210 protein-coding genes, 2 pseudogenes and 1 other annotated feature are annotated in these 203,075 nt (G+C 46.5%); of the genes and pseudogenes, 179 read left to right on the forward strand and 33 right to left on the reverse strand.

Translation table 11 applies throughout. The features are described 5' to 3' along the window. A partial coding sequence (locus G614_RS0100005) for a hypothetical protein (RefSeq protein WP_027640270.1) occupies nucleotides 1–195 on the reverse strand: 195 nt, incomplete at its 3' end. 505 nt (nucleotides 196–700) lie between these two features. Here G614_RS0100005 and G614_RS0100010 point away from each other — a divergent pair. The 9 genes from G614_RS0100010 (at nucleotide 701) to G614_RS0100055 (ending at nucleotide 9,506) form a co-directional block, all read left to right on the forward strand. Further along, nucleotides 701–1,195 carry a deoxycytidylate deaminase gene (locus G614_RS0100010; RefSeq protein ID WP_027640271.1) on the forward strand — a complete coding sequence of 165 codons (495 nt, stop codon included), beginning with the start codon at nucleotides 701–703 and terminating at the stop codon, nucleotides 1,193–1,195. Nucleotides 1,196–1,199: 4 nt separating this feature from the next. Then, nucleotides 1,200–3,038: a B12-binding domain-containing radical SAM protein gene (locus tag G614_RS0100015; RefSeq protein WP_027640272.1), complete on the forward strand. Its 1,839-nt coding sequence runs from the start codon at nucleotides 1,200–1,202 to the stop codon at nucleotides 3,036–3,038. A gap of 56 nt (nucleotides 3,039–3,094) precedes the next feature. Beyond that, nucleotides 3,095–3,898, forward strand: a complete 804-nt coding sequence (gene nth / locus G614_RS0100020; RefSeq protein ID WP_027640273.1) for an endonuclease III — start codon at nucleotides 3,095–3,097, stop codon at nucleotides 3,896–3,898. Nucleotides 3,899–4,166: 268 nt separating this feature from the next. After that, nucleotides 4,167–4,904, forward strand: a complete 738-nt coding sequence (locus G614_RS0100025; protein WP_027640274.1) for a PolC-type DNA polymerase III — start codon at nucleotides 4,167–4,169, stop codon at nucleotides 4,902–4,904. Between the two features lie 183 nt (nucleotides 4,905–5,087). Beyond that, nucleotides 5,088–6,671 carry a VanW family protein gene (locus G614_RS0100035; RefSeq protein WP_027640275.1) on the forward strand — a complete coding sequence of 528 codons (1,584 nt, stop codon included), beginning with the start codon at nucleotides 5,088–5,090 and terminating at the stop codon, nucleotides 6,669–6,671. Beyond that, complete coding sequence (locus tag G614_RS0100040; RefSeq protein WP_027640276.1) at nucleotides 6,671–7,264, forward strand: hypothetical protein; 594 nt, start codon at nucleotides 6,671–6,673, stop codon at nucleotides 7,262–7,264. Before G614_RS0100035 ends, G614_RS0100040 begins: the two co-directional genes overlap by 1 nt. 64 nt (nucleotides 7,265–7,328) lie before the next feature. Beyond that, nucleotides 7,329–7,811, forward strand: coding sequence for an Lrp/AsnC family transcriptional regulator (locus tag G614_RS0100045; protein ID WP_002566685.1), 483 nt, complete (start codon nucleotides 7,329–7,331; stop codon nucleotides 7,809–7,811). Further along, the gene (locus tag G614_RS0100050; RefSeq protein ID WP_027640277.1) at nucleotides 7,808–8,983 is read left to right on the forward strand and encodes an aminotransferase class I/II-fold pyridoxal phosphate-dependent enzyme; all 1,176 of its coding nucleotides are present in this window, start codon (nucleotides 7,808–7,810) and stop codon (nucleotides 8,981–8,983) included. The genes G614_RS0100045 and G614_RS0100050 overlap by 4 nt, the downstream gene beginning before the upstream one ends. Before the next feature lie 16 nt (nucleotides 8,984–8,999). Continuing rightward, nucleotides 9,000–9,506, forward strand: a complete 507-nt coding sequence (locus G614_RS0100055; RefSeq protein WP_027640278.1) for a tRNA (cytidine(34)-2'-O)-methyltransferase — start codon at nucleotides 9,000–9,002, stop codon at nucleotides 9,504–9,506. 18 nt (nucleotides 9,507–9,524) lie between these two features. On the opposite strand, the gene G614_RS32295 is transcribed toward G614_RS0100055, so the two are convergent. Further along, nucleotides 9,525–9,773: a hypothetical protein gene (locus G614_RS32295; protein ID WP_242827957.1), complete on the reverse strand. Its 249-nt coding sequence runs from the start codon at nucleotides 9,771–9,773 to the stop codon at nucleotides 9,525–9,527. A gap of 96 nt (nucleotides 9,774–9,869) precedes the next feature. Here G614_RS32295 and G614_RS32300 point away from each other — a divergent pair, with 96 nt between their 5' ends. From G614_RS32300 to G614_RS0100075, 3 genes are all read left to right on the forward strand, one after another. Next, nucleotides 9,870–10,067, forward strand: coding sequence for a hypothetical protein (locus tag G614_RS32300; protein WP_242827958.1), 198 nt, complete (start codon nucleotides 9,870–9,872; stop codon nucleotides 10,065–10,067). A 164-nt stretch (nucleotides 10,068–10,231) separates the two neighbouring features. Then, nucleotides 10,232–11,395, forward strand: a complete 1,164-nt coding sequence (locus tag G614_RS0100070) for a spore coat protein CotS (RefSeq protein WP_027640280.1) — start codon at nucleotides 10,232–10,234, stop codon at nucleotides 11,393–11,395. 150 nt (nucleotides 11,396–11,545) lie between these two features. Continuing rightward, complete coding sequence (locus G614_RS0100075; protein WP_027640281.1) at nucleotides 11,546–13,282, forward strand: phospho-sugar mutase; 1,737 nt, start codon at nucleotides 11,546–11,548, stop codon at nucleotides 13,280–13,282. A 123-nt stretch (nucleotides 13,283–13,405) separates the two neighbouring features. Here the strand turns inward: G614_RS0100075 and G614_RS0100080 are convergent, their stop codons facing one another. The 5 genes from G614_RS0100080 to G614_RS0100100 all read right to left on the reverse strand — a co-directional run bounded on the left by G614_RS0100080 (nucleotide 13,406) and on the right by G614_RS0100100 (nucleotide 19,644). Then, nucleotides 13,406–14,551, reverse strand: a complete 1,146-nt coding sequence (locus G614_RS0100080; RefSeq protein WP_027640282.1) for a putative ABC transporter permease — start codon at nucleotides 14,549–14,551, stop codon at nucleotides 13,406–13,408. Nucleotides 14,552–14,649: 98 nt separating this feature from the next. Continuing rightward, on the reverse strand, nucleotides 14,650–15,492 hold the full coding sequence (locus tag G614_RS0100085) for a tyrosine-type recombinase/integrase (RefSeq protein ID WP_027640283.1): 843 nt from the start codon (nucleotides 15,490–15,492) through the stop codon (nucleotides 14,650–14,652). Nucleotides 15,493–15,513: 21 nt separating this feature from the next. Then, on the reverse strand, nucleotides 15,514–16,383 hold the full coding sequence (locus G614_RS0100090; protein WP_027640284.1) for a tyrosine-type recombinase/integrase: 870 nt from the start codon (nucleotides 16,381–16,383) through the stop codon (nucleotides 15,514–15,516). Between the two features lie 254 nt (nucleotides 16,384–16,637). Next, nucleotides 16,638–17,606 (reverse strand): hypothetical protein, encoded by a 969-nt coding sequence (locus G614_RS0100095; RefSeq protein WP_027640285.1) that lies wholly within the window; start codon nucleotides 17,604–17,606, stop codon nucleotides 16,638–16,640. Between the two features lie 136 nt (nucleotides 17,607–17,742). Then, nucleotides 17,743–19,644 (reverse strand): hypothetical protein, encoded by a 1,902-nt coding sequence (locus G614_RS0100100; RefSeq protein WP_027640286.1) that lies wholly within the window; start codon nucleotides 19,642–19,644, stop codon nucleotides 17,743–17,745. Nucleotides 19,645–20,243: 599 nt separating this feature from the next. Here G614_RS0100100 and G614_RS0100110 point away from each other — a divergent pair. The 21 genes from G614_RS0100110 (at nucleotide 20,244) to G614_RS0100210 (ending at nucleotide 42,774) form a co-directional block, all read left to right on the forward strand. Continuing rightward, nucleotides 20,244–21,287 (forward strand): rod shape-determining protein, encoded by a 1,044-nt coding sequence (locus G614_RS0100110; protein ID WP_027640287.1) that lies wholly within the window; start codon nucleotides 20,244–20,246, stop codon nucleotides 21,285–21,287. An 84-nt stretch (nucleotides 21,288–21,371) separates the two neighbouring features. Next, nucleotides 21,372–23,684: an AAA family ATPase gene (locus G614_RS0100115; protein WP_027640288.1), complete on the forward strand. Its 2,313-nt coding sequence runs from the start codon at nucleotides 21,372–21,374 to the stop codon at nucleotides 23,682–23,684. Nucleotides 23,685–23,703: 19 nt separating this feature from the next. Next, nucleotides 23,704–24,468, forward strand: coding sequence for a ComF family protein (locus G614_RS0100120; protein ID WP_027640289.1), 765 nt, complete (start codon nucleotides 23,704–23,706; stop codon nucleotides 24,466–24,468). Nucleotides 24,469–24,646: 178 nt separating this feature from the next. Then, nucleotides 24,647–24,796, forward strand: coding sequence for a 50S ribosomal protein L33 (gene rpmG, locus G614_RS0100125; protein WP_027640290.1), 150 nt, complete (start codon nucleotides 24,647–24,649; stop codon nucleotides 24,794–24,796). A gap of 26 nt (nucleotides 24,797–24,822) precedes the next feature. Beyond that, a complete protein-coding gene (secE, locus tag G614_RS0100130) occupies nucleotides 24,823–25,083 on the forward strand; it encodes a preprotein translocase subunit SecE (RefSeq protein ID WP_027640291.1) in 261 nt (86 codons plus the stop codon). A gap of 45 nt (nucleotides 25,084–25,128) precedes the next feature. Next, nucleotides 25,129–25,647 carry a transcription termination/antitermination protein NusG gene (gene nusG, locus G614_RS0100135; protein WP_027640292.1) on the forward strand — a complete coding sequence of 173 codons (519 nt, stop codon included), beginning with the start codon at nucleotides 25,129–25,131 and terminating at the stop codon, nucleotides 25,645–25,647. A 97-nt stretch (nucleotides 25,648–25,744) separates the two neighbouring features. Continuing rightward, nucleotides 25,745–26,170, forward strand: coding sequence for a 50S ribosomal protein L11 (gene rplK / locus G614_RS0100140; protein WP_027640293.1), 426 nt, complete (start codon nucleotides 25,745–25,747; stop codon nucleotides 26,168–26,170). Nucleotides 26,171–26,328: 158 nt separating this feature from the next. After that, nucleotides 26,329–27,024, forward strand: a complete 696-nt coding sequence (gene rplA, locus G614_RS0100145) for a 50S ribosomal protein L1 (protein WP_002566638.1) — start codon at nucleotides 26,329–26,331, stop codon at nucleotides 27,022–27,024. Between the two features lie 84 nt (nucleotides 27,025–27,108). After that, nucleotides 27,109–27,256 (forward strand) — a sequence feature (ribosomal protein L10 leader region). 132 nt (nucleotides 27,257–27,388) lie between these two features. Beyond that, a complete protein-coding gene (gene rplJ, locus G614_RS0100150) occupies nucleotides 27,389–27,889 on the forward strand; it encodes a 50S ribosomal protein L10 (RefSeq protein WP_027640294.1) in 501 nt (166 codons plus the stop codon). A 75-nt stretch (nucleotides 27,890–27,964) separates the two neighbouring features. Continuing rightward, a complete protein-coding gene (gene rplL / locus G614_RS0100155) occupies nucleotides 27,965–28,339 on the forward strand; it encodes a 50S ribosomal protein L7/L12 (protein WP_027640295.1) in 375 nt (124 codons plus the stop codon). Between the two features lie 310 nt (nucleotides 28,340–28,649). Beyond that, nucleotides 28,650–29,987, forward strand: coding sequence for a tagaturonate reductase (locus tag G614_RS0100160; protein ID WP_027640296.1), 1,338 nt, complete (start codon nucleotides 28,650–28,652; stop codon nucleotides 29,985–29,987). A 465-nt stretch (nucleotides 29,988–30,452) separates the two neighbouring features. Continuing rightward, a complete protein-coding gene (locus G614_RS0100165; RefSeq protein ID WP_027640297.1) occupies nucleotides 30,453–32,177 on the forward strand; it encodes an argininosuccinate lyase in 1,725 nt (574 codons plus the stop codon). A 148-nt stretch (nucleotides 32,178–32,325) separates the two neighbouring features. Next, nucleotides 32,326–33,480: a choline-binding protein gene (locus G614_RS0100170; protein WP_027640298.1), complete on the forward strand. Its 1,155-nt coding sequence runs from the start codon at nucleotides 32,326–32,328 to the stop codon at nucleotides 33,478–33,480. A 275-nt stretch (nucleotides 33,481–33,755) separates the two neighbouring features. Continuing rightward, nucleotides 33,756–35,387 (forward strand): O-antigen ligase family protein, encoded by a 1,632-nt coding sequence (locus tag G614_RS0100175; RefSeq protein ID WP_027640299.1) that lies wholly within the window; start codon nucleotides 33,756–33,758, stop codon nucleotides 35,385–35,387. A gap of 142 nt (nucleotides 35,388–35,529) precedes the next feature. Beyond that, complete coding sequence (locus G614_RS0100180) at nucleotides 35,530–36,939, forward strand: sugar transferase (protein WP_027640300.1); 1,410 nt, start codon at nucleotides 35,530–35,532, stop codon at nucleotides 36,937–36,939. Between the two features lie 2 nt (nucleotides 36,940–36,941). Further along, the gene (locus G614_RS0100185) at nucleotides 36,942–38,069 is read left to right on the forward strand and encodes a glycosyltransferase (protein WP_027640301.1); all 1,128 of its coding nucleotides are present in this window, start codon (nucleotides 36,942–36,944) and stop codon (nucleotides 38,067–38,069) included. Further along, entirely contained in the window at nucleotides 38,070–39,245 is a 1,176-nt protein-coding gene (locus G614_RS0100190) for a glycosyltransferase family 4 protein (RefSeq protein WP_027640302.1), read from the forward strand. Then, the gene (locus G614_RS0100195; RefSeq protein ID WP_003525031.1) at nucleotides 39,232–40,008 is read left to right on the forward strand and encodes an ABC transporter permease; all 777 of its coding nucleotides are present in this window, start codon (nucleotides 39,232–39,234) and stop codon (nucleotides 40,006–40,008) included. The genes G614_RS0100190 and G614_RS0100195 overlap by 14 nt, the downstream gene beginning before the upstream one ends. 27 nt (nucleotides 40,009–40,035) lie before the next feature. Then, nucleotides 40,036–40,497 (forward strand): hypothetical protein, encoded by a 462-nt coding sequence (locus tag G614_RS0100200; RefSeq protein WP_027640303.1) that lies wholly within the window; start codon nucleotides 40,036–40,038, stop codon nucleotides 40,495–40,497. Beyond that, nucleotides 40,494–41,576, forward strand: coding sequence for a glycosyltransferase family 4 protein (locus G614_RS0100205; RefSeq protein ID WP_027640304.1), 1,083 nt, complete (start codon nucleotides 40,494–40,496; stop codon nucleotides 41,574–41,576). Before G614_RS0100200 ends, G614_RS0100205 begins: the two co-directional genes overlap by 4 nt. Next, the gene (locus tag G614_RS0100210) at nucleotides 41,566–42,774 is read left to right on the forward strand and encodes an ABC transporter ATP-binding protein (protein ID WP_027640305.1); all 1,209 of its coding nucleotides are present in this window, start codon (nucleotides 41,566–41,568) and stop codon (nucleotides 42,772–42,774) included. Before G614_RS0100205 ends, G614_RS0100210 begins: the two co-directional genes overlap by 11 nt. Nucleotides 42,775–42,784: 10 nt before the next feature. Here the strand turns inward: G614_RS0100210 and G614_RS0100215 are convergent, their stop codons facing one another. Together G614_RS0100215 and G614_RS0100220 are read right to left on the reverse strand one after the other, a co-directional pair. Next, complete coding sequence (locus tag G614_RS0100215; protein ID WP_242827959.1) at nucleotides 42,785–43,717, reverse strand: hypothetical protein; 933 nt, start codon at nucleotides 43,715–43,717, stop codon at nucleotides 42,785–42,787. 59 nt (nucleotides 43,718–43,776) lie between these two features. Beyond that, complete coding sequence (locus tag G614_RS0100220) at nucleotides 43,777–45,222, reverse strand: DUF4214 domain-containing protein (protein WP_027640307.1); 1,446 nt, start codon at nucleotides 45,220–45,222, stop codon at nucleotides 43,777–43,779. 227 nt (nucleotides 45,223–45,449) lie between these two features. Between G614_RS0100220 and G614_RS0100225 the strand changes: the two genes are divergently transcribed. The 22 genes from G614_RS0100225 (at nucleotide 45,450) to G614_RS0100325 (ending at nucleotide 73,748) form a co-directional block, all read left to right on the forward strand. Beyond that, entirely contained in the window at nucleotides 45,450–46,274 is an 825-nt protein-coding gene (locus G614_RS0100225) for a LicD family protein (protein WP_003525044.1), read from the forward strand. A gap of 12 nt (nucleotides 46,275–46,286) precedes the next feature. After that, nucleotides 46,287–48,092 carry an aminotransferase class I/II-fold pyridoxal phosphate-dependent enzyme gene (locus G614_RS0100230; RefSeq protein ID WP_003525046.1) on the forward strand — a complete coding sequence of 602 codons (1,806 nt, stop codon included), beginning with the start codon at nucleotides 46,287–46,289 and terminating at the stop codon, nucleotides 48,090–48,092. Nucleotides 48,093–48,103: 11 nt separating this feature from the next. Next, a complete protein-coding gene (locus tag G614_RS0100235) occupies nucleotides 48,104–48,901 on the forward strand; it encodes a GNAT family N-acetyltransferase (RefSeq protein ID WP_027640308.1) in 798 nt (265 codons plus the stop codon). Between the two features lie 6 nt (nucleotides 48,902–48,907). Next, nucleotides 48,908–50,683 (forward strand): HAD-IIIC family phosphatase, encoded by a 1,776-nt coding sequence (locus G614_RS0100240; protein WP_049948029.1) that lies wholly within the window; start codon nucleotides 48,908–48,910, stop codon nucleotides 50,681–50,683. Nucleotides 50,684–50,697: 14 nt separating this feature from the next. Further along, nucleotides 50,698–50,937, forward strand: coding sequence for an acyl carrier protein (locus G614_RS0100245; protein ID WP_027640310.1), 240 nt, complete (start codon nucleotides 50,698–50,700; stop codon nucleotides 50,935–50,937). 5 nt (nucleotides 50,938–50,942) lie between these two features. Then, entirely contained in the window at nucleotides 50,943–51,347 is a 405-nt protein-coding gene (locus G614_RS0100250; protein WP_027640311.1) for a VOC family protein, read from the forward strand. A 31-nt stretch (nucleotides 51,348–51,378) separates the two neighbouring features. After that, nucleotides 51,379–52,494 (forward strand): glycosyltransferase family 1 protein, encoded by a 1,116-nt coding sequence (locus G614_RS0100255; protein ID WP_027640312.1) that lies wholly within the window; start codon nucleotides 51,379–51,381, stop codon nucleotides 52,492–52,494. A 59-nt stretch (nucleotides 52,495–52,553) separates the two neighbouring features. Then, nucleotides 52,554–54,665 carry a hypothetical protein gene (locus G614_RS0100260; protein ID WP_049948030.1) on the forward strand — a complete coding sequence of 704 codons (2,112 nt, stop codon included), beginning with the start codon at nucleotides 52,554–52,556 and terminating at the stop codon, nucleotides 54,663–54,665. 44 nt (nucleotides 54,666–54,709) lie between these two features. Continuing rightward, nucleotides 54,710–55,132, forward strand: coding sequence for an adenylyltransferase/cytidyltransferase family protein (locus G614_RS0100265; protein ID WP_027640314.1), 423 nt, complete (start codon nucleotides 54,710–54,712; stop codon nucleotides 55,130–55,132). Between the two features lie 21 nt (nucleotides 55,133–55,153). Further along, a complete protein-coding gene (locus tag G614_RS29170; protein WP_049948031.1) occupies nucleotides 55,154–57,520 on the forward strand; it encodes a glycosyltransferase in 2,367 nt (788 codons plus the stop codon). Nucleotides 57,521–57,528: 8 nt separating this feature from the next. Continuing rightward, nucleotides 57,529–57,966 (forward strand): nucleoside-diphosphate sugar epimerase/dehydratase, encoded by a 438-nt coding sequence (locus G614_RS0100275; protein WP_027640316.1) that lies wholly within the window; start codon nucleotides 57,529–57,531, stop codon nucleotides 57,964–57,966. 22 nt (nucleotides 57,967–57,988) lie between these two features. Continuing rightward, on the forward strand, nucleotides 57,989–60,142 hold the full coding sequence (locus G614_RS0100280) for a glycosyltransferase (protein WP_027640317.1): 2,154 nt from the start codon (nucleotides 57,989–57,991) through the stop codon (nucleotides 60,140–60,142). Nucleotides 60,143–60,146: 4 nt separating this feature from the next. After that, nucleotides 60,147–62,042, forward strand: a complete 1,896-nt coding sequence (locus G614_RS0100285; protein WP_027640318.1) for a hypothetical protein — start codon at nucleotides 60,147–60,149, stop codon at nucleotides 62,040–62,042. 201 nt (nucleotides 62,043–62,243) lie between these two features. Then, complete coding sequence (locus tag G614_RS26430) at nucleotides 62,244–63,935, forward strand: class I SAM-dependent methyltransferase (RefSeq protein ID WP_044917244.1); 1,692 nt, start codon at nucleotides 62,244–62,246, stop codon at nucleotides 63,933–63,935. 502 nt (nucleotides 63,936–64,437) lie between these two features. Then, nucleotides 64,438–64,581: a hypothetical protein gene (locus tag G614_RS30960; protein ID WP_155245002.1), complete on the forward strand. Its 144-nt coding sequence runs from the start codon at nucleotides 64,438–64,440 to the stop codon at nucleotides 64,579–64,581. A gap of 508 nt (nucleotides 64,582–65,089) precedes the next feature. Next, nucleotides 65,090–65,488 carry a hypothetical protein gene (locus G614_RS30965; RefSeq protein WP_155245003.1) on the forward strand — a complete coding sequence of 133 codons (399 nt, stop codon included), beginning with the start codon at nucleotides 65,090–65,092 and terminating at the stop codon, nucleotides 65,486–65,488. Nucleotides 65,489–65,640: 152 nt separating this feature from the next. Beyond that, nucleotides 65,641–68,283 carry a LicD family protein gene (locus G614_RS29175; RefSeq protein ID WP_049948032.1) on the forward strand — a complete coding sequence of 881 codons (2,643 nt, stop codon included), beginning with the start codon at nucleotides 65,641–65,643 and terminating at the stop codon, nucleotides 68,281–68,283. After that, nucleotides 68,280–68,996, forward strand: a complete 717-nt coding sequence (locus G614_RS0100305) for a glycerophosphodiester phosphodiesterase (RefSeq protein ID WP_027640319.1) — start codon at nucleotides 68,280–68,282, stop codon at nucleotides 68,994–68,996. Before G614_RS29175 ends, G614_RS0100305 begins: the two co-directional genes overlap by 4 nt. 104 nt (nucleotides 68,997–69,100) lie before the next feature. Then, complete coding sequence (locus G614_RS26440; protein WP_044917246.1) at nucleotides 69,101–70,465, forward strand: Gfo/Idh/MocA family oxidoreductase; 1,365 nt, start codon at nucleotides 69,101–69,103, stop codon at nucleotides 70,463–70,465. A 246-nt stretch (nucleotides 70,466–70,711) separates the two neighbouring features. After that, a complete protein-coding gene (locus tag G614_RS32305; RefSeq protein WP_242827960.1) occupies nucleotides 70,712–71,029 on the forward strand; it encodes a hypothetical protein in 318 nt (105 codons plus the stop codon). A 480-nt stretch (nucleotides 71,030–71,509) separates the two neighbouring features. Continuing rightward, entirely contained in the window at nucleotides 71,510–72,541 is a 1,032-nt protein-coding gene (locus G614_RS26455; protein WP_242827961.1) for a hypothetical protein, read from the forward strand. Nucleotides 72,542–72,848: 307 nt separating this feature from the next. Further along, a complete protein-coding gene (locus G614_RS0100325; protein WP_242827962.1) occupies nucleotides 72,849–73,748 on the forward strand; it encodes a hypothetical protein in 900 nt (299 codons plus the stop codon). Here the strand turns inward: G614_RS0100325 and G614_RS0100330 are convergent. Next, entirely contained in the window at nucleotides 73,743–74,675 is a 933-nt protein-coding gene (locus G614_RS0100330) for a phosphatase PAP2 family protein (protein ID WP_027640321.1), read from the reverse strand. The two genes, G614_RS0100325 and G614_RS0100330, sit on opposite strands and share 6 nt — an antisense overlap. 116 nt (nucleotides 74,676–74,791) lie before the next feature. On the opposite strand from G614_RS0100330, the gene G614_RS0100335 reads away from it, so the two are divergent. Both G614_RS0100335 and G614_RS0100340 read left to right on the forward strand, forming a co-directional pair. Beyond that, the gene (locus G614_RS0100335; RefSeq protein WP_027640322.1) at nucleotides 74,792–75,862 is read left to right on the forward strand and encodes a mannose-1-phosphate guanylyltransferase; all 1,071 of its coding nucleotides are present in this window, start codon (nucleotides 74,792–74,794) and stop codon (nucleotides 75,860–75,862) included. 22 nt (nucleotides 75,863–75,884) lie between these two features. Continuing rightward, nucleotides 75,885–77,600 (forward strand): phospho-sugar mutase, encoded by a 1,716-nt coding sequence (locus tag G614_RS0100340; protein WP_027640323.1) that lies wholly within the window; start codon nucleotides 75,885–75,887, stop codon nucleotides 77,598–77,600. 13 nt (nucleotides 77,601–77,613) lie between these two features. On the opposite strand, the pseudogene G614_RS34890 reads toward G614_RS0100340, so the two are convergent. Next, nucleotides 77,614–77,706 (reverse strand): annotated as a pseudogene (locus G614_RS34890) (AAA family ATPase); the annotation flags it as partial. Nucleotides 77,707–77,943: 237 nt separating this feature from the next. Here G614_RS34890 and G614_RS0100345 point away from each other — a divergent pair. Together G614_RS0100345 and G614_RS0100350 are read left to right on the forward strand one after the other, a co-directional pair. After that, nucleotides 77,944–79,056, forward strand: a complete 1,113-nt coding sequence (locus tag G614_RS0100345; RefSeq protein WP_027640324.1) for a hypothetical protein — start codon at nucleotides 77,944–77,946, stop codon at nucleotides 79,054–79,056. 14 nt (nucleotides 79,057–79,070) lie between these two features. Continuing rightward, entirely contained in the window at nucleotides 79,071–79,649 is a 579-nt protein-coding gene (locus tag G614_RS0100350) for a nucleotide-binding protein (protein ID WP_027640325.1), read from the forward strand. Nucleotides 79,650–80,015: 366 nt separating this feature from the next. On the opposite strand, the gene G614_RS0100360 is transcribed toward G614_RS0100350, so the two are convergent. Next, the gene (locus G614_RS0100360; RefSeq protein WP_027640326.1) at nucleotides 80,016–81,068 is read right to left on the reverse strand and encodes a LacI family DNA-binding transcriptional regulator; all 1,053 of its coding nucleotides are present in this window, start codon (nucleotides 81,066–81,068) and stop codon (nucleotides 80,016–80,018) included. Between the two features lie 221 nt (nucleotides 81,069–81,289). On the opposite strand from G614_RS0100360, the gene G614_RS0100365 reads away from it, so the two are divergent. The 7 genes from G614_RS0100365 (at nucleotide 81,290) to G614_RS0100395 (ending at nucleotide 88,435) form a co-directional block, all read left to right on the forward strand. Continuing rightward, nucleotides 81,290–82,093 (forward strand): ABC transporter permease, encoded by an 804-nt coding sequence (locus G614_RS0100365; RefSeq protein ID WP_027640327.1) that lies wholly within the window; start codon nucleotides 81,290–81,292, stop codon nucleotides 82,091–82,093. Further along, on the forward strand, nucleotides 82,069–82,860 hold the full coding sequence (locus tag G614_RS0100370; protein ID WP_006774272.1) for an ABC transporter ATP-binding protein: 792 nt from the start codon (nucleotides 82,069–82,071) through the stop codon (nucleotides 82,858–82,860). Before G614_RS0100365 ends, G614_RS0100370 begins: the two co-directional genes overlap by 25 nt. 129 nt (nucleotides 82,861–82,989) lie before the next feature. Next, entirely contained in the window at nucleotides 82,990–84,078 is a 1,089-nt protein-coding gene (locus G614_RS0100375) for an ABC transporter substrate-binding protein (RefSeq protein ID WP_027640328.1), read from the forward strand. A 101-nt stretch (nucleotides 84,079–84,179) separates the two neighbouring features. Continuing rightward, the gene (locus G614_RS0100380) at nucleotides 84,180–85,001 is read left to right on the forward strand and encodes a glucosamine-6-phosphate isomerase (RefSeq protein WP_027640329.1); all 822 of its coding nucleotides are present in this window, start codon (nucleotides 84,180–84,182) and stop codon (nucleotides 84,999–85,001) included. A 111-nt stretch (nucleotides 85,002–85,112) separates the two neighbouring features. Next, complete coding sequence (locus G614_RS0100385) at nucleotides 85,113–86,264, forward strand: class II fructose-bisphosphate aldolase (protein ID WP_027640330.1); 1,152 nt, start codon at nucleotides 85,113–85,115, stop codon at nucleotides 86,262–86,264. Between the two features lie 97 nt (nucleotides 86,265–86,361). Beyond that, nucleotides 86,362–87,543 (forward strand): diphosphate--fructose-6-phosphate 1-phosphotransferase, encoded by a 1,182-nt coding sequence (locus G614_RS0100390; protein WP_027640331.1) that lies wholly within the window; start codon nucleotides 86,362–86,364, stop codon nucleotides 87,541–87,543. Nucleotides 87,544–87,598: 55 nt separating this feature from the next. After that, nucleotides 87,599–88,435 (forward strand): triose-phosphate isomerase, encoded by an 837-nt coding sequence (locus G614_RS0100395; RefSeq protein WP_027640332.1) that lies wholly within the window; start codon nucleotides 87,599–87,601, stop codon nucleotides 88,433–88,435. Between the two features lie 271 nt (nucleotides 88,436–88,706). Here G614_RS0100395 and G614_RS34125 read toward each other — a convergent pair whose 3' ends face one another. Then, nucleotides 88,707–90,170, reverse strand: coding sequence for a DDE-type integrase/transposase/recombinase (locus G614_RS34125; protein WP_027640333.1), 1,464 nt, complete (start codon nucleotides 90,168–90,170; stop codon nucleotides 88,707–88,709). Between the two features lie 173 nt (nucleotides 90,171–90,343). Between G614_RS34125 and G614_RS0100405 the strand changes: the two genes are divergently transcribed. Together G614_RS0100405 and nagA are read left to right on the forward strand one after the other, a co-directional pair. Beyond that, nucleotides 90,344–91,837 carry a lactate racemase domain-containing protein gene (locus tag G614_RS0100405; RefSeq protein WP_027640334.1) on the forward strand — a complete coding sequence of 498 codons (1,494 nt, stop codon included), beginning with the start codon at nucleotides 90,344–90,346 and terminating at the stop codon, nucleotides 91,835–91,837. A 182-nt stretch (nucleotides 91,838–92,019) separates the two neighbouring features. Further along, complete coding sequence (gene nagA, locus G614_RS0100410; protein ID WP_044917253.1) at nucleotides 92,020–93,192, forward strand: N-acetylglucosamine-6-phosphate deacetylase; 1,173 nt, start codon at nucleotides 92,020–92,022, stop codon at nucleotides 93,190–93,192. Between the two features lie 144 nt (nucleotides 93,193–93,336). On the opposite strand, the gene G614_RS0100415 is transcribed toward nagA, so the two are convergent. After that, on the reverse strand, nucleotides 93,337–94,269 hold the full coding sequence (locus G614_RS0100415) for a hypothetical protein (RefSeq protein ID WP_027640336.1): 933 nt from the start codon (nucleotides 94,267–94,269) through the stop codon (nucleotides 93,337–93,339). Between the two features lie 231 nt (nucleotides 94,270–94,500). Here G614_RS0100415 and G614_RS31850 point away from each other — a divergent pair, with 231 nt between their 5' ends. The 7 genes from G614_RS31850 (at nucleotide 94,501) to G614_RS29180 (ending at nucleotide 102,333) form a co-directional block, all read left to right on the forward strand. Next, nucleotides 94,501–94,674, forward strand: a complete 174-nt coding sequence (locus tag G614_RS31850; protein ID WP_166430208.1) for a hypothetical protein — start codon at nucleotides 94,501–94,503, stop codon at nucleotides 94,672–94,674. Between the two features lie 14 nt (nucleotides 94,675–94,688). Continuing rightward, entirely contained in the window at nucleotides 94,689–94,934 is a 246-nt protein-coding gene (locus tag G614_RS0100425; protein WP_027640337.1) for a spore coat protein, read from the forward strand. A 114-nt stretch (nucleotides 94,935–95,048) separates the two neighbouring features. After that, nucleotides 95,049–95,312: a hypothetical protein gene (locus G614_RS0100430; protein WP_162142727.1), complete on the forward strand. Its 264-nt coding sequence runs from the start codon at nucleotides 95,049–95,051 to the stop codon at nucleotides 95,310–95,312. An 18-nt stretch (nucleotides 95,313–95,330) separates the two neighbouring features. Next, on the forward strand, nucleotides 95,331–95,879 hold the full coding sequence (locus tag G614_RS0100435) for a hypothetical protein (protein WP_027640339.1): 549 nt from the start codon (nucleotides 95,331–95,333) through the stop codon (nucleotides 95,877–95,879). Between the two features lie 56 nt (nucleotides 95,880–95,935). Beyond that, nucleotides 95,936–99,097 (forward strand): hypothetical protein, encoded by a 3,162-nt coding sequence (locus G614_RS0100440; protein ID WP_027640340.1) that lies wholly within the window; start codon nucleotides 95,936–95,938, stop codon nucleotides 99,095–99,097. 135 nt (nucleotides 99,098–99,232) lie between these two features. Then, complete coding sequence (locus G614_RS0100445) at nucleotides 99,233–101,269, forward strand: clostripain-related cysteine peptidase (RefSeq protein ID WP_027640341.1); 2,037 nt, start codon at nucleotides 99,233–99,235, stop codon at nucleotides 101,267–101,269. Nucleotides 101,270–101,292: 23 nt separating this feature from the next. After that, on the forward strand, nucleotides 101,293–102,333 hold the full coding sequence (locus G614_RS29180; protein WP_242827963.1) for a hypothetical protein: 1,041 nt from the start codon (nucleotides 101,293–101,295) through the stop codon (nucleotides 102,331–102,333). A gap of 96 nt (nucleotides 102,334–102,429) precedes the next feature. Here the strand turns inward: G614_RS29180 and G614_RS0100460 are convergent, their stop codons facing one another. Both G614_RS0100460 and G614_RS0100465 read right to left on the reverse strand, forming a co-directional pair. Beyond that, nucleotides 102,430–103,209: a LytTR family DNA-binding domain-containing protein gene (locus tag G614_RS0100460; RefSeq protein WP_027640342.1), complete on the reverse strand. Its 780-nt coding sequence runs from the start codon at nucleotides 103,207–103,209 to the stop codon at nucleotides 102,430–102,432. A gap of 198 nt (nucleotides 103,210–103,407) precedes the next feature. Beyond that, the gene (locus tag G614_RS0100465) at nucleotides 103,408–103,812 is read right to left on the reverse strand and encodes a sigma-70 family RNA polymerase sigma factor (protein ID WP_027640343.1); all 405 of its coding nucleotides are present in this window, start codon (nucleotides 103,810–103,812) and stop codon (nucleotides 103,408–103,410) included. A 337-nt stretch (nucleotides 103,813–104,149) separates the two neighbouring features. On the opposite strand from G614_RS0100465, the gene G614_RS0100470 reads away from it, so the two are divergent. The 4 genes from G614_RS0100470 to G614_RS0100485 all read left to right on the forward strand — a co-directional run bounded on the left by G614_RS0100470 (nucleotide 104,150) and on the right by G614_RS0100485 (nucleotide 107,807). After that, nucleotides 104,150–105,433: a 4Fe-4S dicluster domain-containing protein gene (locus G614_RS0100470; RefSeq protein WP_027640344.1), complete on the forward strand. Its 1,284-nt coding sequence runs from the start codon at nucleotides 104,150–104,152 to the stop codon at nucleotides 105,431–105,433. 99 nt (nucleotides 105,434–105,532) lie between these two features. Further along, a complete protein-coding gene (locus tag G614_RS0100475; protein ID WP_027640345.1) occupies nucleotides 105,533–106,513 on the forward strand; it encodes a DUF1848 domain-containing protein in 981 nt (326 codons plus the stop codon). A 78-nt stretch (nucleotides 106,514–106,591) separates the two neighbouring features. Continuing rightward, nucleotides 106,592–107,215 carry an undecaprenyl diphosphate synthase family protein gene (locus G614_RS0100480; protein WP_027640346.1) on the forward strand — a complete coding sequence of 208 codons (624 nt, stop codon included), beginning with the start codon at nucleotides 106,592–106,594 and terminating at the stop codon, nucleotides 107,213–107,215. 109 nt (nucleotides 107,216–107,324) lie between these two features. Beyond that, nucleotides 107,325–107,807 (forward strand): LytR/AlgR family response regulator transcription factor, encoded by a 483-nt coding sequence (locus G614_RS0100485; protein ID WP_027640347.1) that lies wholly within the window; start codon nucleotides 107,325–107,327, stop codon nucleotides 107,805–107,807. An 89-nt stretch (nucleotides 107,808–107,896) separates the two neighbouring features. Here the strand turns inward: G614_RS0100485 and G614_RS0100490 are convergent, their stop codons facing one another. The 3 genes from G614_RS0100490 to G614_RS0100500 all read right to left on the reverse strand — a co-directional run bounded on the left by G614_RS0100490 (nucleotide 107,897) and on the right by G614_RS0100500 (nucleotide 110,783). Continuing rightward, nucleotides 107,897–108,502, reverse strand: a complete 606-nt coding sequence (locus G614_RS0100490; protein WP_027640348.1) for an AAA family ATPase — start codon at nucleotides 108,500–108,502, stop codon at nucleotides 107,897–107,899. 100 nt (nucleotides 108,503–108,602) lie between these two features. Then, complete coding sequence (locus G614_RS0100495) at nucleotides 108,603–109,217, reverse strand: hypothetical protein (protein WP_027640349.1); 615 nt, start codon at nucleotides 109,215–109,217, stop codon at nucleotides 108,603–108,605. Between the two features lie 189 nt (nucleotides 109,218–109,406). Further along, the gene (locus G614_RS0100500) at nucleotides 109,407–110,783 is read right to left on the reverse strand and encodes a cell wall-binding protein (RefSeq protein ID WP_027640350.1); all 1,377 of its coding nucleotides are present in this window, start codon (nucleotides 110,781–110,783) and stop codon (nucleotides 109,407–109,409) included. A gap of 249 nt (nucleotides 110,784–111,032) precedes the next feature. Here G614_RS0100500 and G614_RS0100505 point away from each other — a divergent pair, with 249 nt between their 5' ends. The 11 genes from G614_RS0100505 to clpX all read left to right on the forward strand — a co-directional run bounded on the left by G614_RS0100505 (nucleotide 111,033) and on the right by clpX (nucleotide 127,838). Continuing rightward, the gene (locus tag G614_RS0100505) at nucleotides 111,033–113,039 is read left to right on the forward strand and encodes a thiamine pyrophosphate-binding protein (protein ID WP_027640351.1); all 2,007 of its coding nucleotides are present in this window, start codon (nucleotides 111,033–111,035) and stop codon (nucleotides 113,037–113,039) included. A gap of 65 nt (nucleotides 113,040–113,104) precedes the next feature. After that, nucleotides 113,105–114,100: an NAD-dependent epimerase/dehydratase family protein gene (locus G614_RS0100510; RefSeq protein WP_027640352.1), complete on the forward strand. Its 996-nt coding sequence runs from the start codon at nucleotides 113,105–113,107 to the stop codon at nucleotides 114,098–114,100. Continuing rightward, on the forward strand, nucleotides 114,097–115,230 hold the full coding sequence (locus G614_RS0100515; protein WP_027640353.1) for a class I SAM-dependent methyltransferase: 1,134 nt from the start codon (nucleotides 114,097–114,099) through the stop codon (nucleotides 115,228–115,230). Before G614_RS0100510 ends, G614_RS0100515 begins: the two co-directional genes overlap by 4 nt. A gap of 13 nt (nucleotides 115,231–115,243) precedes the next feature. Beyond that, nucleotides 115,244–116,197 carry an NAD-dependent epimerase/dehydratase family protein gene (locus G614_RS0100520; protein WP_027640354.1) on the forward strand — a complete coding sequence of 318 codons (954 nt, stop codon included), beginning with the start codon at nucleotides 115,244–115,246 and terminating at the stop codon, nucleotides 116,195–116,197. A gap of 6 nt (nucleotides 116,198–116,203) precedes the next feature. Beyond that, nucleotides 116,204–117,169 carry a glycosyltransferase family 2 protein gene (locus G614_RS0100525; protein ID WP_027640355.1) on the forward strand — a complete coding sequence of 322 codons (966 nt, stop codon included), beginning with the start codon at nucleotides 116,204–116,206 and terminating at the stop codon, nucleotides 117,167–117,169. Further along, nucleotides 117,166–119,394 carry a glycosyltransferase family 2 protein gene (locus G614_RS0100530; protein WP_027640356.1) on the forward strand — a complete coding sequence of 743 codons (2,229 nt, stop codon included), beginning with the start codon at nucleotides 117,166–117,168 and terminating at the stop codon, nucleotides 119,392–119,394. The genes G614_RS0100525 and G614_RS0100530 overlap by 4 nt, the downstream gene beginning before the upstream one ends. Beyond that, a complete protein-coding gene (locus G614_RS0100535) occupies nucleotides 119,387–120,466 on the forward strand; it encodes a glycosyltransferase family 2 protein (protein WP_027640357.1) in 1,080 nt (359 codons plus the stop codon). The genes G614_RS0100530 and G614_RS0100535 overlap by 8 nt, the downstream gene beginning before the upstream one ends. Nucleotides 120,467–120,576: 110 nt before the next feature. Next, nucleotides 120,577–121,995 (forward strand): undecaprenyl-phosphate glucose phosphotransferase, encoded by a 1,419-nt coding sequence (locus G614_RS0100540; RefSeq protein ID WP_027640358.1) that lies wholly within the window; start codon nucleotides 120,577–120,579, stop codon nucleotides 121,993–121,995. Nucleotides 121,996–122,125: 130 nt separating this feature from the next. Further along, nucleotides 122,126–124,669: an LCP family protein gene (locus G614_RS0100545; RefSeq protein ID WP_027640359.1), complete on the forward strand. Its 2,544-nt coding sequence runs from the start codon at nucleotides 122,126–122,128 to the stop codon at nucleotides 124,667–124,669. Between the two features lie 174 nt (nucleotides 124,670–124,843). After that, complete coding sequence (locus tag G614_RS0100550) at nucleotides 124,844–126,271, forward strand: S1C family serine protease (RefSeq protein ID WP_027640360.1); 1,428 nt, start codon at nucleotides 124,844–124,846, stop codon at nucleotides 126,269–126,271. Between the two features lie 133 nt (nucleotides 126,272–126,404). Continuing rightward, on the forward strand, nucleotides 126,405–127,838 hold the full coding sequence (clpX, locus tag G614_RS0100555) for an ATP-dependent Clp protease ATP-binding subunit ClpX (RefSeq protein WP_027640361.1): 1,434 nt from the start codon (nucleotides 126,405–126,407) through the stop codon (nucleotides 127,836–127,838). A 46-nt stretch (nucleotides 127,839–127,884) separates the two neighbouring features. On the opposite strand, the gene G614_RS0100560 is transcribed toward clpX, so the two are convergent. Then, complete coding sequence (locus G614_RS0100560; protein WP_027640362.1) at nucleotides 127,885–129,636, reverse strand: S8 family peptidase; 1,752 nt, start codon at nucleotides 129,634–129,636, stop codon at nucleotides 127,885–127,887. A 118-nt stretch (nucleotides 129,637–129,754) separates the two neighbouring features. Here G614_RS0100560 and G614_RS0100565 point away from each other — a divergent pair, with 118 nt between their 5' ends. Beyond that, a complete protein-coding gene (locus G614_RS0100565) occupies nucleotides 129,755–130,240 on the forward strand; it encodes a signal peptidase II (RefSeq protein WP_027640363.1) in 486 nt (161 codons plus the stop codon). An 88-nt stretch (nucleotides 130,241–130,328) separates the two neighbouring features. Here G614_RS0100565 and G614_RS0100570 read toward each other — a convergent pair whose 3' ends face one another. Then, complete coding sequence (locus tag G614_RS0100570; RefSeq protein ID WP_022201444.1) at nucleotides 130,329–130,688, reverse strand: TIGR04086 family membrane protein; 360 nt, start codon at nucleotides 130,686–130,688, stop codon at nucleotides 130,329–130,331. A gap of 170 nt (nucleotides 130,689–130,858) precedes the next feature. Between G614_RS0100570 and scfA the strand changes: the two genes are divergently transcribed. The 6 genes from scfA (at nucleotide 130,859) to G614_RS30975 (ending at nucleotide 135,161) form a co-directional block, all read left to right on the forward strand. After that, nucleotides 130,859–131,005, forward strand: coding sequence for a six-cysteine ranthipeptide SCIFF (gene scfA, locus G614_RS26470; RefSeq protein WP_002566540.1), 147 nt, complete (start codon nucleotides 130,859–130,861; stop codon nucleotides 131,003–131,005). A 123-nt stretch (nucleotides 131,006–131,128) separates the two neighbouring features. After that, a complete protein-coding gene (scfB, locus tag G614_RS0100580) occupies nucleotides 131,129–132,529 on the forward strand; it encodes a thioether cross-link-forming SCIFF peptide maturase (RefSeq protein ID WP_044917258.1) in 1,401 nt (466 codons plus the stop codon). A 14-nt stretch (nucleotides 132,530–132,543) separates the two neighbouring features. Next, complete coding sequence (tgt, locus tag G614_RS0100585; protein WP_027640365.1) at nucleotides 132,544–133,704, forward strand: tRNA guanosine(34) transglycosylase Tgt; 1,161 nt, start codon at nucleotides 132,544–132,546, stop codon at nucleotides 133,702–133,704. Nucleotides 133,705–133,751: 47 nt separating this feature from the next. Then, a complete protein-coding gene (gene yajC / locus G614_RS0100590) occupies nucleotides 133,752–134,030 on the forward strand; it encodes a preprotein translocase subunit YajC (protein ID WP_027640366.1) in 279 nt (92 codons plus the stop codon). 105 nt (nucleotides 134,031–134,135) lie between these two features. Next, on the forward strand, nucleotides 134,136–134,753 hold the full coding sequence (locus G614_RS0100595) for an HAD family hydrolase (protein WP_027640367.1): 618 nt from the start codon (nucleotides 134,136–134,138) through the stop codon (nucleotides 134,751–134,753). A 231-nt stretch (nucleotides 134,754–134,984) separates the two neighbouring features. Beyond that, nucleotides 134,985–135,161 (forward strand): hypothetical protein, encoded by a 177-nt coding sequence (locus G614_RS30975; protein ID WP_155245005.1) that lies wholly within the window; start codon nucleotides 134,985–134,987, stop codon nucleotides 135,159–135,161. Nucleotides 135,162–135,179: 18 nt separating this feature from the next. Here G614_RS30975 and G614_RS0100600 read toward each other — a convergent pair whose 3' ends face one another. From G614_RS0100600 to G614_RS0100620, 5 genes are all read right to left on the reverse strand, one after another. Next, the gene (locus G614_RS0100600) at nucleotides 135,180–136,220 is read right to left on the reverse strand and encodes a site-specific integrase (RefSeq protein WP_027640368.1); all 1,041 of its coding nucleotides are present in this window, start codon (nucleotides 136,218–136,220) and stop codon (nucleotides 135,180–135,182) included. A 172-nt stretch (nucleotides 136,221–136,392) separates the two neighbouring features. Further along, nucleotides 136,393–137,343: a hypothetical protein gene (locus G614_RS0100605; RefSeq protein WP_027640369.1), complete on the reverse strand. Its 951-nt coding sequence runs from the start codon at nucleotides 137,341–137,343 to the stop codon at nucleotides 136,393–136,395. 24 nt (nucleotides 137,344–137,367) lie between these two features. Beyond that, a complete protein-coding gene (locus tag G614_RS0100610; protein ID WP_027640370.1) occupies nucleotides 137,368–137,727 on the reverse strand; it encodes a hypothetical protein in 360 nt (119 codons plus the stop codon). Between the two features lie 61 nt (nucleotides 137,728–137,788). Beyond that, the gene (locus tag G614_RS0100615; RefSeq protein ID WP_027640371.1) at nucleotides 137,789–138,499 is read right to left on the reverse strand and encodes an ImmA/IrrE family metallo-endopeptidase; all 711 of its coding nucleotides are present in this window, start codon (nucleotides 138,497–138,499) and stop codon (nucleotides 137,789–137,791) included. A 14-nt stretch (nucleotides 138,500–138,513) separates the two neighbouring features. Next, nucleotides 138,514–138,846, reverse strand: a complete 333-nt coding sequence (locus tag G614_RS0100620; protein ID WP_027640372.1) for a helix-turn-helix domain-containing protein — start codon at nucleotides 138,844–138,846, stop codon at nucleotides 138,514–138,516. 203 nt (nucleotides 138,847–139,049) lie between these two features. On the opposite strand from G614_RS0100620, the gene G614_RS0100625 reads away from it, so the two are divergent. Continuing rightward, a complete protein-coding gene (locus G614_RS0100625) occupies nucleotides 139,050–139,265 on the forward strand; it encodes a hypothetical protein (protein WP_027640373.1) in 216 nt (71 codons plus the stop codon). A gap of 204 nt (nucleotides 139,266–139,469) precedes the next feature. Here G614_RS0100625 and G614_RS0100635 read toward each other — a convergent pair whose 3' ends face one another. After that, nucleotides 139,470–140,054 carry a hypothetical protein gene (locus tag G614_RS0100635; RefSeq protein WP_027640374.1) on the reverse strand — a complete coding sequence of 195 codons (585 nt, stop codon included), beginning with the start codon at nucleotides 140,052–140,054 and terminating at the stop codon, nucleotides 139,470–139,472. A gap of 91 nt (nucleotides 140,055–140,145) precedes the next feature. On the opposite strand from G614_RS0100635, the gene G614_RS0100640 reads away from it, so the two are divergent. The 46 genes from G614_RS0100640 (at nucleotide 140,146) to G614_RS31860 (ending at nucleotide 166,384) form a co-directional block, all read left to right on the forward strand. After that, nucleotides 140,146–140,337, forward strand: a complete 192-nt coding sequence (locus G614_RS0100640) for a hypothetical protein (RefSeq protein ID WP_027640375.1) — start codon at nucleotides 140,146–140,148, stop codon at nucleotides 140,335–140,337. 356 nt (nucleotides 140,338–140,693) lie between these two features. Further along, on the forward strand, nucleotides 140,694–140,918 hold the full coding sequence (locus tag G614_RS0100645; protein ID WP_027640376.1) for a hypothetical protein: 225 nt from the start codon (nucleotides 140,694–140,696) through the stop codon (nucleotides 140,916–140,918). Then, nucleotides 140,915–141,094: a hypothetical protein gene (locus G614_RS0100650; RefSeq protein WP_027640377.1), complete on the forward strand. Its 180-nt coding sequence runs from the start codon at nucleotides 140,915–140,917 to the stop codon at nucleotides 141,092–141,094. Before G614_RS0100645 ends, G614_RS0100650 begins: the two co-directional genes overlap by 4 nt. Further along, on the forward strand, nucleotides 141,081–141,218 hold the full coding sequence (locus G614_RS30980) for a hypothetical protein (protein WP_155245006.1): 138 nt from the start codon (nucleotides 141,081–141,083) through the stop codon (nucleotides 141,216–141,218). The genes G614_RS0100650 and G614_RS30980 overlap by 14 nt, the downstream gene beginning before the upstream one ends. A 30-nt stretch (nucleotides 141,219–141,248) precedes the next feature. Next, a complete protein-coding gene (locus tag G614_RS26475) occupies nucleotides 141,249–141,527 on the forward strand; it encodes a hypothetical protein (protein ID WP_044917263.1) in 279 nt (92 codons plus the stop codon). A 119-nt stretch (nucleotides 141,528–141,646) separates the two neighbouring features. Next, the gene (locus G614_RS0100670; RefSeq protein ID WP_027640378.1) at nucleotides 141,647–141,871 is read left to right on the forward strand and encodes a hypothetical protein; all 225 of its coding nucleotides are present in this window, start codon (nucleotides 141,647–141,649) and stop codon (nucleotides 141,869–141,871) included. A gap of 184 nt (nucleotides 141,872–142,055) precedes the next feature. Beyond that, nucleotides 142,056–142,235, forward strand: a complete 180-nt coding sequence (locus G614_RS0100675) for a hypothetical protein (protein ID WP_027640379.1) — start codon at nucleotides 142,056–142,058, stop codon at nucleotides 142,233–142,235. Between the two features lie 182 nt (nucleotides 142,236–142,417). Then, entirely contained in the window at nucleotides 142,418–143,017 is a 600-nt protein-coding gene (locus G614_RS0100685; RefSeq protein ID WP_027640381.1) for an HD domain-containing protein, read from the forward strand. Beyond that, complete coding sequence (locus G614_RS0100690) at nucleotides 142,998–143,789, forward strand: hypothetical protein (protein WP_027640382.1); 792 nt, start codon at nucleotides 142,998–143,000, stop codon at nucleotides 143,787–143,789. Before G614_RS0100685 ends, G614_RS0100690 begins: the two co-directional genes overlap by 20 nt. Nucleotides 143,790–143,801: 12 nt before the next feature. Continuing rightward, nucleotides 143,802–144,383 carry a hypothetical protein gene (locus tag G614_RS0100695; protein ID WP_027640383.1) on the forward strand — a complete coding sequence of 194 codons (582 nt, stop codon included), beginning with the start codon at nucleotides 143,802–143,804 and terminating at the stop codon, nucleotides 144,381–144,383. Continuing rightward, nucleotides 144,376–144,681 carry a hypothetical protein gene (locus G614_RS0100700; RefSeq protein WP_027640384.1) on the forward strand — a complete coding sequence of 102 codons (306 nt, stop codon included), beginning with the start codon at nucleotides 144,376–144,378 and terminating at the stop codon, nucleotides 144,679–144,681. The genes G614_RS0100695 and G614_RS0100700 overlap by 8 nt, the downstream gene beginning before the upstream one ends. Nucleotides 144,682–144,700: 19 nt before the next feature. Further along, nucleotides 144,701–145,066: a hypothetical protein gene (locus G614_RS0100705; protein ID WP_330366681.1), complete on the forward strand. Its 366-nt coding sequence runs from the start codon at nucleotides 144,701–144,703 to the stop codon at nucleotides 145,064–145,066. Next, nucleotides 145,053–145,859, forward strand: a complete 807-nt coding sequence (locus G614_RS0100710) for a hypothetical protein (RefSeq protein ID WP_242827964.1) — start codon at nucleotides 145,053–145,055, stop codon at nucleotides 145,857–145,859. Before G614_RS0100705 ends, G614_RS0100710 begins: the two co-directional genes overlap by 14 nt. After that, entirely contained in the window at nucleotides 145,759–146,613 is an 855-nt protein-coding gene (locus tag G614_RS0100715; RefSeq protein WP_242827965.1) for an ATP-binding protein, read from the forward strand. The genes G614_RS0100710 and G614_RS0100715 overlap by 101 nt, the downstream gene beginning before the upstream one ends. Then, entirely contained in the window at nucleotides 146,610–147,425 is an 816-nt protein-coding gene (locus G614_RS26480) for a DNA-methyltransferase (protein WP_044917270.1), read from the forward strand. Before G614_RS0100715 ends, G614_RS26480 begins: the two co-directional genes overlap by 4 nt. A gap of 16 nt (nucleotides 147,426–147,441) precedes the next feature. Continuing rightward, complete coding sequence (locus tag G614_RS0100725) at nucleotides 147,442–147,705, forward strand: hypothetical protein (RefSeq protein WP_027640388.1); 264 nt, start codon at nucleotides 147,442–147,444, stop codon at nucleotides 147,703–147,705. A 24-nt stretch (nucleotides 147,706–147,729) separates the two neighbouring features. Then, nucleotides 147,730–147,900, forward strand: coding sequence for a hypothetical protein (locus G614_RS30985; protein WP_155245007.1), 171 nt, complete (start codon nucleotides 147,730–147,732; stop codon nucleotides 147,898–147,900). Between the two features lie 104 nt (nucleotides 147,901–148,004). Beyond that, nucleotides 148,005–148,829, forward strand: coding sequence for a phosphoadenosine phosphosulfate reductase family protein (locus G614_RS0100735; protein ID WP_027640389.1), 825 nt, complete (start codon nucleotides 148,005–148,007; stop codon nucleotides 148,827–148,829). A 26-nt stretch (nucleotides 148,830–148,855) separates the two neighbouring features. After that, entirely contained in the window at nucleotides 148,856–149,743 is an 888-nt protein-coding gene (locus G614_RS0100740) for an ATP-binding protein (RefSeq protein WP_027640390.1), read from the forward strand. Nucleotides 149,744–149,768: 25 nt separating this feature from the next. Continuing rightward, nucleotides 149,769–149,915 carry a hypothetical protein gene (locus G614_RS30990; RefSeq protein WP_155245008.1) on the forward strand — a complete coding sequence of 49 codons (147 nt, stop codon included), beginning with the start codon at nucleotides 149,769–149,771 and terminating at the stop codon, nucleotides 149,913–149,915. Nucleotides 149,916–150,146: 231 nt separating this feature from the next. After that, complete coding sequence (locus tag G614_RS0100750) at nucleotides 150,147–150,329, forward strand: hypothetical protein (protein WP_027640392.1); 183 nt, start codon at nucleotides 150,147–150,149, stop codon at nucleotides 150,327–150,329. A gap of 36 nt (nucleotides 150,330–150,365) precedes the next feature. Then, nucleotides 150,366–150,602 (forward strand): hypothetical protein, encoded by a 237-nt coding sequence (locus G614_RS0100755; protein WP_027640393.1) that lies wholly within the window; start codon nucleotides 150,366–150,368, stop codon nucleotides 150,600–150,602. Further along, complete coding sequence (locus G614_RS0100760; RefSeq protein WP_027640394.1) at nucleotides 150,602–151,183, forward strand: helix-turn-helix domain-containing protein; 582 nt, start codon at nucleotides 150,602–150,604, stop codon at nucleotides 151,181–151,183. The genes G614_RS0100755 and G614_RS0100760 overlap by 1 nt, the downstream gene beginning before the upstream one ends. A 372-nt stretch (nucleotides 151,184–151,555) precedes the next feature. Continuing rightward, entirely contained in the window at nucleotides 151,556–152,248 is a 693-nt protein-coding gene (locus tag G614_RS0100770) for a hypothetical protein (RefSeq protein ID WP_027640395.1), read from the forward strand. A gap of 217 nt (nucleotides 152,249–152,465) precedes the next feature. Next, a complete protein-coding gene (locus G614_RS0100775) occupies nucleotides 152,466–152,930 on the forward strand; it encodes a hypothetical protein (protein ID WP_155245009.1) in 465 nt (154 codons plus the stop codon). Nucleotides 152,931–152,992: 62 nt separating this feature from the next. Next, nucleotides 152,993–153,544: a terminase small subunit gene (locus G614_RS26485; protein ID WP_044917273.1), complete on the forward strand. Its 552-nt coding sequence runs from the start codon at nucleotides 152,993–152,995 to the stop codon at nucleotides 153,542–153,544. Between the two features lie 82 nt (nucleotides 153,545–153,626). Then, nucleotides 153,627–154,187, forward strand: a complete 561-nt coding sequence (locus G614_RS26490; RefSeq protein ID WP_044917297.1) for an NUMOD4 domain-containing protein — start codon at nucleotides 153,627–153,629, stop codon at nucleotides 154,185–154,187. Between the two features lie 257 nt (nucleotides 154,188–154,444). Beyond that, nucleotides 154,445–155,614, forward strand: a complete 1,170-nt coding sequence (gene terL, locus G614_RS29185) for a phage terminase large subunit (protein WP_049948034.1) — start codon at nucleotides 154,445–154,447, stop codon at nucleotides 155,612–155,614. Nucleotides 155,615–155,627: 13 nt separating this feature from the next. Then, on the forward strand, nucleotides 155,628–157,049 hold the full coding sequence (locus G614_RS0100800; protein WP_027640398.1) for a phage portal protein: 1,422 nt from the start codon (nucleotides 155,628–155,630) through the stop codon (nucleotides 157,047–157,049). Next, nucleotides 157,042–157,173, forward strand: a complete 132-nt coding sequence (locus tag G614_RS33310; protein WP_278245973.1) for a hypothetical protein — start codon at nucleotides 157,042–157,044, stop codon at nucleotides 157,171–157,173. Before G614_RS0100800 ends, G614_RS33310 begins: the two co-directional genes overlap by 8 nt. A gap of 251 nt (nucleotides 157,174–157,424) precedes the next feature. Beyond that, nucleotides 157,425–158,897, forward strand: coding sequence for a minor capsid protein (locus G614_RS0100810; RefSeq protein WP_044917300.1), 1,473 nt, complete (start codon nucleotides 157,425–157,427; stop codon nucleotides 158,895–158,897). Beyond that, complete coding sequence (locus G614_RS0100815) at nucleotides 158,860–159,084, forward strand: hypothetical protein (protein WP_027640400.1); 225 nt, start codon at nucleotides 158,860–158,862, stop codon at nucleotides 159,082–159,084. The genes G614_RS0100810 and G614_RS0100815 overlap by 38 nt, the downstream gene beginning before the upstream one ends. Before the next feature lie 71 nt (nucleotides 159,085–159,155). Next, on the forward strand, nucleotides 159,156–159,497 hold the full coding sequence (locus G614_RS0100820; protein WP_002589158.1) for a hypothetical protein: 342 nt from the start codon (nucleotides 159,156–159,158) through the stop codon (nucleotides 159,495–159,497). A gap of 120 nt (nucleotides 159,498–159,617) precedes the next feature. Beyond that, nucleotides 159,618–160,229 (forward strand): phage scaffolding protein, encoded by a 612-nt coding sequence (locus G614_RS0100825; protein WP_027640401.1) that lies wholly within the window; start codon nucleotides 159,618–159,620, stop codon nucleotides 160,227–160,229. Between the two features lie 18 nt (nucleotides 160,230–160,247). Next, nucleotides 160,248–160,670 carry a hypothetical protein gene (locus G614_RS0100830; RefSeq protein ID WP_027640402.1) on the forward strand — a complete coding sequence of 141 codons (423 nt, stop codon included), beginning with the start codon at nucleotides 160,248–160,250 and terminating at the stop codon, nucleotides 160,668–160,670. A 13-nt stretch (nucleotides 160,671–160,683) separates the two neighbouring features. Continuing rightward, nucleotides 160,684–161,703 carry a major capsid protein gene (locus G614_RS0100835; RefSeq protein ID WP_027640403.1) on the forward strand — a complete coding sequence of 340 codons (1,020 nt, stop codon included), beginning with the start codon at nucleotides 160,684–160,686 and terminating at the stop codon, nucleotides 161,701–161,703. 9 nt (nucleotides 161,704–161,712) lie between these two features. After that, nucleotides 161,713–162,051: a phage head-tail connector protein gene (locus G614_RS0100840; protein ID WP_027640404.1), complete on the forward strand. Its 339-nt coding sequence runs from the start codon at nucleotides 161,713–161,715 to the stop codon at nucleotides 162,049–162,051. A 1-nt stretch (nucleotide 162,052) separates the two neighbouring features. Further along, nucleotides 162,053–162,439: a hypothetical protein gene (locus G614_RS0100845; RefSeq protein WP_027640405.1), complete on the forward strand. Its 387-nt coding sequence runs from the start codon at nucleotides 162,053–162,055 to the stop codon at nucleotides 162,437–162,439. Continuing rightward, nucleotides 162,439–162,993, forward strand: coding sequence for an HK97 gp10 family phage protein (locus tag G614_RS0100850; protein WP_027640406.1), 555 nt, complete (start codon nucleotides 162,439–162,441; stop codon nucleotides 162,991–162,993). Before G614_RS0100845 ends, G614_RS0100850 begins: the two co-directional genes overlap by 1 nt. Then, nucleotides 162,986–163,426, forward strand: coding sequence for a phage tail terminator family protein (locus G614_RS0100855; RefSeq protein WP_027640407.1), 441 nt, complete (start codon nucleotides 162,986–162,988; stop codon nucleotides 163,424–163,426). The genes G614_RS0100850 and G614_RS0100855 overlap by 8 nt, the downstream gene beginning before the upstream one ends. Next, a complete protein-coding gene (locus tag G614_RS31855; protein ID WP_166430209.1) occupies nucleotides 163,423–163,596 on the forward strand; it encodes a hypothetical protein in 174 nt (57 codons plus the stop codon). The genes G614_RS0100855 and G614_RS31855 overlap by 4 nt, the downstream gene beginning before the upstream one ends. Continuing rightward, nucleotides 163,597–164,895, forward strand: coding sequence for a phage tail sheath family protein (locus G614_RS0100865; protein ID WP_027640408.1), 1,299 nt, complete (start codon nucleotides 163,597–163,599; stop codon nucleotides 164,893–164,895). Nucleotides 164,896–164,920: 25 nt separating this feature from the next. After that, nucleotides 164,921–165,178, forward strand: a complete 258-nt coding sequence (locus tag G614_RS0100870; RefSeq protein WP_027640409.1) for a hypothetical protein — start codon at nucleotides 164,921–164,923, stop codon at nucleotides 165,176–165,178. Nucleotides 165,179–165,285: 107 nt separating this feature from the next. Next, on the forward strand, nucleotides 165,286–165,753 hold the full coding sequence (locus tag G614_RS0100875; protein WP_027640410.1) for a phage tail tube protein: 468 nt from the start codon (nucleotides 165,286–165,288) through the stop codon (nucleotides 165,751–165,753). Between the two features lie 20 nt (nucleotides 165,754–165,773). Further along, nucleotides 165,774–166,202, forward strand: coding sequence for a phage tail assembly chaperone (locus tag G614_RS0100880; protein WP_027640411.1), 429 nt, complete (start codon nucleotides 165,774–165,776; stop codon nucleotides 166,200–166,202). Between the two features lie 14 nt (nucleotides 166,203–166,216). Further along, nucleotides 166,217–166,384, forward strand: a complete 168-nt coding sequence (locus G614_RS31860; RefSeq protein WP_166430210.1) for a hypothetical protein — start codon at nucleotides 166,217–166,219, stop codon at nucleotides 166,382–166,384. Nucleotides 166,385–166,429: 45 nt separating this feature from the next. On the opposite strand, the gene G614_RS0100890 is transcribed toward G614_RS31860, so the two are convergent. After that, nucleotides 166,430–167,524 carry an SAP domain-containing protein gene (locus G614_RS0100890; protein WP_027640412.1) on the reverse strand — a complete coding sequence of 365 codons (1,095 nt, stop codon included), beginning with the start codon at nucleotides 167,522–167,524 and terminating at the stop codon, nucleotides 166,430–166,432. Nucleotides 167,525–167,719: 195 nt separating this feature from the next. Between G614_RS0100890 and G614_RS29190 the strand changes: the two genes are divergently transcribed. From G614_RS29190 to G614_RS0100965, 15 genes are all read left to right on the forward strand, one after another. Then, entirely contained in the window at nucleotides 167,720–169,801 is a 2,082-nt protein-coding gene (locus G614_RS29190) for a hypothetical protein (RefSeq protein ID WP_049948035.1), read from the forward strand. Further along, a complete protein-coding gene (locus G614_RS0100900; RefSeq protein ID WP_027640413.1) occupies nucleotides 169,801–170,451 on the forward strand; it encodes a LysM peptidoglycan-binding domain-containing protein in 651 nt (216 codons plus the stop codon). The genes G614_RS29190 and G614_RS0100900 overlap by 1 nt, the downstream gene beginning before the upstream one ends. 12 nt (nucleotides 170,452–170,463) lie before the next feature. Beyond that, entirely contained in the window at nucleotides 170,464–171,423 is a 960-nt protein-coding gene (locus G614_RS0100905; protein WP_027640414.1) for an XkdQ/YqbQ family protein, read from the forward strand. Then, nucleotides 171,416–171,727: a DUF2577 domain-containing protein gene (locus G614_RS0100910; RefSeq protein ID WP_027640415.1), complete on the forward strand. Its 312-nt coding sequence runs from the start codon at nucleotides 171,416–171,418 to the stop codon at nucleotides 171,725–171,727. The genes G614_RS0100905 and G614_RS0100910 overlap by 8 nt, the downstream gene beginning before the upstream one ends. Before the next feature lie 16 nt (nucleotides 171,728–171,743). Then, nucleotides 171,744–172,145 (forward strand): DUF2634 domain-containing protein, encoded by a 402-nt coding sequence (locus G614_RS0100915; protein WP_027640416.1) that lies wholly within the window; start codon nucleotides 171,744–171,746, stop codon nucleotides 172,143–172,145. Beyond that, a complete protein-coding gene (locus tag G614_RS0100920) occupies nucleotides 172,138–173,193 on the forward strand; it encodes a baseplate J/gp47 family protein (protein ID WP_027640417.1) in 1,056 nt (351 codons plus the stop codon). The genes G614_RS0100915 and G614_RS0100920 overlap by 8 nt, the downstream gene beginning before the upstream one ends. Continuing rightward, nucleotides 173,186–174,274 carry a putative phage tail protein gene (locus G614_RS0100925; protein WP_027640418.1) on the forward strand — a complete coding sequence of 363 codons (1,089 nt, stop codon included), beginning with the start codon at nucleotides 173,186–173,188 and terminating at the stop codon, nucleotides 174,272–174,274. Before G614_RS0100920 ends, G614_RS0100925 begins: the two co-directional genes overlap by 8 nt. A 17-nt stretch (nucleotides 174,275–174,291) precedes the next feature. Beyond that, nucleotides 174,292–174,678, forward strand: a complete 387-nt coding sequence (locus G614_RS0100930) for a phage tail protein (protein WP_027640419.1) — start codon at nucleotides 174,292–174,294, stop codon at nucleotides 174,676–174,678. An 11-nt stretch (nucleotides 174,679–174,689) separates the two neighbouring features. Continuing rightward, nucleotides 174,690–175,154 carry a hypothetical protein gene (locus G614_RS0100935; RefSeq protein ID WP_027640420.1) on the forward strand — a complete coding sequence of 155 codons (465 nt, stop codon included), beginning with the start codon at nucleotides 174,690–174,692 and terminating at the stop codon, nucleotides 175,152–175,154. 480 nt (nucleotides 175,155–175,634) lie between these two features. Then, nucleotides 175,635–176,375: a glycine-rich domain-containing protein gene (locus G614_RS30995; protein WP_334291494.1), complete on the forward strand. Its 741-nt coding sequence runs from the start codon at nucleotides 175,635–175,637 to the stop codon at nucleotides 176,373–176,375. Nucleotides 176,376–176,385: 10 nt separating this feature from the next. Then, the gene (locus G614_RS0100945) at nucleotides 176,386–176,691 is read left to right on the forward strand and encodes a hypothetical protein (protein WP_027640422.1); all 306 of its coding nucleotides are present in this window, start codon (nucleotides 176,386–176,388) and stop codon (nucleotides 176,689–176,691) included. After that, a complete protein-coding gene (locus tag G614_RS31865) occupies nucleotides 176,691–176,837 on the forward strand; it encodes a hypothetical protein (RefSeq protein ID WP_166430211.1) in 147 nt (48 codons plus the stop codon). Before G614_RS0100945 ends, G614_RS31865 begins: the two co-directional genes overlap by 1 nt. A 19-nt stretch (nucleotides 176,838–176,856) precedes the next feature. After that, nucleotides 176,857–177,108 carry a hypothetical protein gene (locus G614_RS0100955; RefSeq protein WP_027640423.1) on the forward strand — a complete coding sequence of 84 codons (252 nt, stop codon included), beginning with the start codon at nucleotides 176,857–176,859 and terminating at the stop codon, nucleotides 177,106–177,108. 3 nt (nucleotides 177,109–177,111) lie between these two features. Continuing rightward, nucleotides 177,112–177,366 carry a phage holin family protein gene (locus G614_RS0100960; RefSeq protein ID WP_021893251.1) on the forward strand — a complete coding sequence of 85 codons (255 nt, stop codon included), beginning with the start codon at nucleotides 177,112–177,114 and terminating at the stop codon, nucleotides 177,364–177,366. A gap of 91 nt (nucleotides 177,367–177,457) precedes the next feature. Beyond that, nucleotides 177,458–178,231 (forward strand): hypothetical protein, encoded by a 774-nt coding sequence (locus tag G614_RS0100965; protein WP_027640424.1) that lies wholly within the window; start codon nucleotides 177,458–177,460, stop codon nucleotides 178,229–178,231. 36 nt (nucleotides 178,232–178,267) lie between these two features. On the opposite strand, the gene G614_RS0100970 is transcribed toward G614_RS0100965, so the two are convergent. Then, entirely contained in the window at nucleotides 178,268–178,609 is a 342-nt protein-coding gene (locus tag G614_RS0100970; RefSeq protein ID WP_002570509.1) for a sporulation initiation factor Spo0A C-terminal domain-containing protein, read from the reverse strand. Nucleotides 178,610–178,889: 280 nt separating this feature from the next. Between G614_RS0100970 and G614_RS26505 the strand changes: the two are divergent. Then, a pseudogene (locus G614_RS26505) lies at nucleotides 178,890–179,435 on the forward strand (manganese catalase family protein); the annotation flags it as partial. Between the two features lie 191 nt (nucleotides 179,436–179,626). Here the strand turns inward: G614_RS26505 and G614_RS0100985 are convergent. Genes G614_RS0100985 through G614_RS0100995 form a run of 3 tightly spaced genes read right to left on the reverse strand, consistent with a single transcriptional unit; the run spans nucleotide 179,627 to nucleotide 182,199 of the window. Continuing rightward, nucleotides 179,627–180,235 (reverse strand): ATP-binding cassette domain-containing protein, encoded by a 609-nt coding sequence (locus G614_RS0100985; protein WP_027640425.1) that lies wholly within the window; start codon nucleotides 180,233–180,235, stop codon nucleotides 179,627–179,629. A 14-nt stretch (nucleotides 180,236–180,249) separates the two neighbouring features. Continuing rightward, complete coding sequence (locus G614_RS0100990; protein WP_027640426.1) at nucleotides 180,250–180,999, reverse strand: ABC transporter permease; 750 nt, start codon at nucleotides 180,997–180,999, stop codon at nucleotides 180,250–180,252. A 24-nt stretch (nucleotides 181,000–181,023) separates the two neighbouring features. Then, nucleotides 181,024–182,199: an ABC transporter substrate-binding protein gene (locus G614_RS0100995; RefSeq protein ID WP_027640427.1), complete on the reverse strand. Its 1,176-nt coding sequence runs from the start codon at nucleotides 182,197–182,199 to the stop codon at nucleotides 181,024–181,026. A 165-nt stretch (nucleotides 182,200–182,364) separates the two neighbouring features. On the opposite strand from G614_RS0100995, the gene G614_RS0101000 reads away from it, so the two are divergent. From G614_RS0101000 to G614_RS0101015, 4 genes are all read left to right on the forward strand, one after another. Then, entirely contained in the window at nucleotides 182,365–182,604 is a 240-nt protein-coding gene (locus tag G614_RS0101000; protein ID WP_027640428.1) for a (2Fe-2S) ferredoxin domain-containing protein, read from the forward strand. Between the two features lie 2 nt (nucleotides 182,605–182,606). Then, nucleotides 182,607–184,646, forward strand: a complete 2,040-nt coding sequence (locus G614_RS0101005; protein ID WP_027640429.1) for a [Fe-Fe] hydrogenase large subunit C-terminal domain-containing protein — start codon at nucleotides 182,607–182,609, stop codon at nucleotides 184,644–184,646. After that, a complete protein-coding gene (locus tag G614_RS0101010; protein WP_027640430.1) occupies nucleotides 184,646–185,824 on the forward strand; it encodes a SpoIIE family protein phosphatase in 1,179 nt (392 codons plus the stop codon). The genes G614_RS0101005 and G614_RS0101010 overlap by 1 nt, the downstream gene beginning before the upstream one ends. Before the next feature lie 182 nt (nucleotides 185,825–186,006). After that, on the forward strand, nucleotides 186,007–187,458 hold the full coding sequence (locus tag G614_RS0101015) for a 4Fe-4S dicluster domain-containing protein (RefSeq protein ID WP_027640431.1): 1,452 nt from the start codon (nucleotides 186,007–186,009) through the stop codon (nucleotides 187,456–187,458). A 317-nt stretch (nucleotides 187,459–187,775) separates the two neighbouring features. On the opposite strand, the gene G614_RS0101020 is transcribed toward G614_RS0101015, so the two are convergent. After that, the gene (locus G614_RS0101020; RefSeq protein ID WP_002588167.1) at nucleotides 187,776–188,780 is read right to left on the reverse strand and encodes a LacI family DNA-binding transcriptional regulator; all 1,005 of its coding nucleotides are present in this window, start codon (nucleotides 188,778–188,780) and stop codon (nucleotides 187,776–187,778) included. A 333-nt stretch (nucleotides 188,781–189,113) separates the two neighbouring features. On the opposite strand from G614_RS0101020, the gene G614_RS0101025 reads away from it, so the two are divergent. The 15 genes from G614_RS0101025 to G614_RS0101095 are packed head-to-tail and all read left to right on the forward strand — an operon-like array spanning nucleotide 189,114 to nucleotide 202,716. Further along, on the forward strand, nucleotides 189,114–189,602 hold the full coding sequence (locus tag G614_RS0101025) for a TRAP transporter small permease (RefSeq protein WP_002588168.1): 489 nt from the start codon (nucleotides 189,114–189,116) through the stop codon (nucleotides 189,600–189,602). Between the two features lie 12 nt (nucleotides 189,603–189,614). Then, nucleotides 189,615–190,928, forward strand: coding sequence for a TRAP transporter large permease (locus tag G614_RS0101030; RefSeq protein ID WP_027640432.1), 1,314 nt, complete (start codon nucleotides 189,615–189,617; stop codon nucleotides 190,926–190,928). Between the two features lie 35 nt (nucleotides 190,929–190,963). Further along, nucleotides 190,964–191,794 carry a sugar phosphate isomerase/epimerase family protein gene (locus G614_RS0101035; RefSeq protein WP_027640433.1) on the forward strand — a complete coding sequence of 277 codons (831 nt, stop codon included), beginning with the start codon at nucleotides 190,964–190,966 and terminating at the stop codon, nucleotides 191,792–191,794. A gap of 58 nt (nucleotides 191,795–191,852) precedes the next feature. Next, complete coding sequence (locus G614_RS0101040; protein WP_027640434.1) at nucleotides 191,853–192,893, forward strand: zinc-dependent alcohol dehydrogenase; 1,041 nt, start codon at nucleotides 191,853–191,855, stop codon at nucleotides 192,891–192,893. 44 nt (nucleotides 192,894–192,937) lie between these two features. Next, complete coding sequence (locus G614_RS0101045; protein WP_002566050.1) at nucleotides 192,938–193,375, forward strand: cupin domain-containing protein; 438 nt, start codon at nucleotides 192,938–192,940, stop codon at nucleotides 193,373–193,375. 23 nt (nucleotides 193,376–193,398) lie between these two features. After that, nucleotides 193,399–193,959 carry an SIS domain-containing protein gene (locus G614_RS0101050; protein ID WP_002566049.1) on the forward strand — a complete coding sequence of 187 codons (561 nt, stop codon included), beginning with the start codon at nucleotides 193,399–193,401 and terminating at the stop codon, nucleotides 193,957–193,959. 21 nt (nucleotides 193,960–193,980) lie between these two features. Then, on the forward strand, nucleotides 193,981–194,925 hold the full coding sequence (locus G614_RS0101055) for an ROK family protein (RefSeq protein WP_027640435.1): 945 nt from the start codon (nucleotides 193,981–193,983) through the stop codon (nucleotides 194,923–194,925). A gap of 39 nt (nucleotides 194,926–194,964) precedes the next feature. Continuing rightward, nucleotides 194,965–196,068, forward strand: a complete 1,104-nt coding sequence (locus tag G614_RS0101060; RefSeq protein WP_002588173.1) for a Gfo/Idh/MocA family protein — start codon at nucleotides 194,965–194,967, stop codon at nucleotides 196,066–196,068. Nucleotides 196,069–196,089: 21 nt separating this feature from the next. Beyond that, complete coding sequence (locus tag G614_RS0101065) at nucleotides 196,090–197,055, forward strand: sugar phosphate isomerase/epimerase family protein (protein ID WP_027640436.1); 966 nt, start codon at nucleotides 196,090–196,092, stop codon at nucleotides 197,053–197,055. A 35-nt stretch (nucleotides 197,056–197,090) separates the two neighbouring features. Further along, complete coding sequence (locus tag G614_RS0101070) at nucleotides 197,091–198,161, forward strand: TRAP transporter substrate-binding protein (protein ID WP_027640437.1); 1,071 nt, start codon at nucleotides 197,091–197,093, stop codon at nucleotides 198,159–198,161. A 16-nt stretch (nucleotides 198,162–198,177) separates the two neighbouring features. After that, the gene (locus G614_RS0101075; protein ID WP_027640438.1) at nucleotides 198,178–199,092 is read left to right on the forward strand and encodes a dihydrodipicolinate synthase family protein; all 915 of its coding nucleotides are present in this window, start codon (nucleotides 198,178–198,180) and stop codon (nucleotides 199,090–199,092) included. Beyond that, entirely contained in the window at nucleotides 199,085–200,032 is a 948-nt protein-coding gene (locus G614_RS0101080) for a Gfo/Idh/MocA family protein (RefSeq protein ID WP_027640439.1), read from the forward strand. The genes G614_RS0101075 and G614_RS0101080 overlap by 8 nt, the downstream gene beginning before the upstream one ends. 14 nt (nucleotides 200,033–200,046) lie before the next feature. After that, the gene (locus G614_RS0101085; RefSeq protein WP_044917281.1) at nucleotides 200,047–200,925 is read left to right on the forward strand and encodes a sugar phosphate isomerase/epimerase family protein; all 879 of its coding nucleotides are present in this window, start codon (nucleotides 200,047–200,049) and stop codon (nucleotides 200,923–200,925) included. Between the two features lie 29 nt (nucleotides 200,926–200,954). Then, nucleotides 200,955–201,914 (forward strand): Gfo/Idh/MocA family protein, encoded by a 960-nt coding sequence (locus G614_RS0101090; protein WP_242827966.1) that lies wholly within the window; start codon nucleotides 200,955–200,957, stop codon nucleotides 201,912–201,914. A gap of 25 nt (nucleotides 201,915–201,939) precedes the next feature. Further along, a complete protein-coding gene (locus G614_RS0101095) occupies nucleotides 201,940–202,716 on the forward strand; it encodes a sugar phosphate isomerase/epimerase family protein (RefSeq protein WP_027640442.1) in 777 nt (258 codons plus the stop codon). The last annotated feature ends 359 nt before the right edge of the window (nucleotides 202,717–203,075 follow it).

Below are 203,075 nucleotides of genomic sequence, written 5' to 3' on the forward strand. Positions count from 1 at the left end.
GTCTTCTTCCAGCCTTCGCATCTCCAGATGGACATGCTCTGTAGGTGCCACGCAGGCAATCCGGCCCTTTATACCAGCATAGGGAAGCAAATCCTCCCCGAAAAACTGTGCCGCTGTCTTCATTACCTTGTCCTCCAGCTGGCTGAACCCGCTGGCCCCTGCTGATTCCTGTTCACGCAGGTATTCTTTTCCCATACAGCCTCCTGTTCCGGCAAGCCATATAAGAACCTATCCCCATTATAGCGTTTTCCGATAAACCAGACAATAGCTCTTTTGCCTTTTGGTAAATTAATGGTGTGATAAAAATTGGAAATAATAGCCCGATACATATGGGGCAGAATGTTGAGATGAATCTTTCGATTCAGATAATTTCAGATATCGTAAAAGATATAGGATAATGAGCGATAGTTACTTATATTCCACTATCGTCTGGTTGTTATAATATAGCATTTATCCCGGAAAAAGACAAGGTCCAAAATAACGGCCATTCCCAAGGCACGCCCAAGATTTATTCAACTTTATTGATTAAATAAGCCCGGAATGTTATAATCCATTCACAGACAGAGGAAAATATCAGCAACAATCACGCAGCAGTTCCTGAATGTCCAAACAGGAGCCGTATACATCGGATACAGCGGGGGCCGGCTGCGTATGTGCAGAGACAGCCAGGGGCTGCGAAAAGGATAAAGGAGGAAAAAAGATGACCGGAAAACGTGCGGATTATATAACGTGGGACGAATATTTTATGGGGGTGGCGTTGTTGGCGGGAAGACGTTCCAAGGACCCCAGCACACAGGTGGGCGCCTGTATCGTCAGCCAGGACAATAAGATTCTGTCCATGGGATATAATGGTTTCCCCAAAGGGTGTTCTGACGACGAATTCCCCTGGGGCAAGGAAAATGAGAAGGAAGACCCCTACAATTCCAAATATTTCTACTCCACACACAGCGAGTTAAATGCTATCCTTAATTACAGAGGGGGAAGTTTGGAGGGAAGCAAGCTCTACGTGACCCTGTTTCCCTGTAATGAGTGCGCCAAGGCCATAATACAGGCAGGAATCAAGACCATTGTATACAGAGAAGACAAATATGCGGACACGCCGGCGGTGAAGGCGTCCAAGCGTATGCTGAATGCAGCGGGAGTGCGCTATTACCAGTACCAGTCCACAGGCCATAAAATCGAGCTAGAGGTATAGTCTCATGAAGATACTGCTGACGGCTGTCAACGCGAAATATATACATTCCAATCTGGGAATTTACAGCCTGAAGGCCTACGCGGACCAGGTATTGGGGCTGGGTGAAGCGGGCGGCAGGAATGCCCGGGAGGAAAACAGGGAAACCGGGACATGCCGGGAGGACCTTGCAGAGCCGTGTATTGAGCTGGCCGAGTATACCATCAACCACCAGCTGGACCTGATTCTCCAGGATATATTCAGAAGAGAACCGGATGTGATTGCCTTTTCCTGTTATATCTGGAATATAGAATATATCAGATACCTAATCGCGGATTTAGGGAAAATACTGCCGGATGTTCCCATATGGCTGGGAGGACCGGAAGTGTCCTTTGATGCGGCTAACGTACTTCGGGAGCTGCCGGAGGTAACAGGTATCATAAAGGGGGAGGGAGAGGAAACCTTTGCACGGCTGGCCGGATATTATGTGGATAAGTGGTGCGAAAAAGGAACGGACAGTGGAAAAAGCCTGCCGGACATACAATCCGGTCTGGAAGATATACCCGGGCTTGCTTTTCGCCTTCCCGATGGTACATTGGCAGATACCGGTGTCCGCCAGGTCATGGATATGAGCCGGATACCATTTCCATATAAGCATATGGACATAAAGGATTTGGAGCACCGCATCATTTATTACGAGAGCAGCCGGGGCTGCCCCTTCTCGTGCAGCTACTGCCTGTCCTCCATTGATAAGAGCGTACGGTTCAGAAGCCTGGAACTGGTCCTTGATGAGCTGGCTTATTTCCTGGCAGCCAGAGTGCCGCAGGTAAAGTTTGTGGACAGGACCTTTAACTGCAATAAAAAACATGCCATGGCTATATGGCAGTTTATTCAAAGTCAGGATAACGGAGTCACCAATTTTCACTTTGAGATAGCCGCAGACTTGCTGGACCAGGAGCAGATGGAGCTTTTGAGCCTGATGCGTCCCGGACTGGTACAACTGGAGATTGGCGTCCAGTCCACTAATCCGGACACGCTTAAGGCCATACGCCGCAAGACAGATATAGACGAGATACGCCGTATTACCGGCACAATCAATAAAGGGCATAACGTTCACCAGCATCTGGACCTGATCGCAGGCCTGCCCAATGAGAATCTGGAATGTTTCCGCCGTTCATTCAACCAGGTGTATTCCATGGAGCCGGAGCAGCTCCAGCTGGGCTTCCTGAAAGTGCTTAAGGGTTCTTATATGGAAGAAATGGCGCCGTCCTATGGTCTGTGTTATTCTTCCAGGCCGCCCTATGAGGTCCTGTCCACCCGGTGGCTTTCCTACAGAGACATCCTGGAACTAAAGGGTGTGGAAGATATGGTGGAGGTGTATTATAACAGCAGGCAGTTTGTCCATACCCTGGCCGAGCTTGCGGGAGAATACGGTTCGCCTTATGAAATGTTTCTGGATATGGCTGCATATTACCGGGAAAACCATCTCTCCGGCATCAGCCACAGCCGGATAGCCAGATATGAGATACTGTACAGCATCATAGCCAGACATGGGGCTGCGGGGATGGATGCTTCTGTCATGGAAAGGTTCAGGGACCTTCTCATGTATGATTTATATCTCAGGGAAAATGTAAAAAGCCGTCCCTCCTTTGCCCGCGACCAAAGCCCCTATAAACAGGCTGTCCGGCAGTTTTTTCAAAGGGAGGAGGAATGCCCCCTGTACCTTGCGAATTATGAAGGGTATGATTCCAGGCAGATGAGTAAGATGGCCCACATTGAGGCCATGGGAGACGGAACCCTGGTGCTGTTTGATTACAGGCACAGGGACCCGCTGACGTATAATGCAAGGGCATTCAGAATCAGGTGATGGACCTTGCAATGTTGTAAATGCAACGAAAATGTTGCCATGAAAGGATTGGATATATGTTACAGAAGACCATTTTAAATCAACCTGAGACTGGCAGAAAATCTGACAGAGAGATAAAATCTGACAGAGGGATAAAATCTAACAGAGGGACAAAAGCTGACAGGGGGACAACAGCTGGCGGCGGCACAAAAACTCAGAGAAAGCCGAAAGCCGTCAGGGAGACAAAAGAAGAACTCACCGCCCGTATTGACCGTATCCTGACTGCATTGGACAGGGAATACGGTACGCAGTACCGCTGTTATCTGAATTACGAGACTCCCTGGCAGCTGCTGATTGCGGTCATCATGAGCGCCCAGTGCACGGATGCCAGGGTGAATATTGTGACAGCTGATTTGTTTCGGAAGTACGATTCACTGGAAAAGTTTGCCATGGCGGATTTAAAGGAATTGGAGCAGGATATCCATTCCATTGGGTTTTATCACATGAAAGCTAAGAATATCATTGCCTGCTGCCGGGACCTGGTGGAACGGTTCGGGGGAGAGGTGCCAAGAACCATAGAGGAGCTGACCTCCCTTGCCGGCGTGGGACGTAAGACAGCCAATGTCATACGTGGAAACATATACAATGAGCCCAGTATCGTGGTGGATACCCATGTAAAGCGTATTTCCAGGAAGCTGGGCCTTACAAAAGAGGAGGAGCCGGAGAAGATAGAGTATGATCTGATGAAGGTGCTGTCAAAGGACCACTGGATTCTGTGGAACATACATATCATTACCCTGGGGCGTACCATTTGCATTGCGAGGCGCCCTAAATGCTGTGAATGCTTTCTGCGGGAGGAATGTCCGGGCAGAGAGGAGTAAGATTTTTTGAATCCTTTCTCTTTGCCAGGCGGTTCTTTCCTCCGCCAGACGGTCTTTCCAACCGCCGCCCAGTCTTGCCCACTGCCCGCCTTACCTCCGGCTCTGGAACTCAGAGGGGGAGAACCCTTAGCTGATTTCTTTATATTCTATTATTTCCAGTTCCATTTCCTCCATAAGTGTAGTAGAATGGGTCATAAATATGAGAATTGTTTTAAAATACGGCTTCATGTGGTTTGCGGTGTTTATTTATTATTGGAAAGAGGAAGATATGACGAATTCATACATAGCCCTGGACCTGGAGACTACGGGATTGGAGGCCAGGCTGGAAAAGATTACGGAGATTGCTGCCTTGAGGGTGGTGGACGGCCGGGTGGAGGAGAGGTTTGTCACTCTGGTGAATCCTATGCGGCAGCTGGGAGAGCGGATTAGGGCGCTTACGGGGATTACGGATGATATGGTGAAGGATGCCCCTGTGATTGAGGATATTATTGGGGATGTGGTCCGGTTCTGCGGAAATCTGCCTTTGCTGGGGCATAATATATTGTTCGATTACGCTTTCCTGAAACGGGCGGCAGTGAACAGCGGGCTGGATTTTGAACGGGAGGGGATTGATACTCTTGGCATCTGCCGGCTGTTCATGCCTGCGGATGTGAAACGGAATCTGACCTGCGCCTGCTCTTTTTATGAGGTTACTCAGTCCACGGCCCACCGGGCACAGGCGGATGCGGAGGCGGCCCATGGGCTGTATCAGGTGATGATGGCCCGCCATGGGAAGGAGCATCCGGAGGCTTTTGCGGCGAAACCCTTGATTTATAAGGCAAAAAGAGAACAGCCTGCCACAAAAAGGCAAAAAGAATACTTGCACGATTTGTTAAAATGTCATAGAATAGACGTAGCTGTGCAGATAGATGCCATGAGCCGCAGTGAGGTGTCGCGGATGATTGACAATATTATCTCCCAGTACGGACGGATGACCAGCAGAATATCCGGGGAACAGAAAGACTAAAGAAGAGATTCTGAGGCATATTATTAAAAGAGGTGAATGTTCAATGCTTAATATGAGAGATCCAAAGACCAAGAAGATCATTTCCACCATCATTGTTGTTGTATTAGTGTTGGCTATGATTGTTCCTATGGCCTTAAGCGCACTTATGTATTAATTGCATTACAGTTTGGAAGAGGAGAATTTATGAGGAATCGTATAGGAAATGCCGGACTGACAGCGGCCATCAGTATGGCGCTGCTTGCGGCATTTCCAGTGATTGCCTGGGCGGCGCCTGTGCTGCCGGCCGGGATAACCGCAGGCAGCCAGAGCCTGGCCGGAATGACGGCTGAGGAGGCGAAGGCAGCGGTCCAGAAATATGTGGACGGCCTGGCGGCCCAGTCAGTGACCCTTAGCGTGGATGGACAGGACGTGGCCACCACGGCGGGGGAGCTGGGCTTTCACTGGATTAACACAGACGCAATTGATGAGGCGGCCGGCCAGTATGCCGGCGGCAGCCTGATTAAACAGTACATGATTGAAAAAGATCTGGCGGCAGCGCCTGTGGATGTTGAACTGGAGACAGAAGTGGATTCCGCGAAGGTGAAGGCCTTTGTGGATACACAGTGCCAGGGAATCACGGCGGAGCCCCAGAATGCATCTATAACCAGAGAAAATGGACAGTTTGTCATTACGGACTCTGTGCCCGGACGCGTGGTTGACGTGGCGGGAACGGAGGCAGCCCTTAACGAGGCACTGGAAGCCGGACTGGACCAGCCCATAGAGGTAACGGCCCAGGTAACAGAAGAACAGCCGGCCATTACCAGTGAAGCCCTGGCCACCATACAGGATGTGCTGGGCACATATACAACTGATTTCAGCAGCAGCGGCGCAGCCCGCTCCACCAACCTGGCAGTAGGCGCGGCTAAGATTAACGGCCATGTGCTCATGCCGGGGGATGTCCTGTCAGGCTATGAATGCCTGCAGCCTTTTACCACAGCCAACGGGTATAAGACAGCGGCGGCTTATGAGAATGGCCAGGTTGTGGACAGCATCGGCGGAGGCGTGTGCCAGCTGGCTACCACTCTGTATAACGCTTCCCTGGAGGCGGAGGTGGAGATTGTCCAGAGACAGAACCACTCCATGATTGTCACCTATGTGAAACCATCCAGGGACGCGGCCATTGCAGGCACTTATAAGGATATTAAGATAAAGAACAATTACAGTACCCCTATTTATGTGGAAGGGTATACCTCCGGCAGGAAGCTTACTTTTACCATATACGGCAAGGAGACCAGACCGGCTAACCGCAAGGTGGAATACGTGTCTGAGACCCTGGGAAGCACCAGTCCGGGCGAGCCCCAGCTCATTGTAGACAACACCCTGGCTCCGGGAGCAAGGGTCAAGGTGCAGTCCTCCCATACAGGACTCAAATCCAGATTATGGAAGGTAGTGACGGTGGACGGTGTGGAGCAGGAGAGAACCCTGCTTAACAAGGACACCTACAATGCATCCAAGGCCATTTACCGGGTAGGACCTGATCTGCCGGTGGCATTGCCGGTGGTGCCGGATGTGACGGCGCCTGTGGATACAGCTCCGGCAGAGACAGCGCCGGTAACCGGCGTGGAGGGAGGCCCGGGCGTGACGCAGCCGGCTCCTGAGCCGTCTCCGGCTCCAGAGGCGAATCCGGCTCCGGCAGCAAACCCGGCTCCGGCAGCGAATCCGGCACCCGCAGCAAACCCGGCTCCGGCCGGGGGAGGTCCCACGGTCACCCCGGCGGAGGGACCATAATGCGGACGGCCGGACAGGGACCAGGCGGATTTGAGAAGCGCGACGGCTTCATGAGGCCGGGTCAGGATTTGGTGATGGCAGGTTATGCCGGATTTGCGGGGACTGTAAAGATAGGAGCTGAAAAGCGGGATGTCCTTAAGGAGCGCTTTTCACCTATGTTCTTAAGGTGTCTGGATGAAACGGAGCCATATTCCGTGAAACAATGGATAAAACGTGAACAGAAGGAGGAGCCCTGCTCCTTCACTGCTTACGAGTATGCAGGAGAGGGCGGCGCTTTAGCTGCCCTTTGGAATTTAACAGGTATATTTAACGCGGGAATTGATGTGGACCTCAGGTGTATGCCCATGCGGCAGGTAACGGTAGAGGTGTGCGAGTTATTTGAACTGAATCCCTACCGGCTGTACAGCGGAAACTGCGCCATCCTGGCGTCAGACAGGGGCGGGCAGCTGGTGAGGAGGCTCAGGGCAGAGGGAATTCCCGCGGGCGTCATCGGAAGTGTGGCGGAGGGAAATGCCAGACAGATACGCCATGGACAGGAGGGCGCGGGATTTTTGGAGCGGCCCCAGCCCGACGAACTGACAAAGATGATATGAGACAGTTAATAAGCTATGTAAACTAAAAGCTATGTAAACATGGAAGGATGGAGGATGATATATTATGAGAGAAAAGATACTTGCAGTCATTGAGAAAAACAGCAGAATCGACCTTAAGGACCTGGCCGTACTGCTGGGAGAGAGCGAAATAGCGGTGGCCAACGAGATAGCGGAGATGGAGAAGGAACACATCATCTGCGGATACCACACACTGATTAACTGGGATAATACCAGCGAGGAAAAGGTAGTGGCTTTAATCGAGGTAAAGGTGACTCCTCAGAGGGGCATGGGCTTTGACAAGATAGCGGAGCGTATTTACCAGTACAGCGAGGTTGAGGCCGTGTATCTCATGAGCGGCGCCTATGACTTTACCGTATTCATCGAAGGCAGGACCATGCGCCAAATTGCCCAGTTCGTATCGGACAAGCTGGGTCCGATGGAATCCGTACTAAGCACTGCAACCCATTTCGTATTGAAAAAATACAAAGACCACGGCACCATTATCAGTGAGCAGGTGCAGGATGAAAGGATGCTGATTACTCCATGAGAAACCCATTATCAGATAAAATCGTAAAGATACCGCCGTCAGGTATCCGTAAATTCTTTGATATTGTAAGCGAGATGAAGGACGCCATCTCCCTGGGCGTGGGCGAGCCTGACTTTGAGACGCCCTGGCACATCCGCGAGGAGGGTATCTATTCCCTGGAAAAGGGGCGTACCTTCTACACCTCCAATGCCGGCTTAAAGCCGCTTAAAGTGGAGATATGCGAATATTTAAAGCGCAGATGCGGCGTTACATATGACCCGGACCAGGAGATACTGGTAACGGTAGGCGGAAGCGAGGCCATCGACATTGCACTGAGGGCCATGTTAAACGAGGGGGATGAGGTACTGATTCCCCAGCCCAGTTATGTATCCTATATGCCCTGCGTTACACTGGCAGACGGTGTGCCCGTCACCATTGAGCTGGAGGAAAAGGACCAGTTCAAGCTGACCCCGCAAAAGCTTCTGGAGAAGATTACTGACAGGACCAAGATTCTCGTCCTTCCCTTCCCCAATAACCCTACGGGCGCCATTATGGAAAAAGAAGAACTGGAAGAAGTTGCAAAAATCGTCCTGGAAAAGGACCTGTTTGTGATTTCCGATGAGATTTATTCCGAACTGACATACAACGGAAAGCGCCATGTGACCATTGCCTCCTTCCCCGGCATGAAGGAGAGGACCGTGCTTATCAACGGCTTCTCCAAGGCATATGCCATGACGGGCTGGCGTCTGGGCTATGCCGCGGCTCCCCATATCATTCTGGAGCAGATGATAAAGATCCATCAGTACGCTATCATGTGCGCCCCTACCACCAGCCAGTACGCGGCTGTCTCAGCCATGAAGAACGGGGATCCGGATGTTTCCATGATGCGGGAATCCTACAATCAGCGCAGGCGTTTCCTTCTCCACGCCTATGAGGAGATGGGCCTTACCTGCTTTGAGCCAATGGGCGCGTTTTACACTTTCCCCAACATCAGCCGTTTTGGGATGACATCAGAGGAATTTGCCACCCGGTTCCTGGAAGAGGAAAAGGTAGCTGTGGTGCCGGGCACTGCATTTGGTGACTGCGGAGAGGGATTCGTAAGGGTTTCCTACGCCTACTCCCTGGATAACCTGAAGGAGGCCCTGGGGCGCATGGCAAGGTTCGTAAAAAGACTGGACGGCAGGCAAAAGTAGAAAGAGGCAGCATACCATGATGAATATTGTACTGTTAGAACCGGAAATGCCATCCAACACAGGTAATATCGGCCGTACCTGCGTTGCCACCCAGACCAGGCTCCATCTCATTGAGCCCCTGGGGTTTAAGCTCAATGAGAAGGCCTTAAAGAGGGCAGGGCTGGACTATTGGGAAAAACTGGACGTGACTGTGTACAGCGATTATGAAGACTTCCTGGAGCGCAATCCCCAGGCTCCGGGCAACATGTATTTTGCCACCACCAAAGCCCATAAAGTGTATTCCGACGTGTCCTACGGACCGGACTGTTATCTCATGTTCGGCAGGGAAAGCGCCGGCATCCCGGAGGAGATTCTGGTGGACAATGAGGACCATTGCATCCGGATTCCCATGTGGGGCGACATCCGTTCCCTGAACCTGTCCAATTCCGCGGCGATAGTGCTGTACGAGGCGTTGCGGCAGAATGGGTTTGAGAAACTGGAGCTCAACGGCCAGCTCCACCACCTCCACTGGAAGGATGAATAGACAGGTAAAACGGGAAGCCTATTGTCCGGCCTCAGACCTTCTCTCCGCCAAATCACTGGAAATCCGGGGATATATCTTGTCGATATTGGTAAACATGATGATTATCAGCCCCACCGCAAACAGGCCCGCCGTATGGGGGATTCCCCCGATTCCCAGCAGTACCAGGCCCGCAGCAGCGGTGCCCAGGGCGGCTGGTGTAAGGGCCATAATTGCTACCCCGGCCATTTCCAGCACGTAGCCCAGGACCAGGCTTTTCCATTTTCCCATTATCTTTGTAATTGGGGGATAGAGAAGGTTGCCAATCATTTTGGGAAGGATAAAACATAAGGTAAGAGTTCCCGCTCCTTTGTAAAGAAGAAGGTAATGAGCAGCAGAACTACTGCAATGGCTCCAAAGGCAATGGCCATCCCATTCCAGCCAAATCGATCCACCAGGTTCATGGTGTTGTTTTCCGCTGCTGCCCAGGGAAGCAGGCACATTGAACAGAAGGATCAGCCCCAGGCCCATGTACGGCGGACCAGAGAACCCACGGGCGGGCTTTTCCCCAGTGATGGCACCTGAATGGAGTAAATGGTTTGTACATTATATACAAAGTGGGAAATGGGGCCGGTCCGACATTTCTCCTGTCATAAACAACCAAATCTTTACATACCCTAGAAGTAGCTGAAACGGCAGCTTCCCGTTTCGACTAAATGTGATGGGATAAGAGTGTGGAGGGGTTGTGGATGAACGAGAAGTACGTGGAAGCCTTAGAACAGTATGACATGGAAGTAAGAGCCGTGAGAAAGGGCCGCGGTTCCTGGATTTGCGAGACAGACCAGGGCTGCAGGCTTTTAAAGGAATACCGTGGGACAGCCAGGCGTCTGGAGTTTGAGGACGAGGTCCTGGGACGGCTGGATACCAGGGGAAGCCTGAGGGCTGACCGGTACCTGAGGAACAGGGAAGGCGGCCTGATGACCGTGACCGGGGACGGCACCAGATACATATTAAAGGACTGGTTTTTGGACCGGGAATGCAATATAAAAGACGGATATGAAATACGCCAGGCCCTGTCCAGGCTGGCCATGCTGCACAGCCAGCTGCGAAAGATTGAGTTTAAGGAAGAGTGGAACATGGGCTCCATCCTCTCAGGGCCTCTGGAGGAAGAGCTGGAGCGCCACAACCGGGAAATGCAGCGGGCCCGCAATTATATAAGGTCCAAACGCAAAAAATCGGAGTTTGAGCTGTGCGTTATCGGCAGCTATCAGATGTTTTACGACCAGGCCCTGGAAGCAGTACAGGGTATACGGGAGCTATGGCCCGGGGCCGGTGAACTCCCGGCAGAGGGCGGCGGACAGTACGGAAGCGGACAGTACGGAAGCAGACAGTACGAAAGCGGACAGTACGGTACCGGAAAATGCCTGAAGCTGGGGCCATACCAGGATGACCAGGATGCCCTGGAAGCAGCGGAGGTCCAGCCCCCCGGCCAAAAGGACAGGAAGCCCCTGTACCTGTGCCATGGGGATCTGGACCAGCACCATGTGCTAATGGGAGGCAGTTACACGGCCATCATCGAGTACAACCGGATGCATCTTGGGATACAGATATCGGACCTGTACCGTTTCATGCGCAAGGTCATGGAAAAGCACGGGTGGAACCTGGACCTGGGACTGTCCATGCTGGATTCCTATGAGCGGGTGCTGCCCATGGAGCCTAAGGAGAGGGGATGTCTGTACTACCTGTTTCTTTATCCTGAAAAATACTGGAAACAGCTGAACTTTTACTACAATGCCAACAAGGCCTGGATACCGGCCCGTAATACCGACAAGCTGCGGGGCCTGGAGGAACAGCAGCAGGCCAGGAACAGCTTCCTGAAACGCCTGAAGGCGGACTGCAAAGGCTGTGTCTGACGAAAAATAATAGTGGGTTGTACTTCCTTTTTCTGGTTTGATATAGTATAATCTTAATCAGAATACGCTGCGGACCGGCCTTTCCGGCTGCACTGCTGCGGGAATGCCGGCAGGTCATTATGGAATATCACATTCAGGAGGGAGTATAAAATGAAAGATTACATGAAGATATACCAGGAATGGTTATCAAACCCCTATTTTGATGAGGACACAAAAGCAGAGCTTCGCGCCATTGAAGGCGACGAGAATGAAATTAAAGAGCGTTTTTATATGGACCTGGAGTTCGGAACAGCAGGACTGCGCGGTGTTATTGGCGCCGGCATTAACCGGATGAATATTTATGTGGTGAGACGCGCCACCCAGGGCCTTGCCAACTACATCATCAGGCAGGGCGGAGCAGATAAGGGCGTGGCGATTGCATACGACTCCCGCCATATGTCTCCGGAATTTGCCATGGAGGCAGCCATGACTCTGGCAGCCAACGGAATCAAGGCATACAAGTTCGAGTCCCTGCGCCCCACCCCTGAGCTGTCCTTTGCGGTGCGGGAACTGGGATGCATTGCCGGCATCAATATCACGGCCAGCCATAATCCGCCTGAATACAACGGATACAAGGTATACTGGGAGGACGGCGCCCAGTTCACGCCGCCTCATGACAAGGGCGTGACAGAGGAAGTACTGGCCATAGAGGACCTGTCCACGGTAAAGACCACGGACGAGGCTTCTGCCGCGGCAGCAGGCAAGTACGAGGTTATCGGCAGGGAAATCGACGACAAGTACATTGCCCAGGTCAAGGCCCAGGTTGTGAACCAGAAGGCCATTGATGAGATGCAGGACCAGATCAGCATCGTGTACACCCCGCTTCACGGCACCGGCAATATTCCGGCCAGAAGAGTGATGAAGGAACTGGGATTCACCCATGTATATGTAGTGCCTGAGCAGGAACTGCCGGACGGCGGCTTCCCTACGGTAAGCTATCCAAACCCGGAGGCTGCGGAAGCATTTGCCCTGGGTCTTAAGCTGGCCAGGGAGAAGGATGCGGACCTGGTTCTGGCTACGGATCCGGACGCAGACCGCCTGGGCGTATATGTGAAGGATGCCGGGTCAGGAGAGTACATCCCTTTAACAGGCAACATGTCCGGCTCCCTTCTGTGCGAGTACGTGCTGAGCCAGAAAAAGGCAGCAGGCAAGATTCCGGAGGACGGGCAGGTCATCAAGTCCATTGTTTCCACCAACCTGATTGACGCGGTTGCAAAGGAATACGGCTGTGAACTGATTGAAGTGCTGACCGGTTTCAAGTGGATAGGGCAGCAGATATTAAAGAATGAAAAGACAGGACGCGGCACTTACCTTTTTGGCATGGAGGAGAGCTACGGATGCCTGATTGGCACCTATGCCCGTGACAAGGACGCCATTTCCGCTACCGCGGCCCTTTGCGAGGCAGCTGCTTACTATAAGCAGAAGGGCATGACCCTGTGGGATGCCATGGTTGCCATGTATGAGAAGTACGGCTATTACAAGGATGCTGTTAAGTCTATCGGCTTATCCGGCATTGAGGGCCTGGCTAAGATTCAGTCCATCATGGAGACGCTGAGGAACAATACGCCAAAAGAGGTGGGCGGCTACAAAGTAGTGTCTGCCAGGGATTACAAGCTGGACACCATAAAGGATATGGCTGGCGGGGAATTAAAGCCAACAGGCCTTCCTTCCTCCAACGTGCTGTACTATGATTTAAACGACGGAGCCTGGATTTGCGTGAGACCGTCCGGAACAGAGCCTAAGATTAAGTTCTACTATGGCATCAAGGGCAGTTCCATGGAGGATGCCGACGCCAAATCTGAGGCGCTGGGCGCGGCTGTGATGGCTATGGTGGATAAGATGATGTAAGGCGTCATTGGAATCACAGATGCAGCAGTTTGTATGAAATAATAAATACCCTGACAGCAGGACAAAGAAAAAGCAGATGTGCCAGGCTATCAGGGTATTTTTTGTGTTAAAGAAAACAGGACGCTATTTTGTATCATGTTCATCCAAATTCTTCCTGTCCGCAATTTCGCGCAGTTCCTTCAGCGCTTCAGCGAACCGGGAAGAGGAGGCAGTGGGATTGCCCTTTAGTATGCCTCTGCGGTAAAAGTCCATATGGGTTGACAGCATATGGCGTTTTTTGGTAATGGATACAAGGCGCTGTGACAGTGAGGCCAGTTTGTCCTTTCGCTCCTGGACAGCACTTTTGTTAAGCTCATCATGCTGTATTGTCTGCCGGGAGCCTTCCGCGCGCTGGGCCAGCGTACCGGACACCCTGGCAGCCGCGTCCTCCGTAAGCTCTGACAGCCGTTCCGCTGTCCGGGCCACCTTTTCGGCTGTATTTTCCACCAGCCCGCCCATCTTTTCAGCGGTACCTTCCACGAATCCGCTCATTTTCTCCATGGTGTTCTCCACCAGTTCATTCAGGCGTTCGGCCGTGTCATCCTTCAATGCAGCCGCATGGATGGCAGCCCCTGACTTCATTCGGCTGAGCTTGGCAGCAGCTTCCTCTCTGGCCTCGGCAACGCGCTCGCTGGTCTCCGCCTTTAACAGGGCCATCTGTACTTGTATATCGTCCAGCTCTGCACGCATGTCTGTCATGGCATCCAGCACCTTGGCCAAATCCAGGGCGGTTTTTACGGACTCGGCCGTATCCGCTGCAAACAGCAGGGATGTTATCAGCACAAAGACAATGTTGACCATTACAGGCAGGCCCAGGACATAGTGTTCGATGGGGCGGTGCACCACCTCTGTAAGAAAAATGGTCAGAAAACCCCAGGCAATGGAGGAGCTGAGGCAGATATATCCTTTCACGTTAAATCTCTGGTTGCTGTAATCCCAGTATTTCATCTTAAACAGCTTCTCCATGCCCCAACCGGTGACGTATTCCAGAATGGTGGCGGCGATGACGCCTGCCAGGTACACCAGGAACAGGTTATCCTTCACAGGAAGGGATACCCACAACATCATCACGGCGCCTGTTCCATATAGGGGAAGCAGGGGAAGGCGCAGGAAACCGCGGTTCACAAAGCGGCCTGTTTTCGCGGAAACATAGGTGGATTCGAAAATCCACCCAAAAAAGCAGTATATAAAAAAGAACATAAGCCATTGATACCAGGTATATTCGTACATATAAACCATCCTTTACGAGTTTATTCTATGATACTGTTTTTTTGGGAAAAATGCAATCTACAAAACCGGATATACCTTGTGAATAACGCCATAAAATATTACCAGGTAACTATTTTGTCAATCAGCTCCCGCTGTTCCTGCGTTGATTTTGTAAGGTAGATGCGGGTTGTTTCAATGCTTTCATGGCCCATTAAATCGGCAAGCAGGGAGATATCATTAAACTTTTCAAGAAAGTTTTTAGCAAACCTGTGGCGGAAGGAGTGAGGGTATACTGTTTCAGGCGGAATGTGACAGCGTATGGCCAGTGTCTTGAGCTGGCTGCTGATTCCGCGGGCAGTAATTTGGTTTCCCCTGCGGTTGACAAACAAAAAACCGGAAACCTGGCCTTTTGCGGACAGCCATTCCAGGGCTTCCTGACACAAGGCATCAGGAAAATGGAGCCGGCGGACTTTACCGCCCTTTGTGTAGAGGTCAATATAGCCGAGATGCAGGTGTTCCACTTTAATCTGAATCAGTTCACTGACCCTGGCTCCGGTACAAGCCAGGAACCGTACAACAAAATACCACAGCAGATTCCCGCTGTCCCTAAGTCTTTTCTTAAATGTTTCATAGTCTTCCTGGGAAATGATATTGTCCAGAAAGGCTGCCTGCTGGGTACGGATAACAGTCAGCCGGAAGTGAATCATTTGGCCGTAAAGCTCTTCAAGGAAGTCCAGATAACGGTTGATTCCGTATATCCTGTTATTCACTGTGGCTGCTTTGTAGTGCTTAATAAGATAGTCCTTAAAGCAGAGCAGATGATTGACCGCCAGGTCATCATACAGGGAATGATAAAGTCTGCAGGCAGCCAGGCAGCTGCGAATCGTATTAGGAGAGGCCTGGACTTTTTTCAGGTAGGCATGAAAGGCCGGTTCATTTATTTCTTGCATATTTGTATTCATGCTGAGCACACCTTTCATTACTTACCAGTCTACAATCTGATTTACAATAAGTGACTGTTCCGTACTGCTCCGCCTCAGATAGATGCGGGTGGTCTCTATACTGGTATGCCCCAGGAGATTGGACAGGAAAGCAATATCTCCGCCGTTTTCGATGAAATTTTTTGCGAAACGATGCCGGAAGGAGTGGGGATATACTACATTTGGGTCAAGGTGGTAGCGGAATGCAAATGTTTTTAACTGGGAGCGGATGCCAGAGACAGAAATGCCTCGTTTGAGGTGACTCAGAAACAGAGGTCCGTTTTTTCTGGCTTCAGATTCCAGCCACTGGACTGTATCCTCCTGCAGAGCGGTGGGGATATAGACGCGTCTCATTTTATTTCCCTTTGAATAGATGTCTTTATAACCGTTTATGACATCCTGTATTTGAAAAGATACCAATTCACTGACGCGGACCCCGGTAGCAGTGATGAACCGTATGATAAAATAGAAGGTATATTGTTCATCCTCGCGGAGCCGGCGCTTCAGGTATTCATAGTCGGCCTGGCTTATGATGAAGTCCGTATATTTTTTCTGCTGAAGCCGGAGGGCGCGTATCCTGTAATCACTGATGCCCTGGAATTTTAAGAAACAATTCAGAGCGCGGATGCGCATGTTGACTGTCTGGGGCTGATAATGGTCTAAGAGGTATACTTTGTATAGGCTGACATTGTTGGAATTAAGCTGTTCAAAGTATGTAAAGAAATGCCTTACGCTATAGATGTAGGCAGTGATTGTATTAGGGGACATGTTATGCTGGATTAGATATTTGTGAAAAGCATTGAGATAATGAGGGGTATTTTCATCCAGAGGTTCAGCATGTTCCAAGAAATTCGGGGACTCCATGGGTTCCATTATAATTTTGCTCCTTTCATTTTTTAACAAATATATTAGCTCAGGATTCCTCAAAAATAAATATACAGTTTCATTTATTTGTCTATTGATGAACAGATTTCTGTAAATTATTCATAAAAATTGGGCGCTAAACACAAAAGTATAGACAAATAGAAGGAAGATGTCTAACTCCCGGATAAAATGATAAGCGGCAGAGGAGGGTCAAAATAATACCCCGATTGCCGCTTATCAGTGCCTCAGTAGAAAAAGCAGAATTATTCTTCAGTATGAGAAGCTGTGTCCACTCCTGGTCCGGGATTTTCACCGCCTATGACAGCAGAGGCGGGCTGGCCATCCCATACGCCGCTGGCATCCACGTAATAGCCGTCCGGAGTGGTGGTATCCGCCAGCATGACAGCCGCCATGTTAAAATAGTACCACTTTCCATCCGTGTCCTGAATCCATTGATTGGCTGCATAATATCCGTTTTTTCTCACATATTTCCAGCTTGCGCCGTCCTGGAGCCAGCCAGGTTTGTAACCGGTTTTCTCACCCTTTGCGTTTACATAATATCCGTCGGGAGTAATGGTGTCGGCCAGCATGATTCCCTGTTCATTCATGTAGTATTGTTTGTCATCCAGTTTGAGCCATGTGTTTGAGACATAGGTATTATCTGATTTCCGGTAGCGCCATAAACCATTTTCCTCCTCCCAACCGGCTGTGGTGGTGCCGTCGTAGGCACCGGCGTCAGAACCATCCACATTGATTAGATATTTCCGGACTTCGGCCGGCAGGTCCCTGGAATTAATATTCTGCGGCAGGCTGACTACGTCAATGTAACGTTCCTTGGTGGGAAGTATTTTATTATTTGTAATGAGCGTGATGCGGAGTGTGGGCTGGCTGCCTTCGGGAAGGATGCCCCAGTTTTCAGGAATACCCCAGACACCGTCTATATTAACTAACTGGGGGACCTCGCCCCATGGACGCGGAACTGTATAGTCAAAGGTGTAAGGGTAATCATAGCCCCTGTTTAAGATGACATCGCTTTCGCTTATAGTATTTCCGCCTACTAAAATGGCAAAATAATGCCCGTCGCCGCAGTCCACGGGTCTCCATTCAAAAAGATAAGCCCCGCAGTTCTCCATAGTGGTGGTGGATGTTTCTGCCTGGTCCGCAAAGGCAGCAGTGGAAGAGGAGAGGCCTAACATCAGGGCCATTCCCAATATTGCAATTTTTTTGAACAAAATAGAATCCTCCTGTTGTCATTATGAATTAGATAATAAAAGAAAGCGTTATGACAATAATCAATATCAGTCATAACGCTTCCCCCTTATATTGCTAAGTTATATAACCTGCAGTATCCATTTACAGCAGTTTTGATTAATCCTCTACATAGATAGCGGCAATCTTACCGCCGCTGGTCAGTGCATAGTAGTAATCGCTGCCATCTTTATGTCTGCCCTTGCTGTCAAGTACCTTACCGGATGTATTTACCAGGAAGTAGTCTTTGGTATCTAACTCAGATGCCTTAAAGTTACCGTTGTCATCCTTCTTGCCAAAGATATAAACCTCTCTCAGGCCGTCCAGACCCTTGTTGATGTTTGCTGCCTTCAGAATAGAGTCAGCCTTGCCTTTATATTCGGTTGAGTTGAGATCGTCAATCGTTAAGATGTCGACACCTGCATCCTTGGCCACTGTCAGTAATGCATCAACATCATCCAGCATCTTATAAACTTCGGTTGTATTGCTGTCTTTGGTAGTAGCCACCTCAAGCTCGTCGTTGATGATTCCGTTTGTCTTCTTGACTAACTGTCTCTGGACAACAGAGTACTTGTCATCGGTATCAGCCTTCAGCAGCTTGCCGGACTGATAGAATTTATTATCCTTCTCGCCTGTTAAGCCGGCACCCTTCTTGCCGCCGGATTTCTCGAAGTAGAAGTTGAAGTTTTCTCCATCAATCTCAACCGTGCTCTTATTGGTCCTCATGGCACCGTCATCGCCATTACCGAAGTAGTAGCAGTAATATCCGGCAGCTTCATAGAGAGGAGCATTATCATCAAAGTCATCCTCAGAATCAAATCTGTAGGGATCATCGTCGTCAGCCCATACAGTCAGACTCTGGGCATCCTTATCTTCGTAGATGAACTTCAAGCCGTCAAGCATACGGCCGTCATTGCGGAACGCATACTTTTTACCCTTGATGGTCTTGAACTCACCGGCGTACAGATTGCCGCTGCCATCTGCATAGTACCAGAAGTCTTCATCATCATTGTATTTTTCATCGTTCAGATATTCGGCAGGAACTACCTTGAACCAACCCTTGCTTACGCGGGCGCCGTCGTCAACGCTATTGAAGTATTTCCATGCCTCACTGTACTTGGCATTAAAGGCCTTGCCGGTTACAATGTCATTAGCGCTGGCTGTTCCTGCATTAATCTTTCCAGATTTTACAGCATCAGAATAGGAAGCAAGGCTCTTGCCTTCCAGATCTCCCTCGTCCAGAGACCACTCAGCTACCATAGCGCCGTACTCGTCAAAGGCATATTTCTTGCCGTTGATAGTCTTGTCTTTGGTGCGGTCTCCGTCCTCAGCATAAATCTTCTTTCCATTGGACTTGAAGTAGAACCAACGGGTCTGGTCCTCATCATCGTTAAACACAGGAGCAGTATACTTATATTCTTCGTTGGTGGCTTCATCATAGGTAACATCAAGCTGTAACCAGCCAACGGTCATTGCGCCGTCATCTTCGCCGCCGAAATAGTAGGTACCTTCTTTAAAGGCGTCGCCGTCCGTATTGTCAACACGCTCAGCGCTGTTTTCATCTACCCAGCCAAACAGCATCCTGCCTTCATCGTCAAAGGCATACTTCTTGCCGTTTACTGTCTTCAAGGAAACCTTGTCATTATCGCCCTGGGTCAATGCCTTGCCGTTGGCCTGGAAATAGTACCAGTAATGATCCGGCTCGTCGTCCTGCCCTGCATCCTCGTTGTCAATAGCTACCCACTGGTTAGCTGCCATAACACCGTTGATGTCTACATAATAATAGTTGTCGCCGTCCTCAATCAGCTGATCGATAGCCATTTCTCCATTGCCGTCTAACCAATACCAGTTGTTACCGGATTTCTTCCACTGATCGGTTGCTCTCTCGCCATCTCTGTTGTAATATACCCAAGTACCGTCTTCCTCAGCCCATCCTGTAGCTGCGAAAGAAGTCATGGATGCACCAATAGCGAGCAGTGCTGCTGTTGATAATACAGCAACTAACTTTGTCTGCTTTCTCATAATTAATGCACTCTCCTTTTTCTTTTTGAAATACTTTTTGAAATTCCTTTTTTGCATTACGAGTTGATTATACTTCGGATAAGGAAAAGTATAGACGGTCTTTGGCCATGGACATATATGGCAAAAAAGAACCGGCATCCGCAAATACGGCGCCGGTTCTTTTTCTGCTTTTTTTCGCATAGCTCATTGCCTGCGTGGGAATGGTAGGTATATAAAAAAGAAAATGTTATAGGGGGGCCGGACGGATTGCTCCGTCCGGTATGAGTATGAAAAAGCTTTGTGATTTCAAGTTACCACTTGAAACAAAGGCCTCGTCCACCTCTCGGTGAACTTGTTATTATAATAAGCAATAATTGTGACGAAAATATGTCCTTGGCATGAAAAAAACATAAAGAAAATAAAAAAGAAAAAAACCCTTTGAAAACTTTACAATATTGTATATAATAGAAGCAATGCATAGAAGTAATGCAATGCAACCATTTATATTTTAAGCAATTGATGCGGTCTGTCCCGGCGTTTGGTCCCCATAGGGGGACAGGCATGGAAGCCACCAGCGTGTGCGTCCGATCCGGCTCAGTCAGCGAGGAGGAACTATCTATATGTTTTCGATGATGTCCAATGATATTGGAATTGACTTAGGAACTGCCAGCATCCTTGTATATATCAAGGGAAAAGGCGTTGTGTTAAAAGAACCGTCCGTTGTGGCCATTGACCGCGATACCAACAAAATCATGGCCATCGGTGAGGAAGCCCGTCTTATGATTGGACGTACCCCGGGCAATATTGTTGCTGTCCGTCCTCTGCGTCAGGGCGTTATTTCAGATTATACCATAACAGAGAAGATGCTCAAATATTTCATCAGCAAGGCAGTGGGCAAGAAGACGCTGCGCAAGCCCAGAATCAGCGTATGTATCCCCAGCGGTGCCACAGAGGTTGAGAAAAAGGCAGTGGAGGACGCCACCTACCAGGCAGGAGCCAGGGAAGTGGCCATTATCGAGGAGCCGGTTGCGGCAGCCATCGGCGCCGGCATTGATATCGGCAAGGCCTGCGGCAATATGATTGTGGATATCGGAGGCGGTACAGCTGACATTGCGGTCATTTCCCTGGGAGGTCCTGTTGTAAGCACATCCATCAAGATTGCTGGTGATGACTTTGACGAGGCCCTGGTGCGCTATATGAGGAAGAAGCACAACCTTCTGATTGGCGAGCGCACGGCCGAGGAAATAAAGATTAACATCGGAGCGGCATACCGCAGGCCGGAAGTCCTGACCATGGAAGTCAGAGGACGTAACCTGGTAACCGGTCTTCCAAAGACCATCGTGGTTACCTCAGACGAGACACTGGAGGCACTCAGAGAGCCGGCTCTTCAGATTGTGGATGCCGTGCACAATGTACTGGAGCGCACCCCGCCGGAACTGGCGGCCGATATTTTTGACAGAGGCATTGTGATGACAGGAGGCGGTTCCCTGCTCAGCGGCCTGGATGCCCTGATTGAGGAAAAGACGGGCATCACGACTATGATTGCAGAGGACCCGCTGACCGCAGTGGCCATTGGTACCGGCAAGTTTATTGAGTTTGCCCACGGCATGAGCATGGCCATGGAGGCATCCATGGGAGTAGGCGGAGGAAAAGAAGATTACTAAAAATCAGAACCCGGTACAGCGTGATGGACTGGAGCACTCCGGACATGCCCTGGCACCGGGTTCTTTTAAACTTTTGATGAAACGATGGCGACAATAACAGGATTTATAGAGCGGATTAAGTTCCGCAACGAAGAAAACGGCTACACAGTAATGAGCGTCACGGATCAGAGCGACGGGGAAGAAGTCATCATGGTAGGCAATCTGGCCTACGCGGCAGAGGGCGATATGATAGAAGCCAGCGGCCATATGATCCAGCACCCGGTGTACGGGGAGCAGCTTCAGATAAAAAGCTATGAGATGAAAACACCCCAGGATGAACTGTCCATGGAACGCTATCTTGGTTCCGGTGCCATCAAAGGCATCGGGGCCGCTTTGGCTACCCGAATCGTGCGTCATTTCAAGGCAGACACCTTCCGGGTCATGGAGGAGGAGCCGGAGCGCCTGTCCGAAGTAAAGGGTGTCAGCGAGAAGATGGCCATGGCCATAGCTGAGCAGGTGGAGGACAAGAAGGATATGCGCCAGGCCATGATGTTCCTCCAGAATTACGGCATTACCATAAATCTGGCGGCCAAGATATATCAGGAGTACGGTCCCGCTCTGTACGGGATTATCCGGGAGAATCCCTACCGCCTGGCAGATGATATTCCGGGAGTGGGCTTTAAGATGGCTGACGAGATAGCGGAGCGGGTGGGAATCTTCACGGATTCCGATTACCGCATCAAGGCAGGTATTCTGTACACCCTTCTCCAGGCCACTGCCAACGGCCACACCTATCTTCCCCAGGCAGAACTGTTTGCCCAGGCATCAGAGCTTTTAAAGGCAGAGCCGTCCGCTATGGAAAAGCATCTGATGGATATGCAGATAGACCGCAAGGTGGTGGTAAAACCATCTGCCCAGGGAGCACTGGTCTACTCCTCCCACTACTATTATCTGGAGCTCAATGCAGCCCGTATGCTGCATGACCTTAACATCAGGGGGGATATTCCCCAGGCCGAAATCAAGGCCAATCTCCTTAAAATACAGCAGCAGGAGTCCATCCACCTGGATGAACTGCAGGAAAAGGCGGTATACGAAGCCGTGAACAGCGGCCTGCTGGTCATCACCGGAGGTCCCGGTACCGGCAAGACAACTACCATCAATACAATCATCCGGTATTTTGAGATGGAGGGAATGGAAATCCTTCTGGCAGCGCCCACGGGCCGGGCAGCCAAGCGGATGACGGAGGCCACAGGATATGAGGCCAGGACCATCCACCGTATGCTGGAACTGGTCCCGGTGGGAATGCCCGGCAATGACGCCCCTGTGATTCCCGGCGCTCCAAGGTCAGGCAGGGGAGCTCAGAGCATGGGGATGCATTTTGACAGAAATGAGGAGAATCCTCTGGATGCCGATGTCATCATCATAGATGAAATGTCCATGGTGGACATCAGCCTCATGCATTCCCTGCTGCGGGCAGTGAACGTGGGCACCCGGCTCATTCTGGTGGGGGATGTGGACCAGCTCCCCAGCGTGGGTCCGGGAAATGTACTGCGGGATATTATAGAATCCGGCAGCTTCAATGTGGTTAAGCTGACCCACATCTTCCGTCAGGCCGCCCAGAGCGACATTGTAGTCAACGCCCACAAAATCAATGCCGGAGAGCCTGTTGACCTGGCAAAACGCAGCCAGGACTTCCTCTTTATCCGAAGGGACAATCCGGATGCGGTCATAAGCGCGGCCATCACCCTGATTCAGAAGAAGCTGCCTGACTATGTACACGCCAATGCCTTTGACATCCAGGTCATGACGCCCATGCGAAAAGGCGCCCTGGGCGTGGAGCGCCTGAACCAGATTATGCAGAATTACCTGAATCCGCCGGACAAGTCTAAGAAGGAAAAAGAGTCGGGCGGGACCATTTACCGGGTAGGCGACAAGGTCATGCAGATAAAGAACAACTACCAGATGGAATGGGAGGTACGCAACAAGTACGGCATATCCGTGGACAAGGGAGCCGGAATCTTTAACGGCGACGTTGGAATCATCCGGGAAATCAATGATTTTGCGGAGCTGCTCACCGTTGAATTCGATGAAGGCAAGATGATAGAGTACAGCTTCAAGCAGCTGGAGGAACTGGAATTGGCCTATGCCATTACCATCCACAAGTCCCAGGGAAGCGAATACCCGGCAGTCATCATCCCCATGTACAACGGTCCCCGCATGCTTATGACCCGCAATCTCATATACACGGCCGTGACCCGTGCCCGCGCATGCGTGTGCCTGGTGGGACAGCCGGACGCATTTTACACCATGGCGTCAAACTGCGTGGAACAGAAGCGGTATTCCGGGCTTAAAAGCAGGATCGGGGAGATATATGCGCAGTCGGATTCTATTGGACGAGAATCAGGAGGGGCATTGTGAATTGGAAAGAATTCCGGAGGTGATGGAGATACGGACAAAGATACGAATTAAGATACCGATTAAGAAAATCCGAGACGGCAGTGATTTCTTGACAGATATCCTGTTTCCGCGCCGCTGCCCTGTATGCGGCGATATTGTCCTGCCCAAAGGAAATCTCATATGTCCGGGCTGCATGGCAAAGCTGTCCTGGGTACGCCGTCCTGTCTGCAAAAAGTGCGGAAAGGAAGTTCTGGATGAGACCATTGAATACTGCTGTGACTGTACCAGACATAAACGCAGCTTTGATTATGGACTGAGCCTTATTAATTATGATGACACGGCCAGCCGTTCCATGGCCCGGATTAAGTATAATAATAAAAGGGAGTATCTGGATTTCTACGGCGAAGCCATGATCAGGAAAATGGGAAAACGCATCCGGTCCATGAATGGGGATGCCCTTATCCCTGTGCCGGTCCATCCGTCCCGCCGCCGGGAAAGGGGATTCAACCAGGCGGAGGAATTAGCCCGCCGCCTTTCCGGTCCGCTGGGAATTCCGGTAAATACATCCATTCTGAAAAGGGAGCGAAAGACAGCCCCGCAGAAAAACCTGGATTCCAGCGGCCGGTTAAGGAACCTGGAGCAGGCATTCACGGCGTCCGCCCTGCCGTCCGGCGTACAAAATGTCATATTGGTGGATGATATCTACACCACAGGCAGTACGATTGAGGCGTGTACACGGGTCCTCAGAAAAGCCGGTGCGAAGCAAGTATATTTTGTGACCATTTTCATCGGTCATGGACAATGATGAATTTTAGAAGGAAGCCTCCAGTACCCCATAAATCCGTAAAAATCCCTTGACGTATGGATATTTCTATGGTATAGTAAACGGGCGAATGGAAGAGCTTAGGTCTTTTTTTTATGCTCAAAATTAAGTACCTGAGCGGCAAATGTGAACTACGATAATATAAGTGGAGGTGGAAGTCGTGCGCACAAAGATTACACTGGCATGTACAGAATGCAAACAACGCAACTACAACATGACTAAGGACAAAAAAACTCATCCGGACCGTATGGAAACAAAGAAGTACTGCAGATTCTGCAGGAAGCATACCATGCATAAGGAAACAAAGTAATCCTGCTCAGTAAAGGACGTGAAATTATGGAAGATAATACAGTTAACGCTGTAGAAACCACAGAGAAAACGGCCGAGGCTGACAAGGTTGAAAAGAAGGCAGCTAAGAAGGACAAAAAGCCTAGCTTTTTTCACGGGCTGAAGAAAGAGTACAAGAAAATCGTCTTTGCTGACAAGGAAACCGTGGCAAAACAGACCGTGGCAGTGCTTTTCATGTCAATTGCGATTGGCGTGATAATTGCTGTCCTGGACTTCGTTATGAAGTTTGGTTTGAGCTTTATTCTTTAATTTAAGCAAACGAATGCGGATTGAAATAAAGGCGAGGGTGATTGTATGTCGGAAGCACAATGGTATGTAGTCCATACCTACTCAGGATATGAGAACAAAGTCAAGGTCGACATTGAGAAAACAATTGAAAACAGGAACCTTCAGGACCAGATCTTAGAGGTGTCCGTTCCCATGCTCCCTGTGGTTGAACTTAAGAACGGCGTGGAGAAAAAGGCGGACAAGAAGATGTTCCCGGGGTATGTGCTCATCAACATGGTCATGAACGATGACACATGGTATGTAGTGCGGAATACCCGCGGTGTCACGGGCTTTGTGGGTCCGGGCTCCAAACCGGTTCCTCTGACTGAAGAAGAGATGGCCAGCCTGGGATTCCATAGGGAAGAAGATGTCTTAGTCGACTTTGAAGTAGGAGATATGGTAGTTGTTATCTCCGGTGCATGGAAGGATACTGTAGGGGCCATCAAGGCCATCAATGACAGTAAGAAGACCATTACCATGCACGTTGAGATGTTCGGCCGCGAAACACCGGTTGAGCTTGGATTTGCCGAAGTCAAGAAGATGTAGGCGTCCGTTTGTAACACAAGGAATCAGCTTCTGCAGGGCAGGGGCTGGTGGGAGGGACATTCCCGACAATACCACATAATTTTAGGAGGTGCCTAAGATGGCAAAGAAAGTAACAGGATATATTAAATTACAGATTCCAGCTGGCAAAGCAACACCAGCACCACCAGTTGGACCAGCACTTGGTCAGCACGGTGTCAACATCGTTCAGTTTACCAAGGAATTCAACGCAAGGACAGCAGATCAGGGCGACATGATCATCCCTGTTGTCATTACCGTATATGCGGACAGAAGCTTCAGCTTCATCACCAAGACCCCGCCGGCAGCCGTTCTGATTAAGAAGGCCTGCAACATCAAGACCGGTTCCGGTGTTCCTAACAAGACAAAGGTAGCTGTTCTTAAGAAGGCTGATCTTCAGAAGATTGCAGAGACTAAGATGCCAGACTTAAATGCTGCCAGCTTAGAGGCTGCCATGAGCATGATCGCCGGCACTGCAAGAAGCATGGGCGTTACCATCGAGGAATAATTTCAAAGAATCATATCTGGGAATTATACCGAGGAATAATACAATTGGTGCATGAATCCGGAGACACCCGAGCAAGGTTTCCGGGTTGCTAAGGCATTTACCCGTTATATGAACGTGGGAGGGAGATTCCCCGTCAATACCACTAGGAGGTTATTAGAATGAAATCAGGTAAAAGATATGCAGAGGCTATGAAAAACGTAGACCGTGCTGCACTTTATGACATTGCTGATGCTATCACATTAGTGAAGAAGAATGCATCCGCAAAATTTGATGAGACTGTAGAGCTTCATATCAGAACAGGATGTGACGGACGTCATGCTGACCAGCAGATTCGTGGCGCTGTTGTTCTTCCTCACGGAACAGGCAAGACTGTACGTATCTTAGTATTTGCAAAGGGACCAAAGGCCGACGAGGCTCAGGCGGCAGGTGCTGATTACGTAGGAGCAGAGGAACTGATTCCGAGGATTCAGAACGACGGCTGGCTGGATTTTGACGTTGTGGTAGCTACCCCTGATATGATGGGCGTTGTAGGCCGTCTGGGCCGTGTACTGGGACCCAAGGGCTTAATGCCAAACCCAAAGGCCGGTACCGTAACCATGGACGTAACCAAGGCTATCAACGACATCAAAGCTGGTAAGATTGAATACAGACTCGACAAGACAAACATTATTCACGTGCCAGTAGGAAAAGCTTCTTTCACAGAGGAGCAGTTAGCGGACAACTTCCAGACGCTTATTGATGCGATCATGAAGGCTAAGCCAAGCACCGTTAAGGGCGCATACCTTAAGAGCGTTGCCCTGACCTCTACCATGGGTCCCGGCGTTAAGCTGAACGTTGCAAAGCTGGTGAACTAATCGATTGCTATAATAAAGTGCTATAAGCACACCCCCCATTCACAGAAGGATGGGGCTTGACATCATTCATACAATATGATATGATACCACAGTATTGAATGCCCTGAGACAGCAGGTACCGTAAGGTGTAAGGCGAAAACGCCTGCCGAGGAACATACAAAACTCTGATTATTTATGATGAGATTTTGCGAACCTCTCTGTCTTTATGGCGGAGAGGTTTTTTGTCCGGTTCTTACAGCTGTCCGTACCCGGTATACCCGGTGCGTCCGGCATGCCTGGCGCAGGAATCTGGGGACCCGGATTATGAATCGTTCCATGCTATGACGGTTTTCAATGCGAAAATATATAAGGAGGTAAACCATTCATGGCAAAAGTTGAATTAAAACAGCCGGTCGTAGATGAGATCAAGGCTATGCTGGACGGCGCTGCCGGTGCAGTCATCGTTGACTACCGCGGCCTGACAGTAGAGCAGGACACTCAGCTGCGTAAGCAGTTAAGGGAAGCTGGGGTTGCTTACAAGGTATACAAGAATACTTTGATTAAGCGTGCAGCAGAAGGAACAGATTTTGCAGCACTTGCACCACAGCTGGAAGGACCTACCGCATTAGCAGTTTCCAAAGAAGACGCCACTGCTCCGGCACGCATCTTAGCTAACTTCGCTAAGACAGCTCCAAAACTGGAACTGAAGGCATCTGTAGTTGAAGGAACCTACTATGACCAGGCAGGAACCCAGGTTATCGCAACCATTCCATCCAGAGAGGAACTTCTTGGCAAGCTGCTTGGAAGCATCCAGTCACCGATTACCAACCTGGCCCGTGTACTCAATCAGATTGCAGAGCAGCAGGGTGGAGCCGCAGAGGCATAATTTTACTGGCACAAGCACGGCAATGGCCGCGGCTTGAAACACTAATTATTAAATATTAAACAGGAGGAACATAAAATGGCAAAGTTAACAACCGCTGAGTTTATCGAAGCTATCAAGGAATTATCCGTATTAGAACTGAACGAATTGGTAAAAGCATGTGAGGAAGAGTTTGGCGTATCCGCAGCAGCAGGTGTTGTAGTTGCAGCAGCAGGCACTGGCGCAGCAGCTGCTGAAGAGAAGACTGAATTTGACGTAGAGCTGACCGAGGTTGGTCCTAACAAGGTTAAGGTCATCAAGGTTGTTCGTGAAGTTACCGGCTTAGGCCTGAAGGAAGCTAAGGACGTAGTTGACGGAGCTCCTAAGGTAGTTAAGCAGGGCGCTTCCAAGGAAGAGGCTGAGGATGTTAAGGCTAAATTAGAGGCTGAGGGCGCTAAGGTTACATTAAAGTAATTTTGGACCAGGGCTGATATAATCGGGATTCAGCTGATAAAGGCTGAGGTTGATTTAAATGCAGAGACCGCTGTGCTGAGACGTGGAGACATGTTGAGGCGCGGCGGTTTTTTGTTGGACCTGCTGTCACTACAATGAATTGAAAATCATAAAGAGGAAAGAAACCAAACAAAAATGTAAATGCTTACAAAAATATATACTAAGCTATTGCAAAATGTAAAAAGATGTTGTATAGTTATCGCAGAAACTTAAAGGAAAAGTTTTGCCGCTAAAAATGTAAGCACTTACAAAAATGATGGAGGTAATAATAATGAGTAAAAGTGTAAAAGAGACCGTGATTCAGTTCGGAGAAGGCGGATTCCTGCGCGGATTTGTGGACTATTTCTTTCACAAGCTCCAGGAGAAAGGGTTATATGATGGAAAAATAGTAGTAGTTCAGCCTATCGAAAAAGGTATGTGCCAGATGCTCTCGGACCAGAATTGTGAGTATAATCTGTTTCTGCGTGGGATTGATAATGGACAGGTAGTGAATGAGCATACACATGTAACATCTATATCCAGGGCTTTGAACCCATATACCCAGTATGGAGAATACATTGCATTGGCAGAGAATCCGGACTTAAGGGTGCTTGTATCCAACACTACCGAGGCAGGAATTGAATACCTGGGAACAGAGAAGCTGACTGATATGCCTCCAAAATCATATCCGGCTAAACTTACTCAGTTCTTATATAAGAGATATAAAGCCGGCTTAAAGGGACTTATTTTGCTTCCATGTGAACTGATTGATGATAACGGGGACAATTTGAAAAAATGCGTTCTTCAGTATGCAGAGCTATGGGAGCTGGAGGATGGATTTAAAACCTGGCTGGAAGATGAAAATGATTTCTGCAGCACATTGGTAGACCGTATTGTAACAGGATACCCAAGAGATGAGATTGAGGTGCTGACAAAGCAGATTGGATATGAGGATAAGCTCATAGATACTGCCGAGATATTCCATCTGTGGGTTATTGACGGACACCATGAAGATGAACTTCCATTCCAAAAGGCTGGTTATAATATTGTTTGGACAGATGATGTTCATCCATATAAAAAGAGAAAGGTACGTATTCTGAATGGAGGACATACCTCCATGGTGCTGGGGGCGTATCTGTATGGGCTTGAGACGGTTGGAGAATGCATGAAGGATGATAAGGTGTCTGCATTTCTAAAGAAATGTATCTTTGAAGAAATCATTCCTACAATTGGTGACACGGAGGATAACCGCAAATTTGGTGCAGCTGTTTTGGAACGTTTCTCTAATCCCTTTATTAAGCACCAGCTGTTAAGCATTGCATTGAATTCTGTCAGCAAATTCCAGGTGAGGGTTCTTCCGACGATTTTGGAGTACAAAGAAAAGTTCGGCAGCTATCCAAGGGCTCTTACTTTTTCTATGGCGGCATTAATTTCCTTTTACCGTACAGACAAGGCTAATGATGGGGATGAGATAATGCAGTTTATGAGGACAGCTTCTGTAGAAGAAATTATGAAGCGGGAAGATTATTGGCATGCTAATCTTAGCGAGATGATCCCCATGGTAGAGGAATATTATGAATTGATTCAGAACAAGGGGATGGCGGAGGCTTATGAAGCTGTATTGAAATAATAATTTAAAATTATTATAGTCATGGCTTGATGGAGCAGGATATCTGGAGCTATATGAACGAGCGTCGCCCATGGAGTGATTTCCGTAGGTGGCGCTCGTTTGTTCTTTTGATTACAAAGATAACAAAATTATGATGTTCTAATTCTGCTGCTGCTCTTAAATCTGGTGACGTGTATAGATATAAGTGCAATCTACGGGAGACACAACATCTTTGTAATAATTATGTAAGAAAATGCACAGGTAAAAGTTATGGTATTTTTACGGAATTTATAATATACTAAGTGCGTGTGATGGAGCTGGTTAGCTTTTGACGGATGGAATTGTCGATATTACATAATTTTGTAGAAAATGCAAAAAATGCAAAAAAACTATTGATAATTTTCCTTATCCGAAGTATAATCAACTCGTAATGCAAAAAAAGGAATTTCAAAAAGTATTTCAAAAAAAAAGGAGAGTGCATTAATTATGAGAAAGCAGACAAAGTTAGTTGCTGTATTATCAACAGCAGCACTGCTCGCTATTGGTGCATCCATGACTTCTTTCGCAGCTACAGGATGGGCTGAGGAAGACGGTACTTGGGTATATTACAACAGAGACGGCGAGAGAGCAACCGATCAGTGGAAGAAATCCGGTAACAACTGGTATTGGTTAGACAGCAATGGAGAAATGGCTATCGATCAGCTGATTGAGGACGGCGACAACTATTACTATGTAGACATCAACGGTGTTATGGCAGCTAACCAGTGGGTAGCTATTGACAACGAGGATGCAGGACAGGATAATGAGCCAGACCATTACTGGTATTACTTCCAGGCAAATGGCAAGGCATTAAAGAATGGCGACAATGCAAAGGTTGCTTTGAAGACAATTAACGGCAAGAAATATGCTTTTGATGACGAAGGCAAGATGCTGTACGGTTGGGTTTCTGAGGACAATGCAGAGCGCGTAGACAATACAGACGGCGACGGCTTCAAGGAAGGTACCTACTACTTCGGCGGCGAAGATGATGGCGCTATGACTGTGGGCTGGCTGCAGATGGATATCACATACGATGAAGCAACCAATGATTATGAGATTGCTCCTGTATTCAACGATGATGAGGATCAGAGCCGTTGGTTCTACTTCCAGTCAAATGGTAAGAAGGTTCAGGCTAAAGATGGTGATCTCCAGAAGAGCAAGACCATCAATGGCAAGAAATATGAGTTCGACCAGTATGGCGCTATGACAGCAGAGTGGTCTCTGGATGTTGAGGCAGCTTCTAAGAATGGTACAAGAGACAGCTACAGCACATCAGCTACCAACAGTGTATCTGCTAAGTATGCTGAGCAGTGGAGATACTTCAACAGCGTTGAGGATGGTTCCCGCGTAAGCAAGGGCTGGTTTAAGGTAGTAGCAGCTGAGTATCTGAACTACGATAAATACAACGATGATGAAGATGCATGGTACTATGCAGACGGAAGCGGCAACCTGTATGCAGGCGAGTTCAAGACCATCAAGGGCAAGAAGTATGCGTTCCGTAATGACGGCCGTATGATTGACGGACTTAAGTTTATCAAGGATGACGGCAGCGGTTTAGACGTAAAAGCTGACGACGATGACAGCTATCCATTCGATGATGAAGACAGATTCAATGAGAACGCACCTAAGCTTAATAAGCTTGGTTACAAGTGCTATTACTTCGGTGATGGAAATGATGGCGCTATGAGAACAAACAAGACCACTGTTTCTATTGATGGCGATAACTTCAGCTTCTACTTCGAGAAGTCCGGCGGAAGCAAGGGTGCTGGCCGTACAGGAGAGAAGGATGATAAGTTCTATCAGTCTGGTAAGCTCTTAAAAGCTGGATCTGAGGAGAAATATCAGGTAGTTAAGGCTGTTGATGATACTGATTCTCTGGGTTACGTAAAACTGGATGATGCAGCCGATTTTGTTAAGGATCTTGGCGATAACGTAACATCTAAAGAAGTTACCAAAGAGAATATTGCTAAACTTGGTCTTAACAAGAAGGTTGACGACATTAAGGAACTGTATATTATCAACGACGGTAAGGGTATGGACACTGATAAGTACTTCCTGGTAAATACATCTGGTAAAGTGATTGACAACAAGTCCAAGAACAAAGATGGCAATGACTTCCAGTATGTAGTAGCTAAGGGCGGTAAGATTATTGGTATCTACGTAGAAGATTAATTATAAATAATAAGTCGGTGTAGTCTGGCTATAAGGGGGAAGGCGTTGTGACTGATCTATCGTATTAGTCATAGCGCTTTCTCTTTTTGATATGGAGGACATGTTACCGTAAAATATAATACATAGAATGATTTTCCTGGAGGTATTTATGATAAGAAAAGGAATCCTTATATTGGGGACCGCAATGTTAATAGGTCTGTCAAGCACAATTCCAACATTGGCAGAGACGGCCCCGTCTATAACAATGGAAAACAGCGGGGCCTACCTTTTTACATGGCGTCCGGTAGATTATGGAAATGGACAGTCATTTGCAATCCTTGTAGGAGGGAATACCATTAACGAAAGTGATGTCATCTTGAACCGTGGTTACGATTATGGTTATACATTCCAGCCAAACAAGTATTCACGCCCATGGGGACAGGTTCCTGATTTGGTCAATGCAGGCGGTGTCTGGGCAATACCGGATAACTGGTCATCTCTTCCTGAAGGAATACAACCGACCACCCGCATTGTTTTGCTTACGAACAATAAAAATTATTCAAGTAATGAGCGTTTTGTTGATGTTGTGCATTTGCCAAACGGAGTTTCTGCTTCTGAGCTGCCTCCTGAGGTCAGAAAATATCTTATTAATGTGGACGGATCAGATGCAGGAGCATATGACGGAACCATGACTTCAGGATGGGTAACCGAGGGCAATCAGCGGAAATACCGTAAACCGGACGGCAACTTTGTGGCAGGCGGATGGCTCAGGGTTGATGGTGAATCCTATTATATGAATGATGAGGGTATCATGCTGGTAGATACCGTCACTCCTGACGGGATTTACGTAAATGCAAAGGGCGAAAAGACTAATTATATGCCGGGATGGAAACAGGACGAAAAAGGTTGGCGCTATCTCATGGGTACGGGCAATTATGCTGCGAATACCTGGTTCAAAGATGCAGACGGAAAATGGTATTACTTCAATATAGGAGGATATATGGTAACCGATAAGGAAACTCCTGATGGTTATTATGTAAATGCTGACGGCGTTTGGGATGGAAATGCCTCCACAATCGTGAATCAAAAGAGCGGCGGGCCTGGCGAAAACAGTGCATCCAATACCTCTCAGGAAGGTTGGGAGCAATTCGGAGACACTTGGAAATATAAACTGTCGGACGGAAGCTATGTCACGAATGCCTGGAAACAGGATACGGACGGGAAATGGTATTATTTCGGTGGGGATTCTCTCATGGTCACCAGTCAGACTACACCGGACGGATATCATGTAGATAAAGATGGCGTGTGGGTTGAGAACGAATAAATTTCTCCGATAAAAATTCCCATGGGGAAGCGTCCCAAAGTTTGTGTAAACCTTCAAACTGATGTAAGATAAAATTACTCAGTTTGGAGGTTTTTTTATGGCAAGGAAAAATGATTCACCACAAAAAGCAGCTCCGAATGAGAGAACCATTCGACATCAGAAATAAAATAAAAAAATCATTCGGTTTTCTTGAGTCATAAAGTTGCGGAATAATGGGTAAAATGATATACTGATTAAGTATTTGGAAAAAGAATAAGAAAGAGTAGTGCAAGCCTATGGATAATATAAAGACAAAAGAAACATCGAATGAGGGAACAAAAAAATTATTGGAAGCCTGGAGAAAATTCAATTCATTTGTGGCAGGTATTTTTACCGTGCTTATAATTTCTGTATTCCCATTGGTTTTTCATGATTATTATTATGATATATTAGTGGCTAAATATGTTTTCTATTACGGTTCTGTTATTCTGATGATTGTGGCAATGCTGGCCGGTGCAGTGTTTTTCTGGTATAAGGATAGGCATGAGCTTGGTGGGAATGCTGTAAAGGAAATGCGTTCAAAGGCCAAATTAAATGCTTTAAAAAAGTCAGACTGGGCTATGATAATTTTTTTGATTGCGGTTACCGTATCTACCTTGCAGTCAGAGTACCGTTTTGAATCTTTCTGGGGAAATGAGGGAAGATACATGGGAATGTTTTTGATACTGCTGTATGGAATCAGCTTTTTTGTTATCAGCCGATGCCTGAGATACAGGCAGTGGTATCTGGATGTGTTCCTGGCAGCGGGTATCGTTGCGTGCATGATTGGTATTCTGCATTTCTTTAAAATTGACCCCATTGGCTTTAAAAGAGGTCTGAGGGGAGATGATTATGTTATTTTCACGTCTACGATTGGTAATATCAACACATATACTTCCTATGTGGCTATGGTATCCGGAATGGGAACCGCGATGTTTTCAGTTGAGAAAAACACATACAGAAGGTTATGGTATCTGATTGCAGCGGTCATATCCCTGTTCGCGCTGATTGTAGGTATAAGTGATAATGCATATCTGGCATTGCTTGTTCTTTTTGGTCTCCTTCCGCTTTACCTTTTCAGGAATATAGATGGAGTAAAGAGGTATGTATTGTTATTAGCTGTTTTGTTTACAGAGTTTCAGGTTATAGGTACCCTTAGCTATAAGTTTCCCAATCATGTAATTGAGTTTCAGGGACTGATGAATGTGATTGCGTCATTCGGCGGATTAACATATCTTATCATTGGACTATGGGGATGTACTGTGTGTTTATATTTAATTGCACATAAACTTCCGAAAAATCATCCGCTGCACAGCGGCAGCAATATTGGAAGATGGGTTTGGCTGAGCGTCATTTTGTTGGTCTGTATGGGAGTTATCTACATGCTTTATGATGTGAATATTGCAGGAAACATAGAAAAATATGGGGCATTAAACCAGTATCTGCTTCTAAATGATGACTGGGGAACGCACCGGGGGTATATATGGAGAATTGGGATGGAATTTTATCAGAAGCAGCCCATTCACCATAAATTGTTTGGATATGGACCGGATACGTTTGGTATCATTACAGTGAAAAATTACTTTGAAGACATGGTCAGGAGGTATGGTGAAAAGTTTGACAGCGCACATAACGAATACTTACAGTATTTAGTTACAATCGGAATTGTTGGCCTTACTGCCTATTTAGCTCTGCTTTTAACGTCGATTACAGAGATGCTCCGTACATTGAAAAAAAGACCTGAATTGATTGCAATTGCATTTGCGGTTATCTGCTATGGTGCTCAGGCGGCGGTTAACATAAGCGTACCTATTGTTGCGCCGATAATGCTGACCCTCATGATGCTTGGTGTAGCGGCGGTCCGGGATGTATCAGGAAATACTGAATAATGTAAGGAATGTAAGCAATATCCAGCGGTACTTGGCGGTTGGCTTATTGCATTATTGGGAAGATAATGCTATACTCTAACGGTATGTTTATTTAAGATACGGCAAATGTTAAGCGCTTTCATGCGATGGGAGTTTGTTGTTTATGAAAAAAGATTATGAGCCATACAAGAGAATGGTAAGATTTTTGTTCAGTGCGGTTCTCATAGGCCTGGAAGTGATGGTGTATGGACATGTATGGTTGAAATATTACAATGGATTCATGGAATTTCCCTACAACCGTACAGGTAACTGGCTGATTATGGCAGTATATGGTATTCTTCTGCTGGTATTCAGCGCCATTTATGGCGGCTTGAGGATTGGGTATCTCAGGATATTTAATATTATATACTCACAGGTGCTGACAAGCTTTTGCGCGAATATTCTCATATATCTGCAAATTACTTTGTTAACAAAGCATTTTCAAAACCCCGTACCGCTGTTGGCTATGACAGGAGTAGAGGGGGTGTGGATTACTGTGTGGAGTGTGATCTGCACACAGATATACCTTCGAATATATCCTCCGCGTAAGGTGGTACTGGTCTATGGGGAACGTCCGGTTTATTCGCTTATGGTTAAGCTTTACGGCAGGGCGGACAGGTATGATATCAAGGAACTGGTACATATATCGAAAGGTATGGATGTAATAAAGGAAAAAGCAAAGCAGTATGAAGGAGTGATACTTTGCGATATTCCTTCGCAGATGCGTAATCAGCTCTTAAAATACTGTTATAATGAATCTATCCGGACTTATATGGTGCCAAAGATATCTGATATTATCATACGGAGCGCAGAGAATCTACATTTATTTGATACCCCTTTGATGCTTGCGCGAAATACTGGGCTTAGCTTTGAACAACAGTTCATAAAGCGTACATTTGATATTATCATAGCTGTGTGTGCGCTGGTGATTCTTTCGCCGGTTTACCTGGTAACAGCAGTCTGCATTAAGCTCTATGACAGGGGGCCGGTTATATTTAAGCAGAAGCGATATACAAAGGATGGCAAGATATTCGATATTTATAAGTTCCGCAGCATGATTGTCAACGCCGAAGCAGCGGGAACATCTGTCCCGGCCGCAGACAAGGATCCCAGAATTACGCCTGTAGGCAGAGTGATTCGGGCGCTGAGAATTGATGAGCTGCCCCAGTTTATTAATATATTAAAAGGTGAGATGAGCGTCGTCGGACCCAGACCGGAACGGGTTGAACACGTAGAGTTATATACAAAGGATATACCGGAATTCGTATACCGTTTAAAGGTAAAAGGCGGGCTTACGGGGTATGCTCAAGTTTATGGCAAGTATAACACCACTGCATATGATAAATTGAAGCTGGATTTGATGTATATCCAGAATTACTCGATTTGGCTTGATATTGAAATTATTTTTAAAACGATAAAGATTCTTTTGATTAAGGAAAGCACGGAAGGGTTCTCGGAAGAACAGGCAGCTGCTATTACCAAAGAGTGCGGGGATCTCACCGAAACCATGGAGGAAAAGGATAGAAAGCTGTAGATATGAAAAAATTAAATGTGCTTCAGGTCAGCCGTATGTATTATCCGGCCAGAGGCGGAATTGAAAGAGTGATACAGGATATTTCGGAGGGTCTGCGTGATTTTACTGATATAGAGGTTCTCACCTGCCAGGTAAAAGGAAATGAGGTTAAGGAAATCATACATGGGGTTCCTGTTACTCGTTGTGCAAGCAGAGGGATGCTTTTATCTTTACCAATAGCACCCTCCTTTTTTCGGAATTTCAAGACTATGTCAAAGGGAAAGGATATTGTTCATATTCATCTGCCTTTTCCAATGGCGGATTTAGCGGCTGTGACATCAGGTTATAGCGGCAAACTGGTTATTTGGTGGCACAGTGATGTTGTGCGTCAGAAAAAGCTGATGTTGCTTTACAGACCGATTATGGAGAAGTGTTTAAAGCGGGCTGATGCAATCGTGGTCGCATCTGAGGGTCATATTGAGGGCTCTTCTTATTTGGGACCATATAAGGATAAATGTCATGTAATTCCGTTTGGAGTTGAAAAGAACATGGAGAAGCGGGCTGATGAATATGTGAAAGTAAAAACTGTCAATTCATCCAGTGATATCCGCTTTCTTTTTGTAGGGAGACTTGTATATTATAAAGGGTGTGATGTGCTCATCAGGGCCATGAGCCAAGTGAAATATGGCCATCTGGACATAGTGGGTGAGGGACCGCTTAAGACGGAATTGACTGAACTGTCCGAGAAATTGGGGCTTACGGACCGTGTGTCCTTCTTGGGGGAAGTAGCTGACAGTGTTCTGGATGAGTGCTTTCGTAAATGTGATGTATTTGTATTGCCTTCAGTAGAAAAAAGCGAAGCATTTGGTATTGTACAAATGGAGGCAATGGCATATGGAAAGCCGGTCATTAATACAAATTTGAAAAGCGGGGTTCCATACGTCAGCCTGCATCGGGTTACCGGTTTGACAGTAGAGGCAAAGAATTCATCCGATCTGGCAGATGCCATGAACTGGCTGGCGGAGCATCCTGAAGCCAGGGAAGCGTACGGAGCGGCTGCCTGCAGACGGATTAAGGAGCATTTCAGCCAGAGCAACATGCTGAAGGAACTGCGGACGCTCTATGAAAAGCTGATTGGGGAGGAAGCATAGATGAAAATTGGATTTGAAGCCCAGCTTCTGCTGGACCGCCATAAGACCGGAATCGGGTGGTGTGCGGATAACCTGATACGGAGTTTGGTACAAATGGAAGGCCATGATGAATATCAGTTGCAGTATTTTTCATTAAAAGAGCCGGGTGAGCGTTTGAAGGGACTGAGACAATACGAAGATCTGGGAATCAAGCTCAGGCCCTGCCGATGGTTCCGCTTTGTGTATTATAAGCTCATATGGCCCTTTATTCCTGTGCCCTATTCATTGTTTTTCGGCAGGGAATGTGAGGTTACGCAATTCTTTAACTTCTTTGTACCGCCGGGAGTTAAAGGAAAAAGGGTTACCATTGTCCATGATATGGCGTATAAAGCATGCCCCGAAACGGTAAAACTGAGGACAAGACAGTGGCTGGAATTAGTACTGAAGGGGTCATGCCGCCGCGCGGATATGATTGTGACTGTATCGCAGTTCAGTAAGGATGAGCTGATTCGATATTTGGGCGTCCCGGAAGAAAAGATACGTGTCATGCATTTGGGAGTAGACCGGTCAAAGTTCGGCAGCTGTCAGACACCGGAGAAGGTGAGAGCTGTAAAGGAAAAATATCATATTAAGGACAGGTATTATCTGTACCTGGGAACCATCGAACCGAGAAAGAATATAAAAAGAATGATCGAGGCTTATGGCAGGCTTCACGATAAAATGCCTGATGCGCCACAGTTGGTTTTGGCGGGGGGACGCGGATGGCTCTGCGATGATATATATGAGACCGCAGAGGCATTAAATTTGGGCGATGACATCCTTTTTACCGGTTATGTGGAAGACGGGGAAGCGCCTGTCCTTTTAGCGGAGGCCGTTGCCTTTTTATTTCCGTCCTTATATGAGGGCTTTGGCATTCCGCCTTTGGAAGCCATGGCCTGTGGAACGCCGGTGCTGTCTTCCGACAGAGCCTCTCTACCGGAGGTTCTCGGAGACGCAGCCCTGCTAGTGAATCCGGAGTCGGTTGAAGCAATTTGCCGGGGAATGGAGCGGCTGGCGAAGGATGAGACGCTGCGCGGGGAGTTGTCCCGAAAAGGGAGCAAGAGAGTACAGCGGTTTACCTGGGAGCGCTCTGCGCGGACTTTAAAGGAAATATATCAGGAATTATCCACGTTGGAGGAAAGCGATGCAGTTGTTTAAAGAAATTTATGCATATAGAGAGATGATATTCAGCCTTGTACGGAGAGATTTAAAGGGACGTTATAAGGGATCCGCTTTGGGCTTTTTCTGGACGTTTCTGAATCCGCTTTTGCAGCTCGTGGTGTATACCTTTGTTTTTTCTGTTATTATGAGAAGCAATGTGGAAGACTACTATCTCCACCTTTTTGTGGCATTGGTTCCCTGGCTGTTTTTCAGCATGTCCGTGTCAGAAGGGTGTTCCTGCATCCGGTCCCAGCAGGACCTGGTAAAGAAAATTTATTTCCCAAGGGAGGTTCTGCCTATAGCGTATGTTACAAGCCAGTTTATCAACATGCTGCTGAGCTTTGTGGTGGTTCTTGTGGTGGTGCTGATATCCGGACGGGGGCTGAACCTGATCGCGCTTTTGTGTCTTCCGATTATAGCGATAGTGGAATATCTGCTGTGTCTGGGATCTGCCCTTTTTGTGTCGGCCATCACTGTATATATACGCGATATGGAGTATTTATTGAAGATTATTACCATGGCGCTGCAGTTTTTGACGCCGGTTATGTATTCCATTGATATCGTACCGGAACGTTTTATGGCCATCTATCTTTTGAATCCGATGACACCTATTATTTTGGCATACAGAGATATTCTGTATTATGGAAAGGTTCCGAGACTGACGACACTATTGCATGCGGTTCTTATGGGGATGATTTTGCTGGTGATTGGCTTCCTGGTTTTTGGAAAGCTGAAACGCCGTTTTGCCGAGGAACTGTAGCCTGGATGAGAGTAAAGGAGATTGAAAATGGGTAACTTAATTCAAGTAGAGGAGATAATGCAGGAGTTACGGAATAATGTAAAAAAAAGAAGCTATCCGAAGGAAGCCCTGGATTTTAATTCTGTCCGCGCCCAAAAGCAGGGGGAGGAGGATTTGGATTTCTTTGAGGAGCTCATGGAACGTGACATCAGCTATATGAACCACAGCTCCTATGTAGAATATGACCGGCCCATAACAGGCAGGGGGCCCAGAATCAAAAGAATCATTAAAAATCTGTATCAGTTTCATCTGAGACCGCTGTGGGACGCTCAGAATTGTTTTAATTTAAAGGCCGCATCCGCTATGACTCAGTTGCGGAATTTTGTGCTTCAGCAAATGAAGGACAATGAACAGACGGAAAAGCAGATAGAGGAATTAAGGCAAATCTGCAGGGAGCAGGAGATTAGGCTGGAGCGGTTGGAGAAAAAGCTTTCGGAGGAAAAAGGATGAGAGTATATCAAATGCTGAGCAGCCTTTCTTATGGAGACGCCATAGGCAATGTTGTGCTGGCTCTGAAGGAGGCCATACAAAAGCTGGGTTATGAGACAGAGGTATATGCAGAAGAGATTGATACCAGACTGCCGGCAGGAGCGGCTAAGAGAATACAGTATATGCCGGAGCTGCACAAAGACGATGTGGTTATCAATCACTTGTCCAATGGAACCAGCTGGAACCGGAGGTTCGGCGATTTTTGCTGCCGCAAGGTCATTTACTATCACAATATTACCCCGCCCCGCTTTTTCAGCGACTTCAGCGTGGAGCTTCAGCTAAACTGTCATAAAGGGCTGAAGGATGCGGAGTATCTGGCGGATAAGGTGGATTACTGCCTTGCTGTTTCAGAATTCAACAAGCAGGACCTGAGAAGGATGGGATACAGGCAAAGGATAGATATTCTTCCGATTCTCGTGCCATATGAGGATTATGATAAGGCCCCTTCTCAGGAAATTCTGGATAAATACGGAGACGGGAGAACCAATATTCTGTTCACTGGCCGGATTTCGCCTAACAAAAAGCAGGAAGACATAATTAAGGCGTTCTTTTACTATAAGAATTATATGGATCAGGATGCGCGTCTGTTCCTGGTGGGAAAATATACAGGGATGGAAGAGTATTATGAACAACTGAAGCGATATGCAGAGGCGCTGGAACTTAAGGATGTATATTTTACCGGCCACATAAAGTTTGATGAAATCCTGGCTTATTATCGGGTTGCAGATGTATTTGCCTGTATGAGCGAGCATGAGGGGTTCTGTGTTCCCTTGGTAGAGGCAATGTACTTCGGCGTACCTATTGTGGCTTACGACAGTTCGGCAATAGCAGATACCTTGGGCAATGGGGGGATATTGACAGAGGATAAGGATCCGAAGCTGGTGGCAGAAATCATAAACCGGCTGGTTCAGGATGAGACACTGCGAAAAGAAATTATCTCCAGACAAAAGGAGCAGCTGAAGCGTTTTGAATACGATAAAGTTACATCACTGTTCTCTGGTTATTTAGAGAAATTTTTGGAGGAACACAATGAAGGCTGAGAATGCAATTGAGGTTCATGATATAAAGAAAAGCTTTCGGGTATATTTGGATAAAGGGAGGACCTTGAAGGAGCTGGTCTTATTCAGTAAGAGAAGAAAATATGAGGAACGTCAGGTTCTTCAGGGGATTAGCTTTGAGGTAAAAAAGGGTGAAGCATTAGGCCTGATAGGCCATAATGGCTGCGGAAAGAGTACAACGCTGAAACTTCTGACCAGAATTATGTATCCGGATTCAGGAACGATAGAGATGCGTGGGAGGGTATCCAGCCTGATTGAGCTTGGGGCGGGATTCCATCCGGATATGAGCGGTCGTCAGAATATATATACCAATGCATCCATTTTTGGCCTGACAAGAAAGGAAATTGATGCAAGAGTTGATAATATCATTGAGTTTTCGGAGCTGGAAGCATTTATAGATAATCCGGTAAGGACGTATTCCTCAGGTATGTATATGCGCCTGGCGTTTGCCGTTGCTATTAACGTGGATGCGGACATCCTTCTGGTAGATGAGATTCTGGCTGTAGGTGATGCGAATTTCCAGGCAAAATGTTTTAATAAACTAAGGGAGATTAAAGCAAACGGAACAACCATTGTTATCGTGTCACATTCGTTGGGCCAGATTGAAGAAATTTGTGAGAGAAGTATCTGGATTCATGAAGGAAAGATTCAGAAGGAAGGAAAACCAAGGGAGGTCCATCCGGCTTATCTGGAGTATATGGGGCAGAAGCGTCCTGAGGCAGCTGCTGCCGGAAAGGGAAAAGGAGAAGGTGAACGTCCTGGTGACGGAAGGGTTCGGATTAAAACAGTTGAGGTGATTTCCGGTAAAGGGAGTGGGTCTAATGTGTTTAGAACAGGTGAATCTGTTACATTAAGTATATCCTACAAGGTGATGGAAAAAGTAGAGGAAGCCTCCATTGGGCTTGAGGTTTATAATGGAGACGGGGTTAAATGCTATTCAACTGACACAAGGACGGAGAAGATGGATTATATAAAGCTGGAAAGGGATGGAGAAATTCATCTGGTTTTTGAAAATCTGGAGCTGCTTAACGGGAAGTATACTATGGACTTTTCAATAAAGAGCAAAGACAGCTTCCCGATTGACAGCTACGCAAAAGCATTTTCATTTGAAATGTATTCAGACGTGAAGGATACAGGCATTTCACGGCTGGCTCATAAGTGGGAAGTGAAAAATGCATAATGAAGTACGACTAGTTTTCTGAGAATTCAGTCAGATACTTATATACACGTTCAAAATCAAAGGGCATCAGTATATCAGGACCACTTTCCAATAAAATGTGGCGGGTATTGATGTCCTTTATGAATCCCAGCAGTTCCTCCGGATGTAAGGGATAAATGCCTTTGATGCCGGATAAGCTCTTAATATACTCTTCATCCGGAAAGACGCCGTCCAGAAGAGAGATAACCGGAATGCCGCTGAAAGCAGCCTCAAATATGATGGAGCTGTGGCCGCTGCCTATAATCAGGTTATGTCCGGCCATCACGTCATATACGGATTGGGATGAATCAAGAATCTGATATCCTTCTCCTGACAGAATAGGTGTGATTCCTGCGTCGCCAGCAGGCATTTTAAGGGGAATATTCGGGCCAGTATAGCGGCGGAACCAATCGGCATATCCTTCGGCGCCCAGTTGTTCGTAGAATGTGATGATATTGCTGGGAAAGAATACCGGGGAATATACCGGATTTTCCTGGTCGATGACCGGATTTACCGTACGCTGTTTTTTCATCCAGCCAACAACCTCAACCCTGCGGCAGCATCCTAAAAGGCGGTAGTATAGATTGTGGGCATAGGGAAGCATTACCATATCAAAGAGGTCCAGCCACGGAATTTCGCTGAAATGAACGAAGCTTTCCATATCATGGGGATAGAATACTGTATAGGCTGGCTTTAAAAAATCTATAAGCTCAATGACCGATATCATATTGCGGTCTTTGCCGTAGAAATAGTGATAGTTAAATTCATCGAACCACACATGGGCGGAGGAAATCAGGACAATGCCGCTCTGCTTTTTCATGTCCTCTAAACGGTGGTACAGTTCGCCGCGTTCATAAGGAAACTTCTGGTCATCTATTACCAGGACCTGATGTCCCCTGCTTTCCATGAAGCTTACCAGGGGCATGAGGGAATTTTCGCCTCCATATCCATGAAAAATGTAGCTATAAGTTTGAGTTGACAAGATTAATGTTCCTCCAGTTCATAATTATAAAATTCCGGTGAAAGACGTCCCGTCCTGCGGGCAATGTACACAATGACAGATGAAAAGGAGGACTCAACCTCTTTTTTGCTGCCTGCATTTAAAATGTAGAAGCAGTCATGGTTCCTTTCATCTCTCAGATAGTCATATCTGGTAGTGGGGAGCGGGATGACAGCATATGTTTTTGAAATCCGGTAAGCACTGATTTCAAAAAATCCGTTTCGATGAAGTTGTGAACGAATGAAAGAATCTGGAAGCAGGTAAGGATAGTAGCCGGTTCCGTGACTCTGTTCATCCATACTGTATGCCGATTCTCCGGAAAGCGGCTGATAGCTTGAGTCGGTGAAAGACAAAACAAGATTGTCAACCGATAGAAGCGCCGGACGTCCGGAGGCATCAGACAGTTTAAGCTTTCTGCCGACATAATGGAAGGTTATTGTGTTGCAGCCTGGATTTAGGGACAATCTTAGAGTAACCTTGCGCTTTGTGTTGGAACATTTGATTGGGACGGTTTTTCCATGAAAGAAAATGGAAACCTCACTGTTGATATCCAGGACTGTCAGTGTAAAGCTAAGAGTAATTTGGCGATAATCCATGCTATGGTTTATAAGATAAATGGAACCATTTAATTCTGGTCCTGACATCCAGCGGCAGGGAGTGCCGTCAGGGCGAAACTCCAGCCGATTCCAACTTCTGTCCCATACAATATTTATATATGTCTGGGAGGGAGGCAGCTGGGGCATGGTGAGGACAAAGGTATCCTCGATGGAATTGGCAAAGGAGGATAATCTGTCTGTAGTAAGCAGGTTAAAAAGGATGTCTGGGTTTGTAATAAAGCAACCGTTTTTAGGGGCAGATAAAAGGAATTCTATTTGTTTTATCATTTCTTTTCCTTTAATATGTGCCACTCCGATATTTAAAACCGGATTTGCCGAATTCAGTACAGAAGCCAGGTGACCGATACAGGTTGGAGGAGTCAGCTTAGGAAGGCAGGCAGGAATCTGGGAAATCTGGCCTTCTGCTAATGCACTGTACTCTGTATCAAAGGAATAGTCGTGCTCGGTGAACTGCTCTGCTAAGAACCCAAAGCGGCCACAGTGGAGAGGTATGGAAAAACTGTCGTTGCTATATGTGGATATAATATCTAAATGCAGAAGCTTAAACAGTTTTTCCATGCCTTTATAAAGATAGCAGTCTAATTTATAGGAAGCAATTCCTTCTATAAAAAAGCGGCTCCCAAATTCTGGGGAGCGGGCAATCCAATAGATGAAGCCCTTTCTTGACAGGCCTTTAGACAGCATTTCTATGGCATGCTGCATCTCGAATGGATCCAGAGAGCGGCCAAGCATGGTATGGTAACATTGAATGATGAATGCGGTATCATCAGATATTTTTAGTAGGGATGTGGTGTGGAAAGTGGTGTTTTGCATAGGAACCTCCTTGATTAACTAGAATGTACATGATATGGGGCGGTGTGTCAAGGAGAAATAGGATAATATAGATAATTTGGAGCTTTGAATAGAAGAGAAATAGATGGTATAAATGACCATCCGGTAATTGCTATTTACAATTTTAATGGTGTGAAGTATACTTAAGAAAGCTGAATTTAATTAAGAAATCACCAGTTTATACGTGGTAAAAGATTGGGGAATAATATATGATACAATTAGATAGCAAGACATTGCGGCAGCTTCAGATGATAGAGCTGGAAATGCTGATTGAGGTTAATCGTATTTGTAAAAAATGTGGGATTCATTATACAATTATTGCGGGTACAATGTTGGGGGCAGTGCGGCATGGAGGATTTATTCCATGGGATGATGACGCAGATATCGGTATGCTCCGTTCTGAGTATGAAAAGTTCAGGATCGCATGTGAAAATGAATTGGATTCCAGTAGATTTTATTTTCAGGATAACAGGAATACAAAGGGGTATCGCTGGGGATATGGTAAACTGCGGCGTAAAGGTACGGTGTTTACCAGGGAGTTTCAGGAGCATATGCCATATGAGCAGGGAGTGTTTATTGATATCTTTCCGATGGACGGAATTCCTGACAATTATTTGCATCGGTGTATTCACAATTTCCACTGTTTTTGTATTAGAAAGATTTTATGGTCTGAGGTGGGCAAAAAAGCTGATAAGAGATGGTGGATGCGTATATGGTTTGGCTTAATGTCCAATATTCCTGAGAATATCGTTTTTTCACATTATGAGAAGTTTATAAAAAAAAGCAATCAGAAAAAGACAAAGTTAGTACGCATGCTGATGTTCCCGTCTCCTACTAAAGATTTTGGATACCATAGGAAATGGTATCAGCGGTTAGAACCAGTGCTTTTTGAGGGGCATAAGCTATCAGGAATGAAGGATAAGGATGAATACTTATCTTGGACTTATGGAGACTATATGCAGCTTCCGCCACAAGATAAGCGAAAAGTACATCCGGTAAGTGAAATTAAACTAGTCGACTTGGATGCCGAATAGGAGGATATATAAATGCAGGCAATGATACTGGCGGCAGGAATGGGTAAGCGTTTGGGAAAATACACAAGAAGCTGCACAAAGTGCATGGTAAGGGTTGGAAATGCGCGTTTAATTGACAGAATGGTAGCCGCATTAAAACAGGCCGGGATACATAAGCTCATTATGGTTGTGGGATATGAAGGTGAGCAGCTGGAAGCATATCTTCGGGAGACTGCTAAAGATATGGAACTGGTATTTATATATAATAGGGATTATCAGAAAACAAATAATATTTATTCACTGTTTCTTGCTAAATTTGAGTTGGAGAAGGATGATACGCTTCTTTTAGAATCAGATTTGATTTTTGATAAAAACATAATTTCTGAAATTGTAAAAAGTCCATATGATAATATGGTGACCGTTGCTAAGTATGAGCACTGGATGGATGGTACTGTTGTATTGTTGGACTCTGAAAGAAATATTATAGATTTTGTCGCAAAAGCAGATTTTCGGTATGAAGAAGTCGAGGATTACTATAAGACGGTTAATATTTACAAATTCAGTAAGGAATTTTCAAAAAAACAGTATATTCCCTTTTTAGAGGCATACATAAAAGCCTATGGTGTAAACCAATATTATGAATTAGTGCTGAAAATTTTGGCGCATGTCCAATACTCACAACTAAAGGCCTTTGTTTTGGAAGGTTACAACTGGTATGAGATTGATGACGTTCAGGATTTGCGGATTGCGGAGACGATTTTTGCTGAAGATGATAAACAGTTTCATGCATATGATAATAATTATGGCGGCTTTTGGCGGTTCCCTAAACTAAGGGATTTTTGTTATCTGGTGAATCCCTACTATCCTCCAAAGAAAATGGTGGACCATATGAGATATTTTTATGAGACACTGTTGAGAGAGTATCCTTCTGGCCTCCAGACACAGAACTTGAATGCGGCAAGAATGTTTGGTGTCGAAGAGAATTATATATTGGTAGGAAATGGTGCAGCGGAGCTCATCAATGTACTTGGGGAGGTGCTGGAAGGAAATCTTCTGACAGTCGTACCTGTATTTAATGAATATGTTCGCTGTTTTAAGAATTGTACAGTTCACAGGCTCTATAGTTCGGAGGTTGATTTTAAAGTGGGCTCTGCCGACATTCTAAGAAGAATTGATGGAATGAATGCGGTAGCTCTCATTAATCCTGATAATCCAAGCGGCAGTTTTATTTTACAGAAGGACATGCTGAGGATTATTGATGAATGCAGGAAGAAGGATGTTCTGTGTATTATAGATGAATCTTTTGTTGATTTCGCAGATGGGGGTATCCGATATACATTATTAGATGACGATTTGCTGCAAAAATACACCAATCTGCTGGTAATTAAAAGCATCAGCAAATCGTATGGTGTTCCAGGCCTGCGGTTAGGTATTGCAGCGTCGGCAAACACAGAAATATTACAAAAAATGCGAAACCAGATGCCGATCTGGAATATTAATTCAATGGCAGAATACTTTCTTCAAATCCATGGGTTATATGCAAACGATTATCTGGATGCCTGTGATAAAATTGCAGAAGAGCGGAGCCGCATGATTGCGGAGTTGGAGAAATTGAGAGGCCTGCGCGTATACCCGTCCCAGGCAAACTACATTATGTGCTGCATTCACGGGAAGATTAATGCGAAGGATGTGGCAAATATCCTGGTAAAAGATTATAATATCCTGATTAAAGATTTGACGGCAAAAGATGGGGTCCCGTCAGAGAAATACATTAGACTTGCAGTGAAAAACCGAAAAGAAAATGATGAGCTGATTCAGGCGTTAAAAAGTATTTTGTAAAGGAAAAGAAAATGAGCATGCGTTTGGCAGGAGAAGAGGACAGGGATTCTCTGTTAGGCTATCTAAAAAAAGATTTAGGAAATTGTCTGTATATTTATATGGATATTTGTAAGTATGGTTTTTGTTCCCCGCATATGCAGGTTTGGGTGGAAGAAGATGGAATGAATCTGGTGCTGATGAAATATTATGACAGTCTGCAGCTTTATGCTGCTTCGGAGGACTGGAGTCTGGATGCGGTTTTGGACAAGATTCAAGAATATAGTATAAGAATGATATCGGCGCGCAGAGATATAATTGAGCGATTGAGAAAAAATGTATATTGTCAAGAATATTATGAAGAAACCTTTGGCCATGTATTTCGTTTTCAACATTATACAACATTGATATCGGACAAGATACATATTCAGAAGGCGGAACCATCAGATTCTGATGAGATTGCACGTTTGATGAGAATGGATTCTTTATTTTCAGAAAATTATGAAGAATCAGAACTTTCGTTACAATTATCTGAGCGTATGAAAAATGGAATGGGGCGCAGTTATGTGATTAGAGCCCAAGACCATATAATTGCTCATATAGCAACTTTTGCAGAGATAGCCAATTTGGCAGTGACAAGTGGATTGATTGTACATCCGGAACATAGAAATTTACCGTACGGTACTGTACTGGAAAGCTACTTGGTTAATTGTCTGCAGAAGGAGGGAATAGATGTGTTTACACTTGTAAACGAGAGAAAGCGTTACAAACTCTTAAAGGCTCTAAATTGCGAAGAGTGCGGACAATACGGAAAGCTAACCAGAATAGGATAATGTGTTATGATAAAAGAATTAGAGTATCCTTTTGACAGTGCAGGGGTGCTGCGAAAAAAGAGGGCATTAAAGAAAAGATGTTTAGAGCAGCGGGAAAATTGGCTGGAAATCAGAATTGCGGTGCTGTGTGGTTCTACGGTAGCGGATATATGTGATATACTGGAGTTGTTCCTGCTCAACGAGGGTATAAAACCGCAATTTTATCAGTCTGAATTCGGAAAGTACTGGGAAGATGCAGTGTTTGATAATCCGGAATTAGAGCATTTTAGACCTCAGGTTATATGGATTCATACCAGCACAAGAAATATTAATAGTATGCCGGACATCACTGACAGCGAAAATCATATCAAGGATAAATTGAAGCAGGAAGAAGATAAGCTTTTAATGATGTGGGAACAGCTTGAGAAGCGCTATGGCTGTCCAATCATCCAGAATAATTTTGAAAGGCCTCTATATCGAATCTTAGGAAATCAGGACATAGCAGATGAAGCTGGAGGCAGTAATTTTGTCTTTCGGTTAAATGATTACATATACCGTTATAAGCAATCACATGCCAACTTCTATGTTCATGATGTAGATGGAATATCTGCTTGCTTTGGATTGCGCAGTTGGCAGGAACCAAGGTATTGGTATTTATATAAATACGCTTTGAATATAAATGCTATACCAGAATTTTCTTATAATTTATTTACTATTGTAAAATCGCTTTTTGGTAAGAATAGAAAAGTGCTTGCGTTAGATGCAGACAATACACTTTGGGGAGGAGTTATTGGAGACTGTGGCGCAGAAAATATTGAGTTGGGTGCGGAGACAGCTAGCGGACAGATGTATCTTGAATGGCAGCAATATATAAGACGGTTAAAAAAGTGTGGGATTTTACTCGCTATTGTTTCTAAAAATGAACAGAAATCAGTTGAGGAGGGGTTAGAACATCCATCAGGTGTACTGCGTGCAAAAGATTTTGCGGTTGTTCGCAGTAACTGGGAGAATAAGGATATTAATCTGCAATATATAGCTGAGGCTCTGAACATAGGTTTGGAACAGATTGTATTTATAGATGATAATCCGGCAGAAAGAAGGTTGGTTGAAACCAATTTGCCGATGGTATCCATTGTAAATGAGGATAAGCCGGAACGGTTCATACAGGTGTTAGATGCAGCAGGATATTTTGAGTCAACAGTCCTGACAAAAGAAGACTTGAAGCGAAATGATATGTATCGTGAAAATGAAAAACGTTCCAGGTTTCAGGAAACGTTTGTGGATTATGATGATTTTCTGAAGAATCTCCAAATGAAGGCAGTTATTAAAAAGTTTGAACCTTTGTATGTAAGCCGGATTACTCAGCTGATTAATAAAACAAATCAGTTTAATTTTACAATGCTTCGCTGTACAGAGGAAGAAGTGCGTAGGATAATGCTGGATTCCAGCTATATGACGCTATATGGACAGCTGTCAGATGTGTTTGGCGATAATGGAATTGTAAGCCTGATGATAGGAGAAAAGAAGAACAGCATACTTCATATTTGTCTGTTTGTGATGAGCTGCCGTGTATTTAAACGAAATATGGAGTATGCGATGATGGATGCTGCTGTGGTGTGGTGTATGGATAACCAAATTGAAAAGATCAAGGGCTACTATATTCCTGGGGCAAAAAATCAGATATTAAAAGAAAAGTTTGCGGAGTTTGGTTTTGTGAAGCAGGACGAAGATGAGAATGGAAACAGTACCTGGGAACTGGAAATTGACCATTATCAGAATAAAAATCATGTGATTAATCTATGAGAGGGAGAAGGAAGATGAGAGATAATGTATTTGAAAAAGTTGCTGATATTTTAAGAGATGTATTGGATGCTCCGGAATTGCTGGTTACTGAAGATATGACAATGGAAGACGTAGAGGATTGGGACAGTGTTGCACAAATGACGATTATGTCGGCGTTGGAATCGGAATTTAAAATTGAACTAAGTTTAGATAAAATTGTGGCAATGACATCAGTCCGTTCTATTGTGGATGCGGTTATGAATATGAAGGAGTAGATTTTATGAAAATTCATCATGTGGGATATTTAACGAAGAATCTGAATAAAAGTGAATTTTTATTTGAAAAGCTTGGTTTTATTGTGGAAAAGGAGAAAGCGTATGATGCGCTGAGAAAGATTCATATCGTTTTTATGCTTAATGGTGATTATCGGATAGAGCTGATAGAACCTGATGGGGAGGAATCATCTGTTTGGGGGTTATTAAAGAGGTATAAAAATACCCCGTATCATTTCTGTTATGAGGTAGATGATATGAATGCTGCAGTGAAAAAAATGCGGGAAGGGGGGCATATAATGCTTTCAGAACCCATGCCTGCTTCTTGTCTGGATGGTAAATTGTGCTGTTTTATGCTGCATAAGGATATGGGGATAATTGAGTTGTGTGAATGCGGAAAATCAGCCAGCTAACGAAGAAATTGTGAGGTGAAGAAAATTGGGGATGAAAACAAAGAAAATAAAGGTACTCCATAGAGCAGCCACAACAGGTATTGGGGGTGTGGAGCAAAATGTTATGAACTATTATCGTCATATGGATAGAGAACGGTTTCAATTTGATTTCCTGACAAGGAATGCGAAACTGGCAGAATATAAGGAAGTAAAGGAGCTTGGAATTAACGTAAAAACATTTACTGCAACAGAGCGCAGTGACAAAAATCTCTTAATTAAGGAAATTAATCAGATTCTGGATGAGGGATATGATATTATTCATATGAATACCAGCTATTGGGTAGGATTTCTAATTGAAGAGTTGGCTATGGAACGGCATATTCCTAAAGTAATCGTTCACTCGCATAGTGCAGGAATAGATTTAGGACAGGGAAGAGAACGAGCGCTAGAAATTCATGAATATTATAAAGAAAAATTTGATAGGAGATATGCTACTGACTGTTGGGCATGTTCCAGGCTTGCAGCAGATTGGCTATTTGGGCCTCAGATTCCCAGAAATGATATACGGATTATCAAAAATGCAATTGATATTCAGAAATACAGTTTTAACCAAAACTTCAGATTACAGGCGAGGAATAAACTAGGGCTGGATAATTGTTTTGTAATAGGTCATATTGGCCGTTTCGCATATCAAAAGAATCATGAGTTTCTAATTAAAGTTTTTGCAGGCATTTTTAAAAAGAATGATAAGGCTCGTCTGGTTCTAATTGGAGAAGGCGGAGGAATGTCTGCGATAAAAGCTATGGTGCAGGAGATGGAACTGGAAGAAGCTGTGAACTTCCTGGGGTGGCAGGATAATGTAAATGAATTACTTTCGGCGATAGATTTATTTGTATTGCCTTCAAGGCTTGAAGGATTGCCGGTTGTTTTGGTTGAGGCCCAAGCTTCAGGGTTGCGATGTATAATAAGTGACTGTATAACAGATGAAGTATGCATAACAGATAATGTTGACAGGCTGCCGTTGGATGAGGACGAGTGGATTCAGAAGATAGGCACTTATATGGAAGGATATGACAGGGCAGATATGAGAGAGAAAATCACAGCTGCAGGGTACGATATTGCAGAGCAGGCAAGGGCCTTAGAAAAGCTTTATACTCACAAATTATAAATATAAGTATAGAAAACAGGTATGAGTCTATAATACTATTAAAACTAAGGGAACGCTAAATGGACTATCGGATTGAAAAGTTAATAAAAAGCCTTAAATATGAAAGAATTGTTGTGTATGGAACTGGTATTAATGCAGAAAGAGTAGTGGATGCATTAAGTGACAGAAATATTATAGGTATTCTTGATGGAAATATAAATTTTGGATATTTTGATGGGATAAAGATACTAACTATTGAAGAGATGCTCCTGCAACAGCCGGAAGCAGTCATTATAGCAGCACAGCATTCCTCTACCCTATCTATATATAATAGAATATGTAAGACTTGCATGGAGCATCATATAAAACTGTTAGATATGTCTGGAAATGATCTATTCGATTTGGTAGATAATATTGAAAAACAAAAAGACTGTTTTGAAAAAAATATTGAGGAAATAAAACGAGAGATTGACCAGCACGAAGTAATAAGTTTTGATATATTTGATACATTAATAATGAGAAATACATTGTTTCCGGAAGACGTGTTTTATATTGTTGAAAGCAAGGTTAGGAATAGAGGGATTGCATTATGCGATTTACGAAATAGGCGTGCTCTAGCTGAGCAATCAATAGATTGTATCAGTCCCAACATATATCAGATATACGATGCTTACCAGAAAAGAGAGGGATTTACATCTACAATCAAACGTATATTGCTTGATTATGAACTTTCTGTAGAAAAGGCAGTTCTAATCAGGCGGGAAGATATCGTTCAAGTGATGAATTATGCAGTTAGTAATAATAAACCTGTATATCTTATATCGGATATGTATCTCCCAAAGGAGCTGATTGAGGTTATTTTGAGCGAACTTGGTATTGTAGGATATCGCGATATTCTTGTCTCCTGTGATTACCATCAAACAAAGTATACCGGTTTATATCATACATTTATGGATTTATATCCGGCAGAATCTTATTTACATATTGGTGATAACGCAGTGGCAGATGGCTTTTGCGCAAAATCCAATGGAATGGATGTATATATTATTCAAAGCGCATTAGCATTGTTAGAGAAATCAAGTTATGGATTTATGCTTAAAAAACAGCTTTCTCTTAATGAACGTTCAATGCTGGGCTTATTAATTGCTAAGATTTTTAACAGTCCGTTTTCACTTTATGGCAGTGACAGAAGACCATATGTAGATAGCATTAAAGATATAAGCTACCTTTATTTTGCGCCAGTGATTTTGAAAGTGATGCTGTGGCTGATGGATAAACTTTTAGAAGGGGATTATGAGAAGGTCCTTTTTTCTGCAAGAGATGGTTTTTTAATACAAGAATTATACGATTACATGCGATTAACCAGAAACGGACTTCCGGACAGTGTCTATTTTCAAGCTTCACGGGTTTTGTGTGCACGTGCCGGCTTAAGCAGTGATGCAGACATAGAATGGATGTTGAGTGCTCCATTTGACTGTTCATGGAAGGAGGTTGTGAAGGAAAGGTTCGATTTAAATGATAATGATATGCTGGATGAACATAATTCAGAGTATAATTCTGTACTGGATTATGCAATGTCTCACAAAGATAAAATCTATAAGCGATCGAGAGAGATTCGTCAAAATTATAATAAGTATATGAAGCTACTGGGCATTAAAGAAGGCAGAACATATGCCTTTTACGATTTTGTCTCTTGTGGTACATGTCAGTATTTTTTGAGCAATTTTGTATCATTTGATTTACAAGGGCTGTATTGCGGATACTATGACTCGGTAACAGGTGGAAAACGTAATGTCCCAATAGAAGCATTATTTGTTAATCAAAACTATTTTCAAAAGGAAACTGCCTTTTTTAAAAGATATTTGTTGTTTGAACGCATAATGACATCAACGGCAAGTTCTGTAATTAGTATGGATACTTGTGGAAAGCCGTTATTTAGCGAAGAAAGTAGAAGTTTGCATGAACTTGATATGGTAAAAATTGCTCAAGAATCAATTAAAGATTATATAAAAAAATATATTGACTCCCTTTATGTAGATGGGAGCAGTATTGATGTAATGTTTGTTGATGCTTTGTTTGCATTATTTAGTTTGAAATATACAAACGAAAATTGTGAAGAATTTGAACAAATTTTGTTAGTGGATGATTTTGGAAAAAATGTTTTAAAAATAACCAGGGAGGAACTACAGTAAGCCAAGTGCATATTGTGCTAGAATGGGAAAGGATAAAGAGATAAATGAAAAGATATAATATAGGATACGTTGCAGGAGTTTTTGATTTATTTCATATTGGGCATTTAAATTTAATAAGGAGAGCAAAAGAAAACAGTGAATACTTAATAGTTGGGGTATTAACGGATGAACTAGTGATTCATTTTAAAGGAAAAGCACCATATATACCGTTCGAGGAACGTTTGGAGATTATTGGGGCATGCCGATATGTGGATAAGGTAGTAGGCGTTACATTTGATAATATTGATAAAATGTCAGCGTGGGAATTATATAAATTTGACTGTTTATTTTCGGGAGATGACTATGTGAATAACGAATCATGGATTATAGATAAGCAGAGGCTTAAACAGGTAGGCGCAGATATCCAATTTTTCCCATACACGAAGACTACTAGTTCAACGCAAATTAAAAAAATAATTGGAATATGATTATAGGAGGAAGTTATTTACATGATTGAGTTAAGTGTAATTGTTCCCATTTTTAAAGTAGAGAGGTATTTAGCGCAATGTGTTGAAAGTATTTTAGGGCAATCATATAAAAATTTGGAGGTTATTTTAGTAGATGATGGCTCACCAGATAACTGTGGTGCCATGTGTGACGAATATGCTAAAAGAGATTCCAGAATAAAGGTTGTACACAAGACAAATGGAGGACTCGTATCAGCGCGAAAGGCTGGTATTGAAATAGCACGTGGGCGTTATATTACCTATGTAGATGGAGATGATTGGTTATCTGACAATACATATGAAGTATTAATGCGATATGTAGCAGAGAACAGGGCAGATATCGTCACGGCTGGTTTTATAGAGGATTTTGGAACTGAGGAGAGCAATTACATTGATACGATGAAGTCTGGGTATTATAGTGGGGAAATGTTAGATAAGTACTTATATGAAACTATGCTTTATGATAAATCAACAGGGGATTCTGGAATCAGGCCGAATGTCTGGTCAAAAATATTTTCCAGAGAGGTGATATATGATTGTCAGATGTCTGTGAATAATCGTATAAATTATGGTGAGGATATGGCTTGCACATATCCAGCATTATTAAAGGCAGATAGTGTCTATGTGACAGATGAATGTTTATATCATTATAGAAGAAGGGCAGATTCTATTACAACCGAAAGGAATTTGAACTATTTTGAACAGATAGGGATATTGTATAAAGAGTTGGCAAAGGTATTCTTTCAGCATAGGAAAATTACGAATATTTTGATGAGTCAGTTAAATAGTTATATGAAATATTTGTTAAATAAGGGTGACCGCGATTTGCTAAATGGAATTTTAGAGTCCAGTCAGTCAGAAATGAAACCCTATTACTTATTTCCGTTTGATAAGATTGCAAAAGGCAGTAAAATAGTTGTTTATGGTGCGGGGGTTGTTGGGCAGGATTATATTGCACAGATATTGAGTCGTCCATACGTGAAACTGGTGGCATGGGTAGACAAAAAGTACAAAGAATATGCGGCTAAAGGTTATGATGTTGTAGATACATGGGAGTGCTATATACGTTCTTATGATTATATAGTTATAGCTATTCTAAAAGAGCATGTGGCTATGGAAATAAAAAAAGAGTTGATGGCGAATGGGGTATCTGAAAGTCATATTATTTGGTCACTTCCAGTAAAGGTAAATAGAATCATGCCTAGAAAAAAGAAGATTGCATTTGCGGTACATCGCTACGGCTTAGAGGTAAATGGCGGGGCAGAATTACATTGTAGGATGCTTGCAGAACATCTAAAAGAAAAGTATGAGGTCGAAGTATTTACCTCATGTGCCAATAGTGTTGAACCTTGGGATAATTATTATCATGAAGGCTGCGAAATAATAAATGGTGTTTTGGTAAGACGGTTTAGAGTTGAACGTGAACAAAAACCAGCATTAGCAGGTCAGCTTTATCAGTTAATGATTAGAAATGAGCTTGAAGAACCGAACCAGTACTTTGTGGAAAATGGACCGTATTGTCCCGCTCTAATTGATTTTATAAAGAATCATTATGAAGAATATCAAGCCATTATCTTTTTTTCATATGGAACATATATCTCCTCATTAGGGTTACAGACGGGATTAAATAATGGACTGTTTATACCAACGGTACATGAGTCAATATCAATACGTTCATTATCATATGAGAAAGTTTTTGAAGGAGTTCAAGGGTTTATATATAATTCTTATGAAGAGAGAGAGATGGTGAGAAGTGTATTTTCTAATTCTGATAAGAAAGAGATGGTAACCTGTGTAGGATTTGATGAACCAGACATTGATAAAATTGATAATTCCATTGCTAAGAAGTATGGAGAATACATGATTTATGTGGGAAGAATATCGGACTCTAAAAATTGTCAGAAATTATTTGATTATTTTTTGAATTACAAGAAAAGAAACGCATCTAAATTGAAATTAGTTTTGGTTGGGAAAGAAGATGGTGTTAAAGTTCCAATACATAAAGATATCATACATGTTGGCTTTATCAGTGATTTGGAAAAAACAGCGCTGATTAAGGGCGCAAAATTTTTGGTCAATAATTCAATTAATGAAAGCTTGTCATTAGTGATGCTGGAAAGTATGATTTTAGGGAGGCCTGTAATTGTAAATGGAAATTGCGATGTAATGAGAGGGCAGTGCCAAAGAAGTAACGCAGGATTGTATTATAACAATTATCTGGAGTTTGAGGCGGTAATTAATTATATGCTTACACATGATCGCGAATATGAAGCGATGTGCGAAAATGGTGTGGATTTTGTTAGAAAGAATTATACCTGGAGCGTTGTTATCAAGAATATATGCAATTTTCTTGAAACCTACAAGAAATGAGGTACGAGATGAGTGACATAAACATTGAAAATATTATGAATGAAATCAGAGCGAATATTGTGCCTGATGCAGAACAGTTTGATGTAGTACAGATGCAAAATGACTCAATGTCAGCTTATCATAGGAATATATTAGGTAGGCTCGAGAATTCTAATGAAGTTGTCGTATTTGGAGTTGGGCGTTATGGGAAGATGATTATGAAGGCATTAAAAGCTGGAGGAATTGAAGGAATTAAGTGCTTTTGCGATAATAATCCTAATATTGCGGGATTAAATATTGAGGGACTTCCGATTGTTAGGCCGGAAGAGGCCTTTAAAAAATACCCGGATGCTGTATTCGTTATTACAGCAATAAATTACCCTGTCGAAATTACTGCCCAACTGTTAAAAATGGGGGTAGATGTAGAAAAGATACTTTTTTATAATTTTGCTAGAAGTGGTTTATAAATTGATGTTGAGGAAAAAAACGATGAATATTTTAGTGGCGATAAATAGGCAATATATTTCAAAATTAGAGGTTCTATTGGAATCTTTATTCACAAACAATTCTGTTGAAACAAATGTATATTTACTACATTCAGAATTAGATGATACTGACGTAATGAGATTACAAGACTTTTGTAAGAAGAAAACTGATGATTTAAATATACATAAAAAGCTGAACGCGATATTAGTAGAAGGCAGTATATTTTGTGATGTGAAAATTGATATTCCAGGTTTGAGCATAGAAACGTATTATCGATTGCTCGCGGCCGAGATTTTACCTCCTGATATTGATAGGATATTGTATTTAGATGCGGATATAATTGTGGATGGTTCATTGGAGGAATTTTATAATATAGATTTTTGCGGAAATGCTGCTGCTGTGTGTGCGGATACCATTGCAAATTTTAAAGAGAATATACGAAGTAGAATTGGTTTGTCAAAGGAAGGAACTTACTTCAACGCTGGTGTTATTTTGATGAATATGAGTGCCTGGCGGAAGGTAGTAACACGTCAAAAAGTAATAGAAATACTGCAGAGTGGTAAGAGCTTTCCGTTTCACGACCAAGATATATTGAATATATTATTAGATAAAAAGCTTGTATATGTAAATGCGTTTGTGTATAATTTCGAGGTGGTGCTGGCAAGAGATTATTCTGAGTATTATAGAAATATTGTATTGCCTTTAAAGCAAAAACCCATTATTTATCATTATGCTGGTGACCATAAGGCGAAACCCTGGAATATTGGATATAACTGTGCTGATTTTAATAAGTATTATTGGAAATATGCAGGAGCCCTAATTAGCCAAAGGGAAGGTTTAGTGGATTTAAACGGGCAAGTGGAAGAATATAAAAGGGAATTAGAGTATCTACAAGCCAGAGTTGACAAATTTAAACGTTATTTTGATATTACAAATCACTGGTTGGAATTAAAAAACAATGGAAAAAGTATCGGGGATTACTTTCAGAGAAATAACATAGTTCATATTGTAATTTATGGTTGGGGAGAATTAGGACATAGATTACATGAGGAGTTGAAGAAAAGTGAAATCTGCGTTGATTATGTTATTGATAGCAATAAAAAAAGAATAGCCGATATTTCAATAAAATGCCTGTCTGATGATATATTGCCCGAAACAGATGCAGTTGTGGTAACACCGATTATGGATTTTGAAACGGTATCGAATGAATTAAAACAAAGATATTCATGCCCGATTATATCAATAGAAGAGGTAATCAGCTCTTTTGAAAAATCAATCTCAAAAAATCATGAAAAGTTTGTATCCGTAATTGTACCCATTTATAATGGAACAAGTTATGTCGAGGGCATTATAAAAATGCTTGAACGTAATTATAGTATTGACACTGAGATGAAGATAGAACTTATAATTGTAAATGATAAACCAGATGATTTTGTTGATCTGTCTTCTATATTGACAAAAGTCTTAGATGTTCAAGTGATAAATCATCAAGAAAATAAGGGTATACATGAATCGCGGGTAGATGGCCTGAGAGCTGCTTCTGGAAGATATATTGTATTTTTGGATCAAGATGATATTTTAGAGGACAATTATTTACATAGCCAGTTAGCGCAAATTCAGGAAGGGGATGCAGTTGTATGTAATGGTTATACAACGGATAGGGAATACAGAGGCCTGATTTATCCTCATTTCGGTAGAATAGAGTTTTGCGTGGACGAATGGTCTGCACTTGTATGCGATAATAGGATTATATCTCCAGGGCAGGTAATGATAAAAAAAACAGCGATACCAGAGTGCTGGAAACGCTATATTTTGAAAAAGAATGGAGTAGACGACTATTTCCTGTGGATTAGCATGTTTGAAAAGAGAGCTAAGTTTATTATTAATGAAGATAAGATTTTTACTCATACATTTTGTGGGAATAATTTGTCAAATAACTATGCTAAAATGAAAGAGGCAATGGAAGAGTTTGTTGAAGTATTATCGAAATCAACAGATATTTTTGATTCGTTAACCTTAAGAGACTTTTTTTGTAAAATATATTCGTATCATATCATGGAGCTCAAATGGGGATGGAATTTATGGGAAGAGGACTTGGAAGGTTTTGAAGAAGTACACAAATTAGTTACTGATATGCGCGAGCAAATAAATAGGTAGGAAGATGACGAGACAGCAGAGTATATTAGATAATTTTCATAAAAATTTTCATAAGTATTTGGGAGAGAAAATACTAATTTATGGAAAAGGGGCATATGCAAGGTTAATCATTGAGAATTTTAAAGAATATTCGTTTACGGGTATTATAGATAGACTGGATCTTGAGGGGAGTTACTATGGTATTCCGGTTTTAAAGCATGATGAGGTTGTCCAATCAGGCTCGAGGGTTATGATAATTGCAGCGAGTTTGAATAATACGGAGATTATAAGGAAACGGGTAGGAAATTTTTGCATAAAGAATCATATAAAGTTGTATTCGGTGGATGGAAGAATACTAAATGTTGATGATTGTGTGATCCCTGTAAGGGACCATGAAAGTCACTGGATATCACAAAAAAAACTTCGAGAAAGTATTGATGAGCATGATATAGTTTGTTTTGATTTACAAACAATATTAATGGAGAATATTGGTAAAAATGGTTTTTTTTATACTGTTCGAAAAGTACTGATAGATGATTTGAAATGGGCGGCAAATCAAGATAAAAAGGTCGTTTTGTGTATAAAGTCGAGAAGTTCAATAGAGTACAAATTCTTTTGTAGAACATACAAAGATTTGTGCGACAAATTGGTTTTATGTGAAGGACAGGGAGATGAGCTTCTTGTTAGCCTGCAGAATTTAAGGAGGAGCAGTACTAATAAAGATACATTTTTATTTATTGGCAGTGTGGGAGAATGTTTTGCAAAAGATGCAGATTTTTCTGTCTTTCGTATATATTCGCCTATTGAAATGCTTCTTAATAGCTCTTATAGATATTTATATAAAGATACTCAATCTAAATTAGAGATGGTTTATTTACAGGTAATTATTAATCACATTTTTTCTTCTCCATATGCATTGGAAGGTACAAATGGACTTGTCCGAATTCAGAGTGCACATGATATAGGTTATGTTTTTTTAGGTCCTATAGTGCTTGATTTTATGTTTTGGTTTATTTCTCAATTGAAAAAAAATAAAATAAAAAACGTAATTTTTTCAGCAAGAGATGGGTATGTTATACAAAAATTATATTTAGAAATTATTAAAAGTTTGGAACTGAAGGATTTACCGGGGTCTATATATTTTTATACATCTAGACGAGTATGTAATATGATTCGCATAAATAATGTATCGGACATCAACAGTTTATCAAAGGAGTATTTTTGTGGAAATGTTAAAGAAATGTTGATAAATAGGTTCATGTTAAAGGAGGAAAATTTGTATGAAAGAGAAGTTGACGAATACAGGTCTGATTTTGAGTATATAGAAAGTTTTAGTTCGGAGATTTTAAATAAAGCTAATGTTGTTAAAAAAGGGTATTTAAAATATATAGAGGCATTGGGGGTAGATGCCAACGAAAATACAGCTTTTTTTGACTTATTTGCATCGGGAACATGCCAGTTAGCGCTGTCTAAACTATGTAATAAAAATTTTAAAGGTTTATACTTTTCAAGATTTATTACTGATGATAATGAAAAAAATGAGTTAGATATTGAGAGTTATTTGGAGCCAGATTCTTTTATGGAAGACCACTCTTTATTTATAGAAAGTATTTTGACATCCTTAGAACCAACATTGTCAGATATTGGAAGTGATGGTGAAATTTTATTGGGAAACGAGACAAGAAATAAAGAGGAATTAAAATACGTTCAGAATGCACAGGAGGGTATAATGTTATTTGCTAAAGATGCATTAAAACGATTGGACGGTGTACCGGATATAGAAAGAGATTATGCTCGTGATATATTTGGCATGCTTATAAGTCAATATACTAATATTGAAAATAATACCTTTAAAAATATAATTATAAGAGATGAAATATTAAATAGAAATCAATATTTAGGCGATTTTTATAAATATTGATAATAGGCACAGTAGTACCGACTGACAGTTTAAAATACAAGACGTAAGAATCAAGCTAGTAAAGCTGTATCCGGTTATAGTTTACAAACTCACATGATACAGTACGAATCAAGATATTGTTTTGATAATCTTGGCTTGCTGTTATGTATTGTGCTTGTTATATCGCAGATAGAATATAAAATGACTTTTGGAGGAGATGAAATGGCAGTTCTTCATCAAGAATATTATAAAGGAACAGGAAAAGGGCAAGCAAAAATCCAGGTTAATCGGGATATTCGTTCCTATATTGAGGATAATCCTAGTGGAGACTTTTCACAAGTGCTGGCTATGGATGCTAGATGGCAAGTATTCTATCATTTATCGGATATGAGAGCATCAATCTTAAATTGGTATGAATGGAGTAAGAATGGGTCAATCTTAGAGATTGGTGGGGAATTCGGTGCGTTAACAGGACTACTTTGTAAGCATGGTAAGCATGTGACAACAATTGAATATGGATTGTTTAAAGCAGAAACTATCTGTAAACGCCATTCGAATAGAGAAAATTTGGATGTATATGCTGGCAATTTGTTTGATATGGAATTTGCAGAAAAATTTGATTATATTGTGATGATTGGCAGTTTGGAACGTCAATGTGGAGGGAGTAATTCCCTTGAAGATTATCATAGATATATGAAGAAGATTGTGACATTGCTTAAACCAAATGGAAAGCTTTTGGCAGCTGTGGAAAACCGATATGGACTTCGTTACTTCTGTGGTGAAGTGGAAACCTACACGGGAAAGCCATATGCTGGAATTAATCATTATCCGCAAGGGGCTAGAGGTTATACATTTAGCAAAAAGGAACTATATGATATAATGTGCAGTGCAGGATTTAAAGCTGTGAAGTTTTACTATCCACTGCCAGATTATAAATTGCCTCAAATGATTTATTCAGATGAATTTTTACCTCAAAAGGATTTAGGGGAGCGTTTGTTATTTTATCATCTCAATAAAAATACATTGGTGGCTTCGGAAAATAATTTGTATGAGGATTTGATTGATAATCATGTATTTCCATTTTTTGCAAATTCGTATCTTACGGAGTGTAGCCTAGATGGGAAATATAGTACTACCATATTTGCAGCAGTTACAACTGATAGGGGAAAATATCATGCTATGTCTACGAGTGTATTTTATAGTTCAGGAGGGGAGGAGCGTAGAGTAAGAAAGAGGGCGTTGTACCGAGAGGGGATATCAAATGTACGAGCAGTTTATGATAATATGATGGAGCTAAAGAAGCATGGAATTACTATTGTTCCTCATTATTTGGAAAATGATGATATAATTATGCCGTTTATACCTAAAATAACATGTTCAGATTATCTTAGAAAGTTAGTAATGTTAGGGGATGGAGATGCATTCGAATTAATATTTGAATTAATATATCAAAATATACTAAAATCTTCAGAACTAGTTCCAGCGGAAGAAAATAAGTTTCCTGAAGTGGGGGGAAACGTAGTGGAATATGGGCCTATCCTTAAGAGGTGCTATGTGGATATGGTTCCATTTAATTGTTTTTATGTAAATGGAAAGCTACTATATTTTGATCAGGAATTTGTTATGGAAGATTATCCAGCTTTATACCCGATGTATAGGGCATTAATGTATACATATTATTTTATACCAGATGCAGAGAAACTTGTTCCCATACATGAGATGAAACGGCGATATGGATTAATTGAATTGTGGGATGTTTTCCAAAAAGAGGAAGATAGGTTTGTGTCGGACAATCGTAGGCATGAGGTATATCAAAATTTTTATAAGTGGATTGGTGATGATTTAACTCGGATAAACTGTAATGCAGAGTTATTATTGAAATCAGAATTTTTTCATGAATGTGATGCAGATTGATGATATAAGTGGCAATATTAGTTGCTGAACAGGTTCGTCTGCAACAGTGGGCCGATCTAAAAACCCGTGCGGGCAGCGCTGTCTGATAGTGGTCTGCCAATTCCTGATAAGAGCGGTTTACGACAGGGTCTTCATACTTTTTGTTACTGAGAATCCCGACTTTTAAATTATCCGGGTTCAGTATAACCTTATCATAAAGGGTGAGCGCGGTTCCTGCCCAGTCCACCATAAGCTTGTCACCAGGTTTGTGCTGGATATGCATCGTCAGTTTATTCTGTGGACATAATCCTGATACAGTTTACAGTACTGGGAGTAGCCATAGGGCGGCTTGCCGGCATACCGGCAGGTATCTACATACTCCTGCCATAATAGCTTAAATGTAAACGCTCCAACGCCGGCATCTTGTACAGTTTCCCAACCTCTGACATAATAGTTCCATGAACTATAAAGTCTAAAAAAGTTAAGTACTATACTTTTTTGACTCTAATTCAGGAGGTTAGTCATGAGAACAGAAACCAGTTTAGTCGCTGAACAGGTTCGCCTACAACAGTGGGCTGATCTGATCAAGGAATGTCAAAGTCGTCCAACTGATATGAATGTAGAAACCTGGTGCAGTCGGCACGGCATTACAAAGGCCAATTACTAAGATCAGTACCAGATGCTGATGCAGGGATTGGAAGTCATTGCAAAGAACCCCATTTCAGAAATGAGGAATCCGCCAAAAGCTATGTGATTTTGTGCAATTCTCCGATTTTTAAATTTATGAATTGTTATATCAAAGCTTGATCATGCGACAATTCATGGTGTTATCCCCAGACTGTTCCGTTCCCTGTGAATTACAGCCTTCGCGGGGATGGTAATTACAGACTGTTGTGGATAACAGTTTCAAAAAACCAATAATTACCAGCTGTTTTTCGGCTCCTTAGAATTGTTATCCGCCAGAGAATATCCTAAAACTACAAAAATAAGGCTCAACGGGCCATGCAAAATGGCCCGAAACTTGTCAAGGTACCGGCTTTGGTGCGTTTACGCTACAGTGTTATGCCACTCTTAAGTAACTCCTTATGGATGTAGACAAAATCAGGCGTAACAAGTCATAATTATTCAAATCGTGTTTATGAAGGCTGTCAGTGCATTTTTGGATTGGAATTTATATGGTATTAAATATTTTGTATAGTGTTAGTTTAAAGCATGTGCCATTCGTTGACATATTGATATTGGTTTCTGGTTTTTTAATCAGGGTATTATATGGTGGGGTAATATTGAATATCGAAATTTCCTCTTGGTTATATTTAACTGTAATAGCAGCAGCTTTTTATTTGGCTCTGGGAAAGCGGAGAAATAAATTTACTCATTATGGTGTATTACATAAAAACAATAGATCGAATGACAATAGATGTGATTTGGAGCGTTCCACTAGTCATGATACTTTTATGAGATATAGTTTTGATATTGAAAAAGGCTCTTTTGGGGATCCTGTTGAAGTTATTTTTCATAATAAAATTTTATTATTATTAATGGCATTAGATTGCTACTATTTATTGTTTTTATAATATTTTAAGTGAATAATGTATAATCTAAGCTTGAAGATATATTTTCGATTATTTTTTACAGTTTGGGGCTAATTGTTGGGTGGAAATGAAATCGAACCGAACCAGATGGACTGTAATGAAGGATTATTACTGAACTTGGAAGGGAAAATATCATGATTGACGTAAAGGCAGACAATTTATGTGGTTACACAGTTCCGGTGAGAACTAGGAAAACAAGGGCAGTACAGATGGAACTATTGCAGGTTTTTAAAGAATTCTGTAATGCACACCAGCTTCGTTATTATCTCTGGTCAGGTACATTGTTGGGGGCGGTGCGCCATCAGGGATTTATCCCATGGGATGATGACGTGGATGTTGTTATGCCGCGAAGAGACTATAATACCTTTAAACAACTGGCGGCATCTGAATTAAGCGCTCCATATACGCTTCATACCAACGAAAATGATTCGGGCATATTCCGGGGAAGCATGTGCAGATTACGTAACATCAATACCACAGGAGCCGAATATTGGGAGATTAATGGCAGCAATAATTGGGGAATATGGATAGATATACTGGCTTTGGATTATGTGTTTGAAAATGAGGAAAAGCGTAAGAACCAGCTCCGAAAGATTGCAATATATAAAAGACTTTGTCTGATTCAAACTTTCGGTGAGGGCAGACCGGAATTTCAGACATTATCCAGATTAAAGAAGTATGCATATCGGATGATTATTAAACGGGAAGGCAGGGAAAAGCTTTTAAGAAGCTATGAGGAGGCATGTGCAGCCTGCCCGGAAGAGGAAGGATATTACGTCCGCCCGTTTACTGCGGCTTTTAATGCAGATGATTATCAGGTGTATTACCGGAGTGATTTCAATGAAACAGCGCAGTTATCATTTGAAGGCTGTAAATTCGATGTTCCGGCAGGATATGACCGGTTATTGGGTATGATGATGGGAAAATATATGGAGTATCCATCTGAGGAACTGAGAGTACCGCGTCATACGGGGATTTTTGATCCGGAAACACCGTTCCAAATATATCGCCGCAGGCTGGCGGAAACTTTTAATGGGTTAGAAGGAAAATTAATTGTCATTTTTGGCGCCGGCAATATGTTTGAGGATTATATGCGCAGATTCGGCGGTAGGTTCAGACCTGCATATATTATTGATAATGGACGGGAAAAGTGGGGAAGGTCTGTTCATGGAATTATGGTCTGCGGGCCTGAGAAACTCTTGGAAATTCCTAAAGATAAGCTGCGAATTATAATATGTAATATTTATTACCGAGAGATTGCATTACAATTAGAAAAGATGGGCTTTGATGAGTATTATCTTCATATTGAGAATGTTTACTGGCTGAATGATATCCTGTTTCCGGCCAGGCTTGAAATGAAAGGGGAACCGGAAAGACAGGGAATGGTTTTGCAGGAGCTGAAAGCTGATATAGGGCTTGGTGTAGATGTGGGGTTTGGTTGTGGGGTGGGGTGGGGGGTAAAGCTTTCTCCTGATACCGGAATGATTGAGTCCGGTGATGATACATGGATGGCAACTTACAGGATTTACCATGCGCAAGCGGGCAGTTACCTGAAGCTGAATGATGATGCGTATCGTTATGGAGTTGCTACCTACAATGCAGAAGTAAATGGAACATATATTTATACCTATTGCTACCAAAAGGAAGAAAACTGGACAACCTATAATCACGATTACCATGAATCGCAGCTGAGAGGTGGAAACTATTATTTTAATGACGACAGATATTTCCGCGTCTGCCTGAGAAGGGCAGATGGAGCCTCAATCCCCGCGGACACAGGGATACATCTGGATAATATACTCTCTTTTGTTTCCACATATACGGAATATCAGCCAAAAACATTATTTGCAGACGAAATACGGGATACGGCGACTAAGGTATTAAAGAGAAAGAAAAAGGGAAAGACTCTGACACTGGCTGTTCTGGCTGATACGCATTATGTGGTTGGCGGATGCTGGGAGGATTCGCTTTACAACATACAGGCGGTTCACGAGCAGACTGGTTTTGACGCAGTTGTCCATCTGGGGGATATTACCGATGGAATGGTGCCCAGGGCACTGACAGAAGAATATGTGCATAATGTTATGTCCGGATTACAGAGTGTGGGGACGCCTGTATATCTGGTACAGGGAAACCATGATTCCAATTATTTTTCGGGAAATCCTGAGGTGCTGGATGATGATGAGCAGTTTAACCTGTATCAAGCCGAATTGCCGTCTGATGTGGTACGGGATGGAAAAAGTTTCTGGTATTATGTGGACAGGCCCGATTTGAAGCTTAGGCTACTGTTCCTGGCATCCTTTGACCATCGTGAAAAGGTGCGGTATGGATTTCCGGCAAAGGAACTTAAATGGGTGGAAAGGACACTGGAGGAGACACCGGATGGATATTCCGTATTGGTCTTTGCTCATGTCCCGCCTCTTCCGGAAATCCATTACTGGAGCAATGAAATCAGGAATGGAGAGGAGTTAATCAATATTTTGGAAAGCCACAACAGAGGTGGACACAGGATTATGGCATATGTTCATGGACATAACCATGCTGACCAGATATACGGAAAACGGGATTTTCCGATTATTTCCCTTGGATGTAATAAATGCGAATATTTTATGGATAAGAAGCCGGAAGGCGCTATTGTTTACGAACGGAAGCTGGAAACTGTATCACAGGATCTCTGGGATGTAATGATAATCAATCCTGAGGAAAATCAGCTTGACTTTATCCGCTTTGGTGCTGGCGAGGACAAGCATATACAGAAGAGAGGCAATGAAATATGACAGAAATTTGGGCTCATAGAGGGGCTTCCGGCTATGCGCCGGAAAATACGCTGGAAGCATTTGCGCTGGCGGCAGAGATGGGGGCTGATGGGGTTGAGCTGGATGTTCAGATGAGCCGCGATGGTTACCTGGTGGTGGCCCACGATGAGAGGATTGACAGGGTCAGCAACGGCAGCGGATTAATACGTGATTTTACATTGAAAGAACTGAAGGAGTTTCATTTTAATAAAACCCATCCGGAATACAGGGAGGCCAGAATTCCCACATTGCGTGAAGTATATGAGGCTTTAAAGAACACATCATTGTGGATAAATGTGGAGTTAAAGAATGGAATTTATTTTTATGAGGGGCTAGAGGAACGGGTCTTGGAACTGACAGGCCGGTTAGGGATGGAGAAACGGGTAATCTATTCTTCATTTAACCACCATAGTATGGTTCATCTCAAACAACTGAATCCGGATGCACTTACAGGGCTCCTGTATTCTGATGGAATATATGAAGCATCGGCTTATGCACAGGAAATTGGCGCGGGTGCCCTTCATCCTGCATTCCATAATCTGCAGTATCCGGGAGTTATGGAGCAGGCAAGAGAAAGAGGTCTCAAGGTTCACGTATGGACTGTGAATACTTTGGAACAGGGACAAGCGTGTCTAAAGGCAGAGGTGGATGCAGTTATCACTAATTATCCGGATAAAATGAAAGAACTTTTTTGAAAGGCTGGTTTCCAGCCTTTTCTATTTACTTTTTCTGCCCTGTGAAGTATACTTGGATAAGGTAAAATCGGAGAGAATATGGGTTTTATAAGGATGGAGTGCGAATGAAAAAGGTAATTACATATGGTTCTTTTGATTTGTTTCATGAGGGACATTACCGTTTACTGAAAAGAGCCAAGGAACTGGGGGATTATTTAATTGTAGGAGTAACTACGGAGCACTATGATGAATCCAGGGGAAAGCTGAATGTCATGGACTCCCTGATGGAACGTGTGGAGCATGTCAGGCAGACTGGATTGGCAGACCAGATAATTATTGAGGATCATGTGGGACAGAAGGTAGAGGATATTCAGAAATATGGTGTGGATATCTTTACAGTGGGATCTGACTGGATTGGTGCTTTTGATTATCTGAAGCAGTATTGTAAGGTGGTGTATCTGGAGCGAACGAGAGATGTCTCCAGCACTATGTTGAGGGCGAAGAATTTTTCACTGATACGGCTTGGGATTATTGGGTGTGGCCGCATAGCAAAGCGAATGGTTCCAGAAGTGAAATATGTCAGCGGTATATATGTTGAGAGCGTTTATAACCCCAAAATTGAAAGCGCCAGGAAGTTTGCAGAGGATAATGAACTCAAGTTTTATACGGATAATCTGGAAGATTTTTTTAATCAGATAGACGCGGTTTATATAGCATCACCTCATGGGACGCATTATGAATATGTGAAACAGTCATTAATGGCAAAGAAGCATGTTTTGTGTGAAAAACCTATGGTGCTTAAACGAGACGAGGCAGAGGAACTGTTCGATTTGTCAAGAGAAAAGAATTGTGTTTTAATGGAGGGCATTAAGACGGCTTATTGTCCGGGATTCGTACAGATGTTGAGTATTGCCAGAAGCGGAGTAATTGGCACGATTAGGGATGTGGAGGCATGCTTTACAAAGCTGACCAGTCCTATCTTGAGAGAGTTAACTGATACAGAGACTGGGGGAAGTTTTACGGAGTTAGCCAGTTATACATTATTTGCAATTATAAAGCTTTTGGGAAGTAATTACAAGGAAGTGAAGTTTGACGGATTCTGGGCGCCCAATGGGGTAGACACATTCATAAAGGCATATATTAGATATCCTTATAGTCTTGCAGAATCCAGGACAGGACTGGGTGTTAAGTCAGAGGGACAACTGATTATATCCGGCACTAGAGGATATATTAAGGTGACGGCTCCGTGGTGGAAGACACAGGAGTTTGAAGTGTGTTATGAGGACACTACTCAGAATGAACGGTATTTTGTCAAGTTTTTAGGGGATGGCCTGAGGTATGAAATCAGTGACTTTGTATCGACTATGAATGGTTTTGAAAAGAGTGAGTATAAATTGACAGCAGAGGAATCAATAGCGATTGCAGGAATCATGGAAGAATTTTTAAATATGAGAAATAGGGGGGGGGGGGCAGAGGATGAAAGATTATAATAATAGGGGCATTAAGATGTTTAGATAAAGCGGTAGGTGTCACTATGGATAATATTGACAAGATAGCGACTTGGGAACTTTATAAATTTGACTGTCTGTTTTCCGGGGATGATTACGTGAATAATGAGTCCTGGATTATAGATAAAAAAAGCTGAACCAAGTGGGAGCAGATATTCAGTTTTTCCCATATACGAAAAGTGCCAGCTCCACGCAGATTAAAGAAGCGATGGGCAGGAAGTGATGCTTTTGGAGACAGGAATGATTCGTTTACGGAATCCTGGTGATATTAAGAACAATAGAAATCAAACACTCTTTAATTTAGCATTTGGCGTGTTTCTTGTTTTGTATCTATGGTTTATTTTAGACACGTTTTTTTTGTCAGATGATAGAAAATATGAATTTATAAAAGGTGTTTTAGGGAGCAATCAATGGAACATAATTCAGTTTATATGGGAACGGATTAGCGTTCATGTAGAAATGCATGGCCGTTTTTTTCCAATTACTTCTGTATTTGCTGAAGGGCAGAGATATTGTCGGTCATTTTTTACTTTTTGGCAATGCTGACATATGAGGCTGCATATCCATTTATTCTGCTTATCCTTCTGCTTGTTTTTTATGAAGAGCCATCCCGGAAAGGACAAGTCAGGAAGGCGGCTCCATATTTGATTGTATGGTAAGAGGATTTGTGGTATCCGTATCAGCTCCCCTCCCCTTTGTAAATTGGTTCTTTAGGGAACATTCAGCGAATTCTTTAAGGGAGTTTTTTGCCAGATAAATGTAAGAGATGTATTGCTGGCTGCAGTATTCATATATTTACTTAACGCAATTATTAGGTAATTGCGAAACTCAAAATGCGATTGATGTGGATAACTCTTAAAATTCCAAACGAAGTTATAAGCTTTGCGAGGTCTAATATAAGAACGATTACTGTTAATGAGAAAATCGAGTAAAGTTATACACATTTCCACAGATTTCAAAAAGCAATAAATTGAGGAAGTTTGAGGAGAAGCCATTAAAAAGCAAACGAAAAAACCAGTGTTTTCAATGGTTTCAGAGTTTCGCAATCGCCTAAACGCAATTATAAATAAAAGGAGTAAAGCAGCTGTCAGCAATCATAAATCATATTTCCTTATGGGCATAGGAATTATGTTTGTGGCTTTTCCTGCTATTCTCATGGCGGTATCCGAAAAATATCAGGTTCTGCCAATGGGAGTAGGATATCAGGTTATCATTTATCAGTATTATGGTTGGGGATGTATAGGAACGGTTGTTATAGTGAATGCCTGGAGTTGTTTTTCGGCGAAATTTAAAAATGCTGAAAAGAAGTTAATTGTTTTTGACGGCTTACTTATGCTGATAACAGTGTTAAATGGATTTTCTTTGGAGAAACAGCCGTGCTACGCTTTAAACAGTGGAAGCGGGTGGGTGATAGCAGGCGCTGTTAGTGGGTGGAACAGCCAAACATCTTCGGTGATGGCGGATCAAATCTGGTTATACTGTGATGATGAGTTTGATCGGCTGTTAGTGCCTTCCCCGGACGGACTGGATTTTTTTAATTTAAAGGATGCGGATGAAGTTACACATTGTACGACAGGCAATATCTATTCAATTAAGGATAAGTATTACGATATCAACCAATTAGTCCCAATTAAGTATTGTAAATATAAGCTAGGAACGAGGTTTCCAGTGTCTGTAAACAGGCAGGATATTGGTGCATATTTTTATGGAGGGATTTCAGACCGTGAAGGGGGATTTACGTGGACATCGGATAAGGCAATGGGGATGTATTTTGACTTGGAGGATACAGATTATGAAAATATAAGAGTAGAAATCAATGTAAAGATGATTTATGGGGGAAGGCAGCCGGTCAATATACATGTAAATGGAGTTTGTGTATATTCTGATGTGTTAAGTGGGAAATCTAAAATTGAGTTTGAATGTATCAAGCCTCAGAACGGTATTTTGGATATGCATTTTGATTTTCCGGAAGCGAGATCACCCTGGGAAACAGGAGAGTCTGATGATTTCAGAAAGCTTAGTCTTGCAATGGATGATATGATATTGGAAGGTTTTTAATATAATCTGTCAGTCCGGGAGGAAAGTTATGTCTGTTTCTGCCATACTATTTCTAATATTTGTATTTTTAAAACCGCTGTATCTTTTTCCGTCAGGAGGACTGGGTGTAGGTGATGCAGTACTGGCAGCGGCTTTTCTAAGCGCAATGATACGCAGGTTTAAAAAAAAGCGGCATGGACTTTTATACAGGGAGGATTACTTTTTTTATGCATTTTTAGTATGTGTATTTCTGGTGAATGGCTGGTATTATATTTTGTCTCCTCATAACGATTTCATACGAAATACAGCCTATTGGATTTATGGATGTATGCTGTTATGGACTTTAAGGGAGGTGGCTGGAGAAAAGAACTTTCTGCTGTATCTGAATCGAATACTGAAGCTTATATTAGTTGTTCAGCTGGCGGTTTATGTCTTAGGAGCAGGGCGTATTTATTATGAATACTGGGATGCGAACAGGTATATGGGTACATTTAACAATCCAAATCAGATGGCATATGTGCTGTTTTTGACTATCCTCTTGATTTATTTTTATGATAGTGAGCACCATAGACGCTCGTTCTGGCTGTTTTATATTATCGATGGCTTTCTGGTTCTGCTTACAAAATCAACGGGCATTTTTTTAGGATGGATGCTGTTGGCTGCGGGGATTGGTTGTATTTGTATTTACAGGCAGTATAAAGCTGGACGGATATCCGGCAGATTTTTGTGTTGTATGGGCGGAATTCTTGCAGCGGCATTGATAATCGGTCTTTGGATGATTTGGCCGGAGCAGGGGTTTACCATACAAGATAAAGAGTATAATATTCTTACAAGGATTCAGGAGAAGCTGGCGCTGCTTTCACAGGGAGGGGTCAGAAAGCTGATAATTGACCGTGGCGGAGAAAAGATACTTTATTATCCACAATATCTTCTGTATGGGGCGGGCGAAGGTTCCTTTGAACGTTTTCCGCTGGCAGTGGTGTGGAAAAGTGAAATTCACTCAACCCTGTTCAGTATATGGTTTTCCTACGGTATAATACCTATGGTCCTGATTATGGTGTGGCTTTGGAGGAACGTAAAATGTGCGCCTGTATACTATTGGCCTGTTTATATGGCTCTTTTGGCGGAAAGTATGACAGTAATTAACTATCGTCAGCCATTTTTCTGGATGATACTGGCCTATGCCGGTATAAAATCGGCCAGTCATAATTACGGAGAGGGCTCATAGATTTCGAGTCAAAATCGGATAGATTGCAGTAATATAAAAAGGTATGATAAAACCATTGATGAATGCAGCTTTGGGAGGGCTGATAAAAGAGGATATTAAGGATGGAAATGTCTTGAATAGTAGCGTTAAGCCCATCATACCCAGTAAATAGCGATATAATTTGGTTTGCCAGGTTCCTCTGGTTTCGTTATAATGAATCAACTTTCTATCAAGAATCCATCCGTAAGCCAGACCAATGATACCACCACACCCACGGAAGCAGCCATTTATCATTTGCTGGGGATTTACAAGCAGCTGCCCATCAATATAATCCAGAGGATAGGATTTGTTTTTGGCATAGAATATCAGAAGAATGGATGCTAGTGTTATGCAACCGGCAGTAATCCAGTCCCGTCCTCTTTTTTTATCTGCCCAGATTAGGAGATAATGAGTACCGTAGAGAATGAATCCTCCTAAAATAAGGGACACTATTACATCTTGGGGAGTATGGACGCCTAAATAGTTGCGGGAAAAGCCAACAGCAAGTATAATGAGTAGCAGAAAGCTTGCTATTGGTTTATTCCTTTTGAAATCATGTACAGCTAGGCCGCCCCATACAGCCATGGCTTTGGCAGTATGTCCACTGGGAAAGGAGTATCCACTGGCCCCGGGCCTGGCAGACTCTACAGGGGTTATCCTGCTATCACGAATCCATGGCCTGTAAGCACAGACAGTTATTTTAATGGCCTGGTTTATAAAGTTTCCCAGGTGGAAATTGAAGAGAAGGTATAAGGCAGACTGTTTGCGGACACACCAGTATATGCCGGAGATGAGGGACATAATTATAAAATCTTCTCCGAAAGTGGTGGTAAAAAGAAATAAGCTGTTAAAGACCTGGTGTGTGATGGAACGGAGTGATTGAAGCGAAAGCAGATAGTCGATATCCATGAAATTCTCCTTTTAGTATTAGTTGGAATTATTATAAACGGGAAAACAGTAAGGGTCAATATATGATCTTATCAAAGCAACAATAAGTAAAAGTTTGAGCTTGGAGGGAAATAAGGATGAATATAACAGCGTTAATAATGGCCGGAGGGCGCGGAGAACGTTTTTGGCCTAGAAGCCGGAGAAATATGCCAAAACAGTTTCTGACCATTACAGATGATGGTAAGACGATGATTCAGCTGACTGTTGAGAGAATAGCTTCATTGGTAAAGATGGAGGATATTTATATTGCAACAAATAAAGACTATAGGAATCTGGTACTTGAACAGCTTCCGGGCATACCGGAGGATAATATACTGTGTGAGCCTGTAAGCCGTAATACCGCGCCATGTATTGGACTGGGAGCTGTCCACATTGCCAAAAAGCATAAAGATGCCCTGATGTTAGTTTTACCTTCTGATCATTTGATTAAATTTAATAAAATGTTTGTTTCTACATTAAGAGATGCCTGCCGTATAGCGGAAATGGGAGACAATCTGGTTACCATTGGCATCATGCCTGATTATCCGGAAACGGGATATGGGTATATTAAGTTTAATAATCATGAAATGGAGGGCCGCGCATATAAAGTAGAACGGTTTGTGGAAAAGCCAAGCCTGGAGGCAGCGAAAGAATATCTGGCTACGGAGGAGTATTTGTGGAATAGCGGAATGTTTATTTGGAAGGTTTCCTCCATTTTGAAAAATATAAAGAAATTTATGCCTGCTATGTACAAAGGACTGGAGCAAATACAGTCTGCTATCGGTACAGATGAGCAGCAGATGGTGTTGGAACAGGAATTTAATAAAATGGAATCCCAGTCCATTGACTACGGCATAATGGAACGGGCAAAAGATATCTATATATTACCAGGTGCTTTTGGATGGGATGATGTAGGCTCCTGGCTGGCAATTGAGCGTATTAAAAAATCAAATGAATTTGGAAATGTAGTGGATGGAAATGTCATTACAGTAAATACTCATAATTGTATAATTCAGGGAGACAGAAAACTGATAGCTGCTGTTGGCCTTAAGGACATAGTTGTGGTAGATACGGAAGACGCTATTTTGATTTGTGAAAAGGATAGTACGGGGGATATAAAAAGGGTATTAGAGAATTTAAAGATTTGTAACCGTGATGAATATATATAGACGAATTAAGGAGCAGGGTAAGGTGACAGAGAGAGCAAGGGACACATACAAATACTGGCTTAATCAGAATCTGGAAGATATAGAACTTACAAAAGAATTGGAGGCAATCAGCCAGGACGCTAAGGCCATCGAAGAACGTTTTTACAAAGATTTGGAATTTGGGACCGGAGGCTTAAGGGGGATAATGGGAGCTGGGACCAATCGTATGAATGTTTATACAGTTGCCAGAGCCACCCAGGGATATTGCAGTTATTTGAAAAAAAAATATTCTGGGGAAATTCATGTCTCCATAGCATATGACAGCCGATTAAATTCAGAATATTTCGCCAGAACTGCAGCAGGTGTGTTTGCTGCAAATAAAATCATAGTTCACATATATCCGGAATTAATGCCGACTCCCTCGCTGTCATTTGCAATACGGCAGCTGCACTGTAATGGCGGCATTGTTATTACGGCAAGCCATAATCCTTCAGAATATAATGGCTATAAGGTGTATGGAAAAGACGGATGCCAGATAACGACTGGGACTGCAAAGGAGATTCAGAAGGAAATAAGCCGGGTTGACATGTTTGCAGATGTGGCTCGGATGTCATTTGAGAAGGCTCAGGCAGAAGGATTGGTTGCCTATATTGGCAAAGAAACAGTAGATGCATTTATTCAGGCTGTTTCAGAACAGGCATTATGCGAAACGGGAATGAAAAAGGATATATCTATTGTTTATACTCCGTTGAATGGAGCTGGAGGGTATTGTGTTAAGAGAGTGTTGAAGGAAAATGGTTTTCAAAATGTTTATGTCGTAAAGGAACAAGAAATGCCGGATGGATGTTTTCCAACTTGTCCCTATCCGAATCCTGAAATTGAGCAGGCGATGGAATTGGGAATTCGCGATGCAAAGCGTTTGAACTGTGATTTGCTGCTGGCAACCGACCCGGATTGTGACCGGGTCGGTGTGGGGGTAAAGTCTGGATGTAAATATTTGCTGTTAAGCGCCAATGAAATCGGTATGCTGCTGCTTGAGTATATTTGCAAACGAAGGAATGCCGGCGGCAGTATGCCCTGCCGGCCTCTTATGATGAAGACCATAGTTACCATCGATATGGCTGAGCGGATTGCATCTGATTATGGGGTAGATACAGTGAATGTGCTGACTGGCTTTAAATATATTGGGGAACAAATAGGACTTTTGGAGGAAAAGGGAGAGGAAGAACGGTTTATATTTGGATTTGAAGAAAGCTATGGATATCTGTCCGGCAGCTATGTCAGGGATAAGGATGGTGTAGGCGCTTCCCTTTTGATTAGTGAAATGGCGGCATATTATAAAAACCAGGGAAAAGGATTAAAAGAAGTACTGGATGAATTATATGCAAAATATGGATATTGTCTCAATACCCTTCACTGCTATACCTTTGAAGGCATGGAAGGAATTAAAAAAATGGATGGAATCATGAGTGGATTCAGAACCGCGGCTCCAAGTCAAATTGGAGGACTGAAAGTGATATCCATCAGTGATTATAAAGAGTCCCTGATTAAATATAGGGATGGAAGGGAGAATCAAATTGAGCTCCCTAAATCTAACGTGATGAAGTTTATGTTAGAAGGAAATGCATCCATGGTGGTCAGACCTTCGGGTACAGAGCCAAAGTTAAAGTTATATTTTTCAATCTGCGCAGATACCGAAGAAGACGCTAAACAATTGGAGATGAAGATAAAAGAGGATATTGAAAAGGTACTCTATTAGAGACTCTGCTATTACGCATATACTTGGTGGTGATATAGTGCCTGCATGCCTCCATGCCGAAAGCGCAGCTCCTGCAGGTCCTGCCGCATCCAGTAGCTCCTGTAATAGCCTACTTTCTTCTGGATTAATTCTGCAGCAGCGCTTTTTCTGCTATTTTCATCACAAAATGGTTTAATTTCAACGTTTTTTGACAATTTATCCATATATCGTGTATTATGTAATTAAGATTTACCTTATTTTATATTAATTTTGGTGATTCTTTTAAGCTTTGTATCAAATGCGAGAATAATATTGCAGGGGTCATGGCAAAGGATAAGATACGAATAGGGGAGGGGAGTAGATAATGGGAACATTTTTAGACGCACCAGTTCAGATATTGATGGGAACGAATGTAAGGGGAGTATTCACGGCAGAGGATAACCGTGATATTTTGGACAAACTGTTGGGAACAGCTGCACCGAAGGCTGGGGCCCGGTTACCAGAGGTAATTGAAAAACGGCGCAGCGATATGGCCAGCCAGGGGATGATTCTTCCACTGGTTGGATATGCAGATGATGAAAGGCTGGCTCCCAATCAGTTTTTGGTTACGGTTGCCCTGCAGACAGTCACCGGGGATATAAGAAAAGATATACTTTTTGATGTGGTTGTGGATATGATAAAAGCTGTTCAGATTCAGGATCCGAGTAAGAAAGGTGTACGGGCATTACTGGTTGAGGCTGTTAATAATCTGGTTGAAAAGAACTATCAGGAATCCATGGACTGTTTCAGGAAGGTGTCCTACTGGGGCTCTATCATAGGCGGATGCGAAGCAGATTGTGTACGGGCTACCTTGTGTTATGGCGCGGTGAATATGATGAATGGTCAATACCAGAACATGACGTATGATTCTCAGCTGGCATGCAATATCGTGGATAAACCCACTTTTAGCGATCCCTACTTAAAATATGCTGCTCATAGGCTGATGGGAATCAGCTGGGTCCTTATGGAGCATCCGGAGCATGCAGTGGCATTTTTTGAGCAGGCATATCATGATTTGGAATGGGCAAACGAAGAAACGCTTTTGGTTGAGGTTCTGTTTCACGCTGTGACGGCCATGATGCAGGCACAGCAATATGATAAGTGTCGAAATGTGCTTGACAGGATATACTCACTGGTGAAGGACAGTGATACATATGGAAAAGAAGCAATTAACAAATTATATGTGTTCAGGGCATTTGTCAGTGACAGAACCATAGAGCAGCTTAAGTCACAGCTATCTGAGATGGAACTGAAGTATGAAGAGATTTCCCGCAGTTTTCTTTTGGGACTAAAAGATACTGTGTTAAAAGTAGTACGGGTCGTTACGCCGTCTGTTTTAACATTTGGGCTGGGAAGTATACTGGGGAATGTCCGGGATATAAAAATGATATGGCAGAAAAGTGGAGACGGCGGAATGAATTTGGCGGACATGCCTTGATGGGAGGTGGTACTTTGAACATTAAAATCATCAGCCAGATAAGTGGTGACAAAGGTGTTAATGTTGCCGGAGACACGGAAGGAGTGACAAGGATGGCAGAGTTGCCGGGAAATCGGAACAATGGTAATTTTCGTTCAAAACCGACACAGACGCAGGAATATGAACGTGATGCAAACATATTTATTGTGCATGGACATGATACGTTGGCTCGTATAGAGCTTAAAGATTATCTGCAGAATACATTGGGCTTTCCAGCCCCGGTCATTCTGGCTGAACTCCCGGATTGCGGCAGGACGATTATTGAAAAGTTTGAAGAACAGGCAGACCAGGCTGATATTGTATTCGTATTGTTGACGCCGGATGATTTTAACGATGAGAATCAGGCTCGGGCCAGACAGAATGTAATTTTCGAGCTGGGATATTTTATAGGTAAAATGGGCAGGAAAAGCGGCCGGGTCATATTGCTGAGTAAGGGGAATCTGGATATACCTTCAGATTTAAGCGGCATTCTCAGAATTGATATTGGACAAGGAATACGTACGGCAGGAGAGGATATACGAAAGGCAGTCAAGATAGCCCTGGAAGCAATTTAATACGGCTGCCGGGCGCAGCATTAAATATTTTGCTATAGGAAGACGCAACTGGCTGTTCTCCAAAATATTAGTGGGGCAGAGGCCAGTGCAACGGTCTCCGGACGATTGCCGCAGCAAACTAAAAAAGTAATAGTCAGACTTTCCCTCAGTATATCACTGGGGGATTTCTTAAGTTTGTCAAGGTACTGAAGGTTACCTACTTACGTATGTAATTGCATACTGGAACACATTCAGGTTGTTCGCTTTGGCTGTTTCGATGATACTGTACATGACTGCACTGGCTCCAGCTCCATTCTCACTGGGTATGGGGAATTTAATTTGTTTGTTTTTCGACTGCTTCGTCATAGGTGGATCCTTGTCACTTTTCTAAAGATTATGATTAGATGCTGACAAATTATTTGATGGACTATATTGCCTACAACTTTCACGATTAGCTAAATAATATGGTAGGTTCATCACAATAGGGAGACAATGTCCGCCTTCAATCCGGTCAATCAAAATTTTTGCAGTCATTTGTCCCATCTCCTCTACTGGCATGTGAATAGTTGTCAGCATAGGAGAAAGATATTGGGCTGTATCAATATCATCAATACTAATGATTGATACATCATCTGGAATTTTATGCCCGGTTTCCTGAATAGCTCTCATGGCCCCGATGGCGGTTACGTCGTTGCAGCAAAAGAGTGCAGACACGTCAACATTGCGGTCAATCAATTTTTTTGCCCCACAGTAGCCTCCTTCTGATGAAAGCGGGACATTTACAACGTATTCTTTTTTCAATGGTAGTCCAGAGGCATTCAGTGCAGAGCAGTAACCAGTATAACGATTTTCATACTTAGTTTCACCAATATAACCAATTCGCGAGTGACCAAGATTTATAAGGTAACTCATTGCGGTCAAAGCCGCCTGATATCCATCACTAATAATTTGATCATATTTGGCTTCTAAAAGATTCAATCCGGTATACACAACGCAGTTGAAATACTTCTTTAGGAAACTGAGCGTCTGCTTACTGCATCTTCCCAAAATGGCAACTCCATCGACATGATTGTCTGTGATGAGTCGAAGTACGTTGGGATGATGAATGTCAATCGCCGTAAAGGAATATTTAAGAATATAGTTACGCTTAAACGCCTCTTGCTCAATGCTTCTTGCAAGAGTAGAGAAAAAAAGATCCGATTTAGAATCTTCTGCTCTGGCAAATAGACATGCAATTGAGTGGGATATGTGAGGCGAGTTAGCTCCTTTCATTTTTAAGTCGCGTGCTGAACTGTTAGGAACGTATCCGGTTCGTCGGACGATTTCCCAAAGTCTTTCTTGAACCTCTTTGCTAGCGGCGCTAGTGCTATTCTTATTAATAACACGAGAAACAGTAGAGATGGATACGCCGGCTTCTTTAGCAATTTCCTTTAATGTCATAAACTAATCACCCTTTATCTATTATTACTCAAATTATACTTTACCATAAGTATACAGGAAGGATAAACAAAATGCTATATAATGATCATCAAACATTTGTGTGAAATTTTTTGATACACAAACGTTTGACTAAATAATAGATGATATTTTTGTGTAATATGTTATAATTATTAATGAAATAGAACTAATATTTATGGAAATAAGAGAAAGGGGATTTGCAAATGTCTTTAAAAAAATCTGAAAACAAAAAGAAAAAAGACATCATTGCCGTAATACCAAACTGGGGCTGGCTGCTTATATCTTTTATGGTTGCTTTGGCTCTCTGGTTCTGGTTGTCGGTTAATCCATCCACCGCTAGAAGTTTTCCATTCCTTCCAGAAATATTTCAATCATTGAAAACTATGATTGAGAGGGGGGTTCTGTGGAACGACTTCTCCAGCAGTATGATTTCCGTTATTCTGGGATTTATCCTTGGCTTTGTTACGGCAGTGCCGATCGCGTTTCTGATGGCATGGTACCGTCCGGTACGCTACATCGTAGAACCGTGGATTCAGTTCATTCGTAATATTCCGCCTCTGGCATACGTACCGCTTGTTGTTATCGCTGCAGGCGTCGGCAGGAAGCCACAGGTTATCGTTATCTGGATGGCTACTTTCTTAATTATGTGCGTTACAATTTATCAGGGCGTCCGCAACGTGGATGAAACACTGATCAAGGCCGCGCGGGTTCTGGGAGCAAAAGACAGAGATATCTTTGTAAAGGTTATTTTCCCGGCAACCACTCCGTTTATTATCACAGCAGTTCGTCTTGGTGTATCTGTCGCACTTACAACACTGATTGCGGCTGAGTCGACAGGTGCCGTGGCAGGACTTGGTATGAGAATTCGTTCTTTGAACAACAGCTTCGATGTACCGCCGATGCTTCTTTATATTATCATCATCGGTATCATTGGAATTACGAGTGAAAAGATCATCAAATATTTGGAAAGGAAGTTCACTGGATGGCAGGAAACGAGAGAAATATAAAGGTTAAGATCGACCATGTGGAGAAAATCTATGAAGGCCGCAAGGGCCGTATGGTTGCGTTAAACGGAATTGACCTGGATATTATGGAGAATGAGTTTATCTGCGTGGTCGGTCCTTCCGGCTGCGGTAAGTCTACCCTGCTGAATATTATTGCAGGTCTTCTCCCTGCAACCTCCGGCGCCGTTTATGTGGACGGCAAGAAGGTGGAGGGTACGGGAACGGAACGCGGCGTGGTTTTCCAGCAGTATGCTCTCTTCCCATGGCTGACCGTATTAAAAAATGTTATGTTCGGCCTTAAATTAAAGGGAATGAACGATGCACAGGCGAAGGAAATCGCCATGAAGTACATAAAGATGGTGGAACTGGAAGAATTCGTGGACGCATACCCGAAGGAGCTGTCAGGCGGCATGAAGCAGAGGGTGGCGATTGCCAGAGCGTATGCGGTACAGCCGGAAGTGCTTCTCATGGATGAACCCTTCGGAGCTCTGGATGCGCAGACAAGAACCCAGCTTCAGTCAGAGCTGACAAAGACGTGGCAGGAAGAGAAGAAGACCTGTTTCTTCATCACCCATGATGTGGAAGAGGCCGTCATTCTGGCCACCAAGGTCATTATCATGAGCGCGAGACCGGGCCGTATCAAGAAAATTGTGGATATCAATCTTCCGTATCCGCGTACGCAGGAGATGAAGATGGAGCTTCCATTCCTGGATTTAAAGACTTATATCTGGGGTGAGGTTTATCAGGAATATCTGGAAGTGCGTAAATAAGGAGAAAAGCCGTTTGCTTTCAACAACGATGAAGCAGGGTTTGCTGCATTCAAAGCATGGATGGAAGACATAGCAGAAAGACATGAAAAAGAGGTATAAAAACACTTGCTAAATAAGGAGGAAAACATTATGAAGAAGGTATTACCATTAATTATGGCGGCTCTGGTAGCTGCATCACTGGCAGGCTGCGCAAGCAGCAAGACAGAAGCAACAACAGCGGTACCGGCGGAGACTACAACAGCGGCACAGGCAGAGACTACGAAGGAAGAGACAAAAGCAGAGGAGACAACAGAGGCGCCTGCGGAAGCCAAGGCAGAGCCGATCACCATGAATGTGGCATATATGCCTAACTACGGAAGCTTATGGTCCGTGATGACGGCAAAGGAAAAAGGCTATTTTGACGAGGAAGGCATCACCGTAAACCTTGTGGAATTCGCAGACGGTCCTACCATCATCGCAGCGATGGAATCCGGCAGCATCGATGTGGGATACATCGGTCAGGGTGCTCATAAGCTCTGTGTCAACGGGCAGGCGAAGATTTTCGCTCTGTCTCATATTTCCAACGGCGACGCTTTAATTGCCGGCCCTGGAATTACTAAGGTCGAAGACTTAAAGGGAAAGAAAGTTGCATACTCTTCCGGTACCTCCAGCGAGGATATTCTGGTGGGCAGCCTGACAAAGGCCGGTATGACCATGGATGATATTACTGCTGTGGATATGGATGCATCCGGTATTGTAACAGCCATGATTTCCGGCGGTGTGGACGCATGTGCCACATGGTCTCCAAACAGCTTAAAGATTTTAGAGGAAGTAAAAGATTCCACAAAGCTCTGTGATAACTTAACGTTCTCCGACACAACGGTATCCCTTGCAAGCTGGATTGCAACACCAAGGTATGCGGAAGCGAATCAGGATAAGATCCTGCGTTTCACAAAGGCATTATTTAAGGCAATGGACTACGCGGCAGACGATCATTATGATGAGGTTGCCAAGTATGTTTCTACACAGACAGCAACTGATTACGACAGCGTTTACGCACAGCGCGGTGATGCGGACTGGCTGACAGGAAAAGAAGTCTCCGAGGGAGCAGCAGACGGTACCGTAGAAAATTACTATAAGATTCAGCAGGATAACTTTATCAATTCAGGTGTAGTTGAGAAGGAAGTTCCGGTAGCCGATTACGTTATGATCGATAATATGGTAGAAGCAGGCAAATAAGCGGTAAACAGTAACTGTTAAAAGTAATACACAGGTGAAGAGAGTGTCCCGGAGATAGTATCTCCAATTCAGAGACACTCTCTTTTCTAAGGAGGTTAAAGATGAATCACGCATATTACCAGTACAACAAAGAACAGCTTTTGAAGAATCCACGGCTTCCGCTGATCTGCATGCCGGATAACGCCACTGTATTTCAGGCGATGGCAAAGGAGATGTTCCAGGCGATCGAGGAGAACAACCAGGCCGGAAAGAAGACTGTATTTATCTGCCCGGTTGGCCCGGTTGGCCAGTACCCCTATTTCGTGGACATGGTCAACGAGAAGAATTTAATTCTTAAGGATACCTGGTTTATCAATATGGATGAGTATCTGGATGACGATAAAAAATGGATTCCCGTGGATCACCCGTTAAGTTTCCATGGGTTCATGGAACGGACTGTCTATACGAAGATCAAGCCGGAATTAATTATGCCAAAAGAGCAGCGGGTATTCCCGGATCCTGACAATGTAAGCTATATTCCGGAGCTGATCGAGAAGCTGGGCGGTGTCGATATCGCATTCGGAGGCATCGGCATCAATGGCCATGTGGCGTTTAACGAGGCGGATCCTTCTCTTTCACCGGAGGAATTTCTGGCGCAGAAGACGAGGGTTCTGGCCATTACACCGGAGACGAGGACGGCCAATGCCATCGGTGATTTTGGCGGAGCGCTGGAGGATATGCCGCATTACTGCGTAACGATCGGAATCCACGAGATTGCCCATGCGAGAAAAATCCGTCTGGGTGTATTCCGCAACTGGCACAGAGCGGTGGTGCGCCGTACAGCTTACGGAGAACCTTCCACCGATTTCCCGGTGAGCTTACTTCAGAACCATCCGGATATTACGCTGACACTGACGGATTATGTGGCGGCTCTGACAGACTGAAAAGGGAAGAAGCAGTAAAGACAGTGAGAAGAAGAAAAGCAGTAAAACGGTAAAAACAGTGAAAAGCAGTTAAAACATAAACTGCATAGGAAAAGAGAGAGGATAAAGACAATGCCATTGATTCCATTAAGACCTCTGATGGAGGCAACGATAAAATACGGATTCGGCCAGGGCGCATTTAATGTGAATGCGGTAGCCCAGGCAAAAGCGGCCATCGAAGTGCACGAGATGTTTCGTTCCCCGGCCATTTTACAGGGAGCAGATTTAGCGAATGGCTTTATGGGCGGCCGTACGGATTTCATGAACGCAACACTGGAAGACAAGAAGATCGGCGCGAAGAATATCGCGGACGCTGTAAAGAAATACGGAGCCGATTCTGAAATTCCAATCGTACTGCACTTAGATCACGGCCGTGATTTTGATTCCTGTGTGGCGGCGATTTTAGGAGGCTACACCTCTGTCATGATTGACGGCTCCTCACTGCCGTTTGACGAGAATGTGGAGCTGACAAGAGAAGTGGTAAAATACGCTCACGCAAGGGGCGTCAGTGTGGAAGGGGAACTGGGCGTTCTGGCTGGCGTGGAAGATCATGTATTCTCCGCGTCCTCCACCTACACAAACCCATTGAAGGCAGTGGAATTCTTCCGTAAGACCGGCGTGGATGCGCTTGCCATCTCCTACGGAACCATGCACGGCGCGTCCAAGGGAAAAGACGTGAAGCTGAGAAAGGAGATCGCCACGGCGATCAGAGAGTGCTTAAGCCACGAAGGTATTTTCGGTGCGCTTGTATCCCACGGTTCATCCACGGTTCCGAAATATATCGTAGATGAGATCAATGCCCTGGGCGGAGAACTGACGAATACCTATGGCATCGCTATTGAAGAACTGCAGGCAGCCATTCCCTGTGGGATCAACAAGATCAATGTAGATACCGATATCCGCCTGGCAGTCACGAGGAACATGAAGGAACTGTTTGTAAAATATCCGGAGCTTCGTACCAGTGCGTCCATCGGTGAGATTTACGAGCTGATGGAAGCGAAGAAGAGCCAGTTTGACCCGCGTGTCTTCCTTCCGCCGATTATGGATACGGTTATGAAGGGAACAATCCCGGATGAAGATGTGGCGGCTATCGTGAACTGCGTGGAACGCGGTGTGAAGGAAGTGGTAGGAACGCTGATCGTGCAGTTTGGCTCGTTCGGCAAGGCGCCGCTGGTGGAGCAGGTGACGCTGGAAGAGATGATTGAGCGGTATAAGAAAAAATGATATGGTTTTCAAATGGCCCGCGAGGAGTACCCGGATGGGATGTCTACCGGGCTGATATAATTTTTTAAGGGTGAATAATAAAAAAAGGTGGAAAAGCATGGGGAAAAATGTTTTGATTGTCCATGGAGGCGGACCAACAGCGGTTATCAATTCTTCCCTTTACGGAGTCATAGAGGAAGCGAGGAAAATTGGAAAAATTAATAAGGTTTATGCGGCAATCGGGGGAAGTGAAGGAATTTTGAAGGAGCGCTTTTTAAATCTTCTGGAATTTTCGGAAGAGAAGCTGAAGCTGCTTTTGGAAACTCCCGCTACGGCGATCGGATCGTCCCGGTATGCGCTGGAGCAGGAAGATTATGAGGCCATGGTCGGTATTTTTAAGAAGCATGAGATTAAGTATGTGCTGTTAAACGGTGGAAACGGAACTATGGATACGTGCGGACGTATTTATGAGGTTTGTCAGGACGAGGATATCCGCGTCGTTGGAATTCCAAAGACAATCGATAACGATATTGCAATTACAGATCACACTCCGGGATTTGGAAGCGCGGCGAGATACATAGCGGCCACGACCGCCGAGGTAGGCGTGGATGTAAAGTCCCTTCCAATTCACGTATGCATCATTGAGGCTATGGGACGGAATGCCGGCTGGATCACCGCGGCATCGGCACTGGCCAGGAAAAAACCGGGGGATGCCCCGCATCTGATCTATTTGCCGGAAAGACCTTTTAACGAGGCGGAATTCTTAGAGGATGTAAAACGTCTTCATGAAGAAAAGGGCGGAGTTGTGGTCGTAGTCAGCGAGGGCCTGAAAAATGAAGCGGGTGAGCCCATTGTTCCTCCAATCTTTAAGACGGAGCGGGCAACGTATTATGGAGATGTCAGCGCCTATCTGGCCGGGCTGGTTATTAAGAAACTGGGAATCAAGGCGAGAAGTGAGAAACCGGGTATCTGCGGAAGAGCTTCGATCGCATGGCAGTCTCCAGTGGACCGGGACGAGGCGGTTTTGGCGGGAAGCGAGGCATTAAAAGCGGCAGTTGCCGGTCAGAGCGGCGTCATGGTTGGATTTATCCGTGATGAAGAGGCGGAGAAGATTGACGGCGTATATCGCATGCATACAGAGATGATACCGATCAAAGAAGTCATGATGTATGAGCGGACCATTCCGGAATCCTACTTGAATGAACGCGGCAACGATGTGACAGAGGAGTTTATCCGCTGGTGCAGACCTTTGATTGGGCCGGAACTGAGAGACTTTATTGATTTTAACGTAACAAGTTAAAATTAAGGAATATTATGAGAAGTTCACTCAGCGCTGAAAACAAGGAGGGTATTTCATGAAACACATTTTTTTGAATTTGAAACGGTTTGACATCCCAAAAGAATACGGCGGGGTAAACAGCATTGCTCCTATGGGAGAATGGGGAAGCTTTATTGTCTCCAATACACAGGAGCAGCTAAAAAAGTACGCAGGAGAAGACGTGGAATTTGCCATGTATTTTCCAGAGGCGCACTTAATTCCTGCTGTGGGAGCGCTGTGTGAGAACAGTCCGGTTAAAGTGGGATGCCAGAGCGTATACCGTGATGATACGGCGGTTGGGGGCGGTTTTGGCGCTTTTACGACGAACCGGACCGCGAACGCGGCAAAAGCCATCGGCTGTACCACGACAATTATCGGTCACTGTGAAGAGAGAAAGGACAAGGCGGGAATCCTTGCGGAAGCCGGTGTCACAGATACAAAGGCAGTGAACCGTCTGTTGAATCAGGAGATAAAAAGGGCAGTTTCTTCCGGTCTTTCTGTGCTATACTGTATCGGAGAGTCTTCTGTAGAGCAGGAGAGATGGAAAGAGGTATTAAAGGAGCAGATTGATATCGGTCTGGAGGGTGTGGAAAGAAATATGGTCACCATTGCCTATGAACCGATCTGGGCCATCGGACCTGGAAAGATTCCGCCGGATAAAGACTATATCACCATGATCGGTACCTATATTAAGGAAATCACCGAAGGATGCGACGTTGTGTACGGCGGCGGATTAAAGGTGGATAACGCAGAGATGCTGGCTTCCGTACCGGTGATGGACGGCGGTCTCATCGCATTGACCAGATTCCAGGGAGAGATAGGCTTTTATCCGGACGAATATCTGGTAATCATTAAGACATACATGGGACATTAATATTGGTAGTGTCAAGTGAGTTATGAAAAACCTAAGGCCGTAAAAAACGGCCGGATTAGAACCTTGAAAATGGCAGACTGGTAAGGTGCCGGCAGTTTACGCCACCCTTGACAGCACGCCAAACCAATGCTCTGAACGTCTTACCGATGGCGAAGAACTCAAGAACAGATTCAGTTTCACCATCGTTGTCACAGCATGATAGCATTGGTTTGGCGTGCCATCAAGGGCAGGTCCCTCCGGGATGGCTGCGTTTTTACCTCTGGCTTGGAATCTAAGAACAGATTTCGCCGAGGTTCTGATGTTCCTGTAAATGAAGGATTGTCTGCTGCCCGAGCAGGATCAGGAGCTGCCACTTCCCAGGCATATTGTCCGCACCTTCCAGCAGATCGACCATGTTTAGGACCTGATAATGGTTGTGCCTGTGAGGACGCAGAAAATTATAATAGGCAACCCACAAAGCCACGTTATAGTTGGCACCGTTGTAATTATCATAACCGCAGCTGACACGGTAAGTGGATTTAAAGGTACGGTTGAGCCGTTCAATCATCTGTTTGTACGGGCGGAACTCTTTAGAGACGGCATCATTGTTTGTGAGCCCAATTACCTGCGTGATGTTAAACTTGAAATCATCGCCCAGTTCCTTAGCGAATTGTAAAGCAGCCAGAGGATAGGCGCTGTAACCATCGGCAATGAAACGGAACGTATCCGGGAGCTTCTTCATGCCCCGGAAAGCCATACGCATGGCAAGGATGCATGGGCCAACAGAGCGGTTGTCGGAGACCTGGTAACCGAGAATGGAGCGGGAGGCGGCGTCCATAATAAACCAGATGTAGCCTTTGATGCCGCGGACCTTGATATAGGTTTCATCGGCAGTGAATACAGAGGATTTCGGGTAATCATAATGGTCAACAAAGGGTTTGATGACCACGGCGGCTGTTCTGGCATAGTTGGCAACCTGCTGGTGAGAGATGCGGATGCCATAGAGGTCATGGAGGGCCTGTGCGGTCTTGCGCAGGGAAAGCTGGAGGTTCACATGCATGGTAAGACACAGGGACATGATGTGAGCGTTATGCTTAGAGAACTTGAGGGAAGAGGCGTTCCTGGGCAGGGAATCTAAGTCCATGCGGAAGAAATCCACGGTGAATTCCCGGTAGAGATAATGGAGCTTATATCTATTCTTACCGAACTCCTCCTTAAGGTGCTCTTTATCAACCTTGGAAAGGTTATGCAGATAGAAGGGGCACTTGGGGTTGACACACTTGTGCAGGCGAAAAAACTTACGGTCTTTTTTAGGGACGAGGGAATGTCCGCAGTAGGGGCAGACAAAACGGACCGGAGTGGAGACAAGGTCCCCGGTAACGAAGGTCTGTCCGCAGACTTTACATTGGTACTGGCCGTTGCCGCCGTTGTTATCATAGAGATAGTGATGCGGGGCACCGCAGAGAGGGCAGACGACATCATCTGGTATGGACTTCCCATTGCGTCGCTGGACCGGCTTAACTGTTTTACCATATTTCCAGAGATAGTATTCAAGAAGGAACTGCCAGTCCTGTTGAATGAAGGGCTTGATAACAGGGAGACGGTCGGTGGAAAATTTCTGGTATTTAGGGGAGTGGGAGTCATCGAAGGCCCACTGCTTGAGAGGAATAAATCTGCAAATCAGATTCAGGAGCCAGCAAATCGTTTTATATTGTTCTTGAATTACAGTAAGTAAATAGAGTATAATGTTATCCATAGCAATGATCCATCCTTTGGTTATGTTGGTTGTGGTGACTACATTATACCAAAAAAGGGGAGGTCATTGCTTTTTTATTTTCAAAAGCGGTGTAATCCTTGAAAATATAAGGTTTTTAATAACAAACGGGGTGTCAGACTTGACACTACCTTAATATTGAAGGAGGAAATTATATGAAATTATCATTTGAATACGGCGCTGGCCTTATGACAGCAGAACTTCCCGATACAACTGACATCTTTATTCCGGGTGAGACCGTGCCGGATCCGGCATGCATTCCGGAGGATCGCCTGGTTGAAGAGACTTTAAAGTCCATCAGAAACCCGATGGGAATGGAACCGCTCTCTGAGCTGGCTCACAAGGGATCCAAGGTTACTATTATTTTTCCGGACCGTGTAAAAGGCGGAGAACAGCCGACATCCCACCGCAAGATTTCCATTAAGCTGATTCTGGACGAACTGTATGCGGTTGGTGTTGAGAAGAAGGACATTTTACTGATCTGTTCCAACGGTCTCCATCGGAAGAATACAGAACAGGAGATACATAATATTCTGGGCGACGAGCTGTTCCATGAATTCTGGCATACGCACCAGATCATCAACCACGACAGCGAGGATTACGATCATCTGGTAGATTTGGGAACCACGGACAGAGGTGACCCGGTTCTGATGAACAAATACGTTTACGACAGTGATGTTGCGATTCTGATCGGCCATACCCAGGGCAATCCTTATGGCGGATATTCAGGCGGATACAAGCACTGTGCGACGGGAATTACCCATTGGCGCTCCATCGCATCCCACCATGTGCCGGAGGTTATGCACCGGAAGGACTTTACTCCGGTCAGCGGAAAGTCCCTTATGAGAACAAAGTTCGACGAGATCGGACAGCACATGGAGAAATGCATGGGCAAGAAGTTCTTCTGCTGTGATGCGGTTCTCGATACAAAGTCCAGACAGATCGAGATCAACAGCGGATATGCAAAGGTCATGCAGCCTCATTCCTGGATCACGGCAGACAAGAGAACGTATGTGCCGTGGGCAGAGAAGAAGTACGATGTTATGGTATTCGGTATGCCTCAGTTCTTCCATTACGGGGAAGGCATGGGAACCAATCCGATCATGCTGCTTCAGGCTATTTCCGCCCAGGTTATCAGACATAAGAGAATTATGAGCGATAACTGTGTGATTATCTGTTCTTCTCTCTGCAACGGATACTTCCACGATGAACTGTGGCCGTATACAAGGGAAATGTATGAGATGTTCCAGCATGACTTTATGAATACGCTTCCTGACATGAACCGCTACGGCGAGTATTTTGCGACCAATGAGGAGTATATCAGAAAGTACCGCTACTGCAACGCATTCCATCCGTTCCATGGATTCTCCATGATCAGCTGCGGCCATATTGCAGAGATGAATACCTCCGCAATCTACCTCTGCGGCGCTCAGGATCCTGGCTATGCAAGGGGAATGGGGCTTAAGACGAGAGCGACCATTGAAGAGGCACTGGAGGATGCAAAGAAGAAATTTGTAGGACCGAATCCGAATATTCTTGCGCTTCCACAGACATTTAAGCTGGGAGCTGTACATCTGATGATGAAGGATGACGTGTATGAGGGAAAGGGCGCGGAAGATTGTGCCTGTGCAGCTCATATGCACCATTAATAGAACTGTGATGTGTGCAGGAATAAAATGATTCCTGATTAATACAATGACGGAACGGCCTTACAGGGCAGGACTTTACGGCTGGCGGGCCGTTCTAAGCAATGCCTCGGCACACTTTGGGATATCATAGAGACAGGGCATTGCCTGTACCGATAACAGAGTTTATGGAAGGAGGTTTTACAGTGAAAACATTGATCAAAAATGCATCTGTGTACCACAACCATCGTTTCGAGGCGCTGGATCTTCTCTTGGAGGACGGAAGAATTTCCCGAATGGGCGGCTGCGAGGGAGAGAGATGTGATGAGGTGATTGATGCCGGAGGAAAACGCGTGGTCCCAGGTTTTATTGATATTCATACTCATGGAGCAGTCGGTGTGGATGTCAATGGTGCGGACGCAGACGGCTTGGAAAAAATCTGTCGTTTCTTCGCTTCGCAGGGAACGACCAGCTGGCTCTGTTCTGTTCTTACGGACACGAAGGAGCAGACCATGCATGCCATCCATATGTATAAAGAGTGGAAAAATACGGAGCATCGCGGTGCGAATCTGATGGGAATCCATCTGGAAGGGCCGTTCTTATGCCCGGCTTATAAAGGGGCCATGCCGGAACACCTCTTAAAGAAGCCGGATATGGAGCTTCTAAAGGCGTATCAGGAGGCGGCGGAAGGAGAGGTCCGCTATATCACGGTTTCTCCTGAGGTGGAAGGCATTGTTGATTTTATTCCCTATATTAAGAGTCTGGGGATTCAGGTTGCCATCGGTCATTCGGGGGCAGATTATGATACAGCGCGGCGAGCCATACAAAACGGTGCATTGGGAGCAACTCATACCGGCAACGCCATGAAGCTGCTGCATCAGCATTTTCCGGCGATCTGGGGAGCGGTACTGGAAGACGATGAGGTGTACTGTGAAATGATTTGTGACGGAAGACACCTTCATCCGGGGACCGTTCGTTTTATCATAAAAGTCAAGGGCCTGGACCGTGTGGTTGCGATCACGGATTCCATCATGGCAGCCGGACTTCCGGATGGCAATTATAAGCTGGGAGTTAATGATGTTGTCGTTGTGGGCGGTGATGCAAAGCTGGCTTCCGACGGAACACGTGCAGGCAGCACGCTGACAACCGGAAAAGCTCTGAAGAATCTTCTGGAATTTACAGGACGTTCTCTGACGGATATTATCCCGATGCTTACGGAGAATCCGGCCAGACTGATCGGTGTTTATGACCGGGTAGGTTCTATCGAACCTGGTAAGGACGCAGACCTTGTGTTTTTGGATGGGGATTACAAGATAGTTCGTACAATCGTCAAAGGCAAAGCGTGCTATGAAATAAATGTACATACTATATTTGGCTAAAGCAACCATTCTTGTCCAACTCCATGATTATCTCATAGGACGGACCTGGGTAGAAGGCGGTGGGTTATTCATCGCTTACAATGGAAAAGGAGCCTCGCCGGTAATGATATGATATCAACTAACCGGTGAGGCTTCTTATATGGATTAAGATATGATTCTGCTGCCAGTCTCCGGCGCGGCCGTATCCTTCTCAGTATTCCAAATTCCGTCACTTCCCAGCCAGTAATATAAATCCTGGTCCGAGGATTTTACATAACAATCAGCTTCCATATACCCATTATGTCCAAAGTAATACCAGTTGTCGCTGATGCAGCGCCAGCTGTTTACCGGGTAGACATTGTTTGGATATACATAGCGCCATCCCGAGGAGGTCTTATCCCATTTTCCGTTGGCGATAAACCAGGTGTCTTCGGTGCGGATGGTCAGAGGCTCAGAGTTGTCTGTCCATGGTCCGGCCTGGGAGCTGTAGGTACCCAATGCCCGTACGGTGAACGTGTAATTTCCCTCTACATTGATGTAGGAACTGAAATCATAGGTGGATTCGGAAGTCTTTTGGGTGGTTACCGGTATTTTGTCCCGGTACAGGCGCAATTCGTATGCTTTGCTCCCGTTTACCTTATCCCATACAGCGGTGGTCTGGTTCCAGCTGACGGATGTGGTAATAGGAAGATTGCCGTCTATGGCAGGCAGATACACCTGAAGGATTAAAGTGCTTCCGTCTCCGTCCGTTTCGGCGGTTTTAAACTGGGCCCCGCAGCCGGTCAGCGAGAAGATGCTGCGTTTGGTGCTGGAAAAATAGTATCCGTCCTTTGCAGAGAGCTCCACTTCCACTATGGGCCTCTCGCCATAGTCCCACTGGTCATCCTTTTTGTCGTACACAGCACCTTCCACCTTGAATTCACTGTTGCTGGATACTGCATATACATTGCCTACCAGTTCGCCGCCCTTTGGGGCTGTGTCCCAGGAAAATGTCAAGGGTATGGATGTGATTGCTTTTTCCTGTCCATAGGCGGAGAACAGAGTGCCCATAGAAAGAAAAGCTGCCAAGGCTGCGATTATGAGTGATTTTTTTGCCATTGTATATCCCTCCTTGTGGTTCCGGAAAATTGACTGCCGGTATACATGTTACTATTACTATTGTACTGTATTTTGGGGTGAAATTACAAGTTTTATTTGATAATAATATTGGGTAATAATATTGGGTTGATAGTAATGAGCCTGATAATATTGTTGAACCAATTCGGGAAAGATACGGATTTATGCATATCCTGGGAAGGCAGGCGGCATAATAATCATGGAGGTGATATCATGAGTCCAAAGGAATTAAATTATATTGAGGATGCATTAGGCCATGAGCAGTTTTTAATGAATCAGTGCCAGGAAGCCATCCAGAATCTGCAGGATCCTGCCCTTAAAAATCAGGTACAGCAGATGGAACAGAAGCATCAGCAGATTTTTGACAGTTTTTATAATCTCATATAAGGAGGAAGCAGAGAATGGATGACAAGTGTATTATGGAGAACCTTCTCCTGACCGAGAAGGGCGTATGCGACCTGTATGTTCACGGAACCATCGAGTCTTCCACAGCTAATGTGCATCAGACCTTTAACCAGGCGCTGAATGACAGTTTGTGTATGCAGGATGACATCTATAAGCAGATGTCCGCTAAGGGATGGTATCAGACGGAACAGGCGGAACAGCAGAAAATCATGAAGGTAAAAAATCAGTTTTCAGGAATGTAATCCGGCCTGACTGGGTTTTGAGAGACTGATTGGGAGAAAGGACGTTAAGTCATGGAATGGTCCGTGGATTAACGTCCTTTTTTGCGTGCCGTCCAATTGCGCCGCGGAGCCTGTATGATGCTGGACCGGTACAGGACCGTATTTCCCCAATACACGGACCACAGCAGCCTTCATTGCCTGAATATCACGAATCTGGCCGGACAGCTGGTGGGAGATTGCATGAAGAACAGGATATGGATTCAGGAACATAATAAACCATTCATGCCGGTAATCATTCAAACGATGCCGTCAAGGTGCAGCGAGTACCATTTCAGCGGTATGATGGCTTTGCAGTCATCCGGAGGGCTGTATATGATAGATAGAATACAAAACAATTAAGAAAAGGAGAACAGCAGAATGAATAACAACACATTAAAAGCTTCAATAGGTATTGAATTTTCCCTGATTGGGACCCAGCTTCATGCCATGTATGAAAAAAATGAGGGAGGATACGCAGTTCTTTTGATTCCGTCGGAACAGACGCCGGACAGCGGCATTTCCGTAAAGGATCTGATTGACGACATCAAGAAGATGGCCAAGGGTGTGTCCGGCAGTGATACTGCCGTGGACACGACACAGCTTGAGACGGCCATGACCGAGGCTGCCAAGGAGGGCGGCGGCTCCACATCCATGAAACTGGAGGACATTGTAATCAAGCTTCAGATGGCTTATCTGTACATCTGTAAAAAGGGAGAGAATTCTGTCCTGGAGTATGCGTTTCAGCTGCAGGTGGTGACAGAAGGTCTGGTACCGGAAACCATTAAGCCCATTGTGGATGTGACGAACCTTTCCATTTCTGTCTGGAATACGGACAGAAAGAAGGTAGTGGACAAGATGGCCCTGATTACTGTGGACGAATACCTGGGCGTGGCTGCACTGCCGGCCAAGAGTCAGGCCGCTAAGTAGCGATGTAAAGTAATATGCAAAGCAGCATAGAAAGATTGCAGGAGGGAGCGTAAGGAATGAACCAGAGGCAGATGTCGTGCAGTATAGCCGTGGAGGGCGCCGTCAGGGGTTGTCCGGCCAGGCTGGCTGTCTGGTATGATAAGAGCGAAATGTCATTTTGCGGGGAGCTGCAGATGGACCAGAGGGGGCCCGCGGGATTATTGGAGGCTGTGGACGGTGAAATGGCTTCCAAATTCGGAGCATACGCTTCCAGTCTGGTCCATGTCTCCAATCAACGCGCCACTCTTTCCTGCATTCATGGAATCACAGCCCTGGGTTATGGAGAACCGGGGCTGTATTTCAAGGCAGCGGCCGGCAGGGGAAGCTCAGCCATTCTTTTTTCATTTTCAGCAGACAGTAATGGGGGAAACGCACAGGTCTCATCCCTTATGGATGCAGTGAAAAAAGCAGCGGGCTTTTTTGGAATGGAGGAGTTTTATTTCTTCGGACGTGTGGGAAAGGGGATGAGTCCCCGGGATTTGATGGCTGGGGCGCCGGGAGCAGAGGCTTTTCCGGCCCGGATTGACAGGTGCAGCCTTCTTGCCTACTCCCATTTAAAACTGAACGGAGACAGCGTGTTTGAGAGGGCGGTCAGAGAATTGTTCGGCCTTAAGGAGGCGCAGCTTTTTCTGGGGGCAGGTGAAGGCGGATTTCTGTGTATGGCGGCAATACCTGCAAGTAAAAACAGTTTCATGGAGAGCAGAAACATGTGTCTGGCAGTTGAGCTTAGAAGCAGCGCCTTGTCCCTGGCCCTTCAGGGCTCCTTTAGGTTCGCCTTTGTGCCGGATATGGAGTTTCATGTAAACTGCGGCATATCCAAGACCCGCTTTATGGTGGAGGCCTTTGGGGAGGTCAGGGAGCCCATTCATCTGGCAGGACCTTTTTCCATAGGGGATACCTGCCTGGCCATAGGGTTTGACCAGGGGCCGTCCTTTGCCATGTTTGCCAATCTTTATATACGGGAAATTCACCTGTTTGGGGCTGTGATGCTCACCGTGGCAGGGTCGGTTCCAAAGCTGGATTTGCTGTCGGCAGCAGTCAGCGATCTGTCAATTCCCATTTTGGTAAAAAATCTGCTGGGGCTTTCCTTTGACGGCCTTGACAGCATCGATTTTATCCGTATATTAGGGCTACCTTTCCAGGACATGCAGGCTTTTGACCGGGAATTGGTTAAGAGTGCAGACGGAGCCCGGCTGGCAGAGGCATTTAACCAGAGAATCCATGATAACAGCCTGGTATTGGATAGGGATCAGGTAAAGGCTTCTCCCTTCGGGGATGGAGTGGACCTGGTGGATCAGCGGCGGATGCGGCATTATTACATAGACAGTTCAGGCGGCATAAAGCTTACGGCTCAGTTTTATTATGCGGATGTGAATACCAGGCTGGGCAGTTACACGGTGGAGCGGGGAATCTTTGTATGCGGTGTCATTGAGATTTTCAAGGTCCGGTTCGAGGTTCTGTTTTCCTTCCGGGAGGGAGACGGAGTGCTGGCATATGGACGGATACCGGAGGTAAATTTGGGTTTCCTGAAATTATGTCCCTCCAAAGCGGGCCAGAAGTCCGGGGAAGCCCTTCCTGTGCCGGCGGACAGTGTGCTGAGACAGTTTATGGGCAGGGAACAGAAGGGAATCGTATTCTTCCTGTCCGCAGGCAGGAAGGATGTGACGTTCTATCTGGACGGAAGGATTGAACTGCTGTCCATCCTGTATTTTGAAACCAGAATTATCTTCTGCAGGGGGCTTATATCCATCGATGCGCGGTTTAACTGGCTGGCGGTTTTTGATGTGAGTATTCATCTGAAGGTTAATTACCAGGATTTTAACCGGGGCGGATTTGAATTTTGTCTGGTGATTGATACGTCCAAGCTGGCGGAAAAACTGAAGGCAGTACAGGAGAGCATCAACAGAGCTATTGACCGGCTCAGGGATAAGATTAAGAATGCCACCAAGGAGATTGACAGGGCGCAGGCCCATGTAAATGAGCTGTATGGGCAGATTGATTCCCTGAACCGTAAAATTGAGGACTGCAAACGATCCATCAGGAATGCCAAGTGGTGGAAGAAGGCGTTTGTGGCCATTGCCAAGGGAATTGAGATAGGAGCCTATGAGGTTGCCAAGGCCGGAGTATATGTGGCAGTCGGTGTGGCAACAGCTGCCCTTCAGGTGGCCAAAGCCGCTGTGCAGTTGGCAGGCAGGGTTGGAGAGGGCGTCATGAAGGCGGTAAACGCCGTGATACAGGGGGCATTGTCATTCTTCTATATCAACCGGCTGGAGCTGTACGGCAAGGCTAACATGAGCGAACAGGAATTCAGGGCATCCATTGAGTTTGTTGCCCTGGGAAAGACCTACCGGTATGAGACAAAAATAGGCCACTCTGCGCTGAAATCCGACGCGGCAGGCACTGTATCAGGCAATATGAACGGGCAGATGAAGAATGATTTGGACCATATCGAGGACGGGGCTTTCCGCAGCAATTTCAGGCGGTACAGCCACGAGACCTATACCATAGAGGAGCAGTGCAGGCGCCTGGCAGGTGCCAGGGAGCAGATGAAATCTTCCACAAGGCTGATGCGTTCCATGCAGGAAGCTTATATCCGGGAGTTTCGCGAACCTATGTCTGACTTTGACCAGATGAACCAGGAGTATATGAACGCCCTGGACTGTGTGGGCGGTATCCTGAGCGCGGGGGAACAGGCCGGGGATGTGAAGGCACTGTCCGGCTCCATGGGCGGATTAAAGCGTAAGATTACACTGAAAGAAAAGGAGGGCGTGTTCCGGGATGAGGAGCTGTCTGAGCTGAAGGATGTTATTCGCAATTACGACCAGGCAAAGCTTCTGTATGATGAGGTAAAGAAAAGCATGTCTGCGGTGGAGAGTCAGAGAAAACAGATGCTGGCGTATGCGGAGCTTCAAAAGCAGAAGACAGGTGAGCAGAAACAGAAGAAGGCGTTGTCCCAGGTGGAGGGAAGTATGGAGCGCGTGCTGAATAAGACCGAGGAAGCCATGTACCGCAGTTTCCCTGTGGACCGCAGCGGCAAGAATTACATTAATCTTTCACGGGAGGGATTGATTCACCGGTATATGGACGAGGCAAGGCAGGAATTTGGGGCCCGGACTTCTGAGAACGCGCATGTAATGAGGAACAGGAGCCGCAGGGGCAGGTATGACAGCAGGCTGTAGGCTGCGAAATGGTGAGATGCGAGGCGGCAAGATGCGAAACGGCAAGATGCGAGGCGGCATGCGGTGGTAAGATGCGGTGGTAAGATGCGAAACGGTAAAATGATTTTGTAGAGATAATGAAAAGGAGATTGGCAGATGGAAAAAAAGAGAAAGAGGGTCACTGCGCCGCGAATCGCGGCGACCCTCAGCGCCCTGCTGGCAGGAGCAGCTCTCTATACGGTAAGCGGTTCTCAGCGCCAGGGAATCCAGGTAAAGGAATATGCAGAGGCGGCAGAGGCAGCAGAGGCAGCGGACAGTACAATCATGGTTTACATGAACGGAAGCGACCTGGAAGGGGATTATGGCGCCGCCACAGCGGACCTTTGGGAGATGATGGATGCATTGAAGGAGATGGGACAGGAAGTAAAATCTCCCTCCCTTCATGTGGTGGTTGAGGCAGGCGGTTCCACCCGGTGGGAGCTGGATGAAATGGATGGTGTACCCTATGCCAGATTTTCCCTGACTGAGGATGGAATATCCTCCATGGAATCCATGGAAATCAGGAACATGGGGGATGCGGATACACTGACGGATTTTATCAACTACGGTGTCCAGTCTTATCCGGCCGACCATTATGGGCTGATTCTGTGGAATCATGGAGGCGGACCGGTGGGAGGATATGGAAGCGACAGTCATTTTGACGGGGATGGGCTCTCGTTGGAGGAGATAAGGGAGGCTTTGGACCATTCAGTTATGGCAGACAGCGCCTTTGACTTTGTGGCGTTTGACGCCTGTCTTATGGGAAGTGTGGAGATTGCCGGCTGTCTGGATGGATATGCCGATTATGTCATTGCATCTCCGGAGCTGGAACCTCAGCATGGATATGATTACAGATGGATGACGGCTCTGGGAGACAGCCTGCCGCCTGATATGGAATGGGGAGAGGCGGTGGGCCGGTCCATGGTGGAGGCGTATGATGCCTACTATGCCTCGGGCACTGCGCCTGTTGCAATGAGCCTTTTGGATATGAAGGAATATCCGGCATTTCATGAGGTATTTCATCAATATGTGGACGGGATACCGGAGAAACTGCGGGAAGAGCTGTACGGAGAACTGGGAAGGGACAGAATGAAAATGCTGGCATTTGGCAGCAGGCAGGCGGGCGGTTCTCCGGAGCTGGTGGATGTGCTGGAATTCCTGAATGCCTGCCAGAGGGTATATCCGGATGAAAATGCCTTTCAGACATTGAAGGATCGGATGAGGAGGCTTGTGACGGAACAGTGGGCTAAAGGCTATCCTGTGAATCCAAGCGGTCTGACTATATACCTGCCAAGCGGTTCCAATCCCTATCTGAGTGAGGATCTGGAAACGTATGACACCACGGGATTCTGCAGTGCCTACAGGCAGCTGACAGACGGATATGCAGCGTATCTGGCCCGGGAAAGCGGAGTGGAATGGGGAAATATTAGTGCGCATAAGGACGGCACCGTGGAAATCAGCATAGCCCCTGAGGATGTTTCTGATACGACAGGAGCGTATTTGGCTGTGTTCTTTCCTGCGGGGGATGATGAAAATTATTACCTTCTCTGTACAGACAGTGATGTGGATATTGGCGTGGACGGAACCCTTCGGGCAGCGCCGGAGGACAGCTATATGGGGATGAAGGGACAGGTACTTTGTCTCATTGAGACCATGAATCTGGATGCATACACGGAATATATGGCCCCGGTGCTCTATAACGGGGAGTTGTGCACCATGCGGATAGGGTTTGACGAGGAGCATGAAGACGGGCAGATTCTTTCCGTGACACCGGCAGGCCAGACGTCTGAGGCTGCAAAACAGATTTATGAGTTAAAGGAGGGGGATCGGGTGACTCCGCTTTATCTGGTTGAGAGTATGGAGGATGTGGAGGAGGAATCCGGAGGTGAAACCAGAGATGATACCAGAGATGATACCGGGGACTCTCTCAGTGATACAAGTAATGCTTCAGCCCAAATCCCGGAGGACAGGTACTACACGGACAGCTACTACATGGGAACTGAATTTTATATAGAGGAACCGGATGATATGCTTCTGGAGACAGTACCGGCATCCGGGGATGGATATCTTTACGGCTTTATGCTGATGGACGTACGGCAGAATATTTACTATACGGATTTTATTGGCATGGGGGCAGAAGATACCGGTTCATGAACAGTGAAAGGAGAAAATGAATCATGAGTAAGACAAGCAGGGAACTGATTGAATTCTGCAAGGGAAAGCTGGGCACGCCATATGTGTTCGGCATGAAGGGGGAGATCCTGACGGAAGCGCTGCTGCAACAGCTGGCAGCGGAAAACCCCAAGGTCTATACACCCCAGTACATAACTAAGGCGCGGAGCTTCATGGGAAAGCATTGTACGGATTGTTCCGGCCTGATTACCTGGTGTACCGGCATATTGAGGGGAAGTGCCAATTATAAGGAGACTGCCCGGGAGGTACGGCCCATAAGAACATTGGATGAATCAATGACAGGCTGGGCCCTTTGGAAACCAGGGCATATCGGTGTGTACATTGGAAATGGAAAATGCATCGAGGCTAAGGGAATCAATTATGGTACAGTGGAGACAAGGGCGCAGGACACGCCCTGGGTCAGTGTGCTGAAACTCAAGGATATTGATTATTCAGCGCAGGTATGCGAATCAGCGGTTCCATCACTCCATCCCACGGGATGGGTCAAGGAAGATGGAGGGGTCCGTTTTTATCTGGAACCGGGACGGTATGTGGCCAATGACTGGTATCAGGACGGAGGTCAGTGGTTCTGGTTTGACGGTTCGGGCCATGCTGTGCGGGATAACTGGTATCTTTATAAGGATAACTGGTATTATTTTGGGGCGGATTTTGCAATGGTTAAGGGTATTCAGCTTATCAAAGGAAAGCCGTATTACTTTAACCGGGATGGGCAGATGGCAAAGTTTGGGACACGTTTTATGGTACAGGTGGACAAAAACGGCGTACTGCATTTTCCGGAGGAAGAATCCGTGGAGACTCCTGTTATGGCGGGAGGGATATCGGAGGAAAATGGAACGGGCAGGGAACTGGAAAATACATCTCCTGACAAAACAGAAGGAAAAACGCCTGCGCTGGCCGCATACGAGGGCAGCGAATATACGGGAGGTACGGTGCTGCCGCCGGACATGAAAGCAGGAACCACGTCAGAGGCAGACAGCAAAGTGGGACATGCCCTAACTAAAGAAACCAGTTTGATGCCCTGGTAAGCTTTGCTTATAATCTGGGGGCAGGCGCTCTCAGAAACAGTACGCTTTTGAGGCGTCTGAACGCAGGAGATGTGAAAGGAGCTGCTGATGAATTCCCTAAATGGAACAAAGCAGTCCGCGTCCCCTTTCCGCGCACACATGGCGTGGATGCCTGCGGAAATAATCGGACAAATCATGCCTGTAGCTGCGGGAGCAGCAGCACGAAATACCGCCTGTAAAGGAAAGGATGCCCTGGCTTGGTTCAAAGGACCGGACATTTGACAGATTGGCGATGGTGGATGCCCGGACCTGAAGGAAAGGCGGCTTCAGCTTTTTTGACAATTCTTTTATGCCGGAACGGAACGTATATACTCCGTCTGAGCAGTGTAGATTGCACATATGAGTCCCTTTTACGGTATCTATATAATAGATACTGGAAAAGGGAATCCGGGCTTCCTGGCTGCTGCCGTGCACGATTAGAAATCCGTCTGTGGAATTCACACGGCGGTTCAGGTAGGTCAGGATATTCAGGCAGGAGCGCTCTAAATTGTCATGGACAGGATGGATATAGCCTGCAATGCCGCGGACAGAGTGGCTGTTGACCAGACGGGCCGCGGTGCTGTAATCACTGCTCATCACGCAGACCATGATTTGACTGCTGAAAGTTGTAAGCCTGTCCAGGACATCCGTCCAGTCAGGCCGGCTGTCGCTGTCAAAGAACATGAGCCACAGCTGTGCAGGAGAGCCGGCAGCTTCCTTGATGAGTTCCTCCGGCGTCAGGCTTCTGAAGGCATATAGCTCCATGCCCCGCAGATGCCGATTGGATATGGCCGAGTCCGCGGCTGCGTAAAGTTGTCTGAAAAGCTGATTATGTTCAGTTGATATAACAATGTTCAAACCAGATTCCTCCTTTGTTCCGTTAAAAGCAATCATCGGTGGTTACAAGATTCATCCGACAAACAGAACATGTGTTCGATTAAAACCGGTTAGAAAAGGCCGTCCAAAGCCGACAGATATGTGCAACAGGTACCTGAATGTCAGCGCGGGCGGCCCTTTGGCCAAAATGCCTGTGTGAATCTGTGCAGCACCTTTCCTTTAATCCATGAGGCTCCGCAGCTTGCGGAGAATCTTTCCATGGCGGTAATGAAGGGTGGTTACAGGAACTCCGGTTTCCCTGGAAATCTGGCGCAGGGACTGGTCGTAACAGTAAATACGGCGTATGATATCCTTCTCTTTGGGGTCCAGGTCCTTCATGGCCTCAAGGAGCAGGGAGCGCTCCAGGGCTTCCTCAGCCTGCTCATCCACAGGCTTGGAGCGGGTGTCCTGAAACAGGTCACAGCCGTTTAAATCTTCTGTATCCAGTGCATTATAAGAAAATGTCTTGTTATGAATATCTGATTCCCGGAAATACCGCTCCTTCCGCTCGCCTTTGCAGTACAATTTATAAATCTCTTCTGAGACATATACATTCCGGTTATCAATGCGTATGTAATATTGCATATTTTTCCACCTCTCATGTGGAAAATGGAATCTGTGATGTATTTTAAGGATATCACTGAGGGGGGATTTTGTCAAGAAAAATTCGAACATATGTTCGAATCGGCGGATGAATGGTATAGAACGACAAATTAAAACAGGATTTTGTGGAAAGGAAGCATGTGATGTACTTTCTGTTGAATATTATTTTTTTCAGTGCTAAAGTAGATGGTAAAGAGGTTGTTCCACGCCCGGACATGCCCAGGCATAGCTGACAGGAATGAATGTTCAGGCGCACCGCGGTATGGCAGAGGAAAAAAACGGGAACAATCAAGGAAAATCCAAGGAGGAGGTAAAGACAATGGGACATCTTACAACCCGTGACGCATACCGGAACCTGGGAGACCGTATCAACTGGTTTACCCAGGGGGCCCCGGCCTCTGAGACACTGTATAAGATACTGCAGGTCCTCTATTCTGAAAAGGAGGCCAAATGGGTGGCGCTGCTGCCGGTTCGCCCGTTTACCATAAAAAAGGCGGCAAAGATATGGGGCACTTCGGAGTATAAGGCGGAAAAGCTGCTGGACCACCTGTGCGGCAAGGCATTGCTGGTGGACTCCTGGGACAAGGGTGTGCGGAAATTCGTGATGCCCCCGCCAATGGCCGGTTTCATTGAATTTGCTCTGATGAGGACCAGGGGAGATATTGACCAAAAGTATCTCAGTGAATTGTATTACCAGTATATGAATGTGGAGGAGGATTTCATCAAGGATTTGTTTTATGCCACGGAGACAAAGCTGGGCCGTGTGTTCGTCCAGGAGCCGGTTCTGACCAATGACAGGATGAACCACATTCTGGATTACGAGCGGGCGACCCACATCGTGGAGGAGGCAGAGTACATCGGTCTGGGGCTCTGTTACTGCCGTCATAAAATGTTCCACGCAGGCCATCCCTGCGAGATTAATGCTCCCTGGGATGTGTGCCTGACCTTTGACAATGTGGCGCGTTCCCTGGCCCGGCACGGGGATTACTGCAGGCTTATCTCCAAGGAGGAGGCACTGGATGCTCTGGAGCGCTCCTACGCCGGCAATCTGGTACAGATAGGGGAAAATGTGCGGGAGCACCCGGCTTTTATCTGCAACTGCTGCGGGTGTTGCTGTGAGGCCCTTCAGGCTGCCAGGCGGTTCAGCCCCATGCAGCCGGTGGCCACCACTAATTATATTCCTGACATTACCGGGGACCAGTGCGTTGGCTGCGGAAAGTGCGCAAAGGTCTGTCCGGTATTGGCCATTTCCATGGAGGATGGAGGGAACGGAAGGAAGCGGGCTGTGGTGGATAAGGACATTTGTCTGGGCTGCGGTGTATGCGCCAGGAATTGCGGCGTCAAGGCGATTCACATGGAGCGCAGGCCTGAGCAGATCATTACTCCGGTGAACAGCACCCACAGATTTGTTCTTCAGGCCATTGAGAAGGGAACACTGGCAAATCTGGTGTTTGATAACCAGGCGTTTTCCAACCACAGGGCCATGGCCGCTCTTTTCAGTGCTATCCTGGAGCTGCCGCCGCTTAAGCAGGCCATGGCCAGCAAACAGTTCAAGTCTGTTTATCTGGACCGGTTGTTGGCGGCAAAGCGGGAGAAGGGGTGAAAGGGGAGTTAAACCGCCTCACAGATTGCTTCCATCCACCCCATATGTTATATTAGACTACACAGATTGCCACGTAAGCCAAAGAAGGGGGGCCCCGCCATGATCATCAGTGCCAGCAGAAGGACAGACATCCCTGCGTTTTATTCAGACTGGTTTTTCAGACGGCTGGAGGAAGGGTACCTGTATGTAAAGAACCCCATGAATTCCAGGCAGGTCAGCAAGATTCTTCTGAACCCGGATACAGTGGACTGCTTTGTGTTCTGGACAAAGGACCCGGGCCCTATGATGGAGAGGCTTTCTGTTTTGGACCGACTGGGATACCCCTATTATTTCCAATTCACCCTGACACCCTATGGGACGGATGTGGAACCGGGGCTTCCCCATAAGAATGAGCTGGTGAGGACCTTTCGGGAGCTGTCTTACAGGCTGGGGCCTGAGCGGGTCATATGGAGGTATGACCCGGTGCTTCTCAGTCCGTCCTATACCAGGGAGTACCATTTCCAATGGTTTTCCCGGCTGTGCGGCTGCCTGGAAGGATATACCCATACCTGTGTTATCAGCTTCCTGGATATGTACCGGAAAATAAAAGGCCGGATGGAGCGGATTCAGCCCCATGCAATGACAGGGGAGGACATAGTATCCCTGGCATCCTTCATGGGGCCGGAGGCAGGAAGGCATGGCATGACCATAAGGACATGTTCAGAGGCAGCGGATTTGTCCAGGTTCCATATTCAGAAGGGAAAATGTATTGATGACCAGCTGATTGCCGGATTGCTGGGCCGGCCTTTGGCGGTAAAGAAGGACGATACCCAGAGGGAGGAATGCGGTTGTGTCAAGAGCGTGGATATCGGCGCTTACAACACCTGTCCCCATTTCTGCAGGTATTGTTATGCGGATTTCAGTCCGGATCAGGTGGAAATCAACCGCAGGATGCATGACCCGAAATCGCCACTTCTGTGCGGCCGGCTGACAGGGGAGGAACGGATTACGGTGCGGGAGATGAAATCAGCCGTCCGTCCTGCTGACGACGGACAGATGCGCCTTGCGTTTGACGTTGTGGAGAATGGGGGAGCGGAATAGAAACCGTAACTGCCTTTGGTATAGATTTCCCATTTAAGACCATACTTTCCATATATAAGCAGGAACGGAGGAGATGGTATGAGGCTGCCAAAACACATCGGAATCATTCCGGATGGAAACCGGAGATGGGCCAAAGGCCAGGGAATGGATAAATCAGAGGGATATGGACACGGAATCTCACCCGGAATGTCCCTGTACCACATGTGCCGGGAACTGGGCATTGGCGAAATGTCCTTTTATGGTTTTACGGCAGATAACACAAAGCGGCCCTCTGTCCAGAGAGAGGCATTTACCAGGGCCTGCGTGGCGGCGGTAGAGGAGCTGGCAAAGGAAGACGCCAGCCTGCTTGTGCTGGGAAATACAAAATCCCCCATGTTTCCCCAAGAGCTTCTTCCCTTTACCACCAGACATGATTTTGGAAAAGGCGGGATGAAGATTAACTTCCTGGTGAACTACAGCTGGGAGTGGGATTTGGGTTATAAGGATGAAGCCATAGGGCCGGGGCTTAAGACGTCTGAGGTTTCCAGAATCGACCTGATTATACGGTGGGGCGGAAGGCGGCGTCTTTCGGGTTTTTTGCCTGTGCAGTCCGTGTATTCGGATTTCTATGTGGTGGATGATTACTGGCCGGACTTTAAAAGGGAACATGTGGAAGATGCCCTTAAGTGGTATGCGGCCCAGGATATTACCCTGGGAGGGTGATTTTTGACAATTTTCAACGTGTAATCGCCTTTTTTCAACATTTAAAGAGAAATAATACCAGAGGGGTGTAAAATACTAGAGATTAAAATTGCGGTACGGGGACAGGTGCATGATACAGATAGCAATATGTGATGATGACTTTCAGGTGTGCAGCCAGCTGGAGGACTATATCAGGCGATGGAAAGAGGGACGCAGGCATATATTTTATAGAGCTTGCGAAAAGATAGAGGGTGATGCCGGCATCTTTGAATTCAAATCTAGCCGGACAGTCTACAGAATACCCTTAAAAGACATCCTCTATTTCGAAGGTGATAACCGCCGGGTGAAGATTGTGACTGCCGGCCATACATATCATTGCTATTCCACCTTAGAAAATCTGTTTTCCAAAATCAATATGGAGCAGGCCGGTTTCATACGGCTGCATAAGTCCTATGCTGTAAATCTCAAATATGTGGCGACCTTCAGCGTGCGCATGGTGACCCTGTTTGACGGTTCGGAGTTTACGGTCAGCGCGCCTTTTAAGGAGAATGCGCTGAGGCAGTATGAGGGATATAGTTCCAAGACAGGGATGGGACGGGGGTCCAGGGAATAAAAGCAGGGAAGAGAAACAGACAGGACAGGCGCCTGAAGGAAATAAAATAACTTCAGACGCCTGCCTTTTATGGACTGCTGGAAACAGGCTTACGGAATTTCGTAGATCCCCTTGATGATTCTTACGGTCTTGTCCATTCCAAGCTTGCTGATGTTAAAGAGCATCTGATGGGACTCAATGCTGCCCCATTTGCGTTTGGTGTAGTTTTCATAATAGTTTTTGCGGCGGCGGTCCGTGGACTTGATGGCGTTGACTGCATCCCTCTCTGAAAAACTGTAGCGATCCATAATTCGGCGCACCCGGTCTTCCATATCGGCACAGATAAATAGGTCAATCAGGTCAGGATAACTGCGAAGCACGTAATCGCCGCAGCGGCCTACGATGATGCAGGGGCCCTTCTGGGCCAGTGCTTCTATAATAATGGTCTGGGTGACATAAGTGCTGTCATTCAGGGACAATCCGTACCCGGTCACGGAATTAGGCTCCTTGGGAATCTGATAGCCGGCCAGGAAGGGGGACAGTGCGGACTCGTCTGCCTTTTCAACGCTTACAGGAGAATGTCCCATTCTTTCGGCGGCCATCTCCACCAGATTCCGGTCATAGAGAGGAATCCCCAGCTGGTCTGACAGTCTTTGGGCGATTTCGTGGCCTCCGCTGCCGAACTGACGGGCTATAGTGATAATCTTATGGCTCATAGTTCCACTCCTTTCCAGCCTTAAAGGTACAAATGTGCAAAAACATCTCTTATACGTACTATTATAACGCATTATTTGCACAAAAGATATATAAAATTAATTATATTTCCTGTTCCTTTTCCGTTTCGGTGGTCTGTGACATATCGGCGGCGGCGGCCTCCCTGTATGCGGCCTCCTTTTGTGCAGCCTCTTCTTGGGATGTCCTATGTTGCGCCGCTTCCTCCTGTGCCGTCTTAATGTGCGCCGCGTCCCTCTGCACTTGCGCGGTTTCCACTGTTTCCTCCATGCATTCCTCCGATAGTTTCCGGTTCTGGCAGCCCCCGCATGCCGGTACCTTGCCCTGGGCGGATTCACGTTTCTCATGCATCAGTTCCCAAATGGTATCGTGCATCCATTTTACCGTATCGCTGAGAATCTTGTTCTCTGTATCCAGGTTCATGATTACATTGTTCATTTCAGCAATGATTTCCCGGCTGTTGTAGCGCTTATGGGGTTCGGTCAGCCGGGTGATAAGGGACGGATTGGTCTTCAGGATTTCTCTGGAGAGAAATTCGTCACGCTCATCGCAGGACATCCGCATGAATTCCGTGTAATGCATCCTGACCATGTACATGGCTTCCTGGGCGGCGCATTTGGGGCACTGGGGATGACGGGATGTCTGATAATAGGCATAGTGTCCGCATTTGGGGCAATAAAAAACAGCAAGTTCTCTCATAATGTCCTCTCCCGATTAATACTTATTAATATATATAGCGTTTCAAATCGCAAAATATACCACTTTTTTTCGCGATTTTTGTAAATTCGTCAGATTGGACAAAAAAACGGCAGACTAATTGGTTAGTCTGCCGTGACCGCCGGTTAAGAGAACGGATGCAGGGGCGGTCTTATGGTTGCTGTGTGCGTATTACTGGGCGGTGTTCTGAGACTGGATGACACCTTCTGTGTTTACGGTCCATACCTTGTCATTCTCATCCATGAAATCCTTGTAGCCGCTGCCAAGCTCAGGCATAGCGTTTGATTTGGAGGAAGATGTGGCCTTCTGTACGGCGCCGTTGCTGTTTACAAGATACTGATTGCCATTTAACTCTACAGGCGCAAAGCGCAGGTCCTTGTCAGCTTCCTGACGCAGGCCGTATACATACAGCACATTGTCCTTGATGCCGTGGAAGCCCTGGCCCTTTCTGGAGCCGTCTGTGTGGAAATACCAGTTCTGTGTCTCGCCTAAGTCCTCATCGAAGATGACCTGCTTGCCGGTCTTCATGACGCCCTCTTCATCAAAGTAGAAGTTAGCCACGTTTCCGTCCTCCAGGTTTACCACCTTCTTGCCGGTCTGCATTTCACCCTTTGTGTTAAAAGCATATTTTCCGGAGTCAATGGTGAACAGTTCAAGGCCTTTTTCTGCATGGTACGGTTTGCCGTTCTTGAAGTAGAAACGGTAAAGTTCAGCTTCCTCGCTGAGGCCTTCCACGCCTTCGATGGTTCTCCATCCGGAAGCGCGCTTTCCGTCCTCATCGTAGTACTGATAGCCGGCTGCGGTCTGCTCAGCCGCTGGCGCTGCCTCGGAAGGGGTTGCTGTCTGGGCCTCGCCGGACTCTGCTGCTGCCTGGGCAGGAAGCTTGTACCAGCCTGTCTGCATGCGGCCGTCCACAAAGGTGTAGTACTGGCCGTCAATCTTTTTGTCAACTTCATTTTCAATACGCTTGCCCGTATTGTCGAAGTAGTACCATGATTCAACGTATTCCGGATCATCGGTTTCATCTGCCATAAGAATCCAGCCGGTCTTCCTGCTGCCGTCCTCGCCAAGATAGTAGTTGTAACCATCTACGGTGATGGAACCGGTCTGCATGATACCGTCCTCGTTGAAATAGTACCAGCTTCCGTCTATGGAAGCCCATCTGGAGGTCAGGGCCTTGCCGTCCCTTCCATAATAGTAGTACAGGAATTCAGGAGCATCGTCCTCATCCCAGAAATCTTCATTTTCCACGGAAACCCACTTCATACTGACGCGTTTTCCGTCTTCTCCTACGTAATACTCATCAATCTGTCTGTCTGCGGCGCGGATTCCGTCTGAATCCAGGTAGTACCAGTCATCGCCATTCTTCTTCCAGGTATCGGTGATTGCCTCGCCATAAGAATCATAGTAATACCAGTTGCCGTTTTCCTCTGTCCAGCCCACGGTTTTTGCGTAAGCAGTGGAAGCGGAGCCGATAAAGTTAGGGGTTACTGCTGCCATGAACATGGCAGTGGATAATACAGCCAGAACTTTGAACTGTTTTTTCATAATAATGAATCTCTCCTTTTTGATATGTGTGTTTGTCTGTGGCCGAAAATCCGGTGTTGCATTACGTGGTTTATTATAACGGACATGAATGTGTAATGATAGTGATGGTTGCTGGAAGTTATGGAAGGCACTGGAGGGGGGCCCCTATAGCCATTTCAGAATTCATTGTAAGAGAAAATATAGTATTATTTTAAGGCGTTTTATGCTATACTCTCCATAGTTGATAGACCGGAAGGGGGACCTTAATTTATGAAAATGAAGATTTCCAATTATATAGCAGGCAAGCTGGTGGAGGAGGGAATCAGCCAGGCCTTCATGGTGACAGGGGGAGGAGCCATGCATCTGGATGACGGCCTGGGACATCAGGAGGGGCTTCACTGTATCTATAACCACCATGAGCAGGCGTGCGCCATGGCTGCTGAGGCTTATGCCAGGATTCACAACCGCATTGCGGCGCTCTGTGTCACCACCGGTCCGGGAGGAACCAATGCCATTACCGGCGTGGTGGGGGGATGGCTGGATTCCATTCCCATGCTGGTATTGTCAGGGCAGGTGCGCTATGATACCACGGCCAGGTGGTCCGGGGTAGGCATCCGCGCCATGGGAGACCAGGAGTTTGACATCTGTAAAGCCGTTGACTGTATGACAAAGTATTCAGAGATGGTCATTGATCCCATGCGGGTCCGATACTGTCTGGAGAAGGCCCTTTATCTGGCACGGTCCGGGCGTCCGGGTCCCTGCTGGCTGGATATTCCCCTGAATGTCCAGGGCGCATTTGTGGAGACAGAGGAGCTTTCCGGCTTTGACGCGGCTGACTATGAGGCCGGAGGAAACGGCTGGGCCGGAAAGGACGGGGGACATAGGATACCGGAGGACGAGGCAGGAAAGGGAGAACACCGCCAGGTGCTGCCGGAAAAGGTTGACGCTTCCTCTGCCCGGACCATTATCGATAAGATAAGGGCGGCAAAGCGCCCTGTCATCAATGCGGGTAACGGCATTCGCATAGCGGGAGCCCATGATTTATTCATGGATGTGGCTGAAAAGCTGGGCGTTCCAGTGATTACGGGCTGGGACAGCGAAGATATCATGTACGACGCCCACCCTCTGTATGTGGGCCGCGCAGGCAATATGGGGGACAGGCCGGGGAATTTTGCCATTCAGAACAGCGACCTGGTGCTCTCCATCGGAAGCCGTCTGAGCATCCGGCAGGTGGGATATAATTTTGAGACATGGGCCAGGGAGGCTTATGTGATTGTCAATGATATAGATGAGGAAGAGCTGAAGAAGCCGTCAGTCCGCAGCGACATGCGGGTCCATGCCGATGCAAAGGACCTTCTGGCACAGCTGGACCTGGTTCTGGACCGCGTTTTGGCAGAGGAAGAGAGGAACCTTCCTGAGAGCGTCAGCCGTCCCGGCAGCAGACAGGTATTTGACGGAGGAAAAGGCCTTAGGGATATGACATGGAGCCGGACCTGCGCCATGTGGAAGGAGAAGTATCCTGTTATACTGCCCAAGCACTTTGCCCATACAGACGGGGAACCGGCTAATGTGTACGCGTTTATCCATGCTGTCAGCAGCCGCCTGAGAGAGGGGCAGGTGACGGTGGTGGGCAATGGTTCCGCCTGTGTGGTAGGAGGACATGCCTATATCATTAAGAAGGGCCAGCGTTTTATCACAAATTCCGCCATTGCCTCCATGGGATATGATCTGCCGGCAGCCATCGGCGCCTGGACCGCTTCCAGGGATAAGGGCTGCTACAGCCAGGGCGGGGACAGAAGCGGGGATGACCTGATTCTGGTGACCGGGGACGGAAGCATGCAGATGAACCTTCAGGAGCTGCAGACCATCATCCACCACAGAATGGGAATCAAGATATTCGTGATTAACAACGGGGGATACCACTCCATCCGCCAGACCCAGAAGAATTTCTTTGGCGAGCCCCTGATTGGAATTGGCGTGGACAGCGGGGATTTGAGCTTCCCGGCGCTGGATAAGCTGGCGGCGGCCTACGGCTATCCCTATGTGTCAGCCAGGCATAACAGCGAACTTGGAGAGGCTGTGGAGAAAACCCTGGCAGCAGAGGGACCGGTTATCTGTGAAGTGTTCGTGTCCATGGACCAGAACTTTGAACCCAAGTCTTCTGCAAAGAGACTGCCCGACGGCACCATGGTGTCGCCGCCCTTAGAGGACCTGTCTCCCTTCCTGCCGGATGAGGAGATGGATGAGAATATGATTATTCCCAGGATAAAGGGATAGAACCTGTCTGTAAATCAACGGACGGACCTGTCACAGGACATCCGGGATAAGAAGGAGTATATTTTATGCGTGTAATCGTAACAGGAGCTACCAGTTTTATCGGAAAGGCTGTTACAAAAGAACTGCTGGCAGGAGGCCATCATGTATTTGCCGTGGTGAGGCCGAACTCTCCGGGACGCGGCCAGCTTGAGATGCTTGCGTCAGAAGCTGAGGAAAAGGCAGGCCAAAAAGGGGAATGCCTTACCCTCCTGCCGCTTACCCTGAAGGATATCGGGAAGCTGGAATCATGTCCGGGATTGATCCCTTATCCCGCTGCAAAATCCCATTCTGCCCCCATAAGAAAGGCAGACCTGTGGCTTCATCTGGGCTGGGAGGGGGCCGGGAGCGCTAACCGCCAGGATCCTCATGTCCAGGCCCGAAACATCGGGTATGCCCTGGATTCCCTTCACACGGCGGCCCATCTGGGGTGCACCAGGTTCCTTTTTTGCGGGTCCCAGGCCGAGTACGGCATCGTGGACGGCGTTATGGGGGAGGAGATTTTGTGTCATCCTGTCTCTGAATACGGAAAGGACAAGCTGGAGGTATGCCGCAGGGCACGGGAAGACGCAAAGGCCCTGGGCATTGATTATATCCATGCCAGGATATTCAGCGTTTACGGTCCCGGAGACCACCCCTGGTCCCTGGTGTCCACCTGCCTGGATACCTTTCTTAAGGGAGGCAGGATGGAGCTTGGGGCCTGTACCCAGCAGTGGAATTTCCTTCATGTGAGGGATGCGGCCAGGGCCCTGACAGGGCTTCTGCTTGCCAAAGTACCGGCCGGCGTGTATAATGTGGCAGGAGAAGACACCCGCCCCCTTAAGTCGTACATTGAACAGATGCACCGGATCTGCGGGGAAAAGGGCACCTGTGAATATGGAAAACGGCCGCCCAATGCGGAGGGAGTGGTATCCCTGGTGCCGGATATCAGGAAGCTCAAGGAAGCAGCCGGATTCGCCCAGGAGATTTCGTTTGAGGATGGAATCAGGGAAATGATTGGAATATATAAGGAGAATTGTCTATGAAACGATGCATCGCCTGCGGCGCCCCTTTATGGGAGACGCCGCTGCTTACGTTAGATAATATGCCTGCCTCGGCCCAACACATGCCGGATGCACAGGGGGTAAAGGAGGACCGGGGACTGACCCTGGATTTATGCCAGTGTATGGGCTGCGGGCTGGTCCAGTTTGACTGTGAGCCGGTGGACTACTACCGGGATGTGATTCGGGCCGGCGGTTTTTCCAGGACCATGGTAGAGCTGCGCAGATACCAGTATAAGCATCTCATTGACAGCTATCATCTGGAGGGAAAGAAGTTCATCGAAGTGGGATGCGGCCAGGGAGAATTCTTAAAGGTTCTGTCAGAATTCCCGGTGGAGGTCCACGGCATAGAGCATGATCCCCATCTGGTGGAACTGGCAAGGGCCCAGGGCCTGGATGTGACTGAAGGGTTTACGGAGACAGAGGATACGCGGTTTGCGGGAGGACTGTATGACGTATTCCTGTCCTTTAATTTCCTGGAACACCAGCCGGATCCCAGCACCATGCTCCAGGCCATATACCGCAACCTGGAGGACGATGCCATGGGACTCATTACAGTCCCAAGCTTTGAATATATCATGGACCACAACAGCTATTATGAGCTGATACGGGACCATCTGGCCTACTATACCTTTGAGACCCTTACCACCCTTCTGGAGCGCAACGGTTTCCAGGTGGAGGAGTGCGAGGTCATCAACCGGGACACGCTGTCCGTTATTGTGAAAAAGCGCCCGCAGATGGATACGGAGAACCTGCTGGAGTGTTATGTGAACCTGAAGCGGGAGATGGAGTCCTACATGAAGTATCTGGATGCCTGGGATAAGAAGGTGGCCATTTGGGGAGCCAGCCACCAGGGCTTTACCCTTGCAGCCACCACCAAGCTGGGGGAAAAGGCAAGGTATATCATAGATTCCGCTCCCTTTAAGCAGGGAAAGTTTGCCCCCGCGTCCCATCTGCCCATCGTTGGCCCGGACCATTTCCATGACCATCCGGTGGATGCCATCATAATCACGGCGCCCGGGTATACGGATGAGATAGCGGCCAGCATACGCCAGAAGTTCGGGACATCCGTGGAAGTCAGGGCCATGCGTTCCAACCATCTGGAGATGGTTTAGGAGGGATGAGAAGATGCGTATAGTAATTACCGGAGCAACCGGTTTTATCGGAAGCAGTCTGGCCAGGGTGTTTCTGGAGCAGGGGGCCCATGTGTACGCCCTGGTGCGTCCGGGGTCTCTTCATCTGGACGCCCTACCGGTTCATGAGAGACTGCATACAGTGGCCTGTGACCTGGCCCATGTGCTGGAATGCGTCCCTGAGGTGGTAGAGGCAGACGGTTTTTTCCATATGGCCTGGGGCGGCGTGAACCGGGAGGAGATAGACTCGCCCGAAGTCCAGGCCCGCAATGTGGCCGGCTCCCTGGACTGTGTGGAGGCAGCGGGACGTCTGGGCTGCCGGGTGTTCATGGATGCGGGTTCCAGAGTGGAATACGGGGCCGTGGACGGAATTATGGAGGAGGAGGCGCCCTGCCGTCCCATCAATGAATACGGAAAGGCAAAATGGGAGTTTTACCAAAAGGCAGCTCCCCTTTGCAGCCGTCTGGGCCTTAACTATTACCATCTGAGATTTTTCAGCGTGTACGGCTGCGGGGATCATCCCTGGTCCATCATATCCACCCTGGTGCGGGATTTAAGGCAGGATAAGAAGGTTTCCCTGAGCGCGTGCAGGCATATGTGGAATTTTATGTATATTGAGGATGCGGTACAGGCAGTATATGAATTATACAGGCAGGCCGTAAACGAAGGGCCTGATTGGAAAAAGGACGGTCCCTGCAGTCTCATAAGCGCTATTGTCAACATAGCCAGCCAGGACACCAGGCCCCTTCGATCCTTTGTGGAGGAAATCCATGAAATCGTAGGATTTAAGGGAACGCTGGAGTATGGGACCTTTGTACAGGCCAAGGAGGGAGCCCTGTCCATCCGGCCTGACATCACCAGACTTAAGAGACTCACAGGCGGCAGGTGGGAGGAACGGTATACCTTCCGCCAAGGCATCGAAGAAACCATAGAGAAAGAAGAAGCATAGAGAGATATGAAGAAAATCAGCGTATTGATTCCCTGTTATAATGAAGCGGAAAATGTAGGCCCTATCAGCAGGGCAGTGACGGAAATCCTGGAAAAAGAGCTGCCACAGTATGACTATGAGCTGGTATTCATTGATAATGATTCCACGGATGGCACCAGGGACATCATCCGGGGCCTGTGCGCGGACAACCCGCGCATCAAGGCCATACTCAATGCCCGGAATTTCGGTCAGTTCAACTCCCCCTATTACGGCATGCTCCAGGTTACTGGAGACTGCGTTATCGAAATGGTGGCGGATTTCCAGGACCCGGTGGAAATGATTCCCAAATATATCCGCGAGTGGGAGAAGGGATATAAAATCGTCATCGGCATCAAGACAAGCAGCAAGGAAAACCGGCTGATGTACTGGCTCAGAAGCTGCTATTACAAGACCATCAAGAAATTGTCGGACGTGGAGCAGATTGAGCATTTTACCGGTTCGGGTCTCTATGACAGGGAGTTCATTGAGGTCTTACGCAACCTGGATGACCCCACGCCTTTCCTCAGGGGAATCGTGGCTGAGCTGGGATACCGCCGCAAGGAGATTCCCTATGAGCAGCCGCGCCGCAGGGCGGGCAAGACCCATAATAACCTCTATCGTCTGTACGATGCCGCCATGCTCAGCGTTACTTCCTATACAAAGGCAGGTCTGCGTCTGGCTACGATTTTCGGCAGCATATGCGCCGTTGTCAGCATGCTCATCGCCCTGGTCTACCTGGTAATGAAGCTGATTTGGTGGGACCGTTTCCCGGCAGGCATGGCGCCCATGCTTATCGGAATGCTGTTTTTGGGGTCGGTACAGCTGTTCTTCATCGGTTTTCTGGGAGAGTATATCATGAGCATTAACCAGCGGGTGATGAAGCGGCCCCTGGTCATTGAGGAAGAGCGTATTAATTTTAACGAGGAAGAGAAAAAGGGCGGTAATGAAGCATGAAATATAAGATAGACGTGGTACGCATCCGGGAGAATTCCATTACCCTTAACGGATGGGCTATAGGTAAATCCCCTGACAGCAAGGCCACCTTCCGGGTGGAGGATGAGAAGCGCCAGCCGGTAAAATTCAAGCATGTAAATACACGCAGGGATGATGTGAGCCAGATATATTTTAAGAAGGTCCATGACCGGGAATTTGGATTTGACATCCAGTTTCCCTATGAGCGGGGGAAGGATTATTACCTGCTGATCCGCTGCGAGGGACGCCAGGCAAAAATCAAGTATAATGAGGAGCTGATTGCAAAGCGGGCCAGCGTGGCCCACAAGCGTATGGAGAAGCTTAAGGACCTGATGAACATGGAGACAGTCCATGTGGCCATGGACTTTTGGAAGGAACATGGCCTTAAGGCTCTTGTGGTCAAGTCAAAGCACAAGCTGCAGGGAATTGACAATGATTATGATTACAGCGAGTGGTATGAGCTGACCAAACCAACGGAAGAGGAGCTGGCGGAGCAGAGAAAGCATTTATTTGACTTTGAGCCCATGCTGTCCGTTGTGATTCCCGCCTATAAGACCCCGGAGCGCTATCTCAGGGAAATGCTGGACTCTATCATGGAACAGACCTATACAAACTGGGAGATATGCGTTGCGGACGGAAGCCCCAGGGGAGAGGGACTGGAGCGTGTGCTTAAGAAGTACGCGGACCGTGACCGGCGTGTGCGCTATGAGATTCTGGGCAGCAACCGCGGAATCTCAGGCAATACCAATGCAGCCCTGGATATGGCCAGGGGAGACTTTGTCATCCTGGCTGACCATGACGATACACTTCCTCCCAATGCTTTTTATGAGGTGGTGAAGGCAATCAATGAAAATCCGGACTGCCAGGTCATTTATTCCGATGAAGATAAACTGGACATGGATGGAAAGGCTCTGTTCGACCCTCATTTCAAACCGGATTTCAACCCGGATTTGCTGACCAGCGTCAATTATATATGCCATCTGTTCATCATAAGGCAGGATTTGTTAAAGCAGGTGGGCGGATTCCGCCAGGAGTTTGACGGCGCCCAGGATTATGATTTCATTTTCCGGTGTACGGAGGCGGCAAAGAGAGTATACCATATTCCCAAGGTCCTCTATCACTGGCGCTGCCATCAGAATTCCACGGCCAGCAACCCGGAGAGCAAGATGTATGCCTTTGAGGCCGGCTCCAGAGCTATCATGGCCCACTATGAGCGGATGGGAATTCCGGCGGTGAAGGTGGAGAAGGGCGTGGATTACGGCATTTACCATACCACGTTTGAGATACAGGGTGAACCTCTGGTGTCTGTCATCATCCCCAATAAGGACCACAGCCAGGATCTGGATGTGTGCGTGCGCTCCCTGATGGAGAAATCGTCGTACCGGAACCTGGAATTCATTGTCGTGGAAAATAACAGTTCCCAGAAGGATACCTTTGCCTACTACGATAAGATGCAGGCGGAGCACAGCAATTTCCGGGTGGTCACCTGGAAGCAGGGCTTCAACTATTCTGCCATCAATAATTATGGAGCTTCCTTTGCAAAGGGTGAATACCTGCTGCTGCTCAACAATGATACGGAGCTGATTGACGAGGACAGTATAAAAGAAATGCTGGGATTCTGTCAGAGGGAGGATGTGGGCATTGCAGGCTCCAGGCTTCTCTATGGGGATGACACCATACAGCATGCCGGAGTGGTCATAGGCTTTGGCGGCATTGCCGGCCATACATTCATCGGCCTTCACAAGGCGGAGAACAGCTATTTCCACAGGGCCATGTGCGCCCAGGACTACAGCGCCGTCACAGCAGCCTGCCTCATGACAAAGAAATCCGTCTTTGACCAGGTGGGCGGTTTGAGCCCGGAGCTGGCAGTGGCCTTTAATGACATTGATTACTGCATGAAAGTACGCGCCCTGGGGAAACTGGTAGTGTATGCGCCTTATTCATGCTTTTACCATTATGAATCCAAGTCCAGAGGACTGGAGGATACGCCTGAAAAGATAGCCCGTTTTAACCGGGAGGTGGCCATCTTCATACGGAAGTGGCCGGATATCATTCAAAATGGCGACCCCTACTACAACCCCAACCTGACTCTGCGCAAATCTAACTTTGCGCTCAGGGACCTTCTGAAGGAAAAAATAGGTGAGCCTTATGACCTTAAGGTTTACCAACAGTTTGCGCCGGAGGACGATACGAAAGCACATGAGTGACCATAGAAATGATTATGAAGCGGGACGCGGTAATGAAACAGGACGCGGTAATGAAGCGGGACGCGGTAATGAAACAGGACGCAGGGCAGGCAGGCACAGCAAAGTGACCATCGTCATACCGAATTATAACGGTCTTAAATTTATGGAGCCCTGTTTTAAAGCCCTTAATATGCAGATTTGCCGGGATTTTGACATCCTGGTGGTGGACAACGGTTCCACGGACGGAAGTGTGGAGTGGCTGAAGGAGCACGGGATTCCGTCCATTTTCCTGCCTGAGAACACCGGGTTCTCCGGCGCGGTGAACGTGGGCCTTAAGGCGGCGTCAACTCCCTATGTGATTCTGCTCAACAATGACACGGAGCCGGACTTCCGCTATGTGGGAGAAATGATCAAGGCCATTGAGTGCTCCCCAAAGATATTTTCCGTCAGCTGCAAGATGATCCAGCTCTGCCATAAAGAGCTGATGGACGATGCCGGGGATATGTACAGTCTTTTGGGCTGGGCATACCAGAGGGGGGTGGGCCGCTCCTGTGCAAAATATAACAGGGCCTGCCGCATCTTCTCAGCCTGCGCCGGGGCAGCCATCTACCGCCGTGAGGTGTTTGATGAAATCGGATACTTTGACGAGATGCATTTTGCGTACCTGGAGGACCTGGACGTTGGTTACAGGGCCAGGATTGCGGGATATGACAACATTTACTGTCCCACGGCCATTGTCTATCATGTGGGAAGCGGCACCAGCGGTTCCAAGTACAATCCCTTCAAGGTAAAGCTGGCTGCCAGGAATAATATTTATCTGAATTATAAGAACATGCCCCTTTTGCAGCTGGCGGTGAATCTGCTTCCGATTCTCCTGGGAATGGGACTCAAATACATGTTTTTTAAGAAAAAGGGATTTGGAAGGGATTATGCGGCTGGTGTGAGGGAAGGCCTGACAACCGCTAAAAGGTGCCGGAAGGTGCCTTACAGCAGGGAACGGCTTAAAAATTATCTGACCATTGAGTGGGAATTGATTACAGGGACCTTTATCTATGTTTATGAGTTTGCCGCAAGGCAGATTGCTAAATTATGAACTTTTTCGAAATTAAGAGAAAAGTTATAGAATAATGACGGCTTATCATGTATAATAACAACGATATTTACGGTAAGAAGGGATTCCCTGAGAAACCAAGGTGAAATACAATGATAAAAGATAACCAGAAAAGGCTGAACCGCATGCATGTCCTGCTGGATATACTGGTCACTGTGGTGGCCTACGCTCTGGCATGGTTCATTGTCATCAGCGGAAAGGTACTGCCTATAGATGAGGGCGTGCTAAAGCCCCAGGTATATTTTATGGCGCTCATCTTTATCGTGCCCATATACCTGATTCTATATGCCAGTTTCCATCTGTATGTGCCCAAACGGATTCAGGGGCGGCGTTCAGAACTGGCGAATATCTGTAAGGCCAATGTCATCGGCCTCATGCTCTTTACGTTCGTGCTTTTTGGTCTGCGAAGGTTCGTAAGCCATCTGAGCTATTTCTCCACAAAGATGATTCTGGCATTCTTTGCGGCCAATATCATCCTGCTGGAAGCAGAGCGGATTTCAATACGTATCTTCCTGCGCTCCCTGCGGACCAACGGCTATAATCAGAAGCATGTGCTCCTCATTGGCTACAGCCGGGCGGCCGAAGGGTTCATCGACAGGGTCAGCGTCAATCCGGAATGGGGTTACCATGTCCAGGGAATCCTGGACGACCACCGGCCGGCCGGCTTTGCATATAAAAAGGTACAGGTACTGGGACCCACCAATCATCTGGAGGACTTCCTGGCATCCAATACGCTGGACGAAATAGCCATAACCCTGAGCATCAAAGAGTACTCTAATTTGGAACAGATTGTGGCGGCCTGCGAGAAATCAGGCGTGCATACAAAGTTCATACCGGATTATAATAACATAATACCGACGATTCCCTATATGGAAGACCTTCAGGGACTTCCGGTAATCCATATCCGCCATGTGCCCCTTACCGGGGTGTTTAATGCCACCATGAAGCGGATAGTGGACCTTGCCGGCGCTCTGTTTGGTCTGATTGTATTTTCGCCTCTCATGCTGGTCACGGCTCTGCTTATCAAAATCACTTCGCCCGGACCCGTACTTTTCAGCCAGGAGAGGATAGGGCTGCACAACCGTCCCTTTAAGATGTACAAGTTCCGCTCCATGGAGGTCCAGGACCCAGGCAGGGAACGCAGCCAGTGGACAACGCCCCATGACCCCAGGGTAACGCCTGTGGGACGTTTCATACGCAAGACAAGCATTGACGAGATGCCCCAGTTTTTTAATGTCCTCATAGGCGACATGAGTCTGGTGGGGCCCAGGCCGGAACGGCCGCTGTTTGTGGAAAAATTCAAAGAAGAGATACCGCGGTATATGATTAAGCACCAGGTACGCCCGGGGCTCACGGGCTGGGCCCAGGTCAATGGCTACCGTGGGGATACATCGATTACCAAGAGGATTGAACATGACCTGTATTACATTGAGAACTGGAGCCTGGGTTTTGACTTCAAGATAATGTTTCTCACTGTTTTCAAGGGATTTATTAATAAAAATGCATATTGATATGCATGACGTTTGCGTTAAGAATGCTCCTGTGCTTTAGCCGTGCCCGGATACAGTCTGCGGGTCAGAGGAGCGGGGCTGCTTATATGTGTTTAGCGCCTGGTTTACGTGATGGAATGAGGATGGACGAATGAATCGTGAGTTTGACAATGGATTTGATGAGGAAGAAGAGAGATTAAGAGGCCGCAGCAGAAAGCGCGATCTAAGCGCCGGTGCCGGGGCTGATTCAGATACAATGCCGCGCGGGCGTACCAGAAGCAGCGGGCAGGAGATAAATGGAGCCGGCCAGGAGGGCCGCGCAGGTTCACGCGGGGGGGCCAGGCAGGGGACACCGGTTCCTGCTGACAGGGCGCCAGGCAGGAGGGCTTCGGATGGCCGCAGTTCAGGCCCGGCTGCCGGGCCCAGGTCCGATGCCGGTTCCGGCCCACGTCCGCGCTATGCCGGAGAGGGAGCCGCGGAGCGCACCCCAGGCATATCAGGAAAGAGCAAAACCCGCAGTGCCTATGCCGGTGAGAAGATGCCGGAACGCCCTGTAAGCGGTGAGGGAAAGGCAGGCCAGCGTCCGCGGTTTGCGGGAGAAAAAGCGGCGGGTCGGCCCGGGTATGCAGCCGGCGGGTCCGGGGAGCGCCCTGGATATGCGGGCACGGGCGGCAAGAGCGAAGCGCGTCCGGGATACACAGGCACGGGCGGCGGGTCCGGGGAGCGCCCTGGATATGCGGGCACAGGCGGCAAGAGCGGAGCGCGTCCGGGATACACAGGCGGCAAGTCCGGGGACCGTCCCAGATTCACAGGGGACCGGCCTGACGGAAGGCCGGGAATCTCAGGAAGCAGGCAGGGGGAACGGCCCAGGTACACAGGCGAAGGAAAAGGTGCCAGGCCGGCAGCCGGGAATTTGGGGGCTGGTGAGACTGGCGGCCGCACATACAGCCGGTCCTATGCCGGGGCGGAAGAACTTGGCGTCGTTAAGGGCAGAGACTCGTCCCTTGGAAGGAACGGGGGCGGAGCAGGCGGCCGCAGGGCAGCCAGGGAAGCGGCAGCAGCGGACCCGGCTGCGGCAGAGGTTAAGCACCGCCGTAAGATGATAATTGTATTCATCATACTGGAAATCATATTCCTTCTGGGAACCGGGCTCTACAGGTATGCGCAGAATAAGATGAGCCTGATTCAGCCAAGCCCGTTTAAACCGCATCAGGTGACGAACCCTAATATCTCAAACCGAAAGGTAGAGGAGATGGAGGGGTACTGGACCATTGCCCTCTTTGGTGTGGACAGCCGAAACAACTCGGTTGGAAAAGGCAATAATGCCGATGTCATCATCATATGCAACATTGACCAGGGCAGCGGCGAAATTAAGCTTGTCAGCGTGTTCAGGGATACTTATCTCAGTGTAAGTGATAACGGGCTGTACAATAAGATTAATCAGGCTTATTTCCTGGGCGGTCCTGAACAGGCAGTGGAGGCACTGAACAGAAACCTGGACCTCCAGATAGATGATTTTGCCACATTTAACTGGAAGGCAGTGGTGGATGCCGTCAATATTCTCGGCGGAGTGGATGTGGAGCTGAGCAAGGCGGAGTTTTATTATATCAATGCCTATATTACTGAGACTGTGGAGGCTACAGGCGTAGGATCCTATCAGCTGAAACAGGCAGGTCTCAACCATCTGGACGGTGTCCAGGCAGTTGCGTACGCAAGGCTTCGTAAGATGGATACGGACTTTGCCAGGACAGAGCGCCAGCGGGAAATCATTGACCTCTGCTTCCAGAAGCTTAAGAAATCCGATTTTGCGGTAGTGAACAATGTCATGGAGGCAGTGTTCCCCCAGATTCTTTCCAGTGTCACGATTGATGATATTATACCGGCAGCCAAAAATCTGACCAAGTATGCCATAGCGGATACCATGGGATTCCCGGCGGCCAGAAGTGACGCTAATATGGGCAAGAAGGGAGCCTGTGTCATTCCACAGACACTGGAGAGCAATGTAACCCTTCTCCACCAGTTCCTGTTTGGGGATGAAAATTACCAGCCCAGTGACATGGTAAAGAAAATCAGTGCCAAGATATCAGCGGATACGGGCATGTACAACGAGGCTAAGCCAATCGACCGTGTGGGAACAGACGGCGGGTATATCCCCAAGCCCACGCAGGCGACCAAGGCCACGGAAGAGACAAAAGAAAATGAGTCTGAGAGCAGCACGTCCGAGACAGATGAGTCCATCATTGACGGCGAAACGGATTTAGAATTAGAGACCGACGAGTTCGGCAATGAACTGGATCCGCCTGAGGATGAGAACGATATATTCGGACGGCCGGGAGAAAGCAGCGGATCCGGTACCGTTTATCCCGGAAGGCCGGGAGAGAGCAGCTCAGGCAGCATATTCCCGGGGGCCGAGACATCAGAGGGCGACCAGACAACCGGGCCAGGCGCAATCACCTATCCGGGCCAGGACCCCACCAGGAGAACCAGCGCCGCTTATCCGGGAGCTGCCAAGGGAACCACGGCTGCGTATCCCGGAAGCCAGGGTACATCCGCGGCCTATCCGGGCAGCACCAGGGGGAGTACGGCAGCTTATCCGGGCAGCACCAGGGGGAGTACGGCAGCTTATCCGGGCGGCTCGTCCGATGAATACGTGCCGGAGGGACCGGGTTCTGTCATCATTGGGCCGGGAAATTAATGCAAGGATGATTCATATAAAAATGCGAATATAAAGGCTGAAAGTGCCGGCAGGGATTTATCATTTCCTGCCGGCTCTTTTTAGTCTTATATAAGAAAATGGTCACACATTTATCACAAATCGCTGCTAAACTGTGTACAGAATCGGGAGATTACGTGAGAAAGGGGAATTATAATGTACGACAACGACCAGAACTACGGGTGGAAGTCTTATGATAACCAGAGCTATGACAGCATGCAGTATGGCAAAGATCCATATGGGCGCCGTCCCCAGCCGGAGGATATGCCTCCAAAGAAGAAAAAAGGCGGCATCTTAAAAAAGGCAGCCCTGATTACGGCAGGAGCCCTTCTATTTGGCACTGTCTCAGGGGCGACCATGGTGGGAGTCAATGTGGCCGCATCCAGATTCATGGGAAACAGCGCGGCGGCGTCGGCTGAACCGGAAAAGAAGGAAGAGATATCAAAGGCCCAGACAGAAAGCCAGGGCAGCGGCCAGGATAACGGCCAGGGCAGCGCCCCCCAGGGAGACAGCGGATACCAGCAGGGCCAGAGGAATAATGGAAAGGCAGTGGCGGATGTTTCCGATATCGTGGAACAGGCCATGCCCACGGTGGTGGCAATCACCAGCACAGCGGTATACCAGAGCAATAATTTCGGATACGGCTGGTTCTTTAGAGGCGGCCCTCAGACCTATGAGGTGCCCAGCAGCGGTTCAGGCATCATTGTGGGTGAGAACGACAAGGAACTTCTCATCGTGACCAACAACCATGTGGTGGAGGATTCCACCTCCCTGAAGGTGGCCTTTATTGACAGTGAGGTGGTGGACGCGGCCATCAAGGGAACGGACGCAGAGACGGACCTGGCAGTCATAGCAGTGCCTCTGGAGCAGATTAAGGACGACACCAAGAGCAAGATTAAGGTGGCCAGGCTGGGAAACTCCGATGACCTGAAGGTGGGACAGGGCGTCATTGCCATCGGCAATGCGCTGGGCTACGGCCAGTCCGTGACAGTGGGGTATGTAAGCGCCCTCAACCGGGAAGTCAGGGTATCAAGCACCAGCACCAGGGAACTTCTGCAGACAGATGCAGCCATCAATCCCGGCAACAGCGGAGGCGCCCTTCTCAATATGAAGGGAGAGGTTATTGGCATCAATGCTGCCAAATATTCCTCCACCGAGGTGGAGGGAATCGGCTATGCCATTCCCATATCCAAGGCAGAGGACATCATGAACCAGCTCATGAACCGCAAGACCATGAATCCGGTGGAGGAGGCCAGGAGAGGCTATCTGGGCATACAGGGAACCAGCGTGGACGAGGAGTCCGCGGCGGCCTTCGGAATGCCAAGAGGCGTGTATGTATATAAGATACTGGAGGAAGGAGCCGCGGCCAAGTCAGACCTGAGGGAAAAGGACATCATCACCAAGGTGGACGGCCAGAGCGTCCGGAACATGACGGATTTGCAGGAGCTTCTGGCCTGCTACGAGACGGGAGAGAAGATTGATCTGACGGTACAGACCCAGAAGGACGGGGAATATCAGGAAAGGACAGTCACCATCACACTGAAAGCCATGCCCCAGGAGAATACGGAAACCAAAGCCCAATAACTTAAATTTTTCAAAATAATATGAAATGAAAATGCTTCCTCTTGTTTGGGGAAGCATTTTGTTATATACTTTACGTTAAGCGGCGGGACGATGGTACGGCCCGGTACGCCCTTTAACAGAGAGGAGAACTGACTTGGAAGAGAAAGATTATAACCAGGATTTGGAGGCATCCGGCCATGGTGAAGATAAAGAAAAACAAAAGGAAGAGGACCGCTATGAAAAGGTGTGTTACATGTGCCGGCGGCCTGAGAGCAAGGCCGGCCCCATGATATCCATGCCCGGCGGCATGAATCTCTGCCATGACTGTATGCAGAAGGCATTTGATTCCGTGACAAAGGGGGGCATGGATTTTTCCGAACTGCCCAATATGCCCTACATGAACATGAACCTCAATGACCTGAACATGACGCCTCCCGCAGTGGAAATTCCCAAAAAGCAGAAAATCAAGAAAAAGGCTAAGGAACAGCCGGTACTGACCATGAAGGACATACCGGCGCCCCATGTCATCAAGGCAAAGCTGGATGAATATGTAATCGGCCAGGAAAAAGCCAAGAAGGTGATGGCAGTGGCTGTATATAACCATTATAAAAGGGCATTTCTGGACCAGCCGTCCAAGGACGAGGCCGGGGAGGATACCGGAAGAGATAAGAGTATTGTCATTGAAAAGTCCAACATACTGATGATTGGTCCCACGGGAAGCGGAAAGACCTATCTGGTTAAGACGCTGGCCAGACTTCTGGATGTGCCGCTGGCCATTGCCGACGCCACCTCTCTGACAGAGGCGGGTTATATCGGTGACGATATAGAGAGCGTGGTATCTAAGCTTCTGGCTGCTGCGGATAACGATGTGGAGCGGGCTCAGAAGGGAATCATATTCATTGATGAGATTGACAAGATTGCCAAGAAGAAACAGACCAATACCAGGGATGTCAGCGGCGAATCCGTACAGCAGGAGCTTCTCAAGCTGCTGGAGGGAAGCACTGTGGAGGTGCCGGTAGGCTCCAACCAGAAGAACGCCATGACGCCCATGGCAACGGTGAATACGGATAATATCCTGTTCATCTGCGGCGGCGCCTTCCCTGACCTGGAGGAAATCATTAAGGAACGACTGATGAAGAAAACCACCATGGGCTTTGGCTCCATCCTGAAGGATACATATGATAAGGACCCGGATATCCTGGGCCAGGTGACCAATGAGGATCTGCGGACCTTTGGGATGATTCCCGAGTTCCTGGGAAGGCTTCCAGTGACAGTGACCCTTCAGGGGCTTACGGAGGATATGATGGTGCGTATCCTGAAAGAGCCCAGGAATGCCATCACCAAACAGTACGAACGGCTGCTGGAGATGGATGAGGTACGGCTGGTCTTTGAGGATGAAGCCCTTAAGTGGATTGCCGGTGAGGCCATCAAGAGAGGGACCGGGGCCAGGGCCCTGAGGGCTATCCTGGAGGAATTCATGCTGGATATCATGTATGAGATTCCCAAGGACCCCAATATCGGCTCCGTGGTTGTCACCCGTCCCTATCTGGAAAAAAGCGGCGGACCATTGATACAGATGCGGGGATGATTCATGCTTTGATGAGCGGTGCATCCATATCCCGACACGCCGTGAATCACTCTCTGATTCGGCGGAACGTTTCGTATAAATCCAGTGCTCCATAGCCCCATTCTTCATTTGGGTAGCGGAGTGCTGGATTTCTTTTTGCGCCCCGGATTAAATAGGATTTAACGGATGCCTGGCTCATGGTAATCTGGTTGCCTTGCACGATTCCCCACCCATAGAGACTGGCCACAGCGCCGGCCACATGGGCGGCCGCCACCGAGGTGCCGCTGCGGGTGGTCATGGAGACAGAGCCGCTGCTCCTGCGTCCCACCGAAGGCCCCATCACATTGACGCCGGGAGCTGCCAGCTCCGGTTTTACGATGCCGGAGGGAGTGAACCCGCGGCTGGAGTGGATGTAGATGCTGTTGTTCAGATGGTTGTAGGCCCCCACTGTAATGGGCGCGCCCGTATTGCCGGGCATGGTAATGGTGGTATCGGGAGTGGGACTCAGAAATACGGTTTCATCCGATATCAGTCCCTCGGAGGGCAGCCATATGTTAAATTCACCTGTAAAATACTGGGTATTATAAACCCGCACCCTCCATATCCCGGTCACAGGATTTTCAAAACGCATGAATATCAGCTGTTTTCCGGCGCCGGATTCAATGAGCTGGTAATTGACCGTAATGACCGTTGGTTCCAAAAGAAAAGGGATAGAGGTCTCGTTCCTGGCTATAATAGGAATACGGGAGATTATCTCACCGCTGGGTGAGACGAAGCCCACAGAATAGGTATCGGCAGTGGAAGCCCAGAGCTCCAGGGAAAAGCCGCGGCTGGATTCTTCCGGTCCCACCCGGATTTCCACATCATTCCACTCCTGTCCGGACGGAATGGTGCCGAAATAATGATGGGCCCGGCCTGTCTCATTGCCTGCCGCAATGACCGCTGCACGGCCCAGGAAACGGCTGGCATCCTGCACAACGCTGCTTAAGGGCGAGGTGCCCTCATGGCTTCCCAGATTGGATCCAAGGGCGATGAGGATGATTAGGGGGCGGCCCAGGCGGAACGCAGCCACCCGCAGGTATTTTATTCCCATCATGATGTCATTTTCCTGGTAGGCATCGGCGCCCTCGCTGACAAGGTAGAATTCCCGCAGGTAGCGTTTGGCCTGTTTCAGTTTGACCACTATGAGCTCGCACTCCGGAGCCGCGCCCGTGAAGTCCTGTTCCGGCAGGGAGCCGCCGGCGGCAATTCCGGCCAGGAAGGTGCCGTGGCCATTGGTGTCCGTGGAGGGCACCAGGTCAAGGGGGCTGTCGGAGGCAAGGGCCTGGTTGATCTGCTCCCTGGTAAATTCAGTGCCATAAGAGGCGCCGCTGAGTTCATAATAGTCTGGCACGCCGGGAGGAATGACATCCGCTCCCGCGGGGATGCTCTGATCCCACAGACCGGCAATTCTGGTGGAGCCGTCCGGATAGCGGAATAAGGGGTTGGTATAGTCAATGCCGGTATCCACGATACCGATGAGGGTCCCGCGCCCCCTGTTTCCCAGGGCAGGCGCGGCAAAGGTTGTGAGTATGCCGGATGCCTCCATGCTGGAACTGTCCAGAAGGGAAAAAAGTCCGGGTACAGTATAGTAGCTGTATCGGGCCAGGGAAATGGGGGTTACGGTATCCAGAGGAGTGTAGATGATATTGTATTCATCGTTCACATAATCCATACAGGGAATATCGGCCGGATTGCCGCCAATCTGCTGCTGGCTTCCAATTCTGTATATGAAATCAGCAATATTCTCGTCGGCGGAATTAAATGGGCATTCTGCCATGGCACACCTCGGGCAGGATATTTGTTATAGTATATGCTTGAATTCAGAAACCTTTCACTGGACGGAGGTGTGAAACCATAGTAAAATGAAATAAAAGGGTGGAAAGGAAGACGAATCTATGATTTACGGCTGGATAATAGGCGGGCTGGCTGCCCTGGACCTGGGGGTCAAGAGTGTGGTGGAGGGCCAGGAGGACGACACATTCCCAAGGGAACTGCCGTCTGCCAAAGGATTTATAAAGCTTCATAAAAACCATAACAGCGGTTTTCCGTTTGGATTCATGAAGGAAAGACCGGAATTGGTAAAGGGGATTCCGCTTATGGTGATATCTGCCATGGTCGGAGCCCTGGCAGCCATGATGCCGGATAAGGGCAAGACCGGGGAGAAGCTGGGCCTGTCCCTTGTGATGGGAGGCGCCCTCAGCAACCTGTACGACCGCGTGGTGCGCGGGTATGTGGTGGACTATTTCACTATTGAATGGAAATCACTTAAGAAGGTAGTGTTCAATCTGGGCGACATGTTCGTGTTTCTGGGAAGCGCTGTCTTTGTGCTGACACAGGCTGTCAAGAGCCTGGAGGAGGCGGGGGTGAAGAAGAAAAAGTAAGGCCGGCGGCAAGCCGTCAGACGGAAAAAAGAGAGAATGCCCGGGTTCCATGGCCATGACTGGAAACCGGCATTCTCTCTTTGGAGCCTTAACTGAGCATCCCCCCTATGGTTCCTCCCAGTGCGCATATGCCCATGACGGTGACGGAGCGTTCCATATCAATGGCAGACCCCATGTTCATGGCCCAGGACACAGCAAAAAGTACCAGGAAGTACAGAAGACCTGACAGCAGACCCCAGAAGAACCGGCGCTGCCGGATGCGTTTGCCTGCCAGGAAACCGCCGGATAAACAGGTCAGTAAATATACGGCATACACCATCAGGTTCACCTGTCCCTCTTTCAGGCGCAGCTTATAGAGGGCAAATGCGAGGGCAGCCAGAAGGATTCCTGACAGCACATAGGAGATTAGCAGGGAGCGGAGCATGGGCTTTACAATACCATTTTCCATATATTGTTCTCCTTTTGAAAGAATCTATGTTGCAGTATATTCCCGGGGGAGCCTTTAATATGACAAACCTTTGAAAATACCGTTGCAAGGGACTTTAACCTGTGTTATAATTTCAAGGAATTATATTTTCAAACAATTAATAATATTAAATGAATAGGAGGTGCCGTAGTATGAAGCACGTTAAAACATTGAATACCAATACCTTAAAGGACACAATGAAGAAGGGCGGATGCGGCGAGTGCCAGACTTCCTGCCAGTCAGCCTGCAAGACATCCTGTACAGTAGGAAACCAGAGCTGCGAGAACGCTAACCGCTAATCGCCGGTCAGAAGAGATACATACAGGAAATTGGTCGTAAGCCCCTATGGTCGATGGGATTATAGGGGCTTTACCATGCACAGGATTTGGGGCCTTTGGCCCTTGGAAAGAGAGAGTAGATTCGTGATTCATCAGTATATAAATAATGGTTATCATATTGTCCTGGATGTCAACAGCGGCTCCGTCCATGTGGTGGACCCGGTCGTCTACGACGCCGTGCAGCTGGTTTCGCAGCGGATTCCGGAGATGGAAGCGCCGGCTGCCCTGCCTTCAGAAGTGAAGGAAGAGGTAAGGGTCTGTCTTAAGGACAGATACAGCCAGGAGGATATTGAGGAGGCACTGGAGGAAATTGGGCAGCTGATTGAAGCAGAGCAGCTCCTTACCAAGGATATTTACAGGGATTTTGTGGTAGACTTTAAGAAGAGGAAGACGGTTGTGAAGGCGCTGTGCCTGCACATTGCCCATGACTGCAATCTGGCCTGCCGTTACTGCTTTGCAGAGGAAGGCGAGTACCATGGCCGCCGCGCTCTCATGAGCTATGAGGTGGGAAAGAAGGCACTGGACTTCCTTATCGCCAATTCCGGAAACAGGGAACACCTGGAGGTGGACTTCTTTGGCGGCGAGCCCCTGATGAACTGGGATGTGGTGAAGCGGCTGGTGGAATACGGCCGTTCCCAGGAAGAAGCCCGCCACAAGAAATTCCGTTTCACCCTGACAACCAACGGAGTTCTGCTAAATGACGAGGTGATGGAATTTTGCAACCGTGAAATGAGCAATGTGGTGCTGAGCCTGGACGGACGAAAGGATGTCAACGATAGGATGCGCCCATTCCGTAACGGCAGCGGCAGCTATGATCTGATTGTCCCCAAGTTCCGGAAGTTTGCGAACAGCAGGAAGCAGATGAATTATTATGTCCGCGGTACATTTACCAGAAACAATCTGGACTTTGCGGACGACGTGCTCCACTATGCGGACTTGGGATTTGAGCAGATGTCCATGGAGCCGGTGGTGGCTGACCCGGCAGAGGATTACGCCATCAGGGAGGAGGACATCCCGGCTATCTTAAAGGAGTACGACCGCCTGGCTTTAGAGTATATCAAGCGGAAAAAGGAGGGAAGAGGATTCAGCTTCTTCCATTTTATGCTGGACTTAAAGGCGGGGCCCTGCGTGGCAAAGCGCATGGCAGGCTGCGGTTCCGGCACCGAGTATCTGGCAGTGACCCCGTGGGGCGACCTCTATCCCTGTCATCAGTTTGTGGGCAATGAGAAATTCCTTATGGGCAATGTGGACACAGGCGTTGTGAACACGGATATCAGGGACGAGTTCAAGACCTGCAATGTATACGCCAAGCCGGGGTGCAAGGACTGCTTTGCCAGGTTCTACTGCAGCGGCGGCTGTTCTGCCAACGCGTATAATTTCAGCGGCTCCATCAACGGGTCATATGACATTGGCTGTGAGATGCAGAAGAAGCGGATTGAGTGCGCCATCATGATTAAAGCTGCCCTGGCAGACGATGAGGAATAATTGAGGCATATCATATGAAATATCAAGTCATAACAAAGGACGGGCGTGCGAAGCGCGCCCGCATGGAAACAGTACACGGCACCGTGGAGACGCCTGTGTTTATGAATGTGGGAACAGTGGGCGCCATCAAAGGAGCTGTTTCAACGGATGACCTTCGGGGAATCGGCACCCAGGTGGAGCTGTCCAATACCTATCATCTCCATGTGCGCACCGGTGACAAGCTCATAAGGGAATTTGGCGGGCTTCACAGGTTTATGAACTGGGACCGCCCTATCCTTACGGATTCCGGCGGGTTCCAGGTGTTTTCCCTGGCAGGACTGCGCAAGATTAAGGAAGAAGGGGTTTACTTTAGTTCCCATATCGACGGCCACAAGATATTCATGGGGCCTGAGGAGAGCATGCAGATTCAGTCCAATCTTGGCTCCACCATTGCCATGGCGTTTGATGAATGTCCTCCCAGCCATGCAAGCGACGACTACATCCGGCATTCAGTGGAGCGAACCACCCGCTGGCTGGCGCGCTGCAAGACCGAGATGGAGCGCCTTAACTCCCTGCCGGATACGGTGAACCGGGAGCAGCTGCTGTTCGGCATCAACCAGGGCGGCGTGGTGGACGAGATACGCATGGAACATGCAAGGACCATACGGGACATGGACTTAGACGGATATGCGGTGGGCGGACTGGCAGTGGGAGAGAGCCACGAGGAGATGTACCATATCCTGGACGTGACAGTGCCCTGCCTGCCTGAGGACAAGCCTGTATACCTTATGGGCGTGGGAACCCCGGCCAACATCCTGGAAGCAGTGGACCGGGGCGTGGACTTTTTTGACTGCGTATATCCATCCAGGAACGGACGCCACGGCCATGTGTACACCAACCAGGGTAAGCTGAACCTGTTTAACCAGAAATACGAGCTGGATTCCCGCCCCATAGAAGAGGGATGCGGCTGTCCTGCCTGCCGTTCCTACAGCAGGGCCTATATCCGCCATCTGCTGAAGGCAAAAGAAATGCTTGGAATGAGATTATGTACCTTGCATAATTTGTATTTTTATAATACAATGATGAAAGAGATTCGCGACGCCATCGAGGAACACCGCTATGCTGAGTATAAAGCGGCCAAGCTTGCCTGTATGGAAGGTTCCAGCCGTGCGAACAGTACGGCGTCTGATGAATAAGAAACTACTGCGGCGAGGCGGCGGTAGGTGTGAAGGAGGAAAATGGAATGACAAGTGGTCCGATGTTCTGGGTTCTCTATATTGTTCTTCTGGGAGGTATGTTATATTTCATGGCAATCCGTCCTCAGAAGAAGGAGAGGCAAAGACAAAAGGAATTGTTGGAAAGCGTTGCAGTTGGTGATACCATTCTCACCAGCAGCGGATTCTATGGCGTTATCATCGACATGACAGATGATACAGTCATTGTGGAATTCGGTAACAATAAGAACTGCCGTATTCCCATGCAGAAGGCTGCCATTATTCAGGTTGAAAAACCGGAAGCCTAAGAGACATGAAACCCGGGGCCTTGTCCCGGGTTTTTGAATATGGCAGGATGTTCCCTTCGGAGGTTTGAAAGCGATAATATATATAAAAGAGAGCAGGAGGATAGGATGATTAAGAACATTGTTTTTGATATGGGAAATGTCCTGGTGGACTACACGGCGGACAGAGTGTGCAGGCATTTCATAGAGGACCAGGAGACCCGGAAAAAGGTCAGCACCGCTATATTCGTATCACCTGAGTGGATTCTGCTGGACATGGGAGTCATACCGGAGGATATGGCCTTAAAAAAGATGCAGGCCCGCCTGGACACAGAGGAGGAGCGCAGTCTGGCAGCCCTGTGCTTTAACCGCTGGCATGAGTTCAACATGTATAAAAAGGAAGGAATGGAGGATGTGGTCAGGTGGCTTAAGTCCATGGGCTATGGCATCTATCTGTGCTCCAATGCATCCGTCCGCCTTTTGAGCTGCTATAAGGACGTGCTGCCCGCGGTGGACTGTTTTGACGGTATCCTGTTCTCGGCCGATGTCCTGTGTCTGAAGCCCCAGAAGGAGATATACGGCCATCTCTTTGAGCGGTTCCATCTGAAGCCTGAAGAATGCTTTTTTGTGGATGACCTGGAGCTTAACATAGAGGGCGCGCGCCGCTGCGGGATGGACGGATATTGTTTTGACGATGGAAATGTGGAGAAATTGAGGAAAGTCCTGGCAGGACTGAACCAGAGATAAAGAAAGTCAAAAAATATGGAATACATAGAAAAAGCTCCGTACCAGGCGGTACGGAGCAATTTTCTTTAGGATTTTCGGATTTTCAAAAAGGGTTGAAGGATAGTTGTTAAACATTCGTGCATTTCTTATGTACTTAGTATAGCATGCAATACTCCGGAATGTTTGAATGTTCTTTGAATAGATTATTAAGAAAATCTTAAAATTGATAATCCCCACCCCCTGGTCAAAGCCATGGGAACGAATAAGGAAGCAAGGGAAAAAACAGAAGACTGGAAAAAACAGGCTTCGGGGGATGAAAGAAAAATGAAATGGAATCGTAAACTGAAAATGGGTATGAAAAATGGAAGTAATGGGGCTCGAACCCATAGTAAAACCTTTATTTTACAGGGGATTGCGGGCCGCGTGTGATACTTCGTGTGATACATTCTATTTTGAGAGACCGGACACCTTGATAAAGTGCCTGTTGATTTTCTTTGTCTGGCGAACTGTTTCCAGGTCAATGACATCCCTATAAACCGTTTTCATGACATTATCAGTGGCCCATCCACCGCGTTGGAGAATATATTGGTCAGGGACCCCGATAGCGTGCATGATGCTGGCAGCATAATGGCGCAGATCGTGAAATCTGAATTTTGGCAATCCTGTTGATTTGATGGCTCGTTCAAACCGGTGGGTTATCTGGTCTGGAGTAGCCTTCACAATGCGGCCTTCTATACCCCTCATCCTCTCTATCACAAAACCCGGAAATTCTACCTGACGGTAGCTGCCGAAGGTCTTGGGCGGTTTGATATGCCACATCTTGTCAGGCCCCATAACCACACTCTTGTTTACATCAATCACGTTTCCATGTATGTCGTCACTATCCAATGCGCATATTTCTCCTCTGCGCAATGGACCAAAAGCAGCCAGGAAAATGGCTATCTCAAGTTCCTTCCCCTCAACATGCTGTAGCAGGGTCTTTATGTCCTGGTCCGATGGCGTGTACAACGCAGGCCGTTTCTTGGCAGGCAGGGTGGTCTTAATATGAAAATCAGGATGGAACATCTCTAATGTGCCCGATACAAGCCCGTGTGCATTCCTCACGCTCTTGGGGCCTACCTTAGCAGAGATATCACTTATCCATACTTGAAGGGCTGTATTGGTTAGGTTATTCAGTTTAATGCGTCCCAATTCATACGGCTTGATGTAATTACGCTGTACAGCCTCATAGCCCCTTATGGTGCTGGGAGACAGAACCCCTCTTTTGGCGTCTATATAACGCGTGACGGCTTCATACAGGGTGATGTTCTCCGCAGTCATGCCTGCTTTGCCTGCGGCCCATTGGGCGGCCAGAAACTTGGCCTCCTTCTTCGTAGGGGCTGTGAAAGATTTGTAATGCTTCTTGCCGTCAACGTCTGTATAGTCATATACCTGGATGCGGATATTGCCTGACGGTAATTTGTTTTTAGTTTTTTTCTGCTGTGCCATGGTATCATTCCTCCTAAAAAATGGGTAAAATAAATACGCCCCTTGCCAGAACACTCCAGGAATGATATAATCCAAGTGTCTATGTTTGGATTATCTTCCGGGGGTAGCCTGGTAAGAGAAAATCTATGTGAAAAGCTTCTGTGTTCCCGCACAGGGGCTTTTTGCTTACTATTTATTTAAAAGAAATAGTTATAGGTGTGGTGTCTTCAATGGTATCCCATCCATCGGTATAAAAAATATGAAATGACGTTTCAATGTTCTTAAATTCCGTAATTTTGTTTTCCTCAAGTTGACTGCTTAAAAAACTCATTGCGCTAATCCGCTTTTTCCCGGAGGCTACTTCGGCGGACATGGAAGAATCAATCATGAAACCATTTACAGAAGTATCTCTAACTTGAACTGTAATGCCCTTGTCTGAATTATTTTCAATATATGTTATGAATTGCGGCCCAAAGATTGAATCATCAGTCAAAAGACCTTTTGATATAATTTTAATGCCATTATTGTTATAAAGGACCTCTCCGCTGTCATCGTATACTTGCTGGTATCCATCGCCGACACTAGTAGTCAACTTTATCGGTTCAGTGTCTACATAGGACTCCCAGGAATCACTTTCAAATATATGTAAGGAGAACTCAATATCCGCAATAGTATCTATCCCACATTTTTCTAAATCACTGTTGGATATGACCATACCATCATTTGCTTTTTTACCTGCAGCAACATCACATGACATCTGCAAATCTATCATATATCCATTAACAGAACTATTCCGAGGTTGGATAGTGAGATTCTTATCGCTATTATTTTCGACAAGTAGCGTTATTTCAGGCCCCCAAAAACCATCCATCTTAAGTCCGGTCGCAGTGACAATGATATTATCTTGGTTATAGATTTCTTTTTCTTCCAGCGTGACTTCATCAGATGGTGCTTCTGCATTAGTTTCTTCCGCTGGAGTATCATCAGCACTCGTTTCCTTCGTATCATTCTTCGCTTCTGATTTGGTGTCTTCGCTTTTTTGTGACACGGAGACCGGTTGGGTTGGCGCCTCAGATGTTCCGGAACTGCAGGCTGATAATATAATGCTAGTGGTTAGTAAGGTTGCCAGAAAAAGTTTTTTCATTTGTAAATCCTCCTCAATATGATCCTAATTAGCCGGCTTGTTCTCTTTTTTCATTTTTGCAAATCCGACATATGATAAAATCATCTGTATGACTACAAACATGAAATAAACCGGGAATAATACTAAAGCAACAGTATACAGTATGGCACCCGTTAATGCGAAGCCTCGCTTTCTCATGAATAACCCCAGGGCATTAAAGATTACAGCGAGTGCTGTGAATACAAGATGGGGCATCACTATTGCAGTGGCCAAACCGGAACCAATCTGTTCGGCGGTAGACGCTCCGCTCCCGGCAGCACCTGACCAGTATGTGGCCGAATATATCAGGTATAGTACACCTAATATAAATGAGATAAGTAGACACTTGCTTAATTTCTGTTTCATACACATTCCTCCTAAGTTAACGGCTAAGCCGAATTTTATTAAAAAGCCATGGGCTATTTAATCATAAATCATTCCCGTAAAACCATTTGTTTTCTGCAAGGCCAAAGCCACGGTCTCCATGCCATCTGCTTATTAATCTCATAAAATCAGAACGTTCATTCAATTCAGAATGGTCATCTTCATCCTCTTCAGTATAACACCCCCTGGCTGGTTGTACAATCCCTTCCATGAGCGGAATAATATTTGTCTCTGGAAAGAAAATATGCTCCAGCTGTAATTCTGGTTCTGTGGGCTTTCTGGTTGCACTGTATGAGATGTTGCGGAACCATTCCTTGTAGGACATCAATGCTCTGTTAGATGCCTGATAGGACAGACCAAATTTGTCATGTATCTGGATTGCGTCATGGCATTTATATTTGTGAATAAGAATACGTGGCGCTAAAAAATGGCTGGCGAAATAATTTGTTTCGTCATCATTTTCTTTGGTATCACCAACATGTTTTAATAATATGTGTCCAACCTCATGCATTAGCGTGAAACGTTGCCTGCATATATACGAGAAGGCATCATTATAATAGATTTTCCCTTTGAGTTTAAATGCATCGTCGCTTACCCTATAACACTCTTTTTCCTTTTTGGCAGAAAGTTCGGAATACTTATACAAAGGGATTTTTAATTTTTTAATAACATCAATGCAATCAATGGGAAACTCTTTTATTTCGCAGGTTTCGTATACATCCAAAATAATACGAAAAATCTCGCGTCGTTCCAAACAAAATCACTCCTTTAGTCATCATCAGACAATAACGTTCTAATGATATCCTGTTTTTGTTCGACCGTGAGTTTTTTCCCATTACGGGCAATAAGGCTTTGAATATCCTCATATGTTGGCTCGTATTTGGATTGCGATATTCCTTTTGCCATTTCATCAAGTTCATCTACAGTTATTCCAAGTTCGCTACATATTGTGATAACCACATCAACGCTGGCTTTACCAATGCCGGTTCGATTCAATATCGTATATAAGCTTGTGTATGGGATGTCACATTTTTCTGCAAAGGCCCTTAAACTATATCCTTGCTCCTTTATTAATCGTTGAATTAGTTGCTCCCTATTCATATTTTCACCTCTCTCTGATGCTTTATATTATATACGATTTTGCGAATATTGTAAATAGAAATAAACGCAAAAACATATAAGAAGCATAAAAAAGAGACGAAAATATTCTCACATGAAAATATAGTGCTTGACAATGGTTGCATGTGAGAATATAATACAGTCAAGATATTCGCTGGTGCGAATATGGAAAGAGAGGTGATTGCATGTACAATAATCTACTTACAGCGATGAAAGGGAAAAATGTTACTTTCACTCAAATCGCAGATTTGCTTGGATGTAGATACCAAACAGTAAGTGATAATATTCAGGGGAGTAAAGAGAGAGGAGTTTACTTTGATGACGCAAAAAAAATATGGAAAGTATTTTTCCCTGAATATGATTTTATGTGGTTATTTTACAGAGAGAAAAATAGCACCTAAACAAACACATGTTCGATAAAGCAACTATACCACTATCACATGCGTGTGTCAACTATGAAAAGGAGGTGAGAGAGGATGAGAAAAAATAGCCTCACATTATTATTGACACTAGGCGGTCTAATCATTATGAAGCAGATTTTTACTTTTGATGGCGAGATTCTTTCAAAATATCAATCCGCTCTGCTATTCATGCTTACTTATTTATCACTTTGTAAGGTTTTGGAGTAAAGCGGTTATTAAGGCTTTTATTTCTTCTGAATAGAGCCCAAGGATAAAAGAGACAATCCAACCGATAATGTTTACGACTCTGGAAACTATAGCAGAAGGGTTGAAACCTATCCATTCAATTAATGAACTAGGGATAGTAAAAAGCGTTTTTATCGCATGAATTGGATTAAAGGAAGATTTGAAGTCCTGATAAATATAATTCCGCTTCATTGAAAGTTCATTGTAAAGCGTTGCAGCTGTCCGGTAATTAGTTATATCAGGTGCGCCATATTCAAGAGTGCCAGTGTAGTATCCAGAATATTTCTCTATTACAGGAAACTTAACTAGAACATCATTCAGACATAAATCATAGTGCCCTCTTTTTTCCAAATGGAAGCCTACGGCATCATAAGGGCTTTTAGAGATGGATGCAGAACTTAAATATGCAGTTAAGGTTTTTAGACATCCAATTATCTCATTGAGTTTCAAAAAGGCTCTTGCAATTGAAACAACGTAAATGATTGTTAAAAGCAACAGTGGATAATATTTAGCAGGTATGTTGAATGGAAATATGGTTTTCAAATTAGGATTCTCCCTTGTATATAATAAAGAAATTGTATCACAGGGAGGGGAGTAAAACAATATGTCAACTGGGAAAAGGAGGTGAGAGGGGATGATTAAACAATTGGCTGTTAGGATGTTGCTGGGACGGCAGAAACGGTATTGTAATGTTCTGACATTACGTGGTAAGCCCTACATTGTTTCTATTAAGCCGTACCTATCATTTAAGGAAATTATGGACAGAGCCGTCAAAAGTGAAGTTTTAACGGCCCAAGGAGAATTTGTTAAAGAGGTAGATTCTTAAGCGGAGGATAAGCGGATTCCATTTTCGATAGTAGTGATTCATATAGTTTAATTTCTGATTTGGAAATTTTTATGGACTTCGTGGATTTAATATTGGAGAGTTCCTGTTTTAGACTCCCATAGAGAAACAAAAGTTCAGTATCTGAAAAATCAATATTCATAAAACTATCCTTTTCCTTCCTTTTATACTTGGCGCGGCAACGCCTGTAAGTACAGTATACCAAGGAGGGGGACAAAACGCAACGAGGAAGGCGGTACATATCAACACGACATGCAAGACCTGCCGGTATAGCCAGTGCCCGGAACGGACACGGTGGTATCCGTGCAAGGACTATGAGAGGAAGGAGGCGAGACGGAATGAAAAAGAGTGCTTACCAGCAAATGGGGGACGAGGTGAAAATCCTAATCAACGAGGCAAAGGTACGAAATAACCTGAACGATGAGGGATTAGCTAAAAAGATAGGAATGCCATTACCAACCCTGCGTAACAGAAAATGCAATCCGGGACGGTTCCGGATGGATGACATTTGGTTGATAGAGCAGCTGGCTGGAAGGCCATTAAGAGGAGGGACAAGCCAATGAGAGCTAAGACATTTGCGGAGCACCGTATCCGCCAGTACCTGGAAGCGGTTTACCCGGGCCTGGATGGCCACATGGAAACAGTCAACGCACATGAGGCCATAGTGACGGACATCAATGGTGACAAAATCCGTGTAATATACGACAGAGGGGCGGTGTACGAAATTGAGATGCGATGACGAATGGGACGAGCATCCCATTATGAGGGCAGCCAAGTGGATTGTGCCGGCGGTTATCTGGCTGCTGGGGATGTGGATGGTAGCTATAGTGGTCATGGCGCTGGCCATGGGCGTAAGGTTGTGAAGGGAGAGGTTGTGAAGGGAGAATATAAAGATGACAAAAGTACAGATGGAGGCAATCGCGGATAGGGCAGCAAGACTGTCCGTGAGTAAGACGGACGCGGAGGATGCGCAGGTTTACGCGGCGATGGAATTGGACCCATACCGCGAGTATTATGAGGAGTATCTGGACCAGCTGCAGACAGGGGACACCGAATGGCTTCGCCGGTGGATTGGATGGGAAGTGGCAGATAAGGTTGGTGAGGCGATTGAGATTCTCAAGATGTGGATTCGCGCTGAACTGACCGGGCGGTCCATGGGCGTGAGACTGTGAAGGGAGGTGGGGGTCTATGGATGTGGAAAAAATGCCGCAGGTGTTGGCGCACCAAACGGCATTAAGACAACTAAAAGCATATCACACCCTTAGTATAAGGGATTCAGGAGGAAAAATCAATGATTAAAACTGAAAAGAATGTACCCATCGTAGGGATTGAAGCACACGGGGAGAAAGCTGAGACAACGATACGGGGTAATTATGGAGATGTCGTTGCTCTTACAGTTACTCTTCTTTCGGGCGTTTCAAAAACGTTAGCCGGTGATGATATAGGTGACCAGGTTTCGACCCTTCAGGCGTTATACCTTACTGCATTGGATGAACTTAAAGGAAAGATAAAATAGCGGAGGCGCAGGATGAGCAAACGCAGAAATGGGACAAACCGTGCAGCGGCAGCCCTGGGGATTAATCCCTACGGGTGGGGAAATGGTAAGGCAAGGAAAAGGCCGAGGGAGGTACGAACTCCGGTCGGCCAGATGAAAAATAACACTATTAATAATATAGCACAGGAAGAGAGGGATTGTAAAGATGGCTTATTACGCAGATATTCAGTTTAAAAACGTAGATATGGATATTTTTATTAAAGGACAAGTAGCAATAGAAAAAATCAGTGCTGTGCAGAAGTACATTGACGAGACTGGGTACGTGGACAAAGAAGTTATATTTGGTATCCTGGGGATAAAAAAGAAAGAGCAGCAGGAGGTCTAGAATGATGCATCCATACCGTTGTGATTCCTGTGGTTGTTATCTTGACCCCGGTGAAGGGCATGTATGTGATGAGTGCCAGAAACGGGAAGCAGAGCGCAGGGATTATAGGAGGTCCTTGCAGGATGCCATCCACTTAATGGATGGGTGGCAGTATGAACTAAATTTAAATGGAGGATTTTTACATGGAAAACATTAAGAATAGAACCGAGGAATTATTATTATCAACTGACAGGCAGGGAATTGCTGACCTTCTGGTGGAAATGGATGAGATGGGATTTTATACAGCGCCATGTAGCACACAGTACCATCTGGCCTGCCCTGGAGGGCTGGCTGAACACAGCCTGAATGTATATGAGCTGATGGACAAGCTTTCCAGCATCCTATATCCAGAAGTGGATAAGAGCAGTGTCATCATATGTGCATTGCTTCATGACCTTGGTAAGGCTGGACAGTTTGGGAAACCGAACTATATTATCAACATGCTTAAGGGGCGTGGTAAGAATGCAGAGCCATATCAGTCCCCCACGAAACCGTATATCGGAAATCCAGAACTTATGTACATTGACCATGAAGTCCGTTCCATACAGATTGCAGGTCGCCACATTAACCTGACGGAGGATGAGAACTGGGCAATACTGATGCACAATGGTATGTACGGCAATTTCAAATACCAGATACAGGGTAAAGAAACACCTTTGTACCTGTTGTTACATATGGCTGATATGTGGGTCAGCCGGGTTACGGAAAAGGAGTGTGAAACTGATGGGGAAAGCGAAGCTTGAATTTCGGCTGCTTAAAAAGGATGAGATAGATTGCCGGATTGCAACTGTATCCCAAAATGGATTATCCCTATTGTTGTATAAGAATGCCAGAGTAGACCAGAACATACTTGATGAGACAGTAGGACCAATGGGTTGGCAGCGGAGACATTGCAGGGATAATGCAAACTGTATCGTATCCATATGGGACGAAGAAAAGCACCAGTGGATTGAAAAGGAGGATACCGGTACAGAAAGCAATACCGAGAAGGAGAAGGGACTTGCCTCTGACAGTTTCAAGAGAGCCTGTTTTAACTGGGGTATTGGCCGAGAGTTATATGCGGCTCCTTTTATTTGGATTGAAAAGGATAACTGTGATATCTGCGAGAACGGCAAGGACCGAAACGGAAAGGTGAGATATAGCTGCAACGACCGATTTTATGTATCACTTATCGGATATGATGACAACCGCAACATTAATGCGCTGGAAATCAAAAGGCGCAAGAGCAACAAGGTGGTGTACAAGCTGGGCCAGACCGAGAGTCGGCCAGAGGAACAGGAGTCTAAACTGGTTACGGAGGCACAAATTAACACGCTGTTTTTGGAGTTGAAAAGGACAGGGGTTGGAAAGCTCAGAATCCTACAAAATTATCAATTGAGTGACATTCATGAAATGAAAATAGACCAGTTCCGAGATGCAATGGATGTCCTGAAAAAAAAGCCGGATAAGTCTACCACCCCAGACCCTGAGACAATCCCACCAGATGACCCGGAGTCAGGTCTGCCATGGAATTAAGAGGAACAGTGTATGGATTGTAAGGGGACATTAAAAAGTGTAACAAAAGATTGGATTACGGGAAGGTTCCTGCTTACGTTTGAGATTGATAATGACATAAGCAGCGACATCAACAAGCTGTCAGACAAGATGTTGGCACTTGCTATTAAGGCCTACAAGAAGAAACGCAGCCTGGATGCAAACGCATATTATTGGCAGCTCATCACAAAGCTGGCCGAGGCATCCGGGATAAGCAAAAACCGGGCACATAATCTTATGCTCCGCCGTTACGGTAAGCTGGAGGAAGTGGATGGCCATCTTATATATGTTGTTGTGCCGGATGATGATGAGGGAGAACACAAGGCCCTGGAGGCAGAGACATACCACATCAAGCCAACCGCTGAGGTTAAGGTTGCCAGTGATGGAACCCCATTTCGCACATACATCATGCTGCGAGGGTCCAGTACTTACGATACGGATGAGATGAGCAAGCTCATTGATGGTCTGGTATCAGAGTGCCAGGAAATGGGTATAGAGACGCTTCCGCCGCAGGAGCTGGAACGGATGATGAATATATATGGCCAGCATTATAAAAAGAGGGCGCAGGATGGCTAAAAAGTTATGGAGTGCATTCACAGATGATATGGACCACTGTTTTTTTACTGGCAGTCCCTATGTGGAGCGACACCATATATTTGAGGGCAGGCAGGGCTACAAGAACAAGTCAGAGGAAAGGGGATTTATCATCCCATTGAGATATGACTTACATCCCAATGGGGTTAGATTTAACCCCACCCCGGAAAACCGTAAGATTGACCTGCAGCTTAAAAGGATGGCGCAGGAATATTATGAGACACATTATGGGAACAGGGAAGAATTCCGGCAGGAGTTTGGGAAAAGTTATTTAGATTAACATTTGAAGTAGGAGGCGTATGATGGGCAAATCACAGCGCAACAAAGGAAAACGAGGCGAGAGGGAACTTTCCAATTATCTCCGAGACTATGGATACGATTGCCGAAGGGGACAGCAGTATAGCGGTTCAAATGGTGATGCGGATGTAGTAGGACTTCCCGGAATCCACATAGAGTGCAAGAGGGTTGAACGCCTTAATCTTTATGATGCCATGCAGCAGGCTGTAAAGGACACGCAGGCGGAACAGATACCATCAGACAAGGAAATCTACCCATCCGTGTTTCACCGCCGTAATCGTGGCACCTGGCTGGTTACAATGCGCCTGGATGATTGGATAGCATTGTATAAGGAGTGGGAAGTCGGACGAGACATTGATAGCAGGTGATAGAATGGATGGACATATTAAGCTTTACCGCAAGTTTCTGGACTGGGAATGGTATCAGGACATAAACACGAAGGTTTTATTCATCCACATGCTCCTGAAGGCCAACTGGAAGGATGGAAAATTCTTGGGTACAACTGTCCCGCGTGGTTCTTTTGTATCATCCATCAAGAATCTTGCATCCGAAACAGGGCTTACAGAAAGGGAGATTAGGACAGGAATTTCCCATCTAAAAACGACAGGCGAAGTGACAAGCAAAGCGACAAACAAATATAGCGTATTTACAATAAAAAACTATGATTTGTACCAATCGGACGACAGCCAAGACGACACTCAGGCGACAGGCGAGCGACATTCTAACGACAAACGAACGACAACAATAGAAGAAAGAAATAAAGAAATAAAGAAAGAAAATAATATATATAGTGCATCCGGGGACAGGAAGCAGCAGGCATCAGTATTGTTTGAGGCCATGTGGAAGCTGTATCCGTGCAAGAAGGGGAAAGGGCAGGTATCCGATACCCAGAAGCAGAAACTCCTAAAAGTTGGGGAGGATGAGCTTATGAGGGCCATTGAACGATACAAGGATGACCTAAGGCGGGATGCATCCTGGAGGAAACCGCAGAACGGAAGTACGTTTTTTAACAGCGGATATGTGGATTATCTGGATGCAAATTACACAGGAGGTGGAAGAGTTGGACCCATTACAGGAAATGGTCAGTCGGATACAGAGGGAACGCAGAAGTACAATGACGACTACCTCGAAGGAGCAGGGGAAGGATTTACCGGATTCTGATGTCTGCCCCATATGCCACGGTACAGGGTGGGTATACTGGAAAGATTCCGACGGGATTGAATATGGCCGGAGATGTGGATGCGGATTGGTAGAGCGTCAGATTATGGAGCGTAAGCTGGAGTTTGCAAACATCCCTGAGGCATTCAAAGCGCTGGATATACGGTCCTTCCGACTGGATGTATACCGCAATGAGGACAGCAGAAAGGTGATTCTTAATACATGCGCGGCTATAAAATACTATCTGGACAACTTGGACAGTATGCAAAAGGACGGGATGGGGCTGTACCTATATTCTGGGGCTAAAGGGTCAGGCAAGACACGGATGGCCGCAAGCATAGCAAACGAGATGGTCAGTGCATACAGGATGCAGGTTAAGTTTGCCGGCTCTATGCAGATTATCAACGAGATTAAGGCCACATGGGATGATAAGGACAGAAGCGAGAGCGACCTGTTAAGAGCATTATCCACTGTTAAGGTATTGGCGATAGATGATTTCGGAACGGAGTATCCAAAGGACTGGATTGGAGAACGGTTTTACAACATCATCAATGGACGTTACCAGGACAATCTGATAACGATATACACCAGCAATCTAAGCCTGCAGGACTTGAAATATGATGACAGGATAACCAATAGAATAAAGGAGCGTACCTTCCAGCTGCCATTCCCAGAGGAATCAGTCCGAGAGATAATTGCGGAGAAAAACAGACAGACCCTGATAGCAGGGATAAAAGGAGGAAACAAAGAAGCGTGAAAACGGAATTATACAATGACCATTTCCAGAATTACAAGAGATATGGCATACCCAAAGCGCAGTTGGTGATAGCTGATATCCCATATAATTTGGGAGTAAACGCATATGCGTCCAACCCAGAATGGTATATAGGTGGCGACAACAAGAATGGAGAGAGCAAAAAAGCCGGAAAGACATTTTTTAACACGGATTTGAATTTTAACATCGCAGAGTATTTCCATTTTTGTAATCGTTTGCTAAAAAAGGAACCGAAGGAAGTAGGAAAAGCGCCGTGTATGATTATATTTTGCTCATTCCAGCAGATTCAGACCGTGATTGATTATGCTAAGCGGTATGGATTTAGCAATTACATTCCTTTGGTATTTATTAAAAACTATTCAGCCCAGGTGCTGAAGGCAAACATGAAAATTGTAGGAGCGACGGAGTATGGGTTGGTGCTGTATCGGGAAAAACTTCCAAAATTCAACAACGACGGTCACATGGTTTTCAATTGGTTTTCTGTTACGAAGGAAAGCCAGTATCCCAAAATTCATCCGACGCAGAAAAGTGTATCTCTCTTGAAACGCCTGATTGAGATTTTTACAGACGAGGGGGATGTGGTAATTGATCCATGTGCTGGAAGCGGAACAACCTTACGAGCCTGCAAGGAGCTGAAACGCAATAGCTATGGGTTTGAAATATCAAAAGAATTTTATAAACGTGCGAAGGAAGAAATGCTATCGGATTTTAACTTTGCACAGGACAAGTACACAGGACAAATAAATTTGCTGGCTTTTCCTGAGGTGATTCCGGAAGGGATGCTGATTGGTTAATCAGGAGGATTTGAACATGAAATGTGATATGTGCGATTGCCATACATCCAAGACAGTAAAAATCAAAAACAAGAAGAATGGAAACGAATTAAATATATGCCGAGGCTGCGCGGTGCAGTATGGATTTATAAAAAAGCCACCAGGAACCCACTGGGAATGCAGATATTGCGATTGCACCAGAGGGGTTCCGTATGCAGATGAACCGGATTTTCTGGTATGCGCCCGGTGCGGAGCCGAATGGGAAGATTGTAAGATATTGGTTGACGATGATGAGTATTAACTATTTTCGGATGGAGGCAGAGGGATGAGTTGGAGATATGTCCTTGATATGTACTCAACCATGGATATCGCATATGCAATAATGATGATGCGAAAAACATGGTATAGATTCTTTGTCTTAGGAGATGGAAATGTATACTTTTGTAAAAACGGAGAGGCATACGAAACAGGACTTACATTAACAGAACTATTTTAAATCGAAATTTGAGAAAGGAGACCGGAGCGGTGGCCACCGTGACGGGATATCCCGGCTCCTTTTGGAAAATGGATTTAGAGCATAAAGCAATCGAAAGAATCAAGATGGCATCAGAAATGTCCCTGCACCATTATGGGAAGCCCCTGGTATGTACATACAGCGGGGGGAAGGACAGCGATGTGATGCTGGAACTGTTTAAGCGGTCAGGAGTGCCATTTGAGGTAATCAACAGTCATACAACTGTAGATGCGCCGCCAACAGTATACCACATTCGAGAGCAGTTCAAGCGGTTGGAGGAGCAGGGAATCAAAACAACTATACATATGCCAGAACTCACGATGTGGCAACTAATTCCCAAGAAAAAGATGCCGCCATGTCGTATGCAACGTTATTGTTGTGAATACCTGAAAGAGAACACCGTAAAAAATCGTTTCGTTGCGACTGGAGTTCGCTGGGCAGAAAGCAACAATCGGAAAAATAGGCAGGAAATAGAGCCGAGAGGAAAAAAAGACGCTGAAAAGGTAATGATGTTGAGCGACAACGACAAAAAGAGGGTTTTGACAGAAAGATGTGTTCTGAAATCGGATATGATTGCGAATCCAATACTAGATTGGCCAGACCGAGATATATGGGATTATTACTGGAATGAGTGTGAACTACACAATCCATTGTATAGTATGGGGTATTATCGCGTGGGATGCGTGGGCTGTCCGATGGCAAGCAAAGGAAGGTGGAAGGAGTTTGCCGATTTCCCTACATACCAGAGAGCTTATATTAGAGCTTTTGGCTTAATGCTAGAAGCCATTCATGCATCAGGATCGCAAACCAAGTGGAAAACTGGTTATGATGTTTTCCTCTGGTGGATGGAAGATGATAACGTAGAAGGACAGATGGACCTTTTTGCTGACGGGTTTGTTCAGCAATATTAACATTTTCGAGAGAAAGAAGGTAAAATGTGGCTGGATTAGACAGAAACATGCTGATGCTGATTAGGGCGTTAGCAGAAAACAGAATACAGGATGCTAAAAAGATAGCAATTACTTGTTGCGCCAATGACAGCACAAAGAAAAATGAGGGAACAATACAGTATTACAGAAAACTACTGGAGAATGGTAATACGACGTTGTTTGAATTACCAGCAAATATTAAAGGGTTATTAAATATGCAGGATGTTTCGGGTTTTAGGGAGGACAGATACTATCTTGGAAAACAGCAGGAAAAGCTGTTTGGAGATATTAAGCGAGGGGTGAGTGTGACATCGAAAATGATGGAATATGGAATTCCATACATGAACAGCACTCTCATATACGGAGAACCTGGAACAGGGAAAACGGAGTTTGCAAAGTATGTTGCCTTCAAACTGGGACTACCATATGCATATCTCAATTTTTCTTATTTGATTGAATCCTACATGGGGAAAACATCACAGAACATACAAAAGGTGTTTGATTTCTGCAAGGGGCAACAATGCGTATTGATGCTGGACGAAGTGGATTGTATTGGAATTGCCCGTGGTGGGGATAGCGGTGTAGATGGGGAATTGGCCAGAACTGTTATTTCCTTGATGCAAGCATTAGATAACCTCGCAGATGGACAAATCATCATAGCAGCTACCAACAGAGCAGATAGGCTAGATAAAGCACTACTTAGGCGTTTTCAACGTAAAGAAGAATTTGTGCGCTATGACGAAGTGGAAGAACTGGAAATGATAAGTACTTTTATCAACAGCGTTGATAAAACACTTATGTCAGAAGAAATGCTTACATATGCGAAAAAATCTCACACACAGGCGGAAACGGTTAATTATTTGATTGAGAAAATCGTTAAGCAGATAGTTCAATAAAATTAAGATTTAACGGAGGATTGTCATGGTAAAGCCAATAGACGATTATGGGGAATTGCTATGCCCGGAGTGTAATACGATTATATGTTGTAATGAATGTGGTGATATGCCGGACAAGTGCCCACAGTGCGGTGAGGAAATTGATTACACGGATTATGTTCAGATAGATTAATATTTTGAGGAGAAATGAACAATGGTAAAAATCCAAAAATGTAAAAGACATGGAGTCTGTAATGATTGCGGCAGACAGCAGTCGAATGATACGGAAATCTGGGAAATCAAAGCATCGACAACTGGGCAAGGCTGGACAACAATAATGCTTTGTAGAGACTGTATGTTGACATTGCATACGGCAATGGTAATAGCGGCCACTCAGATAAACTGAGATTAAGGAGGTTTATTCATGAAAATAAAAGTAAAATGCCCATATTGTGGATTTGAAAATAATATCATAATCAATCCAGAGAACATAACAGAAAAACAGATTACTCTTTGTGATTGTGATAAAGGCGGATGCGATAGATACTTTGCTGCATTTGCAAAAGTAAAAGTACAATGTGAAGGCAAGGCGATTGAAGGTTGTTAGACAAACTGACATTTGTGATACAGAGGAGGTGCCTGATTGAGAAAGAAAGCAGACAGCAAGCAGGCCAAGGTCAACAAGGTCCTGCGGGAATCAGCTGTGGCAGCTTTGGCAGAATCAGCCGTCCGGGAACCGCCGCCGGATACACGGTCGGCCCGAATGCCGCCCTTTACATACACAGTGGCCTGTCCGGTCCCGGAGCTGCGCCGGCCGCCGAAGGGAGTGATACGGTATTATGAGACAGTGCTACATAGACAACGGGCGTCACGGGTGTGATGGCAAGAGGACTAACAAGGGCAGGATACGGTACGGATGCTGGGCGTGCCCGTGGCTGGATGCGGGAGGAGGTGATGCCGATGAAACAGACAGAAGCGCTGGAAGAAGTGGCAAGGCTGGCAGCCAGGGAAGTTCTGAAAGAACATGAGAGACAGACCCGGAGGGAGAAGAAGGTCAAGGTATTCCAGAACACCAAGAAGCTGATGGAGAATTATAACCGGATTTGCCAGAGCGTGGAGGAGGGTGTGGCGGAACTGTCGGATATGGAAAACAGTGATGAGCTGGAGGAGTTCACGGAGGAGGACATTTTCATCAACAGCATCCTTAAAAGCAAGCTCCGAAGTATTGTCATGATAGGCCATATAGATAAGTGCCTGAAGCTCCTGGAGGATGAGGAGTGTCGGAAGAATACGCATGAGAAGTATCTGGCCTTCAAGTATTTCTATCTGGACGGGATGACCTATGAGAGCATTGCGGAGGTGTATGGATACGGGGAGCGGACGGCCAGGCGCTGGATTACGGAGCTTACGGGCATACTGAGCATATATCTGTTTGGGGCTGATGCCATCATGCTGGATTAGGGGTTGACAAGAGCGTGTCAAAATCGTGTCCTTGTCATGTCCGGTTGGGCGATTTATAATTGTAATATGCAAAATTGGGTGATACAGAAAAGACTTGATTTTGCTTCCTCCTCACAAATAGCGACTGCCAGGCATCACACCCTGGTAGCCGATTAACCGGCTTCGTGTAATCCCTCATAAGACAGGCCCGTACTTTAACGGGACAATGCCGCAGGGTACGCAGGCGGTGAGGTATTTGGTTTTATTCCCCACGACATTATCCAGATACATAGACAGATTTTCTCCTTTTGATTAGTCCTTGCCAATGCGGCGGGGGCTTTTCTTTTGGCGGATTTTGGTGTATGATGGGGAAAAGGGGAGGGGAGGACCAATATGAACATATTAGAAAAGGCAACACAATTAGTTAAATCGAGTGAAGTAAAGGAAGCATCGTCAGATTTCATATCAGATGCTATGTCTGCCCTATCTGGAGATATTATGGCACTTGCGAGATTAATAAAATCTGGAAAGGCGGGACCAGCATTTATTGAAATGCAGTTGTTTTTGGAGCGATTTGAGGCGTTCTTAGTAGGAAATTGTATCGATGACGAGAATATTAGGTCCATGGGTGAAGTCTTAAGTAAATATGAGGATGATCCAGAGTTTGCAAAGCGGATATTGGATAAGATTATTAAGGTGGATACATTACAAAAGACAAAATATATAACAAATTTGACAATATGCTTTAGATATGGTTATTTATCAAAGAGACAATTTTTATCTTTATGCCGTATTGTTGGAGATGTATTGGAAGAAGATTTACAATATTTAAAAAAACATATTACAAAAAGTACCATTACCTTGGACGAATATACAGAAGAATTGCAAAACTATGGTTTGGTATATTTAGGGGATTCTGGATTGCTATATAGCGAGTTGGCTTTTAAATTGGATAAATATGCACTATCCTTTGGAGACAATAGGTATAAATATAATGGGGAAGAGGATTTTGTGCCCGTGGAGTTTCCACCGAAAGCGCAAATTGCATATGCTGGTAATCTGAAGCTGGATGGTGGTGATTTGTAGGATATAAGAAGATTTCGCCTCATCACTGTAGATGTTGGTACGATGTTAAGGGACTCCGTTAGTTTAACGGCAGTGGGTTAAATATCACTCCCTACTTAGATAGATATTGCAGTGCCTTGATTTTCTGGCTTGGATTAGCCCCAGCTAGAACAGGAGGGACGTTTTTATAAAAGGAAGGGTATGGTAGATGTATGTTCTAATATGGAGGATAGCAATTATGAAATTGGATATGGAAAGCAGGCGGGCTTTAGGAGCAAATGCGTTTTATAAAACTGGTGCCAAGGAATATTTAGGAATTATAAATAATCCAAACGGAGGCGCAGAAGAAGCTATGGCCGCCATCCCAGCAATAGTTAATCTATCATTTTCGATAGAGTTATTTTTAAAAAGTTTAAAACCTGATTTAAGAGGACATAAAATTAAAGAGTTATTTGATAGCCAAGATGATGATACCAAAATTGTTATAAAGCGATTGGTTGTTAGTGCATGTAATGAGGTGGATTCAAATTATGATGAAAATGATTTTGTTGATGATGTTGTAAAAATGTCAGATTCATTTGTGGAATGGAGGTATTTCTTTGAGGCATCAAGAAATGCCAGAATTTTATTTATATATAATTTTGCATCCATATTACATGGATTGTTTGAAATCCAAACAAAAGGCATAGATGCTTTAAAATGAATTTATTTAGGGCCACCCCCCCCCCGGGGCGGCTCTTTTCTGTACCCAAAGGAGGTGAGCCCATGGCATTAACGCCAAAACAGAAGAGATTTGCAGATGAATACCTGATTGACCTTAATGCCACCAGGGCGTACAAGGTTGCATATCCAAAGGTCAAGAAGGACGAATCTGCAAGAGTAAATGGAAGTAAATTACTAACAAATACTAACGTTATGGCTTATATTGATGAACGTATGAGGGAACGCGAGAAGCGTACAGAGATTACCCAAGACATGGTACTTAAGGAGCTGGCGAAATTAGGGTTCTTCGATATCAGGAAGCTGTTCGACGATAGAGGAAAACCGCTGGATATTAACGGCCTGGATAACGAGACGGCAGCGTGCATTGCCGGTCTGGAAGTAATGGATGTTTACGAGGGGACTGGAGAGGATAAAGAATTTGTTGGATATATCAAAAAATATAAACTGTCCGATAAGCTTAAGGCCCTGGAATTAATTGGACGGCATCTGGGCATGTTTAAGGATAAGGTAGAGCTGTCCGGCCAGATTGATACCACAAACCCTTACGCCGGTCTGACCACCGAGGAACTGAAGAAGCTTATTCATGGTGGTTAGAGAAACCATAATCAGGGGGGGCGAAGATAGAGCTTGCGCGGCGCGAGTTCTTTTTTTATTGCCCAAAACGGAGGGAGTTTATATGGAGGAATGGAAAGATATTGTTGGGTACGAAGGAATTTACCAGGTGTCAACAATGGGGCAGGTCAGGAGTTTGGATAGGGTAGTGAAAAACCATAGTAATACATATTATTTCAAAAAGGGAGAGATAAAGCATCAGAGACGAAAAAACAATGGATATTTGATAGTAGACTTGTACAGGGACAACCTACAGAAAACCTGCCATGTCCACAGGCTGGCTGCTGACGCATTTATTCCCAATCCAGATGGAAAAGAAACCGTGAACCATAAAGATGGCGTTGTGACGAATAATGTACTGGAAAATTTGGAGTGGGCAACACCCAAGGAACAGAACCTCCATTTCTACCATAATGGATTGAAGGCTCAAGGTAGTATTCAAAAAGCAATTCGGGCTATGAATAAAGCTCAGATGAAAAGCGTGATGTGCATAGAGACTGGGACAGTTTATGACTCCCTTGAATCTGCGGCAAGAGCACTTGGTAGAGGTGAAGGAAGTTTGATATGTGCGTGCTGCAGAGGAAAAAGAAAAAAGGCATATGGATATACCTGGAAGTACGCTTAAAGGGGGTGATGATTGGTAGTGGTTGATAGAAAGCTGATACGAACAGGAGCGATGTTAGAGCTTGCGCGGCGCGAGTTCTTTTTTTATTGCCATTTGAAAGCGCCAGATTTTTACAAAGAGAGTCGGAAGTATCTGGTGGACCTATGTAAAGGATTTCAGGAGTTTATAGAGAGCGATGATGAAGTATTGGTTGTAAATGAACCACCCCGATAGACTGCCACGGAAAGTCAAGGACAGCAGGCCTCCTGGTTGAGTGGGTGCTGGGCAACGACCAGACGCAGAAAATCATGACCGGCTCCTACAACGAGACACTTTCCACCATGTTCTCCAAGTCCGTCCGTAATGACATCCAGGAAGAGAAGGCAGATGAAAACCGCATTGTGTTCTCTGATATCTTCCCTGGGGTATCCATCAAGCGCGGTGACGGAGCCATGAATCTCTGGAGCCTGGAGGGCGGATACAACAACTACCTGGCCACGTCCCCGACCGGCACAGCCACCGGCTTCGGCGCCACGCTGCTCATCATCGATGACCTCATCAAGAATTCTGAGGAAGCCAATAACGAGCTGACCAAGGAGAAACACTGGAACTGGTTTACGGACACGATGCTGTCCCGCCTGGAGGAAGACGGAAAAATTATCATTATCATGACACGGTGGGCCAGCGATGACCTGGCAGGACGGGCGCTGGAGCATTTCAAGGAGGCAGGGGCAAAGGTGCGGCATATCTCCATGAAAGCGCTCCAGAATCCAGACACACATGAGATGCTCTGTCCGGAGGTTCTGTCTTATAAATCCTACCAGGCGAAGATACAGGCCATGGGTGCCGACATTGCATCAGCCAACTACCAGCAGGAACCGATTGACCTGAAGGGCAGGCTATACACCAGTTTCAAGACCTATTCAGGGGAACTGCCGCAGTTCAAGGAGATACGGAACTACACGGATACGGCGGATACCGGCGAGGATTACTTGTGTAGCATCAACTACGGCGTTACCTTTGCCAATGAAGCTTACGTACTGGATATCCTGTACACAAAGGAACCTATGGAAGTCACAGAACCGGCCACGGCCAGGATGTTGTTAGAAGGAGCGGTAAACCTGGCCAGGATTGAGTCTAACAATGGCGGCCGGGGCTTTGCAAGAAATGTACGCCGCATCCTGGAACAGGAACTGGGCAGCAATTATACGACGATAAAGTGGTTCACACAGACACAGAATAAACAGGCCCGCATTTATTCCAACTCTTCCTGGGTGATGCAGCATATCTATTACCCAGAGGATTGGAAGAACCGATGGCCTGAATACCATAATGCAATGATAAAATACCAGCGCGAGGGTCAGAACAAGCATGATGATGCTCCGGATGCAACGACAGGTATTGCCGAGAACTGTGCCAAGAAGGGCGGAATCTCAGTTTTAAAATAAAGGAGGTGGTGGGATGCCACAGATTATGACAATTGATATAGTAAAGGAGTTGATAAAGAGCTGTTCTGTTGGACATCGGCGTTTCATAAGGGAATCCAAGGTAGCTGAGCGGTATTATGAGAATAAGAACGACATCCTCTATGGGGCCAGAAAGAGCCGGGAGAATGACCCGCTGCGGAATGCGGATAACCGCATACCGCGGAACTTCCACGGCCTGCTTGTCAACCAGAAGGCAGCCTACATGTTTTCTGCCCCGCCGCTGTTTGATGTGGGAAATGAAAAGGCGAATAGGCAGATAGCAGACCTGCTGGGTGACAAATATGCGAAGGTATGCAAGGACCTGTGCGTCAAGGCCTCAAACTGCAAGGTAGCATGGCTGCACTACTGGGAGGATGATGACGGGAACTGGAAGTATGGGACCATAGACCCGAAGCAGATTATCCCGGTGTATTCCACAGACCTGGACCGACAGTTAGATGCCGTGTTGCGGAATTATAAGACAAGGGATGCCGTGGATGGAAAGGTAATCTATGTCTGGGAATACTGGACGGCAGAAAGGTGCTGCGTGTATAAGAAAAAGAGCAGTTCCATTTCAGAAACGGGATTAGAGGCATATAACATATTCGAAATGGCTGATTCCCCAGACGAAAGCACACAGATGGTTAATGACTTTGAGCATGGACTTGGAGAAGTGCCATTTATACCATTCTACAATAATAACATTCTCATGGATGATTTGGTCAACGTGAAGCCGCTGATTGATGCCTATGACAAGGTATTCAGCGGCTTTTTGAATGACCTGGAGGATATACAGGAAATCATCTTTATCCTGACCAACTACGGGGGAGAGGACCTAAAGACATTTGTAAGCGACCTGAAACAATATAAGGCAATCAAGGTGGAGACTGATGGTACCGGAGGAGGTGGAGGCGTGGAGGCTCTGACTATCAGTATCCCGATTGAAGCCAGAGAGAAGTTCTTGGAAATTACCAGGAAGGCAATCTTTGAACAGGGGATGGGAGTGGACCCGGACCCGCAGAAGTTCGGCAATACTTCAGGGGAAGCACTTAAATACCTGTATTCTCTTTTGGAGCTGAAGGCGGGCCTGATGGAGACGGAGTTTAAGCTTGGTTTCGGACGGCTGGTACGTGCAATCTGCCGGCATCTGGGTTTTGAGTGCAAACAGATAACACAGACCTGGACCAGGACAGCTATCCGAAGCGAATCGGAACTGGCTGACATTGCTACGAAGAGCGTGGGCATCATCTCCCATAAGACCATTCTTAAGAACCACCCATGGGTGGAAAATGCAGAAGAGGAAGAAAAGCAGCTGAAGAGGGAAGAAGAGGAAGATGTCCAGAAGGTGGATATCTACCAGCAAGCCTTTAAGCAGGGAGGGCAGCAGGAAGAGAAAGGTGGTGAGGGGGATGGATAAACAGATTAAGATAGAAATTGATACAAAGGATTTGGACGATGCTTTGGAGAAAGCGAATAAACTTTTAGAACTTTTAAAGGAGGTTCAACAGATTGTTTATTCGCTTTCTAATTCAAATATCTAAAGTCCCAACTTTTTAAGAGCATACAGCTCTGTTGCCTTACCGAGCATATCTTCCCAATTTGAAAACGTTGTTACGGTAGCAACATGACGGTCGAATGGTTCATCAGGTATAGCTTCAAACTCTTCCTGGGAATACGCTTTGAGACCGCCGGATTGTAAAAACTCGTCAAAAGACAAGCCGCGAGGGCGGAGACAAAGCAATGAAGGGAGGTGACACCCACGGATAAGAATAAGGACTATTGGGGAAAACGCATGGCTTCCTTGGAGGATGACCAGTACCAACGTAGTGCTGCTTACTACAAGGATGTCCAGAGACAATACATACGTGCGACCAACAGCATACAGATGGATATTATACGTTGGTACCAGCGCTTGGCAGACAACAACGATATTAGTTATGCGGGCGCCAAGAAGCTGCTTAAGAAGAACGAGTTGAAGGAATTCAGGTGGACGGTCGAGGATTACATAAAGGCTGGCGAGGAAAATGCCGTTGACCAGCGCTGGATGAAGGAGCTGGAGAATGCATCCGCCCGCCATCACATTTCCTATCTTGAGGCCATGAAACTCCAGATGCAGCAGCATGCGGAACTGCTATCCACGGAATTTGAAGGCGGCATGACGGATTACCTGCGCAAGTCCTATGGAGAGCAGTATTATCACACGGCCTATGAAATTGCTAAAGGGACTGGCATGGGGAGCAACCTGGTGCAACTGGATAACCGGAAGATGGATGTCATCATCAGGCACCCCTGGGCGCAGGACGGGGCGAATTTCTCAGACCGTATCTGGACTAATAAGGGTAAGCTGGTCAGGAACCTGCATACCGAGCTGACGCAGAACATCATCCGTGGAGCCTCACCCCAGAAGGCCATAGACAGCCTGTCAAAGACAATGGAGGTCAGCCGAAGCCAGGCCGGGCGCCTCATCATGACTGAGTCAGCCGCCATCTCTTCAGCGGCCCAGAAGGATTGCCTGAAGGAACTGGGAGTGGAGAAGTATGAGATTCTGGCCACGCTGGACGGCCAGACCTCTGAAATATGCAGGGATATGGACGGCAAGGTCTTTGACATGAAGGATTACAGGGTGGGCGTTACAGCACCGCCTTTTCATCCCAATTGCAGGTCCACCACGGTACCATATTTCGATGATGAGTTCACGGAAGGGGAACAGCGGGCTGCCAGGGACGGGGATGGGGAAACATATTATGTACCTGCGGATTTAAAGTATAAGGACTGGAAAAGGAAGTTTGTTGTTGAAAAGGGGATAGAACCTGATATAATGAAGTCAGGAGCCCGTATCACAGACCTGTTCAGCAAAGAGGCAGAAGACTTTGCGAAAATGTATTATGCCGAGATACGAGGTTTCTCAACGGATGCTGGGAAGATAGCCGGGAATTTAGGGAAGAGTGAGACAGACATCCGGAAAATCAAGGAATATCTGTTTGAGGCTGAATCCTTAACCGATCCGGATACGGGCGTCCGGAGACGCTTTGACCCGGATTGTGCAATTGCCCAGAGTTGGCAAAGGCTCATGATCGGGAAAGACATTAAGCCGCATGACAGGACTCTGATTGAGCATGAGCTGCTGGAAATGGAAATTAAGAGAAGAAATCCAGGAATATCGCATCAGCAAGCCCATGAGCTGGCATCACAGAAATATGATTATAACAAGGAGGTGTTGGAATACTATGGTAGTCTTGAAAAACATAAAAAAGACCCAGGATGATATATCGGCGGATTATTACCCGGAAGGCGGAGAACCAAAGGGGTTTATGAGGATGCGCCTGTCTGATGGTGAGGTTGTGGAACACGACAGGGCTGGGATGATGGCTCCGGCGCATGTCAGATATGAACTTGCAAGGCTTTCTAAGTCAGAAAATCCTCCAGAAGAAAAAACGGTTTTATGGTATTAGATAACCACCAGTCAGTAATGGCCGGTGGTATTTTATTTGTTGCGATATCGCAACGGAAAGAGAGGATAAGAATGAAGTACAGAAAGAAACCAGTGGTAATTGAGGCATTCCAGTGGACGGGAGGGCCGGAGCAGGAGGATGACCCTGAATGGATTATCGAGGCAGTCAGAAATGGGAGTGCCTGGTTTGAAAACGAGGGAACCCCAGAAGTGAAATTCATGATTCGGACACTGGAAGGGGTACATGAAGCCAGTATCGGGGATTACATTATCCGTGGTATAGCCGGGGAGATATATCCATGTAAGCCGGATATCTTTCTTGCAACTTACGAGCCGGCAGTGACGAAAGTTTCCATGAATGTTACGGCACATCTGGATGAAGATGAAATCAAACATGAAACGGACGGGTTATAATTTGCGATAAGCACGCGGGATTATCCTGGGTGCTATTTTTATGCTCTAATAATGATTAATCAGGTTTGGGTCTATGCAGACCTTGTTGATTGAAATATACCGAAAAGAAAGGAAAAGACCATGAAAAAAGAAGAATTTGTCGCCCTGGGCATCAGCGAGGAACTGGCGGCTAAGGCGGAACAGGAATCAAAGAAGGAGTTGGAGGGCTACGTTCCTAAAGCGGACTATGAGGCCCTGAACGCCACAAAAGCCCAACTGGAAAAAGACATCAAGACCAGGGACAAACAACTGGAGGAACTGAAGAAGGCCAGCGGCAGCAATGAGGACCTCCAGAAACAGATTACGGACCTCCAGACGGAGAATAAGGCCGCCAAAGAGAAATATGAGGCGGATATGAAAGAATTAAAGCTGACCACTGCCATCAAGCTTGCAATCGGTGACTCTGCCCATGACGCTGACCTTGTGTCCGGCCTTATTGATAAAAGCAAGCTGCTCCTGGGGGACGACGGGAAGGTCACTGGCCTTGAAGAGCAGGTAAAGGCGCTGAAGGAAGGCAAGGCGTTCCTGTTTAAGGATTCTGCCCCTGCGGTCTCCAGACAGGGCAGTGGAAAACCCGGATATAAACCGAAGGCCGGTGAGACATCAGGAGGCGGCTGGGCCAAGACGGTGGCGGAGAGCCTGAACAAAGAAACCTCAAAAAACCCCTATGCGGATGCATGGGCAACAAAATAGAGAAAGAGAGGAAATGACATGTATTTAGCAAAGAAGACGTACGATAATTCTCCGGAGTTCCTGAGGAACGAGCATTATGAGAACATTACCTGTACGGTACTGGACACCGGGGTGACGGCGGACTCGGACGGGAAGAAGCTTGTCCTGGCAGGCAGCCTGTTGGACAAGGATGGGAAGGTGGTAAAGGTTACACGCGGCGGGAGCCCCGAGGCCTATACTTACGAATTCTCAACGGAACCCGTTGGCATCCTTTTCGCAACCACTGAGGTCACATACGGACAGCAGGCAGGAGCCCTGATGATTGCCGGTTCCGTCAACACGGAGCGGCTGCAGGGGGAATACCTGGTTGATGCCGTGGACCAGATGGTGGAAAAGATGCCATTTATTAAATTTTTTGTGGATGGGAGCCTGCAGGTCAAGGCCGCCGTACCCACAGTATAAGGAGGATTAAGACATGCCAAGAGTAGAAGAATTATTAACACCACAGGAGCTGATTGATTATACGAAAGAAAGGCAGACCGAAGCCTATATGGGTGAGGTGCTTTTCCCGGAGCGCAAGACGGAGGCAATGGAAATCAAGATGATTAAGGGCGCGTCCGACCTCCCTGTGTCCGCCCACATCCATGCATTCGACACCGAGACGGAACTGGGTTCCAGGGAAGGTGTTGATTACAGCATGCAGGACCTGGCCCTCATCAAGAGGAAAATCCGCCTGGGCGAGAAAGAAATCATTGCCCTTGAAAGCCCCAGGAATGACCAGGAAGAGGCAGAGATGGTCCGGAAGATTTACGGTGATGTGGATAACCTGGTGGCGGGAGTGAAAACCAGGGTCGAGTGCCTGAGAATGGAAGCCCTGTCCACAGGAAAGCTTTCCGTCAATGAGAACGGCTTCAAGGCAAGCATTGATTATGGAATTCCGAGCACACATAAGGCTGACAAGACATGGGGGAGCGGTGACCCCACTATCCTGGAGGATATGGATGCCTTTGTGGACCGGATTGTCAAGGATACCGGGTTCACGCCGACACGGGCCCTGACATCCAAGACCAACCTGAACCGCATCTTACGGGACCACAGGATACGCGCCGCAATCTATGGCGTGAACAGTGACCGGGTGCTTACCAGGGCGGAACTGAATGCTTTCCTGGCCCAGCAGAGCCTTCCACAGATTGCTATATATGACAAACAGTACCGCCAGCAGGATGCAAAGGGGAAATATTCGTCGGCGCGCTTCCTTCCGGAATCAGCATTCATTATGATGCCGGATGGGAAACTGGGAGATACATTCTATGGCCTCACGGCTGAGGAGCTGGAGCTCCGTAAGAATCCGGATGTGGATGTGTCTGCTGTGGGGAATATCGTGGTGGTACAATATGACACAGTGGATCCGGTCGGCCGGTGGATTAAGGCAGTTGCCACGGCTATGCCGTCCTTCCCATATGCGGACCAGGTATTCATTGCTACCATTTCTTAAGGAGGGGCCATGGACCTGAAGAAGCTGAAGGGGCTGTTAGGGATACCGGAGAGTGACACAACACAGGATGCCGCCCTGCAGTTCCTTATGGAAGACGTGGATGAGACTATCCAGAACTATTGCAACTTAAAAGCGGTTCCGGCAGGTCTGACCAGCACATCATACCGGATGGCTATGGACCTGTACCGGTATGAGCGTCCCGGGGATGGGGATGCGCCGGCCCGGGTGTCATCCATATCAGAAGGAGACACATCCACCAGTTTCGCTAATGCGTCGGACGCTTTATCAGGCGGTATCCTGAAGGATTACCAGGGACAGCTGAACCGGTACAGGAAGCTGGGGTGGTAGAATGATAAGAGATGCAATCAAACAGGCCCAGAGGATACACAGGAAGGCCATAGAGGCTACCTATGATGGAACGTGCCGGATTTATGGCATGCAATCTGTAAAGGACCCCGTGACGAAAGTGACGAGGCAGGAGGAGGTCCTTGTACAGGATGGTATGGCCTGCCATTTGTCTTATTCCAGCACGGCGCCGGCGGCCGGCAGTGATACGGTTACGGCTGTGGTGCAGACCATCAAGCTGTTCCTGGCCCCAGAGTGGGTCATTTCCCCGGGAAGCCGGATTGAGGTCACCCAGCAGGGCCGGACCGAGAGTTATGCCCAGAGTGGTAAAGCTGCCGTATACCCTTCCCACCAGGAAATCCTGCTGGACCTGTGGAAGGGGTATGCATAATGGCGAAGGGCGGCAGTTTTGATTTTCGGGAAATAAAGAAGCTGCAAAAGCAGATAGAACGTCTGGAGCAGGAGCGGGAAACCTTCAACCGGGAATGCATCCAGGAGCTGGCATCCCGCTTGCTGAGAAAAGTTAAGCAAAGGACACCGGTAGGCAAGGCCCCTAAACTGGATGGACCGAAGACGGTAAAGGTAAAGGGTTCCGATGGGAAGTCAAGGACCTTTCTGTCAAAGAATGGCGCCATAAAGCAGAAATACTGGGCCGGGTATCAGGGAGGAACATTAAGACGCGGCTGGACGGTGGGTGATATCCAGAAGATAGGGGATAACTATCAGATTGAGATTATCAATCCGACCGAATATGCATCCTACGTGGAATATGGTCATCGGCAGACGCCTGGGCGCTATATCCCAGCCTTAGGCGTAAGTGCAAAAAAGGCCTGGGTCCCGGGAAAGTTCATGCTTACCATATCGGAAAAAGAAATCAATGACCTGGCGCCGAAACTGATAGAGAAAAAGCTGGAAGCAAAACTCCGGGAGGTATTTGATGCTTAATGAAATCATGAATGCCGTTACCAGACGTCTGGATGAACTGTTCGGTGATGGCTATACAATCTATACGGACGGAGTGGAACAGGGCTTGGAAGAGCCTTGTTTTTTTGTACAGTTTCTGGAACCATCTGAAAAGCCGATGATCGGCAGGCGGTATTTCAAGCAGACGGATATGTGCATCCAGTACATGCCTGGGGACATTCCACAGATAGCCAGGGAACTGAACCGGGTATCAGACATCCTTATGGATGGAATGGAGTACATTACCCTGTCAGATAGCAGCCTGCTGCGCGGGACCGGACGAAGCCACAGATCAGAGAGTGGGGTTCTGTCCTTCTTCGTCAGTTATAACATGTTTGTGGTGAAGGAACAGCCACAGGAAGAATCCATGAAAGAACTGTCTGCAAATACAGAGTTAAGGAGGTCTGAGGATTGAAAACAGTAAAACAGGAAGAAATCAAATTTAAGAAGCAGGAGCTGCTGCAGGCGGAGTGCTACCAGGGAAAGAAGGACCTGGTAGGAGCCTTGTTGGAGGATGGTAGGGAGTATACGCTTGCAGAGGTGGATGCGGCAATCAAGAGATTTATGGAAGGAAAGGTGAGATAGATGTTAGGAGGCGGAGGTTTTACAGCCCAGAATAAAGTACTTCCAGGGGCGTACATCAACTTTGTGAGCGCAGCCAGAATTGGGGCATTGCTTTCAGACCGTGGAACAGCGGCAATTCCGCTGGAATTTGGTTGGGGACCGGAAAAGGAAGTGTTTATAGTGACGGCGCAGGACTACCAGGAGAGATGCCAGGAGATATTCGGCTATCCGGCGGATGCGCCGCAGATGTGGATGATAAGGGAACTGTTCAGGAATTTGACCAAGGGTATCTTTTACAGACTCAACACAGGCGCGAAGGCTGCCTGTGATTACGGGCAGGCAAGATACAGCGGTGTACGTGGCAAGGACCTTACACTGGTCGTCAGTACCAATGTGGATAACAGCGATAAATTTGATGTGAGGACACTGCTTGGCAGGAAGGAAGTAGACCGTCAGACCGTGAAGGCAGCTGCGGAGCTTGTGGACAATCCGTATGTTGTGTTCAATAAGGAGGCGGTCCTTGCAAAAACGTCCGGAATGCCCTTTACGGGAGGGACTGACGGAGAGGCAGTGACCGGGGAGGATTATGCACAGTTCCTAGGCAAGATGGAGTCTCATACGTTCCAGATATTATGCTGCCCATCCAAGGATGATACGGTTAAGGCCGTATTTGCAGGGTATACGAGGCGGATGCGTGACGAAGCCGGCGTGAAGTTCCAAACAGTGATGTATCGGAAGGCCGATACAGATTATGAGGGAATCATATCTGTGGAGAATAAGGCAGCAGAGCAGGAGCAGGGGCTTGTGTATTGGACAACAGGGGTCCAGGCGGCTTGTGCGGTTAATAAGACCAACGAAAACCACGTGTATGATGGGGAGCTTACCGTAGATGTGGACTACACCCAGGGACAGCTGTCAGCGGGCGTACAGTCCGGAAAATTTATGTTCCACCGGGTGGGTGACGATGTGCGTGTTCTGATGGACATCAACACATTGACAACCTTCACGGAGGAAAAAGGTGAGGACTTTTCAAGCAATCAGACCGTGCGGGTTCTGGACCAGATTGGCAATGATATCGCGTCTATGTTCAACACGAAGTATCTGGGCATCATGCCAAATGATGACGCGGGCCGGGTGAGCCTCTGGAATGACATCGTGACCTACAACAAGGAGCTGGCAAGGCTGCGGGCGATTGAGGATGTGGAGTCCAAAGAAATTACGGTAGAGCGCGGGAATAGCAAACGGTCTGTTGTGGTGAATTGCCCGGTGACGCCGATTAACTGTATGTCGCAATTATATATGACAGTGGTGGTCAGCTGAGAAAGGGGCATGGAGCAATGATAGTTTGGTTGAATTGGCCAGTTCGATTAATCCTGAGCTGCCAGAAAAGAAGCAGAAGGAAGAATTCTGTGATTTGCTATTAGAAAAATTAAGGACCCTGAAAGGCATGGATTTGGCCCCATACCTTTCAGAATGTTTCTTTGATAAGCTGTGGCAGGTGCAAGTATTAACTTTTAGCTTCCCTATGGGAACGCATGTATTCGATTCCGGCGTCAGTAATATCAAAGGTGATGGGGATAACAGGGACAATACTGACATGTGAGGATATAACATTGTCAGAAACATTATCGATGTAGCCATCCTCATAAAGCTAAAGGCGATTGTTCCATATGGAGGGGAAGATTACCAAATAAGAAAGGAGATACATATATGCAGTCAATGAACGCAAAAGATGCGGTAAGCGCATCCCTGGCGGATTGCTTTGTCACGATTGAAGGGAACCGCTATAATTTCATGCAGGCCATCAACCTGGAGGCCAGTGTAGAAAAGACAAAGTCTGAGATACCGATACTGGGGAGGACCGGAAAAGGAAATAAGACGACTGGATGGAAAGGTAGCGGTTCCGCGACCTTCCACTACAATACCAGTATCTTCCGGGAGTTGCTGTACCGGTACAAGGAGACCGGACAGGATGTGTATTTTGATATCCAGATAACCAACGAGGACCCGACCTCCAGTGTGGGGAGGCAGACCATTGTCCTGAAGGATTGTAATGTGGATGGTGGCATTTTGGCGAAGTTTGATGCGGATGCGGAGTATTTGGACGAGGACCTTGATTTTACCTTCGAGGATTGGGAGATGCCCGAACAGTTCAGACACCTGCAGGGAATGCAGTAAGAAAGAGAGGATAAGAGGATATGGGAGATTTAAGTAGTTTTTTAGCACAGAACGCATTGAAGGCAGAAAATGAAATGTATGTGGTTTCAAAGCGTTTCCTTGGAACCGATAGGAAACCGATGAAATGGGAGATACAGGCCATTACATCAACGGAGGATGAGACAATCAGAAAAGAATGCACCAAGAGGGTTCCGGTGGTCGGAAAGAAAGGCCAGTTTACACAGGAGACGGATTACAATTTGTACCTTGGAAGGCTTGCATCCAGGTGCACAGTGTTCCCAAACCTAAATGATAAAGAGCTACAGGACTCGTATCATGTGATGGGAGCTGATGCACTTTTGAAGGCAATGCTGACTGCCGGCGAATATGCAAACTATTTAGAAAAGGTACAGGAAGTGAATGGGTTTGATGTATCAATGGACGAACTGGTGAATGAAGCAAAAAACTAATTGATGGAGGCGATATGGAAGCAAATATCGCCTACTATTGTCTCCACAAATTACATCGATGGCCCCACGAATTCTTGGCACTTGACAGATATGAGAAGGCTATTGTGATTGCAGCCGTGGAAATGAAACTGGAAAAAGATAGGAAAGAGGCCCAGAAGTTAAAAAGGGGAAAGAAACGGTAGTTTTTTTCTTAATAGTATTTAAGATTCTGTGGGCCTCACAAAATATTAGCCATGAAGAATATCGAATGTATGTTGCTGCATAGAAGTTAATAGCTTGCATTGCATCTCTTGCAATGTGGATAAGATTTCGGATTTTGAAATATGGCTGCTATCTGTTATACGCATAAAGAGATCTGCACTTTTGGAAATAGCAACTCCAAAAAATTCTCCAAGAATAACGCATGCCTTTAACTGAAGTTCATAAGGCTTTAAAACTTTAGGAATGAAGTCCGTGTCATGTTCAAGAAAATTTGTATAAAGCTGAAGCTTGAAGCTGGAAAGGCCTTTTTCATACTCTTGTTTCCAATTCATTCCAATACCTCTTGGAATAGTTTTGTTCAGTTCATTTTCACAAACTAATTTATATGCCTCATTTATATTGTTTTTGAAAATACATTCCAAACAATGATCCTCTAATTCAAGGTTCTTTGTCATTGATTTTGGTAAACCAGCTATGGCCTCTTTTCCTTTGCTGGTTAGCATATACCTCTTGTTTTTGTCGTTAAGACTGGCAGAAAGCTGATCAATCGAAATATTTGTTTTTATACGTTGAATAAGTTCAGCTTTTTTACCTGAAACGCTAAGCCCGGATTGTTTTAAAATGGATTTGAGCTCAACGACGGTTAAATAGTCCAGATCCGCGAAAGAGTCAGATATTTGTAGGTAATTATTTACTAATAGTTTGGTCATGGTGGTTTCGAAATTCAATGAATACTCGTAAACCCAGTAGGCGTATACAGTTGGATTTTCAATACTTTGTTCACTCATTTGTTTTAAAAAATACTTTTCTACAGAGGATAACGGGGAGGTATCCACGTTTTTAGTATTTAGCTCAAAGGGATTGAAATTGTGAACACGCTGCTGACGTTCATCGTATAATCGATTGGAGCGCTCTTGCGCTATACGGTCTAACTCGTCAATAGTAGCACTATTAGTCAACGCTGTTTCCTCAATGATTTGGTGTGTAATTTGTCGCTGGCTCAAGGAATTTTTACTTGTAAGGGGCGGACTTTGTGGAATTGGTTCTGGGTCTACATAGTTAGGTGGAGAATCAAGTTCCTCTTTGTTTTTCCCCTTAAATAAGTTAAATAAGTTAAACATATTTCGCACCTCCTTAAACTATTTTACAATGAGCAAACTGTAAAGGCAAGATAATCTAGTAAGAGTTTTTTTAACGCTTTAGTGACAAGGATAACGCGTTATGTTGACATATAAGCTCAGCAGATTCAAAAAATATTACCAGAACATCGTTCGTTGATAGGTGTTCTGTATATAGCAAGAAGGGAGAGTGATGAAATGGCAACGATACAGTCATCCCTTAAACTCTATGACGGAATGACAGGCCCGCTACGCGCAATATCTAATGCCATGAACATAACCATCAGTACGTTTGAATCAATGCAGACGGCGTCCGAACACGCACTGGATGTGGCCGCTTTACAGAGCGCCCGCGAAGAACTCGCAAGAGTAAACGTGTCAGTTGACCAGATGGAGCGAAGTATACAGATGGCAGGGCAGTCGCAGGATAAATTTAACAAGAAAATGCAGGACGGGAATGGCATTGCCAATGGGCTGGGGATGAAGATAAAACAATTCGTAGGGGCCTACGCAGGTATTCAAGGGATTAGGATGGCGGTCAATTTTGTATCGGATACCATCTCACTGCAAAATGTCCAGAATGAGGCGGAAACAAAACTGGAGAGTATCATGCGACAGCGTATGGGAGCCAGCCCTGCAGAGATACAGTCAGTAAAGGCGCTAACAGCAGCACAACAGGGACTGGGAGTGGTTGGGGACGAGGTACAGCTTTCAGGTGCCCAACAGTTGGCTACATTCCTTAGCTCCACGGATGCCTTAAACACACTGATACCTGCTATGAACAACCTGGCTGTGCAGCAGAATGGGGTAAACGTAAGCACCCAGGATGCAATTGGAATCGGTAACATGATGGGAAAGGTGATGCAGGGTCAGGTTAGTGCACTTACACGGGTAGGTGTTACGTTTGATGCAGCACAGGAGAAAATATTAAAGTATGGAAATGAGCAGGAACGTGCGGCCACTCTTGCAGAGGTAATTACAAATAATGTAAGTAATATGAACGCTATCATGGCAGCAACACCACAAGGTCAGATACAGCAAATGGCAAATACCTGGGGTGACATAAAAGAGACGGTTGGAGCAAAGTTATATCCTGCGGTTATGAGCTTTTTTACCGCACTCAATTCAAATATGCCGCAAGCAGAAAAGTTCCTAATGGGTATTGCAGGAGGTTTGAATGTTGTAATCACAGTTCTTAGCTGGCTGATTTCTGGTGCCGGTGCCGTGGTGGGGGTCTTTCAGGATAACTGGCCGGTAATTGAGCCAGTTATTTGGGGGATTATAGGAGCACTGATAGTATATAATGCGGTAATGGGGATAGGGTGGCTCACAACATTGAAGAATGCTGCCGCGCTCGCTTGGAAAACAATTTGTGATTGGGCGGAAACTGCGGCAATTATTGCGATGATAGTAGCCCAAGATGGATTAAATGCAGCACTACTGGCCTGCCCCATTACCTGGATAATTATAGGAATCATTGCACTTATAGCCATTATTTATTCAGCAGTGGCAGCGGTAAACAAGTGGAAGGGCACGACCATAAGCGCAACGGGCATCATTGCAGGAACTTTCGCCGTCTTAGGAGCACATATTATCAATACGTTTATCATACCAACCTGGAATATGATTGCAGCATTGGTGAATTTCTTCTATAACGCGTGGAATGACCTTGCGGCAGCGGTTAAGATACTGTTTCTTGATATGGCAAACTCTGTGATAGGTTACATGTCCAATATGGCCCACACCATTGAGGATATTATTAATAGGATTCCAGGCGTACATGTAGACATAACATCTGGTCTGGATAGTTTTAAGAGCAAGATAGAGGACACAGCAGCAAAAGTTAAATCAGAAGCAAAGTGGAAGGAAATCGTCAGCGCTAAAGACTTTATTGACTATGGAGATGCTGCAAAGGCAGGTTATAAGTTTGGACAGGGCATAGATTCCAGGGTAAGTGGCTTGTTTGATGGTTCTGGGGATTTCGGCATGGGAGGAGGTGCGCAAGGGGCATGGGAAGGTATTAATGAGAATGCTGGAAATACAGCAGGTAATACAGCAAAAATGGCTGATTCAATGGATGTGATGGATGAGGAGCTGAAATACATGCGTGACGCCGCCGAGCAGGAAATCATCAATCGGTTCACCCTGGCTGAACTCAAGGTGGATGTCAAAAACAATAACACCCTTACCAAAAAGACTGACTTTGATGATATGGGAAGGGCCTTGGCGGCGTTTACGGGAGAGTTCCTGGCATCCGCAGCGGAAGGAGGACATATCTGATGGCATACGAGGTATACATAGATGACATGCTCCTTCCCATTCCGCCGCAGAAAATCCCAATCAAGTATCCCGGTCAGAATGAGACAGCCACTCTTATTAACGGAGAGGAAATAAATATAACCCGTCCCCCGGGCCTGGCGGAAATCAGCATTGACGTGGTCCTGCCCCAGATGGACTATCCATGTGCCATGTGGGACGGGAGTGTGGAAGATGCGGAGGAGTTCATCAGCCGCTTACAGGACCTTAAGGAGAGCGGTGATACCTTTGAATTCATTGTCATCCGTGATTCTTTTGACACCAACATGGACGTGACCCTGGAGGACTACAAAGTGTCGGATGATGTGAAGGAGGGACTGGATTTGTTGGTATCCATCACCATGAAGGAGGCCAGGCATTATGGGACCAAAATCATGAATTTTGCCATAGTCCCAGAACAGCCGATACCGGCAGCGGCATCACCAGAACCGGAACGCCCGGCAGCGCGGCCACAAGTAAAAACATATACCGTAAAATCGGGTGACTGTCTGTGGAACATTGCAAAGAAGCAGCTGGGGGATGGAAGCCGGTGGAAGGAGATTCATAATTTAAACCTGGATAAGATTAGCAACCCAAACTTAATTCACGCTGACCTGGTGCTGGTGATGCCATAAGGAGTTGAGACAATGAATGTGCATGTATATATACAAAACAGACAGACCGTCTATGAGCCGGCAGTGGAAGGGAGCATAACCTGGGAGACCCAACGCAAGGGGCAGCCAGGAAAATGCTCCTTCTCCATTATATCAGATGGGAAACTGAAAATCGAAGAGGGGAACGCCGTCCGGCTGGATGTGAATGGGAAACCCACGTTCTTCGGTTTTATCTTTGAGCGGAGCTGGGGCAGTGACGGGGAGGTCAAGGTCACGGCCTATGACCAGCTCCGGTACCTTAAGAATAAGGATAGCTACAACTATGAAAGTAAGACAGCAGGTGAGGTCATCCAGATGATTGCCGGGGACTTCAATCTGCAGACAGGTACACTGGAGGATACTGGCTACCCGATACCTTCCAGGAATGAGCCGGATACGGCACTGTTCGATATTATCCTGAATGCCCTGGACCTGACCATGATGGCAACAGGGAAGATGTTCGTGCTGTATGACGATGTCGGGAAACTAACTCTCAGGAATGTAGAGGATATGAAGCTCAATGTGATGATTGATGATGAAACGGCTCAGGACTATGACTTCACGGTGAGTATTGATAAGGATACCTACAACCAAATCAAGCTTTTCCGCGATAACGATGATACAAATAAACGAGATGTTTTTATGACAAAACATACGGAAAATATTAACAAATGGGGCGTCCTGCAGATGAGCGAGTCCCTGGACAAGGGGGTGGACGGTCAGAAGGTAGCGGAGACGTATCTGGGCCTGTACAACCGTCCATCCAAAAGCTTATCTATCAAGAAAGCATTCGGGGATATCAAGGTACGGGCCGGATGCCTTATACCTGTGTTCCTGGATGTGAAGGACATGCAGCTCAGAAACTATCTGCTGGTGGAAGCGGTCACACATTCGATTGATAAGGGAGTCCATACCATGGACCTAACATTGAAAGGGGCTGGAATAAGTGGATAATGATTGGATTGAGAACTTACGGAACATTTCACGGCAGGCAGAGGAGGCGGCAAAACCGTGCAACGTACTCACAGGGACTGTGACAGGGACGTCTCCGGTGGCAGTGCAGATAGATCAGAAAATAACCGTCACAGCCAGCCAGCTGCTCATACCGCGGTATCTGACGGACCATGTGGAACAGATGTCAATTCCGGGAGTGGGTGATGTTGCGGTCACGGTGAAGAATGCCCTGAAAGGCGGTGAGGCGGTTATATTGGTACAAAAACGAGGGGCGCAGCAGTATCTTGTGGTGGACCGGTATTGATAAGGAGGTGTTTGAGATGCTGCCGAAGACGGGAGACATTTTAAGAGCGGATTTTACTATCCGAAAACAGCCGTCAAAGACATATAGATTGAAGGATGGAAGGGTGATAGGGAATGTGGACGGGATAGAGGCCGTAAAGCAGTCCATGTTCTGTATTCTGAATACAGAGCGGTTTGAACACATCGTTTACAGTTGGAACTATGGTAGGGAGTTCACAGACTTGTATGGCGGGTCAATGGGTGTGTTGGAGTCTAAGATTAAAAAGCGGATTAAGGAAGCACTGATGCAGGATGACCGGATCCGGAGCGTCGGGGCTTTTTCTTTTACACGAAATGGAAAGCAAGTTGTGGTAGCCTTTACCGTTTCCAGTGATGTGGGAGTGTTCGCAGCAGAAAAGGAGGTGGTTGTAAGTGTATGAAAACGTAACATATGAGGAAATCTTGAAGCGTATGTTGGACCGGGTTCCAAGTGATGTTGACAAACGGGAAGGGTCAATCATTTATGATGCATTGGCTCCGTCTGCGGTGGAGATGCAACTAATGTACACAGAATTACATGCAGTTTTGAATGAATTGTTCGCGGATACGGCTAGCCGTGAGTTTTTAATCAAGCGAGCATCAGAGCGTGGCCTGCATCCGAAAGAGGCCACATATGCAGTACTTAAAGGTGAATTTGACACGGATATACCTATTGGCAGCCGTTTTTCGTTGGAGACGTTGAACTATGTGACAGTTGAACGTATTGCTCAAGGGCAGTATATAATGCAGTGTGAGACTATAGGTACAGCAGGGAACACGCTGTTTGGGCCGCTCATACCAATTGAGTATATCAGAGGGCTGTCACGGGCAGAACTGACAGAATTACTGATTCCAGGAGAGGACGAGGAGGGGACGGAACAGCTCCGGCACCGTTATTTTGACAGTCTGTATTCACAAGCTTTTGGTGGGAATATTGCGGATTACCGTGAAAAGGTGAATGGCATATCTGGTGTGGGAGGTGTCAAGGTATATCCGGCCTGGGATGGAGGAGGGACCGTGAAGCTGGTAATCATCAACTCGGAATATGGAATCCCGTCAAATGAACTAATCCAGGCAGTAAAGGATGTGATTGACCCAGCTCCGGATACAGGGGCGGGATATGGCCTGGCACCCATTGGTCACACAGTTACCGTAGAGGGGGCAGCAGAAGAGAGGGTTTCCATCATATCCACCATTGTCTATCAGGCGGGCTACAACTTTGAGAGGTGCAGAGAGGATATTTTTCAGGCAATTGATACATATCTTCATGAACTGAACATGGCATGGCAGGATGATGCTCAGACAGTTGTGAGGGTGTCACGAATTGAGGGACGCCTGTTGGACATCGAAGGTATTGTGGATGTTTATGATACAAAGATTAATGGAAGTCCCGGCAATCATGTACTCTCTTCCAGTTCAATCGCAGTAAGGGGGGATATAAGTGGATGATAAGGGTGGGCAGTCAGGACGGGTACTGGATTTAGCCAGGTATGTCCCGGATTTCCTGCGGGAAGTAAAGGAATTCAGACAGCTATACGGGGCGCAGGAAGGTGAGTTGAGACGGCTGTATGGCAATGTGGATGCGCTGTGGAAGGACAGCCTGATTCCTGCTGCCACGATTCAGGGGATTAAACGCTATGAGTTGATGCTAGGACTAAAACCATATCCGGGAGACACACTGGAAGAACGTAGAGCTGCAGTTGCGCTCAAATGGAACCAACAGCTTCCTTACACACTTCCCCGTCTAAAGGAACGCCTAGAGGTAATCGTGGGGAACGATGGGTATGTCTTGTGGGTGAGAGGCAAGACATATGAGTTGGAGTTGTGGATTGTTGAGCAGCCGTGTCGTGTATTACAGGAACTTCGGGACATGACGCGTCAGATGATACCGGCCAACCTGTTGTTCATTTTTGCTGGTCTGTACCCAATAGAGATACCGGCCAATACAGCCACATCAGGTAGGTTGGAACTGATTTCCGATTTCTATGCCCGATATAACCGTGAGTTCTTGTACTTGGATGGAACCTGGGAATTGGACGGGACTTATTTACTCAATGGGTACAAGGCGGCAGGACTGGATCTGTATCCCTTTGAGATGGTAATCAGGGATAGCCTCTCGGTAAGCAATGCAGTGGACGGCAGGGCAGTCGGTATGATATCAGAGGCATTCAAGGAAATGAAGGTCCATCCTGTATTACGGCTACTGTCATCCATGTCGGCGAGGCTCAGAACGGATGTGCAGCAATGGCTTAAAGGCCACACGGCAGTCCCAATAGATGCAGGTATGCGGACTGCCTGTCAGTCTGACGCTACGGCGTATCAAAAGACGAGGGAAGTGCTGACGCTACACGGTGACGGACAGGCAAATGCCTCCATATGTTCCGTGTCCGGTATAGTACAGCAGATATCTACCGGACCTGAGATGATTTGCAAGCTGACTGTCGAGAACGACCTATGGTATCTGGATGGGACTTACCTGCTGGACGGAACCAAGCTATTAGACGCAGAAATATTTGAATATGAATTATGAAAGGATGGTAAGACAATATGGCACAAGGAATAATCACAGAGATAGGACGTAAGAAGCTGTGCAGGTCACATGCAGGGGACCAGATACTGCCAGCAATCACCCAGATGGCCTTCGGGTCTGGCGGTGTAGATGCGGATGGGAATGTTATTGAGACAACCGGAACAGAGACGGCTCTTAAGGCAGAACTGCTTAAGAAGGATATCGACAGCCACAACTATACGGATGATAAGGAGACCACTTGCCGGTACACGGTGCGACTTGGGAAAGCGGAGCTGGCCAATCAGAATATATCCGAACAGGGGTTGTTTGACTCAGACGGGGACCTGATTGCGTATAAGACATTCCTGCCAAAAGGCAAGGATGATGACATGGAGTTCATTTTTGACATGGACGAGGTATTTTAAGGAGGCTAAGTATGGCACAGTTACCAATTACAGATAATCCGGCGTTCAGCCAGACCATGGAGCAGGTGACGACCAAGGACCGGGGAGCGCCTGATACCTTTAATCCACGGTATCAGGTACTGCTGGATAATGACAATTATCTTAAGAAAAAGGTCGAGCGTGCCGCCCTGAGGAATGACAAACAAATTACCATCCCTGCATTCACGCAGTCCGCTGCGCCATATACAGCAGACATAAAAGTGCAACATCTTAAGACAACAGATGCGATTGAGCTGTATGCGGGACTGATAAAGAGCGACAGCGAACTTACGGCGGAGCAGAAAGCAGAAAAAATAAAAATACGAAGAAAATACCTGAACATGATTGATGATGCAGAGTGTAATACAGATGGCATATTGACGGTAACCTCCTACAGCAAGAAACCGGCCACGGAATTTGCTGTATGGTTAAGGGGTTGCTCAGCAGAGGAGGAATAGAGATTGAAAGCAATTATACACGGCAGTGGAGGAGCCGATACAGATGGCTTGACCGCTATTGCCACTCACGTACTGAACGGAGAAATATTTTATGGAGCTGATAGTGATGAACCTCAGAGAGGAACCATGACAGTAAATAGTATACTGTCTTTTAGTGTAGCCGCATATAGTGGACGCCGAGTACTTTTGAAATGGCAGAATCCGTATGCGGCTCCTGGAAAACCTTATTGCGGAGTAATAATAAAAGCCAGTACGGGTGGATATCCAGCTTGGAATGCGCCTACTTGGGATGCAATTTATACAGGAGCAGGAGACAATGTTACTCCTGGAGGCTGGTCACAAGCATTTATGGATTTACCAGCATTAAATACCACTTATTATTTTACATGCTTTGGGTATGCCACAACAAACTTTGGAAAGATATACAGTCCGGTATATGACCCAGCATCTATTAAGAAGGCATCAGTAACTACTGGTGTAATGCAATTGATTACCATTACGGGTACACAGAATTATACAATCCCCGAAGGATTCTCTATACTGGATATATTTTGCCTTGGTGGAGGTGGCGGTGGAGCACAATCGAGAAAAGAACCATATGACCTATCTGCAATAGGCGGCGGCGGAGGTGGCGGCGGATATACAATTACTGTATTTAACATTGCCGTTTCTGCTGGACAGGTGATAAATTGTTTTGTTGGTGCTGGTGGAAATTCTAACAATAATGGTGGAGGGACTTCTGTATGGCGAGATGGCGTTTCATTATGCAATGCTGATGGTGGATATAGCGGGCAGTCACCAAATTCAAATAACGCTAATGGCGGTGCTGGAGGTTCTGGTGGAGGTGGTGGATGTTTCGACAATACCAGTGGTTACGGTGGTTCAGATGGTAATCCTGGTGGAGGGTGGTCCAGTACTACAGGGAGTTCCAGTTCAGGAGGGGCCGGACAAGGCCGTACCACCAGAGCATTTGGAGAGCCACAGGGTACATTATATTCTGGCGGAGGTTCCGGAGGAGCCGGTCAGCGTAGGACAGGCACAACGGCTAATGTTGGTAGTCCTGGTTCTGGTGGCGGGGCCTATGGAGGCCGCGGGAATGTTGTCGGAGGTTCTGCTTCGCCTAATACGGGCGGTGGCGGAGGTGGCGGAGGTAGCCTTGGGAATACTGAAATGCCTGGAGGTACTGGTGGCTCAGGAATCATTTTATTGAGATTAAGATAGGAGGACTAATATGGTAGCACACGAAGTATTCGCAATGATATCCGACGAAACGGTACAGAATGTTGTTGTGGCATATAACTATGAAGAGGTCAACCGAATAACACGGTGCGTATATGGTGACGATGCCTTTGCGGTTGATTGTCTGCAATATCCCTGTGAGATAGGAGATAAGTACATAAACGGCGTATTTTACAAGGCCGATGGGATAACACCAATCAATAGGCTACCGACTGATAAGGAAGAGATTCAGCAGTTAAAAGCAGATAATGCACAGTTAACAGTAGCAATGGCAGACATGATAGGAGGTGCAATGTAATGTTATCCAATATACAGCGCAACATCATTATCCGGGCCCTGCAGATTCGGAAAAATCAGGGGGAGGAACCGGCAGACATCCTGGATGGTTACAAGAACCTAACAGAAGAGGAAAAGGCAGAGCTGTTGGAAGCCTTGGACGAATAGGAAAGGTGAGGTATATGATATGCAGATACCCACGGATATCATGGTGGCGCTCATCGGCCTGCTTGGGAGCGCTGCGGGGGCTTTCGTAGGTGTGGTAACTTCCGCCAAGCTGACCAATTACCGGATTGAGCAGCTAGAAAAGAAGGTGGATAAGCACAATACTGTGATTGAACGCACATACAAGCTGGAGGAGACTCAGGCGGTCATACAGGAACAGATTAAGGTTGCCAACCATAGGATTGGTGACCTGGAAAAAGAAAGAGAGGAATAGAATATGGATTTATCATTTTTTAGCAATTATGCGGTGGCGGTCATTGTAGGCATTTGCTTGATTACAGGTTACATAGCAAAAAAGTGGGTGAAAGACCTGGACAACAAATACATCCCTACCATGGTGGCCATCCTGGGAGCAGCACTTAACATCTGGATTGCGGGAAGTGTAAGCCCGGATATCATTCTGGCCGGAGCCTTTAGCGGTCTTGCAAGTACAGGCCTGCATCAGGCGTTTAAACAGATGATAGAGGGTTAAGTGGCAGTTGCGATATCGCAACTTGTGACATCACAACTTTTTATGGCCTGGGAGTAAGTCCCGGGCCTTATCTTTTGATTGGAGGTACGATATGAGTAAAACAGCAGCAGGTTTAATTGAACATTGCAAGGACAAGCTTGGCACACCCTACGTCTACGGCGCCAAGGGTGAGGTCCTTACCCAAGCCATACTGGATAGGTTGGCCCGGGAGAACCCAGGCACATACACATCTACTTACAAGGCCAAGGCCGCCAAGTACATAGGTCGGCGCTGCACGGACTGCTCCGGCCTCATCAGCTGGTATACCGGGCGCATCCGCGGCAGCTACAACTATCACGATACAGCTACGGAGCGGGTGAGCATTGACCACCTCAATGAGACCATGGTCGGCTGGGCGCTTTGGAAACCTGGACACATCGGGGTGTACATAGGCGATGGATACTGTATCGAGGCCAAGGGCATCAACTATGGCACAATCCAATCAAAGGTGTCTGCCACGCCCTGGCAGAAGGCATTGAAGCTCTGCGACATCGACTACACGCCGGTCCCGGTGACATACACCCAGGGCTTCCAGCCGGCCGCAGACGGGCAGCGCTGGTGGTACCAGTTTGCGGATGGCAGTTATGCGGCCAACGGCTGGTACTGGCTCCGGGAGGCTACGGACGGCACCTGCGGTTGGTATCTGTTTGACAGCGAGGGCTACATGCTGACCGGCTACCAGACGGATGCAGCCGGGGACGCATTTTTGTTGTGTCCGGTCAAGGGCTCTGACGAGGGGAAGTGCATGATTACAGATGCCAGGGGCGTGCTCCGTATAGCGGAGGAGTACGACATGATAAATAGACGGTATGTGTTTGCGTGGTAGATTACCGAAGGGCGCTGCAGTAGCGCCCTGACTTACTCAATCATAATAATGGCGTACAACATAATGAGCCAGCGCATCTATAAAGGCGCCGTTTCGTGGCTTTTGTGCCAATTCAAAGCCGAAAACCTGGTTTAAAAGATTCCGGTCGCCATGGAGCCAGATAGTATTGATGATGGTGCGAATATTGCGTTCTACACATCCTACAGATGTTTTATACCGAACCGCAATTTCTACGTATAGTCCTTTTGATATATAGGAAAGCAGATCCGGTTCATGAACTGAGCGGATTACACCATAGATAGTATAGCGGAATCCTATGTAGGAATTATTGACGCCAAGCCGTCGAAGCAAGTTACTGGTTTCTCTTTCGTATTTCATGCTAGCCCTCCTAAAATTTTTTACATTATAAAAGTAACTATTAGGAGGGGGACTATCAAGGGAAGGGGGACAACAAAAAGTTACAAAAGGTATCATAAAATGCGGGAAGATAAATGGGGAATGATTCTTTTGGGGTAGGCCGGCATACATAGGGTCTGGTTCAGATAGATTTCCAAAAAAACATACTGACATTGCCTTAATGCCATGCTATAATAAAACCAGAAAAGCCTCCGGAACCATGATTCCAGGGGCTTAATCTAATCATATGTTATTGACATCCGGTGGGCCGGACGGCGAAATGGGCGCCTCCATGCGTTATCTTTCCCAGCGCTACGCCATGCCATATAAAGAGTGCAAGGGAACCCTGACCGACATCGGTACAGAGGAGCTTGCCCATCTGGAAATCGTGGCTGCCATCATTCATCAGCTGACAAAGGGACTGACTGCTGACCAGCTGGTAGAGCAGGGCTTTGGACCTTACTATATCGACCACACCACCGGTATCTGGCCCCAGGCAGCAGGTGGGATTCCTTTTAATGCATGTGAGTTCCAGTCCAAGGGAGACGTGATTACGGACCTTCATGAGGATATGGCCGCAGAGCAGAAAGCCAGGAGCACCTATGACAATATTCTGCGCGTTGTCAAGGATTATGACGTCTGTGAACCCATTAAATTCCTGAGGGAAAGGGAAGTCGTTCATTATCAGAGATTCGGTGAACTGCTGCGCATCACTCAGGAGAAACTGGACAGCAGGAATTTCTATGCGTTCAATCCTGCCTTCGATGTGCCTGCACCATCCTGCCAGGACCAGATGAGACAGATGTAAGGTCATCCTGTCCACACCGACACAGGTGCTTGAATCAGTCTGTTTTATACAAATTCTATACAAATTTATATGTGAAAGGCGCTGCGGGCCATCTGGCAAAACCAGAGGCCGCAGCGCCTTTCTTTGATTTTACTGATATATCATACATATCATCTGTTTTTTCCGGCAGGGCCAAAACATCCTCCGATTCATCAGCCGTCCATACAGTTTTCCAATCTCACCAGCTCCCCGCCAATGAGTTCCACATCCTCCTCCTGGTGGGTTGATAGAATTAAAAGCCTTCCGTCCTGTTTTTCCCTGATATATGAAATGACATTGCGTTTCAATTCGTCATCCATACCGGTAAAGGGTTCGTCCATGAGAAGGATACGTGAGGGGGTGAGGAGGGCCCGAATGACGGCTACCCGGCGCTTCATGCCGCCGCTTAAGGTGGACACAGGGCGGTTCAGGCATTCCTCCGGAAGCAGGCGGGCCAGTTCCCATTTAATGCGGGACGCTTTGACCAGCCGCCCGGCACACATTGATACATTTTCAATGGGGGAAAAGGATTCGCAGAGCCGGTCTTCCTGAAAAACAGCAGAAACAGTCAGGGAATCCATGTCCTGAGGTTTTCCATCTGCGAGTATCAAGCCATGGTCCGCCTGTTCCATCCCCATGAGAATGCGCAGCAGAGTGGTTTTGCCTGAACCGGACGGACTCATCAGACAATAGCATTGTCCCTGATGAAAGGACAGGTTCAGGTTCCTTAATACGGGCAGCCCGTCAAATGATTTAGAGATATTTTTTAATTCCAGGGTCATTCCATACACGCTCCTCAATGCTTTATTTTCTTTAACAGATAAAGAAAGAAACGCTCAAACAGTGCGCTTATTACTATGATGACAAAGGTCCAGGCAAAGAGTCCGGCCGTGTCAAGATACAGCTTGGAGTAGTACAGCTGTTCTCCGATGGAACCTTCTGGTATGCCGATGACTTCCGCGGCCACGCCGGATTTCCAGCTCATCCCAAGGGCAGTCCCGCACCCATTTACAAGGTATGGCAGGAGGGCCGGCACATAGATATAGTGAATACGCTTCCATATGGGCATACGGAAGACCCGGGCCATTTCCAGCAGTTTCTTATCCGTATGTTCCAGCCCGGACAGGGTGCTTACATAGACCATGGGCACCACCACCAGAAAGGAGGTGAACACTGCCAGGTTGCGGGAGCCAATCCATATCAGTGCCAGGATGATGAAGGAGGCAACGGGTACGGACTTAATCAGCAGCATGACCGGGTCCAGCAGTTCTTTTACCAGGGGAAAGAGATAGGCCAGGCTTCCCAGGAGGATGCTTAAGAAAAAGGCCCCCAGGAAACCAAGACTTATCCTGGCAAAGGAATTCAGGATGGTGGTCCGGAAGGAAGGGTCCGCTGCCTGTTCTGCCAGGGCCTTTATCATGTCCAGAGGGCCTACGAATATTATGTTGTTGTGTATCAGCAGATTGGCTGCCTGCCATACTGCAATCCAGAACAGCCAAACCAGATATTTTCTTATTCGTGTGTTGTGATTTGTGGGTTGATTCATGAGTGATGTCTCCGCAATCAAGGGTTAGGGCATATAGTAAAAATCATCTCCGGGCATCTGTCCGCCGATGGATTTGGGGTCCTGCCCATTTAAGGTGGAGAGGTAGCCGCTTAAGGCATCCTTCATCTCCTGTCCGGTCAGGCATACAATATTGCAGTAGGGAAGGGCTTTCTGGGCAATGGGGGCCTTCTCCACAATACCCTGCTTGGCAATCAGCCTGGCGGCGTCCTCTGTATGTTCCGTGGCAAAAAGGGTGGAGGCCTCATGGTCCTTTATGAAGTCTGCAACAGGGGAACGGTTCTCTCTGAGAAAATCGCTGCGCACCAGGGTAACGCCTGTTACCAGCATACTTCCTGTGTCCTTGTTCAGCATGTTCCACTGTTCCGTAAAATCCAGCACTGTTTTTAAGTCCGGGTTCTGGATGCAGGCAGCAGTGGCAAAAGGCTGAGGCAGAACGCCGATGGCACTGGAATCCTGCTTTAACAGGGATGCCACTTCAGTGGCCTCGGATTTGAACTGCAGGTCCACATCAGATGCAGAAAGGCCATTTTCCTTTAAAAGGTAATTCATGACGTATTCAGGTGTGGTTCCCTTTCCTGTCATGTAAATGGTGCGTCCCTTTAAGTCGGACATGGAGGTGATGGAATCATCTGAGGCCACTACATAGAGGACGCCCAGGGTATTGATATCCAGGACGGTGATATTTCCCTGGGTCTTGGCGTAGAGCACACTGGCAACATTGGCAGGCAGCAGGGCAATATCCAGGACGCCGTCTGCAATTTTGCCCACCAGTTCATCAGCCTTGCCGGCCATGGTGAATTCATAGACATTGGAAGTCTCGCCCTTGGAGGCCTTGTCCATCAGGGATACAAGTCCCATGGAGGTAGGGCCTTTTAGGGAGCCTATGCGGATGGCTGCCTGGCAGTTCAGCTTGTTTTCATCGGAACCCGTGTTCAGTTCATCGCCGGAACCGGATTCAGAGTCAGGGGAGGACGCTGCACCGGAAGGGCTTTCTGAAGCCTGGTCCCGGGCGGTTTTGTCACCGGTCTGGGCTATGGTCTGCGCCACGGTCTTTGCTTCAGTCTGTGCTTTAGTCTGAGATTCTGTGCCAGGTGTGCCTGAGGTGCTCTTGCCGCATCCGCCCAGCACCAGGGAGACACCCATAAATGCCATTAAAAGTAAGGAAATATGTTTTTTCATAATACTTCAACTCCTCTCGTAAATATCATTAACTATAGCACAACAGGTCTGTCTTTTCTATAAAATATTTGAGAAATATTATTGATATAAATATCACAGTGTGAGATAATTAAGCCATGGTTTGGGGTGAGCCCATAATACACGCAGATAGTGGAGGAATAAGGGATGAAAGTAACGATATGTATTGGAAGCGCCTGTCATTTAAAGGGATCCAGGGAGATTATCAGTAAGCTCCAGAAGCTGGTAGATGAGAACGGCCTGTCTGATAAGGTGGACTTAAACGGTGCGTTCTGTTCCGGCAATTGTGACCATGGAGTGTGCGTGACGGTGGAGGGCGAGTTGTACTCCCTGAAGCCGGAAGATACAGAAGAATTTTTTGAAAATGAGATTAGGGGGAGACTTTGATTATGGGCATGGAAATCATAGATTTCAAAGCCACAAAGTGCAAACACTGCTATAAATGCGTCCGTTACTGTGGGGTAAAGGCCATCCAGGTCAAGGATGAGCGGGCGGTCATCATGCCGGACAAGTGCATCCTGTGCGGTCACTGTCTGAAAATCTGCCCCCAGTCAGCAAAAACCCTTAAAAGCGACCTGAACATGGTCCGCGGATTTTTGCGTGAAGGCATGCGTGTGGTGGTGTCCATTGCACCGTCCTATATGGGGTTATTGAAATACAAGACAATCGGTCAGGTGCGGGGGGCTCTGCTGCGTCTGGGATTCGAGGATGTGAGGGAGACTTCCGAGGGAGCCGCTTTTGTGACTGCCGAATATGCGAAGCTCCTGGCAGAGCACAAGATGGAGAACATCATAACCACATGCTGTCCAAGCGCCAATGACCTGGTGGAAATCTACTATCCGCAGCTCATACCTTACCTGGCACCGGTGGTGTCCCCCATGATTGCCCACGGAAAGCTTCTGAAGGAAGAACTGGGGCGTGATGTGAAGGTCGTGTTCCTTGGACCGTGTATTGCCAAGAAAAAAGAAGCCATGGACCTGAGACATGAGGGCTATATTGACGCTGTATTAAATTTCAATGACATAAACAAATGGCTGGAGGAAGAGGACATCGTAATCGGGGACTGTGAAGACCGGCCATTTACCGCCTTTGACCCAAAGGTGAACCGCCTGTATCCAGTGACTAACGGCGTGGTGAATTCCGTGCTGGCCACCGAGGAAAAGGGGGACGGATACAGGAAGTTTTATGTCCACGGGGAGGACAATTGTATTGATTTGTGTAAGAGTATGTCCCGGGGTGAAATCAAGGGCTGTTTCATAGAGATGAATATGTGTTCCGGCGGCTGCATCAAAGGCCCCACGGTGGATGAGGAGTTCATATCCAGATTCAAGGTAAAGCTGGACATGGAAGAGAGCATCTGCAGAGAGCCGGCTGATGAAAAGCAGATGGAGCCGGTATGGGAAAATGTGAACTTCAGGAAGCGGTTCGAGGACCATTCCCCCAGGGACCCCCAGCCTACGGAGGAACAGATACGGGAAATCCTGCGCATGACCAACAAGCTAAAGCCGGAGGACGAGCTGAACTGCGGCGCCTGCGGTTACCCTACCTGCCGGGAAAAGGCCATTGCCGTATTCCAGCATAAGGCAGAGGTGAGCATGTGCATCCCCTTTATGCATGAAAAGGCGGAATCCATGGCCAACCTGGTGATGGAGACTTCCCCGAACATCGTACTGATTGTGGGAGATGACATGCGCATCATGGAGTACTCGGATGTGGGCGAGAAATATTTTGGCAGGACCCGTTCACAGGCATTGCAGATGTATTTGTATGAACTCATCGACCCGGTGAACTTCCAGTGGGTATTTGATACACATCAGAACATCCATGGCAAGCGGGTGAATTATCCGGAATATAATCTTTCCACCCTGCAGAACATTGTGTACATAGAAAAGGAAAATGCAGTCCTGGCCACCTTCATAGACATAACCCGTGAGGAGGAGCTGGCCAAGGAAGAATATGAGAGAAAGCTGGAAACCATAGATCTGGCCCAGAAGGTCATCCACAAGCAGATGATGGTGGCTCAGGAGATAGCAGGTCTGCTGGGAGAGACAACGGCTGAGACAAAAACCACCCTGACCAAGCTGTGCCACTCCCTGCTGGAGGACGGCAGCGATGCCGGGTATACCGGGGGAGAACTGGAACGGGAAATTCCGGGCGTACAGCTGGGAAGCGGAGCCGTGCCCTTAAAGGGTGTCATGACAGCCGGGGCGCCCGGCGGAGCGGGAGCCGGGCAGATGCCGGGAGCCGGGCAGATACCAGGAGTCGGACTGACATCAGGAGACGGGAATCCGGCAGACAATGCCGGGGAACAGAAAAAGCCTACGGGCTATGTCCATATCGGCAGCGCCAAACCGGGCGGCGGAAAGTCCGGGTATGTCCATCTGAGCAATGTGGTTTTAATGAAACCAGGCGGCAGCGGAGGTAAATAATGGGAATTACAGTGGATGTTGCATATAAAAGCCTGAACAAGTACACCGAAATCCTGTGTGGGGACAAGGTAGAGCTTTTGCAGACCGAGGATTCCAATATCATGATTCTGGCGGATGGTATGGGAAGCGGGGTCAAGGCCAATATCCTGTCCACGCTGACCTCTAAGATACTGGGAACCATGTTCCTCAATGGGGCTACCCTGGAGGAGTGTGTGGATACCATCAGCGAGACCCTTCCCATCTGTCAGGTCAGGCAGGTGGCCTATTCCACCTTCAGCATACTGCAGGTATACCATAATGGTGATGCGTATCTGGTGGAATATGATAATCCCGGATGCATATTCATCCGGGACGGAAAGCTAATGGAGATACCGAAGAATGTACGGGTCATGCAGGGCAAGGAAATCAACGAATACAGATTCAAGGTCAAAAAAGGCGATGCCCTGATTCTCATGAGCGACGGTACCATCCATGCGGGAGTGGGAGAACTGCTGAATTTTGGATGGCTGTGGCAGGACATTGCGGACTACGCAGTGAGACAGTATCCTCTGACCGTATCGGCCATGCGTCTGGCTGCAAGCATCAGCAGGGCCTGTGACGAGCTGTATCAGTTCCGTCCCGGAGATGATACCACGGTGGCGTGCATGCGGATTATTGACAGCAAGCCTGTTCATCTCATGACTGGTCCTGCCAGGAATCCGGAAGACGACGTTCGTATGGTCCAGGATTTTATGGATGATCCCAATGCCAAGACCATTGTCTGCGGAGGAACCAGCGCCACCATCGTGTCCAGGGTGCTGGGGAAGAAACTGGATGTATCCCTGGATTATGTGGATCCGGAGATACCTCCCATCGCATACATGGATGGCGTGGATTTGGTTACGGAGGGAGTCCTTACCCTTAACCGGGTGCTCCAGCTGCTTCGCAGATATGTGAAGAATGAGACTGTATCCGAAGAATTTTTCCAGGAGCTGGATAAGCCCAACGGAGGTTCCATGGTGGCCAAGGTGCTCATAGAAGACTGCACGGAGGTCCACCTGTATGTGGGAAAGGCAATCAACAGTGCGTACCAGAATCCGGGACTTCCCTTTGACCTGGGTATCCGCCAGAATCTGGTGGAACAGCTGAGGCACGTGATTGAGGGGATGGGAAAAACAGTGGTGGTTACATATTACTAATGTTGTACGCCATTTAATACTTGCATTTTCAGAGTAAATATAGTAGATTTCTAGTGTTGATATAATTTTAACAAATACGAATTGTGATATAGAAGCAGACTATGGCATATGCCAATGATATGTATTGCGCGCAGGAGACCATAGGACGGTCTCCACGTGCCCGTAACGAGGAGGAGAAAAAGATGGTAACCAATGATGCTACGATCCTGCGTTTGAAACACGATGTACTTTACGAGGTGGCTAAAGCTGCATGGGAAGGGAATCTGGACGAGAAGCGGGAGCGGATTCCATATTCCATGATACCGGGACCTCAGGCGATTTACCGCTGCTGCATCTATAAGGAAAGAGAAATCATCCGGCAGAGGGTCCGCCTGGCAGAAGGAAAATGTCCGACCGGTAAGGACACATCCAATGTGGTCCAGGTCATCAATGCGGCCTGTGAGGAGTGTCCCATTGCATCCTACATAGTGACTGACAACTGCCGTAAATGTATGGGCAAGGCCTGTCAGAACTCCTGCAATTTCGGAGCCATCAGCATGGGGCGTGAGCGGGCCTATATCGAGCCCGGCAAATGTAAGGAATGCGGCAAGTGCTCACAGGCCTGTCCCTATAACGCCATTGCTCATCTGGAGCGCCCGTGTAAGAAAATTTGTCCGGTAGATGCCATCACTTATGATGAGTACGGTATCTGCGTGATTGATGAGAAGAAGTGTATCCAGTGCGGAGCCTGTATCCATAGCTGTCCGTTCGGAGCTATAGGTTCCAAGACCTTTATGGTAGATGTGATTCGCCTGATTAAAGCAGGAAAACGGGTGGTTGCCATGGTGGCTCCTGCTACGGAGGGGCAGTTTGGCCCTGACATAACCATGGCCAGCTGGAAGATTGCATTAAAGCAGCTGGGATTTGCGGATATGATAGAAGTGGGATTGGGCGGAGACATGACAGCTGCCTACGAGGCAGAGGAATGGGCCCAGGCAAATAAGGAGGGAAAGAAAATGACTACCTCCTGCTGTCCCGCATTTGTGAACATGATTAAGCAGCATTTTCCTATGCTGCTGGAGAATATGTCCACCACGGTGTCACCTATGTGTGCTGTCTCCAGAATGATAAAGAGCCAGAATCCGGATACGGTCACGGTATTCATCGGCCCCTGCATAGCCAAGAAGAGTGAGAGCATGGATTTGAATGTAAAGGGCAATGCAGACTATGCAATGACCTTCGGTGAGATAAGAGCCATGATGCGCGCCAAGGGAGTGGAGCTTCAGCCGGCAGAGAATGATTATCAGGAAAGCTCTGTGTTTGGAAAGCGTTTTGGCAACGGCGGCGGAGTGACGGCAGCCGTTCTGGAATGTCTGAAGGAGATGGACGAGAACACGGATATCAAGGTAGCCCGCTGCAACGGAGCCGCAGAGTGCAAGAAGGCCCTGCTGCTGATGAAGTTGGGAAAGCTTCCGGAAGATTTCGTGGAAGGCATGGCCTGTGTGGGCGGCTGCGTGGGCGGTCCCAGCCGGCATAAAACTGAGACAGAGGCCAAGAAGGCCAGGGATCAGCTGATTGGAGCTGCTGAGGAGAGGCATGTGCTGGAGAATCTGAAGAAGTATCCGATGGATGAGTTTTCGATGCATAGGCATTAAGCTGCGGTAGTTTAGATGCCGGTTGTGGTTTTTGAAGAGGATAAGTGGATAAAACCACAAGATGTGGTGGTTTTTGAGGGAAAATTGAGCGAATTTGCGTCCTGGAAATGGGTGTTTTTCAGGGCGTGAGAAATAGATGCCTTGGCCCTGGGAGATGAGTCTTCCAGGGTTTTTGGCTTGTAAAGATTACTTTCCTTTGATATGTTTGTCGCAAACGCATTCTACGATAAAGCACTATGTACAATATTTTTGAATATGCTGTAAAGTGATAAGTTTTTATTTGTGTAATAACCTGAGAAAATATCAGGCACTGTTAGTCATAGAAAATAGCCGCAACTTTCCCGTATTACCAGTTCGTATGGTAGATATTCTTGACTGACTGCAATAGGTTCATTCTGCATGAGGGCCAGCAGTTTCTGGAATGCAATCCTTCCCATCATCTCCTTGGGCTGACGTATTGTGGTAATCGCTGGTTCCCATACAGAAGAAAGATCAATATCATCAAAGCCGACAACAGCACAGTCTTCAGGAACACGCAGTCCCTGATCTTTTAATGCTTTCATAGCACCAATTGCCATTGTATCACCTGCGGCAAATACAGCGGTGAATTTTTTTTGTTTTGCCAGTAATGTCCACATCTGATCATAGCCGCCCTTGATGGCGGGTTCTCCGTAACTGATCAGTTCATTATCAACAGGAATTTTGTGTTCTTCAAGAGCAGAAATATAACCGTTGAGACGATCCTGATAAGGCATCTGTAAAGGTGATACAGTGAGGTGTGCAATCTCGCGGTGTCCAAGCCGGATAAGATGAGTCATAAGCGCTTTTGAAGCAGCCATATTATCAATGGAAACGCTTGGTATTTTGTAATTGGGTACGCATTGCACTACCATAACTAAAGGGTATCTTTCCGTAATCAGTGTTTCTAGCTTTTGTGTCATATTAGCGGATAGGGAAATGATTCCGTCCACCTGCCGCTGCTTAATTGCCTCAATGTAATGCTTTTCCAAGGACGGCTGGCTCTTTAAATCAGCAATCAGCATTTGATATCCTTGCCGTTCAGCTTCCGTACCGATACCTGATAATATTCCATGAAAAAAGGAGTTTTCTATATTAGGAACAATAACAATGACAGCTCTTGTTGTCTGAGTCCGAAGCTGACGTGCAAGAACGTTTGGCTGGTAATTCATTTCTTTGATTATCTGAAGTACATGTTCCTTTGTTGCCGGTTTGACAAGATCGGGGTTACTGAGCACTCTGGATATGGTTGCAACGGAAACTCCTGCGGCATTCGCTACATCTTTTATGGTTGGTGCATTCATATTTATCCTCCCAAGAAACAAAAATTGAAAAACGCATTTATATGGAGCAGAACTATTTTTTAATGATAAATACTGTAATCGATTACATTTTATAACATTAAAGTTGGCATTGCAAGAAAAACATGCAAAATAATTTAAATTGCTATTTGACATGACTGTAATCGATTACAATTTAAAAAAATCCGAACAGATATTAACAAAGCTAAATATAGTAAAAAGTAACAATAAATACAAAATAATATCAGCAAAAATAACAATTGACAACAATAGAAATATCCATTAAGCTATAGACATAAATTGTAATCGATTACAGTATTCGATAAGGAGGGCAAGATGACTTTTAAAAGGTTTGATTCTGTGGTTGCGTGGATTGAGGACATTGTTTCTGCGTTCTGCCTGGCAGGGATTGTGGTGATCGCAGCGGGAAGTGTATTTGGGCGTTATGTTTTACATACAGGTTTTCTATGGGCGGACGAAGTGAACCAGATGCTGCTTGTCGCCATGGGCATGTTTGGGAGTGCAAGAGCAGTGCGTTCCAATGGTCATGCGGAATTCACCTCTTTTATTAACAACCGGAAATCAAGAACGGCGCGAATTGCAATGCGGGCTGCAATCAATATACTTACGATTGTGTTGCTGGTGTTCATGTTCGTGATTTCAATGCAGTTTACCTTAGGCGGAACCATGAAGAGTACGGTACTTCGTATTCCGAGAATGTATTTTTACATGTCAATTCCCATGGGATTCGGGCTTTGCATTTATGAGTATCTGAAGGTGGTCAAGACAAAGATATTAACGGACGCAGCGTCCGAGAATGAATAGGAGGAAACATAGATGGGAGAAGTAATTGCGCTCCTGGTCATTTTGACCTTTATTTTTATCATTGCAGGTATCCCGATTTACATCAGCCTGATGTTTACCGGTTTGCTCAGCCTTGTGGCACTGGCATCATCCACAGCAACTCCTCTTGCCACACTGGTTATTCCACAGTCTATTTTTAACGGCATAGGAAGCCTGCCCCTTTTGGCTATACCGTTTTTCATGCTTGCAGGTGAGATTATGAACCGGGGAAAGATTACGGAGAAGCTGATTCGGTTTGCAATGCTGCTGATTGGACGCCTGCCCGCCAGTCTTGGGCTTTCCAGTATTGTGGCGAGTATGTTCTTTGGCGGCATTACCGGTTCCGCACAGGCAAGTACCTCCTGCATGGGCGGTATCCTGATTCCCGCCATGAAAGAGGAGGGATACCCCACAAAAGAGGCGGTTGGAATTATTGCTGCGGCTTCTACCTGCGGGCCAATTATCCCGCCGAGTATCATCATGGTTGTATTTGCCACCGCGGTTGGGTGTTCGGTTGGAGCAATGTTTATGGGAGGCCTGATACCGGGGATTCTGGTGGGCTTGATACTGATGATTGTATTGCTGGTCCGTAATCACATGTATCATTTTCCGAAGCACGATGAACGGCTGAGCCGCAACGAAGTTGTGAAGGTTGCTCTTGATGGTATCATCCCATTGGGCATGCCGGTTATCATTGTGGGAGGTATCATGGGAGGTGTATGTACTCCTACAGAAGCGGGCGCCATTGCGGTTGTTTACAGTCTGCTGGTCAGTCTTTTTGTCAGCCGCACCTTAAGGCTTCGGGATATCTGGTCTCTGCTGCTTGCAACGGTTAACAGTGCGGCACCATTGCTGCTGATTATTGCCTGTGCCCGGATATTCAGTTACGGTCTGACAGCGCTCCAGATGCCGGTTATTGTGAATGACCTGATTCTTTCCTTAACAAGTAACAAATATGTATTTCTGATGCTTGTGAATATCCTGCTTCTTATTATGGGAATGTTCATGGATGGAGGAGCGTCTGTTATTATCCTTGCTCCGATTCTGGCTCCAGTTGCGGCTGCTCTTGGTATCAGTACAATTCATTTTGGTGTTATCATGGCGCTTAACCTTACCATTGGTAACATTACGCCTCCGCTGGGATACTGCTTATTTATAGGAAGCAGAATTGGAGATATTACGGTGGAGGAATGCATCAAGGGCATTATTCCATATCTAATTGCAGAGATTGCCGCATTGCTGCTGATTACCTATATCCCGTCGCTGGTCACCTATGTTCCGGTGATGCTGGGATACAGTGTGGTATAACCGTATAAGGAAATTAATTGTAGGAGGAGATATATATGAAGTTTAGTGCCTGTACCGCGGCCTTTGGCATGGCGGATCTGAAAAAAATTATTGATACTTCGGCAAAGCTGGGATATGACGCCGTGGAGCTTACCGCGGCCCTTCACCTGCCGGTGGAATCCACCCCGGAGCGCCGAAAAGAGGTTTTAGGCTGGATTCATGATGCAGGAATTGTTTGCAGCGCCCTTCACTATATTTTCGACGGAACCATTCGGCTTTTGAGCACGGATTCGGAGATGATGAATCAGTCTGCCGCCTATTTGAAACAGGTAGTGGATGTTGCATATGATATGGAATGCCCTACCGTTATAGTGGGAAGCGGCGGAAAGACCAGAAGCTTTGAGCCTGACTGGGACAGGGAGGCAGGAGTGAAATGTATGGCTGAGGTAATACGCCGGGTTGGTCTGTATGCCCAGGAAAAAGGGGTTACCCTGGCGGTGGAGGCAATTAACCGGTATGAAACCAACTTCTTGAACACATTGGAAGAAGCGGTAAATTTTGTGAATATGGTGAACCTTCCAAATGTGCGTACCATGGCGGATACCTATCACCTGAATATAGAAGAAGTAAATCCGGCTGAAACCATCCGCAAATATGGACATACCCTGGCAAACCTGCATCTTGCGGACTCAAACCGCCAGGCGCCGGGAGATGGACACTTTGACTTTGCGTCTGTGGCGGAGGCGCTTCGGGAAGTGGATTTTAAGGGGTATTGTTCCTTTGAGGTATTTGGGCTTTATCCGTGGAAACTCTGGTATGACACCTTTGAAGAGTCGGTTGAACATATGGGCAACGGTATTAAATACGCCCGTTCTATTTTTGGATGAATTATGCTGTAGTCAGATACCGGGACATACGTCCGGAGGTATGGAAAGGATAGATATTATGAGAAGAGTGGCATTGGTTGATTATGGGAAATTAGTATTACAGGATAACTGCGGGGACATTAAGGCCCTTGAGCCGGGAACAGTTAAGATTGATGTAACGGCCTGCAGTATCTGCGGAAGCGATATCGCGCTTTACCGTGGAAAACGTTCCCTTGAGAATGAAAGATATTTCGGGCACGAGTTTTCCGGCGTGGTAGCAGATCCTGGCGATGGCGCAAATGGTATTAAGAAGGGCATGCGCGTGGCAAGTGAGCTTTCCAGGGCCTGCGGACACTGCTGGAATTGCCGCAACGGGATTCCCAATTATTGCAGGAGCATGAATGATGCCCTTCTGCCCGGAGGATTTTCAGAGGAAACCCTGGTGTTAAATACGCCGGAATACAGTTTTATCAGCCCTGTTCCGGATACCATTGATGATATTACCGCAACTCTGCTGGAACCAACCAACTGTGCTTACCACGTGGCGCGTCGGGCTGATGTGAAGCATGGGGAGACGGCGGTTGTCTTTGGCATGGGACCCATGGGGCTGATTGCGGCCCGCATTATAAAGAGCATGGGCGTAGATGTGGTTGTGGGAGTGGATAATAGTAAGGCGCGTCTGGAAAAAGTGCAGAGTCTTGGATTTATTGATGTGATTGACAGCAATGACGGGAATTGGCAGGACCAGATATTTGAAATGTGCGGTTCAAAGGGTGCGGATGTGATTATTGAGCTTACAGGAGCGCTCCCGGTCCTTCAGAGCGCGTTCCAGGTGGTCCGTCCGGGAGGGCGCATCGTGGTGGGCAGTGTTTACAGCGGCTTTGCAGACCAGGTAGAGCTTTTGCCCATTATGCGCAAAGAGCTGACCATTCTGGGCTCCAAGGGCCCGTATCCACATCTAAAGACAGATGGTACCAGCGCGGCAGTTGATATTCTGGTGAGGCTTCAGGATGACTTAAAGAAGCTGATTACGGTTTATGATTATAAGGATGCCCTTAAGGCGTTTGATGACATGATGTCTGGTTTTGCAATCAAGCCGGTTATCCGGTTTCGATCATAAAAAAATTGAATGATAGAATAATTTCAGGAAAAGGAGATTTTGTAATGACAAACAAAGAGCATGTATTGAAATATGGAGGAAAGTTTAGTATCAGCGGCGGTGAAGTGTGGACAATGCCAAATGGACACGATGTTCATTTCGCTTTAAATCCAAAGATGGGATGCCGCGGAGCAAATATCGCGGTTGGATTTCATAAGCCAGGTAAGGAATTTGCGCCCCATAAGCATCCCATTTCTGAGGAAATCCTCATCATCCACAGCGGTAAGGGTGAGTGTTACCTTTATGACAAGTGGATTCCGGTTGAGACAGGAGATATTGTGTTTGCGCCTCCCGGCGTCCTGCACGGCACCCGCAATCCAGCGGAAAATACAGAGGACTTTGTAACGCTTGGTATCGCGACACCGCCCCAGCTTGACCTTTACCTGCGCGCAGGCTATGACATACTGGAGGATAACTCCGGAGAATATGTGGAAGAAGTATAAAGAGGAAATTGGAGGAAAGAAAAATGTTCTTTGATACATATAGTGAAATGTTAAATGATACGATTGATGGCCTTAAGAGAGAGGATATACAGAAACTGTTTGATTTGATTGAGGAGACTAGGAATAACGGAAAACATCTCTTTGTGCTTGGCAATGGTGGAAGCGCGGCCGCCGCATCCCATTGGGTATGTGATTTTGGCAAAGGAATTAACAGAGGAGATTCCAAACGCCTGAAAATTTTTTCACCGGCAGATAACGGAGCAATTTTCAGCGCTCTTGGTAATGACTGTGGATATGAGACAACGTTTGTTGAGCAGATGAAGAATTTTCTGGAGCCGGGCGACCTGGTATTAACCTTTTCTGTTTCAGGAAGCTCATCAAATCTTGTGGAAGCTCATCGGTACGCAAAAGAGATTGGTGCAAAAACAGCCTGTGTTGTTGCGGATAAAGGTGGTAAGATAATCGGCATGTCTGATTTTGCAATGATTATCCCATCTGAGAATTATGGTGTTGTTGAGGATATTCATGTAATTCTGGGACATGCAATCTCACAGCAGATTTATGCAGACAATGTGGGGGCGTAAGGCATATTGGAGGATGAAGATATGTATATTGCGGCACTAGACATTGGCGGAACAAAAACCATTGTTGCTATACTGGATGAGAATGGCGGAATTTTGATACAGGAAAGTTTTCCGTCCATTGTCGCAAGATATGAGACGCATCTGGAATTGTGCGTACAGGCAATGAAACGTCTGATGCATCGGACTGAGTTACAGGCAGAGGACTTTACCGGACTGGGGGTGTCGCTTCCGGGAATTGTGGACAACGAAAAGGGAATTCTGCTTTACGCACCTTATGCAAACTGGGAAAATGTGGAATTCGCGGGCTATTTGAGTAAAAACCTTGGGATTTCAAGGGTGCGGTGCGAGAATGATGTCAACGCCTGCGCCATTGGCGAAAAGCGGTTTGGACTGGGAAATAACTATACGGATTTCATATGGATGACAGTGAGTACAGGCGTGGGCGGCGCCGTGGTGGAAGGTTCAAAGCTGGTGCGGGGAGGCCTTGGTTTTGCCGGTGAGCTGGGACACTTAAAAGTTGAATATAAGTCGCCGGCTCATTGTCCCTGTGGTCAGTATGGATGCCTGGAAGCACATGGTTCCGGGACAGCGCTGATACGGGAGACAAGGAAGCGCAGGCTTACATCTCCCGCATTTGCAAAAGCGCTGGATGAGATGGGGTTAAAGCCGGATGGGGCAGGATGCGCAGCTCTTGCCAGGGCAGGAAACACGGATGCCCTGGATATTTTGAATCAGATTGGTACATACCTGGGACGTGGTATTTCCTATTGCATTAATATTTTAAATACCCAGGCAGTTGTGATTGGCGGTGGGGTTGCCGCGTCCCTTGATCTTCTGCTTCCATCTATCCGCGTTTCCGTTCAGCAGAATGCATTTAAACAGATGCAGGATATTGATATTGTAAAGACTCCGCTAGGTTATGAAGCGGCCCTTCTCGGGGCGGCAGCCCTGGTTCTTGAGCAGTAAGGGCATAAGCATAATATGAGACAGGAGGAGAGAACGGACATGAAACGTTTAAAAGCAGCGGTTATTGGGTCAGGATTTATCGGAGCGGCGCACGTGGAAGCGCTTAAGCGTGTGCCAGGTGTGGATGTTGTGGCATTGGTGGATATTGTAGACCCGGTACAAAAGGCAGAGGAGCTGGATGTTCCAAATGGATTCTCAGACTATCGTGAGATGATTGAAGCAGTAGAACCGGACTGTATCCATATTTGTACACCGAACCATACGCATAAAGAAATTGCCCTCTACGCATTCAAACATGGAATTCATGTAATCTGTGAGAAACCCATGGCAAGGAATGCTGGGGAAGCAAAAGAAATGCTGGAAGCGGCAAAGAAAAGTAATCTTGTCCATGCAATTAATTTACATAACCGATTCTATCCCGCCAACCATCAGCTGCGCAATATGATTCTGGATGGGGCTCTGGGTAAAATATACGGCGTACATGGAGCATATTTACAGGATTGCTTTTCCCAGGAATCGGATTTTAACTGGCGTATGTTGTCCGCCAAAGGCGGAAGTACCCGCGTCACATCAGATATTGGTTCCCATTGGATTGACCTGGCGGAGTATGTAATTGGAAGTAAAGTAAAAGAGGTATTTGCGGAGTTCCAGACCAATCTGCCGGTGAGAAAGATGAATCTGGCAGGGAATTTAAAGGACGTAGCAGTGGATACAGAGGATACTTCTTATGTTACGGTCCGCTTTGAGAATGGAGCTGTTGGCAGTGCTGTATTTTCCCAGGTGTATCAGGGCAGGAAAAACCAGACCACGATTCGGGTATCCGGTTCGGAAATTTCTGCTGAATGGGACAGCGAAGCCATTGGTGATTTGAAGCTTGGATACCGAAATGAACCTAATCGCCTGCTGACAAAAGACCGTGGGCTGGCTCATCCGGATACTGCGCCAATCATAACCTATCCGGGCGGTCACGCAGAGGGGTTTCCGGATGCTTTTAAACAGAATTTTATTGCTGTTTATGGAGCAATCCGTGGAGTAAAGCCGATTAATCCATACGCAGACTTTGAAGATGGGCTGCATCAGATGCAGGTTCTGGATAAGATATTTGAAAGCGCGAAAACAGGCTGTTGGACCAGTGTTAATTAAAAACGAGAGGTAACAATCAGAATGAAGGTTGGCATTGTAGCGAATATTATGCAGGACAAACCCCTGGCAAAGGCCCTGGACTATTTTCGGAACATAGGAATCCAGACAATAGAGCTGGGATGCGGCGGATATGCTGGCAAGTCCCATGTTAATCCCGCTGTTTTGCTTGGGGACAAAGAAAAGATGGATGGATTTAAGCGGACCATAGCGGATTCCGGTTTGACTATCAGCGCTCTTTCCTGCCATGGCAATCCCATTCACCCGGATCAAGGAATTGCAGCTGCCCATGACGGGGATATGCGGGACGCGGTACGCCTTTGTAAAGAACTGGGACTGGACACGATTACCTGCTTTTCCGGATGTGCCGGAGACTGTCCGGATTCAAAATCCCCCAATTGGGTGACCTGTCCCTGGCCGGATGATTATCTTAAGATTCTGGATTATCAGTGGAATGAGGTATTGATTCCATACTGGAAGGAGTTTGCCGCTTTTGCAAAGGAGAATGGCGTGACGAAGATTGCATTGGAACTGCATCCGGGATTTATGGTTTATAATTCTGAAACCTTGAAACGGCTACGCGGGGCGGTTGGAAGGGAGATTGGGGTGAATTTTGACCCAAGCCATCTTCTTTGGCAGGGAATGGACCCTGTTTCGGTCATCCGGGAACTTAAGGACGCAATCTATCATGTACATGCCAAGGATGTAAAGGTGGATTCAATCAATACCGCGGTTAACGGCGTCCTGGATACCAAACATTACAGCAATGAAATTAATCGCTCCTGGATATTCAGGACCATTGGTTATGGCAATGATACGGCTTACTGGAAAAATATTTTTTCCACACTGCGTATCATTGGATACGATGGGGCGGTCAGTATTGAACATGAGGATAGCCTGATCAACCGGTTCGAAGGCCTGGAAAAAGCGGTCAGGATTGTCAAAGAATCTTTGATAATGGAAGACAAAACAGAGATGTGGTGGGCGTAATTAACTAATAAAGAATGATAAAGGAGATTAACCATATGAAAAAGAATCTTATATCCATGTTACTTATAACAGCCACAGCAATCAGCCTCGCCGCCTGCGGCGGCTCTAAGGCCCCTGCTTCTGCAGGCAGCAGCGGCACATCTGCCCCGAAAGACACCGCGGCATCCGTCAATGCTTCACAAGTGGTTGTTAAGTATTCGGTAACGTATCCCTCCACCGGTACGCAGGCAGAGGGGGCGCTGAAATTAGGAGAGCTGATTGAAGAGTGCTCAGATGGGCGTATGAAGATGGAATTCTATCCGTCCTCCCAGCTGGGGGATAAGACCGCAACCTTTGAGGGCCTGGGAAACGGAACCATTGAGATGACGGAGTGCGCTGCCACGGATCTTTCTGCGTTTAATGACATGTGGTCTGTATTCTCCCTGCCGTATCTGTGGGAAAACGGACAGCAGGCCTGTGCAACTGTAATGGACCCGGCGGTCCGCGAGATGCTGGAAGCGGACGCGCAGGCCAATGGATTTATCATCATTGCGTGGACTGACATTGGAAGCCGCAGCATAATGAACCAGAAGAAAACGGTCAATACCCCGGCAGACCTTACCGGACTTAAGATTCGCTGCATGCAGGATCCGATTCTGGCGGATTCAACCAATGCCATGGGCGCAATCGCCACGCCTCTGGGTGCAAGCGAGATTTATACCGGTCTGCAGCAGGGGACCATTGACGGCCTTGACCATACCCCCTCTGTAGTGGTTGCCAATGGATGGCAGGAACTGGCCAAGCATTTCTCCCTGACGGAGCATTTCACTATCCCGGACCCGGTATTCGTAAGTAAGGTATGGTTTGACGGCTTGTCTGCTGAAAATCAGGAAGCTGTTCTGGAAGCCGGCAAGAAGTTCTCTGATGTATGGAATAATGAGATCTGGCCAGAGGCAACCGAGGATGGTATGAAGGCAATGAAGGAACAGGGCGTTGAAATTGTGGAGGTTGATAAAGCGCTATTTGAAGAGGCTGTAAAACCGGTTGTTGATAAATTTCTGGCGGATGCCAGCGAGGATCAGAAGGCGCTGTATGATTTGCTGACAAAGACACGGGAAAACTATTAGTGGGAGGAAATACGTTATGTATGAGAAAAGGCTGTGTGGGGTTGTTATTCCCACCATTACACCGATGAATGAGGATGGATCTATTGATGACGCGTCGCTTGCGGATTTCACACGGTATCTGTTAGAAGCAGGTGTAAATGCCCTGTATCCCAACGGGACAAATGGCGAGAGCCTGCTCCTAACAAAGGAGGAAAGGGACCATGTGGCAGAGGTTATGGCGAACGTGAACGCTCACCGCCTTTCGTTGTTTATCCAGTGTGGCAGTATGACAACAGGAGAAACCGCATCCCACGCAGCACATGCGGTTGATATTGGGGCAGATGGGATTGGCATTATGAGTCCTGCATTTTTCCAAATGGATGAAGAAGCGCTTTTCCAGTATTACCGTGACGTTATAAAAGGCCTTCCGGAGAATTTTCCAGTGTATATATATAATATTCCCGGTTGCACGACTAATGATGTAAAGCCTGGATTGCTGCAAAAGTTGATGGAGGAGTTTCCTAATATCGTGGGAATCAAATACAGCAGCCCGGACCTTATGCGGGTAGAAGATTATCTTGAAACAGATGGAAGAAAGCCAGAGCTTTTAATTGGCTGTGACAGCTTGTTTTTGCAGTGCCTGATGACCGGAGGCGTAGGAACGGTAACCGGGCCGGGGAGCATTTTTCACGAAAGGTTTACAAGGCTTTACCGTCAGTATCAGGAGGGGGATTATGCAGGCGCGGCCATGACCCAGAAAAAGATTGTGGAAACGGACCGTAAGCTGGTTGGGATTCCCGGTATCCCGGCGCTTAAAACACTGCTTAAGCTGCGCGGCGTTATCCGTACTGATGTATGCCGTGGTCCACTGCGCCCGCTTAAGGAAGATGAGAAGCGCATTTTAGAAGAAATCTATGCTGCATACTGTGAGGAGGAAGGTATTCATGAGTAGGAATAAACTGCGTGTCGGTGTGATAGGAGTGGGCTATGTTGCCAGTAATAATTTCCTACCGGTTTTTCCAAGATTTGATGATGTGGAGCTGGCTGGGATCATGGCAAATCATCTTGAGAGTGCAAAAAAGGCGCAACGTCTGTGCGGCGCCCAACAGGTAGTGCAGTCTCTGGAAGAACTTGTAAAGCTTGATTTGGATTGTGCCTTTGTGCTTACCCCAAAGGCATGCCATGCTGAGCAGATATCCTTTCTCCTAAAAGCAGGTGTAGATGTCTATAGTGAAAAACCTATGGCAACAACATTAAAAGATGCTGACCATATGGCTGAATTGTCAGAACAGACTGGACGTAAACTGATGATTGGATTTAACCGTCGGTATGCTCCGGTATGTCGGAAAGCCAAAGAAGTCTATACAGATATCCTTCCGGATGTTATCATAGGACAGAAAAACCGTCCGGCTACGGAATATCACGCAACACTGGAAAATGCAATCCATATTGTTGACTTGATGCGTTTTTATGGCGGTGAAGTGAAGGAGGTACATGCAATTTCTAAATTCACAGATCCAGATTACGAAAGCTTTACTACAGCACAGTTATTGTTTGAAAGCGGTGCGTCCGGTATGCTGATAGCGGACCGCAGTTCCGGCCAGTGGGAAGAAAATATTGAGATTCATGGAGGCAACCGGTCTGTTTTTATCAAAATGCCTGATAGTATCATCATAACGGATGCAGAGGAGCAGCATACTACAGAGATGACTCCCCTTGCTATGGGATGGGCGCGGTCAGAGGATAAGCTTGGTTTCAGTTATGCAATCCGGCATTTCCTGGACTGTGTAAAAGAAGACAGGGTACCGCTTACAAATGCTTTGGATGCATATAAGACACATGAATTACTGGATAGGATACTGCGAAGCGCAGGCCTTCCAGGGATGGAATAGAGGTGAAGAGACACATGAAAATTGCCGGACATACAATGGGTACGCCGGAATATACGGTGAACGAAGCCATTGAGCTGTTTCATAGGATTGGAGCAGATGGAGCGGAAATTGTTGTTCAGGATGGATACTGTTCAGGGATTCCTTGTGATTGCGATGAAAAAAGCCTTTCTATTGTGAAGCATTGTGCAGAGAAAAATGAAATTGAGATTTCCTGCCTGACTCCATATAACTCCTACTTTAATTCATTGGATAAAGAAGTACGACAGGCGGAAATCGAAAGCATTCGTAAAGTGATTGATTATTGCCGGTATCTGGATGCGCATTACATCCGTATTTATGGTGGGAATCTTTTGGCAGGGGATACACAAAATCTGGAAGAACGAAGAGAGAAACTGATAGAATCACTGCGGTATCTGGGTAATCTGGCTGCGCAGAAGGATGTTATGTTAATTGTGGAAAATCATTTTAATACAATGGCGGTATCTGCAAAGGATAGTGCCGCATTAATCCGGGATATTGACCATCCGGCAGTCCGCATCCTGTATGACCAGGCCAATCTGACCTTTACGGGAAATGAAGGATATGAAGAGGCCATTTCCCTGCAGCAGCAATATGTCAGTTATATGCATGTAAAAGACCTGGTATTTTTGGAAGGAAAGGATTTTGTATCTTCTGACGTATCCCATCCGGATGAATCAGAGAGAAATGTCCGCACTCGTATTGTGGGAGAAGGCATTTTAGAGTGGCCTGCAATACTGAAATCAGTGAAGGCTCACGGATATGATGGATGGCTTTCTTTGGAATATGAGAGAAGGTGGCATCCGGATGACATTCCGAATGCATCCATTGGAATGAAAAAATCCATTGACTATTTAAAAAGTATACTTTCTTGATTCCGAAAGGGGAAAAAATGAGTGAAAATATGAAGATTGCCTTGTTGGGAGTCAGTCATTGGCATTTACCGCTGTATCTTCCGGGACTTCCGGAGAAATCGGTAGTCGGTATCAGTGATGACGACATTGGTATCGCTGCACGCTATGCCGGGAAATACAGCTGCCCCGCATATCAGGATTACCGCCGGATGGTAATGGAAACAAAGCCGGATTTCGTATTTGCATTTGCGCCTCACTACCGGATGAAAGAGACTGCGGAATATCTTCTACAGCTGGGCATCCCATTCTCAATGGAAAAACCAGTCGGCATGAATGCTGGTGAGGTGGAATCCTTATATGAATTTTGCGAGAAAAAGAACGGTTTTTGTTCCATTCCTTTTGTCTGGCGCTATAGTGATACTGTTAATGATCTGAAAAACAAATATCTTACCAAACCAATTACTCATATGTCCTATCGTTTTATTGCAGGTCCTCCATCCCGCTATCTGGAGACTTCTTCCTGGATGCTTTCACAACGCACAGCAGGAGGAGGATGCATGACCAATCTGGGTGTTCATTTTATAGATATGGCTTTGTTTTTGACAGACAGTTGCAGCGCCAAAACATTAGCGTCCGCTTATCAATATAGTTCTCCATATGATATTGAGACTTATGCGACTTCATTGCTGAAACTGCCAAGTGGAACTTCCCTGCTTTTGGAAAGCGGCTATGCTTATCCCATGTCGGAGGAATCGAAACGGGAGAACCGCTGGACAATTGTCACGGAGAATGGGTATTATATACTTGCGGAGAACCGTTTGGAAATCAGGGAATATGATAGAGAGCCAGTGGATATTCCGTTAAACACGGACAGTGACATATACTACACTGTTTATACAAAGACAACATTGAACGATTGGTTGACTGGGGCTAAACCCCGCGCATCGTTAAAAGAGATGTTGGATGTTAACAGGATTCTTGATGATATGAACGCAAAGGCAGGATTATAACAAGAAGAGGAAAGGGAAAATATTTATGAGATTAGGCGGCTTTGGACGAATCGCAGACTATGATAATATCCGGCAGGCTGGATTTGATTATGCGGAACTGGATGTACCGGAGATTGAAGCATTGACAGAAAATGAGTTTCGTATTTTTTGTGATAAGGTGCATGAGATTGGTTTTCCGGTGCTGACAGGAGCAAGGGCACTTCCGGTTGCCAAGCCATGGTTTTTTACGGATTCTTTTAACGCATTGGAATATAGGGCTTATCTTGAGCATGCTTGTCAAAGGGCGAAGTTGCTTGGGATGGACAGGATTATTATTGGAAATGGTAAGGCTCGGCTGCTCATAGATGAAACCAGCATTGAAAAAGAAAATCGGTTTATTGACTTTATGCGCATGTTTGCAGAAATTGCAGGTAATTATGATGTAGAGGTTATCTTGGAACCCCTTGGTCCTATGTATTCTAACTATATTAACACACTGCCGGAGGCGGTACGGATTATCCGGGAGGTAGATATGCCAAATCTGTTCACAATGGCTGATTTACGACATTTGGTTTGGGCAAAAGAGCCGCTAACGGATATCGTGTCCTATTCAGATTATGTACACCATATACACTTGGACTATCCAATTTCATATCCGGCACGCCCCTTCCCGAACGCCAACGATGATTTTGATTATACGGAATTTTTGGATGTCTTAAAAGAATCAGGATATCAAGGAACTTTAACGATTGAAGCTGATATTCCAGAGGATTGGAAATGTGCGTACAGAGATACGGCGGCTATTTTGCAGACTTTTCTGTGATTGATAGTTTTACATGGTGCAGGTGGGGAAAACTGGTTTTTAAATCATGATAACGTTACAGTTCACAGGTCAATGTCATTTAGTTAACGCTTTGCAATATTATGGTTAGATTCTTAATGAAGGGTGTCTAACCATATTTTTCCCTTTTTTCATAAAAACAGTTGACATACACCACAAAATGTGCGGCCGCTCTCGCTACTGATTGACTTTAATAGGTAGCGAGAGCGGCCCTTGGATTAGAATCATAAATTCATTCTAATTCAAGGAGGTACACACAATGTTCCATCAAAAAATTAAACAATGCTTTTCCCATTCCGTCCATCTTGTTTCATCCGTAATCTCCGAATTTACCTATTCGG

It is taken from the genome of [Clostridium] clostridioforme AGR2157, from assembly GCF_000424325.1.
Taxonomy (GTDB): domain Bacteria; phylum Bacillota; class Clostridia; order Lachnospirales; family Lachnospiraceae; genus Enterocloster; species Enterocloster clostridioformis_A.

Bases quoted from the DNA above. Each gene is read 5' to 3' on its own strand.
- G614_RS0100835 (WP_027640403.1), top strand. From the start codon at position 160,684: ATGCCAAGAGTAGAAGAATTATTAACACCACAGGAGCTGATTGATTAT.
- G614_RS0100995 (WP_027640427.1), bottom strand. From the start codon at position 182,199: ATGAAAAAACATATTTCCTTACTTTTAATGGCATTTATGGGTGTCTCC.
- G614_RS32300 (WP_242827958.1), top strand. From the start codon at position 9,870: ATGAGCAGCAGAACTACTGCAATGGCTCCAAAGGCAATGGCCATCCCA.
- G614_RS0100610 (WP_027640370.1), bottom strand. From the start codon at position 137,727: ATGAAACAGAAATTAAGCAAGTGTCTACTTATCTCATTTATATTAGGT.
- G614_RS0100535 (WP_027640357.1), top strand. From the start codon at position 119,387: ATGAGTGACCATAGAAATGATTATGAAGCGGGACGCGGTAATGAAACA.
- G614_RS0100245 (WP_027640310.1), top strand. From the start codon at position 50,698: ATGAGAGATAATGTATTTGAAAAAGTTGCTGATATTTTAAGAGATGTA.
- G614_RS0100040 (WP_027640276.1), top strand. From the start codon at position 6,671: ATGCGGACGGCCGGACAGGGACCAGGCGGATTTGAGAAGCGCGACGGC.
- G614_RS0100965 (WP_027640424.1), top strand. From the start codon at position 177,458: ATGAGTAAAACAGCAGCAGGTTTAATTGAACATTGCAAGGACAAGCTT.
- G614_RS0100280 (WP_027640317.1), top strand. From the start codon at position 57,989: ATGAATATTTTAGTGGCGATAAATAGGCAATATATTTCAAAATTAGAG.
- G614_RS0101060 (WP_002588173.1), top strand. From the start codon at position 194,965: ATGAAACGTTTAAAAGCAGCGGTTATTGGGTCAGGATTTATCGGAGCG.
- G614_RS0100365 (WP_027640327.1), top strand. From the start codon at position 81,290: ATGTCTTTAAAAAAATCTGAAAACAAAAAGAAAAAAGACATCATTGCC.
- G614_RS0100385 (WP_027640330.1), top strand. From the start codon at position 85,113: ATGCCATTGATTCCATTAAGACCTCTGATGGAGGCAACGATAAAATAC.
- G614_RS0100530 (WP_027640356.1), top strand. From the start codon at position 117,166: ATGAAATATAAGATAGACGTGGTACGCATCCGGGAGAATTCCATTACC.
- G614_RS30960 (WP_155245002.1), top strand. From the start codon at position 64,438: ATGAGAACAGAAACCAGTTTAGTCGCTGAACAGGTTCGCCTACAACAG.
- G614_RS0100500 (WP_027640350.1), bottom strand. From the start codon at position 110,783: ATGAAAAAACAGTTCAAAGTTCTGGCTGTATTATCCACTGCCATGTTC.
- G614_RS0100490 (WP_027640348.1), bottom strand. From the start codon at position 108,502: ATGAGCCATAAGATTATCACTATAGCCCGTCAGTTCGGCAGCGGAGGC.
- G614_RS26430 (WP_044917244.1), top strand. From the start codon at position 62,244: ATGGCAGTTCTTCATCAAGAATATTATAAAGGAACAGGAAAAGGGCAA.
- G614_RS0100390 (WP_027640331.1), top strand. From the start codon at position 86,362: ATGGGGAAAAATGTTTTGATTGTCCATGGAGGCGGACCAACAGCGGTT.
- G614_RS31850 (WP_166430208.1), top strand. From the start codon at position 94,501: ATGAGTCCAAAGGAATTAAATTATATTGAGGATGCATTAGGCCATGAG.
- G614_RS0100820 (WP_002589158.1), top strand. From the start codon at position 159,156: ATGAAGTACAGAAAGAAACCAGTGGTAATTGAGGCATTCCAGTGGACG.
- G614_RS0100935 (WP_027640420.1), top strand. From the start codon at position 174,690: ATGGCACAGTTACCAATTACAGATAATCCGGCGTTCAGCCAGACCATG.
- G614_RS29180 (WP_242827963.1), top strand. From the start codon at position 101,293: ATGAGTAAGACAAGCAGGGAACTGATTGAATTCTGCAAGGGAAAGCTG.
- G614_RS30990 (WP_155245008.1), top strand. From the start codon at position 149,769: ATGGTAAAGCCAATAGACGATTATGGGGAATTGCTATGCCCGGAGTGT.
- G614_RS0100035 (WP_027640275.1), top strand. From the start codon at position 5,088: ATGAGGAATCGTATAGGAAATGCCGGACTGACAGCGGCCATCAGTATG.
- G614_RS0100930 (WP_027640419.1), top strand. From the start codon at position 174,292: ATGGCACAAGGAATAATCACAGAGATAGGACGTAAGAAGCTGTGCAGG.
- G614_RS0100560 (WP_027640362.1), bottom strand. From the start codon at position 129,636: ATGGCAGAATGCCCATTTAATTCCGCCGACGAGAATATTGCTGATTTC.
- G614_RS0100115 (WP_027640288.1), top strand. From the start codon at position 21,372: ATGGCGACAATAACAGGATTTATAGAGCGGATTAAGTTCCGCAACGAA.
- secE (WP_027640291.1), top strand. From the start codon at position 24,823: ATGGAAGATAATACAGTTAACGCTGTAGAAACCACAGAGAAAACGGCC.
- tgt (WP_027640365.1), top strand. From the start codon at position 132,544: ATGAAATATCAAGTCATAACAAAGGACGGGCGTGCGAAGCGCGCCCGC.
- G614_RS30995 (WP_334291494.1), top strand. From the start codon at position 175,635: ATGCAATTGATTACCATTACGGGTACACAGAATTATACAATCCCCGAA.
- G614_RS0100445 (WP_027640341.1), top strand. From the start codon at position 99,233: ATGGAAAAAAAGAGAAAGAGGGTCACTGCGCCGCGAATCGCGGCGACC.
- G614_RS29190 (WP_049948035.1), top strand. From the start codon at position 167,720: ATGGCAACGATACAGTCATCCCTTAAACTCTATGACGGAATGACAGGC.
- G614_RS0100900 (WP_027640413.1), top strand. From the start codon at position 169,801: ATGGCATACGAGGTATACATAGATGACATGCTCCTTCCCATTCCGCCG.
- G614_RS33310 (WP_278245973.1), top strand. From the start codon at position 157,042: ATGGATAAACAGATTAAGATAGAAATTGATACAAAGGATTTGGACGAT.
- G614_RS0100085 (WP_027640283.1), bottom strand. From the start codon at position 15,492: ATGAATACAAATATGCAAGAAATAAATGAACCGGCCTTTCATGCCTAC.
- G614_RS0101070 (WP_027640437.1), top strand. From the start codon at position 197,091: ATGAAAAAGAATCTTATATCCATGTTACTTATAACAGCCACAGCAATC.
- G614_RS0100260 (WP_049948030.1), top strand. From the start codon at position 52,554: ATGGACTATCGGATTGAAAAGTTAATAAAAAGCCTTAAATATGAAAGA.
- G614_RS0100255 (WP_027640312.1), top strand. From the start codon at position 51,379: ATGAAAACAAAGAAAATAAAGGTACTCCATAGAGCAGCCACAACAGGT.
- G614_RS0100395 (WP_027640332.1), top strand. From the start codon at position 87,599: ATGAAACACATTTTTTTGAATTTGAAACGGTTTGACATCCCAAAAGAA.
- G614_RS0100605 (WP_027640369.1), bottom strand. From the start codon at position 137,343: ATGAAAAAACTTTTTCTGGCAACCTTACTAACCACTAGCATTATATTA.
- G614_RS0100325 (WP_242827962.1), top strand. From the start codon at position 72,849: ATGCTGTTATGGACTTTAAGGGAGGTGGCTGGAGAAAAGAACTTTCTG.
- G614_RS0100540 (WP_027640358.1), top strand. From the start codon at position 120,577: ATGATAAAAGATAACCAGAAAAGGCTGAACCGCATGCATGTCCTGCTG.
- G614_RS0100705 (WP_330366681.1), top strand. From the start codon at position 144,701: ATGATGGGCAAATCACAGCGCAACAAAGGAAAACGAGGCGAGAGGGAA.
- G614_RS30985 (WP_155245007.1), top strand. From the start codon at position 147,730: ATGAGTTGGAGATATGTCCTTGATATGTACTCAACCATGGATATCGCA.
- G614_RS0100565 (WP_027640363.1), top strand. From the start codon at position 129,755: ATGATTTACGGCTGGATAATAGGCGGGCTGGCTGCCCTGGACCTGGGG.
- G614_RS0100180 (WP_027640300.1), top strand. From the start codon at position 35,530: ATGAAAAAAGATTATGAGCCATACAAGAGAATGGTAAGATTTTTGTTC.
- G614_RS0100160 (WP_027640296.1), top strand. From the start codon at position 28,650: ATGAGTAAAAGTGTAAAAGAGACCGTGATTCAGTTCGGAGAAGGCGGA.
- G614_RS0100825 (WP_027640401.1), top strand. From the start codon at position 159,618: ATGAAAAAAGAAGAATTTGTCGCCCTGGGCATCAGCGAGGAACTGGCG.
- G614_RS0100815 (WP_027640400.1), top strand. From the start codon at position 158,860: ATGGTAGTCTTGAAAAACATAAAAAAGACCCAGGATGATATATCGGCG.
- G614_RS0100475 (WP_027640345.1), top strand. From the start codon at position 105,533: ATGATCATCAGTGCCAGCAGAAGGACAGACATCCCTGCGTTTTATTCA.
- G614_RS0100045 (WP_002566685.1), top strand. From the start codon at position 7,329: ATGAGAGAAAAGATACTTGCAGTCATTGAGAAAAACAGCAGAATCGAC.
- rplL (WP_027640295.1), top strand. From the start codon at position 27,965: ATGGCAAAGTTAACAACCGCTGAGTTTATCGAAGCTATCAAGGAATTA.
- G614_RS0100055 (WP_027640278.1), top strand. From the start codon at position 9,000: ATGATGAATATTGTACTGTTAGAACCGGAAATGCCATCCAACACAGGT.
- G614_RS0100190 (WP_027640302.1), top strand. From the start codon at position 38,070: ATGAAAATTGGATTTGAAGCCCAGCTTCTGCTGGACCGCCATAAGACC.
- G614_RS0101040 (WP_027640434.1), top strand. From the start codon at position 191,853: ATGAGAAGAGTGGCATTGGTTGATTATGGGAAATTAGTATTACAGGAT.
- G614_RS0101095 (WP_027640442.1), top strand. From the start codon at position 201,940: ATGAGATTAGGCGGCTTTGGACGAATCGCAGACTATGATAATATCCGG.
- G614_RS0100865 (WP_027640408.1), top strand. From the start codon at position 163,597: ATGTTAGGAGGCGGAGGTTTTACAGCCCAGAATAAAGTACTTCCAGGG.
- G614_RS0100250 (WP_027640311.1), top strand. From the start codon at position 50,943: ATGAAAATTCATCATGTGGGATATTTAACGAAGAATCTGAATAAAAGT.
- G614_RS30975 (WP_155245005.1), top strand. From the start codon at position 134,985: ATGGGAACGAATAAGGAAGCAAGGGAAAAAACAGAAGACTGGAAAAAA.
- G614_RS0100670 (WP_027640378.1), top strand. From the start codon at position 141,647: ATGATTAAAACTGAAAAGAATGTACCCATCGTAGGGATTGAAGCACAC.
- G614_RS0100240 (WP_049948029.1), top strand. From the start codon at position 48,908: ATGATAAAAGAATTAGAGTATCCTTTTGACAGTGCAGGGGTGCTGCGA.
- G614_RS0100070 (WP_027640280.1), top strand. From the start codon at position 10,232: ATGAACGAGAAGTACGTGGAAGCCTTAGAACAGTATGACATGGAAGTA.
- G614_RS0100970 (WP_002570509.1), bottom strand. From the start codon at position 178,609: ATGAAATACGAAAGAGAAACCAGTAACTTGCTTCGACGGCTTGGCGTC.
- G614_RS0100110 (WP_027640287.1), top strand. From the start codon at position 20,244: ATGTTTTCGATGATGTCCAATGATATTGGAATTGACTTAGGAACTGCC.
- G614_RS0100305 (WP_027640319.1), top strand. From the start codon at position 68,280: ATGACAGAAATTTGGGCTCATAGAGGGGCTTCCGGCTATGCGCCGGAA.
- G614_RS0100695 (WP_027640383.1), top strand. From the start codon at position 143,802: ATGGATTGTAAGGGGACATTAAAAAGTGTAACAAAAGATTGGATTACG.
- G614_RS0100015 (WP_027640272.1), top strand. From the start codon at position 1,200: ATGAAGATACTGCTGACGGCTGTCAACGCGAAATATATACATTCCAAT.
- G614_RS0100465 (WP_027640343.1), bottom strand. From the start codon at position 103,812: ATGCAATATTACATACGCATTGATAACCGGAATGTATATGTCTCAGAA.
- G614_RS0100430 (WP_162142727.1), top strand. From the start codon at position 95,049: ATGATGCTGGACCGGTACAGGACCGTATTTCCCCAATACACGGACCAC.
- G614_RS34125 (WP_027640333.1), bottom strand. From the start codon at position 90,170: ATGGATAACATTATACTCTATTTACTTACTGTAATTCAAGAACAATAT.
- G614_RS0100960 (WP_021893251.1), top strand. From the start codon at position 177,112: ATGGATTTATCATTTTTTAGCAATTATGCGGTGGCGGTCATTGTAGGC.
- G614_RS0101080 (WP_027640439.1), top strand. From the start codon at position 199,085: ATGAGTAGGAATAAACTGCGTGTCGGTGTGATAGGAGTGGGCTATGTT.
- G614_RS0100285 (WP_027640318.1), top strand. From the start codon at position 60,147: ATGACGAGACAGCAGAGTATATTAGATAATTTTCATAAAAATTTTCAT.
- G614_RS0100335 (WP_027640322.1), top strand. From the start codon at position 74,792: ATGAATATAACAGCGTTAATAATGGCCGGAGGGCGCGGAGAACGTTTT.
- G614_RS0100100 (WP_027640286.1), bottom strand. From the start codon at position 19,644: ATGAGAAAGCAGACAAAGTTAGTTGCTGTATTATCAACAGCAGCACTG.
- G614_RS0100905 (WP_027640414.1), top strand. From the start codon at position 170,464: ATGAATGTGCATGTATATATACAAAACAGACAGACCGTCTATGAGCCG.
- G614_RS0100570 (WP_022201444.1), bottom strand. From the start codon at position 130,688: ATGGAAAATGGTATTGTAAAGCCCATGCTCCGCTCCCTGCTAATCTCC.
- G614_RS0100830 (WP_027640402.1), top strand. From the start codon at position 160,248: ATGTATTTAGCAAAGAAGACGTACGATAATTCTCCGGAGTTCCTGAGG.
- G614_RS0100205 (WP_027640304.1), top strand. From the start codon at position 40,494: ATGAGAGTATATCAAATGCTGAGCAGCCTTTCTTATGGAGACGCCATA.
- G614_RS31860 (WP_166430210.1), top strand. From the start codon at position 166,217: ATGGAAGCAAATATCGCCTACTATTGTCTCCACAAATTACATCGATGG.
- G614_RS0100415 (WP_027640336.1), bottom strand. From the start codon at position 94,269: ATGGCAAAAAAATCACTCATAATCGCAGCCTTGGCAGCTTTTCTTTCT.
- G614_RS0101090 (WP_242827966.1), top strand. From the start codon at position 200,955: ATGAAGATTGCCTTGTTGGGAGTCAGTCATTGGCATTTACCGCTGTAT.
- G614_RS26455 (WP_242827961.1), top strand. From the start codon at position 71,510: ATGGTTTCAGAGTTTCGCAATCGCCTAAACGCAATTATAAATAAAAGG.
- G614_RS0101000 (WP_027640428.1), top strand. From the start codon at position 182,365: ATGAAAGTAACGATATGTATTGGAAGCGCCTGTCATTTAAAGGGATCC.
- G614_RS0100025 (WP_027640274.1), top strand. From the start codon at position 4,167: ATGACGAATTCATACATAGCCCTGGACCTGGAGACTACGGGATTGGAG.
- G614_RS0101035 (WP_027640433.1), top strand. From the start codon at position 190,964: ATGAAGTTTAGTGCCTGTACCGCGGCCTTTGGCATGGCGGATCTGAAA.
- G614_RS0101025 (WP_002588168.1), top strand. From the start codon at position 189,114: ATGACTTTTAAAAGGTTTGATTCTGTGGTTGCGTGGATTGAGGACATT.
- G614_RS0100855 (WP_027640407.1), top strand. From the start codon at position 162,986: ATGCTTAATGAAATCATGAATGCCGTTACCAGACGTCTGGATGAACTG.
- G614_RS0100890 (WP_027640412.1), bottom strand. From the start codon at position 167,524: ATGTTTAACTTATTTAACTTATTTAAGGGGAAAAACAAAGAGGAACTT.
- G614_RS26440 (WP_044917246.1), top strand. From the start codon at position 69,101: ATGAAAAAGGTAATTACATATGGTTCTTTTGATTTGTTTCATGAGGGA.
- G614_RS26475 (WP_044917263.1), top strand. From the start codon at position 141,249: ATGACAAAAGTACAGATGGAGGCAATCGCGGATAGGGCAGCAAGACTG.
- G614_RS0100210 (WP_027640305.1), top strand. From the start codon at position 41,566: ATGAAGGCTGAGAATGCAATTGAGGTTCATGATATAAAGAAAAGCTTT.
- G614_RS0100200 (WP_027640303.1), top strand. From the start codon at position 40,036: ATGGGTAACTTAATTCAAGTAGAGGAGATAATGCAGGAGTTACGGAAT.
- G614_RS0100075 (WP_027640281.1), top strand. From the start codon at position 11,546: ATGAAAGATTACATGAAGATATACCAGGAATGGTTATCAAACCCCTAT.
- G614_RS0100185 (WP_027640301.1), top strand. From the start codon at position 36,942: ATGAAAAAATTAAATGTGCTTCAGGTCAGCCGTATGTATTATCCGGCC.
- G614_RS0101075 (WP_027640438.1), top strand. From the start codon at position 198,178: ATGTATGAGAAAAGGCTGTGTGGGGTTGTTATTCCCACCATTACACCG.
- G614_RS0100990 (WP_027640426.1), bottom strand. From the start codon at position 180,999: ATGAATCAACCCACAAATCACAACACACGAATAAGAAAATATCTGGTT.
- G614_RS0100265 (WP_027640314.1), top strand. From the start codon at position 54,710: ATGAAAAGATATAATATAGGATACGTTGCAGGAGTTTTTGATTTATTT.
- G614_RS0101010 (WP_027640430.1), top strand. From the start codon at position 184,646: ATGGGAATTACAGTGGATGTTGCATATAAAAGCCTGAACAAGTACACC.
- G614_RS0100360 (WP_027640326.1), bottom strand. From the start codon at position 81,068: ATGACATTAAAGGAAATTGCTAAAGAAGCCGGCGTATCCATCTCTACT.
- G614_RS0100170 (WP_027640298.1), top strand. From the start codon at position 32,326: ATGATAAGAAAAGGAATCCTTATATTGGGGACCGCAATGTTAATAGGT.
- nusG (WP_027640292.1), top strand. From the start codon at position 25,129: ATGTCGGAAGCACAATGGTATGTAGTCCATACCTACTCAGGATATGAG.
- G614_RS0100370 (WP_006774272.1), top strand. From the start codon at position 82,069: ATGGCAGGAAACGAGAGAAATATAAAGGTTAAGATCGACCATGTGGAG.
- G614_RS0100520 (WP_027640354.1), top strand. From the start codon at position 115,244: ATGCGTATAGTAATTACCGGAGCAACCGGTTTTATCGGAAGCAGTCTG.
- G614_RS0100700 (WP_027640384.1), top strand. From the start codon at position 144,376: ATGGCTAAAAAGTTATGGAGTGCATTCACAGATGATATGGACCACTGT.
- G614_RS0100625 (WP_027640373.1), top strand. From the start codon at position 139,050: ATGTACAATAATCTACTTACAGCGATGAAAGGGAAAAATGTTACTTTC.
- G614_RS0100760 (WP_027640394.1), top strand. From the start codon at position 150,602: ATGGCAAGAGGACTAACAAGGGCAGGATACGGTACGGATGCTGGGCGT.
- G614_RS0100595 (WP_027640367.1), top strand. From the start codon at position 134,136: ATGATTAAGAACATTGTTTTTGATATGGGAAATGTCCTGGTGGACTAC.
- G614_RS0100985 (WP_027640425.1), bottom strand. From the start codon at position 180,235: ATGACCCTGGAATTAAAAAATATCTCTAAATCATTTGACGGGCTGCCC.
- rplK (WP_027640293.1), top strand. From the start codon at position 25,745: ATGGCAAAGAAAGTAACAGGATATATTAAATTACAGATTCCAGCTGGC.
- G614_RS0100875 (WP_027640410.1), top strand. From the start codon at position 165,286: ATGCAGTCAATGAACGCAAAAGATGCGGTAAGCGCATCCCTGGCGGAT.
- G614_RS0100090 (WP_027640284.1), bottom strand. From the start codon at position 16,383: ATGGAACCCATGGAGTCCCCGAATTTCTTGGAACATGCTGAACCTCTG.
- G614_RS0100505 (WP_027640351.1), top strand. From the start codon at position 111,033: ATGAAAATGAAGATTTCCAATTATATAGCAGGCAAGCTGGTGGAGGAG.
- G614_RS0101030 (WP_027640432.1), top strand. From the start codon at position 189,615: ATGGGAGAAGTAATTGCGCTCCTGGTCATTTTGACCTTTATTTTTATC.
- G614_RS0100525 (WP_027640355.1), top strand. From the start codon at position 116,204: ATGAAGAAAATCAGCGTATTGATTCCCTGTTATAATGAAGCGGAAAAT.
- G614_RS0100800 (WP_027640398.1), top strand. From the start codon at position 155,628: ATGCCACAGATTATGACAATTGATATAGTAAAGGAGTTGATAAAGAGC.
- G614_RS0100915 (WP_027640416.1), top strand. From the start codon at position 171,744: ATGCTGCCGAAGACGGGAGACATTTTAAGAGCGGATTTTACTATCCGA.
- G614_RS0101045 (WP_002566050.1), top strand. From the start codon at position 192,938: ATGACAAACAAAGAGCATGTATTGAAATATGGAGGAAAGTTTAGTATC.
- G614_RS0100850 (WP_027640406.1), top strand. From the start codon at position 162,439: ATGGCGAAGGGCGGCAGTTTTGATTTTCGGGAAATAAAGAAGCTGCAA.
- G614_RS0100955 (WP_027640423.1), top strand. From the start codon at position 176,857: ATGCAGATACCCACGGATATCATGGTGGCGCTCATCGGCCTGCTTGGG.
- G614_RS26490 (WP_044917297.1), top strand. From the start codon at position 153,627: ATGGAGGAATGGAAAGATATTGTTGGGTACGAAGGAATTTACCAGGTG.
- G614_RS0101050 (WP_002566049.1), top strand. From the start codon at position 193,399: ATGTTCTTTGATACATATAGTGAAATGTTAAATGATACGATTGATGGC.
- G614_RS0100770 (WP_027640395.1), top strand. From the start codon at position 151,556: ATGAACATATTAGAAAAGGCAACACAATTAGTTAAATCGAGTGAAGTA.
- G614_RS0100545 (WP_027640359.1), top strand. From the start codon at position 122,126: ATGAATCGTGAGTTTGACAATGGATTTGATGAGGAAGAAGAGAGATTA.
- scfA (WP_002566540.1), top strand. From the start codon at position 130,859: ATGAAGCACGTTAAAACATTGAATACCAATACCTTAAAGGACACAATG.
- G614_RS0100195 (WP_003525031.1), top strand. From the start codon at position 39,232: ATGCAGTTGTTTAAAGAAATTTATGCATATAGAGAGATGATATTCAGC.
- G614_RS0100515 (WP_027640353.1), top strand. From the start codon at position 114,097: ATGAAACGATGCATCGCCTGCGGCGCCCCTTTATGGGAGACGCCGCTG.
- G614_RS0101020 (WP_002588167.1), bottom strand. From the start codon at position 188,780: ATGAATGCACCAACCATAAAAGATGTAGCGAATGCCGCAGGAGTTTCC.
- G614_RS0100235 (WP_027640308.1), top strand. From the start codon at position 48,104: ATGAGCATGCGTTTGGCAGGAGAAGAGGACAGGGATTCTCTGTTAGGC.
- G614_RS0100330 (WP_027640321.1), bottom strand. From the start codon at position 74,675: ATGGATATCGACTATCTGCTTTCGCTTCAATCACTCCGTTCCATCACA.
- G614_RS0100425 (WP_027640337.1), top strand. From the start codon at position 94,689: ATGGATGACAAGTGTATTATGGAGAACCTTCTCCTGACCGAGAAGGGC.
- G614_RS0101055 (WP_027640435.1), top strand. From the start codon at position 193,981: ATGTATATTGCGGCACTAGACATTGGCGGAACAAAAACCATTGTTGCT.
- G614_RS0100175 (WP_027640299.1), top strand. From the start codon at position 33,756: ATGGATAATATAAAGACAAAAGAAACATCGAATGAGGGAACAAAAAAA.
- G614_RS0100735 (WP_027640389.1), top strand. From the start codon at position 148,005: ATGGCATCAGAAATGTCCCTGCACCATTATGGGAAGCCCCTGGTATGT.
- G614_RS0100470 (WP_027640344.1), top strand. From the start codon at position 104,150: ATGGGACATCTTACAACCCGTGACGCATACCGGAACCTGGGAGACCGT.
- G614_RS0100600 (WP_027640368.1), bottom strand. From the start codon at position 136,220: ATGGCACAGCAGAAAAAAACTAAAAACAAATTACCGTCAGGCAATATC.
- G614_RS0100510 (WP_027640352.1), top strand. From the start codon at position 113,105: ATGCGTGTAATCGTAACAGGAGCTACCAGTTTTATCGGAAAGGCTGTT.
- G614_RS0100220 (WP_027640307.1), bottom strand. From the start codon at position 45,222: ATGCAAAACACCACTTTCCACACCACATCCCTACTAAAAATATCTGAT.
- G614_RS32295 (WP_242827957.1), bottom strand. From the start codon at position 9,773: ATGGGAAAATGGAAAAGCCTGGTCCTGGGCTACGTGCTGGAAATGGCC.
- G614_RS0100945 (WP_027640422.1), top strand. From the start codon at position 176,386: ATGGTAGCACACGAAGTATTCGCAATGATATCCGACGAAACGGTACAG.
- G614_RS0100230 (WP_003525046.1), top strand. From the start codon at position 46,287: ATGCAGGCAATGATACTGGCGGCAGGAATGGGTAAGCGTTTGGGAAAA.
- G614_RS0100550 (WP_027640360.1), top strand. From the start codon at position 124,844: ATGTACGACAACGACCAGAACTACGGGTGGAAGTCTTATGATAACCAG.
- G614_RS0100650 (WP_027640377.1), top strand. From the start codon at position 140,915: ATGAGAGCTAAGACATTTGCGGAGCACCGTATCCGCCAGTACCTGGAA.
- G614_RS0100645 (WP_027640376.1), top strand. From the start codon at position 140,694: ATGAAAAAGAGTGCTTACCAGCAAATGGGGGACGAGGTGAAAATCCTA.
- G614_RS0100495 (WP_027640349.1), bottom strand. From the start codon at position 109,217: ATGAGAGAACTTGCTGTTTTTTATTGCCCCAAATGCGGACACTATGCC.
- G614_RS29175 (WP_049948032.1), top strand. From the start codon at position 65,641: ATGATTGACGTAAAGGCAGACAATTTATGTGGTTACACAGTTCCGGTG.
- G614_RS31865 (WP_166430211.1), top strand. From the start codon at position 176,691: ATGTTATCCAATATACAGCGCAACATCATTATCCGGGCCCTGCAGATT.
- G614_RS0101015 (WP_027640431.1), top strand. From the start codon at position 186,007: ATGGTAACCAATGATGCTACGATCCTGCGTTTGAAACACGATGTACTT.
- G614_RS0100275 (WP_027640316.1), top strand. From the start codon at position 57,529: ATGAGTGACATAAACATTGAAAATATTATGAATGAAATCAGAGCGAAT.
- G614_RS0101005 (WP_027640429.1), top strand. From the start codon at position 182,607: ATGGGCATGGAAATCATAGATTTCAAAGCCACAAAGTGCAAACACTGC.
- G614_RS0100440 (WP_027640340.1), top strand. From the start codon at position 95,936: ATGAACCAGAGGCAGATGTCGTGCAGTATAGCCGTGGAGGGCGCCGTC.
- G614_RS0100880 (WP_027640411.1), top strand. From the start codon at position 165,774: ATGGGAGATTTAAGTAGTTTTTTAGCACAGAACGCATTGAAGGCAGAA.
- G614_RS0100750 (WP_027640392.1), top strand. From the start codon at position 150,147: ATGAAAATAAAAGTAAAATGCCCATATTGTGGATTTGAAAATAATATC.
- nth (WP_027640273.1), top strand. From the start codon at position 3,095: ATGTTACAGAAGACCATTTTAAATCAACCTGAGACTGGCAGAAAATCT.
- G614_RS0100480 (WP_027640346.1), top strand. From the start codon at position 106,592: ATGAGGCTGCCAAAACACATCGGAATCATTCCGGATGGAAACCGGAGA.
- G614_RS26485 (WP_044917273.1), top strand. From the start codon at position 152,993: ATGGCATTAACGCCAAAACAGAAGAGATTTGCAGATGAATACCTGATT.
- G614_RS0100725 (WP_027640388.1), top strand. From the start codon at position 147,442: ATGAAATGTGATATGTGCGATTGCCATACATCCAAGACAGTAAAAATC.
- G614_RS0100380 (WP_027640329.1), top strand. From the start codon at position 84,180: ATGAATCACGCATATTACCAGTACAACAAAGAACAGCTTTTGAAGAAT.
- G614_RS30965 (WP_155245003.1), top strand. From the start codon at position 65,090: ATGGTATTAAATATTTTGTATAGTGTTAGTTTAAAGCATGTGCCATTC.
- G614_RS0100620 (WP_027640372.1), bottom strand. From the start codon at position 138,846: ATGAATAGGGAGCAACTAATTCAACGATTAATAAAGGAGCAAGGATAT.
- G614_RS0100375 (WP_027640328.1), top strand. From the start codon at position 82,990: ATGAAGAAGGTATTACCATTAATTATGGCGGCTCTGGTAGCTGCATCA.
- G614_RS0100225 (WP_003525044.1), top strand. From the start codon at position 45,450: ATGATACAATTAGATAGCAAGACATTGCGGCAGCTTCAGATGATAGAG.
- G614_RS0101065 (WP_027640436.1), top strand. From the start codon at position 196,090: ATGAAGGTTGGCATTGTAGCGAATATTATGCAGGACAAACCCCTGGCA.
- G614_RS0101085 (WP_044917281.1), top strand. From the start codon at position 200,047: ATGAAAATTGCCGGACATACAATGGGTACGCCGGAATATACGGTGAAC.
- G614_RS0100215 (WP_242827959.1), bottom strand. From the start codon at position 43,717: ATGCCCCTGGTAAGCTTCATGGAAAGCAGGGGACATCAGGTCCTGGTA.
- G614_RS0100640 (WP_027640375.1), top strand. From the start codon at position 140,146: ATGATTAAACAATTGGCTGTTAGGATGTTGCTGGGACGGCAGAAACGG.
- G614_RS0100685 (WP_027640381.1), top strand. From the start codon at position 142,418: ATGGAAAACATTAAGAATAGAACCGAGGAATTATTATTATCAACTGAC.
- G614_RS0100690 (WP_027640382.1), top strand. From the start codon at position 142,998: ATGGGGAAAGCGAAGCTTGAATTTCGGCTGCTTAAAAAGGATGAGATA.
- G614_RS0100775 (WP_155245009.1), top strand. From the start codon at position 152,466: ATGAAATTGGATATGGAAAGCAGGCGGGCTTTAGGAGCAAATGCGTTT.
- G614_RS0100675 (WP_027640379.1), top strand. From the start codon at position 142,056: ATGGCTTATTACGCAGATATTCAGTTTAAAAACGTAGATATGGATATT.
- G614_RS0100485 (WP_027640347.1), top strand. From the start codon at position 107,325: ATGATACAGATAGCAATATGTGATGATGACTTTCAGGTGTGCAGCCAG.
- G614_RS0100845 (WP_027640405.1), top strand. From the start codon at position 162,053: ATGATAAGAGATGCAATCAAACAGGCCCAGAGGATACACAGGAAGGCC.
- rplJ (WP_027640294.1), top strand. From the start codon at position 27,389: ATGGCAAAAGTTGAATTAAAACAGCCGGTCGTAGATGAGATCAAGGCT.
- G614_RS0100165 (WP_027640297.1), top strand. From the start codon at position 30,453: ATGAGAAAGCAGACAAAGTTAGTTGCTGTATTATCAACAGCAGCACTG.
- rplA (WP_002566638.1), top strand. From the start codon at position 26,329: ATGAAATCAGGTAAAAGATATGCAGAGGCTATGAAAAACGTAGACCGT.
- G614_RS0100080 (WP_027640282.1), bottom strand. From the start codon at position 14,551: ATGTACGAATATACCTGGTATCAATGGCTTATGTTCTTTTTTATATAC.
- G614_RS0100840 (WP_027640404.1), top strand. From the start codon at position 161,713: ATGGACCTGAAGAAGCTGAAGGGGCTGTTAGGGATACCGGAGAGTGAC.
- G614_RS0100345 (WP_027640324.1), top strand. From the start codon at position 77,944: ATGGGAACATTTTTAGACGCACCAGTTCAGATATTGATGGGAACGAAT.
- G614_RS29170 (WP_049948031.1), top strand. From the start codon at position 55,154: ATGATTGAGTTAAGTGTAATTGTTCCCATTTTTAAAGTAGAGAGGTAT.
- G614_RS0100050 (WP_027640277.1), top strand. From the start codon at position 7,808: ATGAGAAACCCATTATCAGATAAAATCGTAAAGATACCGCCGTCAGGT.
- yajC (WP_027640366.1), top strand. From the start codon at position 133,752: ATGACAAGTGGTCCGATGTTCTGGGTTCTCTATATTGTTCTTCTGGGA.
- G614_RS0100405 (WP_027640334.1), top strand. From the start codon at position 90,344: ATGAAATTATCATTTGAATACGGCGCTGGCCTTATGACAGCAGAACTT.
- G614_RS0100810 (WP_044917300.1), top strand. From the start codon at position 157,425: ATGGCTTCCTTGGAGGATGACCAGTACCAACGTAGTGCTGCTTACTAC.
- G614_RS0100435 (WP_027640339.1), top strand. From the start codon at position 95,331: ATGAATAACAACACATTAAAAGCTTCAATAGGTATTGAATTTTCCCTG.
- G614_RS0100010 (WP_027640271.1), top strand. From the start codon at position 701: ATGACCGGAAAACGTGCGGATTATATAACGTGGGACGAATATTTTATG.